174 protein-coding genes, 1 rRNA gene and 2 pseudogenes (1 of these 177 cut by a window edge) are annotated in these 197,136 nt (G+C 52.6%); 33 read left to right on the top strand and 144 right to left on the bottom strand.

Going from position 1 to position 197,136, the window contains the following annotated elements; translation table 11 throughout:
• From EV294_RS07140 to EV294_RS07095, 10 genes are all read right to left on the bottom strand, one after another.
• Positions 1-289, bottom strand: a 16S ribosomal RNA gene (locus EV294_RS07140); the annotation flags it as partial.
• Between the two features lie 369 nt (positions 290-658).
• Positions 659-1,558 carry a response regulator gene (locus EV294_RS07135; RefSeq protein ID WP_132305147.1) on the bottom strand — a complete coding sequence of 300 codons (900 nt, stop codon included), beginning with the start codon at positions 1,556-1,558 and terminating at the stop codon, positions 659-661.
• A gap of 4 nt (positions 1,559-1,562) precedes the next feature.
• Positions 1,563-2,864, bottom strand: coding sequence for a sensor histidine kinase (locus tag EV294_RS07130; protein ID WP_132305145.1), 1,302 nt, complete (start codon positions 2,862-2,864; stop codon positions 1,563-1,565).
• A 16-nt stretch (positions 2,865-2,880) separates the two neighbouring features.
• On the bottom strand, positions 2,881-3,531 hold the full coding sequence (locus EV294_RS07125) for an amino acid ABC transporter permease (protein WP_132305143.1): 651 nt from the start codon (positions 3,529-3,531) through the stop codon (positions 2,881-2,883).
• Between the two features lie 56 nt (positions 3,532-3,587).
• Positions 3,588-4,241 (bottom strand): amino acid ABC transporter permease, encoded by a 654-nt coding sequence (locus EV294_RS07120; RefSeq protein WP_132305141.1) that lies wholly within the window; start codon positions 4,239-4,241, stop codon positions 3,588-3,590.
• A 75-nt stretch (positions 4,242-4,316) separates the two neighbouring features.
• Positions 4,317-5,165 carry a glutamate ABC transporter substrate-binding protein gene (locus EV294_RS07115; protein WP_243711570.1) on the bottom strand — a complete coding sequence of 283 codons (849 nt, stop codon included), beginning with the start codon at positions 5,163-5,165 and terminating at the stop codon, positions 4,317-4,319.
• 61 nt (positions 5,166-5,226) lie between these two features.
• Entirely contained in the window at positions 5,227-5,955 is a 729-nt protein-coding gene (locus tag EV294_RS07110) for an amino acid ABC transporter ATP-binding protein (RefSeq protein WP_132305139.1), read from the bottom strand.
• Positions 5,956-6,225: 270 nt separating this feature from the next.
• Positions 6,226-7,347, bottom strand: a complete 1,122-nt coding sequence (locus EV294_RS07105; protein ID WP_132305137.1) for a phosphotransferase — start codon at positions 7,345-7,347, stop codon at positions 6,226-6,228.
• A 15-nt stretch (positions 7,348-7,362) separates the two neighbouring features.
• The gene (locus EV294_RS07100) at positions 7,363-7,788 is read right to left on the bottom strand and encodes a GNAT family N-acetyltransferase (protein WP_132305135.1); all 426 of its coding nucleotides are present in this window, start codon (positions 7,786-7,788) and stop codon (positions 7,363-7,365) included.
• Positions 7,789-7,927: 139 nt separating this feature from the next.
• Positions 7,928-9,100, bottom strand: coding sequence for a chromate transporter (locus tag EV294_RS07095; RefSeq protein ID WP_132305133.1), 1,173 nt, complete (start codon positions 9,098-9,100; stop codon positions 7,928-7,930).
• 116 nt (positions 9,101-9,216) lie between these two features.
• On the opposite strand from EV294_RS07095, the gene EV294_RS07090 reads away from it, so the two are divergent.
• Positions 9,217-9,834 (top strand): NUDIX hydrolase, encoded by a 618-nt coding sequence (locus EV294_RS07090; protein WP_132305131.1) that lies wholly within the window; start codon positions 9,217-9,219, stop codon positions 9,832-9,834.
• Between the two features lie 69 nt (positions 9,835-9,903).
• On the opposite strand, the gene fsa is transcribed toward EV294_RS07090, so the two are convergent.
• From fsa to zwf, 3 genes are read right to left on the bottom strand one after another with little or no spacing between them, the layout of a single operon-like run.
• Positions 9,904-10,572, bottom strand: coding sequence for a fructose-6-phosphate aldolase (gene fsa / locus EV294_RS07085; RefSeq protein ID WP_132305129.1), 669 nt, complete (start codon positions 10,570-10,572; stop codon positions 9,904-9,906).
• Between the two features lie 25 nt (positions 10,573-10,597).
• Positions 10,598-12,589, bottom strand: a complete 1,992-nt coding sequence (tkt, locus tag EV294_RS07080) for a transketolase (RefSeq protein ID WP_132305127.1) — start codon at positions 12,587-12,589, stop codon at positions 10,598-10,600.
• The gene (zwf, locus tag EV294_RS07075; RefSeq protein ID WP_132305125.1) at positions 12,579-14,078 is read right to left on the bottom strand and encodes a glucose-6-phosphate dehydrogenase; all 1,500 of its coding nucleotides are present in this window, start codon (positions 14,076-14,078) and stop codon (positions 12,579-12,581) included. Before zwf ends, tkt begins: the two co-directional genes overlap by 11 nt.
• A gap of 124 nt (positions 14,079-14,202) precedes the next feature.
• On the opposite strand from zwf, the gene EV294_RS07070 reads away from it, so the two are divergent.
• Entirely contained in the window at positions 14,203-15,081 is an 879-nt protein-coding gene (locus tag EV294_RS07070) for a LysR family transcriptional regulator (RefSeq protein WP_132305123.1), read from the top strand.
• Between the two features lie 46 nt (positions 15,082-15,127).
• Here the strand turns inward: EV294_RS07070 and EV294_RS07065 are convergent, their stop codons facing one another.
• From EV294_RS07065 to EV294_RS07030, 8 genes are all read right to left on the bottom strand, one after another.
• Positions 15,128-15,583 carry a GNAT family N-acetyltransferase gene (locus tag EV294_RS07065; RefSeq protein ID WP_132305121.1) on the bottom strand — a complete coding sequence of 152 codons (456 nt, stop codon included), beginning with the start codon at positions 15,581-15,583 and terminating at the stop codon, positions 15,128-15,130.
• 97 nt (positions 15,584-15,680) lie between these two features.
• Positions 15,681-17,636, bottom strand: coding sequence for an ATP-dependent DNA helicase (locus EV294_RS07060; RefSeq protein WP_132305119.1), 1,956 nt, complete (start codon positions 17,634-17,636; stop codon positions 15,681-15,683).
• 80 nt (positions 17,637-17,716) lie between these two features.
• Complete coding sequence (locus tag EV294_RS07055) at positions 17,717-17,941, bottom strand: cold-inducible protein YdjO-related protein (protein WP_132305117.1); 225 nt, start codon at positions 17,939-17,941, stop codon at positions 17,717-17,719.
• Positions 17,942-18,191: 250 nt separating this feature from the next.
• Complete coding sequence (locus EV294_RS07050) at positions 18,192-18,803, bottom strand: LysE family translocator (protein ID WP_132305115.1); 612 nt, start codon at positions 18,801-18,803, stop codon at positions 18,192-18,194.
• Positions 18,804-18,886: 83 nt separating this feature from the next.
• Positions 18,887-19,111 (bottom strand): hypothetical protein, encoded by a 225-nt coding sequence (locus tag EV294_RS07045; protein ID WP_132305113.1) that lies wholly within the window; start codon positions 19,109-19,111, stop codon positions 18,887-18,889.
• 177 nt (positions 19,112-19,288) lie between these two features.
• A complete protein-coding gene (locus EV294_RS07040; RefSeq protein WP_132305111.1) occupies positions 19,289-20,041 on the bottom strand; it encodes a metallophosphoesterase family protein in 753 nt (250 codons plus the stop codon).
• Positions 20,042-20,073: 32 nt separating this feature from the next.
• Entirely contained in the window at positions 20,074-20,748 is a 675-nt protein-coding gene (gene rpiA, locus EV294_RS07035; protein ID WP_132305109.1) for a ribose-5-phosphate isomerase RpiA, read from the bottom strand.
• A 216-nt stretch (positions 20,749-20,964) separates the two neighbouring features.
• The gene (locus EV294_RS07030; protein WP_132305107.1) at positions 20,965-21,630 is read right to left on the bottom strand and encodes a cell wall hydrolase; all 666 of its coding nucleotides are present in this window, start codon (positions 21,628-21,630) and stop codon (positions 20,965-20,967) included.
• 232 nt (positions 21,631-21,862) lie between these two features.
• Here EV294_RS07030 and xerS point away from each other — a divergent pair, with 232 nt between their 5' ends.
• Complete coding sequence (gene xerS, locus EV294_RS07025) at positions 21,863-22,960, top strand: tyrosine recombinase XerS (RefSeq protein ID WP_132305105.1); 1,098 nt, start codon at positions 21,863-21,865, stop codon at positions 22,958-22,960.
• Here the strand turns inward: xerS and EV294_RS07020 are convergent.
• From EV294_RS07020 to EV294_RS07010, 3 genes are all read right to left on the bottom strand, one after another.
• Complete coding sequence (locus tag EV294_RS07020; protein ID WP_132305103.1) at positions 22,957-24,765, bottom strand: ABC transporter ATP-binding protein; 1,809 nt, start codon at positions 24,763-24,765, stop codon at positions 22,957-22,959. The genes xerS and EV294_RS07020 overlap by 4 nt on opposite strands.
• 18 nt (positions 24,766-24,783) lie before the next feature.
• Positions 24,784-26,529, bottom strand: a complete 1,746-nt coding sequence (locus EV294_RS07015) for an ABC transporter ATP-binding protein (RefSeq protein WP_132305101.1) — start codon at positions 26,527-26,529, stop codon at positions 24,784-24,786.
• Between the two features lie 312 nt (positions 26,530-26,841).
• Positions 26,842-27,375, bottom strand: coding sequence for an ADP-heptose synthase (locus tag EV294_RS07010; RefSeq protein ID WP_132305099.1), 534 nt, complete (start codon positions 27,373-27,375; stop codon positions 26,842-26,844).
• 181 nt (positions 27,376-27,556) lie between these two features.
• Between EV294_RS07010 and EV294_RS07005 the strand changes: the two genes are divergently transcribed.
• Positions 27,557-28,534, top strand: coding sequence for a YpdA family putative bacillithiol disulfide reductase (locus EV294_RS07005; protein ID WP_132305097.1), 978 nt, complete (start codon positions 27,557-27,559; stop codon positions 28,532-28,534).
• On the opposite strand, the gene EV294_RS07000 is transcribed toward EV294_RS07005, so the two are convergent.
• The 11 genes from EV294_RS07000 to EV294_RS06950 form a co-directional block, all read right to left on the bottom strand.
• Positions 28,535-29,866, bottom strand: coding sequence for a DUF4129 domain-containing protein (locus tag EV294_RS07000; protein WP_132305095.1), 1,332 nt, complete (start codon positions 29,864-29,866; stop codon positions 28,535-28,537). It lies immediately after the preceding gene.
• Positions 29,863-30,969: a DUF58 domain-containing protein gene (locus EV294_RS06995; protein ID WP_132305093.1), complete on the bottom strand. Its 1,107-nt coding sequence runs from the start codon at positions 30,967-30,969 to the stop codon at positions 29,863-29,865. The genes EV294_RS07000 and EV294_RS06995 overlap by 4 nt, the downstream gene beginning before the upstream one ends.
• Positions 30,970-30,980: 11 nt before the next feature.
• Positions 30,981-31,940: an AAA family ATPase gene (locus EV294_RS06990; protein ID WP_132305091.1), complete on the bottom strand. Its 960-nt coding sequence runs from the start codon at positions 31,938-31,940 to the stop codon at positions 30,981-30,983.
• 21 nt (positions 31,941-31,961) lie between these two features.
• Positions 31,962-32,336, bottom strand: a complete 375-nt coding sequence (locus EV294_RS06985) for a YcxB family protein (protein ID WP_165930595.1) — start codon at positions 32,334-32,336, stop codon at positions 31,962-31,964.
• Between the two features lie 166 nt (positions 32,337-32,502).
• Positions 32,503-33,423, bottom strand: coding sequence for a polysaccharide deacetylase family protein (locus tag EV294_RS06980; RefSeq protein ID WP_132305087.1), 921 nt, complete (start codon positions 33,421-33,423; stop codon positions 32,503-32,505).
• A gap of 43 nt (positions 33,424-33,466) precedes the next feature.
• Positions 33,467-34,477: a phosphotransferase gene (locus EV294_RS06975; RefSeq protein ID WP_132305085.1), complete on the bottom strand. Its 1,011-nt coding sequence runs from the start codon at positions 34,475-34,477 to the stop codon at positions 33,467-33,469.
• Positions 34,474-35,163, bottom strand: coding sequence for an MOSC domain-containing protein (locus EV294_RS06970; RefSeq protein WP_132305083.1), 690 nt, complete (start codon positions 35,161-35,163; stop codon positions 34,474-34,476). The genes EV294_RS06975 and EV294_RS06970 overlap by 4 nt, the downstream gene beginning before the upstream one ends.
• 298 nt (positions 35,164-35,461) lie before the next feature.
• Positions 35,462-37,432 carry an amino acid permease gene (locus tag EV294_RS06965; protein WP_132305081.1) on the bottom strand — a complete coding sequence of 657 codons (1,971 nt, stop codon included), beginning with the start codon at positions 37,430-37,432 and terminating at the stop codon, positions 35,462-35,464.
• Positions 37,433-37,483: 51 nt separating this feature from the next.
• A complete protein-coding gene (locus EV294_RS06960) occupies positions 37,484-38,095 on the bottom strand; it encodes a DUF3298 and DUF4163 domain-containing protein (RefSeq protein ID WP_132305079.1) in 612 nt (203 codons plus the stop codon).
• Positions 38,096-38,111: 16 nt separating this feature from the next.
• Complete coding sequence (locus EV294_RS06955) at positions 38,112-38,618, bottom strand: GNAT family N-acetyltransferase (RefSeq protein WP_165930594.1); 507 nt, start codon at positions 38,616-38,618, stop codon at positions 38,112-38,114.
• Entirely contained in the window at positions 38,615-39,340 is a 726-nt protein-coding gene (locus tag EV294_RS06950; protein WP_132305075.1) for a phosphonate ABC transporter ATP-binding protein, read from the bottom strand. Before EV294_RS06950 ends, EV294_RS06955 begins: the two co-directional genes overlap by 4 nt.
• Positions 39,341-39,501: 161 nt before the next feature.
• Here EV294_RS06950 and EV294_RS06945 point away from each other — a divergent pair, with 161 nt between their 5' ends.
• Positions 39,502-39,726, top strand: a complete 225-nt coding sequence (locus EV294_RS06945; RefSeq protein WP_132305073.1) for a hypothetical protein — start codon at positions 39,502-39,504, stop codon at positions 39,724-39,726.
• 77 nt (positions 39,727-39,803) lie between these two features.
• On the opposite strand, the gene EV294_RS30255 is transcribed toward EV294_RS06945, so the two are convergent.
• Positions 39,804-39,941 (bottom strand): hypothetical protein, encoded by a 138-nt coding sequence (locus EV294_RS30255; RefSeq protein ID WP_015844260.1) that lies wholly within the window; start codon positions 39,939-39,941, stop codon positions 39,804-39,806.
• 139 nt (positions 39,942-40,080) lie between these two features.
• On the opposite strand from EV294_RS30255, the gene EV294_RS06940 reads away from it, so the two are divergent.
• Positions 40,081-40,824, top strand: coding sequence for an HAD family hydrolase (locus tag EV294_RS06940; protein WP_132305071.1), 744 nt, complete (start codon positions 40,081-40,083; stop codon positions 40,822-40,824).
• A gap of 72 nt (positions 40,825-40,896) precedes the next feature.
• On the opposite strand, the gene EV294_RS06935 is transcribed toward EV294_RS06940, so the two are convergent.
• The 11 genes from EV294_RS06935 to pdhA form a co-directional block, all read right to left on the bottom strand.
• Positions 40,897-43,224, bottom strand: coding sequence for a type IA DNA topoisomerase (locus tag EV294_RS06935; protein ID WP_132305069.1), 2,328 nt, complete (start codon positions 43,222-43,224; stop codon positions 40,897-40,899).
• A 17-nt stretch (positions 43,225-43,241) separates the two neighbouring features.
• The gene (locus EV294_RS06930) at positions 43,242-44,372 is read right to left on the bottom strand and encodes a glucosaminidase domain-containing protein (RefSeq protein WP_132305067.1); all 1,131 of its coding nucleotides are present in this window, start codon (positions 44,370-44,372) and stop codon (positions 43,242-43,244) included.
• 51 nt (positions 44,373-44,423) lie between these two features.
• Entirely contained in the window at positions 44,424-44,744 is a 321-nt protein-coding gene (locus EV294_RS06925) for a hypothetical protein (RefSeq protein WP_132305065.1), read from the bottom strand.
• 153 nt (positions 44,745-44,897) lie between these two features.
• Positions 44,898-46,388, bottom strand: coding sequence for a glutamate synthase subunit beta (locus EV294_RS06920; RefSeq protein WP_132305063.1), 1,491 nt, complete (start codon positions 46,386-46,388; stop codon positions 44,898-44,900).
• 219 nt (positions 46,389-46,607) lie between these two features.
• Positions 46,608-47,099, bottom strand: a complete 492-nt coding sequence (locus tag EV294_RS06915) for a dihydrofolate reductase (RefSeq protein WP_132305061.1) — start codon at positions 47,097-47,099, stop codon at positions 46,608-46,610.
• A gap of 18 nt (positions 47,100-47,117) precedes the next feature.
• Positions 47,118-48,080, bottom strand: a complete 963-nt coding sequence (locus EV294_RS06910; protein WP_132305059.1) for a thymidylate synthase — start codon at positions 48,078-48,080, stop codon at positions 47,118-47,120.
• Between the two features lie 160 nt (positions 48,081-48,240).
• Positions 48,241-48,726: an acyl-CoA thioesterase gene (locus EV294_RS06905; RefSeq protein ID WP_132305057.1), complete on the bottom strand. Its 486-nt coding sequence runs from the start codon at positions 48,724-48,726 to the stop codon at positions 48,241-48,243.
• 110 nt (positions 48,727-48,836) lie between these two features.
• A complete protein-coding gene (lpdA, locus tag EV294_RS06900) occupies positions 48,837-50,252 on the bottom strand; it encodes a dihydrolipoyl dehydrogenase (RefSeq protein WP_132305055.1) in 1,416 nt (471 codons plus the stop codon).
• Between the two features lie 5 nt (positions 50,253-50,257).
• The gene (locus tag EV294_RS06895) at positions 50,258-51,583 is read right to left on the bottom strand and encodes a dihydrolipoamide acetyltransferase family protein (protein ID WP_132305053.1); all 1,326 of its coding nucleotides are present in this window, start codon (positions 51,581-51,583) and stop codon (positions 50,258-50,260) included.
• A 198-nt stretch (positions 51,584-51,781) separates the two neighbouring features.
• The gene (locus EV294_RS06890; RefSeq protein WP_132305051.1) at positions 51,782-52,759 is read right to left on the bottom strand and encodes an alpha-ketoacid dehydrogenase subunit beta; all 978 of its coding nucleotides are present in this window, start codon (positions 52,757-52,759) and stop codon (positions 51,782-51,784) included.
• Between the two features lie 58 nt (positions 52,760-52,817).
• A complete protein-coding gene (gene pdhA / locus EV294_RS06885; RefSeq protein WP_132305049.1) occupies positions 52,818-53,897 on the bottom strand; it encodes a pyruvate dehydrogenase (acetyl-transferring) E1 component subunit alpha in 1,080 nt (359 codons plus the stop codon).
• Positions 53,898-54,189: 292 nt separating this feature from the next.
• On the opposite strand from pdhA, the gene EV294_RS06880 reads away from it, so the two are divergent.
• Positions 54,190-54,927, top strand: a complete 738-nt coding sequence (locus EV294_RS06880; protein ID WP_132305047.1) for an alpha/beta hydrolase — start codon at positions 54,190-54,192, stop codon at positions 54,925-54,927.
• Between the two features lie 122 nt (positions 54,928-55,049).
• Here EV294_RS06880 and EV294_RS06875 read toward each other — a convergent pair whose 3' ends face one another.
• Both EV294_RS06875 and EV294_RS06870 read right to left on the bottom strand, forming a co-directional pair.
• Positions 55,050-55,523 carry a low molecular weight protein-tyrosine-phosphatase gene (locus EV294_RS06875; protein ID WP_132305045.1) on the bottom strand — a complete coding sequence of 158 codons (474 nt, stop codon included), beginning with the start codon at positions 55,521-55,523 and terminating at the stop codon, positions 55,050-55,052.
• On the bottom strand, positions 55,520-56,143 hold the full coding sequence (locus EV294_RS06870) for a trimeric intracellular cation channel family protein (protein ID WP_132305043.1): 624 nt from the start codon (positions 56,141-56,143) through the stop codon (positions 55,520-55,522). Before EV294_RS06870 ends, EV294_RS06875 begins: the two co-directional genes overlap by 4 nt.
• 213 nt (positions 56,144-56,356) lie before the next feature.
• Here EV294_RS06870 and EV294_RS06865 point away from each other — a divergent pair, with 213 nt between their 5' ends.
• Entirely contained in the window at positions 56,357-56,998 is a 642-nt protein-coding gene (locus tag EV294_RS06865; RefSeq protein WP_132305041.1) for a thiamine diphosphokinase, read from the top strand.
• Positions 56,999-57,011: 13 nt separating this feature from the next.
• Here EV294_RS06865 and EV294_RS06860 read toward each other — a convergent pair whose 3' ends face one another.
• The 18 genes from EV294_RS06860 to metH all read right to left on the bottom strand — a co-directional run bounded on the left by EV294_RS06860 (position 57,012) and on the right by metH (position 79,535).
• On the bottom strand, positions 57,012-58,964 hold the full coding sequence (locus tag EV294_RS06860) for an endonuclease MutS2 (protein ID WP_132305039.1): 1,953 nt from the start codon (positions 58,962-58,964) through the stop codon (positions 57,012-57,014).
• 422 nt (positions 58,965-59,386) lie between these two features.
• On the bottom strand, positions 59,387-60,169 hold the full coding sequence (locus EV294_RS06855; RefSeq protein ID WP_132305037.1) for an MBL fold metallo-hydrolase: 783 nt from the start codon (positions 60,167-60,169) through the stop codon (positions 59,387-59,389).
• Positions 60,166-60,843 carry a GNAT family N-acetyltransferase gene (locus EV294_RS06850; RefSeq protein ID WP_132305035.1) on the bottom strand — a complete coding sequence of 226 codons (678 nt, stop codon included), beginning with the start codon at positions 60,841-60,843 and terminating at the stop codon, positions 60,166-60,168. The genes EV294_RS06855 and EV294_RS06850 overlap by 4 nt, the downstream gene beginning before the upstream one ends.
• Positions 60,844-60,890: 47 nt before the next feature.
• Positions 60,891-61,550 carry a GNAT family N-acetyltransferase gene (locus tag EV294_RS06845; protein ID WP_132305033.1) on the bottom strand — a complete coding sequence of 220 codons (660 nt, stop codon included), beginning with the start codon at positions 61,548-61,550 and terminating at the stop codon, positions 60,891-60,893.
• Between the two features lie 27 nt (positions 61,551-61,577).
• A complete protein-coding gene (locus EV294_RS06840) occupies positions 61,578-62,438 on the bottom strand; it encodes a carbon-nitrogen hydrolase family protein (RefSeq protein WP_132305031.1) in 861 nt (286 codons plus the stop codon).
• A 13-nt stretch (positions 62,439-62,451) separates the two neighbouring features.
• Positions 62,452-63,807 carry a HAMP domain-containing sensor histidine kinase gene (locus EV294_RS06835; protein WP_132305029.1) on the bottom strand — a complete coding sequence of 452 codons (1,356 nt, stop codon included), beginning with the start codon at positions 63,805-63,807 and terminating at the stop codon, positions 62,452-62,454.
• Positions 63,804-64,502, bottom strand: coding sequence for a response regulator transcription factor (locus tag EV294_RS06830; RefSeq protein WP_015844236.1), 699 nt, complete (start codon positions 64,500-64,502; stop codon positions 63,804-63,806). Before EV294_RS06830 ends, EV294_RS06835 begins: the two co-directional genes overlap by 4 nt.
• A gap of 78 nt (positions 64,503-64,580) precedes the next feature.
• Positions 64,581-66,179, bottom strand: coding sequence for a serine/threonine-protein kinase (locus tag EV294_RS06825; RefSeq protein ID WP_132305028.1), 1,599 nt, complete (start codon positions 66,177-66,179; stop codon positions 64,581-64,583).
• 111 nt (positions 66,180-66,290) lie between these two features.
• Entirely contained in the window at positions 66,291-67,310 is a 1,020-nt protein-coding gene (locus tag EV294_RS06820) for an SAM-dependent methyltransferase (RefSeq protein ID WP_132305025.1), read from the bottom strand.
• Between the two features lie 44 nt (positions 67,311-67,354).
• Complete coding sequence (locus EV294_RS06815) at positions 67,355-67,690, bottom strand: cyclic-phosphate processing receiver domain-containing protein (RefSeq protein WP_132305023.1); 336 nt, start codon at positions 67,688-67,690, stop codon at positions 67,355-67,357.
• A gap of 3 nt (positions 67,691-67,693) precedes the next feature.
• Positions 67,694-68,524: a deoxyribonuclease IV gene (locus EV294_RS06810; protein ID WP_132305021.1), complete on the bottom strand. Its 831-nt coding sequence runs from the start codon at positions 68,522-68,524 to the stop codon at positions 67,694-67,696.
• 4 nt (positions 68,525-68,528) lie between these two features.
• The gene (gene mutM / locus EV294_RS06805) at positions 68,529-69,344 is read right to left on the bottom strand and encodes a DNA-formamidopyrimidine glycosylase (RefSeq protein WP_132305019.1); all 816 of its coding nucleotides are present in this window, start codon (positions 69,342-69,344) and stop codon (positions 68,529-68,531) included.
• A gap of 39 nt (positions 69,345-69,383) precedes the next feature.
• On the bottom strand, positions 69,384-70,196 hold the full coding sequence (locus EV294_RS06800) for a TIGR01457 family HAD-type hydrolase (protein WP_132305017.1): 813 nt from the start codon (positions 70,194-70,196) through the stop codon (positions 69,384-69,386).
• Positions 70,193-71,500, bottom strand: a complete 1,308-nt coding sequence (locus tag EV294_RS06795) for a ribonuclease H-like domain-containing protein (RefSeq protein WP_132305015.1) — start codon at positions 71,498-71,500, stop codon at positions 70,193-70,195. The genes EV294_RS06800 and EV294_RS06795 overlap by 4 nt, the downstream gene beginning before the upstream one ends.
• A gap of 39 nt (positions 71,501-71,539) precedes the next feature.
• Positions 71,540-73,789 (bottom strand): DEAD/DEAH box helicase, encoded by a 2,250-nt coding sequence (locus tag EV294_RS06790; protein ID WP_132305013.1) that lies wholly within the window; start codon positions 73,787-73,789, stop codon positions 71,540-71,542.
• Positions 73,790-73,981: 192 nt separating this feature from the next.
• Positions 73,982-74,953 carry a metal-dependent hydrolase gene (locus EV294_RS06785; RefSeq protein WP_132305011.1) on the bottom strand — a complete coding sequence of 324 codons (972 nt, stop codon included), beginning with the start codon at positions 74,951-74,953 and terminating at the stop codon, positions 73,982-73,984.
• Positions 74,954-75,053: 100 nt separating this feature from the next.
• Positions 75,054-75,983 carry a ribonuclease Z gene (gene rnz / locus EV294_RS06780; protein WP_132305009.1) on the bottom strand — a complete coding sequence of 310 codons (930 nt, stop codon included), beginning with the start codon at positions 75,981-75,983 and terminating at the stop codon, positions 75,054-75,056.
• A 105-nt stretch (positions 75,984-76,088) separates the two neighbouring features.
• A complete protein-coding gene (gene metH, locus EV294_RS06775; protein WP_132305007.1) occupies positions 76,089-79,535 on the bottom strand; it encodes a methionine synthase in 3,447 nt (1,148 codons plus the stop codon).
• Between the two features lie 146 nt (positions 79,536-79,681).
• Between metH and EV294_RS06770 the strand changes: the two genes are divergently transcribed.
• A complete protein-coding gene (locus tag EV294_RS06770) occupies positions 79,682-80,221 on the top strand; it encodes a 1,2-dihydroxy-3-keto-5-methylthiopentene dioxygenase (protein ID WP_132305005.1) in 540 nt (179 codons plus the stop codon).
• A gap of 62 nt (positions 80,222-80,283) precedes the next feature.
• On the opposite strand, the gene EV294_RS06765 is transcribed toward EV294_RS06770, so the two are convergent.
• The 4 genes from EV294_RS06765 to EV294_RS30250 all read right to left on the bottom strand — a co-directional run bounded on the left by EV294_RS06765 (position 80,284) and on the right by EV294_RS30250 (position 82,241).
• Positions 80,284-81,072: an HAD family hydrolase gene (locus EV294_RS06765; RefSeq protein ID WP_132305003.1), complete on the bottom strand. Its 789-nt coding sequence runs from the start codon at positions 81,070-81,072 to the stop codon at positions 80,284-80,286.
• Positions 81,073-81,099: 27 nt separating this feature from the next.
• Positions 81,100-81,609, bottom strand: coding sequence for a hypothetical protein (locus tag EV294_RS06760; RefSeq protein ID WP_132305001.1), 510 nt, complete (start codon positions 81,607-81,609; stop codon positions 81,100-81,102).
• Positions 81,610-81,687: 78 nt separating this feature from the next.
• Positions 81,688-81,876, bottom strand: coding sequence for a DUF896 domain-containing protein (locus EV294_RS06755; protein ID WP_015844221.1), 189 nt, complete (start codon positions 81,874-81,876; stop codon positions 81,688-81,690).
• Positions 81,877-82,025: 149 nt separating this feature from the next.
• Positions 82,026-82,241, bottom strand: a complete 216-nt coding sequence (locus EV294_RS30250) for a LysM peptidoglycan-binding domain-containing protein (protein WP_165930593.1) — start codon at positions 82,239-82,241, stop codon at positions 82,026-82,028.
• A gap of 316 nt (positions 82,242-82,557) precedes the next feature.
• On the opposite strand from EV294_RS30250, the gene lexA reads away from it, so the two are divergent.
• Both lexA and EV294_RS06740 read left to right on the top strand, forming a co-directional pair.
• Positions 82,558-83,178, top strand: a complete 621-nt coding sequence (gene lexA, locus EV294_RS06745; RefSeq protein WP_127491293.1) for a transcriptional repressor LexA — start codon at positions 82,558-82,560, stop codon at positions 83,176-83,178.
• 116 nt (positions 83,179-83,294) lie between these two features.
• Entirely contained in the window at positions 83,295-83,504 is a 210-nt protein-coding gene (locus EV294_RS06740; protein ID WP_208403123.1) for a PspC domain-containing protein, read from the top strand.
• 123 nt (positions 83,505-83,627) lie between these two features.
• On the opposite strand, the gene glnA is transcribed toward EV294_RS06740, so the two are convergent.
• The 21 genes from glnA to EV294_RS06635 all read right to left on the bottom strand — a co-directional run bounded on the left by glnA (position 83,628) and on the right by EV294_RS06635 (position 108,777).
• Positions 83,628-84,956, bottom strand: coding sequence for a type I glutamate--ammonia ligase (gene glnA / locus EV294_RS06735; protein ID WP_132304996.1), 1,329 nt, complete (start codon positions 84,954-84,956; stop codon positions 83,628-83,630).
• An 86-nt stretch (positions 84,957-85,042) separates the two neighbouring features.
• Positions 85,043-85,453 (bottom strand): MerR family transcriptional regulator, encoded by a 411-nt coding sequence (locus EV294_RS06730; RefSeq protein WP_015844216.1) that lies wholly within the window; start codon positions 85,451-85,453, stop codon positions 85,043-85,045.
• 77 nt (positions 85,454-85,530) lie between these two features.
• The gene (locus tag EV294_RS06725) at positions 85,531-86,826 is read right to left on the bottom strand and encodes a methionine gamma-lyase family protein (RefSeq protein ID WP_132304994.1); all 1,296 of its coding nucleotides are present in this window, start codon (positions 86,824-86,826) and stop codon (positions 85,531-85,533) included.
• A 41-nt stretch (positions 86,827-86,867) separates the two neighbouring features.
• Positions 86,868-88,157 (bottom strand): GTPase HflX, encoded by a 1,290-nt coding sequence (gene hflX / locus EV294_RS06720; protein ID WP_132304992.1) that lies wholly within the window; start codon positions 88,155-88,157, stop codon positions 86,868-86,870.
• A 22-nt stretch (positions 88,158-88,179) separates the two neighbouring features.
• Positions 88,180-89,160 carry an AAA family ATPase gene (locus EV294_RS06715; protein ID WP_132304990.1) on the bottom strand — a complete coding sequence of 327 codons (981 nt, stop codon included), beginning with the start codon at positions 89,158-89,160 and terminating at the stop codon, positions 88,180-88,182.
• 121 nt (positions 89,161-89,281) lie between these two features.
• The gene (locus EV294_RS06710; RefSeq protein ID WP_132304988.1) at positions 89,282-89,941 is read right to left on the bottom strand and encodes a SanA/YdcF family protein; all 660 of its coding nucleotides are present in this window, start codon (positions 89,939-89,941) and stop codon (positions 89,282-89,284) included.
• The gene (locus tag EV294_RS06705; RefSeq protein ID WP_015844211.1) at positions 89,938-90,489 is read right to left on the bottom strand and encodes a ribonuclease FAU-1 family protein; all 552 of its coding nucleotides are present in this window, start codon (positions 90,487-90,489) and stop codon (positions 89,938-89,940) included. Before EV294_RS06705 ends, EV294_RS06710 begins: the two co-directional genes overlap by 4 nt.
• Positions 90,490-90,707: 218 nt before the next feature.
• Positions 90,708-91,322, bottom strand: coding sequence for a peptidylprolyl isomerase (locus EV294_RS06700; protein WP_132304986.1), 615 nt, complete (start codon positions 91,320-91,322; stop codon positions 90,708-90,710).
• A 17-nt stretch (positions 91,323-91,339) separates the two neighbouring features.
• Positions 91,340-93,922: a penicillin-binding protein 1A gene (locus EV294_RS06695; RefSeq protein ID WP_132304984.1), complete on the bottom strand. Its 2,583-nt coding sequence runs from the start codon at positions 93,920-93,922 to the stop codon at positions 91,340-91,342.
• Between the two features lie 154 nt (positions 93,923-94,076).
• Positions 94,077-94,319 (bottom strand): RNA chaperone Hfq, encoded by a 243-nt coding sequence (gene hfq, locus EV294_RS06690; protein WP_015844208.1) that lies wholly within the window; start codon positions 94,317-94,319, stop codon positions 94,077-94,079.
• Complete coding sequence (gene miaA, locus EV294_RS06685) at positions 94,316-95,323, bottom strand: tRNA (adenosine(37)-N6)-dimethylallyltransferase MiaA (RefSeq protein WP_132304982.1); 1,008 nt, start codon at positions 95,321-95,323, stop codon at positions 94,316-94,318. The genes hfq and miaA overlap by 4 nt, the downstream gene beginning before the upstream one ends.
• Positions 95,304-96,095, bottom strand: coding sequence for a class I SAM-dependent methyltransferase (locus EV294_RS06680; RefSeq protein WP_132304980.1), 792 nt, complete (start codon positions 96,093-96,095; stop codon positions 95,304-95,306). Before EV294_RS06680 ends, miaA begins: the two co-directional genes overlap by 20 nt.
• The gene (gene mutL, locus EV294_RS06675) at positions 96,092-98,134 is read right to left on the bottom strand and encodes a DNA mismatch repair endonuclease MutL (RefSeq protein ID WP_132304978.1); all 2,043 of its coding nucleotides are present in this window, start codon (positions 98,132-98,134) and stop codon (positions 96,092-96,094) included. Before mutL ends, EV294_RS06680 begins: the two co-directional genes overlap by 4 nt.
• 44 nt (positions 98,135-98,178) lie before the next feature.
• On the bottom strand, positions 98,179-100,878 hold the full coding sequence (gene mutS, locus EV294_RS06670) for a DNA mismatch repair protein MutS (RefSeq protein WP_132304976.1): 2,700 nt from the start codon (positions 100,876-100,878) through the stop codon (positions 98,179-98,181).
• A 367-nt stretch (positions 100,879-101,245) separates the two neighbouring features.
• Entirely contained in the window at positions 101,246-102,535 is a 1,290-nt protein-coding gene (locus tag EV294_RS06665; RefSeq protein WP_165930592.1) for a putative amidoligase domain-containing protein, read from the bottom strand.
• 76 nt (positions 102,536-102,611) lie between these two features.
• Positions 102,612-103,169, bottom strand: a complete 558-nt coding sequence (locus EV294_RS06660) for an outer spore coat protein CotE (protein ID WP_127491414.1) — start codon at positions 103,167-103,169, stop codon at positions 102,612-102,614.
• A gap of 106 nt (positions 103,170-103,275) precedes the next feature.
• On the bottom strand, positions 103,276-104,244 hold the full coding sequence (locus EV294_RS06655) for an aromatic acid exporter family protein (protein ID WP_132304972.1): 969 nt from the start codon (positions 104,242-104,244) through the stop codon (positions 103,276-103,278).
• A gap of 38 nt (positions 104,245-104,282) precedes the next feature.
• Positions 104,283-105,149 (bottom strand): ABC transporter permease, encoded by an 867-nt coding sequence (locus EV294_RS06650; RefSeq protein ID WP_132304970.1) that lies wholly within the window; start codon positions 105,147-105,149, stop codon positions 104,283-104,285.
• Complete coding sequence (locus EV294_RS06645) at positions 105,142-105,936, bottom strand: ABC transporter ATP-binding protein (protein WP_132304968.1); 795 nt, start codon at positions 105,934-105,936, stop codon at positions 105,142-105,144. The genes EV294_RS06650 and EV294_RS06645 overlap by 8 nt, the downstream gene beginning before the upstream one ends.
• A 78-nt stretch (positions 105,937-106,014) precedes the next feature.
• Entirely contained in the window at positions 106,015-107,025 is a 1,011-nt protein-coding gene (locus EV294_RS06640) for an ABC transporter substrate-binding protein (RefSeq protein ID WP_132304966.1), read from the bottom strand.
• 240 nt (positions 107,026-107,265) lie between these two features.
• Positions 107,266-108,777 (bottom strand): carboxypeptidase M32, encoded by a 1,512-nt coding sequence (locus tag EV294_RS06635; RefSeq protein ID WP_132304964.1) that lies wholly within the window; start codon positions 108,775-108,777, stop codon positions 107,266-107,268.
• A gap of 135 nt (positions 108,778-108,912) precedes the next feature.
• Here EV294_RS06635 and EV294_RS06630 point away from each other — a divergent pair, with 135 nt between their 5' ends.
• Positions 108,913-109,233, top strand: coding sequence for an iron-sulfur cluster biosynthesis family protein (locus tag EV294_RS06630; protein WP_132304962.1), 321 nt, complete (start codon positions 108,913-108,915; stop codon positions 109,231-109,233).
• Between the two features lie 23 nt (positions 109,234-109,256).
• Positions 109,257-109,820 carry a beta-class carbonic anhydrase gene (locus EV294_RS06625; RefSeq protein WP_132304960.1) on the top strand — a complete coding sequence of 188 codons (564 nt, stop codon included), beginning with the start codon at positions 109,257-109,259 and terminating at the stop codon, positions 109,818-109,820.
• A 29-nt stretch (positions 109,821-109,849) separates the two neighbouring features.
• On the opposite strand, the gene EV294_RS06620 is transcribed toward EV294_RS06625, so the two are convergent.
• Positions 109,850-110,383, bottom strand: a complete 534-nt coding sequence (locus EV294_RS06620) for a DUF309 domain-containing protein (RefSeq protein ID WP_132304958.1) — start codon at positions 110,381-110,383, stop codon at positions 109,850-109,852.
• A 138-nt stretch (positions 110,384-110,521) separates the two neighbouring features.
• On the opposite strand from EV294_RS06620, the gene EV294_RS06615 reads away from it, so the two are divergent.
• Together EV294_RS06615 and EV294_RS06610 are read left to right on the top strand one after the other, a co-directional pair.
• Positions 110,522-110,950: a hypothetical protein gene (locus tag EV294_RS06615; RefSeq protein ID WP_132304956.1), complete on the top strand. Its 429-nt coding sequence runs from the start codon at positions 110,522-110,524 to the stop codon at positions 110,948-110,950.
• Positions 110,951-111,235 (top strand): YxcD family protein, encoded by a 285-nt coding sequence (locus tag EV294_RS06610; protein ID WP_132304954.1) that lies wholly within the window; start codon positions 110,951-110,953, stop codon positions 111,233-111,235.
• Positions 111,236-111,306: 71 nt separating this feature from the next.
• On the opposite strand, the gene EV294_RS30245 is transcribed toward EV294_RS06610, so the two are convergent.
• The 6 genes from EV294_RS30245 to EV294_RS06585 all read right to left on the bottom strand — a co-directional run bounded on the left by EV294_RS30245 (position 111,307) and on the right by EV294_RS06585 (position 118,606).
• The gene (locus EV294_RS30245) at positions 111,307-111,459 is read right to left on the bottom strand and encodes a hypothetical protein (RefSeq protein WP_165930591.1); all 153 of its coding nucleotides are present in this window, start codon (positions 111,457-111,459) and stop codon (positions 111,307-111,309) included.
• Positions 111,460-111,547: 88 nt separating this feature from the next.
• Positions 111,548-114,778: a fused isobutyryl-CoA mutase/GTPase IcmF gene (gene icmF / locus EV294_RS06605; protein ID WP_132304952.1), complete on the bottom strand. Its 3,231-nt coding sequence runs from the start codon at positions 114,776-114,778 to the stop codon at positions 111,548-111,550.
• A gap of 248 nt (positions 114,779-115,026) precedes the next feature.
• A complete protein-coding gene (locus EV294_RS06600; protein ID WP_132304950.1) occupies positions 115,027-116,259 on the bottom strand; it encodes a beta-ketoacyl-[acyl-carrier-protein] synthase family protein in 1,233 nt (410 codons plus the stop codon).
• A gap of 1 nt (position 116,260) precedes the next feature.
• Complete coding sequence (locus EV294_RS06595; RefSeq protein ID WP_132304948.1) at positions 116,261-116,749, bottom strand: SRPBCC family protein; 489 nt, start codon at positions 116,747-116,749, stop codon at positions 116,261-116,263.
• A complete protein-coding gene (locus EV294_RS06590; protein WP_132304946.1) occupies positions 116,722-117,909 on the bottom strand; it encodes an NAD(P)/FAD-dependent oxidoreductase in 1,188 nt (395 codons plus the stop codon). Before EV294_RS06590 ends, EV294_RS06595 begins: the two co-directional genes overlap by 28 nt.
• Positions 117,902-118,606 (bottom strand): methyltransferase domain-containing protein, encoded by a 705-nt coding sequence (locus EV294_RS06585; protein ID WP_132304944.1) that lies wholly within the window; start codon positions 118,604-118,606, stop codon positions 117,902-117,904. The genes EV294_RS06590 and EV294_RS06585 overlap by 8 nt, the downstream gene beginning before the upstream one ends.
• Positions 118,607-118,798: 192 nt before the next feature.
• On the opposite strand from EV294_RS06585, the gene EV294_RS06580 reads away from it, so the two are divergent.
• Positions 118,799-120,730, top strand: a complete 1,932-nt coding sequence (locus tag EV294_RS06580; RefSeq protein WP_132304942.1) for a glycosyl hydrolase family 18 protein — start codon at positions 118,799-118,801, stop codon at positions 120,728-120,730.
• Positions 120,731-120,782: 52 nt separating this feature from the next.
• Here EV294_RS06580 and EV294_RS06575 read toward each other — a convergent pair whose 3' ends face one another.
• Together EV294_RS06575 and EV294_RS06570 are read right to left on the bottom strand one after the other, a co-directional pair.
• Positions 120,783-121,925, bottom strand: a complete 1,143-nt coding sequence (locus EV294_RS06575; protein WP_132304940.1) for a DUF2264 domain-containing protein — start codon at positions 121,923-121,925, stop codon at positions 120,783-120,785.
• 47 nt (positions 121,926-121,972) lie between these two features.
• Positions 121,973-123,103, bottom strand: a complete 1,131-nt coding sequence (locus EV294_RS06570; protein ID WP_207918107.1) for a glycoside hydrolase family 88 protein — start codon at positions 123,101-123,103, stop codon at positions 121,973-121,975.
• Between the two features lie 112 nt (positions 123,104-123,215).
• Here EV294_RS06570 and EV294_RS06565 point away from each other — a divergent pair, with 112 nt between their 5' ends.
• The gene (locus EV294_RS06565) at positions 123,216-124,091 is read left to right on the top strand and encodes an AraC family transcriptional regulator (protein WP_132304934.1); all 876 of its coding nucleotides are present in this window, start codon (positions 123,216-123,218) and stop codon (positions 124,089-124,091) included.
• Between the two features lie 103 nt (positions 124,092-124,194).
• On the opposite strand, the gene EV294_RS06560 is transcribed toward EV294_RS06565, so the two are convergent.
• The 22 genes and pseudogenes from EV294_RS06560 to EV294_RS06465 all read right to left on the bottom strand — a co-directional run bounded on the left by EV294_RS06560 (position 124,195) and on the right by EV294_RS06465 (position 151,385).
• Complete coding sequence (locus tag EV294_RS06560) at positions 124,195-125,748, bottom strand: AbfB domain-containing protein (protein WP_132304932.1); 1,554 nt, start codon at positions 125,746-125,748, stop codon at positions 124,195-124,197.
• Positions 125,749-126,221: 473 nt separating this feature from the next.
• On the bottom strand, positions 126,222-127,718 hold the full coding sequence (locus tag EV294_RS06555; RefSeq protein WP_132304930.1) for an FGGY-family carbohydrate kinase: 1,497 nt from the start codon (positions 127,716-127,718) through the stop codon (positions 126,222-126,224).
• Entirely contained in the window at positions 127,715-129,163 is a 1,449-nt protein-coding gene (locus tag EV294_RS31080) for an FAD-dependent oxidoreductase (protein WP_481856050.1), read from the bottom strand. The genes EV294_RS06555 and EV294_RS31080 overlap by 4 nt, the downstream gene beginning before the upstream one ends.
• 27 nt (positions 129,164-129,190) lie before the next feature.
• Positions 129,191-129,685: pseudogene (locus tag EV294_RS31075) on the bottom strand (FAD-dependent oxidoreductase); the annotation flags it as partial.
• Between the two features lie 684 nt (positions 129,686-130,369).
• A pseudogene (locus EV294_RS31070) lies at positions 130,370-130,882 on the bottom strand (FAD-dependent oxidoreductase); the annotation flags it as partial.
• 51 nt (positions 130,883-130,933) lie between these two features.
• On the bottom strand, positions 130,934-133,093 hold the full coding sequence (locus tag EV294_RS06545; RefSeq protein ID WP_132304926.1) for a Sip1-related alpha-galactosidase: 2,160 nt from the start codon (positions 133,091-133,093) through the stop codon (positions 130,934-130,936).
• A gap of 21 nt (positions 133,094-133,114) precedes the next feature.
• Complete coding sequence (locus EV294_RS06540; RefSeq protein ID WP_132304924.1) at positions 133,115-134,089, bottom strand: ROK family protein; 975 nt, start codon at positions 134,087-134,089, stop codon at positions 133,115-133,117.
• Positions 134,086-134,718: a D-sedoheptulose-7-phosphate isomerase gene (locus EV294_RS06535; RefSeq protein WP_132304922.1), complete on the bottom strand. Its 633-nt coding sequence runs from the start codon at positions 134,716-134,718 to the stop codon at positions 134,086-134,088. Before EV294_RS06535 ends, EV294_RS06540 begins: the two co-directional genes overlap by 4 nt.
• A gap of 1 nt (position 134,719) precedes the next feature.
• Positions 134,720-136,030: a four-carbon acid sugar kinase family protein gene (locus EV294_RS06530; protein WP_132304920.1), complete on the bottom strand. Its 1,311-nt coding sequence runs from the start codon at positions 136,028-136,030 to the stop codon at positions 134,720-134,722.
• Positions 136,027-136,698, bottom strand: a complete 672-nt coding sequence (locus EV294_RS06525) for a class II aldolase/adducin family protein (RefSeq protein ID WP_132304918.1) — start codon at positions 136,696-136,698, stop codon at positions 136,027-136,029. Before EV294_RS06525 ends, EV294_RS06530 begins: the two co-directional genes overlap by 4 nt.
• Before the next feature lies 1 nt (position 136,699).
• Positions 136,700-139,132 (bottom strand): alpha-mannosidase, encoded by a 2,433-nt coding sequence (locus EV294_RS06520; RefSeq protein ID WP_132304916.1) that lies wholly within the window; start codon positions 139,130-139,132, stop codon positions 136,700-136,702.
• Between the two features lie 25 nt (positions 139,133-139,157).
• Positions 139,158-140,078: a class II fructose-bisphosphate aldolase gene (locus tag EV294_RS06515; protein WP_132304914.1), complete on the bottom strand. Its 921-nt coding sequence runs from the start codon at positions 140,076-140,078 to the stop codon at positions 139,158-139,160.
• Positions 140,079-140,081: 3 nt separating this feature from the next.
• Positions 140,082-140,753 carry an aspartate/glutamate racemase family protein gene (locus tag EV294_RS06510; RefSeq protein ID WP_132304912.1) on the bottom strand — a complete coding sequence of 224 codons (672 nt, stop codon included), beginning with the start codon at positions 140,751-140,753 and terminating at the stop codon, positions 140,082-140,084.
• The gene (locus EV294_RS06505; protein WP_165930590.1) at positions 140,743-142,128 is read right to left on the bottom strand and encodes a sedoheptulokinase; all 1,386 of its coding nucleotides are present in this window, start codon (positions 142,126-142,128) and stop codon (positions 140,743-140,745) included. Before EV294_RS06505 ends, EV294_RS06510 begins: the two co-directional genes overlap by 11 nt.
• 13 nt (positions 142,129-142,141) lie before the next feature.
• Positions 142,142-144,190: a YyaL domain-containing protein gene (locus tag EV294_RS06500; protein ID WP_132304908.1), complete on the bottom strand. Its 2,049-nt coding sequence runs from the start codon at positions 144,188-144,190 to the stop codon at positions 142,142-142,144.
• Positions 144,191-144,215: 25 nt separating this feature from the next.
• Entirely contained in the window at positions 144,216-145,481 is a 1,266-nt protein-coding gene (locus EV294_RS06495) for an amidohydrolase family protein (RefSeq protein ID WP_132304906.1), read from the bottom strand.
• Positions 145,482-145,551: 70 nt separating this feature from the next.
• On the bottom strand, positions 145,552-146,892 hold the full coding sequence (locus EV294_RS06490) for an ABC transporter substrate-binding protein (RefSeq protein ID WP_165930589.1): 1,341 nt from the start codon (positions 146,890-146,892) through the stop codon (positions 145,552-145,554).
• 126 nt (positions 146,893-147,018) lie between these two features.
• Positions 147,019-147,870, bottom strand: coding sequence for a carbohydrate ABC transporter permease (locus EV294_RS06485; RefSeq protein WP_132304902.1), 852 nt, complete (start codon positions 147,868-147,870; stop codon positions 147,019-147,021).
• A 13-nt stretch (positions 147,871-147,883) separates the two neighbouring features.
• The gene (locus tag EV294_RS06480; RefSeq protein WP_132304900.1) at positions 147,884-148,756 is read right to left on the bottom strand and encodes a carbohydrate ABC transporter permease; all 873 of its coding nucleotides are present in this window, start codon (positions 148,754-148,756) and stop codon (positions 147,884-147,886) included.
• Positions 148,757-148,771: 15 nt separating this feature from the next.
• A complete protein-coding gene (locus EV294_RS06475; RefSeq protein WP_132304898.1) occupies positions 148,772-149,773 on the bottom strand; it encodes a LacI family DNA-binding transcriptional regulator in 1,002 nt (333 codons plus the stop codon).
• Between the two features lie 408 nt (positions 149,774-150,181).
• Positions 150,182-151,039 carry an AraC family transcriptional regulator gene (locus EV294_RS06470; RefSeq protein ID WP_243866992.1) on the bottom strand — a complete coding sequence of 286 codons (858 nt, stop codon included), beginning with the start codon at positions 151,037-151,039 and terminating at the stop codon, positions 150,182-150,184.
• A 145-nt stretch (positions 151,040-151,184) separates the two neighbouring features.
• Entirely contained in the window at positions 151,185-151,385 is a 201-nt protein-coding gene (locus EV294_RS06465; protein WP_132304894.1) for a hypothetical protein, read from the bottom strand.
• A 219-nt stretch (positions 151,386-151,604) separates the two neighbouring features.
• Here EV294_RS06465 and EV294_RS06460 point away from each other — a divergent pair, with 219 nt between their 5' ends.
• Together EV294_RS06460 and EV294_RS06455 are read left to right on the top strand one after the other, a co-directional pair.
• A complete protein-coding gene (locus EV294_RS06460; RefSeq protein ID WP_132304892.1) occupies positions 151,605-155,078 on the top strand; it encodes a glycoside hydrolase family 2 TIM barrel-domain containing protein in 3,474 nt (1,157 codons plus the stop codon).
• A 270-nt stretch (positions 155,079-155,348) separates the two neighbouring features.
• Positions 155,349-155,957, top strand: a complete 609-nt coding sequence (locus EV294_RS06455; protein ID WP_132304890.1) for a hypothetical protein — start codon at positions 155,349-155,351, stop codon at positions 155,955-155,957.
• 24 nt (positions 155,958-155,981) lie between these two features.
• Here EV294_RS06455 and EV294_RS06450 read toward each other — a convergent pair whose 3' ends face one another.
• From EV294_RS06450 to EV294_RS06440, 3 genes are all read right to left on the bottom strand, one after another.
• Positions 155,982-156,659 (bottom strand): HAD family hydrolase, encoded by a 678-nt coding sequence (locus EV294_RS06450; RefSeq protein ID WP_132304888.1) that lies wholly within the window; start codon positions 156,657-156,659, stop codon positions 155,982-155,984.
• Positions 156,660-156,844: 185 nt separating this feature from the next.
• Positions 156,845-159,433, bottom strand: coding sequence for a metallophosphoesterase (locus EV294_RS06445; RefSeq protein ID WP_132304887.1), 2,589 nt, complete (start codon positions 159,431-159,433; stop codon positions 156,845-156,847).
• Positions 159,434-159,435: 2 nt separating this feature from the next.
• Positions 159,436-160,701 (bottom strand): class I SAM-dependent methyltransferase, encoded by a 1,266-nt coding sequence (locus tag EV294_RS06440; RefSeq protein ID WP_132304885.1) that lies wholly within the window; start codon positions 160,699-160,701, stop codon positions 159,436-159,438.
• Positions 160,702-160,891: 190 nt separating this feature from the next.
• On the opposite strand from EV294_RS06440, the gene EV294_RS06435 reads away from it, so the two are divergent.
• Positions 160,892-161,323: a VOC family protein gene (locus EV294_RS06435; RefSeq protein ID WP_132304883.1), complete on the top strand. Its 432-nt coding sequence runs from the start codon at positions 160,892-160,894 to the stop codon at positions 161,321-161,323.
• A 170-nt stretch (positions 161,324-161,493) separates the two neighbouring features.
• Here EV294_RS06435 and EV294_RS06430 read toward each other — a convergent pair whose 3' ends face one another.
• Positions 161,494-162,609: a DNA alkylation repair protein gene (locus tag EV294_RS06430; RefSeq protein WP_132304881.1), complete on the bottom strand. Its 1,116-nt coding sequence runs from the start codon at positions 162,607-162,609 to the stop codon at positions 161,494-161,496.
• A gap of 137 nt (positions 162,610-162,746) precedes the next feature.
• Here EV294_RS06430 and EV294_RS06425 point away from each other — a divergent pair, with 137 nt between their 5' ends.
• The gene (locus EV294_RS06425) at positions 162,747-163,277 is read left to right on the top strand and encodes a GNAT family N-acetyltransferase (protein ID WP_132304879.1); all 531 of its coding nucleotides are present in this window, start codon (positions 162,747-162,749) and stop codon (positions 163,275-163,277) included.
• On the opposite strand, the gene EV294_RS06420 is transcribed toward EV294_RS06425, so the two are convergent.
• The 3 genes from EV294_RS06420 to EV294_RS06410 all read right to left on the bottom strand — a co-directional run bounded on the left by EV294_RS06420 (position 163,274) and on the right by EV294_RS06410 (position 166,354).
• Positions 163,274-163,795 (bottom strand): GNAT family N-acetyltransferase, encoded by a 522-nt coding sequence (locus EV294_RS06420; RefSeq protein WP_132304877.1) that lies wholly within the window; start codon positions 163,793-163,795, stop codon positions 163,274-163,276. The two genes, EV294_RS06425 and EV294_RS06420, sit on opposite strands and share 4 nt — an antisense overlap.
• 91 nt (positions 163,796-163,886) lie before the next feature.
• The gene (locus EV294_RS06415) at positions 163,887-164,309 is read right to left on the bottom strand and encodes a VOC family protein (RefSeq protein ID WP_132304875.1); all 423 of its coding nucleotides are present in this window, start codon (positions 164,307-164,309) and stop codon (positions 163,887-163,889) included.
• Positions 164,310-164,395: 86 nt separating this feature from the next.
• Positions 164,396-166,354 (bottom strand): methyl-accepting chemotaxis protein, encoded by a 1,959-nt coding sequence (locus EV294_RS06410; protein WP_165930588.1) that lies wholly within the window; start codon positions 166,352-166,354, stop codon positions 164,396-164,398.
• 343 nt (positions 166,355-166,697) lie between these two features.
• Between EV294_RS06410 and greA the strand changes: the two genes are divergently transcribed.
• Positions 166,698-167,174 (top strand): transcription elongation factor GreA, encoded by a 477-nt coding sequence (greA, locus tag EV294_RS06405; RefSeq protein ID WP_132304871.1) that lies wholly within the window; start codon positions 166,698-166,700, stop codon positions 167,172-167,174.
• Positions 167,175-167,210: 36 nt separating this feature from the next.
• Here greA and EV294_RS06400 read toward each other — a convergent pair whose 3' ends face one another.
• Positions 167,211-168,101 (bottom strand): LysR family transcriptional regulator, encoded by an 891-nt coding sequence (locus EV294_RS06400; protein WP_132304869.1) that lies wholly within the window; start codon positions 168,099-168,101, stop codon positions 167,211-167,213.
• Positions 168,102-168,218: 117 nt separating this feature from the next.
• Between EV294_RS06400 and EV294_RS06395 the strand changes: the two genes are divergently transcribed.
• Positions 168,219-169,316 carry a branched-chain amino acid aminotransferase gene (locus EV294_RS06395; RefSeq protein WP_132304867.1) on the top strand — a complete coding sequence of 366 codons (1,098 nt, stop codon included), beginning with the start codon at positions 168,219-168,221 and terminating at the stop codon, positions 169,314-169,316.
• Here the strand turns inward: EV294_RS06395 and pdaA are convergent.
• Positions 169,313-170,107: a delta-lactam-biosynthetic de-N-acetylase gene (gene pdaA / locus EV294_RS06390; RefSeq protein WP_132304865.1), complete on the bottom strand. Its 795-nt coding sequence runs from the start codon at positions 170,105-170,107 to the stop codon at positions 169,313-169,315. The two genes, EV294_RS06395 and pdaA, sit on opposite strands and share 4 nt — an antisense overlap.
• A 136-nt stretch (positions 170,108-170,243) precedes the next feature.
• Between pdaA and EV294_RS06385 the strand changes: the two genes are divergently transcribed.
• From EV294_RS06385 to EV294_RS06375, 3 genes are all read left to right on the top strand, one after another.
• Positions 170,244-170,696, top strand: a complete 453-nt coding sequence (locus EV294_RS06385) for a MarR family winged helix-turn-helix transcriptional regulator (RefSeq protein ID WP_132304863.1) — start codon at positions 170,244-170,246, stop codon at positions 170,694-170,696.
• A gap of 8 nt (positions 170,697-170,704) precedes the next feature.
• Positions 170,705-171,925, top strand: coding sequence for an MFS transporter (locus EV294_RS06380; protein WP_132304861.1), 1,221 nt, complete (start codon positions 170,705-170,707; stop codon positions 171,923-171,925).
• Positions 171,926-172,526: 601 nt separating this feature from the next.
• Positions 172,527-173,591, top strand: coding sequence for a winged helix DNA-binding domain-containing protein (locus EV294_RS06375; protein WP_243711569.1), 1,065 nt, complete (start codon positions 172,527-172,529; stop codon positions 173,589-173,591).
• Between the two features lie 65 nt (positions 173,592-173,656).
• Here EV294_RS06375 and araA read toward each other — a convergent pair whose 3' ends face one another.
• Positions 173,657-175,147: an L-arabinose isomerase gene (araA, locus tag EV294_RS06370; protein WP_132304859.1), complete on the bottom strand. Its 1,491-nt coding sequence runs from the start codon at positions 175,145-175,147 to the stop codon at positions 173,657-173,659.
• Positions 175,148-175,293: 146 nt separating this feature from the next.
• The gene (locus EV294_RS06365) at positions 175,294-175,482 is read right to left on the bottom strand and encodes a hypothetical protein (protein ID WP_132304857.1); all 189 of its coding nucleotides are present in this window, start codon (positions 175,480-175,482) and stop codon (positions 175,294-175,296) included.
• A 141-nt stretch (positions 175,483-175,623) separates the two neighbouring features.
• Between EV294_RS06365 and EV294_RS06360 the strand changes: the two genes are divergently transcribed.
• Positions 175,624-175,950, top strand: coding sequence for a helix-turn-helix transcriptional regulator (locus EV294_RS06360; RefSeq protein WP_132304855.1), 327 nt, complete (start codon positions 175,624-175,626; stop codon positions 175,948-175,950).
• 20 nt (positions 175,951-175,970) lie between these two features.
• Here the strand turns inward: EV294_RS06360 and EV294_RS06355 are convergent, their stop codons facing one another.
• Complete coding sequence (locus tag EV294_RS06355) at positions 175,971-176,558, bottom strand: phosphatase PAP2 family protein (RefSeq protein WP_132304853.1); 588 nt, start codon at positions 176,556-176,558, stop codon at positions 175,971-175,973.
• 253 nt (positions 176,559-176,811) lie between these two features.
• Between EV294_RS06355 and EV294_RS06350 the strand changes: the two genes are divergently transcribed.
• Genes EV294_RS06350 through EV294_RS06340 form a run of 3 tightly spaced genes read left to right on the top strand, consistent with a single transcriptional unit; the run spans position 176,812 to position 179,704 of the window.
• Complete coding sequence (locus EV294_RS06350) at positions 176,812-177,678, top strand: class I SAM-dependent methyltransferase (RefSeq protein ID WP_127498996.1); 867 nt, start codon at positions 176,812-176,814, stop codon at positions 177,676-177,678.
• The gene (locus EV294_RS06345) at positions 177,678-178,406 is read left to right on the top strand and encodes an RluA family pseudouridine synthase (protein ID WP_132304851.1); all 729 of its coding nucleotides are present in this window, start codon (positions 177,678-177,680) and stop codon (positions 178,404-178,406) included. The genes EV294_RS06350 and EV294_RS06345 overlap by 1 nt, the downstream gene beginning before the upstream one ends.
• 17 nt (positions 178,407-178,423) lie before the next feature.
• Positions 178,424-179,704, top strand: a complete 1,281-nt coding sequence (locus EV294_RS06340; protein WP_132304849.1) for a CapA family protein — start codon at positions 178,424-178,426, stop codon at positions 179,702-179,704.
• A 6-nt stretch (positions 179,705-179,710) separates the two neighbouring features.
• Here EV294_RS06340 and EV294_RS06335 read toward each other — a convergent pair whose 3' ends face one another.
• A complete protein-coding gene (locus EV294_RS06335) occupies positions 179,711-180,115 on the bottom strand; it encodes a MarR family transcriptional regulator (RefSeq protein ID WP_132304847.1) in 405 nt (134 codons plus the stop codon).
• Between the two features lie 196 nt (positions 180,116-180,311).
• Here EV294_RS06335 and EV294_RS30240 point away from each other — a divergent pair, with 196 nt between their 5' ends.
• Positions 180,312-180,479: a hypothetical protein gene (locus EV294_RS30240; protein ID WP_164775626.1), complete on the top strand. Its 168-nt coding sequence runs from the start codon at positions 180,312-180,314 to the stop codon at positions 180,477-180,479.
• Here the strand turns inward: EV294_RS30240 and parC are convergent.
• From parC to EV294_RS06310, 5 genes are all read right to left on the bottom strand, one after another.
• A complete protein-coding gene (gene parC / locus EV294_RS06330; protein WP_132304845.1) occupies positions 180,470-182,923 on the bottom strand; it encodes a DNA topoisomerase IV subunit A in 2,454 nt (817 codons plus the stop codon). The two genes, EV294_RS30240 and parC, sit on opposite strands and share 10 nt — an antisense overlap.
• Before the next feature lie 11 nt (positions 182,924-182,934).
• Positions 182,935-184,905, bottom strand: a complete 1,971-nt coding sequence (parE, locus tag EV294_RS06325) for a DNA topoisomerase IV subunit B (protein ID WP_132304843.1) — start codon at positions 184,903-184,905, stop codon at positions 182,935-182,937.
• Positions 184,906-185,190: 285 nt separating this feature from the next.
• Complete coding sequence (purT, locus tag EV294_RS06320) at positions 185,191-186,369, bottom strand: formate-dependent phosphoribosylglycinamide formyltransferase (RefSeq protein WP_132304841.1); 1,179 nt, start codon at positions 186,367-186,369, stop codon at positions 185,191-185,193.
• 115 nt (positions 186,370-186,484) lie between these two features.
• Positions 186,485-188,332, bottom strand: a complete 1,848-nt coding sequence (locus EV294_RS06315) for an ABC transporter ATP-binding protein (RefSeq protein WP_132304839.1) — start codon at positions 188,330-188,332, stop codon at positions 186,485-186,487.
• Positions 188,329-190,113 carry an ABC transporter ATP-binding protein gene (locus EV294_RS06310; protein WP_132304837.1) on the bottom strand — a complete coding sequence of 595 codons (1,785 nt, stop codon included), beginning with the start codon at positions 190,111-190,113 and terminating at the stop codon, positions 188,329-188,331. The genes EV294_RS06315 and EV294_RS06310 overlap by 4 nt, the downstream gene beginning before the upstream one ends.
• 378 nt (positions 190,114-190,491) lie before the next feature.
• Between EV294_RS06310 and EV294_RS06305 the strand changes: the two genes are divergently transcribed.
• Positions 190,492-191,319, top strand: a complete 828-nt coding sequence (locus EV294_RS06305; protein ID WP_165930586.1) for a helix-turn-helix transcriptional regulator — start codon at positions 190,492-190,494, stop codon at positions 191,317-191,319.
• Here EV294_RS06305 and EV294_RS06300 read toward each other — a convergent pair.
• Entirely contained in the window at positions 191,316-192,323 is a 1,008-nt protein-coding gene (locus EV294_RS06300) for a quinone oxidoreductase family protein (protein WP_132304833.1), read from the bottom strand. The genes EV294_RS06305 and EV294_RS06300 overlap by 4 nt on opposite strands.
• Before the next feature lie 345 nt (positions 192,324-192,668).
• Here EV294_RS06300 and EV294_RS06295 point away from each other — a divergent pair, with 345 nt between their 5' ends.
• Complete coding sequence (locus EV294_RS06295) at positions 192,669-193,175, top strand: hypothetical protein (RefSeq protein WP_132304831.1); 507 nt, start codon at positions 192,669-192,671, stop codon at positions 193,173-193,175.
• A gap of 37 nt (positions 193,176-193,212) precedes the next feature.
• Here EV294_RS06295 and EV294_RS06290 read toward each other — a convergent pair whose 3' ends face one another.
• Both EV294_RS06290 and EV294_RS06285 read right to left on the bottom strand, forming a co-directional pair.
• On the bottom strand, positions 193,213-195,780 hold the full coding sequence (locus EV294_RS06290; protein WP_132304829.1) for a rhamnogalacturonan lyase: 2,568 nt from the start codon (positions 195,778-195,780) through the stop codon (positions 193,213-193,215).
• 356 nt (positions 195,781-196,136) lie between these two features.
• Positions 196,137-197,136, bottom strand: the 3' portion of a protein-coding gene (locus EV294_RS06285; RefSeq protein WP_132304827.1) for a dynamin family protein. 2,669 nt of this gene lie beyond the right edge of the window; 1,000 of the gene's 3,669 nt are visible here — the last part of the coding sequence; the start codon falls outside the window, past its right edge; the stop codon is at positions 196,137-196,139.

The raw sequence follows: 197,136 nt of genomic DNA, 5'->3' as shown, positions 1-197,136 counted from the left end.
CTACGCATCGTCGCCTTGGTGAGCCGTTACCCCACCAACTAGCTAATGCGCCGCGGGTCCATCCATAAGCGGCAGATTGCTCCGCCTTTCCCGATTCGGTCATGCGACCGTTTCGCGTATCCGGTATTAGCATTCGTTTCCGAATGTTATCCCAGTCTTATGGGCAGGTTACCCACGTGTTACTCACCCGTCCGCCGCTAACTTTACCCGAAGGCAAAGTCCGCTCGACTTGCATGTATTAGGCACGCCGCCAGCGTTCGTCCTGAGCCAGGATCAAACTCTCCATTAAAGTGTTTGACTTGCTCATTCATTTAAAAAATCGCTTTTCCGTTATTTCTAACGGGGCAGTTTCGCTCGTTGTTCAGTTTTCAAAGAACAATTTGTTTTTCGCAACAACGTTTCATATCTTATCACGTTATTGTTTTTTGCGTCAAGCATTTCTTTCATCTTTGTAATTCTACTATAGTTAATGATGTTACTATTGTTCCAAGCCTTTTGTTTCTTGCGGCTGGAGTAATAATATAGCATTAATAGATTTTAGATTTCAACCGGTAATAATTTACTGCTCGTTTAACGTTTGCTATTTCTTCTAATGTTCTTCGTATTCGGAGCGAAGCTTAATCGGGGAATATTACGTTAACTCATTGCACAGACTTGTTTACTGATTTTTCATTTTATCAAGCGTTTCAAGGTATAACACTTGAAGAAATTTCTTGATATTGACTTTACGTTTCTCCTGTGGGCATTTTTCGTCGATTTCTCGCATTTTGATTCGCACGTCCTCGAAATCGAAATAAAGCGGTGCGTAATGCTCGAACTTCGGGTGGCTGTAATCCGTGAGTCCAATACTCGCTAAGTTGGATAAAGCAGCTATGACGGTCCTGCGAATGCGCTGCTCGACCGCCTTTCCTTCCTTCTCCATATCGCCGCCTTCCGGCCTGCTCGACCGGGCTCCGATTTCGTATAACACTTTCAGTGGGGGTAAACCCGCGTCTTGATGCCGTCCGATCAACCAAGACATCATCTCGATGATGTCTTGGCTTCCGCTCTCCCCGATAATGCCCATGTCCATTAAAATCATCCGAATGATTTCTTTGGCATCGTGCTTCTTCCGCATGCCCGAATGATCCGGATTCAGGTCATCCAGCTTCGCGATCGATTGTTTTATTTCCTTCAGATAACGGGCCATTCGCCATTGCTCGCTTACTTTGCCAAGCACGGCTTTGACTTCCACCCGGTTAATCGGTTTCTGAATATAAAATTCAATTCCCGCTTGGTACGCTTTACTGATCATTTCTTTATTCTCGATCTGGGAAATCATAACGTACTTCCCTTCGTACCCTTCCTGTTTCAGGCGTTCGATCGTTTCGATTCCATCCTGGTCCGGCATCAATAGGTCGATGAGGACGACATCGGGATTCTCGTTGAGCACAAGCCGTTTCCCTTCAACGCCGCCCGCCGCCATTCCGACCACATCGCCGACGCCGCCCTTCTCGATAATCGTCTGCAGCATCCGCCTGCTTACCGCATCGTCGTCGACAATACAGAACGATAACATGCGCCTACACTCCCTTCTTCAACTGATCGGTTGGAATAACCGCGGTGAATGTGGTCTCAGTGTCCCGCCCCGTCAGGAATAGTCTTCCCGTGAATGAGCTGACGATATCGCGAACATGCGAGAGGCCAATTCCGGTTGCCGCGACTCCTTCCTGATTGAATTTGGTCGTAAACCCAGGCTCGAATACCATATCCTTATCTTGTTCGGTGATCCCCGTCCCCGTATCGCTCACGATAAACAAAGTGTCTTCTTCGCGTTCACATACACGAATGCCAATCGATCCATGCCGATCAATCGCTTCGACCGAGTTGGCCGCCAAATTGTTAAGAACGGTAATAAGCGGGATGTAATGGGCGGTTAGGTAATCGATACCGACGTCTATCTCGATCCGCACCTCTTTCTTCAACATCCGGCTGTATTCTCCGTTCGACTTTGCCACAAGCTCAACAACCTCTGACAAGGTCATCTCCTGGGCGTTTTCCAGGTCGAACAGCTTCATCAGTCCTGCCAGGATACGCTGCGAATCCTTCTTCACCTCGTGAATCTGTTGGGTAATTCCGAGCACGGTCCGGCCGTAATCGTTCAATCCTTCCTTGTTCAGTCGACCGTAAAGATCATGGCTCTTAGCGGTAATCTTTTCGAGTACATCCATTGATTTGCGCAAATAGAAGACCTCGCCGTAGAGTCCGCTGCCTACATTGATCATTTGTTCCATCCGTTTCTGTTGTTCAGCGTGAATGATTCGCATTTGATGCACGGCGATACTGCTGTAAATGCCTGTCGTAAAGTAGCTGCGCACCACCGCAATAACCGAAATCAACATCCACTGATTGGATTGTAAATGCGGCAGTCCAAAGACAAAGCTGCGCATAAGCAGCTCCGCTTCATTGGAAACAACGTCGATCAACGACACGCACGCCCCTAAAATAAGCGGATTCAATTGTTGCAATCTGCGTCGAATGATAACCATTCCGGCCCCGAAGACCATGTAATAGAGCATGGCGGAGAAGTGCGTTTTAATGCTGTGGAGAAGAAAGAAGGCTCCAGAAGAGGCGGCACCGTCGAACGTTACCCGGAACAGCAGCACCGTTGCCCCTGCTGCGATTCCCGTCCGCCAATAAGGCAGATGGCTCATCAAAAGTAGCAGGAACAGAAAGGCACTGCTGCCAAGACCGATGCGAAAGACCTCGCCGATGAACGGGTTGATCTTGAATTCGCCGGCAACCGCTACGACGATGGCGACGACGGTTATTTGCATGCTTTCGGATTTCGACCAATTTTGAATGGCTATAGGAATGACTCCCATCGGGATCTGAACTCTGTTAGCCCCATTTATTTTCAAGGCGTCTAGCCGCAAGCGACAGCGCGTAATTGACCACAAAATACATAACGGCCACCAATGCGAGAATAGGCAGGGTATAATTGAAATTTTGCGCGATGACGATTTTTGAATTGTGCATCAGCTCAGGCAGGGAAATGACGATAGCTAGCGACGTATCCTTGAGCAAAGAGATGAACTGGCTTACGATCGGCGGCACCATTCTCCTCAATCCCTGCGGGAGAACAATATGCCAGACCGTCTGCGTATAAGTGAGACCCGACGAACGGGCGGCTTCCACCTGACCTTTCGGGATCGAGCTAAGTCCGCTGCGCACGATTTCCGAGATCATCGCGGCTTCGAATACCGTCAATCCGACGATGGCCGAGCTCATGACCCCCAGCTTGAGACCAACGTCCGGCATTGCGAAATAAGTGAAAAACAATATCAACAAAAGAGGCAAATTACGGATAAACTCGACGAGCACCCCGATGATGCGTGATATAACGGGAATATTCATATACCGCAGCGTTCCGGCGATGCTGCCAAGTACAAAGCTCAGCACGATCGCGATGAATGCAACCCAAAGCGTGATGCCGAAGCCTTTCAGTATAAAGATGAGATTATGGTAAGAGAAAGCGCCAGCAATGTCCATCCACCGTTCCTCCTAAAAGTTATTCGCAAGTTTCGCGGCATTCCTGCTTGCGCAATCTATTCGTTCTTGGCCAATTTTCGCTCGAGACGCAGCGCAGCGAAGCTTAAAGGAAGGGTCAAAACGAGATACAAAGCCGCGACGAAGATATAGGTGTCGAAGGTTGCGTACGTTTTGCTGGCGACTTGATCGCCATAATACATCAGGTCGAATCCGGCGAAGACGCCTAGAATCGATGAGTTTTTCACGAGGTTAATGAATTGGTTGCTGAGCGGCGGAATGACGATTTTAATCGCCTGCGGTAGCACGACATTCCGCATCGTCTGCAAGTACGTCAATCCCGATGCTCTGGCCGCCTCGGTCTGTCCGGCCGGAATGCTCATGATGCCCGCCCGAATTGCTTCGGCAACGAAGGAGGCGGTATATACCATAAGTCCGACCGTGCCGCAGATGAATCCGCTTAACGTCACGCCTAATGATGGCAAACCGTAATAAAACACGAAAACGACCAGCAGCAGCGGTATATTCCTAACGAACTCGACGTAAGCCGTCCCGATCCATACGAGCGGCTTGACGAATGAAATACGGAATACGGCAATGATCGTTCCAAGAGCGAAGCTGCCGAGTAAAGCGATGATGCTCGCCCAAATCGTGTTGCCAAACCCTTTCATATAGATATCGAAATTGTCAGTAAAAATCGATAAGTCCGGCATGCTATCCCCTCCCGCTATTCCCGATATGCAGAAGATGGGTGGCGCTTGGCCACCCATCCTGTTGTTTGCAAACCTCTATTCCCCGGATGGGGCTTTGCCGATCCATTTCTCGTAAATCTTGTCGTATTCGCCATTGTCGTGCAGCCTCTTCAATCCTTCATTGACGCTGTTCAGAAGATCGGTTGCGCCCTTCTTGATCGCGATGCCGTAAGGCTCGTCGGTGAACGGCTCTCCGACTACCTCATAGTTGGGATCCTGAACGGCCATGCCATACAGAATCGCATTATCGGTCGTCAACGTATCGCCCTGACCCGCTTTGAGCGCGCTGAACGCGTCCTGGTAGTTATCGAACTCGAGGATGGTCGCGTCCGGCACTTTTGCTTTGATGTTGTCGACCGAGGTTGATCCCTTCACGGCCAATACTTTCGTACCTTTCTTTATGTCGTCGATGCTCTTGATCGGACTTCCTTTCTTCACCAGAAGAGACTGGCCTGCCTTGAAGTACACATCGGAGAAATCGACTTCTTTCTTGCGTTCCTCCGTAATCGTCATCGTGGCGACGATCAAATCGATCTCCTTGTTGTTCAACATCGGAATGCGTGTCTTGGAAGTGACTTCCTTCAGCTCGATTTTGTTCTCGTCGCCGAGAATTTCCTTGGCGAGCGCTTTCGCGATATCGACGTCGAACCCCTCGACGTTGCCGCTCGCCGGATCCTTCAGACCGAATAGCTTCGTATCGTACTTGACGCCAACAACGAGCTTCCCTCGGCTCTTGATATCGCCCAGCGCCGACGATGCTTCCGACGGCGAATTCCCGTCTGCGCCGTTGCCGCCCCCTCCTTCATTATTGCCGCAACCGGTTAATAAGACTGTAAAAAGAAACATCAGTACGAAGCCAAACGCCATCCAACTTTTTCTCTTCATCGCTTAATTCCCCTCTCCAATTGGGATAACATGGGCATATGGTTTGCTCGCGCGCAGGCCGTTAATGGTGCAGCACGCGATTGAGAAACAAACGCGCCCTTTCTTCACGGGGCTGTTCGAAAAATTCCTCCGGCGGAGAAATTTCGACGATTTGCCCTTTGTCCATAAAGACGACGCGGTCCGCCACTTCCCTTGCGAAACCCATCTCGTGCGTAACGACGACCATCGTCATCCCTTCGTGCGCCAAGGTCTTCATGACGTCCAGCACTTCTCCGACCATTTCCGGGTCGAGCGCGGAGGTTGGCTCGTCAAAGAGCATAATCTTGGGCGTCATAGCTAACGCCCTTGCGATTGCTACACGCTGCTGTTGTCCCCCTGACAGCTGCGATGGAAACGCTCCCGCCTTGTCGGCGATGCCAACTTTCTCCAAATACATTCTGGCCGTTTCCATCGCTTGCTGCTTCGGCACGCCTAGCGCCTTCATTGGAGCGAGCGTAATATTGTCGATCACTTTCCTATGAGGATAGAGATTGAAGTGCTGGAACACCATGCCGATTTCCCGCCGAAGCTTGTTAATGTCGGCTTTCTTGTCGGTGACGTCAACTCCGCTCACAATCAGACGGCCACTCGTGATCGACTCCAACCGGTTGATGCAGCGCAGGAGCGTACTCTTCCCCGATCCGGAAGGTCCGATCACAACGACGACTTCTCCCTGAGCGATACGAAGATCGATGCCTTTAAGCACATGAAAATCGCCAAAATGCTTCTCCACTTGCTGAAAATCAATCAACGCAATCCCCCCCTTACGATGCACCTCTTTGATGGACAAGGTGTTAGGTTAGATAACATGCTGTGTAGACAACTATATGGAATACCTACGCAATCCTAACGAATCCGACATCAAAATCTTGATTTTTTTATTAACGAGTGCGATTCTTCCATATTTGAGAACGCAAAAAAAAGCCTCCATCGCTGGAAGCTCCTTTGAATGTTAGATTCATCATCAAACAGCTTATTTAATTGCTTACACTTAGCAGCCAGATCGTTCTAAATTTCCAATTTAGCAAATTACTAATCTGCCCCGTATTCCTTCGGCTTCAACGGCGGTTTTCATCTGCATTTCCGTAATGGTCATCCATTTTTTGGTTTCCGTTGAGTCTGGATTTTGCACCAGCTTCTTGAGCATCTTCGGAACTTCCCACACCGAGCGTAATGAAAACGCAGCAAAATAACCAAAACGAGCAAGCTCTGCGTCCCCCTGCCATCCGACTTTTCTTAGCCCGCTAATATAAGAAGAAATAAATAACTCTCGATACTCCATAAACCGATCAACCGGTATATGGCCGCGACTTAGACCTAAACCCAAGAACCGTCCTATATCTTCACCCGCCCCTGAAATACTTGCGAACTGCCAATCGATCAAAGTTAGCTTTCCTTCACGCCGGCGTGCATCATTCCGGATGATATTCTGTTCATAAAAATCCTGATGGGAAAATGTTTGAGGAAGCCGTTCAAGTGCAGTCAGCCAATCATTGATCCAAGGTTTAAAATGACGAAATTGGTCCAATATTGCTGCCGCTCTTTTATCCGATAGCAATATCCGCGTATTGTCAGCATCAGGTTCATAGCGGTATTTTTCGCATTCATGCAGCCACGATCGCATCCAATGCCGGTTTAACCATTTGAATTCCGGAAGGGGCTTTCCAAGCAGATACTCGGCTTGTATCTCGCCTAGCTTTTCCGTTACATAGCCGTAATCCTCACGCTTCCATGGCCTCTCTTCCTGCCCCATATCTTCCATCCACAACCAAATGGAGCCGTCATCTTTATTGTCAATGGCGTAACACTTGGGAGTTAATAGATTCGAAGGTACATGCTCAAGTAAACCTGAACCATAAACTAAGCTTTCTCGCCGCCAATAATTATAATGTGCGGGGTCATCCCGTATCGGATCTGGAATAACGATTTTTAGAATAAAGGACCATGAGCGACGCTCACCGTCATTGTTTTCGCTTGTTCCCGCTATGCGATAGACTCCGTCCGTTACGAAGTTTTTGTTTTCCTGGCCAATCGATTTGCAGGACCATTCGGTAATCTCTCCAAACTCAAAACCAGTACAGATATTAGACAAATGAAGAAGCTGTTCCTTGTCCCATTTTTCAGGTACGCGCTGAACGCTCATATGACGCCTCCTGCTCTATGCAATGGTTTTCTTAAAGTAATAATGATTGCTTCCGATTGGCGCCTCTTCGAACACGGCCACCTGGACATAACCATGCTTGAGATAAAAAAGAGGAGCTTGAAAACTGAACGTGTTTAGCTTAATAAACGTGCAGCCCTTCTCTCTTGCAATCTGCTCGATCCGACTCAACAGTTGCGTCCCTAGTCCATTACCTCTCTTTGAATCGTCAATCCACAAGATTTCGACTTCGATCCAGTTCCAGCAAAGGGTGGACAACATCCCTCCGATAATGCTGCCGTTCTCGTCCTTCAACGTTAAGTTGATCTCTTCATAGCGTGAACTTAAATGTTCCGGAACGTGCTTTGCGTTAAACTCGATTAGTTTGTTCCGAATGTAGGTGCTTTCTTCTTCTTTGCCAAATGAAATCGTAATATCGGTCATGATTTCCCTCATCCCTTCAGTCACTCTGATCAGAATGTATGTTCGTTAAACGCTTAGGGATATCCTTTATTTGTAATAAAAAAAATATGTAACCCCACTCAACTTGCCGAATGGAGTTACACAATTAAAGCAATAATTCTCAAATATACCCCAGCAGCCAACCTCCCGTCAGCCCCGCGAGCACAACGACCCATGGCGGCAGCTTCCAATAAACAAGCATGCCGAACAGCAGCAAGGCCAGCACAAAATCCTGAGGTTCCCTTACGGCCGTAACCCATAACGGATTATACAGAGCGGCAAGCAAGATGCCTACTACCCCCGCGTTAACGCCTGCCAGTGCGCCTTGCACCTTAGCATTGTGACGAAGCGTGCTCCAGAACGGCAGCGCCCCGGCCATAAGCAGAAAAGCCGGCAGGAAAATCGCTACCGTTGCCACTAGCGCCCCCTTCACGCCGCTTATCATCGCGCCAAGGTAAGCGGCTATCGTAAATAACGGTCCGGGAACAGCTTGCGTGGCACCGTAACCGGCCAAGAAATCCGCTTTGCTCATCCAACCCGTAGGCACGACTTCCCGCTCCAGCAGCGGCAGCACCACATGACCGCCGCCAAAGACTAACGAGCCTGAGCGATAGAAGCTTTCGAACAAGGCCAGCAAGCCCTCTCCTCCGACGAGCTGCCTTACAACCGGCAGACCGATTAGCAGAACCAGAAAAAAACCGAGACAAAGCATTCCCGCACGTCTGCTGATAGGTACCGGCACTGTAAGGCTCGTTTCCGTTCCTTCAGCTTGTCTGTACAACAGATAGCCGATTCCTCCTGCTGCCAGGAGGATCAGAATCTGACTTACGGCAGTCTGCCACAATAAAGTGACAGCCGCAGCCAAGATCGCCAGAGTCGCCCTGTTCCGGTCCGGCGCAAGCTTTTGTCCCATGCTTAATACCGCTTGGGCAACAATCGCAACCGCTACAATTTTCAAACCGTGGATCCAACCGGAATTGCCGATATCGAATCCTTGCATGAGTAGAGCAAACAGGACAAGAAGGATAACCGAAGGCATCGTAAACCCGATCCATGCCGCGACTCCTCCAAGCCATCCAGCTCGCAAAATTCCGATGCCAATGCCAACCTGGCTGCTCGCAGGGCCGGGGAGAAACTGCGCTAAGGCGACAAGATCGGCATAACTGCGTTCATCCATCCAACGGCGGCGCTTCACATATTCATTGTGGAAATAACCAAGATGCGCGGTAGGACCGCCAAACGATGTGCAGCCAAGTTTGAATGATACGGCCAATACTTCGAATAAAGGCTTCAAGTCGATTGTTCCTCTCCAGGTTTTTCCCTTATTATATAAGGATAAAGGCAAGCCGTTAATCTCATTTACAGTTTCTTAACGCATAGACCAAAAACAGAAAGAAGGTATTTCCGTAAATGGAACCAAAATGGTTAGAGTGGGCTAAACAAATGCAAGCTATCGCGCAAACCGGGTTAACTTACGCAAAGGATGTTTACGATATCGAGCGTTATGAAGCGCTGCGTCGGATGAGTATCGAAATTTTGGCTGAATACACCTCCGTTAGCCATGAGCAAATCGTCCTTGCTTTCGCCAGCGACAAGGGCTACGCCACACCGAAAACCGATATCCGCGCGGTAGTTTTCCGAGATAACAAGCTCTTATTAGTTAAGGAAAAAATAGACGGCGGTTGGTCCCTGCCTGGCGGATGGAGCGATATGGGGTATTCCCCAAAGGAAATCGCCGTCAAGGAAACGCAAGAAGAAGCCGGGTTCGATACCGCTGCCGTACGTCTCTTGGCTGTACTCGACAAGAAATTCCATAACCACCCGCCTAGCCCTTATCATGTCTATAAAATGTTTATTCTGTGCGAGATCATTGGCGGAGAAGCAACAGCAGGCGTGGAAACAAGCGATGTCGGTTTCTTCGGCATCGACGAGCTGCCCGAGCTTTCCATCGAACGAAATACGCTTGAACAAGTCCAGCTGATGTTCGAGTATCTCCACAATCCGAATAAAGAAGTTATCATTGATTAACCGTTTCCTTGCCTATGAAATGAAAAAAACACGCCAATCCCGGGATTGGCGTGTTTCCTTCTATATGGATTATTGTTGAGTCGTTTTCTTCCAGTCTGCCGCAAATTTTTCCATGCCTTGATCCGTCAATGGATGCTTCGAGATTTGCTCGATTACCGAGAACGGAACCGTTGCAATGTGCGCGCCAGCCATCGCTACGCGGGTAACATGGTCTGGGTGACGGACAGACGCCGCGATAATTTGAGCATCCAGGTTGTGAACGCGGAACAGCTCGGCAACTTTCGCGACCAATTGAACGCCATCTTCCGAGATATCGTCCAGACGGCCAAGGAACGGAGATACGTAAGTCGCGCCCGCGCGCGCAGCAAGAAGCGCTTGGTTAACCGTGAAGATCAGGGTTACGTTTGTTTTAACCCCTTTTTTCGTCAGGTAACGGCAAGCTTCAAGCCCTGCCAAAGTCATAGGCAGCTTGATTGTAATATTTTTATCGTAGTTGTTAATTTTAATGAGTTCGTCAGCTTGCGCAATCATTTCTTCCGCTGTGAGCGCATCAGGCGTAACTTCGGCGGATACCGATTCTACTTCCGGTACTTCGCGCAAAATTTCGGCAATACGGTCTTCGAACTTAACGCCTTCTTTGGCAACCAGCGACGGGTTTGTCGTTACGCCGGACAATACGCCGATTTTGTAGGCTTTCTTAATATCTTCCAAGTTTGCTGTATCGATGAATAATTTCATTATGAACAACCTCCGAATAATATTATTAGTTAAATTCTTTAGCTAATTTTACTACATTTTGCGTGCTGAATCCAAAGTGTTCCATAACCGCTGTGCCCGGACCGGATGCGCCAAACGTATCGATGGACAATACTTTGCCCTCTTTGCCGGCATAACGTTCCCAGCCAAGCGAGATGCCTGCTTCAATCGCAATCCGCTTCGTTACCGAATCGGGAAGAACGCTTTGCTTGTAGTCTTCGGACTGGCGGTCGAACAGCTCACGGCTAGGCATAGCCACAACGCGAACCGAAATGTTCTCTTGCTCGAGCTCTTTCTTCGCGTTAACCGCAAGGGATACCTCTGAGCCTGTACCAATCAGAATGACATCCGGCTGGCTATTTGTCTCCGTCAGGATGTAGGCGCCTTTTGCAACGTCATCCACATTAGCTTTTGTTTCTTCGTAGATCGGCAGGTTCTGTCTGCTCAGGATCAACGCTACCGGACCTTCCTGGTGCTGCAAGGCGTAAGCCCATGCGCTTGCCGTCTCATTCGCATCGGAAGGACGGATAACCGTCAGACCGGGGATTGTACGGAGTGCGGCCAGCTGCTCGACGGGTTCATGAGTAGGGCCGTCTTCCCCAACCGCGATGGAGTCATGCGTGAACACGTATGTGACAGGCAGCTTTTGCAGCGCTGCAAGGCGAACGGACGGACGCAGATAGTCGCTGAAGACGAAGAAGGTGCTTACGAAAGGTTTTACGCCGCCATGCAGCGCCATACCGTTGCCGGCCGCCCCCATCGCATGCTCGCGTACGCCGAAGTAAACGTTGCGGCCCGCGTAGGAATCAACGGCAAACTTGCCTTCACCGCGAATATCCGTCATCGTCGAGTGGGACAGATCGGCGCTGCCGCCGAAAATCGAAGGTACGATTTTCACGAAATGATTAATCGCTTCGCCGCTCGCCACGCGAGTCGAGATGGATTTCGAGGTGTCGAAGGTCAGAATGTCGGCAGCGTCCAGCTTGAACGTGCCGTTCAGCACTTGCTCAAACTCGCTGCCTTGCTCCGGGAATTGCGCCGTGTATGATGCAACCAGCTCGTTCCAAGCGGCTTCTTTCGCAGCACCCTGCCCTTTCAGTTCGGCAAAATGAGCTTTAACTTCTTCCGGCACCGTGAATTCTTCTTCATACTGCCAGCCGTAAACCGCTTTTGTTGCGACCGCTTCTTCCTTGCCAAGCGGATTTCCGTGTACTTTGTTAGTACCCGCAGCCTTGCTGCCGTAACCAATGATTGTACGGATCTCGATGATGGTTGGTTGAGAAACGCTTTGCTTCGCTTTTTCAATCGCTTCGGTAATAGCGGCAAGATCATTGCCGTCCTCTACACGCAAGTATTCCCACTGCGCGGATTCTGCTCTCTTGCGAACATTTTCCCCAAACGACAGATTAAGCTCGCCGTCGAGCGAAATATCGTTCGAATCGTACAGTACAATTAGTTTACCCAGCTTCATGTGTCCAGCCATCGACATCGCCTCATAGGAAATACCTTCCATCAAGCAGCCGTCTCCAACAAGAGCGTACGTATAATGATCCACAACCGGGAAGCCTTCCTGGTTGTATTTGGCGGCCAAATGCGCTTCGGCCATCGCCATGCCAACCGCGTTCGCAATCCCTTGACCAAGCGGGCCCGTAGTAGCGTCTACGCCGTCCGTATGACCGTATTCAGGATGTCCCGGCGTCCTGCTGTTCAGCTTGCGGAACTGCTTCAGATCCTCGATGGAAACCTGGTACCCCGTCAAGTGCAGAAGACTGTACAGCAACGCGGATCCATGACCGGCCGATAAAACAAAGCGGTCGCGATTGAACCATTTGGAATTTGCAGGGTTATGGGACAAATGCTTGCCCCACAGCGCGTATGCCATCGGAGCCGCCCCCATCGGCAGCCCCGGATGACCGGAATTCGCGGCGTTGATTGCATCGATCGACAACGTTCGGATCGTATCGATGGATAATTGATCAATGTCCAGTTTAGTAAGCATACTCTTCATCCTTCCGTTTCGTTACTGTATTTTCCTTCGAATCAAACCACCAATGGAATCCGTCTGCGGCTAACATAGCGTCAGCCTCCGCCGGTCCATTAGAGCCTGCTTCGTAAGAAGCGAGTGGAACGAGGTTTTCATGGAATGCGTCTAGAATAGGCTGTACCCAAGACCAGGCAAGCTCCACCTCATCCCAATGCGCGAAAAAGGTTGGATTGCCGACCAGCGCATCGAAGATCAGGTTCTCATAAGCCTCGGGTATATCCTTGCTGCTCTCGTGCAGCTGGATTTGAACCGGCTTCAGCTCGCCGTTCTCCTTCGTGTTGAGCTGCAGCATAATGCCTTCGTTCGGGTTGATCTCAATGAGAAGGAGATTCGGCGCTCCGCCAAGCGACGCCGTTGAAGTTTGATGCAGAGCTTCCTTGAACTCCACCACAATGCGGGTTGATTTCTCCTGAAGCCTTTTACCGGTCCGGATATAGAACGGTACTCCTCGCCAGAAATAATCATCCACTTGCAGCTTCGCCGCAATGTAAGTGTCGTTCATGGAGCTGGCGGCAATGCCCGGCTCGGAACGGTAGCCTTTTACCGGATTACCCCCGATCGAACCGGAAGCATATTGTCCGCGTATAACATTGGCGCTTATTTCCGATTTCGATAGAGGAATCAGGGATTCCATGACTTGTTTCTTGTGTTTCCTTACATCCTCCGGCGAGCTGTTGTGCGGAAGATGAATGGCCAGCATCATCAGCATTTGAAGCATATGGTTCTGGAACATGTCCCTTATGGCTCCAACATGGTCGTAATACCCCGCGCGCTCTTCGACGCCAACCGTTTCGCTTGCGGTAATCTGTACGTTTGCTATATATCGGTTGCTCCACAGAGCTTGTATGATCGGGTTCGCTGATTCCAGAACCTCAAGGTTCTGAACCATGGGTTTGCCAAGATAATGATCAATCCGGAAAATTTCTTCTTCGGCAAAAGATTTGCTCAGCTGTTCATTCAAATCGCGGGCCGATTGCAGATCATGGCCAAACGGCTTTTCGATGACCAGGCGTTTCCAGCCTGCAGCGGAGCCAAGACCGCTCTCCGCAATATTCGAAGCGATCGTTGCGAAGTACTCCGGACCTACCGATAAATAGAACATCCGGTTAGGCGGAAGCTGCAGAGCATTCTCACGCTCCTCGATAATGCCCAGCAATTTCTTATAATCATCCGTACGGCCGATGTCGAGCACCGTATAACGGAATTTTCGAATGAACGATTGCATCAAAGCCGTGTCTTGAATCTCGCGTCTGGAGAATTGGCGGAGAGACTGTTCGATATTCGATTGGAAGAACTCGTCGGTCCAATCCCGTCTCCCGAGACCAATAAGAGAAAAGGCCTCCGGAAGCTTTCCATCAACGAATAAATTGTATAGGGCAGGATATATTTTTCTTTTGGCTAAATCGCCGGTAGCACCAAATAATACAAACGTTACGGGTTCCATGGTTACTCTCCCTCCAACAGAACTTTTGAAAAGCTTCTGTTTTATTTTTCTGTAATTCCACTATAATACGATTAGGAGCCATACAAGTAATTAATATATTTTACAGGAGCTATCGACCACGTCTATGACTAATAACTATGAACTATACAAGGTGTTCTATTGGGCGGCCAAAACAGGAAGTTTGACCCAGGCCGCAAAGGTCCTCTACCTCACTCAACCAAGCGTCAGCCATGCCATCAAGCAGCTCGAGGAAAGCTTTGGCCTGACGCTGTTTTACCGCAATTCCAAGGGCGTTGCCCTAACCCAGGAAGGCACGATTTTGTACTCTTATATCGAGCAGTCCCAAATTCTGATCAACACCGCCGAAGAGAAAATGATTGCGCTTAAAAATTTGGACAACGGCGAGCTGCGGATCGGCGGCAGCGATTCCTTGTTTAAACATTATCTGCTCCCTTACCTGGAGGATTTCATCAAGAAATATCCCGGCATCAAGCTGCATTTGAACCATGGCACCACGCCCGAAGTCATTACTTTCCTGAAAGAGGGCAAAATAGATCTTGGAGTTGTCCGCATGCCCATCGTTGATCCCCAGCTTGAAGTAAAGGAAAGCTTTCAGCTTCAGGATTGCTTTGTGGCCGGGGCGGTCTATAACGATTTGAAAAACCGAGTCCTGTCTCTAAACACGCTGCTGCAGTACCCCATCATCCTATTCTCCCGCAACAGCCGGGCCCGTATGACTATCACGGAAATATTCCATAGCTACGGTTACATGATCAAGCCGGAGATTGAAGTCGGCAGCGTCGATCTGTTGATCGAGTTCGCCCGCAGAGGGCTCGGGATTTCGTATGTTACCCGCGAGTTTGTTGCGAAGGAGCTTGCGGAGGGTTCCTTGTTCGAGATCCAGCTCGACATCCCGCTCCCTCCTTCGCACATCGGCATGATGAACATGCGGAATATGCCGTTGTCCAGCGCAGCCAAGCGATTTATCGAGCAGATCAAGTAAATAAAAAAGAGCCAAGAACGTGTTGTTCTTGGCTCTGATTGCTGCATTAAACGAGCTTTTTCCCCATACAAACGCTTTCTTCGCTGCCGATATAAGGCCCGTAGTTTGCAACCCGGACATAACCTAATTTCTTGTACAACGAAATCGCTTCCGGTTGTCCCGTCCCCGTCTCGAGGAGCGCTTCCCGCTTTCCTTCCTCGGCTGCCCATTGCTCCAGCTCTTTCACGATTCGCTTAGCTATTCCTCTGCCCCTTGCTTCCTCTTTGACAAACATGCGCTTGATCTCAACGGTATATTCGTCACTCATCTCCCTGTAGCAGCCGCAGCCAACCGGCCTATCATCGAGGTAAGCAACTACGGCATTCGCCTCCAGCTTGACTTGATTATGCGCATCAAAAAATTGCTGCGTGTCGGGGTATCGATTCCATAGATCCTTGTCCAGCAGCTTAATCAACGCGCGAAAATCGGCATGCTCCGCAGACACTCTTAATAATTGAATCATTGTCCTTTTCCTTTCCCGGCTCAAACTTATAAGTCCTATTGTAGTATAGAAAAGCCAAGAAAAGCATCCTGCTCTTCTTGGCTTTTCGTGTTTATTTTTAAGTTAGAGTCTCTACCGAGACACCCTCAGGCAATACGTTTAGAACCTGATTGCGGACAGCATTGTCATGAAGCTCCGTGCCGAAAATGACAACCGTACCGCGGTCATCGCGGGCGCGGATGAGGCGGCCGATGCCCTGTCTTAACCGGAGCAGCATATAAGGCATGTCTATCTCCGCAAACGGATTTGCGGAATCGCCGCGACGCGCTTCAAAGACAGGATCATTTGGAGGGAACGGAAGCGACCACAGGATAACCTGCGACAAGGATGGACCCGGTATGTCCAGTCCTTCCCATAAAGTGACCGCGCAGAGTACGCTTGTCTCATCCCTTTGAAATTCGGCGATGAGATGGCTAATCTCAGCCGAACCCTCGAACAAGAAGCGATAGCTTTCCGTAAGGCCGCTTTCATCTGCTTCCTTGCGGAAACGCTCAAGCTCCTCCATGGAAGGGAACAGGAACAATGTACGTCCGCCTTTTCGCTCCAAGAGATTCCCGGCAGCTTTCATCTTATCCGCCCAGCTCAGCTGCGCTGCCGATTCGCCAGGCATAAGCACCTGCATCTGTTCCCCATATTCGTATGGAGAAGGCACCGAGAAGGATAAAGACTGCTCGATTCCGAGACTGTCTTGGATATAATTGAATTCTCCTCCGACAGACAGGGTTGCCGACGAGAACACGATAGGCATTTTTTTCGAGAACACCTGCTCCTTGAGCACTTCCTTCACCCATCTTGGCATGATGACAAGCGTAATACCGTCTTTGTCTTCCGCTGCCCAACTGATCGGCTTCTCTTCCCGCTTGAACAAAGACAAGGCAAATTGAATCATTTCAATATGCTCTTCCACAATTTTGAGCTGGTAATCATCGATCGTAAACAAACCGCTTTCGAACACAAGCTCTTCCTCGATGGAAGCTAGCATATCCTGCAGGCGGTTCACCTCGCGGACCAGTTCAGGGCTCCATAGCACTTCTTTGCGGCTGGATGCGGTCACAGCCTTGCTATGGCGGGCGACAAGCGCGAATAAATGTTCGCTTTGCACAATGGCATCCTCTACCGCGAGCGCCAGCGATTCCCGAATCTCATCCTGCAGAAGGCGCGTTATGATGCCCTCGAATACCGCGTGGTTCAGCTTGTACGTTAATGCCTTCTGCGCCGCGGTCTCGAGCAGATGCCCTTCGTCAAAGACGACCGAGCTATGCTCCGGAAGGAGCGGAAGCTGACCCTCGCGCTTGCGTGCCTCGTAAGTCCATACATGCTCCATGTAGAAGTCATGCGAGCATATGATCAGATCGGCAGCTTTCCGATAGTGATCGCGGGATAAGGTCTGACCGCATCGGTGCCTTCTGTCGCAAACCAGACAATCCTGGAATACATCCCAACCTAGCTTGGACCATTGTTCGTCGTTTAATGACGGGTAGTCTTTTCGGTTGCCGTAAGGTTGAAAGCTTTGCATCGTTTCCGGCTTGTGAACAAAGGAAGGCAATCCGCGGAAAATCTCGTCAAAAGCTTCCGCGTCCTCATCAAATGCCGCTCTAGCATCGTCAAGCTTGTTCAAGCAAAGGTATTGATCGGGCGATTTGCCGAGTCTCGCATCGATCGTAAATTCCAAATAGCGGGCCAGCTTAGCGATATCCCCCTCCGGCTTTACAAGCTGCTCGATAAGGGATTCGTCGGCGCAGGCAATGATGGCCGGCTTTCTCGTGTAACGGGCGTAGCTGATGGCATAGAGCAAATAAGCAAGGGTTTTACCCGTGCCAACACCCGCTTCCGCAAAAATCGTCTGTTTCTCGGCATACGCTCTTTCAAGCTGAAAAGCCATATAAATCTGTTCGTCGCGAACTTCAAAGCCCGCTTCAGGCAGCTGTTCATAAAAGACATCCGCTATCCAGTCGCTTGCCTGCTGAATAAACGGAAGCTTGGGATCAAACTCAAATGGATAATGATTGCTCACTTATTTCCCTTCCTCCGCAAAGCACAAACGGCTGCGTTTCCAGACGCAGCCGTTTGGCTAATTCCCCCATAAGTTAAATACTAAAATTCAAATTCCGACTTTGGCTTGCGCGGCTTTGGCTTCGCTTTCTTCTGAAGAGCCGGCAAGTGCTTCATGCTCCGTCCCATCGGTCCCTTGCACATTGGACACAATTGTTCTTCGGCAGCCATTTCATCCCGAATCCATGCTTTGCAATCTGGATTTTTGCATTTCAAAATTTTGGTCGGTATTAGTTTCGGTTTCGTGATGTCTTCGCTTGTAGCCACTTTTTTTGCATCCTTTCCTTAACGCGTAAAAACAAACTTCGATTAATATATCACTTCCATAGCTCCTAAGTCAAAGGGGCTGAGCCGTTTTTTCGAAAGAAAAATTCACCCCGCGACGAGGTAAATTATTCATTAAAAATTTGCCGTAATTACTTCATATTCTTCGTCATTGTTCCAAAGTTCCCAACCGAGTCATCATTATTAACCTACTAATTTATATCAAGTTAATAAAATACAAATAGTAACGATGTTATTGAAAAAATAACCCATTTACCAAAGACCACACTCCGAAAGCAAGCAATACGACACCTGATAATACGTTAATCCATCGCATAGCCTTGGCATTCAGAGCCGTCCGGATGATCCCAACCAATTCAGCGAGAATAAGCCACCACAGCATGGAGCCAAGGAAGATTCCCAACACAAGCAGAAACGAATCCTCTGCCGTCGCTTTCGCCGAGTGGGGTATGCCCGCAAAAATAGCCGTAAACGACAAGATCGTCATTGGGTTGGTCACAGTGAGAAAAAAAGTGGTCAAATAGGCTCTCGCCAATCCGTTATTTAATTGAAACTCTTTCCCGCTTTGCGGTAAAGCCCGGACCGATTGATAACCTAAGTAACATAGAAACAATCCTCCAATAAATTGAATCCAAATACGCTGGTCAACCAGTACATTCGTTAACGCCGTAAATCCGACCGCGGCAATGAGCCCGTATACGGCATCCGCGGAAGCCGCTCCCAGACCGGATAAAACGCCATACCATCGGCCCTGGTTGATGGTTCTTTTCATGCATAACACGCCAATCGGTCCAACCGGGGCTGCAATTGACAATCCTACAAGAACCCCGCTCCACATACTCATGCTGACTGTTTCACTCCCGCTTTACAGGATTATCCTCATTAGTATTCCTGCAATCTCGATGCCTTCCTCATTCATTAACGCTTTTAAGTCGTATGGTTTAAACCATCGTATAGATTGGAGTACCCGACCGGCTCACCGTTGTACTCGATTATTGTAGGTACCCTACTGGTTAATGACAGCTCATATAGAAACTGCGGCTCGACCGGAAACGTTCCTTTCGGAAACATGTAAAAGGCTTCCGAGGCATTGGCGGGAAAAGCGGCTACTCTATTGAAGTCTTCTCGTGCGCTGTCGCGAAACGTAAGCAAGACAATACCTCCTCTAATAATCCCAAAGCATTCCTATTATAACATTCTTTCTTTCTTCTCGGATAAGTAAAGAAGCAAGGGCATTCGGATGCCCCTGCTTCGTGTTGTTTATATTAGTTACTCGAGCCAGCCTTACCGAAACAAAACAATTTGCTATGTTGTCCATGGTCCTCAGGCTTAGACTCTGAGCTGATCCCCGTGAAAGACCCGCAAAATAAATTCCCGGTCGGGCACATCCAGCTTTGCATAAGAAGCAAGGAATGCCGAATTATCATATTCCGCTTCCTTCAGATGCACCTCCAAGCCCTGATCGCTCACCTCTACAATCGCGTACCTTGCGGTAGAGTTATTGTTGCAGCCAAGGGAACCCGGATTAACATACATTTGTCTGTCGTTCCGGAAATAATGAACCGGATGATGATGGCCAAAAGCGATCAATGCGTCTTCATATCCGCTAAACAGCTTTTCCAGATTGCACAGGCTTGGTTCAACGATCGGACTAAACGGATCTTTGCTGATCGGATCCTTACATTTATCACGGGCAATATGATAATGGGTGAAAAGCATGCTTTTGCCGCACTCTACGGTTCGGATCACGCGGGGCATGCGTTCTAGCAGCGGTACAAAGGACTTGTCCATTCTTTCCGCTATCCACTTATGGTGACGTTCCGAATGGAAATGGCTCTGTGGATAAGATTCGCCTTTGATAATCGCGAGCACGGCCTCATCATGATTGCCGGATACGAAGGATACATCCTCCCTTGCGAAAAGCGCATGAAGAACTTCATTCGTGTCCGGGCCGATACCGATTATATCCCCTAAGCAATAGATGGAGTCAATTTCGTGCAAAGTGTCGATCTCATGAAGGGCTGCTTTTAACGCTGGCATATTGCCATGGATATCCGTTATCAACGCAAACCTCTTGCTCATGCTTCTCCACCCTTCCTGCAGTTTTGGTCGGCTTATTCCTTTGTAACGCTCCTGATCGAACCGTCAGCGGAGCCCACAATAACAAGACTTGCCATATGGATAAACAATCCGTTGTCCACAACGCCGGGAATGCGGTTCAGGTCATCGTGAAGCGCTTCCGGATCGGCAATGGCGCCAAATTCGCAATCCGCAATATAGTTGCCGTTATCGGTGACATACAGAGCTTCTCCGTTCTTGCGCAGCTTCGGTTCGCAGCCCAGCTTGCGAAGTTTCTTTACCGTCAGCTCGAACGCGAACGGAACAATCTCGACCGGCAGAGGGAACTTGCCCAGCTGCTTCACATCCTTGCTCTCGTCCACGATAATAATCAGCTGCTTGCTTGCAGCCGCAACAATCTTCTCGCGGAGCAGCGCGCCGCCGCCGCCTTTGATCAAGTGCAGGGCAGGATCAACCTCATCCGCTCCGTCAATCGTCAAATCAAGCATGTCCACATCGGCAAACGGCATCATCGGAATGCCAAGTTCGTTCGCCAGCTGCTCGGATTGAACCGAGGTTGCGACCGCTTGAACGGTTAGCCCTTCTTCCTTCACCCGTCGGCCAATCGCTTGAATCGCCCAATAAGCGGTAGAGCCGGTTCCAAGTCCTACTTTCATCCCGTCTTTAACCAGTTCAACTGCTTTTTCTGCTGCAATACGTTTCGATTCCATGAGATCACCTTATTTTATTTAGAATTTGTACAAAGGATTTAATTTTTAGTATAACAAAGGTATGAATGTTAGGAAATATAGGGCAGTTTTATTTATGGATAAAATAAAAGGCGCATTTCCGCTCGATCCGAGCAGGAATGCGCCTTCGTCCATTATTTCTTTAAATAAACCATGCCGATATCGGGCAAGCTTTTTGCATAGCCCTTCCTTTACCTTTTACACCGCAAAGATGTGATTACCGATTTGAACAGTTTGCTTGCGGGACCAGATCCACTTCGATGTCGCCGTCTTTGGATTGAAATAGTACAACGCGCCATTCGACGGATCTTTGCCGCCAAGCGCATCAAGCGCGGCTTTGTAAGCTGTAGAATCCGGCTTCAAATAATATTGGCCGTCATCTACCGCGGTGAACGCGCCGGATTGTTCGATAACGCCTTTAATGGTTTTAGGGAAGCCGTCAGCATCAAGACGGTTTAACACAACCGCCGCAACGGCCACCTGGCCTTTGTACGACTCACCGCGAGCTTCCGCATACACGATGCGTGCCAGGAGATCAAGCTCTTCCTGATTGGCGGACACCTTTTTCAACTGGGTCCAGGTTTTCTCCTCCGCTACGCCATCCGACTTCAGTCCGTAATCCGCTTGGAATTTGCGAACGGCCTCTTCCGTCATTTTGCCGTAAAACGTTGTGATCGCCGTATTATCGAAATAACCCAGCGTCTTCAGTCGGAACTGCAAATCCGGAACATCCGGACCAGAGTCGCCATAGCTGAGTGTAGCCGGCGCCGCTGCTGTTGCAGCCTGAAGCGGCATGGCAACCGTCATCATGAATGCTAGAATAATGGCAATACTATATTTATAAATTTGATTATTAATCAACATTAATACTCCTCTCATTTAATTAATAATTGTATAAATCATTAATTGGAAATATTTTGTTTAGTAACGGCAGGTTTTACACGAGTTTAACATACAGAAAATAATATAGTAACCCAAATACATTAATTACATTTATTTGCTAAGCTAACTTTTTCCTGGCTTCGGAATCCTTCTGATTGTTCCCTATCGCTTGAATTGGTACAATATAGGAAGATTTGAAGCGAGGTGAACAGCATTGAATGTGATCAAAATCAAGGATCGGCAGGAGCTCGACCGGCGTGTTCCGATGATGCCCTGGTATGTGGAGAAATTTATCAACTACAAGCTTCCCGACCTCTCTCCCTCTTCATTACTGGAGTATGTCAGAGATTACGAGACGTTTATGGGATGGCTGATTGCCGAAGGCTTATCGAGCGCGGAGAAGGTGAAGGACGTCCAGCTTATCGAGCTTGAACGGCTGCATATGGACAGCATTGATACCTTCCGGATGTTCCTTGCGACCAATCCGAACCATAGCAATACCAGAACGACCATTACGCGCAAGCTGTCTTCTCTCCGGTCTCTCTTTCATTACTTGAGCCAGATTGCGGAGGATGAAGAGTTCTATCCGCTATTGAAGCGGAACGTGATGGCCAAGGTCTCGATCAAACGGACGCATAAGCCAAAAGATACGGCGGCCAAGCTGGAAGGCAAGCTGCTGCAGGAAGAAGAAATTCACGAATTTCTGGCCTATATTCATGCCGATTACGAGAAGGATGTTGCGGAGAACAAGCAGGCGTTATATTCTTACCAGCTTAATCGAACCAGAGACAGCTGCATTATCAGTCTGATTCTTCATTCCGGCCTTCGCGTCTCCGAAATCGTAAACCTGAATACCGACGATATAGACGTGAAGAAGAAGCTCGCCTATGTCTACCGAAAAGGCAAGAACGACGATACCTTCAAGACTCCCGTCTATTTTCGTCAGGAAGCGGTGGAAGATCTAACGGCTTATTTGCAAATGAGAGACTCCCATTACAAAGCGCCAAAACGCGAAAAAGCCCTCTTTCTTGCCATTGCTAACGGCAAAAAAGAAGGCTCCCGAATGACCAAACGCGCCATTCAGGAAATGGTAATCAAGTATGCGAAACGCTTCGGCAAGCCTTATTTAAGCGTACATAAGCTCCGCCATTCGTTCGCAACCGATTACTATCTGCGTAACGATATTTATATGACCCAGGAGCAGCTTGGGCACGCCTCTCCCGAGACGACCCAAATCTACGCCCATCTTACGGATAAAACGATGGCCGAAGCGATCGACCGGATTAAGCAGGCAAGCGAAGCCGCGAATTAAGCTTGAACTTGCGTCAACACAGCCTCTTGCATGTTAAGCTGCGTATTTACCAGCTTCGCGTACAGACCGCCGTGCATCATCAACTCGTTGTGCGAGCCCTGCTCCGCGATTCGTCCGTCCTGGACAACAAGTATAAGATCCGCGTCGCGTACCGTCGAGAGACGGTGCGCGATGATAAAGGCGGTTCGTCCGTTCAGCAACGTCTCCAGCGCTTCCTGGATATGCTGCTCCGTCTCGGTATCCACGCTTGAGGTTGCTTCATCCAGAATGAGAATCCGCGGATCGGACAACAGCACCCTTCCGAATGCAAGCAATTGCCGCTGGCCAACCGACAGCTTCGAGCCCCGTTCCTCTACTTCCGTTTCATAGCCCTCATTCATGGACGCAACGACACGGTCCAGCCGTACGCTTTCCGAGGCTTGAATCATTTGTTCCCTTGTTGCCCCGTCATTGCCATACCGCAGGTTCTGTTCGATTGTTCCCGAGAAAATAAACGAATCCTGGAGAACGATTCCCATCTGCCTGCGCAGTGACTCCAGCGTGACGTCCTTGACATCCAATCCGTCGATCGTAACTTTCCCCCCGGTTGCATCGTAAAATCGCATCAACAGGTTAACGATTGTGCTTTTCCCCGCACCCGTTGGTCCGACAAGCGCAACCCGCTGCCCGGGACGAACCTTAAAGCTGACGCCATGAAGCACATCGGGCTTCGATTCTTCATAACGGAACGATACGTTCTCGAACGCCACTTCCCCGCTGATCGCCGGCATGCGGCGCGCGTCGGCCGCATCCGTTACCTCGGCATCCGTATCCAGAATTTCAAAGATCCGTTCTGCGGAAGCCATTGCCGACAGCACTTGGCTGTACACCTTGGACAAGGCGCTGAGCGGTCCCCAGAAACGCCACAAATAATTAATGAAAGCCATGACGAAACCAATCGTAAGCGCACCGTCCATCACCTGTTTGGCTCCGAACCAAACGACGATGCAAGTACCGATCATCCCCACCAGCTCGACCAGAGGATAAACCGTTGACTCCAGCATAATGGCGCGCATGAAAGCCTGCTTGTTCCGGAAGTTAATCCCTTCGAACCTTGCGCTGTTCTTGTGCTGGCGCGAGAATGCCTGAACAACGCGGATGCCTTGAATCGTTTCGTTCAAATGTCCGTTAATGGCCGACATCGTTTTGCGCGAACGGGTCCATGCCCCTTCGATTCTCGGGCGCAGCCGGTTTACGATGAGATACAAAAGCGGCATCATAATGAAGGACAGAAGCGCCAGCTTCCAATCCATCCAGAGCAGAATCGCCACAATTCCGACCAGGTGCGTGACTTCCATGACGGTTGTAATCAGACCGCCGTTAATCAGTTCGCCAATCGCGTTTGTATCGTTCGTAATACGGGACATGATTTTCCCTGCCGGCCGTCCGTCGAAGAAGCGGAAGGACAGCTTCTGCAGATGATTGAACAGCTGCTGGCGAAGATCGTACAAGATGCGCTGGCCGGTAAAGTTAATGTATTTGGTATGTACCCAGCCGCAGCCCCAGCCGATCAGCTTGATGCCGAGCAAAGTAATACCGAACAGATGAATAGCGGTAAAATTCCCTTTGGTAATGCCTTCGTCAATCAAATATCCAAGCAGCAAGGGCTCTGCCAGGCTTAAAATCATATTGACAAGGACAACGCCTATAATAAGAGTAAGCGTCTTGCGATAAGGCTTCAAATAACCGAGTAGCCTCTTCATATAGGCGGGATTAAAGGGTTTCTCCTCAATCTCGCTGTCGTCGTCCCATTCCACTTGACTCATGTATTCCCCTCCTGTCCGTTAGCGTCCTGCCGCGAGCTTCTGACGTTCAAACAGCTGACGGAAGAATCCGTTCCGCTCGCTTAATTGTTTATGGGTACCCTGCTCGATCAGACGACCTTGCTCCAATACGAGTATGCGGTCGGCATGCTGAATCGAGGACAAGCGCTGCGCAATGATGAAGGTGGTTCTGCCTTTCATGACTTCAAGCAGAGCCTCGTGGATGGCCGACTCCGTTGCCGTATCCACGCTGGCGGTTGCTTCGTCGAGGACCAGAATCGGAGGATTCATCAGAATCGCTCTCGCAAGCGCCACCCGTTGTCTTTGTCCGCCGGAAAGCCCGACTCCACGCTCGCCAATCAAGGTGTCGTAGCCGTGAGGCATGGTCGTGATAAAATCATGGATTTGCGCTTTTTGAGCGGCATGCTCGATTTGCTCCATTGTCGCATCCGGGTAGCCGTAAGCAATATTGTCCCGGATAGAAGCGGAGAACAGAAACGTCTCCTGCGGTACGATTCCTACATTTCGGCGCAGGCCATCCAAGTCGTAGTCGCGGACATTAATGCCGTCAATCTGCACCGTGCCGGAAGATGCATCGTAAAATCTGGACAGAAGCGCGATCAGGCTGCTTTTTCCCGAACCGGTTGCGCCTAATACGGCAATAACTTCACCCTGTTCAACTTCGAAGGAAATATCGTCAATAATCGGCTGATCCTTCGCTTGATCCTGGTCGTTAAAGAAGAAGCTGACATTGCGGAAGGAGACCTTACCTCGCATGTGATCGGTTTGGACTCCGTTCTCCGGCGATACAATATCGCAAGGCGTATCGAGAACCTCGAATACGCGCGGAGCCGCCTTGATTGCCTGTTGCATAATGTTAATCTGCCAGCCCAGCATGTTGAGCGGCCAAATAATTCCCCATGTATACCATTGGAAAGCCATAAACGTCCCCAGCGTCATTTCATCCCGAGCCACGTATACCGCTCCCAGCCAGATCATCAAAACAAAGGTTAATCCCCCGAACAAGCCCATCAACGGGAATGCCTTCGCTTCCAATTTGGCGCGGTCCATATTGGTATCGAAGTTTTGTTTGTTCCGCTCGGCGAACTTTTGCTGTTCAACCTCTTCCGTCGCAAACGATTTCACAACTCGGATGCCCGCAATGTTTTCCTGTAGGGTGGTCGTCAGCCGTCCGGTCTGCTCCCGTATACTGGACCAGGCAGGACCAACCTTGTTGCTGAACCACCATAAAATAAGGAGAATGAGCGGGATCGTAACCGTACTAATCAAGGTGACCTTCCAATTCATCCACAGCATAAAGATCATCGTACCCACAAAGGTCAACAAGCCGGTCAGCAGGCCCATTGCGCCAAAGCCGACAAAGTTTTTGACGGCTTCGATATCGCCCGTCATCCGGGACATGAGCTGTCCGGTCTGCGCCTTGTCGTAATACGAGAAGGATAATCGCTGCAGTTGTGCGTAAAGCTGCTCTCTTAGCTTAAACACAACGTTTTGCCCGACAAGCTCCTGGGAGTAGCCCTGCACGAACATCCCCGCGCTTTTTAACGCCTGAACTCCGATCAAGAGCAAGGTTAGCCATAAAATAAGCGATACATTTTCCTTCTTGATGCCTTCGTCAAAGATCTCTCGCAATATCCATGGCGCCACGAGGTCGAAGATCGTAGCGAACAGCATGACGACGATTGCCGCTGCCGCCCATTTCGCGCTTGGTCTTACGTACGCTAATACCCGCAATAATACCTTCACTCTCTTGTATGCCTCCCCTCACTGGTTAAAAAGAAACAAAAAAAGACCCCAAGCCGCAATTAGGCTCGGGATCCTTGCAAAGACGCAAACGCCATGAAGCGGATAGCTATCCGCTTACAGACGTCACATCGCGAAGGCGGCCTGCACGGCATGCATGGAAAAAACGAACCAGAACAATCATTGCCTGTTGTTGATTCCGCATACCGGACACCCCTTTCCCTTCGGAATTGTATTTCGTGTAATCTGTTCGTATCGTAACAGACGGACTCTCTCTCTTGCAATAGCTGATTTTGTCGAATCGCTATTAATTTATTAGGAATCCCCGAACTGGCTCGCATCCTTAATGGAGATGCCCTCTTCCACCGCAAACTCGAAATCTTCGATATCGTATACCTGGACAGGCACCCTTGCTTCGAGCAGCTTATCTTGAAATTCGAATTGATCGGACAACAGCGGAATTTGCAGCTTCGAGCTGGTCAGAAGCAGCTCTGTCTCGATCGGGTCGAAATATTCGCCATAATGCGCGTTATCTACGGCATGTACAACCGTGAACTGTATCCTGTCGTTTAAGATTAGCGGAGAGCTTTCCCGCCAAGGCACCTGCATGGCGCGTTCGATCTTTTTCCGGTTGAGCGGATCCTCGAAAAATGTAATGAGCTCGCCGATTTTGCTCTTTACATGCGCGTCATCCTCCGGATCATCCATTACCGGCTCTGCCCCGTCTCTCATATCGTACAATTCAAGAATGGATGAATAAGGCACGACGTAATCAATCGGACGGCTCGGAATAAGGAGATGTCCATACGTTGCCACCATAACCGCTTCTATAACAAATCGCCGTCGCATGTTTGCCCCTCCTTCTCTAACCACGGTTCCACATTATTATACAATAATACCTCCCCTGTACAAGATAGCCATTCGCCAAATTTGCATAAAATCCGCGGGTAGCTGTACAATGAAGGTTAATGTTTGCAGGTATGAATGATCAGTATTACTCTTTTTTTCGTTTAAGGAGGTTCCACGACAAATGATCAAAGAAGAAGCCATTATTATCGGAGCCGGTCCCTGCGGCCTTGCCGCCGCCATTGAGCTTGAGAGGATTGGACTTCATCCCGTCATTATCGAAAAAAGCAACATTGCCCATTCCATTTCCATGTATCCTACATACATGCATTTCTTCAGTACGCCGGAACGGCTGGAGATCGGAGAGATTCCGTTTACGACGCCCAATGATAAGCCATCCCGCCTTGAAGCGATCAATTACTACCGGACTGCAGCGCTTCGCAACAACCTGCGCGTGAATGCGTATGAAACCGTCCTCCGGGTCGAACGGCAGGAAAGCGGGCTTTTCCGTTTAACCAGCGCTGACCGCTACGGCGAAGAAAAACAATACGAGGCCCGTTACGTGGTTGTCGCCACCGGCTACTTCGATCATCCGAATTATCTCGGAATCCCCGGTGAAGAGATGGACAAAGTCACTCACTTCTTCCGGGAGGCCCATCCCTATACCGGCATGGAGGTCGCGATTATCGGCGGCAGCAACTCGGCAATCGACGCAGCGCTTGAGCTGGAACGAGTCGGTGCAAAGGTTACGGTCATATACCGCGGAGCGGACTACTCCTCGAGCATTAAGCCATGGGTGCGGCCCGGCTTTGAAGCCAAAGTTAATAACGGCATCATTCGCATGTTATTTGAGTCCCGCGTTGTTGAGATTGATAAACGTCATGTCGTCGTCGAAAATCCCGAAGGACGCCATCCCATCGCCAATGATTTCGTGCTCGCCCTTACCGGCTTCCATCCCGACCGCGATTTTCTCACGAACTCCGGCGTGCGCATCGAGGAAGAAGGCTTCCCGTGCTTTGACGAAACAACAATGGAGACAAACGTACCCGGCCTGTATCTGGCAGGTGTCGTTGCCTCCAAGCATGAAGCGAATGAAATTTTTATCGAATCCGGCCGTTTTCACGGCAACAAGATTGCCGAGCATATTGTTTCGCTTCGTTAATTATTTGCGCAACTCGTCCAATTTCTTCTTAAGGGATTGGACGAGTTCTTCTTTTGGCTCCCGTCCACCGTAACGAGCTTCGTCATACAGACGGGCAAGACTATCGGCATCTGCCTGCGAGACGGATTTGCTGCTCCAGGCCGTAATATCCGACGCGGTTTCTCTAACCGTGTAATGAGGCTTATAATCATACCCCCGGCCTACGGCAGCCGCAACATATCTCCGGTACAGATAACGGATTTTCTCTCCGGTTGTAGACAGCTCCTCCCAGCGTGCTTCCTTCTTCCTGCTTGATTTGCCAAGTCTTACGCTCCATTTGGTTCGGTCAACCAGACTTTCAACCTCATCCGTATAACCGACGGCGGCATCCTTGCTGTCAGCAGCCCGTTCCCAGATTCTGCCCAGCATCTTGTTTAAGAGACCGTACAGCTTGCGGCCAATAAAGAACAAGAGTACCGCGACACCAATGATCAGAAGCGCGATGCCAATATATTTCGCTACCAGTTCCAATCTTTCCAGCCAAGCCGGCGGATTATGCGCCTCTACGGGTGGCAGTCCGCTTGGGGGAGGCTGCGTGTCGGAAGGCGGCTCCTCGATCGGTTTGCCTGAACCGTCCATCCAGCCCAAAATTTTGTTCATAACCGCATGGAAAAACGATTCAATGGAAGACTGAAGCTGGCGGAACAAACCTGCTAGGAGAAGAAGAACGGCTACAATCGTCAACATGAAACGGTTTTGCCGTTTGAATGTTCTTGTCGTCGACGATTGAATAGCTCCGCCGGATTGCGTCTCATAGGACAATAAACGTTCATTAATGATGTAAAGCATTAGAACAAGAGCAACAATGCCGCAAATGGTCAGGAACGTAAAATACGGCTGCAGCTGCTCCTGAAGATGGGCAACGATCGTTAATATCGTATACAGAATGACACTAACGAACATAAACGTGTTCGGAAAGGAGGCATACCAGCCTTTGGTGCCTGCTCCCATTCCTCTAACGGCCGTAAAGGCTCCAAGCAGTATCGGCAGGGCAACCGCCGCTCCCGGAAGATCCGCCTGAACGGCCATTAATACGGCATAGATCAAGCCGGCATGAAGCGCTCCAAGCAGAATACCCAGCAGCAGCCGGTATATCCTGCGGTTATTTTTCAACTTTCGGATCCACACTGCCCCCGTCATATAAATGAACGGGACGGTCAGAAGCCATACCGCCGTAAACGCATCGGTTGACGTATAGAAAAGGGCGATAAACCATATCGGCAAAGCGAATAACGTTTCTATGCTCCCATAAATCAAATGCAGCAGTGAATGCCGCTTTTTCAATTGGTTCATCCTGCTTCACCTGCCTGCTCTTGAACCGGATTCGGCGTCAGCTTCCAATGAACAACCGCATTCCCGTTGCGGCGAAGCCTGTCCGCTTGGAGCTCGAGTTGATCGTTCCAAAAGCTGGAGATCACAAGCACGTCACGCTGGGAGTAGCCGCTGTCCGCTTCCCGGGCTAACAGATCCGCAAAGGGCTCTGTCCGCACAAGCTCAAGCTTTGCCATGGCCTCGAATATATCCGTCAAATGCCCTCCGCCGCTGCGCGGTTCAATGAACGTGCTGCCGGACTCCCCGATAATCGGCATGTTCGTGCAGAAGCCCGCTTCCATGCCGCCTTGTATAACGGCCTGGGCTGCACCTGCCGCCCATTCGATTCCGTGCTCGATAAGCTCTTCGTCATTAATGGAACGCCACATGCTTTCGTTGTCTTCCGCGTTCAGGTAAACCATCAGCCTGCGGTCCGCCGTATAGTCGTATTGATGAACCTGAAGATTGCCGGTCCTTGCCGTTGCTTTCCAATTGACCATTTTGTAGGTGTCCCCGGAACGGTACTCGCGAGTCCCCATCACGACAAACGGATCCTCGACAATCCAGCGTCTTACGGACATCTCCCCTTGCCAGCTATGCGAAGGCAGTTGATGCACGGGTACCTCTGCAGGTGTCGGGTAGACGATTAATTCGCCATTTAATGCAATTTGCTTCGTCTGATGCAGAAAGCCTAGCAGATCGCCCGCCGTCATGGTCACCGACTGCAGCTTATACCAGCCCCGCTTCTTGCATTCGATGCGGTGTCTTCTCGTGATTTTCGTATAAGGCATAAGGGTGAAAAAGCTTTTATGATTTTGCAGCAGCTTGCCGCTGCTCACTTCCAGATTATCCTGCCGGTGAAACCTTAAGTCCGAAGATAACTGGGACTCGACCCGCATCCAGGGAACGGGCAGCCATTTGGCATTGGTCAACTGCTCGACCAGCTCGATCGTTTCGCCGCGAAAGCTAACCCTTTTTTGAAATTGCCGTTCATACCCGATTTGACGCAAAGCATACTTATGAAAGATTTTGGCCTGCAGGAAAAAGACAATGATTGCGGCAAACGCTACCCAAAATATAATCATCGATTGACCCCCTATCGGGAGCCGATTCCAGCTTCCGCAGGCACCGCGGTTTGCCGGATAATATCTTCGATAATGTCTTCCGCATGCTTATGAGACCTCTGCATTCCCCTTAGAGACAAGCGGTGCGCCAGCACCGGCTTCGCCATCGCTTTCACGTCATCCGGCGTGACGTAATCCCGGCCGCGCAGAATCGCATGGACCTGCGAAGCTCTAAGGAGCGCCTGGCTGCCGCGCGGACTTACGCCAACAAGAATATCGTCGCGCGTGCGGGTCCGTTCGATCAGCTGAAGCAGATAATGCAGCACTTCGTCTTCTATGCGGACTTCCGCATAATGACGCTGGGCTTCCGCGATATCGGCAGCTGTTGCAACCGCATCCAATTGCGATAACGGGTCGGCATTATTAAAGCGTTTCAGGATTTGAAGCGCTTCCTCCGTTGTGGGATAGCCCATCTGGATCTTGAATAAGAACCGGTCAAGCTGCGCTTCCGGCAGCGGGAACGTACCTTGATGCTCCACCGGATTTTGGGTTGCAATGACCATAAACGGCTTGTCCAGACGTTTCGTCTCTCCGTCGACGCTAATCTGACGCTCTTCCATGCATTCGAGCAGGCTGGATTGCGTCCGCGGAGTAGCTCGGTTTATCTCGTCGGCAAGCAGCAGATTCGTAAAGAGCGGCCCCGGACGAAACTCGAAGCCGCCCTCTTTCTGATTGTAATACTGGATCCCGCTCAGATCGGAAGGCAACAGGTCCGGCGTGAACTGTACCCGGCGGAACTGGAGCTTCAACGACTGCGCCAGCGATTTGGCGAGCAGCGTTTTCCCCGTGCCGGGCACATCCTCCAGCAGAACATGGCCCGAAGTAATTAAGGCGATAAACAACAATTCGGTAACGCTTTCTTTTCCAACAATAACCTGGCCGATATTGGTCTTCAGTCTCTCCGCTAATTGGTTAATCGATTGAAATGACATAAGTGCGTCTCCTTTGTCCGGTTATCGGATGACTCCCGTAGTTATGGAAAGATGGCTTTGAACGATCTGACGGAATAATTGTTCCTGCTCGCTATTACGGAACGATTCTTTCGGGACGATCCAATACTGCCTCTTATTATGGAACAAAAAATAATAGTGCTGGTTCTCCCAGACCTTCGCGAAATAACTCCAATTCACATTGGATGTTCCATCCGCCATCGTTAATTTAAGATTATCGGAATTAAAGCTGTATTCGAACTCTCCGTTCAGCTTTCTGTCTTTAACGATTCTCCTTGGATGAATAATACATTGGGTTACATAGTTTAATAGCGCTAATATAACGACTGCAGCCGCAATGACCGCCAGCAGCCTGGAATTCGTAGCGGCGGCAATCACGAAACAGGTTATAACCAATAAGATCTCGAAAACCCACGTTAGTCGAATTCGCAAGGTTTGAAAATATAAACTCTTCATCGCTCTAGCTACATGCTGGCTATAATGAAATCGTATGGTTTCCAAAAATTCTCCCCCGATAATCCCAGTTCCTGTTTCGGTTTCAATTTTACGGCCTTCCGTATACGGTGCTTTGCAGCAGCTGCAAATCTCTCCAGCGGATCAGGCGGATCCCTTCCGACCGCAAGGTTTGCTGGACGTCCGGATCGCGGAACAATTGGAACTCCATGCCGCGCTTCTCCGGCTGACCGTGGAAAGCCAGCAGCTCATCCGTCACGAGAGAAGGATGGAATAACAATTCGGTAACGCCCGGCTGCAGCTGCTTCAATTGCTGCTTCAGGTCGGCCTTAACCGTATCGTAGGTATCTCCCGGCTTAAGCGGGAACGGAAGGCCAACCAAATAATCAAGAACGACGACTCCCATTGCATGGGCCAGCAAACCAAGCTGGCGCGCCTGCTCCTCCAGCTCGGGCGGAACCATCTGCCCGTTTGCCGCCGCCACCTTGCGGGGCATCCGGAACGGCAGCCCGTATGCTGAGCATACTTCGAATATTTCTTTCAGAAAGTTTTTGCCCGTCTCCAGACCGTACAAGCTTCCCATGTGGTTATCGGCATGAGTTGGATTCATTCCCAATTCAAGCGCGGCTTCGATCTGGGCAATCATTTCCTTCTTCACCTGCCGAGGTTCAGCCTGAAGCTCGAAGCTTCTGCAATCCTTCGGGAAATACCCTTCGGCGGTTACCAGCGACTGCGTATCGCTGCCCTTGAGAACCGGCCCCCAACGGTAAGAATCCCATTCGCTTGTAAACGTAAAATGAATGCCCACATCGTATTGCGGATGTGTGGCACTCCAAAGAGCTGCTTCGCGAGAGGACTTGCACGGCATCATAAGGGTTGCCGAGCTTACCGCCTGTTCCTGAAGCAGCTGCTGTATTCCTTTATTGGTTGACTGACACAGTCCGTAATCGTCAGCGTTAATGATCAACAATCGTTCCTGGCTGTCGTATCCAAGCGATGCTGCAACGTTCATACCGGCACATCCTCTCTCAAATTGGCAACATGAAGGAATGGGGTTATACCTCTTTCAAAAGCTCATGCCGGAACAATGTCAGCAGCTGCTCTTCGTTCCGGTCCACCCATTCGCAAATCTGGTACGTCTGGTCGATAAAGCCTGCAACTAACGCGGCATCATCCAGACCTTCTTTATAGCGGCCCGCGAAGTGAAGAAACACATCAAGCATTCTCAGCTTAATAAGAAGGGGCATCACCTCAACCTCAGCAAGCGTAAGCTTGTCGATGCTTCCGTAACCTTCGCAGAATAGCCGCAGCCTTTCCCATATTTCCGATTCCTCGCCTTTGAAGAAATCAATTTGCGCTACAACAAGCTCCATCGCCCTGACATCAACGGTACAAAACTCGAAATCCAGCACGCCAATGATCGTTTCGCCGTCCGCCACCGTGTTGCTAAAGTTAAGATCGCCATGAATCCATTGATGGGGCAGCTCTTTTACGGCCGGTAATCCCCTGGACAAGTCTTTTACCTGGTTTACGATTGCCGCGGCTTTGTCTGCCCTGGCAATAAATTGTTCGGAAGACTGCAAAATGACGGGAAGCTCATGACGGATTAGGGAGGAATAGGTTTCTTCCAGCAAGTAGTACGGATCATAGATCGGCTTATGCGAAATCGTCATGCCGCGCAACGCCTTTGAGACCCTGGCGGCCGACTCGCCAAGAGAGCGGATATGCTCCTTATGCTGAACGGTTGGCCGTTCCCCCGGAATATACCGGTATAATGCGGCAAGCGCACCGTCCTGCAGAACGGAAACCGTATCTCTTGAACGGTTCTCCACGGGTACGGGAACGCTGAAGCCCGGCTGCTGCCGGTCAAGCGCAAAGAGCACTTGGTGTTCAAGCGCAACAATGTTTCTGTCCCGGTGATTGTTATACACACGAAGAACGTACCGCTCGTCGCCCGCCTTGATCATCCGTGTCGTGTTATTCATCCCGCTGTCTCCCGGTACAACCTTCCATTGCCCATCGAACCGGTACTGCTCAATTAGCGCGGCGAGCTCGATATCCTTCAATCCGCGTGGCCTCCCCGCGTCTCTTGCCGAAGCCTTTCCATGCGGCCGGACAGGGTCTGCTTCCAACTCTCGGATAACTCCTCGACCGCAAGCAGTGCCGACATTCCTTCCAAGTCTGTCTTGCCCTTGTACATAACGCGATTGGCCTCGGCCAGGGAGATGGCTGCCGGATGCCGTTCCAGAACCTTCAATTCCTCGCCTGCCTCAACTTCGCCTTCCTTCAGCACGCGGAAATAAAAACCGGTGTATCCGGTTTGCTGCACCTGCGCGGCAAGCTCCGGGCGCTGATGGCGGATGCCAAGCTTGAAGCAAGGCTGTCTTGGCTGGCTTACTTGAACAACCGCTTCGCCGGCTTGAACAACGTCTCCGATGCACAAATCATGCTCCGTCCAACCGGACACCGTCCAATTCTCGCCGAAAGCGCCGTAGCTCAGCTTATTGCCCAGCCACTCTTCCCAGTGCGGGAAATGACGCTCGAAATAAACGCACACCGCTTTATCCGGTCCGCCGTGATTAACCAGATCCGCCTGACCGTCGCCGTTTAACCCTGTTTTGCTTAAAAAATGCCTGCTCTCGGAAGCTGTCTTGTATATCCCTGTTTGAATGGGCTTGCTTCCGTGCATCGCCACTACCGGCGTTCCTACATTCAGAGAGACAATCCGGCTGTTTACTATTTCCCGTGACATTTGCTTCTGATGGCCTCCTGTCCATTTCTATCCTTCCACTATTATAATCCGATAAGGGAGAAGATGGCAAAAACATCTTTTGGCTCTCTATTATTAATAGCGTTAATAAGCCGGAAACAGGTATAAATACGGGCTTTTCAGCCGTTTTTGAGTAGTCTTCCAAGACTACTCTTCGACACCTTTTGTAACATTCGAGCCCGCGGTGTCGAAAACGTTTTCTTTGTGTAAGATTATGCGCTTCCCCGGGAAATAAAAGCGGTCGTTATTTCCTCATTTCCCGGGAATCCGTCTCCTGCAACTAATGAAGATGGAATTTTCGCTCAATTCGGATGATTTCCCCTTTGGGTCGTTTCAAGCGACTCTGAAGCTTTGCGAGATGCTGCTTGCGGTATCTTCTGTCCAAGGCCATCACCAGGATAAACCATAATCCCGTGCCAACCGCTCCCCATAATCCTAAGGCGAAGACAGAGACCGCTCCGGACAGAAGCAGCCATATGAAAGCGGCGCGGTCTACGATTAAACCGTATGATCCAAGTCGCCATGGCGCATCGTCCAGCAGCCGGTGCCTGCCATGCAGCTTAATCTTAATCCAGATCGGAATCATATACGACAGCTGCAGGCATAACACCGTAAAGCCAAGCAAGCTCGGGATCCCCCCAGCCTCTCCCCCATCGACCAGCCTGCCCGCCCCAAATAGAAGAACCGACAGAAGCGCAGCCGTTCCGATCGCCGGAAGCGGCGATTGCTGCTCGCGCGATACCCTGGAGAGCAATCTGCTGAAGGGGACCGCTTGATCCCTCGCCAGACAAAAGATTGCACGGGAGCAGATCAGCAGCTCGCTGTTCCCGCTCCCCCAGATAGCCGCCGCTATCACAAGCAAAACGAGCGTATTCCCCTGCCAGCCGTCAAGCGCCGCTGCAGCCAGCAGGCTGTCGCCGCTGCTGAACAGGGCTGTTCCGACTATCGCGGGCAGAACAAGGGTCAGACACATCAACAGGACGAAGCCTCCGATCATCGCATAAACCGAAGACAAATAGATGGCCCAAGGCACGCGGATGCGGGGATCGCTTGTTTCCTCCGAGCCTTGAGCGGCTCCATCCATCCCGAGAAACAGCTTCTGCAGCACAAGCATTCCAACGACAAATGCCCACGGCGTAACATGACCATCCAGACTTGCGTTTTGAAACGTATATAAAAGCTTCGGCGAGTATACGCTTCGCCCGAACGCAATAAAGATTCCGCCGATTACGGCAGCCAGAACGACAGCGTGAAGCATGATTCCGGCTTCCTGCAAAGCTCCCGCACGTCCCGTTCCCCAATGATTAATCATAGCCTGAACGGCGGTAACGAAACACAGCGCGATTCCCGTCGACCACCAGGAGGAGCTATAGTTCAGCCATACGGAAAATAGTTTATCGAGAATATAAGCACAGGCGCCATTCATGAGCGCCATCATGGCGAGATGGCCGGCGAGTTGAAACCAGGCTGCATACCAGCCCCGTCTCCTGGTGCCGATAGCGGATGCCCAGTGATAGACGCCGCCCGCCGTTGGCACGGCCGAGGACAATTCCGCAAGCGAAGCGCTGACCAGAATGCCGAACAACGCGATTACAGGCAGTCCGATACTGACAACGGAGGGTCCTCCCTTCTGCAAGGCCGGTCCCGCAAGCAGAAACGCAGCTCCGGTCAGGCCGAGAGATTGAAACGACAGCCCAAATGACGCTGCTGCTCCTAAGCGCCTCCGGAGCTGCTGGGCAAGCCCGAACAAATTCAGGTCATGCTTATCCTGCTGCGCTTGAGCGTATGTGCCGTAAGCCGTCATGCTAATATGCTTCGAAGCCCTAATATTGCGCTGCGCTCTTGCAGTCAGCAGCAAAGCGCAGCCGCAAACCGCCGCAAACAGCAGCAATCCGATCCATACCGCCAGCATCATTGAACCCCTCCCTACGATAATGTATGAGGGATGGCGTTTGGTCATGTCAGACGCCAAGAGGCTGCCCGCGCAGGGCAGCCTCTTGGCGTTGCACAACGTATGAATAACGATCCAGCGCCATTTCGAACGGAAGTCCATCCGCCTCAAGGTCCATAGGTTTACTCCAAGGATTAACAGAGCATAGACCAGAATGATGGCAGCGCCGTAAGCCTTCTGGGAGGCTGTTGACGGCGCCATGAATCCGTACACAAGAACGATACCGCCGATGAGTACATAAGGAAACAGAATGCCGAGCAGCAGATGAGCAATTGTCCCAAGCCATTTTCTCCTGTCCATCCACCGATCAGCTCCTTTGGTCTTCACCGCCCGGCATTGTCCAGTGCTGTCCTAATTATTCGGCACCATGGCGCCTAGCGGACCATTCTCGTTCACGATATCCTGAAGATCGTAGGCCGAGATCGGAAAATACGGAAAACCGTAAGCATACGGCGTCAGCTCGTATAAAGCAAAATAGATGACGATCGACCGGTCGGCGATATAGTAATCCTGATCCGGCCGGATGGTTGCGAATGGCTCCAGCGTGCTGATGTCGCGTTCCTTGATCTGTTCGCTGACCATTTCGGAAATGCGCTGAACATACGCGCTTCCGGGCTTGAACAGCTGGGGAAGGCTGTAGGCGTGTCCGGTTGACACGCGAAACGTCAGCGAGACCTGCAGCGTAAGGCCATGACTGCCCCCCGAATAGGCGTAATTGAATAACGACAGGCTGAGAATATCCCTTTCGTTCGTCTTGACCTCGTAATACCCGCTCATTTCAGCCCGCGGATCATCAAGCGAGCCCTGCTCGTCTACCAGCTGCTGTGCCGCTTTCCGGATGGATTCATTGATTCGCTTGATTGCATTCTCGTTTGATCCTCCGCTAACGTAAGGGATCCAAAGCTCCGCTTTCGGGAATGCCGCTCTTGCAGATTGGACAATGACTGGAGACTGAAAAGCCATATTCGAAGACACCTACCTATTTGGTCAGATGCTCCATTATATGCGGGGTACGCCTCATTTCATGCCATTCGACGCCGCCGTGCGAAGATGCCGCTTTCCCAACGTAAGCAAACCCGGCTCTCTTGTAAAAGGAGATCAGATGCCGTTCGCACATTAGAATAATCGCTTTATGCCCGGCCCTGTCGCAGGTTGACACAAGGCGCTCGAGCAGCATGGCTCCAACTCCCTGTCGTCTTGCCTCCTCCGCTACGGCAACGGTCAGGATGCAGAAGTTATCGCCTTCCTCTTCATCCCGCTGGACGCCCTTCATCTCGTCCCCGCAAGACCAGGCCGAGGTCCGGATGCCGTTCGTTATGCCAAGAAGCTTGTCCCCGGACCAGGCCGACCAGAAATAACCCGGGTAATGCGCAAGCCGGTACCGGAACCCTTCCCGGGTAGCGGCCGCTTCCGGAACGTAGCATTGCTGCTCCAGCCGGAGTGCCTCTTCCAATTCGTTTTCTTTGATTAATCGAAGCTCGATCACAGCATCATTTTCTCCCGCTCGGTTAATCTTCTGCCTTTCACGTCCAGCACAAGCTCGCCGTTGTTTAGACCGATAATCCGGTCCGCGAACCTTTCCGCCCAATCCCCTTGATCAAGCACCGCGATAACCGTAACGCCCTGCTCCGTAATCAGCCTCTTCAGATCGGACAACACGCGGTCCGCCGTATGGGGATCAAGCCCTGCCACCGGCTCATCCGCGGCGATCACCTTCGCTCCGTGCACCAGTGCCCGGGCAATCGCGATACGCTGGCGTTCGCCGCCGCTCATCGTGCTGGCTTTTTGATGGGCTTTATCGAGCAGTCCCAGCTTTTCAATCGTATCCATCGCGCCCATGTAATCGTCGTTGCGCAGCATGCCCGTCCATCTGCGCCACGCAGGCGTCTGCGCAACGGCACCGATGCTGACATTTTTAAGCCCGGTCTTGTTCTGGTACAGAACGGGCTTCTCCTCCAGATAAGCTACCGCGCGCTTGATTTTCAATCTGCCCGCGAGCCCCTGCTTGAAAATGTCTTCGCCTTCGAAGAAATAGCTGCCGCCGCTCCACTTGTTCTGCAGCGCCAAGCTTTTGAGCAGCATCGACTTGCCGCTGCCGCTGGCTCCCTTTATCGCGATAAATTGGCCTGGCTGGACTTCAAAGCTGATATTCTTCAAGATCGTCGGCCCACCGGGAATTTGTACTCTAAGATTCGATATTCTCAACATAAGTCCATGCCCCTTTTTTGTAAACGCTTCGCCATTCTATGAATCTAGTTTACGAGAAACAAAAAACAGTTTCCACACGAACAAATGTTTGCTATAATAAAAACAGAACAAACGTTCCCTGTTTTGCATCCCATAATCATTTTGGAGGAGGCTGAATCACCATGAATAAAAGCTGCGAAAACTTTCGTTATTTAGAGAAAGGATGGCCGCGCCGGGACCTTACGTTTAAGTTTTACACGGACGGAACATTAACGATTATCGATAATCGGGCAGAGGAGGTGATCTCGCCAAATGATTTGAAGGGTGACAGCATGGACTTCTATGTACGCAGGCGTATCGCCTTTATTAAGAATAAACTGATGGCCGCTCAGCAGAAATATGCTTAACGGCTCTAAATACTTTAAGACAGGCGGAATCCAAGGGCGCTGGAAGAATATCGTCCCTGGATTCCGCCTGAGCTGTTTTACGGCAGCTGTTTATTAATTCCATTCATGCTTGGAGGACGGTTTGCGAGTTTGTTCAACTTAAGGCCAATGGCTTCCGATTTAAAACTGGATTGGTTTTGACGGTTTTGCGTTTTGTCGGCTTTATTGAATGGCATGCTCTTCACCTCCTGCCTTATGAGAATGATTAGCATAAATCGCCTGAATTAAACATCGCTTGGGGCTTCGTTGACGTAAGGCTTCGAATAAGGTAGATTGTTCATACGATGAACTTCACCAAAGGAGCCGTGCTTTTAAATGAAGCAAAACCTTTTCTTTGACCTAGACGACACCCTCATTCACTGCAACAAATATTTCTACTTTGTGATCGAACAGTTTGTCGACGCGATGACGACGTGGTTTGCGGGTTATGAAGGGGTAAGCGCAGATGCGGTGCGCAATAAACAGACGGAGATCGATATTGCGGGCGTAGCGGTGCTCGGATTCAAGAGCGAGCATTTCCCGCAGTCCTTTATTGATACATACCACTATTACTGCGACCTTACGGGCCGCAAGAAATCCAAGACGGAGCAGGATTTTCTGTGGAAGCTTGGCTTAAGCGTATACGAGCATGAGACCGAGCCGTATCCTAATATGGAGGCTACACTCGATAAGCTGGCCGGAGAAGGTCACACCCTTCATCTATACACCGGAGGGGAAATTACGATTCAGCGCCGCAAGATTGAACAAATGAAGCTGGAGCGGTATTTCGATACGAGAATTTATATCCGCCGGCATAAGAACAGCGAAGCGCTTGAGCAGATCTTGGCGGAGGGCGGTCATGACCGCCACTTGACGTGGATGATCGGCAACTCGATCCGGACGGATGTTGTGCCTGCTCTCACGGCAGGCATTCATGCGATCCATATGAGAACGGAATCCGAATGGCAGTACAATGTCATTAATATCGAGGTAGAACCGAAGGGGGCCTTCTTCACCTTGAATAACCTGCTTGAAGTGCCGCCGGCGATTCACGGCTATGTGAGTCGCAAGCAACCCTAACCTTAATGGCATAAACAAAAGGAGTAAAGCGGCATATGGCGCTTTACTCCTTTTTCTGTTGAATGATTATACTTAAGATTGCACGCCTTGAACGGAAACCGTGCCTTTGTCACGATCCGTCAACACCAGCTTGGCTTTGCTGCTGCTGCCGTCCTGACGCTTGAAGGTAAGCTGGCTCGTTGCTCCTTTTTCGAGCAGGGAACGAACCATTGGGATCGAGATCGTCTTTCCCTGCTGCTCCTTCCAGATAACGAACGTACAGCCATCCCGGAAGGCGCTGCAGCCGAAGCCGCGTTCCCCTTCAATAATATGTCCGCTGCAGCCCGTTCTAGGGCAAGCCGCGATTGGCTCACGGGGAGAAGGATTTGCAGCCGCCGTACGGGATGCTGCCTTAGGTGCCGCGGTAGAGGTTGCTGAAGCGGAGGATGTTGACCTCGATGAAGAGGTCCGGCTTCCGCCGGAAGCCTTCGAAGCTCGGCTGCCCCGCTTTGAACCGGCACCCGCTGCCCCTCGCTTGCCGCCGTTCTCGCGTTCTTCGAACGTTCCCGGCGCGGCCGGGCGCTGCTGGCGAACCTTATCGACGATCATTGCGGCGAATTGCTTAACCTTCAATATAAACTGGTCGTCGGATGCTTCACCGCGCGAAATCTGGTGCAAGCGCTGCTCCCATCGTCCGGTCATTTCGGGCGATGCCAGCAAATCCACGCCAGCCCCGCGAATCAACTCGATCGCGGCACAGCCCTTGGAAGAGATCTCCAGCTTTTTGCCGGTCAGATCCACATAACCAACCTGTTTCAGCCGTTCGATGGTGGCAGCCCGGGTAGCCGGAGTGCCAAGCCCGGTATCCTTCATCGCCTCGCGCAGCTCGTCATTCTCCATCGACTTGCCGGCGCTTTCCATCGCTTTCAGCAAAGTGCCCTCGGTATAAGGCTTTGGCGGTTGGGTCGTTTTCTCAAGCGATTCGGATTTTACGCATTTGACGCCCTGCTGGGGTTCAATGGCAAACGGTTTATCGGTGAGCAGCTCTTCCTCATCGCCCTCAGCCTCATCCTTCTCGCTGGCTTTTTTCTTGGTGGTCTTCTTCGCGGCTTGCCCCTGATCCTGCAGAACTACCTTCCAGCCAAGCTCCAACAGCTCCTTCGCCTTCGTTCGAAAGATCTCGCTTTCCACCTCGGTCATAACCGTGTGGTTCTTGTATACCGCGGGCGGATAATACTGCGACAGGAACCGCCGGACGATCATATCATAAATATTGTGTTCCTCCGGGCTTAAGCCCGAAGGACGCTTGGGCGTTGGCATAATGGCATGGTGGTCCTCAACCTTCGCCGGGTTGCACACCGCCTTATTCCCCTTGTGCACCCTGCCCCGGTCCGCGCCGTTTGCCAGCTCTCGGTAAGAATCGGACCCCTGCAGCATCGTCAGCACCTTCTGCATGACGGGCAGATTCTCTTCGGTTACGTAATTGGAGTTCGTTCGCGGATAGGTAATGGCTTTGTGCTTCTCGTACAAAGCCTGCGCAATATCCAGCGTCTTCTTCGCCGAATAGCCGTAACGGCCGTTTGCTTCCCGCTGCAGAAGCGTCAGGTCATGCAGCCGGAACGGATATTCCTTGCTCTCCGCCGTCTGATAGTCCTTAATGATGCCGGGCTTGCCCTGCGTCTTGGCGGCCAACGCTTCCGCCTTTGCTCTGTCCGTAATCCGGTCCCCCTGCCATATGCCTGAATATTGAAAGCCGTTCTGATCAAATAGCGCTTTTACGACATAATACATATCCGACTTGAACGCCGTAATTTCTTTGTGCCGGTCATACAGCAGCGCGAGGACCGGCGTCTGCACCCTGCCAACCGAGAGTAAAGCTTTATGACGGATCGTGAATGCGCGGGAGGCATTCATTCCGATCAGCCAGTCCGCTTCGCTGCGCGCCCTGGCTGCCCTTGTAAGCGGGGCATAGTCCTCGTCGCTTCGAAGGGAGTCAAAGCCCTTTCTGATCGTCTCAGGCGTCAAATCCGAGATCCACAGACGGTCTGTCGGCTGGGGGAGCTTCAAATATTGACGGATCAGATGAAAAATAAGCTGTCCCTCGCGCCCGGCGTCACAAGCATTCACGAGACGGCCGCATCGCTTCGCAAGCTCTCCGATCGTCTTGAGCTGATCCTTTGTCCGGGCATTTGGCCACAGCTTGAACTTATCCGGAATAATCGGCAAATCCTGATCGTTCCATCTTTTATAGCGCGCATCATACTGGTCTGGCTCCGCCAGCGTTACCAGATGACCAATCGCCCAAGTAATAATATAACGGTCGCCTTCCAGGTACGTCCGCTTATTCGCCGCCTTTGGCTCTACAACCGCAGCGATCGTCCGCCCCATGTCGGGCTTCTCCGCAATAATTAATGTCTTCAACTAATCGCCTCTCATATCTAGCTTGTTCGTTCCACTTTGCTTTTCATCGATGCAAAAATTTTACTCACGCCATTTGCCCAATTCTGATCCTCCGCGTATTTGCGGTTGATCCAGGCAATCGGGTCCTTGCCCTCCGGGCGGTCTTTGCTCCACTTCAATACGGTTTGGGAGGCAATTCGCGCCGAATCGTGAATGGTCGTATTGTAGTCTTTCCAGCTATAAAAAACATTGAACGGATTGTTGGCGATCTTCATCGCCTGTTTATTCGACCTCGGTACAAAAGCCTGCTCCTGACCGGTAATCGCGAATAAAAAGAGGGGATGGATATCAAATGTTCTCGCTGCGTCGATAATGGCATCCAAGTAAGGCTGTTCCGCCAGAAGGGAATCTTTGCTGTTCAAAAAGTCGACCAGGCTTTCTTTATCCACATCGGTGTAACGAAGCTCGTCCGGGAGTTCGTTGCCCGCAACGGCCGGCATCGCTTTCTCGAAGGACTGAAGCGTAACTGGCGGCTGCAGCTTGTTAGGAGAAGGCCTGAGCAGCGACCAGCCGTACAGGAGCGAGGCTCCCACCAGCATAATGGATAAAAGAGAATAAACCAGCGTTTGTTTTCGCCGGTAAGGCTTCAGAGCCGGAATAAGGGACGGTTGTACCGGCAGCGGGATGACCTCGGCCAGCTCGGGCGCCGCTTTGCTTTTCCCTTCAATTCGGTACTCGGACGCGAGCCATTCCTTTAGCTGCTCCCATAAGTCGGCAGTCCCGGACTCCGCTTTTTTCGCCAGCTTGTCCAACTGGATACGGAACAAGCTCCATTCCAGCTGCGTGCCGCTTTGCTCCTCCACCCACTTATGAAGCGAAGTAACGACATTGGCATCCGCCAGGTCCAATCCGAGGCACGCTTCGAAAATATCGTCCGAGCGGACCGGCATTTGCCTCTCCAGCACGGTTGTCCGGATCAGCCTTGCCGTCACTTCCCGTTTCAGCCTGTCTTCAAAAGGCGGAAGTTGTTTTTGAATAATGCGGCTTACCGCGTCGGCTACAATCTCCGCCCTCTTGTCCTGCGGCATCGCTTCGTACTTATGTTGAACGTACTGTCTGATCTTGCGAACATCAATCGGGGTTAATACAAATGCTTCATCGGCCGGCATGACGAACTCTCCCCTTTACGTCATCTCTAACCGATTTTACCACAATTTTCTTTATATTGGGGAGGACAGATTTGCAATGCGCCGCTGAATTTCTTCGCCTTCGATAAAGGCCTTGATCTGCTCTTTCTCGAACGCCGTAAATTGATACTCGCAGTCGATATCCTCGTCCTGCGGGACGATTTGCGCGATGGCGCCGCCTGATGTGCAAATTACGAGGCCGCTGAAATCAATCAGGTCATCCGGCACGGGGGTCTCCTCCGCCACGTCAAACCGCAGCACGATATCCACCCATTGGTTGTCTCTGCGCTCTATTGCTGCCTTAATCGATTTGAATCGCAGCTCCGTCACTTTGTCCAATCCGTATTTAATCATTCCGCAGCCTCCATTACGGTCGTACAAACAGTCATATTCTAACTTTAGATGTAAGATTTATTCCGAATGCAAATAGGCATTAATCCCTATTCGACAAGAAAAGCGCCCGTAGGCGCTTTCTGTTACTAAGGGTTATCGCTGATTCCTTATATCTTAAGGCAGCATCGACGATCCCATTAAATATTTATCCACTTCGCGAGCTGCCTCGCGGCCTTCGTTGATCGCCCACACGACAAGGCTTTGCCCGCGGCGCATATCGCCTGCAGCGAATACTTTTTCAACGTTGGTTTTGTATTTGCCGTAAGCTGCTTTAACGTTCGAACGGCGGTCTTGCTCAAGACCGAACGAATCGATCAGCGTTCTCTCCGGACCTTCAAAGCCTACCGCGATAAACACGAGATCAGCCGGCCATACTTTTTCCGTGCCTGGAATATCTTTATAAATTCTGCGGCCTGTTTCCGGATCAACCGTACGTTCGATTTGCACTGTGTGCAGCTCTTTCAGATTGCCGTTGCCATCGCCTACGAATTTCTTCGTCAGTACGGAGAACGCGCGCGGATCTTCGCCGTAGAGGGCTTTTGCTTCCTCTTGAGCGTAATCAAGCGTGTACACGTTCGGGAATTGAGGCCAAGGGTTGTTTACGATGTCGCGTTCCAGCGGAGCTTTCGCTACCGTACCGAATTGCGTAACCGATCTGCAGCCATGGCGCAGAGCGGTCGCCACGCAGTCCGTACCTGTGTCGCCGCCGCCGATAACGATTACGTCTTTATCTTTAGCGGAGATGTAGTTGCCGTCCTCCAGGTTCGAATCCAGGTAGCTCTTGATGGTACCGTTCAGGTAATCCATCGCCATGTGGATGCCGTTCAGGTCGCGGCCTTCCATTTCAACATCGCGTGCTTTCGTTGCGCCGCCGCACATAATAACCGCGTCGAACTCTTTCAAAAGCTCGTCTCTGGAAATATCTTTGCCGATTTCCGTATTCGTTACGAACTCAATGCCTTCTTCTCTCATCAGGTTGATGCGGCGGTCTACAACATGCTTCTCGAGCTTCATTGTAGGGATGCCGTAAGTGAGAAGACCGCCAAGACGGTCGGCACGCTCGTATACGGTAACCTTATGGCCAGCTTTATTCAATTGGGCAGCTGCCGCGAGGCCGGCCGGGCCGGAACCTACAACGGCTACTTTTTTACCGGTACGTACTTTAGGAGGTTGCGCAACCACCCATCCTTCTTCGAAGCCGCGCTCGATAATAGCATGTTCAATAGTCTTAATCGTAACCGGTTCGCCGATCAGGCCAACGGTGCAAGAGCCTTCGCATGGAGCCGGGCATACGCGACCTGTAAATTCAGGGAAGTTGTTCGTTTTGTGCAAGCGGTCCAGCGCTTCACGCCACAATCCACGGTAAATCAGGTTATTCCATTCCGGAATCAAGTTATTTACCGGGCAGCCGGATGCCGAACCTGCAAGTTCCATGCCTGTATGGCAATATGGAGTTCCGCAATCCATACAGCGAGCGCCTTGCGTACGCAGCTGTTCATCCGACAAATGCTTATGAAATTCATTCCAATCCTTGATCCGTTCGATAGGATCTCGATCAGCCGGCAATTCACGTTGATACTGCATAAATCCTGTAGGTGTAGACATGTGCGAATTTCCTCCATCCAATATTCCCGAAAAGCCTGTATAATTATTCTCTTAAAACTATATCGGGAATCTTTAAATATTTCAACAAAAAACTTCATTGCCTACGCGATTATCGTATAAAAAAGCCTATCATTCTTATTTTCTGTCGTTAATGGATTATCCGCACAATCTTTTGCACTTATTGACACAACGTTCGTCATTCATGCGATATTCTTTATATTATGCTTTTCGGCGGGCAAATGTTTGGAAAGTGAAGGAGAATGCATTACGCTCGTCGCTTTCCACCTTTTCTGCCTCGACGCGTTCCCATTCGTCTTCGTTCAACGCAGGGAAAAAAGCGTCTCCTCCCTCAATGTCGGCATCCACCTCGGTGAGCCGGATTTTATCCGCTAATGGAAGGAATTGTGCATAAATATCCGCTCCGCCGATTACCATTAACTCCCCGTCACCGTACCGTTCAATCGCTTCACTCACCGAATGGACAACTTCACAGCCTTCTTTGGCATAATGCGGCTGTCTGGTTATCACGACGTTCGTCCGGTCCTTCAGCGGCTTGGGCAACGATTCGAACGTCTTGCGTCCCATGACAACGGTTTTGCCCGTCGTATGGCGCGTAAAGTAAGCCATCTCCGCCGGAAGCCGCCACGGCAGCCTGTTCCCGATTCCGATCGTGCGGCCACGGTCCATTGCTGCGATCATCGTAATCGACATCGTATTGTTCCTGCTTTCTTATACGGCTACAGGAGCCTTAATTGTAGGATGCGGCTGATAATTCTCCAGCTTGATATCTTCAACCTCCGCGTCGAAGATCGAGTTCACATCCGGATTAATCGCAAGGACGGGCAGCTCCCGCATGTCCCGCTGCAGCTGTAAATCAATTTGCTCCAGGTGGTTCAAATAAATGTGCGCATCGCCAAGCGTATGAATAAACTCGCCAACCTCAAGCCCGCACTCCTGCGCAATCAGATGCGTAAGCAGCGCGTAGCTTGCGATGTTAAACGGGATCCCCAGAAAAATATCGCCGCTCCGCTGATACAGCTGACAGCTCAGCTTGCCGTTAATCACATAAAACTGGAACATTGTGTGGCAAGGAGGAAGCGCCATCGACGGTACGTCTTCGGGGTTCCAGGCCGATACGATCAAACGCCTGGAATCCGGGTTTCTCTTGATCGTCTCAATGATTCCCTTGAGCTGGTCAATCGTCTCTCCTTGCGTCGTACGCCATTCACGCCATTGCTTGCCGTAGACGTTGCCAAGCTCGCCGTACTTCTCGGCAAAAGCGTCATCGTTCAGCACCAGATTCGTGAATTTGTCCATCTGCTCCTGATACAAAGCGTTAAAGGCTTCATCCGTCTGCGAGCGAAGGCCAAAGTCCGTCATGTCCGGGCCGGTATAATCCGGGCTCTCCACCCATCTCTTAAACGCCCATTCATCCCAAATATGGTTATTATGCTGAAGCAAATAACGGATATTGCTGTCGCCTTTAATAAACCATAGCAATTCGCTGACAATCAGCTTGAACGGTACTCTTTTCGTGGTCAGAATCGGAAAGCCCTTGGTAAGGTCAAAGCGCATCTGGTAACCGAAAACCGAGATCGTTCCTGTGCCTGTCCGGTCCTCCTTCTTCACGCCGTTATCAAGCACATGCCGAAGCAATTGCAAATATTCCGTTTCACTCGTTTGAACAGTCACTAATCTATCAACTCCTTGTCATTGACCGGCACAGCATGCTTCTCCCGCACGCAACGCCGGTACAAGGTTTATCTAAAAACTATTAACCGAGGCGTTTATCTTCCAATTGCCTCGATAGAGGGTTTCTCATTAGTTTAACATTTTTCGCATAGGTTTGTCTTCACGTTTTCGCTGGATGCTGTCTTTCCCGTTTTCGTTTCATACGCAGCTCATGCCGCTCTGGAGCGGTAGCGAACATACGAATTTCCTCGTCGGTCTCCGGATATACTTTGGGCACCGTTGCGGGCTTGCCTTTATCGTTTAACGCCACAAAAGTAAAAAACGCCGTAACCGTTGTCGTTCGCTCAGCCGTATACAGATTCTCCGATTGAACGGTCACGCACACTTCCATGGAGGAGTTGTTCGTCCAGCTCACATAGGCTTCCACCTCAATCACTTCCCCGACCCTGATGGGCGCTACGAAATCAAGGCTGTCCGTCGATGCGGTCACCACCTGCATCCGGGCATGCCGCATTGCGGCAATGGCGGCCGCCTTGTCCATGTACTCCATAACCTTGCCGCCAAACATCGTATCGTGGTGATTCGTATCCAGCGGAAAAATGATCTGCGTCATGACCGTTCTGGATGCACTAGCCGGCTTTTCCATAAGCTTTCGCTCCTCGTGTTATGTACAGTTATAATATGCAAAAAGAGGCCCGCATGCTGTTAAAGCAGCGGAACCTCTCTCACTAAATCTCAAATAACGTCGAACGGATATTACTTGGCAACCGTATGGATTGGATGTCCGAGCGCTACTTCAGCAGCGTCCAGAACGATCTCGCCCAGTGTTGGATGCGCATGGATAGTCAGGGCAATATCTTCAAGAGTAGCACCCATCTCGATAGCCAGAGCAAGCTCGGCAATCATGTTGGAAGCTTCCAGACCGATGATTTGCGCGCCCAGCACAAGACCGGTGTCAGCATCGGAAACGAGCTTCACGAAGCCTTCAGTCGCGTTAAGCGACATTGCGCGGCCATTGATCGCGAACGGGAATTTGCCCACTTTTGTTTTGTAGCCTTTGTCTTTTGCTTCTTTCTCGGAAAGACCGACTGCTGCGCATTCCGGATCGGAGAAGCATACGGCAGGCACGCATTTGTAATCGATAACGCTTGGCAGACCGGAGATTGCTTCAGCGGCGATACGGCCTTCGTACATCGCTTTATGCGCAAGGGCAGGACCAGCGATGATATCGCCGATTGCATAGATATGCGGGTTGCTTGTGCGGCATTGCGCGTCAACTTCAACCAGACCGCGCTCGCCGACTTTAACGCCGGCCAGTTCAAGTCCAAGGTCTCCGTCTGTGTTAGGACGGCGTCCAACCGTTACAAGCAGGTAGTCCGCAGTAACTTTTTCTTCTTTGTCGCCAACTTTGTAAGTCAGTGTAACGTCTTTATCCGTTTGCTCGGCGCCTTGAGCCATAGCGCCGGTTACGATATCAACGTTTGTGCCTTTAAGTTTCTTAGCAACGATCGAACCCATATCTTTATCGAAGCCCGGCAGAATCGCATCGCCGCCTTCGATGATTGTAACTTTCGTACCGAATTTGGAGTACATTTGGCCAAGCTCGATGCCGATGTAGCCGCCGCCGATGACGATGATGCTTTTCGGAATTTCAGGCAAGGACAATGCGCCGGTCGACGATACGATACGGCCGCTGAACGGGAATGCTTTCAGCTCGATTGGACGGGAACCAGTTGCGATGATGCAATTTTTGAAACGGTAACGCGGTGCTTCCTGATCGTTGAAGACGCGTGCTTCGTTCTCGTTGATGAACATCACTTCGCCGTTGAAATATTGCACTTTGTTCGCTTTCAGAAGCGATGCAACGCCGCCGGTCAGTTTTTTAACGATACCGTTCTTGAACTCCTGTACTTTGTTCCATTCCACTTTCACGTCGCCGGCTGTAATGCCGAACGCCGATGCATGGCTGATGGATTCGTATTGATGCGATGCCGAGATAAGAGCTTTGGAAGGAATACAGCCAACGTTCAAACAAACGCCGCCCACATTCTCTTTCTCAACAACAAGAACGTTTTGACCAAGTTGTGCTGCGCGGATTGCCGCGACATAACCGCCAGGACCTGCACCGATGACTAGAGTATCAATATCTAAAGACGGATCTCCTACTACCATTGTAGTTACACCTCCATGATGAATAGTTCTGGTTGACCCAGAAGCTGTTTAATGTAGTTCATAAAGTTTTGAGCTGTTGCGCCGTCGATGAGACGGTGGTCAAAGCTCAGCGACAGTGCCATTACCGGTGCTGCCACGATTTCGCCGTTGCGAACAACCGGCTTCTCGGAGATACGGCCGGTACCCAGGATCGCAACTTCAGGGAAGTTGATTACCGGAGTAAAGAACATGCCGCCAGCGGAACCAATGTTGGAAATTGAAATGGTGCTGCCTTTAAGTTCAGCGGCAGTAAGTTTGCCCTCACGGCCTTTTGCAGCCAGGTCACGGATTTTGTCGGCAACCATGAAAATATTTTTACGGTCTGCGTCTTCGATAACAGGAACGATCAAGCCGTTGTCTGTATCCGTCGCGATACCGATGTTGTAGTACTTTTTGTAGACGATCTCTTGGCTAGCTTCATCCAGCATAGCGTTCATGATCGGGAATTGGCGGCAAGCCGCAACGAGTGCCTTCACGATGAATGGCAGGTAAGTCAGCTTGGAACCTTTTTTCTCTGCGTATGGTTTATATTTCGCGCGCAGAGCAACCAGTTCCGTTACGTCCACTTCATCCATGATGGTAACGTGAGGAGCCGTATATACCGATTTAACCATCGCGTTAGCGATTGCTTTGCGGATGCCTTTGAACGGTACGCGCTCTTCCGGACGGTAAGCGTCAACTGCCGCTGCCGGTTTAGCTGCTGGAGCTTCTGCTGCTGCAGGGGCTGTTGCTGCCGCTTCGGCAGCCGGAGCCGCTGCTGCCGGCGCGCCGCCGCTCGTTACGTCTTCGCGGGTAATGCGGCCGTTTTTGCCAGTGCCGCTAACCGTCGTCAGGTCAACGCCTTGCTCACGGGCAAATTTGCGAACGCTAGGTGTAGCCAGTACAAGACCGCCAGTTGCTTTTGGAGCTTCTGCCGGTGCGGCAGGAGCTGCCGCTGGTGCCGCTGCAGGTGCTGCTGCAGGTGCTGCTGCCGGAGCAGGTGCCGCCGCCGGAGCAGGTGCCGCCGCCGCTGGAGCTTCGGCTGCAGGAGTATCTTGCTCTGGAAGGTCACCTTCCGCATCAATGATCGCCACAACTTCGCCGACATGGCAAACCTGGCCGTCCTTCATGCGGACTTCGAGTACAGTACCGTTTACCGGACAAGGCACTTCTACGACTGCCTTATCGTTTTGTACTTCCATGATGATATCGTCGTCCGTTACTTTGTCGCCGACTTTAATGTGCACTTTTACGATTTCGCCTTCGTGCAAGCCTTCGCCAAGCTCAGGAAATTTGTATTCAAATTTCGCCACTGTAGTATCCTCCTTAAAAGAATTAGCGCTGAATTTTGCGGTAATTCTTACGTCGTAAGCATTCGCTTAAAGAATTAGCGCTCACTTTGCGGTAATTCTTACGTCGTAAGCTTTCACTTCGTTCGTTTGCCGCTTAATGACGGCTTTGCCCGCTGTTAAGCGGGCAAGGATATCCATCATCCGTTAGGATGAATCGCATTAGAAGTTCAGTACTTTATTAACCGCATCTACGATACGAGCCGGAGTTGGCAGCCAAGTATCTTCGATTTGCGCGAACGGATACACCGTATCCGGACCGGCAACGCGAAGCACTGGAGCTTCGAGGTGCAGGATCGCTTTTTCGTTGATTTGAGCAATAACTTCCGCGGCAACGCCGGACGTTTTTTGCGCTTCTTGAACAACGATTGCACGGTTTGTTTTTTGAATCGAAGCCACGATGGTGTCGATATCAAGCGGCACCAGGGAACGCAGGTCGATAACTTCAGCGTTTACGCCGTTCTTTGCGAGCTCGTCCGCCGCCTTTACGGCTGTGTGAACCATCATGCCGTAAGCGATGATCGTTACGTCGGTGCCTTCGCGTACAACGTTTGCTTTACCGATCTCAACCGTGTATTCGCCTTCCGGCACTTCAGCGCGGAATGCACGGTACAGGTTGAGGTGCTCCATGAAGAATACAGGGTCATTGTCGCGGATTGCGGCAATCATGAGGCCTTTAGCATCATAAGGATTGGATGGTATAACAACTTTAATGCCCGGAGTCTGAACAGCGAGACCTTCCAGGGAGTCGGTATGAAGTTCCGCAGCTTTAACGCCGCCGCCAAACGGCGTACGGAATACGATTGGCGAATTGTACCGGCCGCCGGAACGGTAACGCATGCGAGCTGCTTGAATGAACATTTGGTCCATTGCTTCGAAGATAAAGCCAACGAACTGAATTTCTGCGATCGGACGGAAGCCTTGAACCCCCATGCCAACCGCCAGACCGCCGATTGCGGACTCGGCAAGAGGCGTATCGAATACGCGCTCCTCGCCGAATTCTTCCTGTAAACCTTCTGTTACGCGGAATACACCGCCAACTTTACCAACGTCCTCACCGAAGATAAGTACGTTCTCATCACGTTTAAGCTCCACGCGCATAGCATCGCGGATTGCTTCCAACATATTCATTTGAGCCATGATCGTCAGATCCTCCTTCATTTTTGCTCGTGCAAAATCCCATCGTCAGGCAAGGGTATTATTGAAAATCAGCCTTTTGCTCTTCCAGGTGCTTAGGCGTTGTTTCGAACATGGAATCAATCAAGCCGCCAACCGTCATTTTCTCAGTTGCTTCCGCTTTCTTGATGTTCTCGTTAACAGCCGCTTTCGCTTCCTCTTTCACACGGTTTGTATCTTCTTCCGTCCAGAGGCCTTTCTTCTCCAGGAACTTGCCGAAACGAATAAGAGGATCCTTAAGGCCCCATTCCGCTTCTTCGTCTTTCGTACGGTATTTCGTCGCATCGTCGGACAACGAGTGCGGACGGTAACGGTAAGTCAGCATTTCGATCAGAGTTGCGCCTTCTCCGTTGCGGCCGCGTTCCGCTGCTTCGGATACCGCTTTAATCACAGCCAGAACGTCCATGCCGTCTACTTGCACGCCTTTGATTCCGGCAGCAACCGATTTGTGCGCAACCGACAAAGCGGCTGTTTGTTTCTCATACGGAGTAGTGATGGCATAACGGTTGTTTTGCACAACATAGATAACCGGAAGTTTGAATGCTCCAGCGAAGTTCATAGACTCGTAGAAATCGCCTTCGGAGGAACCGCCGTCACCCGTGTAAGTGATCGCTACGCGCTTCTCGCCGCGTTTCTTGAATGCCATTGCAACGCCGGCAGCGTGAAGGACTTGCGCGCCGATAATAATTTGCGGCATAAGCACATGCACGTCTTCCGGAATTTGACCGCCGTGTTGATGACCGCGGGAATACAGGAAAGCTTGGTACAGAGGCAGACCATGCCATACAAGCTGCGGCATATCGCGGTAGCCTGGGCAAATGAAATCATCTTTATTCAGCGCGTATTCGCTGCCGACCATCGAAGCCTCTTGTCCGGATACCGGAGCATAAAAGCCAAGGCGGCCTTGACGGCCAAGGTTAACGGCACGCTCATCCCATGTGCGCGTAAATACCATACGGTACATTAATTCTTTCAATTGTTCGTCAGTCAGGTCCGGCATATATTCCGGGTTAACCACGTCGCCGTCGAGCGACAACACGGATAATGGTTTTACAGGTTCCGTTTGAACTTCATAAGGCAGTTTGCTAAGCACTTTGCTCATCTTAAACGCTCACCTCGATCATTAATATTTGAAAATCGGAGCTCTCTGTTATAGAATCATAATACACCTGTTTGCCGAATATGGTCAAAGAAAAAAACTAAAAAACCGTTGTTTTTCGCTAATCTGGCCGATTTTACTGATGAATTGTATATGTAACAGATTCGTTTTTTCTGTATAACAGCATAATACAATCAAGGTTCAATACCAGACCATGACAGGAGAACGGGCAGATTCTCATTACCTTACTATTGTTTACCCACATGCCAACCATTCCATTCAGGGGGATTCACATATGACTGATGAACGATATTTAAAGCGTACCGTAGTTAAAGAAATTGTAAAAAGCAGCTATCTTCCGGAAGGCGAACGCAGCTTGCGAGTCTATTTGCCGCCGGGTTATAACGAGGTACTCAGCTACCCCGTAGTGTACTGCCAGGACGGCGAAGACTTCTTTAATTTCGGAAGAATTGCCACAACGGCAAACCGCATCATTCTCGACGAAGGCGTCGAACCGTTTATCATTGTAGGCGTGGATGTCGACAAAAAGCACCGAACAGCGGAGTACTCGCCGGACGGCGACCGTCACGAGGCTTACGTACGGTTCTTTGGGCAAGAGCTGATTCCTTTTATTGAAGGTAAATATCCTGTACGCACCTCTCCCGAGCAACGCCTTCTTGCCGGCGACTCCTTGGGGGGAACGATTTCCTTCCACCTCGCTTTGACGTATCCTGAACTGTTCACGCGCATTTTGTCGCTATCCGGTGCTTATTATGACCGTTCCCGAGAAATTATGGAAGCTCAAAAGGACCTATCTTGGCTGGAGATCTTCATGATTGCAGGGTTCCAAGAGACTGCTTACGATACCGGTCACGGCGTCTTTGATTTCCTCGACATCAACCGGACGGCCCGTTTGCTGCTAGAGGAGCGCGGCGCGAAGGTAATCTATGCAGAGAAAGACGGCGGCCATCAGTGGGGCTTCTGGCAGCAGGAGCTGCCTGCAGGCCTCATGCATTTTATCGAAGTGGAATAGAGTGGAAGCAAGCAAGGCGAACGACTTTCGCCATCCTTGGCGAAGCGAGTTCTTAGCGTTCAACAAAAAGGCCTTCCCTATAGTCATCTGACTAGGGAAGGCCTTTTTTATTTGCCGCGAACTTATTTAAGGTCGTTAACGATCTGATCGAGCAGCCGCTCGCAGCCTTCGGTTACAAGCTCGTACACGTAATCGAAATTGCCTGTGTAATAGGGATCCGGCACATCGTCTTCCGCGGCCTGCGGCAGCATGTCCATGAACTTGAAAATCCGTGCCGAGTGGGCAGCGTCTCCAATGATGCGTCGTACATCGGCTTCATTCTTCGTATCCATGCAGACGATGTAATCGAACGCTTTGTCCTGGGCCGTAAACTGTCTTGCCTTCATCCCGGCATACGGAATGCCGTGAAGATCCAGCTGTTTGCGCGTCCCTTCATGAGGCGGCTTGCCGATGTGCCAATCCCCGGTTCCCGCGGAATCAATCTCGATGACATCCGTCAGCTTTCTTTTCTCTACCTGACTGCGGAACACGGCTTCCGCCATTGGCGAGCGGCAAATATTGCCGAGGCAAACAAACAATACGCGCGCTTTATTCATATAATGCCACCCTCCTTCTGTTTAAGCGATCTGCGGGGCAGTCTCCACTTATAATAAACCGACAGCATGCGGAACACGATAATAATAACAAACAGGAACAAAAGCTGCACGGTCGTATGGAACCAGCCTTCACCTACTGCCAGGCCTGCGAGCATCGCCCATACCGCATAGATTTCATCCTTCAGCACGAGCGGCTTTCTGCCTGCCAGCACGTCGCGGATAATGCCTCCCCCTATCCCGGTCAACATCGCGGCGACCAGCACGGCGCTGATCGGATGGTTCATTTCCGTTGCATACAACGCACCTTGAATAGCAAATGCGGATAAGCCGATGGCATCAAAAAACGCTTCGCTTTTTTTCCACTTGTTAATCCAGGATACCGGCAGCAGAAAAGCAATCGTCATGGCAATAACCGCGATTTCCAGAAGACTTCCTTGGTTCCATAACGTCGTAACCGGCCGGCCGATCAGCAGGTTTCTTATGACCCCGCCCCCAAACGCGGTTACAAGCCCCAGCACGAACACGCCTAGAATATCATACTCTTCTTCCATGGCAACGATCGCGCCGCTGACCGCAAAAGCAACTGTACCGATAATACTGAAAACGCCAAAGATGTCCAACTCCAAACTCCTCCGCTTCCATGATGACCGTCCATTCGCGCATGCTCCGCCACTCCTGTCGGTATGTCCTTCATCATTTTAGCCGCGGATATCCGGTTTGACAATTGCTACTTTTGCCACTTCTTCTTTCTTTTTTCTCAAATACCTAGTTTTATGCCCCGGATTCGCATTATACTGGCTTCAGCACTATGCAGGCAGAAAGGAAGATGAACCATGAACAACCGGATTATTATTTGTACGGGCGGCAGTTTGGGCGAATGGGTGCGTCCCTATATCCGTCCGGATGATCGGTTAATAGGAGCCGACCGCGGAGCTTTGTTCCTCGTTCAACATGGATACGCGCCGGATCTCGCGCTTGGCGATTTTGATTCCGTAACTACCGAGGAACTTGAGCTTATCCGTTCCGTCAGCCGGGAAACGGTCACTTACGATCCGATAGACAAGGACTACACGGATACCGAGCTTGCCTTTCGTTATGCGCTTGAGCAATCCCCTTCCGAGATCCGAATGCTCGGAGCACTGGGGAGCCGGTTCGACCATTCCCTCGCCAATGTCCACTTATTGAAGCTTGCAATCGAGCAAGGCATTTCGGCATCGATTACCGATGAGCATAACACGATTTCCCTTGCGCAGGAAGGAACTATCGAGCTGCATCAAAGCGAGTACAGCCATATTTCGCTCCTTCCGCTGTCCGAAGAGGTAACCGGAATTACGCTGCGCGGATTTGTCTATCCGCTGCATGAAGCAACGCTGCGGATCGGCCAATCCCTCGGCATAAGCAATATTCTGGCTGATCCCGCCGGCACCTTGACCGTACGCACGGGCACCTTATTAGTTATTCAGAGTAAAGATTAACGGAGCGAAGCACTTATTCCCCGGTTGCATCCGGCTTCGTCTCGATCGTTAAGCCCTCTACATACTTGCGGCCCATCAGCTTCCGCTTTTTCCGGTTTTCCTTCGTATCAAAGACGATATCCATATCATAGTCTGCGCCGGGATACAATTTCTCCCTGCTGATATAAGGCTTGATCCGTTTCCGGTTAAAGGCCATCTTCTTCCCCTGGACCTGAACGATTACTTCTCCCCGTTCATCCGCGGGTTGAAACACAATCCCGGCACGCTTCAGCGGGTAGATCCATACGGCATCTCCTTTGGAATAGGCTGGGGCAGCGGTTTTCTCCTTCGAGTTGTTCGTTTCTTCCGGCAGCTCTGCTCGCTCAGGCAGAGCCTGCCGTTCGACAACCGCTGTCTCATCCGCCCTAACTTCTTCGACCGTTTCATCCAGTCGGATCTCCACTCTTCCCTCCGCTAGCTTCTCGGCCCGCTGCATCACATGCTCGGGAAGGCCGAACCTTCTCGCAATAGCGAAAGCATGACTCTCACCAGCTTCTCCAACCTCCAATCGGTACAAAGGACGAAGCGTCTCCGAATCAAAGGCCATTCTGGCATTCATGCATCCGGTTGTTCCGGAAGCAAATTTCTTAATCTCGTTAAAATGCGTCGTCGCGCCCGTCAAAGCTCCGCGTTTCAGCAGTTCTTCCAGCACCGCAATGGATAAAGCGATTCCTTCGCCGGGATCGGTGCCCGCAGCCAGCTCATCCAGCAGAATAATCGTGCGTTCATCCGCAGAATGAAGCATCTCCTTCAGTACGGCGATATGCGAGGAAAAGGTGCTGAGCGACTGCTCCAGACTTTGTCCGTCCCCCACATCCGCCATAATATGATTAAAAACGCCAAACCGGCTTTGCGGGGACGCCGGCACTAGGAGGCCGGATTGCACAAGCAAGGCCAGCAGCCCAATGGTCTTCAGCGCTACCGTTTTGCCCCCCGTGTTCGGCCCCGTAATAATAAGCTGCTTCCACCCGATGCCCAGCTCCACGTTAAGGGGTTCGGCATGACCGCCAAGCAGCGGATGACGGGCTTCTACCAGCTTGATGAACGGCTCCTGGCTTAGCGTTACGGGTTGGCCGTCGTAGGAAAGCGAGAGTTTGCCTCTAGCCAGCATGAAGTCAAACGACGCCATCGCTTCCCGGTTTTGCAGCAGCTCGTATTTATACTGCTCCGCCTCGTCCGATAACCTGGATAAAATAATGGTCCGTTCCCGCTCCTCCTCCGCCGACCATTCCTGCCACTCCTGCTGCAGCTCCGCAACGTCAATCGGCTCAATAAACAAGGTCTGGCCGCTCGCCGATTCATCCCATACGGTACCGGGGACCAGCTTGCGGTGCTCCCGTTTAACCGAAATGACGGATCTTCCTCTCCGCCTGCTGATTATCGGATCCTGAAGCGCCGACTTGTATTTGGAGAGCGAAGCGTCCAGCTTCTTGTGAATGCGGTCTTCGATTACGATGAGATGACGCCGGATCGTCCCGAGATCGGGACTCGCTTGATCGGTCAGTCGGCCGTACCGGATGCAGCGGTCGAGCTCCTGCCTTAGATTCGGGCAGTCGTTCATCGAATCGGCGTAAGCCGCTATCGTAGGGGCGATCATACGTTTATTGTTCATGTAACGCTTCATCTGTCCGATGGAAACAAGCCATGCCAGCAGCTGGTCAAGCTCTGCTTCCGTATAGATCCTACCTTTGCCCAGCAAGGCCAGGAATGGATCTATCCCTTCCATGGCGGAAAGCGGAACGCTTGCTCCGCTCGCGAGCAAGGCCGCCGCTTCCTCCGTCTCGTTCAGCCATGCCCGGATTTGTTTCGCATTGGTGCTCGGCTTGTGACGCTCTGCCAATAGCCGTCCTGCCGGGGATACGGTGTAACCGATCATCTTTTCCTTCAATTTGTCATATTCCAGTCTTTGAAATACGGCTTCGTTCATGTTTGGATGCTCCTTTAAAGGTTTTGGGCATAAAAAAACAGGAACAGAACGCAGAAGCGTTCCGTCCCTGTAATTGGCTAGACCTATCCCATCATAGGCTCCGCAGCGCACAAAAAAACCGTGCTGCAAGAGCACGGGTGATTGGCCGCTGCCGAATAGCATTCAGGCGGAAATCCTCATGTCCTTAACTCATGGCATCGGTCCTTGTCTAAAGACGTCGCAATAGAAGCATGCATACGATGCAAATTTTGCACATGCGCGCCGTTCAAGCTCGTCTAACAAGACCGATCTATCCAATTAAGAGTTAAGAACACCAGCAAACATTAAAATTTCCCCTTTCGGATTAAGCAAAAAAGCTATGAAAATAGCTAAATCCGTTAGCTATACAAATAATGTACGCTAACGGATTGCCGTTTGTCAATCTATATCCCTACAGATATTTCCATACCGGTTAGCGCAAAATCCGCATGGGAAGGCAGCGGATACTTTTTTCTCAAATCAATGTCATGCGACAGATGAGTAAACAGAGTCTTCTTCGGTCCCCATACGGGAAGGAGCTCCAGCGCCTCCGTCACATCGTAGACGGATCTTGTTTCGTAACGGAAGTTCTCCTTGTAAAAGCTTGTTCCGAGCACGAGAAGGTCAAGCCCGTGCAGCGGCTTCTGCTGTTCGTCCGTCAGCCCGATGGAATCGGAGCAATAAGCCCATGCGATGCCCGACTCCTTCTGGTCAAACCGAAAAGCATAAGCATAACCGTTCTTTCCGTGATTCACTTTCCAAGCCGATACCTCCCAGCTTCCGAAGGAACAAGGCCGATCAATGGGGATAAAAGATATATTCCGCCCCAGCCAAGGAAAACGCTGAAGGATCTCGGCGATGACTTCGGCAGGAGCGTACGCTTCTCCTTTGACTCCCAACCATCGGCAGGCGTCCGCCCATTCCGGCACCCCGCCAATATGATCGAAATGGGCATGCGTGACAAGAATGCGGTTCACGAACCGGAGCCCCGAAGCTTCCATTTGTTTGCTCCAATCCGGTCCGCAATCGATCATCATTGTACCAAAGTCTGGCGAATCCAGCTGGACAAGGGAACGGTAGCGGCGGTTGACGCCGCCTGTTCGTGCCTCGCCGCACACCTCGCAGTCGCAGTACACGCGGGGGACTCCCATCGCATCCCCTGTTCCCCGGAACGTAATGGCGATCATATCGGCAGCAGCTCGAGTTGGTCGCGTCCGCGAAGCCCTTCCACCATGTCGAGCCATTGCTGCGGCTTGTTAGGCAATGCCGAGTAATAGATCTCCAGGAATTGAACAACCAGAGCCGCAGGTATCGCAGCCATGTCTTCGTCCGCCGGCAGGAAACACAAATTAAGCCCTTCAACCGCTTCGCCGTTATGCTCCCAGGATGGATGAACGTAAGGGAAGTTAATCATTTTGTAGCCGATATGAGACAGTACTTCGCGACGTACGAACGGATTCATTGGCGTTACTCCGCCGAATTCATGCTCGCCGCTCTCGTATGGGTTGTATATTTCGGCAAACATGCCGATTGGCGCCGTGCCGGATTCACGGGCTAGTCGTGCCAGGTCCTTCTCGCGGCTTCGCATGAGGAACCGGCCAATTCCTTTGTTCGCCACGCCGATAATCGTAAAGTCGGTCATCGCAACGCGAAGCGCAGGATAATAGCGGTATTCGGTCGATCCCACAACTTCGCCATTGTCTATTGCGACATAGACATGAATGCTAGGATCTTCGAGCGGTTCTTTCCAAAGCTCGTAGGCCAATACCTCTTCGGGAGGAAAAATGCGTTTGAGCAGCGCGTGAAGCGATGCGAAATAAAGATCGTTGATCGACGTAATGCGGTGGTAAACTAATGACATCAATAAACCTCCTACTGAGCTAATCGCACTATGAAAACCATGTAATTCTAGAGAAAAGGATTGCGCCATTCCATCAGAGCCGCGTAATTGCTGGACTCTTCGTCGTCCAGATAATCGGACGCGATTCCGACCGGCGTCCGGCCGCAGCGGAGAAGGAAGGTGATGACCGGATCCTTATAAATCCCCTTCATCACCTTGTCCAGGTATTGCTCCGGAGTTTCCTCCGCCGCGCACTTATGGTAGCCCGGCATTCTGCCCGCTCCGAGCAGGCGATTTAGCCGCAGGTGCACAACCGTTTCGTACATGGACTGCAGCAGCCATTTGCCGATACCCGCTTTCCGGTACGCCGGAATGACGCAAATGTCGGCAACGTATAGCGTATCCCCATTGGGATTGTGGTTGCGTATATAACCGCCGTCCGTAATCTGCTCCCAGCTATGCGATTCATGATAGTGATTCATATCTACGATAAGCCCGGTCATGGAGCCGATCACTTTGCCGCCAATCTCGCAGCATAGCGCGCCTTCAGGGAACCGGGCAATATGCTCGTTCAGCTGGTCTTCGCTCCACCACAGCTCCTCCGGATAAGGAGGCGGAAAGCATTCGCTCTGGACCGCAATCAAGCCTTGAAAATCTTCCTTCGTATACGTACGTATTATAGCTTCCGTTGGCACTCCGTCATGAATAACGTATAATTGCTTGCGCATTTCACGCCCTCCTTCCGCTGCCGCAGCTTATGCCCAGTCCGTGTACAGGTCCGTTCGGCGGTCTCTCCAAGTCGTTACCGAACCGGCAGCACGGACATCCTCCAGCAGCTTCAGGTCGAGATCCGCGACGATCAGCATGTCGTCGTTAATGACGCCTTCGCTCAGAATCCCGGCAGGCGGGAACGGTATGTCGTTAGGCGTGATCACCGCAGCCTGACCGTAGTTCGCGCGCATAAAGTCAACCTTGCGCAATGCCCCTACCGTACCGGTCGTTACAATGTACACCTGATTTTCCACCGCTCTTGCATGGCAGCAGTACCGGACGCGGTAGAAGCCATGACGGTCATCCGTGCAGGACGGGCAGAAAATAACGTCCGCGCCTTTGGCGCGCGCCATCCGGACGATCTCCGGGAATTCGATATCATAGCAGGTCAGCATGGCGATGGTGCCAAACGGCGTCTCGAACACCTGCAGACCGTCCCCCGGCGACATATTCCACTCGCTGACTTCGGTCGGCGTAAGATGGATTTTGGCCTGACGGTCAATCTTCCCGCCCGGATGGAACAGATGAGCCGTATTCTGACGCTTGCCGTTACCGGCGTCCACCACATGCGTTCCGCCAACGATATGCATGTTATATTCGGCGGCAAGAGAACGGAACAGGCTTTCATACCGCTCCGTAAATTCAGGCAGACGGTCGATCGGCAAGGCTTTGCCCGTACCGTCGCCTATCGATAACAGCTGGGTAGTCAGAAACTCCGGGAACAATATCATTTCGGTTCCGTATTCGGACGCGTTACGGACGTAATGCGTGACCTGCGCGGCAAAATCCTCAAACGATCCAATGTCTTCAAGCTTATATTGCACGGAGGCAACCCGGTATTTCAATGAACCTCTCCCCTTACTTTCTTTGTTTGAATTGAAGCGTGATCGTTGTACCGAGATCAGGCAAGCTGAACACGTCAATCTTGCCTTCGTGCAGATCCACGATACGCTTGGCAATCGACAGCCCAAGACCAGCTCCGCCGGTCGCGCGGCTCCTTGCCCCGTCTACGCGGTAGAAACGCTCGAACATGTGCGGAATTTCGTTTTCCGGAATGCCGATCCCTTTATCCTTCACTTCAATCTTCACGATATTTTTCGCCACGCTGACGGAGACATCGATCGGCTCCTTGCTGTATTTAATCGCATTGTCCAGCAAGATGACAAGCAGCTGCTGGATTTTGTCCTTATCCCCAAACATTCGGACAGACCGCGACAAAGCCTTCACTCTTATGGGACGCTGGAAGGTTGTCTGGAGCATAACCGCAAGCTCCTCGACGACCAGCACCACATCGAACATCTCTTGATTCAGCCAATCCTCCTGCTCGGCTTCCGCCAGCATCAGCATCGACTTCGTTAAGGTTTGCAGCCTGCTTGCTTCTTTATCGATGGCTTCGATAGCCTCGTCGCGAATGCTCGCATCATCGCGTCCCCAGCGCTTCAGCATACCCGCATAGCTGCTAATAACCGTAAGAGGGGTTTTGAGCTCGTGGGAGGCATCTGCAACAAATTGCTTTTGCCGCGCGAACGTTCGGTCAAGCCGGTCGATCATTTGGTTAAAAGCGCGAACCAGCTGCTGCAGCTCTGCCGACTCCTCGTGACTGGAAGGCTCGATTTTCCGCAGCTTGCCGCTTCTGTCGATCTCGCGCATCGTATTAATCATCTGCTGCATAGGCGAAGTGAGCCGCGAGGTGAACCAATATGTCCCGAAGATGGCGAACAGAATGGCTCCCGCACTGGTTACCGACAAGGCCGCAACCAGAATTTGCAGGTAATCGTCCAATTCATTCAGCACGCGGTTGATTTCCAGCATCGCAACCACGTTCGGCCCGTCATAAATCGGCACGCGCATGTACATGATGCGCTCGCTGCCTTTCTTGATCATTCCGGTATCATGATGGCCCTGGAAGGACGCCGGAAGATTGAGAAGCACGGGATCTGACCCGGTAATATTGACGATTTTGTTATCCGGCCTAATAATGCGTATCATTTCGTTGACATTGTAATATTCACTGAGCAAATCGGCGTCGTAAATGCCTTTGCCGTCCTGTATTTTCGGATTTTCCAGCATCAGATTCACTTTATTCCCAATTACGCGCTCTTCGCTCTCCGTCGTAATCTTGATGACATAGAAGTAGACAAAGATATTAAAGAGAATAAGAATAAAAATGAGCCAGAATATCGTAAAAAGCGTGAATCGTTTGCGAAGCGTCATGCGTCAGGCTCCTTTATCATATAGCCGACGCCCCTGACGGTATGAATCAGCTTATGACGGTAGCCCTTGTCCAGCTTTTGGCGCAAGTACCGGATATAGACGTCCACCAGGTTCGTTTCCCCGATAAAGTCATAGCCCCATACTTCCGATAAAATATCTTCCCGCGACTTCTCTTCGTTCTTGTTCTCGACCAGATAGACGAGAAGCTCGAACTCGCGCGGCGTCAGCTCGATTACGATTTCCTTGCGGTATACCTTGCGGGTACGCAGTTCAATCGTCAAGTCCCCAACCTTGATCAGGTCGGAGCCTTCGGATTCTTTCGGATACTGCTGGAAGATACGCAAAATGTTGCGGACGCGGGCAAGCAGCTCCTCCATCGCAAACGGCTTCGTAATATAGTCGTTGGCGCCATGCTCAAAGCCGCTGACCTTATCGGGCACCGTATCTCTTGCCGTCAGCAATATAACGGGAACCGGGTTGCCGGCCTGCCGCAGACGCCGCAGCACTTCGATGCCGTTTAATTCGGGAAGCATCACATCGAGCAATACGAGCTCCCATTCTCCCGTTGACGCCATTTCGTAACCTGTCCGTCCGTCGGCTGCTGTACCGACCGTATATCCTTCATGCTCTAATTCAAGCTGTAAAATGCGGGAAATGCCCGCCTCGTCTTCCACTACCAGAACTCGTTCGTTCATTTGGGATTTCACCTGCTTCTAAATATGCTATGGACTCGTATTCATCATAAAGAAGGTTTATTTCAATTGCAAGCAAGGTCAGCCTCCAAACCTGACATAAGCTGCATTCCTTTGCGTTTCTTGCCCAATAAAATCAAGGATTGGCTTAAAAGCCTTCTCCAGCGGTTTACAGAGCCCTTTTGTATCCGTCGCCCATTTTCCGCGCCAAATAACATCCAGCCACTCGGTTGCGGGAAGCAGCGGAACAGCGGCAGCCGGGCGTTTGGGCATCATGCCGAGCCATTCGCTCCTGCCCGAAAATGGGGCATCCTTGTTGGCGATCCACTTCAGAGAGGCGCCGCGGGCTTCAAGCTTCCCGCTTAATTGCTCCAGCTCCAGAATCTGATTCGCCTTCCACCTCGAAGGATAGGGATCGGCTACGACAAGCACAAGGTCGGATTCAAGCAGCCAATCCTTGTGATGAGTGAACGCGCCGGAGGATACATCGGTAACGGACACGGCGATATTCTTCATTCTCAATTTTAGCCGGAGCTTATCTAGCTCATCTCTATAATCCTCGGTAACCGGATGCTTCTGGGCATGCCACCATACCCCCTGCTCGTTCCAGCTATAATACCTTTCTTCCAGCTGATCTCGTCCTCTCATATTACTTCGAAGCAATGCTGCCCATTCAGGCCGTTCGGAAGGAAATTCAGCGGCAGCGCAAGGGATTCCGCCAGCGGCAAGCAGCTTTGCCAGGGTAATGGCCACAAACGTAGCTCCTGCTCCGGAAGAGACGGGAACGACGGCGATCCTCATCGCTCGGGCGCCTTCCGGATTGCCGCCTTGAATTCCCGGATAACGGACATGAACGTCTCTATTAGCTCCCATGCCGGCAAAAGCATGCAGCTCCCTCTCCACCTCGGCCATTGTATTGTACCGGTCCTCGATACGAGGCTGAACCATTCTCCACAGCAAATCGGCGAACCGGGTAGGTACATCTGCGCGCAGTCTCCGCATAAAGCCTACGCTCTGATTCATCCTCTCCGCAGGATTCAAATAGCTTCCTCCGCTAAGCAAGTAATAGAGCAGCGCGCCAAATCCGTATATGTCGGTCCGAACCTCGCTTCGTCCCAGATGCTGCTCCGGAGCCGCAAAGCCCGGCGTTCCCAGCTTCATTGTCGTCAGCGTCTGCAGGACTGTTCTGGATTTGGCGATGCCAAAATCGATCAGCCGAACATGCCCGTTATGTTCAACCATTATATTAGACGGCTTAAGATCCCGATGAACGATCGGAGGAAACTGGCTGTGCAAATAGACAAGCGCCGAGCAAATCGGCAGGGCCAGCCGTAAAACTTCTCCAAATGAAAGCTCCCGGTTATGCCGGCTGAACAGCTCTCCCAGCGTCACCCCGTGAATATAGTCCATCACGATGGCTTCCGCTCCGTAATCGGTTAATGTGAAGCTGTCCATAATATGAGGCAGATTCGGATGATTAAGACGCATCAGCACTCTAGCTTCTTCGGAAGCCCTTTCCGAATCCGTCACTTTAATCGCGCGCAGCTTCCCTTGAAGCTTGGAATCCTCGGCAGCGTACACATCCCCCATCCCCCCGCTGCCAAGCTTCCCGACCAGCGTGTACCGCTCGCCGATCACCATTCCGGACTCGAGATGAATCAACCTTGCTTCATTTTGCATCCTAGCAACCCCTTATGATTCGTTAAAAAAAATCCCGGCTTGAAACAAGAGTCCCCTTGGACTCCTGTTCAAACCGGGATGCTTTCCCTGTTGTATTCCGTTATATCACGCCTACCGCTTCTTTTCCAGGTATAACGTAATCTCCTCGCGGTTATGGAATAACTGCTTGGCGCGTTTAATGATAAATGCGGTAGAGAAGCGCTCCTTCACCTCGCGAATGGTCTGAAGCGGCTTTTTGTGCATCAGTTTTATCGTAATAATAGCCGAGGCATGAGGTGCCAGCGATTCTTCCAAATCAAGCACCAGACGGCACATCTGCATAGGGCTCCAGCTCATATCGCAGACAAGCAGATCGAAGGAGCCCGGCTTGAACTTGACCTCCGAGGCGTTCCGTTTCAAGTACGTCAATGCCGGATGTCCGGCCAGCGACGGATGCATGTCTCCCGGATCGATCGCCGTTACCCGCAAACCCCGTTCAAGCAGCAGGGAGGTCCAGCCGCCGGGAGCCGCTCCAATGTCGATGGCATTGCTGAACGCGGAATAATCAAGCCCAAACTCCCGTTCCGCTTCAAGCAGCTTGAATTTGGCGCGCGAGATTTGTCCTTCCTCCCGCTGGAATCGGATCGCGCCTCCGGGCCAGTCGGACAGCATGTCCTCCGGCTTGCCAAAGCCGATATACAGCTCGCTTGCCGCAGCGTAAATAGCAATGATAATATCCGGTTGCTGGACGACGGGCTCCGCCTCCAGTTCCTCCAATACGGCATCCAGCACGGCTTTCGTGTCCGAAGCGGAATACGGAAAGGCCGTCTTGCTCGAGCGGCGCACATGAATGGCCACCTGCTTGTCCTCAAACAGCAGACGCGAACGTCTTATCGTCTCCGACAGCTCCTGCAGATCATCCGCATTGCCTTTGATCTCTGCCGTACGGTCAACTGGCTGCAGATGCCGCAGAAATATCGGCTTGTCCGCCTTAACAGCGGAGGCAACGTCTTCCGCAGACCTCTCACTGTCGAATAAAAAAGTTTCCCCGGCGGCCAGCTGCGTCACTTTTACGCCGTCTAGCAGCCGCCGAAGCTCTTCAATTGCATAGGGAGAATACCCCTGATTAGCCGTACCAATCCATCGGCTCACTTCAACACCTCCGTTGTTGCACCAACCCAAAAAAATATCTATTATCAGCTGCCGGCCGCAATTTCGTCAAGCAGCGAGTCCGGCATGGGTCCGTTCATGATCTTCATTTCAATCGGCGCATGGGACGACAGCATATGGTACATGTGCATTCTTCCCGCCGTGCTGGAGGTATGCAGATAGACTGCTTTCGGATAACGGGCGGATTCCACCATATGGCGGACAACCTCGTAACCCGTCGGCTCGTTCCAGCCGAGATCATAGTCCAGCGACAAGATATCTATGGCTTCGGAATCGATCAAAAGCTTGCATTCCTCCGCATTCCGGGCGAGCACGAAACCTTTTGGACAAGGGCGGTAGTCATCCAGATATACATGTATCATTGTTCATGTCCCCCATTCGCGCATCAGGTTTAATTGCCTTTCGTAAGTACCGTCTTCATCTGAAGGCGTTTCCAGTATAAAAGGAACGCCCGCAAGCGCTGGCACGGACATCAGCCACTTCAGCCCTTCTTCGCCGATATGCCCGCTCCCAAGCGCCGCATGCCGGTCCCTCCGCGCACCGGCCGCAAACATCGAGTCATTGAAGTGCACAACCGCCACATGCTCCAGTACTCCTAATGAGACGGCTTTCTTCAGCCATTCCGCATCCGTCTCCCCATGCCACAAGCCGCTCGCGAACATATGGCAGGTGTCCAGACAAAAAGCCAGCTTCGCCGGCTCCGCGCATAATCCCCGGATTTGGGCCAGTTCCTCGATCGTTGTCCCCATAAACGTATGCTCCCCCGATTGAATCTCGATCAGCAGCTTGGCATTTCCGTTCCACCGGCTCGTCACTTCATTCAGCGATTGAATAATGGATTGGTAGCCGGCAAGCGGCTCTTTCCCCTTATACACGCCAAAATGAACGACAACGCCAATCGAGCCGCAGCTGTTAGCAATATCGAGGTCATTAAGCAGCGAATCTACGGTGCGTTGGCGGACGTCCTCCCGTTCCGAAGCAAGATTTGTCGGATAGGGGGAATGTGCGACGGTCAATATATCGTGCTGCCTGCACAGCTCCGCGCAGCGCTCGGCCTCTCTCCCGTCGAAGGCTTTAAGTCCAAGGCTGCGGGGGTTTTTCGGAAAATACTGAAAAGCATTGATGCCGCCCGAATAGGCGGCTTTGGCGGCGGAGGCGTAACCTTCTTTTATGCTGAGATGACGGCCGATGTACATTGCTCTACTGTTCCTTCTGGCAGACCGGGCACGCGAAAGCTTTGCGCGACGAAATCTCGAACTGCTCGATCGCCGTGCCGCATGCAAAGCATGGTTCGCCGCCGCGGTCATAGACCTGACAGTGATCGTTGAAACCACCGGTAACGGTATCGCCTGCCGTTAAAGGCTGCTCCATGTAGCCACCCTTTGAAATCGCTTCCTTTAACACACTATGCATCGATTCATAGACTCGTTCCCATGTATCGTCTGTCAAGGAAGGAATTTTTGCGTCGGGACGGATTTTTGCCGCGAAAGCAATCTCGTCCGCATAGCAGTTGCCGATGCCGGACAATACATGCTGGTCCACAAGGGCGGTTTTGAGCGCGCCTCTCTTCTTAGCGAAGCGTGCTTTAAAACGTTCAAGCGTCAATCTTTTATCGAACGGATCCGGTCCCAGCTCGGAGAGCTTCGCATCCGCTTCCTTCACGGACATAAAATGCAAATAGCCCAGCCGCAGGCCGATAAAATACAAATTGCCTTTCGCAAAGCGAATCATTACCTGTACCGTCCGGTCAGGACGCTCTTCATCGCTGCCGAAAAACAACGTGCCTCCAAGCATCAGATGAAGCACGAGACGCTTGCCGTTGTCGAGGTGGAATAACAGATGTTTGCCTCTGCGTTCCACAAACCATACGGTCCGGCCAACCAATTCGGCTTGAAATTGCTCGGCATTAATGTTGATCGATTTGTCGCGGGTAACTTCCGTGCCCGTAATCGGGGAGCCGATAATCAGCTCCGACAATCGTAATCGGTAATGCTCCATTTCCGGTAGTTCCGGCATTCCAGTTCGCTTCCTTCCTGTCCGCTCTATTGCTTTCTCTTATATCCCGATTGAGGAGGAAATATACGAGATCAGCTTATGTAAATCGTCACAAACCACATCAGGCCTGCAGCCTGCGCGCTCTGCATAGTAGTCCAGGTTATCCTTTGTCGTCAATCCGGTTAACACAAGGATGGTTCCGCAGCCCGAGGCATGCCCGGCCGCAATATCCGTTGCCATATTGTCGCCGATTACCCAGGTCCCGGCAGCAGGCAGACCAATCTGGCGAAGCGAATAATCCATCAAAATTTTCGACGGTTTACCGATCAAGATAGGCTCCTTGCCGCCGGCTGCAGTCAGCATAGCGCCAATCGAACCGGCGCCGGGGTATAAGCCGCCTTCACCGGGCAGCAGCAAATCCGGATTGGTTAACACGAATTCGGCTCCCTGATGAATCGAACGGACGGCTCTTGTCAGCTGGTCGTAAGAAAGCTGCCGGTCCAGTCCCTGAAGGACAAAATCCGGCTGCTCTTCCGCTATTCTTAAACCCGCTGCTTCTACGGCTTCGATCAGCCCGCTCTCGCCAATGACGAGTACGGAGGCGCCGGGCTTACGATTTGCTATGTACTGCGCCGCAGCCTGTGCGGAGGTGCATACCTCGCGGGGCTCGGCCTCAATTCCCATCTTCAGAAGCCGCTCGGCAACCGCTTCCGGGGAAACGGTCGAATTATTAGTCACGAAGCGGTACGGCAGCTTCCATTCCCGGAGCCGGCGGATAAGAATATCCGCTCCGTCAATTCGATGGGTGCCATGATATAAGGTGCCGTCCAGATCAAGGAGCAGGCCCTTCATAGGCGCTGGTTGTTCATTCATTCTGCAAGCTTCCTTCCCGTCTTGCGCAGAAGCCGCTCCCTCCGCTTGCGAAGGCCATCGATTTCGGCGCGGCGCTTCGCGTCTCTCCTGCCGAGAGGATCGCTAAGCGCCAATTCCAATGCTTCTGTCACATATGATAAAGCTGATTCATATTCCTTCAGCTTATGTTCGTAATACATGGCAAGCTCAACGCTTGCATTCATGCCAGCCGATCCGTTCTGAACCGACTGCTTCACAGCCTTCTGCCACAATAACACAGCTCGCTGCCAATTTCCAGCTTTCTTGTCTCTTGCGGCCAGCATGTTCAGCGTGGAGGCGGCAGTACGTTCAGCTCCAAGCGCAGCCTCGAACATTTGCTCCGCCCTAGCGCCATGCCCCATTTTCTCCAACCATAAGCCCGTTCGAATGAGCTCCTCCGCCTCCTCGGGCATCGGAAGCCGGCAGCCGCCTTCAATAGACACGTTAAGGAGATGGCCAAACCGTATCGATAGGCAAACAAGCGACAGCATATCGATCTCGTTATGCTGGTATACCCCTCTTAACGGCTCCGGATTGCCGTCGGCCAGAAACTGAAAGTACAGCTGCGGCGCCAGAGAGCCCGGAACGTCGTCGATCCGCTCTATTCCGAGCCGTTCCTCTTCGACATGGCTGAGTCGCAGCGACGCCAGCGTGTTTTTCCATATGCTGCGGGAGGGATGCAGAAAATCAAGATGAAGCGGCTCCCACAGCTTCCGGTTATACCCGTTCAAAATGAACCGAGTCTGCATAACCGGCCAGTCAAAGGTTTTGCCGTTGTAACTGACGAGATAACGAAAGCTGCCAAGTTTATTGTTCAGATAGTACAGCATCGCGCGCTCTTCGGCGGGATGGCGGATAACCGCCTGCTCCACGATCAGCTCCGTGCCCGCCCAATAGGCCAGACCCACCATAAACGGTACATTGCCGGTTCCGACGCCTAGTCCCGTAGTCTCCAGATCGAGATAGAGCAGCTGCTCGGCTTCAATCGGCGCCTCATGAAATGCCTTCAACCCGGTCGACGCCTCGGGCAGCTCTCCAAGGCAATGAATGCCATGCTGGTGATCTGCAGGGTAAACAAGCCTTCGGATAAGAAAGCTGCCCGCTTCATTATGGAGCAGCTTGACGCCCATGGACGACCATTCTTCCGACAAGGTCTCGAGATGATCGACAGCTGCGGCAGGCTGCGGCGGCTCTGTCGCTTGAACGGCTGCGGCCGTATCATTGGAAGGAGGCGCCGAGCCGCCGCTTCCGCGAAGCCGGTTCATTTTATCACGCAGACTGCTCAAAGTTCGCCCTCCCTCCTTTCCTTGAATCAGCATGCAGATTTATAACAGCGATAAGAGCTGTACGCTTTTCTGCTTCCCGTTGATCCCTTCGATTTCGTTTCCGATACATGATGGACATCCATCCTTGCATGAGCATTTTTTGATGAGATTGGCGGCAGCCTGCTTGACATCGTCAAACCGTTTGTACACGTCGTCGGCAAGTCCGATTCCGCCAGGGTAATGATCATAAATAAAGATCGTCGGCAGACCCGTATGAGCAGCCTTGATCTGAGAAGTAACATGTACGTCGCTCCGGTCGCACATCACCATCACAGGCACGATGTGCTGAATGACGTTGGCGATGCCTAACAGCAGCTGTTCCAGAACCTTGGTCCCCAGCTCCGGATCGGTATCCTTCAGCTCAAGCCAGGTTGCGCGGGTATGGAGCTCCTGCTCGGGCAGATGGATGGGCCCGGATCCGATGTTTTCGAACGTGGTAAGCTTGATTTTTTTGAAAATCGTCGGGATCATCGTAACCGCCACATCCCCTTGATGAACGGCGCCGCTGCCGGAGATTCTGGACTTGTCGATCTCCAGAACCTTCAGATTCACCGCGAGATTCGCGTCCGTATAGTACTCGACGTCCACCTCGCGCACGTAGGCCTTCTTATGGTCCCAGTCCAGCTTCTCGACCTGATACTGCACGCCTTCATGCAAATATATCGCTTCGTCATGAAGGAGGGTCATCGCGCTGAACCGGTCCATCTCGCCGATGATTCGGACGTCGGCCACATTCGACTGGTCCACGATGACGACATTTTCCTGCGAGGCGGAACGCAGGCTGATCTCGCTTGCAGGGAAAGCCTGGTTCGCCCAATAGAACGTATCTCCGTTACGATGCAGCACTCGTTCCTCCTGGAGGTACTCCAGAATCTCGCTGATCTCAAGCGGCCCGAATTCCTCCGTATTCTTAAACGGCAGCTCATAGGCCGCGCAGCGGACATGATCGACGAGGATAATCAGATTCTCGGGATTGATTCTCGCGGACTCCGGGTTGCGGTCGAAGAAGTATTCCGGATTCTGGACGATATATTGATCGATAGGCGTAGAGCTGGCTACCATCAGAATTAGCGCTTCGCCGTGCCTTCTGCCGGCCCGCCCCGCCTGCTGCCAGGTGCTCGCAACGCTGCCGGGATATCCCGTCATCACGCAGACCTGGAGCTGGCCGATATCCACGCCAAGCTCCAAGGCATTGGTGCTTACGACGCCAAGAATTTCGCCTTCCCTGAGACCCTTCTCGATTTCTCTCCGCTGCTTCGGCAGGTATCCTCCCCGGTACCCCCGGATAGACTTCGTGCCGATTTCATTCTTGACCAGCTCTTGAATGTGACTGAGAATGATCTCCACCCTCACGCGGCTGCGGGCAAATACGATGGTCTGAATCTTGTTCTTCAGAAATTCCCTCGCCAGATGATTCACTTCTACGGTCGCGCTTTTCCGGATGTTCAGCGGCACATTAACGATCGGAGGATTGTAGAAGACAAAGTGCTTCCGGCCCCTCGGTGCGCCGTTATCGTCAATCAGCCGCATCGGGCTGCCGGTCAGCTGCTCCGCCAGCTCCTTCGGGTTCGCAATGGTTGCGGATGTGCAAATAAAGGTCGGATTGCTTCCGTAAAACTTGCAGATGCGCTTCAGCCTGCGGATGACATTGGCCACATGGCTTCCAAATACGCCCCGGTATGTATGCAGCTCGTCAATGACGATATATTTCAAATTCTCGAACAGGCTTACCCATTTCGTATGATGAGGCAGGATGGCGGAATGAAGCATGTCGGGATTCGTTATAACGATATGGCCGGCTTTGCGGACGATCTGGCGGATCGTCGGCGAAGTGTCTCCGTCGTAAGTGTAGCTCTTGATGTCGATGCCCATCTCGTTAATGATCTCGTTAAGCTCGCTCTTCTGGTCCTGCGCCAGCGCTTTGGTCGGGAACAAGTACAACGCGCGGCTTGTATCATCCTTGGCTATCGCCTGCAGCACGGGCAGGTTGTAGCATAACGTCTTGCCGGATGCCGTTGGCGTTACCGCAACGATGTTTTCTCCTTTGGACGCAAGCCGGAACGCCGTTCCCTGATGGGTGTACAGCTCGGAAATTCCGCGCTTCTGCAGCGCCTCCCGGATTCGCGGATCCACGCTGTCGTCGAACGGCGTTGTTTTGGCCTCCTGCGGCTCCATCTCATGCCAATTCACTATATTTTCATTCGAGCGTAGCTCCTCGATTAATTCAGGCAAAGTTTTCTTCTTGAACATAGACGTCCGTCACCCCTTGATACCAACAGTTTAGCGAATATTTGTTCGATTGGCTAGAGGGTTCAAGGAAGACATATTTTGGCGATCGCAAGGCATAGCGGCTTGGGCGAACGCGTTTTATTTCGGAACATTCTAATCCATGTCTATTGTGAGAATTAAAAAAACCGCCCCCGGAAAGGGGCGGGCAGCCGTTTATACATGAGGAGATTCCCAGGAGCGCTTGCTCCAGCCGACATGATGGCCAAGCACCTTCATGTCCCGGTCCAGTTGGACGTCAACGCCAAAAGCCATTTGATTGTCCCGCCAGAACCGTACGTCTTTCCAGGAGACCTCGTAGCCGTCCTGTTTTTCCTCCACCTGCAGATGCACCTGCTCGGCAAATCCAAGGAACGCTTTTACCCCGTCGGCCTCCAATGCGGCTTTTACAGCCGGCGCATGTTCGCCTGGTTCATATTTGAGCACGGTTGACTCCAGACGGATCCCGACGCCGGTTACGGTGCCTGTGCGATAGCAATCCCCGCAATCGGCCGTAAACTGCCAGCTCCTGCCCGACATGCCGGGAACAAGCGTTATGGCCGCAACCCCGCCGAGCTGGAGCTTCAGTCTTCTTTTGATCCGCCAGCGCAGCCGCAGGCGTATGGCGATATAGAGCACGGTTGCGGCGTATATAGAGGCAAACATCGGCCCCGGCGGGAAAACGCCCAGTATCCAGCAGAGCAATCCGATTGCATGGGCTCCGAACAGATAAGGATCAAACAGGCAAAGGGCATCCAAATGCCACCATTTCCTGGAGAACGGCCGGAGGCATTGAACGCCATACGTATTGAACAGATCCAGAACAATATGAAAGCATACCGCGGCAAGCGTCCATAACATAACCAGAAGAACATGATCCGGGACGCCGAACAGCCATGCGAAAGCCCCGCCGATTCCGGCGGACCATAGAAGCGGAGCCGGCACGGAATGCGTAATCCCCCGGTGGTTCCGAATGTAGGCAGCCTGGCCCTTTAACCTTGCAAAGACATCGAAATCCGGCGCGTGGCTGCCAAGCACCGTTCCGGCCAGAACCGCATACCCGATCTCCGGATGCACGGTAATAACCGAATCCAGCATGGCAAGACCGCCAAGCGTTGCGCCAAACAGCAAATGACTTCCCGTATCCACCTGACCTCATCTCCTTAGCCGCAGATTTAAGGCCAGCATAATACGGTACCGTTAAGGGATTATTTTCGAAGCATGTTGATTTTGTAAGGAGGCTTGATAACTACCCTCTGGGTCTCGGAATTTCCGTATGATACAGGTCATGGGCGGCATAGGATTCCGGGAAAATCGTTCTTGCTTCCTCTTCAAGGCCCGCGAGATCCTCATCGACAAACCTGGTGCTGAAATGTGTCATGATCAGCCTCTTGGCGTTGGCGTCCCGCGCGGTTGTTGCCGCTTCGATAGTCGTAGAATGACCGTACAGATGGGCTTTCTCTTCCTGTCCCGCCGCGAAGGTTGCTTCATGCACGAGCAAATCCGCGTTTTGAGCCAGTCGTAAGGCGTTGTCGCAGGGCTTGGTATCGCCCGCAATCGTAATAATTCGGCCGCATTGCGGTTTTCCCGCAACGTCTGCCGCTCGGACGACCGTACCGTCAGGCAGCGTAACGTCTTCCCCTTTTTTAATCCGCCCAAACAACGGACCTGACGGGACGCCTAACTGCTGAAGCCTCTCGACATTCAGCTTGCCAGGGCTTTCGCATTCCGTAATGCGGTAGCCAAAGCAAGGAACGCGATGCTCAAGCGGCAGAGCTTCAACCGTGTAACGTTCGGTTTTATAGACGATTCCTTCGGATACTTCATGGTAAGTAATTTCGTAATCAAGGCGGGAACTGCTTAACGTAAGCGCTGTCTCAATCATCTCGCGGATACCCGGAGGACCAAACAGCTGAAGAGGAGTGTTGCCGCCAACGTAGGACCGGGTGCTGAGAAGCCCCGGAATCCCGTATGTATGATCGCCATGCAGATGGGTAACAAACAACGCTTCAAGCTTGTTCAGCTTCAGCGGCGTTCGCATTAATTGATGCTGGGTTCCTTCACCCGCGTCAAACATCCAAAGCGAGCAGTCCGGATCCGGCAGCTTAAGTGCGATGGATGTTACATTCCGATGCTTCATCGGGCGGCCTGCGCCTGTTCCCAGAAACCATAATTCCATTGTGCTGCCACCTCCAGATCACCATATGAATAAATAGGATGAAAGCCCCCGCTTGCTCCGGCTGGTTGGTCGACCAGCCGGAGCTTACGGAGGCTTAGCTTGCATTTATCGTTCTACTTTTTCAACATTGAAATATTGCGCTTCCGGATGGGCGAATACCATCGCGGATACGGATGCTTCCGGCTCCATCATGAAGCCCTCCGTCAATTCCACGCCGATATCCTCCGGCTTCATCAGCTCGAAGAGCGGTCCCTGGTCTTCCAGGTTTGGACACGCCGGATAACCGAAGGATACGCGAATACCTTGATATCGCGCGCCGAAGCGCTGCTTCATCGTCATTGTAGCCGGATCCGGGTACCCCCAAATATCGCGCATCATATGATGGACGCGTTCCGCCATCGCCTCGGCTACCTCTAGGGCCACCGATTGCAAGGCGTGCGAGCGGAGATAATCGCCTTTTTCCTTCCACTCGTTTGCCAGCTCCCGTACGCCTTGACCGGCTGTAACGACAAGGAATCCGACATAATCCATAATGCCGCTATCCACCGGCTTCAAATAATCCGCCAAGCAAAGGAATGGTTCTACCTGCTGGCGCGGGAACGTAAACCGCTTGATCTCCTTCGTATGATCCTGAGGGTCATAGATGATGATATCATTGCCTGACGATTGCGCCGGGAAGAAACGGTACATGCCGTGTGCCTTAATAATACCGTTTGTTGTGCCCTCCTGCAAAATCCCGTCAACGGTTTCTTTCAGTTGCACGGCCTTCTCGTTGCCTTCCTGAAGAAGGTTATCCACGTTGCCCTTCAGGCCCAGGTGATGGCCAAGCAGCATCTGCATGTTCACATACGGAATGATATGCGGAATCGGAACATCGCGCAGAATATGTCTGTCCGTATCCGGCGGGATATAGACCGGCGCATCCACTGAGATTTTCGAGCGCTCAACCCGGGTAAGCTGCGGCTGAGGTTTTTTCTCCTCTTCCGCGTCGCCGCCGGATTCTTTGTAAATCCGCAATTCCTCTTCCATTTTGCCGCGATGCTCTTTATCCATCAGCTTGTTGGCGAGATCCAGACCGTCCATCGCATCCTTTGCGTACAACGTCAAGCCGTCATATTCGGGGCCGATTCTTGTCTTCGTGAATTTTCGCGTAAGAGCTGCGCCGCCAACCATGATTGGAGCGGAAATACCCGCGTTACGCATATCCTGAGCGGTTACGACCATCTGTTGAGCGGATTTGACAAGCAGACCGGATAGGCCGATAATGTCGGCATTTTCCTTGCGCTGCGCTTCAATCAGCTGTTCAGGCGGTACTTTGATGCCGAGGTTAATGATTTTGTAACCGTTATTCGACAAAATAATTTCGACAAGGTTTTTACCGATGTCATGCACATCGCCTTTAACCGTTGCCAGAATGATTTTGCCCTTCACGGAAGTTTCATTTTTTTCCATGAACTGTTCCAGATGGGCCACCGATGCCTTCATTACCTCGGCGCTCTGCAGAACCTCCGCCACGATCAGCTCGTTATTGTTGAACAGACGTCCTACTTCTTCCATCCCGCGCATCAACGGTCCGTTGATAACTTCCAGCGCCGTATATTTCTTGAGCGCCTCGTCGAGGTCAGGTATAAGTCCTTCCTTCGTACCTTCCACGATGTATGAGGCAAGACGCTCCTCGAGGGAAAGATTCGATACCTTCTCCTTCTTCACGACCTTCTTCTCGCGGAATGCCGCAACGAAAGCAGCAAGCGTATCGTCATTAGTATTATAGATCAGATCTTCCGCCAGCTTGCGCTCTTCCTCCGGAATGGAAGCATACCGCTCCAGCTTTTCCGTATTTACGATCGCATAGTCAAGTCCGGCCTTTGTACAGTGGTACAGGTAGACCGAGTTCAGCACCTCGCGGCCCGCATCAGGCAGACCAAACGAGATGTTGCTCAGACCCAGAATCGTCTTGGCTTTCGGGAACTTCTCTTTAATCATCCGGATGCCTTCGATCGTCTCAACGGCGGATCCGATATACTGCGGGTCGCCGGATCCTACCGGGAACATGTTCGGGTCGAAAATGATATCTTCCGGATTCATGCCGTATTTATTGACCAGTAGATTATAAGAACGCTCGGCCACTTCCATCTTCGCTTCGCGGGAAACAGCCTGTCCGCGCTCATCGATCAGGATCATGACAACCGCGGCACCGTATTGATGAATCAGCGGCAGGATCTTCTCGAACTTCGATTCGCCGTCCTCCAGGTTAATCGAGTTGATGATGGCCTTGCCTTGCGAATATTTCAGCCCCAGCTCGATGATATGATCGTACGTCGAGTCGAGCATTAAAGGCACTTTGATTTTCTTCACGACCTGAGGCAGGAATTGATGTACCGCATACGCCTCGTCGATATCCGTATCCTGCAGGTTGATATCGATAATATGGGCGCCTCCCTTAACCTGGGAACGGGCGATTTCCGAAGCCTCGTCGAACTTGCCTTCTTTGATCAGGCGTTTGAATTTCCGGGAACCGGAAATGTTCGTCCGCTCGCCGATCATAATCGGGCGGTTGTCGTCCTCGATAAATACCGTATCGATACCGGACACGGCAGCCGGATGAGTACCGTACTGCGTACGCGGCGCATAATTCGCCATCGTCTCGTACAAGGCTTTAATATGAGCCGGGGTTGTGCCGCAGCAGCCGCCCGCAATGTTAAGCCAGCCCTGCTCGGCAAATGCCGACATTTTTCGCGCAAGAGATTCAGGAGACTCATGGTAATGTCCGTTCTCGTCCGGCAGGCCCGCGTTTGGATAACAGCTGACAGCCGCATCGGCAATTTCGCTCAGCGAACGGATATGGTCGCGCATGAATTCGGGTCCGGTTGCGCAGTTCAGTCCGATCGAAATCGGTTTCAGATGTTCCAAGGAAATATAGAAGGATTCAATGGATTGACCGGCGAGCGTAGTGCCCATCGGCTCAATGGTACCCGAAATCATAATCGGAAGCTCGCGGTTAGTAGCCTCAAACGCCTTGCGGATCCCGATGCTTCCCGCTTTTACGTTTAAGGTATCCTGCGACGTTTCCAAAAGAATCGCGTCTACGTTGCCTTCGATTAAAGCAACGGTTTGTTCGTAATAGCTGTCTACAAGCTCGTCAAACGTAACGCCGCCGGTTACGGAGAGCGTTTTTGTAGTTGGCCCCAATGCGCCGGCTACATACCGGGGGCGGTCAGGTGTCGAGAATTTATCCGCCGCGTCCCTTGCCAGCTTGGCAGCAGCAAGGTTAATTTCCCGGGCTTTTTCCGGAATGTCATATTCCGCCAATACGACGCTTGTCGCGCCAAACGTGTTGGTTTCCAAAATATCGGCTCCGGCTTCCAGATACTTCTCATGGATCGTCGAAATAACGTCCGGACGCGTTAATACGAGCATTTCGTTACAGCCGTCAAGCTCTTCTCCGCCAAAATCCTCAGCAGTCAGATCAGCCTGCTGAATCATCGTTCCCATCGCTCCGTCCAGGATGAGTATCCGTTGCTGCATCAATTCTTGTATGGTCGGTTTCAACAAATTTCGTACACCCTTCCTCCGAAAATCATTAACAAATAGTGTAACAGAATAGCCGCACTCTGAAAAGGCAGTCCATCGACATTTGACTACATTTGCTATATAATTGGACTTATCAGTTAATTTCTATAGGGAAAGAGGGATTGAGAATGGCTGAAATCCGCATTCGCAATACTAATGAACGTATTTCTGGAGAACAGAACGTTCGTGAATTTTTAGACAAGCAAGAAGTTCTTTATGAACATTGGGATGCAACGAAATTGCCTGCGCACCTTCAAGAGAAATTCGTTCTCTCCGATGAAGAGAAGGCAGAAGTTCTGTCCACTTTCAATGCTGAAATTACGGACCTTGCCGCTCGCCGCGGTTACAAAACTTGGGACATCATTACATTATCCGATGCTACTCCAAACCTTGATGAACTGCTGAAGAAATTCGAATCCGTTCATACACATACAGAAGATGAAGTTCGCGCGATTACGGCCGGCAAAGGCATCTTCGTTATTAAAGGCACCGAAGAAGTTGGTTACTTCGACGTTGAACTCGAAGCCGGCGACGTGATCTCCGTTCCGGAGAGAATCCCTCACTTCTTCACATTGATGGATAACCGCCAAATCGTAGCCGTACGTCTGTTCATTGAGACAGAAGGCTGGATTGCTCATCCGTTCGAAGACCCTGCTTTCGTTAAATAAGACGTTTTCAAAAAAAAGCCCCTCTTTCCATCTTCCGATGGCGAGGGGCTTTGTCTTGTCCATTATTGCTCAAGAAGCAGCAGCAGCTCTTCCAAATGAGCAATCTCGTGCGCAGGAATGATTTCGTCATTGCGTACCGCGCCATGACGGTTCACCCATACTGAAGTCATGCCAATCGTATTGGCGCCAAGAATATCGGTAGTCAGCTTGTCGCCAACCATAATGCCATGATCCGGCTCGATTCCGAGACGCTCCAGGGCATGACGGAAGATCGACGCGGCAGGCTTGCCTTCCCCGAACTCACCGGAAATAATGATATGGTCAAAGTATGGAATCAGCTCCGGAACGCCGGCAAGCTTCTCGCGCTGCAGATCCGGCGAGCCGTTTGTGAGCAAAAGCAGCTTGTATTTTCCTTTCAGGGCATCAAGCACGCGGAACGTTTCATCGTAGACCAGCGGACGCTTGCGGCGTTCCGCAGGGAACTGGTCCGCAAGCTTTGCGCCCAGCTCTGCGTTGTCAACGCCTAACGCGCGCAGGCCGCGTGTCCAAGCTTCCTTGCGGTAGCCCGGCGCAAGCTGCTCCAGCTTGCGGAATTCCTCCTGCTCGCCTTCGCGGAAGTTCGCCCAGAGTCCTTCAAACGGGTTAATCCCGATCATCTTCGTGAACGGGAACGTCTCATAGGACTCGTAAAGAGCGCGCGCTTCTTTGCGTACGGCTTCCTCAAGCTGCTGCGGATCAACGCCGGAAGCTTCCGCACCGGCTTGGCATGTTGCTTCAAATGCTTCTTTTACGCTGCGATCATCCCACAACAGCGTATCGTCAAGATCAAATAGTACCGCTTGCTTCCCCATAATTCGCATAACTCTCCTACTCTTTTTCTATTTTTGTTCGAAAGGCAAATGGTGTGTTTTGGCGAAATCCTGCAGTTTGCTGCCGATCTCATCCGTCGGATAACGGTTGAGCAGCCGCGAGAATACCCAGTTCGCGCCTTTTTGCTGCATGATTACGACAGCACCGTTTTGCACGCTGATCCCTTTAATGTTGGATACATGCAGCTGCTTGTCCCCCGTCATTTTGCGGGTTTGAATATAGTCCTTGCCGATTGTAACGTAAGGACGCCGCAAGAAGAAAATCAGCGCAAGGAAAATGTAGCAGCCTATCGTTACCCAGAACATGGTTGTAGGCTTAAAGGATGGATCCGTCGTAATGAATACCGTATACATGCTGATCAACAAAATAAGCACAATCGGAAATATGTAGTTGCGGCCGGTATACCGGTCTACCTTGGGTGCTGCCGAAGTGCCGATTTGCGATGCGCCATGCTTTTTACGCGCTTTGTTAATTTGGTTCGTATTTTTGCGCACTTTGCGCTCCCACGTGCGTGACAAAGCAATTCCTCCTATTGTATATTGCAGGCGCCGTTCATGGAACGGCGCCAACGCTAGCTATATGGATATATGTCCTAATTAATGCGCGACATCGTTAGGATCGCCGTCTACAATTTCGATGGAATCCAACTGCTGGCGGAAATTCCTTTTGAAATTCTCCAAATATTTCTGACGCAACACGGCACGTTCCGCAATTTCTTCTTCCGTCAAACCTACCGTTTTATTTTTACGGGATAATTCGTTAATACGCGCGATGACTTCTTCCACTGCCTTCACCTCATTTGCTTATTACTCATCCTTCTTACCTATTTTGACTTTTATCCCGAGTAATTGTCAAGGCAATGATAGAAGAATGAGAAAAGGACAGATAATTTCGAACATCCTGTGTCCGAATTACCTGTCCTTTTCTATATCGCCTATCGAGGAATAATTAATACCTGTCCTGGCCGAAGCTCTACCGAGCTTAATTGGTTGCGTTCCTTAATCTTGTATATGTATTGTCTAATGTCTTTGGACCCCTCGTAAAAACGATCTGCAATCCCCCACAACGTGTCTCCCGCCGTTACGATAACGGTCTGCTCATTCGCTGCAGCCTCTTGAATGTGATCGGATGATGCATTCGTACGCATCATGAGGAAGCTCGTAAAAAGAAGGACGAACACTGCAGCGCACACAATAATCTTAAATGCATGACGTTGAACGTGATGCGCCCGTAACTTGAACGATTTAGCGGTTTCTTCCTTATGGATACTTTTATAAAAAGACGGATTCATAATCATGATTATCGCTCCCCGAACGTTTGTTCTGTTTTCTTATGCCCTTAGAATAACACGAACAAATGTTTGCAGTCAATAAAAAATGCGAACTTTTGTTTTTGAGAACTTATGTTTGTACGAACTCCGGTTCTATGCTATAATTTTCTACAAATATTATATTGGAGTGATTCACGTGTCTAAGATTTCGAACCGCCAACAGTCGATTCTTGAATTTATTAAGAATGAGGTTCGGGACAAAGGATACCCGCCTTCAGTTCGCGAAATCGGCGAAGCGGTTGGCCTGGCGTCAAGCTCCACCGTTCACGGCCATCTGGATCGGCTAGAGAAGAAAGGCCTGATCAGACGAGATCCAACGAAACCTCGGGCGATCGAAATTTTGGATCAAGACGGTGTTGACGGCATTATCCTCCCCGCTGTGGCTCAGGTGCCGATTGTCGGCAAGGTAACGGCAGGCGTGCCGATTACGGCCACTGAGAATATTGAAGAATACTTCCCATTGTCCGCACACTTCGTAGGCGACGATGAAGTATTCATCCTGAATGTCATTGGCGACAGCATGATTGAAGCCGGTATACATAACGGCGACTATGTTATCGTCCGCCAGCAGCAGACCGCCAATAACGGCGATATCGTAGTAGCCATGACGGAAGACGACGAAGCGACAGTGAAGACCTTCTACAAAGAGAAGGATCATATCCGCCTCCAGCCGGAGAACTCCACCATGGAGCCGATTCGCCTGAACAACGTCACCATTCTCGGCAAAGTGGTTGGTTTGTTCCGCGACTTCCACTGACCTATTGATATAGAAGAGGCTGTTCCCGCTAATCCGAATTCACATTCGGTTAGGGAGAACAGCCTCTTTTTATTTTCCTGATTATGGTATGATCAAATGACTTATTCTGCTTGGTAATGAGGGGGTTAAGCGTGAAGAAGAAATTAACCAGATCTTTGCTCAACAAATCCATAGCCGGTGTTTGCGGAGGAATTGCCGAATACTGCAACCTCTCCCCTTTATATGTAAGACTGTTGTTCCTCCTCTTTATCCCCTGCAATCTTATCGTCTACATCATTCTTGCTAATGTGATCCCCGCCAGTTCCCCGACTTTATACAGGAGATAGGTTGAAAATAAGGGGGGGTAATGTGGGCATATAGTGGGCACTCCCCTTTGTCCACGAATTAAATTAAAAATGCCCTCAAAAGAAAAATCCCCGGACGCTTAGAGCGCCCAAGGGATTTCCTTCCTAGTACAGCGTCAGATACTGATCGCGTTCCCATTGATGAACTTGTGTTTTGTACATGTCCCATTCGATTTCTTTCAGTTCGTAGAAATGGGCAAGAGCATGTTCGCCAAGCGCATCGCAGATAACGTCGCTGCGCAGCATTTCGTCGAGCGCTTCCTTCAGATCGGAAGGAAGGCTTGGCACGCCGGATTCCAGGCGCTCTTCTTCCGTCATGATGTAGATGTTGCGGTCTACGGGAGCCGGAAGCGCCGTTTTGTTCTTGATGCCGTCAAGGCCGGCTTTCAGCATGACGGCAAGAGCCAGATAAGGGTTGGCCGCCGGATCCGGGTTGCGAACCTCGATACGGGTGCTAAGACCGCGGGACGCCGGGATACGGATCATTGGCGAGCGGTTGCTTGCCGACCAAGCTACGTAGCAAGGCGCTTCATAACCGGGAACCATCCGTTTGTACGAGTTGATCGTAGGGTTCGTAATAGCCGCCATTGCGCGAGCGTGCTCCAGGATGCCCGCCATGTAGTAACGTGCCGTTTGGCTAAGGCCCAGACGATCCTTCTCGTCATAGAATACGTTTGTGCTGCCTTGGAAGAGCGACTGGTGGCAGTGCATACCGGAACCGTTTACGCCAAACAGCGGTTTTGGCATGAAGGTGGCATGAAGGCCGTGTTGTCTTGCAATCGTCTTAACCACAAGCTTAAACGTTTGAATTTGGTCAGCTGCCTTAATCGCATCCGCATATTTGAAGTCGATTTCGTGCTGGCCGGGAGCCACCTCATGGTGGGAAGCTTCAATCTCGAAGCCCATTTCTTCCAGCGTAAGCACGATTTCGCGGCGGCAGTTCTCGCCCATGTCCATAGGAGCAAGGTCGAAGTATCCGCCTTGATCATTCAGCTCGGTTGTAGGCTCGCCGCGCTCATCCGTCTTGAACAGGAAGAATTCCGGTTCAGGACCAACGTTCATTGCCGTAAAGCCCATTTCTTCCGCTTCCTGCAGCGCGCGCTTCAGAATGCCGCGCGGGTCGCCTGCAAACGGAGTTCCGTCAGGCATGTAAATATCGCAGATCAGACGGGCGACTCGGTCTTGCGCAACCCATGGGAATACGACCCAAGTATCCAGATCAGGGTATAAGTACATGTCAGATTCTTCGATACGAACGTAACCTTCGATGGAAGATCCGTCGAACATCATTTTATTGTCCAACGCTTTATCAAGCTGACTTACCGGAATTTCTACGTTTTTGATCGTACCAAGCAAATCGGTAAATTGAAGGCGGATAAATCGTACGTTCTGTTCCTCCGCAATGCGTTTAATATCCTCTTTTGTGTAGCTCACAGCATTCATCTCCTTCAAAAGAATTGTAAAGCAATTCTTGCTTCGTAAGCATACGCTTTACCTTGTTCGTTTAACAATAGGACATGCTACCGCTTGTTCAAGAAACGGGACAGCTGCCCTTGAATAAGCGAAGCCTGGCCAGGGCGTTTCTCCAGCAATTGCTGCTTGAGAAGGCGGTGCAGCTGCGCGTCGGAAAGCTCCTTGCGCTTCACTTCGGACTGCTCGCTTACGATTGTCGCATCGTCCGATTCTTTTGAAACCGGATTCATGACTTGCTTAATGCCGGCGATGTTAACGCCTTTTTCGATCAATGCCTTAATCTCCAATAACCGCTCTACATCATTAAAAGAGAACAGTCGCTGGTTGCCCGCCGTTCTGGCGGGAACAATCAATTCATGCTGCTCATAATAACGAATTTGACGCGCCGTTAGATCCGTCAGCTTCATTACGATACCGATCGGAAATAAGGCCATGTTTCTACGAATATCGTCACCCATGTCGCATCAACCTTCCAGTCGCTCATTTATACACCTATCATAACGCCCTACCAAAAACGTGTCAAGTTGTGTTAGGTTTAATTACGTTTAATTATGATAAGGCCGTCGCTTATGAGTCGACGTAACGCTGTAAGAACACCAAACTTCGCATGGGCAAACGTCAAGCCGCCTTGCATATAAGCGATATAAGGCTCGCGGATTGGCGCATCCGCAGACAATTCGAGACTACCGCCCTGAATAAACGTACCTGCCGCCATAATGACGGGATGCTCGTATCCCGGCATGTCCCACGGCTCCGGCACAACGTGCGAATCCACCGCCGCAGCCTTCTGAATGCCTTGCACAAAAGCGATCAGCTGCTCCGCACCGCCAAAACGGACGGCCTGTATGAGATCCGTACGCGGCTCGGACCAATGAGGTTTCGTCTCGAAGCCAAGCTGCTCAAACATCGCCGAAGCAAATACGCTGCCTTTAACCGCTTGTCCAACCAGATGCGGCGCCAGGAACAAGCCCTGATAAATACCTCGCAGCGTGTCCAGCATTGCGCCCACTTCGCCACCGATGCCGGGCGCAGTAAGACGAAAAGCGGCTTGCTCCACCGCAGCGGCAGTACCCGCGATATATCCCCCTGTGGAAGCAAGTCCGCCTCCCGGGTTTTTGATAAGCGAACCTGCCATGAGATCAACCCCAACCTGGGTTGGTTCAAGAAGCTCGGTAAATTCCCCGTAGCAATTATCCACGAACACGAGCACATCCGGCTTGATCTGCTTCACCCGCTGAACCATATCTCCGATCTCGGCAACGGTAAATGACGCTCTCCAGCTGTAGCCTCTAGAACGTTGTATGCCGATTACCTTGGTCCGCTCGTTGATGCTGGCTTCAATATTAGCCCAATCCAGACTTCCGTCCTCGTTCAGGGCCACTTCGTTATAACGAACGCCCCAATCCTGCAAGGAGCCTGTCCCGTCTGCCGGCTTGCCGATCACCTTGTGCAGCGTATCATACGGCTTGCCTGTCATGTAAAGCAGTTCATCCCCTGGCCGGAGCACGCCAAATAACGCGCACCCGATGGTGTGCGTGCCGGATACGAAATGCGGGCGCACAAGCGCCGCCTCTGCCCCAAATACATCCGCGTAGACCAGATCAAGCACTTCGCGGCCCCGGTCATTGTAGCCATACCCCGTTGAGCCGGTAAAATGAAAATCGCTGACCTGATGCCGCTGAAAAGCGCGAATCACCTTCCACTGATTTTTTTCCGCGATGCGGTCAATGGAGCGAAGCTGGCCGGCAGCCAGCTCCTCCGCTTCATCCGCTAATTTCTCAAGTTCATCCCATACGGACGGATTGTCTTCTTGTTGATTGTTGTAACTCATTTTAAGCCTGTCTCTCCCTTAGTTAACGTAACCCAATTCTATTATTCAATATAGGGCTGAAGCTTGTGACCGTTTTGCTCGTAAGCCTGACGGCTTACCTGCACGGTGAGCCGCAAGGCTTCGCCATCCTCGCTCACTTCATTGCCCACGACTTCCCCGCTCCGGTACGCAAGCGCAATCAAGTCGCCGCGGTCGGCCGGCAGGACGAAAGTAACCGTGTCGCCGGTCAGTTTATCCTGAATTTTATTCCGAACCAGCTCAAGATCATCTTTTTGATAAGCGCTGATAACAAGCGTATCCGTGCCCGGCGTCGGCAATTCCACATGATTCTCTTCACACAGGTCCTTTTTATTGAAGATCGTCAAGCTGGCAGTTCCCGCAGCTCCTAGATCGCCAAGGATTTGTTCCACGACTCTCATCTGCTCCTCGCGCATCGGCGAGCTGCCGTCCACGACATGCAGTACCAGATCAGCCTCCAGTACTTCCTCCAGCGTCGCGCGGAATGCCGCCACAAGGTCATGGGGAAGGTTCTGAATAAATCCAACCGTATCCGTCAGAACGACTTCGCGGCCGTTTGGCAGCTCCAGCGTGCGGGAAGTCGGATCAAGCGTGGCGAACAGCTGATTCTCCACATAGACGTCAGCGCTCGTCAATTCCCGGAGCAGCGTGGATTTCCCGGCATTCGTATAGCCTACAAGCGCAACCTGAATCACGCCGGATTTCTTCCTTCTCTCCCGGTGCAGCTTCCGGTGGCGGACCACTTCCTCCAGCTGTTCCTTCAAGTCGGAAATCCTGCCTCTAATATGCCGCCTGTCTGTCTCAAGCTTGGATTCGCCGGGACCTCTCGTTCCGATCCCGCCTCCAAGCCGCGACAGATTCTTGCCGTGGCCAGACAAACGCGGAAGCAAGTAGCTGAGCTGCGCCAGCTCTACCTGAATGATCCCTTCGCGCGTCTTCGCCCGTTGGGCGAAAATATCCAAAATAAGCTGCGTCCGGTCCACAATCTTCAGATCCAGCGTTTCTTCCAGATTCCGAACCTGCGCACCCGACAGCTCTTGGTCAAAGATTGCCGTTGTTGCTCCCAATTCGTCGGCGATCGCTCTTAGCTCTTCGACCTTACCCTTGCCGATGAACCACTTGGTATCGGGAGCTTCTTTATTTTGCACCATCGTAGTCAGCACTTCGGTTCCCGCCGTCTCGGCAAGCGCCACCAGCTCCTCGAGCGAATGCTCGGGATCGCTGATTCCCCGTTTAATATCGGGGGTAACCAGACTGACCAAGACAGCGCGTTCCTGCATGGCAGTCGTCGTATTGAATGTTTTTTCTCGCATGATTGCTCCTTCTAGAGTGGAGTTATTTCGTTTCCCATTTGAAGTCCTCCGGCTTGATCGCCATCAGCTCCTGCTTTGGGGGAATGCTGTTGGAATATTGATTCAGCAGCCTGACAGCCTGATATCGGATTGATTTCTCGATAATATTCCGCACGTATCTGGCGTTGCTAAACGAGAATATGTCGCTCATCTTCTCCTGAATCAAATGCTGCCTTAACTTAAATATGGACTGCGGCATCAAATTATAATCCCTTTCCTTCGCCATCAGCTCGGAAATTTGGATCAATTGGTCAATCGAATAGTCAGGAAAATCGATTTGGATCGGAAACCGCGAAGGCAAACCGGGATTCGTCAGCAGAAAATGATCGATCTCCGCCGGATATCCCGCCAGGATTAACACAAACTGATTGCGGTGATCCTCCATTGCTTTTACCAGCGTATCGATGGCTTCTTTGCCGAAATCCTTCTCCCCGCCCCGCGCAAGGCTGTACGCTTCGTCCACGAAGAGAACGCCGCCAATCGCTTTCCGTACCATATCCCGCGTTTTCTGGGCCGTATGCCCGATATATTCGCCAACCAGGTCAGCCCGCTCCACTTCGATCAGATGCCCCTTCGATAGGACTCCCATCTTCTGAAACAGCTTCGCCACGATTCTGGCTATGGTAGTCTTGCCTGTTCCGGGATTCCCCTTAAAGATCATATGGTAGACATGGGATCCGCCTGACAAGCCGGCTTCCGCACGCATGCGGGTTATATATAAAAGCGCGTAGACTTCATATACAAGAGCTTTCACATTGTCCATGCCAACCATCGGCTCAAGCTCTTTCTGAATATCGGCAAAATGGTCTCCCGGCGGGAGCGGCTTGACGGCTGGCAGCGGTTCATTATCGACTACAGGCGCAGATGCCGTCATCTGGACCGGTTCCTGGCTTCTTAACACCACATTAATTTGACGGGACGGCCTTGCTCCGTTATTCGATCCCGACATGACATGTCCGCTCATCTATTGCATCACCTATCCTTCGCACCGTCACTAGCGTTTGGCATGCCGGTAAGATAAGCCCGGCATATCCCGCTTCTAACAAGTGTATTCTATCGGAATCGGTCATATTAACAGATTTTATTTAAGGATAGTCGGGAGAACGGTAACCAAAATGCAGCAGGACCGCATCCACCTTCCACTTGGCATACGCCAGCACTTCGCGCGACTGGTTCTTGAACGGGCTCAGCACTCCGGAATGAAAGGCTGCGGCCTGAACATTCTCGTAATCGAGATAACGGGCCATTTCCATCGCTCTTGGCGCATGATAATCGTGAGTCACGATCAATAGCTTATTCAAGCCATGCTCCGCGGCAATAACTTTACTGTTCAGCAGATTCTCGTATGTACTTCGCGCCGCATTATCAAGCAGCATCTTATCTTCCGGAATTCCCTTGGCAAGCAGATAGACCCGCATCCCTTGCGCTTCGGTCAGCTTTGATCCGTTGCGGTCAAGGCCTCCGCTCAAAATAAGCATTTTCACCTTGCCGTCCTTGTACAGCTTGTCCGCAAAATCGAGACGCTCTTTCAAAGCCGGACTCGGTTTGTCCGACCACAGGGAAGCGCCCAGCACGATAGCGGCATCCGCTTGTTCGACCGGCTTGGATTCGTCGTAGCTGTTAATCAGCCATATCAGGTACCCGCAGCACAATACCCCGAGCAGACATAATCCGACAAAGAGACGAAACAGGAGCAGCCCGCGCCGTTTGCGTGACTTGCTCCCCGTCTGAACGATACTTTTCATGATTCTCTTAGCTCTCTCTCCGTCAAGCTTTTACGATGCTTCAAGCTGAGCGTGAAATACCGGAACCGGCCGTTCCGGATACTGGAAAGCAATCTTCCTGCTGTCTTTCTTGCAAGCGCCGCTTCTTTCCCCGTTACCTCTCCGTCACGGAGAGCTTCCTCCAGCTCATCCTCATCGAGAAGAAATACTTCCCCGCTTGGCAGCACGACAACATCCAGATAAAGGTCGTCAAACCATGGCACATGCTGATCCGTCAGCCCTTGCGTTTTGCAAATATCAATGTACCATTGCACCACTCGGCCTTTATCGTCAAACATCGTTGTCACGACAAAATGCTCGCCCCGAGGAAAATGCTGCATCCATAAATAACCGCGGTCCGCCAGACATAAACGCCGCCCGTTATATTCCTTCCATAGCGGCTCACGCAACTCATGAATCCGGTAAAACGTGACAAGACCTTTGAATTCATCATTGTCGAGCGCCAGACAATTATAGCTTTTGCGTATAATGCGACGCCAGTTTGCCCGGTCCGAAAATTTTCGTTTCATACGGAACGTACCTTTCCGCTTGAGATAAGCCTGTAATACTTGGCTTTCGATGATGATGGATAGCGTTGTAAAAAGCTTACCATAACTTAACGCTCATCTCCACTACGCATGAAAAATAAACCAAGCTTTTCACAGGATTTAGGTGCCAGCCGGGCCAAAAACAAAAAACGGGACAAAGCGGACAAACCGCTTTATCCCGTTTAACACCGGTTTATTCTTTACGTTTCCACTATCGTAACCGTATTAATAATGACCTTATCCTGTGGTACATGTTTGTCGTTTACCGGTGTTTTGGCAATCTCCAGCACCGTATCCATACCGCTGTCAACCTTGCCGAAGATGGAATAAGTCGGCGTCTGGTTCAAGTTCAGGGAGTCGGGACCGGTACAGATAAAAAACTGGCTGCCTCCCGAGTTCGGTTTCCCGCCATTCATCATGGCGACTATTCCAGGCTCGAATTTCAGGCTGGTATCAAACTCATCCGGTATCGAATAACCCGGATTTCCTGTTCCATCGCCCTTCGGATCCCCACCTTGAATCATAAACGATTCGATAATGCTGTTAAACGTAAGGCCGTCGTAATAACCGTTACGCGCGAGAAACACAAAATTGTTGACCGTTACCGGCGATTCCTCCGCATAGAGCTTTACGGCGAAATCGCCTTTGCTGGTCGAAAATTTGGCGGTGTACTGTTTATTCAAACTGATCGACATTTCCGGCATCTTATCCCATTTCAGTCCGGGCGAGCCGCCGGATGAGCCGCAGCTGGTTAATAATACGGCTACTGCTGCGATTATGATGATGCTCCAAGTAAATTTCCCCAGCTTGCCCATATTCCAAGTCCAGCTCCTTACGCTTTGCCGCCTGCACTTCCGGCTTCGTTTTTGTCAGTGGTTCCCTTCCCCGTTACCGTTCCGTTCCCGGATCCGGGATCGGCCGATTCGATCGGCCCCCCGGCACCTTGGTCAGGGTTCACAGTTCCGTTGCCATTCCCGCCGCCGTTTCCGTTCCCGTTATTGCCTGGACCTGGCGAGACGGTGCCGCCATCGCCGGGCGTCTCCGACTCCACCGGCTGATTCGGATCCGTGGATGGCGGAGGCGATACTTCCCCTCCGTTGTTTCCATCGCCCGGAAGTTCGCCGTCGGACGGCTGATCCGGCTCCATAGGCTGCTCCGGAATATCCACTTCGGTCTCCGGCACATCGATCGTAATCGTGTCGGAAGGTTTGCTTTCCTTATCTTCTTCCGCGTTATAAGCCACAACATAGTATTGATACTTCATGCCCGGGAATACGGTCATATCGTCTACCGTATTGTTAGCTACGTCCACGAATACGGAGTACTCCGATTGTTCCGAGTCCTTGCGGTATACGCGGTAAGTAACTCCTTCGCTGTTCGCCGGCGCGGTCCAGGACAGCTGCACCTTCGCCTGGTCTTCCAGGAATACCGCGTTGAAGTTTGTAACCGGCGCTTGTTCTTTCACTTCCTGCTTGATGCCCTCAGGCTGTTTGAACGAGGACTTCGGCACATTTTTCATGGCTTGCTTCATAACCTTGCCGAACATCGCCGCGGCTTGCGAGCTGCTCTTCTTGATGACGTGCTGCTTGTCTGTAATATCGTAACCCATCCAGACGGCAGCGGTCCATTCCGGTGTGTAACCGACGAACCAGGCGTCGCGGTTGGCGCTGGAGTTGAAGTTAGGAATACCGTGCTGCGACGTGCCCGTCTTGCCCGCAACCGGACGGTCGATCCGGGCACCCGTACCCGTACCGCCTTTCTCCAGAACGGTCTGCATCATTTGCGTCATATACCAGGCTGTCTCCGGCTTCATCAGCTGCTTCGCCGCTGGCGCATGGTACGTGTATACTTTTTTGTTCGCTGCGGTCTCGATCTTCGTGATCGTATGCGGATCAACCGATTTGCCGCCGTTAGCGAATACGCTGTAGGCCTCCGCCATTTGCATCGGCGTTACCCCTTGCGTCAGACCGCCGAGCGCAATCGCAAGGTTGCGGTCCTCCGGAGCAAGCTCCATGCCCAGCTTCTTGGCAAAGGCAATACCGTTGCCGATCCCAACCTGGTTAAGCGTCCATACGGCAGCCAGGTTGCGGGATTCCTTGATTGCTTCCTGCATGGTTACCGGACTTGCTCCATGAGGATCCCTTGGACAATAGTTGCCGAAGCATTTTTGCGAATCCTGATTTAGGATCGTCCAAGGATAATAATCCCCGGTTTCCAGCGCGGGGCCGTAAGAAACGATCGGCTTAAAGGCGGAACCAGGCTGGCGCTTCACTTCTACGCGGTTCAAGCCCTTGCGGACGTAATCCCGTCCCCCGGCCATCGCCTGAATCGTGCCGTCCCGGTGATCCATGATAATCATGGCGCCTTGCGCCTTCTGATCGTCCGGACTCTTCTCGAAGTTGCTGTCATCCGCGAATTCCTTCTCGACGGCTTGCTGGGCCGTCGGGTTGAGAGACGTATAAATGCGGTAGCCGCCGATACGAAGCTCATCCTCGGTCATTCCCGGCATCACTTTAACCGCTTCTTCGATGACGTAATCGACATAAGCTTTGTAAGGATCGCTTTTCTTTTGATCGAGGTTAGCCGGCGGCTCGTAAACAACCGCTTTCGCTTCCTCCATTTCCTGCTGCGTAATCAATTTTTGATCGTACATCAGCTTTAAAATGACAGCCCGCCGCGTCATCGAGGATTCGGGGTCATTAATCGGATTGTAACGGTTTGGCGCTTTAGGCATTCCCGCAAGCGTGGCAATCTGCCATAACTTCAAATCCTTCAGATCCGTATCGAAATAATAATCCGCCGCGCCCTTAATACCGTAGATCCCTTTGCCGAACGGAATCCGGTTCAGGTACATTGTCAAAATCTCCTGCTTGGAATATTTATTCTCAAGCGCTACCGCAATGGAAGCCTCCGTCGCTTTGCGGAAGAAGGTTTTGTCCGCGGTCAAAAATATATTTTTGGCGAGCTGCTGGGTAATGGTACTCGCGCCCTCCACTTTGCTTCTCGCGATAACGTCCTTCACGACGGCGCGTCCGATGGAGAAGAAGTCAATCCCGGAATGCTCGTAGAACCTTTGGTCCTCCGTTGCAACGAAAGCGTCCAGCAGCAGCTTCGGCATCTCGTCATATTCGGCAATTTCCCTGTTCGCGCTTGCGTCGTACAGCTTGGTCACTTCGTTGCCGTTTGCATCATATATAATAGACGCTTCGCCGAGCTCAAGCTTATCCGCATTTTCCGTCAAGATCCGTTCGCCGTTCAAGGTAATAAACAAATAACCGATGATTCCGCAGACGATGGCAAACACGATGGTGAAGAAAAGAGCGAAAAACCATTTACGGGGCGTCATTTTCTTCTTTTTCTTGACGGACCCGCGCTTCGCCTCCTTCACTTTGCTTCGTCTTGGTTGTTCAGCCATAAGGTTCCCTCCAGTTGTTCCAAAATCTGTTTCTTTACCCTTCAATATACCCCGGAATGAAAAGAACAACCCTGCTGGAGCGGGTTGTTCTTGCCTTCCGCTATCAAGTTAAACGTTACCTGCAAGAAGAAGGTTTCACAAATAACGTTACGTTCTATGCTTCCGAAGCACTGTTGTCTTGCATTAAGGATACGTTACGCTGAGGAGTAAACGTCGAAATCGCGTGCTTGTACACCATTTGCTGACGGCCTTCGCTGTCAATGATGATCGTAAAGTTATCGAACGCTTTAATAACGCCTCTGATCTGAAAGCCGTTCATTAAGAAAACCGTAACCGGAATGTTGTCTTTACGCAGTTGGTTCAAGAAAGTATCTTGAATATTGATCGATTTGTTCATTGGACGTTACCCCCGTCTAAAAAAGATTGATTAGAAGTATATTCAAGATTGACTTGAAACTTTCCTGCTATTATACCATGAATCCGCCGCAAATTGTTGTGAAAATTTTCCCCCATGTCGATCCACTCGATATCCTTCATGTGCCGGAACCAGGAAAGCTGGCGTTTGGCGAACCTTCTCGTATCCCGCTTCAGCAGCTCCACCGACGCCTCAAGCGTGCATTCGCCGCGCAGGTACATGACGATTTCCTTGTAGCCAAGCCCTTGCATGGCAAGGCTGTCCTCCGCCACGCCGCGGTCCAGCAGTCCTCTTACTTCCTCGACGAGTCCATCCTCCAGCATTTGATCAACCCGCTGTTCGATACGCGAGTAGAGCACTTTTCTATCCATGGCGAGACCTAGTATACACAATTCGTAGGGCGATTCTTTTTTCTGTCTTTCCAGCTGCGCAGACATCATCTCGCCGGACAGATGAAAGATTTCAAGCGCCCGGATGATGCGGCGCTGATCATTCGGGTGCAGCCGTTCGGCGGATTTCGGGTCTACCGCGGCTAGTCTGGCATGGAGCGCTTCCGCGCCGTGCTCATCGGCATATCGCTGCTGCTCGTCGCGGAATGCTGGATCCGAGCCGTTTTCGTTAAATTCAAAGCCGTAGCAGACGGATTCAACGTAAAGTCCGGTGCCTCCCACGATAAAAGGAAGCTTTCCTCTTGCCGAAATATCGGCAATCGCTTCTCTGCAATGCTGCTGAAAGTCCGCGACCGAATAAGCCTCGTCCGGTTCGCAAATATCGATCAGATGATGGACGATCCCTTGCCGCTCGGCTAGAGGCAGCTTGGCCGTGCCGATATCCATCTCCTTGTATACCTGCATCGAATCGCCGGATATGATCTCGGCGTTCCATGCTTTGGCGAGATCGAGGCTGAGCTGTGTCTTGCCTACAGCCGTCGGTCCTACCAGAACAAGCAGCGGCTGCTTGCGTTCCTTATTTGCTGCTTCCTGCAACCTCTATCACTCCATAAGCTATTTTCGACGTATTCACATGCCGCCGTTCGAATCCAAGCCGTTCGAATTCCCCGCTCTCGCGGTGCTCCTTCATGACGACGGTCTTGCGCGCGACCCTGATCGCCTCCCGCACGGCTTCCACCGTCAGCGCACTGCCGTTGGCCAGCTTGCGCAGCGGCTCCAAGGCGCTGGATTCGTGAATCGGCTGCCGGAACATCGGATCGAAGTATACGATATCGACGCTGTTGTCCGGAAGTCCCGCCAAATATTCGGCATGATTAACGTTGATCATTCGGATTCTGCGCATGGCTGCATCCACATCCGTTAAGCCGGACTGATAGCCGGCCAATCCTTCGCGCACGACCGCGCACAAGACCGGCTCGCTTTCTATGGCCGTCACCGCTCCCGTCTCTCCTGCCGCGTACGAGAATACGAGAGAATCCGCGGCAAGACCGGCGGTACAATCTATGACGATGTCTCCCGGCTTACAGCCCGTCAGATCAAGCAGCGGATCGCTTTCTCCGCGCCGCAGTCTCTTCACCCTTACGAATGCCATGCTGGGATGAAAATAGAGCGGCGACTCCGTCTGGCCGTCGTAATAGCGGACTTCCTTCTCCGTTACGACGATCAGCCGGATCACAGCCATCCTTTCCGCCATCTGGCGAAGCGTCTGTTTGCCTCGCGGTACGTACGGAGCGGACAGCTCTCCCGCAAGCCTTCTGGCTGTCGATAACGCCCGCTGAGACGGCTTGTCGGAGGTAGTTACAATCATGACATCACCCGTTTAAACATTTTTTCAAGCTGATAAGTCGAAAGATGAACCACAATCGGACGGCCATGCGGACAGGTATAAGGCTGGTTGCAGGCCGCGAGTCGGGCCAGCAATGCTTCTCCCTCTTCACGGGTCTTCCGGTCGTTGGCTTTAATCGACGCTTTGCAGGAGCACATAATCGCCGCTTTTTCCCTGAGCTTCGCGATATTGATGGACTTGCGTTCGCTTAGCAGCAATTCTGCCATTTCCTCGATAATGGCCTGCTCCTCGCCCTGCGGGAACCATTCCGGGTACGAGCGGACAAGAAAAGTCTGCGCCCCAAAGGGCTCCAATTCAACTCCGGCTTCCTGGAATAAACCGGTCATGCCTCGCAGCTGCTCCGCTTCGCCGGATGTAAATTCCAAGGTGAGCGGAACGAGAAGCTGCTGGCTTGCCGCTTGCGGATTGCCGAATTTCCGGAAGTAATATTCGTAATTAATCCGTTCGTGCGCGGCATGCTGATCGATCAGATACAGACCTTCCTCAGCTTGCGCCACGATATACGTGCCGTGCAGCTGCCCGATCCAGTACAGCTCCGGGAAAGCCGGCGTACCGTCCGGCCGCTCCTTCGTCTCTCCGACTGGCGGCTCCGAATCAGGGGCCTGGGATGGGGCTGCCGTTTCTTCCGGTGCCTGCAGCGCCGGCGCGGCTTGCTCCCAGGGAGCCGCTGCTTCGCGAACGGATATGTCGCGCTGCTCCGCGGGCTTGTACAAACGCTCCGCCGCATCCTTTGGCACGTAATCGCGCTTCGGAAGCTGAGGGAACGACGGATTGTAGGCTGAGCCCGTCCCAGCTGACGGTAACGATGATGAGCCGGCCGGTCTGCTTGGATTATAGGCGCTTGACGAACGGGCGGAACTGCCCGAAGCTCCCGACGGACCGTCGGCACTGGGTGGCGTCCGTTCCTGTCCCCAAGGCATCGACAGCGGATCCGGCCGGTGGAAGGAGATCGCATCCTGTACGAACAGCCGCTTCTCCCTCTCCTGCTTTTCGGCCGGACCCGGAATATGCCGGACCTGTCCTAGAGCTCCTTTTACCGCCTGCTCTACCAAAGTTCTAAGTTCGTTTTCCTTGCTGAACCGGACTTCCATCTTGGAAGGATGCACGTTCACGTCAAGGAGGCTTGGATGCATGCCGATCTCCAATACCACGATCGGGAAGCGGTTGATTGGCAGCAGCGTATGATAAGCCTGCAGGATCGCCTGGTTGACCGCATGACTGCGGATGTACCGGCCGTTGACGATCACGGTCATGCCGTTGCGGTTCGCCCGCGTCAGCTCCGGCTTCGATACGTAACCGCTCAAATCGTAATCAGACGTCTCGCCTTCCACCTTCAGCATCGCCTTAGCCGTATTCGTTCCATACACGGCCGCAATAACTTGCAAGCGGTCCCCCGTGCCAAGCGTCCGAAGCAGCACCGAACCGTTATGCTTCAGCGTGATCGCGATACCGGGATGCGCCAAGGCAATCCGGTAGACGTAATCGGTTATATGTCCAAGCTCCGTCTGGATCGCTTTCATGTATTTCAGCCTGGCCGGCGTGTTGTAAAACAAATCCCGCACCGACATATCGGTGCCTTGAGGGGAATTGGCAGGCTCGCTCGCCGTAACCGTTCCGCCTTCTATGACCAGGCGCTGGGCTAGTCCCGACGAATCGGTCGACGACACGCATTCGAGCCGCGATACGGCCGCGATACTCGGCAGCGCCTCGCCGCGGAAGCCAAGGCTTGCGATCTTGAACAGATCGCTGCTGGACGAGATTTTACTCGTGGCGTGCCGCTGGAACGCGGTTTCCATATCAGCCGGCTCTATGCCCGTGCCGTTATCGGTAACCCGAATAAACGACAATCCGCCTTCTTCGATCGTGATATCGATAACGAAGCTGCCGGCATCAATCGCGTTCTCGACCAGCTCCTTGATGACGGACGCAGGCCGTTCCACGACCTCGCCCGCCGCAATCTGGTTGGCAAGCTGCTCGTCCAATACCTGGATTTTCCCCATGCGAAACCCTCCTCGCTTCTAAACCTTTTATGCTGCCTATCAGGTTAATCGTTCAGCTTCTGCTTCATTTCGTTCAGCCATTGCATCGCTTGCATCGGCGTCATATTGAACAAGTCCAGCTTCCGGAGCTGGTCGGCGAGCTGCTCGGCCTTCGGCGAAGCTTTGCGGCGTCCCTGCTCCTGCGGCGGTTGAACAGGCGCTTCCGGCTCGTCAAAAATAGAGAGCTGGACAGCGGCTGCCGTTTCCTTGAATACCAGTCCGGAATCGGGAACCGCAGTATAAGACGAAGCTGTCGGAGCTTCAGCCGCCACGCTTGAGGCCGTAATGGCAGGGCTTGCCGACGGCTTCTCCGAAGCCCCTTCCTCCAATTGCTCAAGCAGGACGTAAGCCCGGTCAATAATGGAATTCGGAAGCCCCGCCAGCCTTGCGCAATAAATCCCGTAGCTTGTGCTTGCCGCTCCGGGAATCAGCTTGCGCAGGAAGGTCACATGATCGCCGCTTTCTTGTACGGCCATGCAGGCGTTCGCCAGCTTCGGAAGAGAAGCCTCCAGATGCGACAGCTCATGGAAATGCGTGGAGACAAGCGCTTTGCAGCCGATATGGTGATGGACGAATTCGATGACCGCCTGCGCGATAGACATCCCTTCGCTTGTCGACGTGCCGCGGCCAAGCTCGTCAATGATAACGAGGCTGCTTGCCGTGGCCTTTTCCGTCATGAGCTGAATATCCTTCATCTCGACCATAAACGTGCTTTGACCGCCGATAAGATCGTCGGCCGCGCCAATCCGGGTAAAGATGCGGTCGATCATCGGGATTTCCGCCGTCTTTGCCGGCACAAAGCAGCCGATCTGCGCCATGATGCAAATCAGGGCTACCTGGCGCATATAGGTGCTCTTGCCCGCCATATTCGGACCGGTAATGAGCAGCATCGACTGCTCCTCTTGGCGAAGCGCAGTAGCGTTGTTAATAAACGGCACGCCGTCCATTACCGCCTCAACAACCGGATGGCGTCCTTTTTCAATGACGAGATCGTATTGATCGGTTATTACCGGACGGACGAATCTTCTCTCCGCGCTGACCGTGGCGAGCGACTGATAAACGTCAAGCTCCGCCACGACCTCGGCGAGCCTCTGCAGACGATGAAGCTGCAGGGCAAGATGATCCCGCAGCTCGATGAAGCGGGCGTACTCCAGATCAACCATTTTGTCCTCGGCTTCGAGAATTAGCCGTTCCTTCTCCTTCAGCTCCGGCGTGACGAAGCGTTCCGCGTTCGCCAGCGTCTGCTTCCGCTCGTAACGTCCTTCGGGCAGCATGCCCAAGGCGCCTTTGGATACCTCGAGATAATAACCGAACACTTTGTTGAAACCGATTTTTATCGTTTTGATGCCGGTCGCTTCGCGTTCCCGTCGTTCCAGCTCGGCTAGCCATTTCTTGCCGTTCGTGCTGGCTTCCCGAAGCTGATCGAGGTAATCGTCGTAACCGGCGCGGATTAACCCGCCTTCCCGTAACGATACGGGAGGCTCGTCCACGATAACCGTCTCGATCAGATCGGCCAGATCGGAGCAGTCGTCCAGACCGTCCACAAGCTGGCGAAGCCGCTCCGAGCCGGCTTGCCGCGCCAGCTCGACGAGCTGCGGCGTGCGGCGGATAGAGCTTTTCAGCGCGTTCATGTCCCTGCCGTTCGCGCTGCCGAAAGCGACCCGGCCAACCAGCCGCTCGAGATCGTACACCTGGTTCAGCTCCGAACGGATTTCGTCGCGGGCAATCAAATTCCGGTAGAGCGCATCCACCGCTTCGTACCGTTCTTCAATCTTCGAACGGTTGAGAAGCGGCTTGTCGATCCAGCGTCTGAGCAGCCTTGCCCCCATCGACGTCTGGGTTCGGTCGAGCAGCCACAGAAGGGAGCCTTTTTTGCTCCGGTCGCGCACCGTTTCGGTCAACTCGAGATTGCGGCGCGTGTAATGATCCAGAATCATGTATTGATTCGGCTCGTAAGAGCGGATTGTACGGACATGGCCTAGGGAGCGCTTCTGCGTCTCCTCGAGGTAACCGGTCAAGAGGCTGACCGCGCGGTAACGCGCATCGTTAAGTCCTTCCAGCTGCGACGCTTCGAACTGCTGGCGCAGCTTTTCTTCGGCCATTGGCTCGCGGCTTGTCAGCAGCACGGGGCGGTTCCAGGCCGCCTGCTCCTTGAGCTGTGCCAGCAGGCTTTCGTCGCCAACGATCTCGGCAGGCTGATAGACGTTAATTTCATCAATTAACGTATCGATATTGAAAGCCAGCGATGTGGCATACAGCTCGCCGGTCGACAGGTCGCAGGCGGCCATTCCGATTGCCGCCGTGGAGACCGATCCGACGGAAACGATAAAGTTATTTGATTTGCTCTCCAGAGACTTCGATTCCATGACCGTTCCCGGCGTAATGACGCGGACGATCTCCCGGCGCACGACGCCTTTGGCAGCGCTTGGGTCCTCCACCTGCTCGCAGACCGCAACCTTGAAGCCTTTTTCGACCAGCCTTGCAATATAGTTTTCCGCAGAGTGATAAGGGACGCCGCACATCGGGATTTTCTCCGAGACGCCGCCCTCTCTGCCTGTTAAAGTAATCTCAAGCTCGCGGGATGCATGGATAGCATCGTCAAAAAACATCTCGTAGAAATCGCCGAGACGGAAGAAAAGGAACGCGTCTTTCGCTTGCTCCTTAATTGCGAGATATTGTTGAATCATCGGGGTATAACTGGCCACCGTTGCCCCTCCCAGGTACATAGCATTCAAGCGTAAACGGCGCTCCGTCCTTAAAAGGAGAAGCATGCGTTTCGCGAGTGAAATACAAGAGCGGTATAGTGAAAACCTATACTTTCTTATATTTAATAAAAACATCATTCTGCTATTATACCAAGCCTATTGCCGCGCGCCAACCTGCATGGCCCAAGCCGGGCAGGCAGCCGGAAGAAAAAACCCTGTTATCGCCTGAGACAGCCCAAACGATACCCCGCACTTAGCGGTGGACGCAATGACCGCCAACCAGATTTGAAATCGAGACTGGACGAGCGATTCGAAAAAGCGGACGCAAGCGAGCCGGCGCCAGGAACGTTGGCAACCGGCGCAGCCATCATAGACGCGGGATGCGCCATTTGACGCGGATGTCAGCCCGCTCATCCCACGTGGCGCCGCGCCTCGCCGCATCGAGCAGAGGCTCGATGTACGGCGCCAGCGCGGCATAGCTGTTTGTCGCCGACATAGAAGCGGCGACGCCGTCGAGACAGCCGGCGAGCTCTGCGCGGTCGCCGGCGTAGTAAGCTGCGACATACCGCTCGTCAAGAGCCGGTATGTCCTGCAAGGCATCCGCCTCGCGCGCGCAGAGAAGCGCCAGCGCGAAGGCGGCTTTGGCCGCGGCCGGCGACACCAGCCAGCTCGGCAGCGTCCGGTATTCGAAGCCGCCATGCGGCTGCTGGCGGTAATCGCCCAGAACGCCGTAGCGGGGTCGCCGCCCGCGGCCGGCGGGATCCTCGACCAGCGCCAGCGGGAACGCGGCGTAGCTGTCGAGCAGGCGCAGCAGGCGCGGCGTCAGTCGCACGCCGCTGAGATGGATATGCCCGCCGAGCGCAAGCCCCGGCACGGGCATGGCACCCGCGGCCCAGCGGAGACTCGGGTCGCGGACAAGCTTGGCGGCCCGGAGCATCAGCCGCCGGATGCCCTCCGCGAGCCCGGCCGGGTCTGCGGCAGGCTCGGGCCGCAGCTCGGCGACGGGATACATCAGCCGCCGCCCGATCAGCATGGCGTCGCTGCCCGCTGCACCGAAGACGCCGCCCAAATACCGGGAGGCCGGGGCGATCTTGCCGTCCGGCCGGATAAGCACAAACTCCGGATCCGCCCCGATCAGAAGCGGCGGTTCCCGGCGCTCCGCTTCCGCCTCTTTCAGCGGCAGCGGAGCTATTTTGCGGCACCTGGCCGCCCTCATGAACACGCGGCCGTCCGTCCCCAGCGCAACATCCGCTTCTCCGGCATCGATGCCCGCGGCATAAAGTCCCGCAATCCCTCTTCGTATTACCCGGCGGAGCACGGGATCCGCCGGCCATTCGGCCGGACGGCCGGCAGCGGCGGCCGCAATCGGTTCCCCGCCGCCTAACGTTCTGCCTGCCCGGTTAATCCGCTTAAGCTCAATCAGCGCAAGCTCGGAAGCCCGAATCCGGTATAAGCGTTCATCCTCCTGCGGACTCCGGTAAAGTCCCGCCCGCAGCCATCTTTCCCGCATTTCGGCTTCCGTCAAGGCTATGGCCTGCCGTTCGTTCCCAAGCCGGTTCAGCCGGTTGCCAGCCATACCCGCCCACCTACTTTGTATTGGATTCGATAATGATTTTAGAGGCATGCGGCGAATGCCCAAATTAATTGAATTCAACAAAAAGAGGGCTTTCGCCCTCGAATTTGCCGACATAGCGGCATATCTTACAGTACAGAAGCGGATAAGTGCTTCCGGCTTACAGGTCGTCGTCCAGTAAGTCTGGATCCAGATCCTCGTAATCCCCGTCGCCGAGACCGAACTCAAGTTCTTTGCCGTCGTCGTAGCCGCCCGGGAAGCAGGCTACCCAAACTTTTGTCTCGGCGATCATTTCAACCGCATACTCGCGCTCAACGCGAACGACAACGCCGGAACCGCTTGACGAGATGTTAGCCTCAATGCAATTCGGCTCCTGAATGCAATCGGCGGATACTTCTTCCGTGGAAGACCGATGCTTAGGGTCCAGATAAGAAAGAGGCACATGCTCAACGTAATGCACGGTTTCTTTTGCTACGTCCGTTTGCGAATTCTTGCTATACGAATACCAAATGTTGAGATCGTAAGTACCAATTACCTCAATTCCGTCGCCCGATCGAACCGCTTCATATTGGTGGTTGATTACCCACGCACCCAATATGCTGGTCGGGTGATGAGGCGGTGTTACGGTATGAGAGACAGTGGAAAACTTACGACCTTTCCCGCAGACAGCTTTCGTTATAATCTCTCTACCTTGTAGCTGTTTATCTGCAAATGTCATCGATTTAACCTCCTCCATACAATCATTCATTTAAAGTGTATGCAGGTCATTCGTCTAGGGTGACTGATTCTTTCCCGCGCCGCCACGAATTTTATCCCTCTTTATTTTATGGCTCCGCTTTGTCTAACATGACATTTCTTTTCTTTAATCGCTTGGCGATTGCCAAATATCTTTCAAGCTCCATCGTCATCTTCAAAATAGCGGCCCGAAGCTCGAATTCATCCCGCGTCCGCGGAAGCTCCATCGACTTGTACAGCTGCCTCAGCTCGGACAAGCGTTTTTCCGTTATCCCGCGGTATACTTCGGATTTCACTTCCCCGGACAGGAGCTCCAGCAGCTCCGCAAGCGGTTCGTTCTGCGGCAGCTTCTCGTAGACGAGCGCCAGCTCTTCCAGCATTGCCTGCACCGATTCGAGCTGGAGACGCCGCATTTCGAAGTAAGTGGACCAATAATGCTCTTGCCCGAATAGCCGGTTCTCCTTGTTCAGCACGGCCCGGCGCGCGCCTTCATCTATAACCCGGTGAACCTCGAGCAGCTCGCTGCCGTTCCAGATATGAGAGGGATCGCGGAGCGTCCTGCCCATCTCGGTGAAAATATCGCCGAGCAGCTTCTCGACGGACGCCTTGAGCCCTTCCAGCAGATGCTGATCCTTCGGCATATAGATGAAGTTGATTACGGTTGCCCAGCCAAGGCCGCATATCATGAGCAGCACTTCGTTTTCCAATACATCAACGGTGACTTCCCCGTGATTAAACAGCTGGAACACGATAACCGCGCTTGTCACAATCCCGTCTTTCAGCTGGAAGCGCGCCAATACGGGGAACGTCATCAAGATAAATAAAGCCACTACCCAAATATGAAAACCAAAGATCGTAAAGACCAAAGAGGCAAAAAAAAGTCCCAGCGAAGAAGCGACGAAACGCTGAATAGCGCTCTTCAGCCCTTTCATCCGGCTGACTTCTACACCGAGAATAGCAAGAATACCCGCGCCAAGCGGCGGCTCCAAGTTCAAATATACAGCCGAATAAATGGCGATAATGGCTGCTAATGCTGTTTTGATGATGCGAATGCCCACTAATTTCCCTCACGTTCGGATAGATTAATACGCTTATCCTAACGCTCTCGCCAGCCTGACGTCAACTTCCGTTCCAATATCGCCACAAGTTGATACATAATGGTTGCGACAGCGGCGATGACAATCAGCGTGGACAACACGAGGGTGAAGTTGAACACCTGGAAGCCGTAGATCATCAGATAGCCGAGTCCAAGCTTTGCGACCAGGAATTCGCCGACGATAACCCCGATCCAGGCGAGACCGACATTGACCTTGAGGGCCGAAATAATAACCGGAAATGAGGCGGGAAGAATGACAAGCCGGAACAGCTGCGCCCTGCTCGCGCCAAATAGCCGGACCACCTTGATATAGCCCGCCTCGATCTCTCTGAACCGGTTGTAAATATTAATCGTTGTAATGATAACCGTTACCGACAAGGTTACCGCCACAATCGAAGTAAAGCCCGGTCCAAGCGTAACGATAAAAAGCGGACCTAGCGCAACCTTCGGCAGACTGTTCAATACGACCAGATAAGGATCCAGTACCCTCGATAAAAAAGGAAACCACCACAATAACGCGGCAATGCCGGTTCCGACAAGGGTACCGAGCAGAAATCCGATAATCGTCTCGGACACGGTCATTCCGATGTGCGGCCAGATCGTGCCGTCCGCCATCGAGCTCCACAGCTGGTTGATGATTTTGGTCGGGTAGCTGAACAGCAGCGGGTCGATCCATCTTTGCCTGCCTGCCGCTTCCCACAGAGCGATAAACAACAGCAGGATAGCAATCTGAGTGGTTCCTACTGCCGCGGTTACCCGTCTCGCCTTTTGCTTGAATAACGCGTGCAGCTCTCTCATTCCGCTCTCGCGGTCTTCCTCAACGCCGGATAACCATGCTTGCCCGCGCGTCTTCTCTTCCTTAGGCATGCCCGCCGCCTCCTTCCGCCCGGTTAAGCTCTGCCCACAGTTGATCGAATACGTCCTGGAAGCCCGGCAGCTTGCGCGCTTCCATCGGCGTTGCCTGCCGGATTTCATCCGGTACCTCAAGCTCCTTTACGATTCTGCCCGGATTCGCGGCCAGCACGATAACCCGGTCGCTCATCGCAGCGGCTTCCGCCAGATCGTGAGTGACGAGCACGGCCGTTTTGCCGAGACGCTTCAGCGTTTCGTCTACCAGATCCTCAAGCTGAAGCTTGATATGCAGATCGAGCGCGGAAAAAGGTTCATCGAGCAGCATCACTTCCGGATTCGTCGCAAGCATGCGGGCCAAGGCAACACGCTGCCGCATGCCGCCCGAAAGCTCGTGCGGATACTTGCTCCCCGAGCCCGGCAGTCCCAGCTCCGTTAATAGGCGATCGACTTCCGTCATCGCCTCTTTCGTTTTTCCGCCCGTAATTTCCAGGCCTATTGCCGCGTTATCCCGAATTGTCCGCCACGGAAACAAGAAATCCTGCTGCAGCATGTAACCAACCAGCCGGGACGGACCAAGGACGGGCGCTCCTGCGAGAAGCACCTGCCCTCCCGTAGGAGAAAATAAACCCGCAAGCATGCTAAGAATCGTTGTCTTGCCGCAGCCGCTCGGACCGACGAGGCTGACGAACTCACCGCGCCGAACCGTCAAATTCAAATTCTCGACGGCCAAGGAAGCACCCTTTTCGTTTACGTAGACATGGGACACATCCTTCAGTTCCAGCCGATTATCTTCGCCAGCCATCGAAAGTCCCTCCTAAAAGTTCGCTTAATTGTTGAACATCTAAACAGCCATGGTCGTTCTTGCTTCTTAAACGCAAGCTTATTTCTTCACGTCTTGTATCGATTTCTCCGCAAAGCTGTTATCCACGATTTTGCCGTACTCCGTCCGTTCCTTGAGCTCGCCTGCCTGCGTCATTACGTCCAGCAGGTTGTTCCATTCGCCTTCGTCGATTACGGGGTCCGTTGCGTAAGAGCCTTGTTGTTTGTAACGGTCAATGGAACTGACCAGAATGTCTTTATCCACGTTGTCGAAGTAAGGGGCAACAACGTCCGCAATCGTTGCGGCATCGTTTTCTTGTACCCAAAGCTGAGCGCGGTGCACAGCATCCGTAAATGATTGAATGGCAGCCGTATTTTTCTTGATATAGCTTTGTTTCGCCATAAAGACGGTATACGGCAAATGCCCGCTCTCTACGCCAAAGGATGCGACAACCTTGCCGGTTCCTTGCTTTTCAAATACGGACGCCGTTGGCTCAAACAGCTGTACATAATCGCCCGTGCCGGATGCGAAGGCAGGCGCGATATTCGCAAAATCAACGTTTTGAATGAGTTCCAGGTCCGCATGAGGGTCGATGTTATGCTTCTTCAGCGTGAATTCGCCCGCCATTTGCGGCATGCCGCCTTTCCTTTGGCCGAGGAATGTTGCCCCCTTCAGATTGTTCCAGTCAAAATTCGGGTCATTGCGGGCAACCAGGAACGTACCGTCGGTTTGCGTCACTTGGGCAAAGTTGATAACCGGGTCGTCGGAACCTTGCTGGTACACGTAGATCGACGTTTCCGAACCGACAAGCGCGACGTCAATCGTGTTGGAGAGCAGCGCGGTCATCGTTTTGTCCCCGCCCGCCGTTGTTGTCAGCGTCACGTCCAGTCCTTCGTCAGCGAAAAACCCTTTCGCCAGAGCAACATACTCCGGAGCGTAAAAAACCGACCTCGTTACTTCGCCGATCGTCAGCTTAACCTTCTCCGAGCTTCCCTTGCCGCAGCCGGCCAGCGCGGCCGTTGTCGTAAGCGCCACAATCAGGAGCAGCGACAGCCATAGCTTCCTTCTCATCTGTAAACCTCCCGTGATTACTCAATTAAAGTAAGTAGTAAAGTACAATAGCCTATGCAGGAGGAAAAAAGTCGGTGAATTCCGAACAATGGGAACTCTTGGCTTGGAATCCTGAAACACAACGGCTGCTTGCCACCGATTAGCAGGCTTTTTCCGCGCTGCAGCAGTTTACGAGTTGAAACAATACCCGCGTGCCAAGCAAAAAAAAGCCGCCCCGACTCGGGACGGCCACTTTGTGGTTTACAGCTTATAAATATCCTTGTATTTGCGCTCGAGATAACTCACCAAATGCTGAGGATCCAGCGGCTTACCGGTAACGCTTTGGATCAGCTCCGACGGCGACTTCAGCTTGCCGTACCTGTAGATGCGCTCGGTCAGCCATTCCTTTATCGGAAGCAACTCGCCGCGGCCGATCAGGCTCCAGAAGCCTTCGAGCTCCCGCTCCATCGTGTCGGCGATTTGCGCGGCGTACATATTGCCAAGCGAATACGACGGGAAGTAGCCAAACGCTCCGCCGGACCAGTGAACGTCCTGCAGCACGCCCTCCGCGTTAGTCGGCGGAACGATGCCCAGGTACTCCTTGTACTTGTCGTTCCAGATCGCCGGGAGGTCCGCTGCTTTTGCGCCTTCATTAAAGATCATTTTCTCGATCTCGTAACGAATGATAATGTGCAGGTTGTACGTCAGCTCGTCGGCTTCGATCCGGATCAGGGACGGCTGCACGACGTTAATGCCGCGGTAGAACTGTTCGACCGACACGTCAAGCTGGCCGGGGAATTTCTCCTGCAGCTTGCCGAAATATTGCTCCCAGAACGGCTTGCTTCGTCCGATGACATTTTCCCAGAAGCGCGACTGCGATTCGTGAATGCCCATCGAAGTACCCGTGCACAGCGTAGTGCCGATCAGCTCGGGCATAATATTTTGCTCGTACAAGGCATGTCCGCCCTCATGTATGGTACCGAACAGCGCGCTTGTCACATCATTCTCCAGGTAACGGGTCGTGATGCGGACATCGCCCGGGTTAAGCCCGGTTGCAAACGGATGAACGCTCTCGTCGAGGCGGCCTGCTTCGAAGTTGTAGCCCATCTGGTTCAAAATATACAAGCTGAACGCTTTTTGCGCCTGCTTATCGTATTTTTGCCCCAGAAAGGAAGTATCCGGCTGATGCGGGGACGCCGCAATTGCGGCAGCAAGCGGAACCAGCTGCTCGCGCAAGCCGCCGAACACGCGGTCCAGCTCTGCCGTCGTCATACCCGGCTCATACTGGTCAAGCAAGGTATCGTAGCGGGTTGCTTTCGGCCCCCACAGGTCAATAAATTGCTGCGTATAATCGATGACTTTTTCGAGCAGCGGCTGGAAGCCGGCGTAATCGTTGCTTGCTTTGGCTTCCTCCCATTTGGATTCCGCTTGCGATGAAAGCACAACGTATTCTTGATAAAGCTTTGGCGGAATTTTGACGCTTCGATCGTAGTCTTTGCGCGTTTCGCTAACGAGCTTCCGTTCAATATCGGATAATTGCTCACGGGCGGCCGGCTGCTCCAGCTCGTTCAAATATTCGCCAAGCTCGGGCGAAGTCGAGAGCTTGAACATGTCGCCGGACAAAGCGCCGATAACCTCCGAGCGGGTATCCATGCCTTTGCGCGGCGCTCCGGTCCGAAGATCCCAATACAGGACGCCAAGCGCTTCCTCGTAGCTTTTCATTTTACGGATTGTTTCCATAAATTTTGCGGTTGTTTCCTTATGTACCGTCATTATTCCATCCACCTTCCCCATTCCAAATTTGCTCATTTTGAACAGAGCCTATCTTGATCTTAACGATTACAAAACGTATAATCAACTTTAACCTTTTTTGTCGTTAATAGAGTAGAGAGAAGGAGAGAATACGACATGCGCATAACTTTTACTCCTGCTGCCGTTACGTCGCTGGCCCCTTACATAGAGGAAGGCCGCAAGCAGCTGAAGCTGCTGCATGATACCGAAGGCTGCGGCTGCGTCGTCAGCGGCGTCCCGGCGCTTCAGCTCATTGAGCAAGGCGGCCCGGACGACCGGCTTGCCCAAGGCGACCCGTTCCCGTTCTGGTTCGAGCCTCGCCACGAAGTGTTTTTCGAGCCGGAGCTTCGTATTGATTATGATGCCGCCCGCGAAGCGTACAGCCTCAAGAGCGACAGCCAGATCTATACGCTTGACCTTCGTTTTCTGAAGAACTAATCTTTTTATTAGGAGGTAATCAAATGAACAACTTGGAAAAAATCTTGAACCACAACAAAGCTTTCGTCGAAAACAAGGAATACGAGCAATATCTGACGGATAAGTTCCCTAACCGCAAAATCGTTGTCGTCACATGCATGGACACCCGGCTTGTTGAGCTGCTCCCTAAAGCATTGAACCTGAAAAACGGCGATGCCAAAATCATCAAAAACGCAGGCGCGATTATTACGCAGCCATTCGGCAACATTATGCGCAGCGTCCTTGTAGCCCTGTACGAGCTGAAGGCAGACGAAGTATTTATTATTGCGCACCACGGATGCGGCATGACCGGCATCGATCCGGAGACTGTTGTCGGCCACATGCTGGAACGCGGCATTTCCGAGCAAACGATCAACACGCTCCGTCATTCCGGCGTAGACCTGAACCGCTGGCTGACCGGCTTTGACAACCTGCGCGACAGCGTCGAGAAGAGCGTTAGCATCGTGCGCAACCACCCGCTTCTTCCGCCTAACACTCCGGTACACGGCCTTGCCATTCACCCGGACACAGGCGCTCTTGACCTGATCGTGGACGGCTACCAAAAATAACATACAAAAAAGGAACCGGGCGCGCGTGGTTATTCCGCGGTCCGGTTCCTTTTTTTCGCTTCGATTGCTGCTGCCCTCTCCGCTAATACGTCGCTGCGGTCACGCAATTTATGCCGGTGAATCAAAGCATCCGCATTCATGGGGCTGCTGCTTCCCCATTTCACCTGTAAGGCATCGCATAGCTGAATGCAATGCCGCTCCAGCTCGGGATCCGTTACGACAAGCGTCATGTCTCGGTAAGGCAGCGATTGACCCTTTCGCAGGCAGTCGTACCGGCGCGAAAGATCCTCGATCGTCCGCGTTCCGTCCAGACCTAACTGCTCAAGGGAGAGCAGATCCAGCTTCCCGAGCGCCTTTTCGTACATTTTTAAAGCACCATTCGAATTCCCCCGCCGCTCGTGATATTGGCCGACGGCAAGCTGAATGAGTCCAACCCACAACAACGCCCGGGGATCGTCCGGATGCTCCTTCCAGTGCTCCTCCAGTAGCTCATGACATTCGAAGAAATCCCGCGTCCCGTTAAACTCCGCTAGGTACGATATATAAGCAGATGGATAATTCATAGGGGTTCTCTCCTTTGCATATATATGATTTGGAACATTGTGTACAAAAATATTTTTGAAACCTCCGTTAATATTAGCCGTAAATGTGTATCATAGCAATTATTGAGCTACACATCGAAGCAGGAGGAGACGTACAGAATGAAAAAAGGGTTACTAGTCATCATGGCTTTCGCTTTGTTTCTGACATTTGGTCTAGGCCAAGCGGATGCGGCAAAGCGCGGAGGAGGATTCAAATCTCCAAAACAAAGTTACACGCAAACCCCCAAGAAACAAGCTAACGTACAGGAATCGACTTCCGGTACAAAGACTGGCGCTACAACGAATAAAACCGGCGCTGCGACAACGAACAAAGGCTTTTTCAGCGGCGGCAGCTTTATGAAGGGTATGCTGATCGGCGGTCTCGCAGGCATGCTGTTCGGCGGTCTGCTTGGCAATATGGGCGGCATGGGTCAGTTCTTCGGCCTCCTCATTAACCTGATTGCGATCTTCGTTCTGGTACGAATCGTGATTTCGCTGTTCCGCATGTTCAAGAAGAAAAATAATCCCGATCCACGGAGACCTTACTAAATGACAAGAATTTACACGGACGAAATTATCAATGCCGTTTGTCTGCATATGGCAGATCGAAGAGGCGTGCAACCTTCGGACGTGGAGGTGCAGCTGGCTTGGGACGAAGAGTACGGCTTCACCGCGGAAGTATGGGTTAACGGTCGGAGCCAATATATCATTGAAGCGAATCTGCTCGAGGCTATCGAGCAATATATGTACCGGCAATACAACCGCCGCGTCTTCCGCACCAACATTAAGCTGGATGTGGACGAAGAGGAAATGTGGGCGGATATCGAGGATTAGCCGGGTATGAGATTAACCTCCAATTCTTATGAGTTGGAGGTTTTTCTATTCTCAAGAGTTATGTTTAGTTTTTAAGAGTCGCCCGCCTGCTTCTCTTCTTGTCTCCTCCGGTCATTCGCCCATGCCCGTTCAACGGCTTCCTGCGCGATATCCCGCTTCGGCAGATGAAGGTAAATAACGAGCAGCAATATCGAGTTCATCAAAGTTAAAATGAATGTCATCACAAGCACGGATGCTTCCCTCCGGTTCGTCTTAGCTTTTCATTCGGCTTTATCTCGCCATAGCTATTTTCCTATATTTTCTATCCCATCCTTACATATTCCTCCTGTATTGCCCCCCAACTTCGAATAACGCATCCGTGATTTGACCGATCGAGGCGCTTTTTACAACCTCCATTAAGGCTTCGAACAGATTGCCGCCGGTTACCGCCGCCTTCTTCAGCTCCTCGAGCGCGTCCGGGCACTCCTCCTGATGTTTTTTCTGAAAAGCCTGCAATCGGCGGATTTGAGCCAACCTCTCTGCTTCCGTCGACCGTGCCAGCTCGATATCCGTTCGCGTTTCTTCGGGATTGGGATTGAGGAACGTGTTCACTCCGATAATCGGCAGCTCACCGGCATGCTTTTTCTGTTCGTAAAATAACGATTCCTCCTGGATCTTCCCCCGTTGATACTGGGTTTCCATGGCGCCCAGCACCCCGCCGCGCTCATGAATGCGCAGAAACTCCTCCAGCACGGCCTCCTCCACCAGGTCGGTCAGCTCTTCCACGATAAAAGAGCCCTGGAGAGGATTCTCGTTCTTCGCGAGTCCAAATTCCCGATTGATAATAAGCTGGATCGCCATTGCCCTTCGGACGGAGTTCTCCGTAGGGGTCGTGACCGCCTCGTCATACGCGTTGGTATGCAGGGAGTTACAGTTATCGTAAGTGGCCATTAACGCTTGCAGCGTGGTCCGGATATCGTTAAAATCCATTTCCTGCGCATGCAGCGAACGGCCGGATGTCTGGATGTGGTATTTTAGCTTCTGGCTTCGTTCGTTAGCCCCGTATTTAAATTTCATGACGGTTGCCCAGATGCGCCGCGCCACGCGCCCCATTACGCTGTATTCGGGATCAAGGCCGTTGCTGAAGAAGAACGATAGATTTGGAGCAAAGTCATCGATAGACATGCCCCTGGCCAAATAATACTCGACATAAGTGAAGCCGTTAGCCAGCGTAAAAGCCAGCTGCGTGACCGGATTTGCGCCAGCCTCCGCAATGTGGTATCCGCTTATGCTGACGGAATAATAATGGCGTACGCCGTGATCGATAAAATATTGCTGGATGTCTCCCATCATTTTAAGCGAAAATTCCGTGCTGAAAATGCAGGTATTCTGACCTTGGTCCTCCTTCAAAATATCCGCCTGCACCGTACCTCTCACGGATCGGAGCGCTCCCGCCTTGATGTTCCGGTACTCCGATTCATCCGGCTGTCGGCCGTTTTCCGCAATGAATTTATCCGCCTGCTGATCGATCGCCGTATTCATGAACATAGCCAGCAGGATAGGCGCCGGCCCGTTAATCGTCATCGACACGCTGACCGACGGATGGCAGAGATCAAAGCCTTCGTACAGCTTTTTCATATCCTCAAGCGTACAAACATTGACCCCGCTGTTCCCGATCCTTCCGTATATATCCGGGCGGTTGCTTGGATCCTGGCCGTATAAGGTCACGCTGTCGAAGGCTGTGGATAACCGCTTGGCCTCGTCATTCCGGCACAAATAATGGAACCGGCGGTTCGTCCGCTCCGGCGTGCCTTCTCCGGCAAACTGGCGTTTGGGTTCCTCGTCGGTTCGCTTAAAGGCGAATACACCCGCCGTGTACGGGAAATACCCCGGCAAGTTCTCTTTCAGAAGCCAGCGGAGCAGCTCGCCCGTCTCATGGAATTTGGGAAGGCTGACTTTAGGCACCGCGCTGCCCGAAAGCGATTCCAGAACAACAGGCCGGTAAAGATTGCGGATGGTCGGCCAATCGGCAAGCTGTTTCCGGCAATCGGGATGCAGCCGGTCTTCCCATTCCGCAGCCATCGCGTCCAGCTTATCCGCGAAAAACGCCGTTTCCTCTCTTGTCAGAAGCCGTTCCTGATTGGCGTAAATGAGCTGTCTCGTACCCTTCAGCTGGGCAATCGTGCGGACAACCGCAACCTGCTCCTCGATATCCTTCTTGTATTGCCGGACCGTCTGAACAATCTCTCGCAAATATCCGGTACGGTCCTGCGGAATAATCAAGTTTCTCTTTGTAGCCCTTAAACCGGACTCATCCAGCCGAACCGGCCAACTGCCGCCGGATTTGTCCTGGGCAAGCTTCATCACGTGCCGGAAGAGCATCGTTACGCCCGGGTCGTTGAATTGACTCGCCATCGTTCCGAATACGGGAAGCTGCTCATTATGAGCCGTATCAAGCCGTCTACTGCGCTTATACTGCCTGCGGACATCCCTCAAGGCATCCTCCGAGCCTTGGCGTTCAAATTTGTTAATGACGATCACGTCGGCGTAATCGATCATATCGATTTTCTCCAGCTGGCTAGCGGCGCCGTATTCGCTGGTCATGACGTACATGGCGATATCGCACAGCTCTACTATGGCAGCATCCCCTTGGCCAATTCCGCTTGTCTCCACGATAACAAAGTCGTATCCCGCATGCTTGGCGACTGCGATCGCGTCGCTTGTGGCTTCGCTGATCTCCGTCTTTGATTTTCTTGTGGCCATACTGCGCATGAATGCCCGCGGATCATGAATGGCATTCATTCGGATCCTATCCCCCAGCAGCGCTCCGCCGGACTTCATCTTGGTCGGATCCACCGAGATGACGGCAATCGAGCGGTTGGGAAAATCGTCCAGGAATCGGCGTACAAGCTCATCCGTCAAGGAGCTTTTGCCGGCGCCTCCCGTTCCGGTTATTCCCAGCACCGGCACTCCGGGGACATTCTCCCTCAACTGCTGCAGTACGGCAGCTGTACAATCATCGGCAGACACGCCCGCAGCCTGATCCTCGGCCGAGGAGATCAGCCTTGCCATGGCTCCCCAATCGCGCTGCTTCGCCAGTCTAAGATCCTCTTCGGCCTGTCTCGGCGTCGGCTCATCGCAGGCTTCAATCATGAAATTGATCATTCCCTGCAGCCCCATCCTGCGGCCGTCCTCCGGGGAGAAGACTTTGGCGATGCCATAACGCTCCAACGCTTCAATCTCGGAGGGAATAATGACGCCGCCCCCGCCAGCGAAAATTTTGATATGCCCCGCTCCGGCCTGCTTCAGCACATCAAACATATAAGTTAAATATTCGATATGGCCGCCCTGGTAAGAGCTGATCGCAATGCCCTGAACATCCTCTTGGATCGCAGCGCTGGTCACCTCCTGAACCGACCGGTTATGGCCGATATGAACAACCTCGACTCCGGAGGCTTGCAGAATCCGCCTCATAATGTTGATTGATGCGTCATGCCCGTCAAATAAAGCGGCTGCCGTAATGAACCGCACATGGTTTTGCGGGCGATATACGGGTATTTCCATGCTGGTTCCCGCCCCTTCCGATCAGGTTATACCGCTTCGGCTCCATCCATCCTATAACTACAATATTCGCTTGCGGGCAAGTGATGCTTGCCGATCAGCTTGCTTTTACACTCGGTTGCTTTATACGGTGAGGGATTCGAAGGATTCGAAGGATTCGGAGGATTCGGAGGGTATACATCTGATGCACGCTCAAGAGCTGAAATAGAAAAAGGCAGTTCCCGCTATCCCTAACGGAAACTGCCTCTTCATTATGCTTTGCGGAATGCCAATACCGCATTTACCCCGCCGAAGCCGTAGGAATTCGAAACGGCGGCTTCGGCCTTCACCTCTCTTGCCTGCCGGGAGACCAGATCAATCTCGGCCTCCGGATCAGGGTCGTTCAGATTCGTTGTTGGCGGCAGCCAGCCTTGATTCAAGGAAAGCAGCGTAATCGCCGCTTCTATCGCGCCGGATGCTCCAAGCGGATGGCCGTATAGGCCTTTCGTTCCGCTTACCGCTACCGGGCGGCTGCCGAATACGCTTCGGATCACCTTTGATTCCGTCACATCGTTAAGCAGCGTGGAAGAACCATGCGCATTGACGTATGAGACGTCATCCGGCGACATATCCGCGCTGGAGAGCGCCAGCTTGAGCGCCCGCGCCGCTTGTTCCCCCGTTGGAAGAGGCGCGCTCATATGATGGGCGTCGTTTGTTAATCCAAAGCCAGCCAGCTCTCCGTAAATCCTTGCGCCGCGGGCACGGGCGTGATGCTCGGCTTCGATAACCAGGATAGCGGAGCCTTCTCCCATGACAAAGCCGTCCCGGGTCCGGTCAAACGGTCTGCTTGCGCTCGCCGGTTCTTCATTGCGCGTCGACATCGCGCGCAGCATATCGAAAGCGCCAAAAGACAACGGAGCAAGCGGTGCTTCCGATCCGCCGGCCAGCACGACATCCGCTTCGCCTCGCCGGATAGCCTGCAAAGCCCTGCCGATGGCCACCGCGCCGGAGCCGCAGGACATCGAATTTGTTTCGTTGGGTCCGGTAAATCCGAACTCCATGGCGAGATTGCAGGAGGCTGCACCGCCAAATACGGAGAATCCAAGCGTTGGGGACACCGAACGGAAGCCGCCTTGGAAATATTGCCCGCATTGCTCCTCCGCAAAAGCGATCCCGCCTAGAGCCGAGCCCATAAAGACGCCTGCCCGCTCGGTTTCCAGATCCTCCGCATCCAGTCCGGCATCGCGAAGCGCCATAATGCCGCCGGCTACGGCAAGCTGGGAGTATCGGTCCATCCGGTGCGCCCGCTTCTTGTCCATGAAAGCCGTCGCTTCGAAATGCGGAATTTGCGCGGCGATCCGGCTGCGAAGCCCCTCCGGTGCGAATCGATCGATCGGTTTGACGGCGCTTTCCCCCCGCTGCACGCCCGCCCATAGCGCTTCGACTCCTATGCCAATCGGGGTTACGCAGCCGATGCCGGTTACCACCGCTCTAATCTCGTTCATATTAGCCCACCTCTTCCTGGATGTCTTGCTGGTTCCCACGCTCTTCGATCCGCTGTTTCAAGCCCTGCAAAGTCCGGTCTGCAATTGCATAAACGAATACCTCGCCGATCATGTCGGCTGCCAGTCTTCTTCCCAGCGGCGGCTGCAGCCAGCGGTGGATGATCGTCACCTTGACCTGATCCTTTTCATCCAGAGCTTCTATCAGCCATTCGACTTCCATTCCGGTCGTAACGCCGCGAATATGCTTGTAATACACCGAGCATAACCGCTCGTCCACCTTCATTTCGCTAACCCACCAGACCGGCCATTTAAACGGCTTAAACGGTCTTACCGCCCGCATCATGACAAGTCCGCCCCGATCGCTGCTGCCCTGCTCGAACTGCACTCCGCGGTAATGCGGAAGCAGCGCCGGCCAATTCTCCACTTGCCGGGCATAATCGAAAGCCGTTTTTTTATCGCAATTTATGGTGACTTCATTACGGGTATACATGTATTCGTCTCCTTCGGGCAATCTCCGATGATCTCGGCCAGCTTATTGGTCATCAGCGAGGAAGCGCCAATGACTCGAAGGGCTGAGCGCCATAAGAGAGGATGTCTGCTTAAGCGTTCAATGATGTGCTGCACTCTGGTGCCGGTTGCAAATTCAGTCTGCCGGGCCATTCTATATTGCCGGAGCGGCTCGGGATCGCGCGTCTGAAGCGTCTGTACGATGGCAGGTGCCGCAAGCTCCGCGCTTCTTAATGCCCGGTAGATCCCCTGTCCGGTTAACGGATCGTAATAACCCGCCGCATCGCCGAGCAGAACCATGCCAGCTATGTCATGCGGAATAACCGGTCGGTCGAAGGGACCGCATGTCAGCACGCCGCCTTCAATCTCCGCATCCCGCAGCCGCTCCGCCAGCTCCGGTACAGCCCTCGCTTCGCGAAGAACTAGGCCGGACCGGTCTTTGTCTGCCAATGACGCGGCCTCGGCGCTGCCAAGCACAACGGTCATGTTCGCCTGGCCGCCTCCAATCGGAGCAAGACCAATCACTTTACCATCGCCGGCCGTAAACAACTCGACCTTGCCATTTAGCCCGAGCACCCCGTTCAAGCGCGCCGTAAAAGCAGCTTTGCGAAGCGAACCGTAGCGGTTCACCTTGGCGCTTCTCGCCACAACGGACCGCAGGCCGTCGCTTCCAATAACTAGCGAGGCGCGTATGGTCATCGGCTTGCCTGCCGGAGAGCGGGCGATTACGCCGGCCACTCTGTCTCCTTCCCAGATGAGACGCTCCGCCTTCGTTCGCTGTTCGAATGCTGCACCAGCCCTGCCGGCCTGCTCGGCAAGCCAGTGATCGACCTGTTCCCTGCGGCATCCCGCCCCGTACTGCCCTTCCGGAAATACGGCTTCAAGCGAAGCACTGCCGTTGCTTACTCTCCAGCCTTGTATCGGACTGGACGGGAAATCGAAGGCTTCCCGGGCATGCGCATAACCCGTTATCCTCCCCAGAGCGGCAACCGCGCCCGGATTCAAGGATTCGCCGCAAGGCTTTCGCCGAGGGAAGGCTTCCGCATCGAGCAGCAAGACGCGGACCCCGCTGGCAGCCAGCAATCTGGCGGATGCGCTGCCGGAGGGACCGGCACCTACGACAATGACGTCATACCTATTCATGTCCAACCACGGCTAACCGGAACGGAAAATGTTTATGTACCGCCGCATTCACGCCGGCAAGCTCAACGAGCTCCCGGGCCTCCTGCGGAGTGAAGGAGCGTTGAACGGAGAGCGGTCCGTCATGCCTTGTGACCGGGCTTTTCCATACGAACCTCGCCAGCAGCTTCGCTGCCAGATAGGCGAGGCGATGCCGCTCCAGATCCGTTACGACCCAGCCAACGCGAGTCACGCGGGCCATTTCGGCAAGCAGCTTGACCGCAGATCGCTCGTCCAAATGATGCAGGGCAAGATTGCAAAAAGCCAGATCGAAGCTGCGGTCCGCAAAGGGCAGGTCCGTTCCGTCCGCCTGCAAGACTTCAATGGCCGGATAAGCATTCGTCCGGCGGGCCGCCAGCTGGACGATTTGCGGATGGTTGTCCACCGCGACAAGCGAGACCTTCCTGCCTCTTTTTTCACACCAGCCAACAAATGCAACCGGAAGATCCGCCAGCCCCGTCGCTACATCCAATACCCGAAGCGGTTCGCTTGGCGCCAGCTTGCGCATCAGCCTCTCCAGATGAACAAACAAAGACGGATTTCCGCCAAGATACCGATTTACGCCCCATACTTCCCGGAGACTTTTTTCCAGCTCCACCGGCTCTACGCTATCCCCGTCCAGCCATTCCTTCAGGTCCAGCCGTTCGAACAGCTGTGCCATGCCATCACCTCATCCCGTTTTTCCCTTCATGCCCTTATTGTTATTCTTTTCCACCTCTTTTATCCGTCCATGCCAAGGTTTGCAAATCCTCTGCCATAATTTACACCTGAATGCCGGCTGAAAATCATCGCAACCTATCCCTCTCAATTGCGTCTAATTTTGTAGACTTTGAGAGGAGTGTGGTAGAAAAGCATGTTCAAAAAACTATCGGCGGCAGTTCTGCTTCTGTTCGTTGCCCAAACCATTGGGACGTCTGCGATCAGCATGGCAGCCAGCCCGGTTTCCGGCACAATGACCAAGTATCGCGTCTATCAGAACGATCGTGCATTGCGTGAATTTGCTACCGATAAACAGGCGATTGCTTACGCGTCGGGTTTCGAGTACAGTCATGTGGAAGCGATTACGGGCCGTGAGTGGGTATGGGACAACCTGCCCAGGTACAAAATCTATCAAGGCGGCGAATCCAGCACCAAATGGGAATTCCGCACGTACAACGAGGCATTGGCCGCAGCCAAGAAGATGAAAAACGTACATATCCGGGATTTGGAAAGCCCGGGCTGGATTTATCAATCCTATCCGAAATATCAGCTCTATCAAGGCGACAATACAAATGCGAATTGGGGTTATACGACCCTCGATGCAGCCAAGCAGGAAGCGAAGCGCTGGACAAACGCGCATATTATGGAGCTCAGCTCAAACAGCTGGATCTGGGACAACATGACGGAGCAAACGGAGAAAAAAATACGGAGCGGCAGCCCGGTCTACTCCATTCGGGTAGATCAGGAACCGGTGGATGGGACGAAAACGTATGCTTTTCTGTACGATGCGATAAAAGCGGCTGCAGCCATTCCAAGCAGCACCGTTGTCAATGAGTTATCCGGACTGGTCGTGCATTCCAATGTGCCGTCCTACGATGTCCAGCAAAGCGGCAAAACGATCAAATCCTTTGTCGCTCTGCAGCCTGCCCTGCAATATGCCAAATATTTCGGGAACTCCGAGGTCAAGCATAACGGAACAACCTGGTGGACCAGCGCGCCTTATCTCTCGGTCTATCAAGGAGACAAAAAGCTGAAATCATTCTTTACGCGCTCGCCTGCCGTTGCGTTTGCCAAAGGCTACTCCAACAGCTATGTCATGAACGCAGACGGCCGTAAATTGTGGAGCAATACTAAAAGTCTTGTCTATATGGCATGGAACGGTTCATCCAACAGCCAGACGATTCTGAACCAAACGTCGAAGACGCAAGGGCTGTCCATCGACTCCCCTTCGTGGTTCGAGCTGAAGGATAGCAGCGGCGCGTTAACGGATCTCTCGGATCCGACGATTGTAACTACGCTGAAGGCGCAGGGCATTCAGGTGATGCCTCTCGTGTCGAACGACTTCGATAAGCAGATGACGACGGCGTTTCTTGCGGATTCAAATGCGCAGCAGCTGTTTATCTCCACCTTGGTCAGCAAGCTTGGCTCGCTTGGGGTATACGGAGTAAATATCGACTTCGAAGAAGTTGCCGGTACGGTCCGGGATGAATACACCGCTTTTGTTACCGCTTTATCGAAAGCCGCGCATGCAAAGGGACTGAAGGTGTCCATCGACCTTCCGCGCGGCGACGTCAGCTGGGATCATCTCACCGCCTACGATCATGCCGCGCTTGCTCAAGCGGTCGATACGATCATCATTATGGCGTATGACGAGCATTGGAGCGGAAGCTCTTCAGCCGGTTCCGTAGCAAGCCTGCCTTGGGTGGAAAAGGGCGTTCAACAGTTCCTCGCATACGGCGTACCCCGCAGTAAGCTGATGCTGGGCATTCCGTTCTATGTGCGGGAATGGAAGATTGACGGCTCCGGCAATCTCGTCAGCAACCGCGCGGTCCTGATGAGCGACATTCCGAAGCTGATCGCCGACACGAATGCCGTTGGCGTCTCCGATCCTGCCACTCCCGGCCAGACCAAATACAAATACGTGAAGGACGGCTTCACCTATGTATTCTGGGCAGAGACCGCGAGCAGCGTGCAGGCGCGGATCAACCTCGCGATCAAATACGACCTCGCCGGCGTTGCCGCCTGGCGCCTCGGCTACGAGACAGCTGATCTCTGGACGATGATGCTTCGTTTGAAGCAAGGATAAACCAAACCCCCGGTTCTCGCAGCTTGCGAGAACCGGGGGTTTTTAATAACAATCATTTAAGCACCTTATCTATCGGAAACGGTTTGCCGGACCATGCCTTCTTGGAAGTCCAGTCCGCTTCACCTTGCCAGAACGGGTGATCCGGCTGCAGGCCAAGCGGCAGGAACACGGCGGAGCATAAATACAAGCTGCCTGTCGAGATGTATCCTTCGGCGATATCCTCTTGGTCGCCGCAAAATCCGATCCGCAGCCAGCCTTCCTTGTCGAAGGTTCCGGGCTGCCCGATCATTCGGCGGATAACCGCCGTCAGCGCGCATCTTACTTGATTAGGAGCAATGTCTTCCGGAAGCCAGCCTTGAAGCACGGCCTGCGACAGCAGCTGGAATGCGCCAAACCGGTAAGCAAGCGAGCGCCCGATTGGCGGGAAAGTGCCTTCCGGAGAGATCAAGCGCTCCTGCTGCGAAGCATGTCGGGCCGCCCGGCGGATGGCAACAGTCGCTAATTGCTCCCACTCCGGCAATTCCGTTCCGACTGTCCGGAGAATATCGACCAGCATCGGTTGAATAACGAATCCATTGTAGTAGTCCCAATGAAATTCCGGTCCGTCCCCATATACCCCATCGCCCAAATACCATTCCTGATGCTTCTTCAGAGCATAATCGATCCGCATCGGATCCCAATCCTCGCCTAGTAGATACAAGGCCGTCTCGGTCATGGCTGCGAATAACAGCCAATTGTTATAGACCGGTTTTCTTGACCGGGTCGCCTTCAAGCCGTTGACTACATTTTGCTTAACCCGGTCATCAAGCTTGCCCAGCAGTTCTTGCGGTGCCCGGACAAGGGCATGGGACAAAAAGGCGGCATCCACAATCGGTTGATAGCCGCATGCGAAGTTCATCAGGTCCGGCGAAGCTGGATCCGTTGCGGCATCAATGGCTTCTCTTGCCAATTGCGCCATCCCGCTTCGCAACCTCTCCTCTTCACCCGATAAGCCGGTCAGCTCGAACCAGGGAGCCATACCGGTCAGCAAACGCCCCAAGGCTTCCAGGTATGCATATTCGCCGCGGTCACCCGCCAGCGCTTGGACCGGCATCCTCTCTTTCAGCTTTCGTTCTGCCAAAGCCCCCAGTACCGGCCTTCCGATTCGAAGCATCCATTCTATCCACTGCTCCCGGTCTTTATTACCTTCAGCCATCGTGTATGCCCCCTGCCGACTTGTTTTCATTGCATTATAATTTCGATTTAACGCTCGTACCAGTAACCCGGGATGCCTTTTTCGAGACGCATCAGGGCTTCCAGGTAGAAGTAGTCGCCCCAAATCGTATAATCGTCCGGAGAAGTATTGGTGCGCACGGAATACGATCCGCGGTTCAAGAAGCCTTCCGCCTCTTTCTCTCCGTTCGTCGAGTAATGGCTGACGAGACCTTCCATGGAGCGGATCGCCGCTTGCATCAGCTTTTTGTACGCGGGATCATTGCCCTGCAGGAAGCCGCAAATCTCCAGCATGCCGGAAGCCGCTATGGCCGAAGCCGAGCTGTCTCTTTTGGTCTCCGGCACCTGAGGCGCGTCAAAGTCCCAATACACCACGCCATCCTCCGGAATTCGTTCCGCAAAATAGTTGGCAAGCCGCTTCGCCGTCTCCAGGTACTCCGGCTTCCGCAAATAACGATAAGCTAACGCAAATCCGTAGATCCCCCAAGCCTGTCCGCGCGTCCAGGTCGAGCCGTCTTTAAAGCCTTGATGGGTTCCTCCCCGGCTCGAATCGCCGGTCTCGGGATTAAACCAGAAAGTATGGTAAGAGGAGTCGTCTCCGCGCACAAGGAAGCGGCGGCTCATCTCCGTATGCTGCTCCGCGGCCTCTCTGAACGACTTGTCCCCGGTCTGCAGATAAGCCCAGTGCAATAGCGGCAGATTCATCATACAGTCGATGATAATGCGGCCGCCGTTAACGGGATCATCCTTAGGCCCCCAAGCCTGCAAAATATTCATATTTTCGCGCCGGCGCTTCATCAGAACTTTCGCTGCGTCTATCGTGGTTTGCTTGGCTGCTTCGTCCTTCTCCAATATCCATTGCGCCTTGGCTGACAAGGAATACAAGAAGCCGATGTCATGATGGTCCAAGCTCAAATGGTTCTCAAGCCGGTTCCGGAGACTTTCAACCGTCCGCAAGGCTGCTTCGCGGAATGCGCCGTCAACGGAGTACTCATAGCTCAGCCACAGGATCCCGGGCCAGAAGCCTTCCGTCCAGCCTTCATTTTCGATCAGTACATATTTGCCGCTGCTATTTTCGCTGACATGCGGGAATTTGCTCCCGAATCGTTCTATGTTGGCTCTCGTTACCTGCAGCGTATCTTCAATCGCTTTTTTCCACATTCCGATACCCTCCCGATTAGGTTTACAGCCTCATTATAAATCTCTTAGACTTAAGGCAGGTTGTGCTATAATGTAGCTAAATTGCGATTTTGACCCTGCCGGGAGGTGTGCTGTGCCGACTGTCGTTCAGCCTATGGACCTTGGAGCTAACGCTTTTTCCTTCACTTACAGATACGAGACCCGCAACGAGAATTGGCTGATGCTGCATGCGCATCAGGGGATTGAATTGCTCTATATTCACGAAGGGTCGGGGACCGTAACGCTGGAAAGCCAGCAATATAGGCTTGAAGAGAACACCTTGTTTTGCTTTCAACCTTACCAGCTCCATAAAGTAGATGTGCCTTTACAAGACGGAGCCACCTATATAAGAACAAACCTCACCTTTGATCCCCGCATCCTGACCCCCTATCTGCAGCCGTATCCCAAACTGCAGTCTTTTTTGCGCCGATTGATGAAGGGCTCGCTTAAGCGCCAGGCGTTTACGTTTTGCGAAGACCGGACTTTAGCTAATTTGCTGCAGGATTACGATAAAATGCGAATGGTTGCGGGCGGCGAGCCAAGCGTTGAGGATCGGGTGCTCTTTCTGCTATCCCTGCTGAGGTATCTTCAGCTGCATGTTTTTGAAATAGACGACATACCGTCTTCAACCGAAAAAAACTCGGGACATGTCGAACGAATACTGGACTGGATCGAAACGCATTACCGGCAGTCGCTGTCATTGGAGTCGTTGTCTCAAGAGCTCCATTTATCTCCTTATCATATCTCTCACTTGTTCAAGCAGCAGACCGGAATGACCATTTCCGATTATGTATCAGGCCGGAGGATTCGCGAAGCATGCGCAATGCTTGAGAATACGGACTACTCCATTAATGAGATCGGCCGTATCATCGGCGGCTTTAGCGCGCCGTATTTTTCCCAGCTGTTCAAAAAGCATAAAGGCGTGTCGCCTAACCTGTATCGAAGCGCAGTCAAACATACGTATCAGTAGTCAGACGAGATGCCGGGCTTCTGCAAATAAAAAGCTGCCGGTTCCCGCAACGTCATTAGGTGCTTTACCTAATGACGTTGCGGCTCCCCGGCAGCTTTCCTGCTTAATGGATAATAAACGTTGCATCCTGCTTATCGGCAGTTGCGCTTGACGCGCTAATTGGATCAATGCGCATGCTGGTGTAGCTCAATTGTCTGAGGTAGTACGTTGGGAAGTTGTAGGAGCGGAACGATACTTGCGAAGAATTCGCAAGACCCGCCGTTTGATAGAAAGTAGCATCCTGCTGGAAGGTTGTTGTTCCATCGTTACGGCTTAGCTGCATCACATAATTGTAATGTCTCAGATAATAGCCCGGGAAGTTAACCGATTCGAAGGAGACGCCGGTTGAATCCGCCAGACCCGGTACCATTCTGAACTTGGAATCGTTAATTGGCGATGGATTCGTATCAATCCGGGCCAGGAAGTTGTAGTGGCGGATATAGTATCCGGCATAACGGCTGGACTCGATTTGATGAAGCAGCGCCGCGTCTCCCAGATCTTTGCTTCCGTAAGTTACCGAGTTGTGTCCGCTGCCAAGCGGGCCGCCCGATAGAATCAATACGCTGTGATTGTCCGCAAGAGGCAGGATCGCACGGCTGTAGCCCTGCGGAACCACGGTACTGACCCGCGTCCAAGTATCGGATGCCCCGTTCTCGGAGTTCAGAAACAGCTCCGTGCTGGAATTCGTGGTTACGGCAATGGTTCCGTTTGGCCCCGTCCCCGGCACCCATACCACGTAAGGGGAGCTTGATGGGACAACTCCGTCTCTTGTTTTCAGCAGAGTGCCCGGATCGGTCGCCGCGCCAAAGTTCTCGGGGTTGGAGGAGATTTTGTAATAGACAGCGAAGTTGCCGTTTGGCGACCCGCCGTATTCATAGGTCATGATATAATTGCCGTTCCCAAGCTTGGCTACAGTAGTCATGCCCGGACGTTTCGTCGAATCGGCGAGAGCAATATCTTCAACCGGCGTGCTCCATGCCGTTCCGTTAGTCGAAGTGACATGCACAAGCTTCTGGTTATGCGCGGCATCCCTCTCATCCGAGTAGTACATAATGAGTTTGTTGTTCGCGACCAGAAGGAAGGGCTCCCATACCGGGTCATAAGCACCGCTAGGGTCTGCACGGCCGCCGGTTGCAATGGAGCTTACGAAAGTCCAGGTCAAGCCTTTATCCGTGCTTTTGTATAGATCAAGCTTCGTTTGAGACAGGTCGGAGGGGATCGAGTTCCCCGCACAGAGAAGCGTACCCGCGGGCAAGCTGCCGATTGCTTGAGGAAGCTCGTACAGGAATGGCTGGTACCGCAGTCCCCAGCCGTTTACCGTGTCAGAGACTTCGGAAATTTTGGACCAGGATACTCCGCCGTCCGTGCTGCGATAGACCGGGAACGTTGGCGTACCATTGACATAATGCTCAAAGGTCGCCAGCATCGTGCCATTTGAGGTTCCGTTATACTGCAACCGGATAGCCCTTGGGTACAGCGTGCCCGGCCCCGGATCCGTCGAAGGTGAAGAATACATCGTTGAAGGTCCAAAAGCGTTCGCTTCCCCAACGATCATCAAACAGGCTAATAAAGCTAAGCCTATTGTTTTTATCCACATCCTTTTTATCTTTTTCCCCATTCGCTATTCCTCTTTTCTTGTTTGGGATCGGAAGCGGGATGATTGGCAGAAATCCAGCCTTCCGTCAGGCATTCATTACTGCAAGTTAAGAATTTCGTCTGGGTGATAGGCATGGCGATTCAGTGTGTGGGCCAAAAAGAAGAGGCATACAGACAGGCGCTGCATGGAGCTGTAAGGCTGAGGGTAAGCACCTTTTTAGGAAGCTGCAGACTTCGCTAATTTATGAAAGCGCTTTATATTTTGGATTATAATATACATAAAACATTATTTATATATCTAATTGATTATAAAAACAATAATATTTCAATCTGCTTTCCTGTACCGATCCCAATCCTATCTACGTTCGTAACCTTCACCGGGAGTTGCTGCCCTTCCCGCCAAGGATGCTCCGATATTGCGGGCTGCAAGCCATTATCGCGACATAATACGCAAAAAAATAACCCGGTCTGTTGACCGGGGGCAAAATGAGGTTTTCAATCCAGCCTTGCCTCTGACAACATGCGGCTGTACGTCAAAAAGCGGTGCTCGTATAATTCGCTATACCGGGCATGGCGCTCCGGATTCGGCGTGAAGACCGCCTTAGCGCTTCCTTCGCCGGTATGTGCCTTGGAGGCCTCCTGGAAGGAGGCGTACACACCAGACCCGACGCCGGCTGTTATAGCGGCTCCTGTCAGAGCGGCTTCCGGAATGTCCGGCACCTCCAGCGCGATGCCGGAAACATCCGCCTTGATCTGGAGCCAGTGGCGGTTCCGGACGCCGCCGCCTACGACTCGCAGCCTGCGGATCGGGCTGCCGGACACGGCCTCCGCGCAGCGGCGGATCGATTCCATCTGGTAGGCGTTGCCCTCAAGCACGGCTCGCAAGAGCTCTCTTCGGCCATGGGACTTTGCAAGGCCAATAAAAGCGGCTTTGGCGTAAGGATCGGGAGCCGGTGCCCCGCAGCCCGACAAATAAGGAAGGTAGATGATGCCGCTGGGCATTGGAGAAGCCTCGTCGAGCAGCTCCAAAATACGCTCATAGCCCGCCTTTTCTTCCCCGATCACCTCCCGCAGCCACTCGACGGAACCGCCGGATGAAGAGTGACCGCCCAGCCAGAACAGCTGCCCGGGTACCGGATGCAGCCCGTAAGCCAGCCCGGACGCATAATCCGCCTCCGTAAGCGTTCTCTCCCCAAAACTGCCGACAACCGTTTCGGCCGTTCCCATTGAATTGTAGATCCCCCCGCGCGGCGACAAGCCAACCGCGAGCGAGGCGCACACGTGATCGTGACCGGCCAGGAATACCTGCGTGCCGGCTGTCAGACCCAAAGCGCCCGCGGCCGCTGACGTGACGCTGCCAGCGGCAGAGCCGGTCGGAACAACAGGCGGCAGCAGCTCTTCCTCCAAGCCGAAATGCCGAAGCAGCGGCGCGTCCCATTGTTTTTCCGCGATACGGAAAACGTAGGATCTCGCTGCAAGCGTATAATCCTCCGCCACCTTGCCAGTCAGGCGGCTTGCGATGTAGGAAGAAACCGACAGCCAGACGGCGGAGCGAAGCGAATCCTCGTTCCGCTCCTTCAGCCACAGCAGCTTTGCAAGCCCATATTTGAATGACGGCCGAAGACCGGTCGCTTGGAACTGCTCGAACGCGTCCACTTCATCCTCGATCGCCTTGGCCTGATCGAGCGAACAACGCTCGAACCACGGAAGGATGGGGGAACGCGGCTTTCCCGTGCTCCTGTCCGCCAGCAAACCGCTCTCCGCCATGCTCGTAATGCCGATCGCCCGGACCGCCAACCCCGGTTTTCCCGCAGTCAGTTGGCGGATCATAGCGGCAATATTGCCCCATAGCTGCTCGGGGTCGTAATAGGAAAAGCTATCCGCAGCGGTTCGAATTTCATTCGGCCGGTTCGCCGACGCCAGCAGCCTGCCCCGCTCGTCGAAGAGACCGGCTTTCATATTTGTCGTTCCGATATCCAGGCTAATTATCATACGTTTTCACCCCTTAGAGCCTTCCGCAGCAGAGTTTCGCTGTCCCGCTCGATGTCCAGCTGCATCCCAAGCGGATAGGTTCGTTCGTAAGGCTTCTCCGTGTCCACCCAGCGGCGCCATTGCCGTGCGTCTTTCCCGTCCTCTCGACCGCTTAGCCTACGCAGCTCGAGCAGCGCGCTCTTCGCAAGCAGCGACCGGACGTCTTCTAAATAACGGATCAAAATGTGATAGCCATCGGGACTGCCGCATCTCGCCAACGCCCTTCCGATCGCGAGCTCCAGCATCGACCGGCGCTCCAGGAAGTAATCCGGCTGCGCGCCGCCGCGGCATTGCTGGTCCTTGAACAGTGCAATGCCGCGAAGCCGTTCGAGCGCGGGCAGAGCCCTCCTGTCGCCAAGACGCTCCGCGCCGCGGCATACGCAGTCGACGTAATAGAAGATGCCCTTCAACGTATCTTTGAAATCTTCTTCGTCCGGACGCAGCAGCGCCGACACTCTCTCCCATACCGGAATCGAGCGCGGATCCGCGGCCACTGCGAGTGAATAGAGCAAATAAGTGACATCCGGCATGGCCCCGTGATCGGGCGGGAGCTGCACGTACATAATCTCCGCCGTTCGAATCGGAAGTTCCTCGCCGGTCAGCTCGTTCATGATCGCGTCGACCAGGACCGGCACGCCTTCCTTGGAGCCAAGCATGGCAAGCGCCTGTGCCAGCCGGATGCGTTTCACGCCCTCTGCCCGCTTCAAAGCCTTCTCGACGTAAGGAATGATCCGCGGTCCCGCCGAGCAAATCTCGGCAAACGGAATCTCCCTTCGGTAGACCTCGTTCATCCGCATATTCGAGTATTCGTACAGCGGTTCCTCGGTTTCGATGGAATCGACTAACCGGATAAGCTCATCGTCGCTATAGCGCATCGGGGCAAGCTGTCTTGTAAGCGACTCTTCGGGGATAAGCCCCTTATCAGCCAATACATGCTGTAAAGTACGGATGTCGATGCTTCTCGGCGTTTGCTTCGACCGGACAGCCTGCGCCGCGGCCAGCGCGGCGACGGCCCCCAGGTTCTCAAGATCCGACTGCATCCGGATTGCCGGAAGGGCGTCATGCGTTGCCGATATCGCTTTGCCGACGACAAGCATACCTTCCAGCCCTTTGGGCAGCAGCATGCGGTAAGACACTTCGATTTCCAGGTTCGGCGGAATTAAACCGACGTTAACCCACTCCGCCCCGCTGACGCCTTTCACGTCATGGTTGCTGAAATGAACGTTAACCACATCCGGCCATCGGCGGTGCAGCAGCTGATCGGAGAGGCGCATGACGACATCGCCGATAATATGCCGGCTCTCCCTCGTCGCAACGTAAATGCCGTGATCATGACAAGCGCTGCCGCGTCGGCGGCCGGCCAGAATCGCACGGGTATAATCAAGCGCATTGGATACGTCGACCATGCTCGTAAAATTGTTTTGCAGCTTGCCCGGCGTCTGGAATTGGGCAAGCGAATACCACATGACCGTATGGTCCTTTTCGGAGCCGTATTCGAATGATGCACCCGCCATCGCCGCCACGTCTCCGTCGCCGGTCGAATCGATTACGGCTTGCGCCGTAACCGCGTAAGCGCCCCACCGCGTTGCCGCAACCGCGCCGCATACGCGGTTCCCGCGTTTGACCGCTCCGAACGTAATGGCGTTGAACACCGGCCGGACGCCTGCTTCGTCCGCTTGCTTCAGCAGGGCATACATTTTCGCTTCGAGATTCCATTTATGCCCTTTATAGCGGATGTCGCGCTGCATGCTAAGCACTTCCTCCGCGATCTGGGCCGCATAACCGCCCCGCTTGCCAAACCAATAGCTGTCGACGCCTCCGAACGTGCCGGTGCCGCCAAGACCGGGATTGAGTTCCAGCAGAAGCGTATCCATCCCTTCCCGCGCCGCCGTAATCGAGGCGCAGGCTCCGCTTGTACCGCCGCCGGCCACAAGAACGTCGACCTGCGTCAGCAAGGGAATCGGCTGGGATTGCACGCGAATCGTACGTCCCGTCCCGTCGCTGCCGGTAAAAGCGGGAACGGCTATCTCCCCGTTTTGCGCGGAGTCTGAAGAGTAACCTGCTCCCGAGACGAGCTCATACGTTTCAAGATGCCTGGATTCGGAAGGAGATCGCGCCTCGATCAGCGCGTCCGCGAGACGTTCGCCTGCCAAGGCGGCCTGTACCGGATCAAGCAAAGACACTTCGCAATTGCGGTAGAGACGCGTGCCGAGCGCATAGACGCCGGAGACGGAAGCGGCTGCTGCTTCAGGTCCGAAACTCCCTTCCCGTGATGCTTCCTCACGGATCGGGAACGGGCCGAGCAGTTCATGGGAAGACGCGGTGAATGCGGCCTTGCGGAACGCCGGAACCTCGTTCATCAAATAGGCCGCAAGCCGCATGCCGATGCGCCTCGCTTCAATCTCGCGTTCCCTGTCCGCATCAAGCGAATTGCCGCTGGCAGCGGCAATAACAAATTCCGCCAAGCGATGCTTCTTGCCAAGGTAGCCTTGACGAAGCGTGATTCGGCTGCCGACTCCAATCACCGCCGGAACCGCCAGCTCGGAATCCGCATCCGGGTCAACGCCGGTGAATTCCAGCGTTCGCTTGAATAACGCGGTATCACCTTCCGCATATTCGGGCACCGGCTCGCCGCACAAGGCTGCGGAAAGCGCCGTTTCGGTCACGTCAACAATCAACGGGGAGTAAACCGCTTGCCGGCCCGATTTATTAGCAACAACAAGCCCCGCCGCTTCTCCGGCAGCGTGGATGATTGCGATTGGCAAAGTTGCGTACAACAGCTCAACACCATGCTCCGCGAGCAGATCCTCCAGTCCGCGCTTCAACGAATCGGGGTGAAGCGGCACATAATTCCCTCCCTCCGCAGAGCCTTCTTGCCCTCTCAACGCTTGGCGGATCGGCAGCGGCAGCAGCTTGGGAGGTATGCTTTGCGGGATCGTTAACCACGGTCGGAGCGTTGCGGTCAATTCCCTTCCGAGGTACGTCCTAGGCTCGAGAACGACAACCTTCATCCCTCGCTGCGCCAGCCGAACCGCGCAGGCGATTCCTGCGAAGGAACCGCCGATTACGGCCGCATCCGCCTCGAACAGCACGGGCAGTTCGCCGGCAGGCAATATACCGTTCATCTTCTTCACATCCTTTGCTTTTGTAAGCCCGCATACACGAATCGTCCAAGCTTAGGCTTGGACGATTTCGATCGTGACTTCTCCTGCGGCATGGCTGCAGTCTATTTCGTAATATCCGCCCGGCTGTTCGGTGACGGAGGCTTCCGTCCCGTTAACGCGCGCGCCGGAAGGCTTTTGGTCCGCCGCGAAGGCAAAGGAGCCGCCTTCGATCAGCGTTACCACGGTAACGCCGTCCTCTATGTGATGGCTCTTTACAGCATGTCTCGAAACATACTTGTTCGTCAGGCCGATCGGAGTAATCACGCCGTCTTCCGCTGCCGGTATAAGCAGGTACAGCTTGCACTGCTCCTCCTCGAGCCTGAAATCCGCCTTCTCTCCCGCGGCTAGCATGCGTGCGTTCTTCGCAAAAAAGTCATAGAGCAGCACCGGCCCTTCGGTCAAGCCGGGCACGTCGCACGATGAGACCGTACCATCGGCGGATCCGCCGCCGTCTCCAACATGGAACGCTGCGACAACGCCGGCGCCTCCAGCCGTGTTCCATAGCTTAAGCGGCATGCCGGCATCCGATGGCAGAACGGTCAAGCAATCCGGAGTCGGATTCGCCGTCCGGTCACAGCGGATGATTCGGCCGTCCCGGTAAATAAGAGGCCAAAGCTTGGACGGATCAGTCTTCCCTAGCGCGTCGCTGAAGTAGACCGGTCCGCCGCTGACCGCGCGCAGAACCGCGTTTTGCACATCGTCGTGATTTTGCGTCCAGAACATGTCCCAGTCGCCCCAATAGAACGGGCCGTGATAATACGAGTTGTACGCATTTTGCAGCGCATGCTCCCGGAACCCGCTTCGCTCCTGGGGGACAAAGTCGTCGCTGTTTCGCGAGACGGCAGATACCGGGCGATGCCAGATATTCTCCGAAGCCATGCCCATGCAGTTAATAATCGTACGGCCGAAATGCATCGTTACCGACGCCTCCAGCGCGCTATGCGCCGCGGACGCCGAAGCGCCTACCGGGCGATGGTGGCGCAGGAAGTTGTTCACCGCGCTCTGGCTGTCCACCTTGACGAAATCGACGCCCTGATTTTTCAAATACCCGTGCCAGGCATGCCAGAAGCCAAAGCCCTTTGCCTCGTCCGGATAAGGGATAACGTTGCCCCTCTTCGTCTCAAACAAGAAATCGGCGTATTCGGCCGCAAGCCGGCTGTCCGGATGGATGCCGTTCCAGTAGCCGGCAATCGTATGCCACACCCCGACCCAATTTACCCCAAACCGCTCCTTCAAGGCGCCGACGGTATGCGCGAGGCCTTGCGGGAACTTCTCCTGATCCGCGTCGAAGGCGCGAAGCTTGCGGTCCTCGATTTCCGACCAGCCGTCGTCGATCATGACCCACTTGACCGGCAGGCCGATGTCATGCAGCTCGCCCGCCTTGGCGAGCAGTCCCTTCTCGTCCACCTGATGGTAGAAGGCATCCCAGCTGCACCAGCCCAAAAAATCCAATATTTCCGGATACTCCTTCTTCTGACGGGGCAGAGCCGGGTAGCCGAGCTCGCGAAGCGCCGTATCCACTCCATTCTCAGCCAGCTCATAAGGGTCATCGCCCCAGCTGAGCAGGAACGCGAACGTATCGCAGCGCGTCATGCCGCCTACATGCGAGGAAACTCGGACCTGCAGAGCCTCATTTTCCGACGAGCCGCCAGCGAGATCCGTGCGGTACTTCGGACCGCAAACCGGCAGCAGGTGATAATACGAATCCTCCGAACGCCAGAGCAGCGAAAGCGTGCGGTCCGGCAGCTTCGTAAGGTCCGTATCGAAATGCGGACGCGTCCACCAATCCTTATGCTGGTAATTGGCCAGCACGCCTTCGATGCCTGACGGCAGCCCCAGCTTGATCGTTACGGCATTGTCCGGCGCGAAGGCGCGGTGGTTGCCGAAGTCGTTCTCGGAGACGACGCTGCCGTCCACGAAGGCGAGCAAGAACCGGTCGTAGCAGCGAAGCTTGAGCCGGACAATCACCCCAGGCTGCTCGGCGTCGTCCTGGTATAACCGCTCGATCGCCGTATAGACGCCAAGCGTGTCAGACTCCCTTTTCTTCTCCTCCGATACAAACAAGAGCTCCTTCTCTCCTTGGTCCAGGTTGGCGGTCATGCCTACGCCGCCAAGCCATGTCCGGCATGCGTCGGAAACGGAAGCCGCGGATGAATCGTTACAAGTCAACATAATGGCATTGCCTCCTCATTTCTATTCGCGTGCAAGAGCATATTGCGCGACTGACAAACTTGCCGCGTCTCCTACCGTTTCGCCGAGCCCGGCCGGCACGATTCGGCAAGCCTTAAGCGAGAGCGATAACGCCTCGGCCTGAAGCTCCGCAAGCATGCCCGGATCAAGCAATGCCTGCTGCCTGGCGTAAATGCTGCCAATCACGATCCGCTCCGGATTAAGCACGTCGACGAGAACCGCAAGGCCCCGTCCGAGCTGCCTGCCGACGTTGCCCATCACGTCCAGCGCGAGCTCGTCGCCGGCTCTGGCCGCCTCCCCGACAAGCTTAGCCGTAATGCCGTCAACTTCGCCAGTCTTCGAGCAGAGCAGCGTCGATTTCCCTTCGGCCAGCCATTCGAGCGCCCTCGAGCGGGCAAGCTTAGCGATACCGCCTCCGCTGCAGAAGCCCTCGAACGAGCCGGATTTGCCATAGCCCTCCGGCCCATCCTGCTCCAGACGCATATGGCCGACTTCGCCAGCCATGTCGTTTGTTCCCGCATACAATCGGCCGTCAAGGATAAGCCCAGCTCCCATTCCGGTGCCGAACGTCAAAAAGATCATGTTCCGCGAGCCTCGCCCCGCTCCCCACTTCCATTCCGCGAGGGCGCAGGCGTTCGCGTCGTTTTGCAGCCCGACCGGCACGCCGAAGCGTTCCTTAAAAGGAGTCACGACATCGATGCGGTCCCAGCCCGGCAGGTTAGGCGGCGACAGGATAAGCCCTGCCCCGCTGTCCAGCGGACCGCCGCAGCTGATGCCGATTGCCTGTAAACCGGGAGCATGATGCTCATCCGCGAGTTCCGCCAATACGGCGCCAAGCGCTTCTAGCGCCTCCTGCGGACTAGCCGGAGTCGGAAAGCTGCGCTTCGCAACGATTTCGATCCCGTCCTCGGACGCACGTCCGAGGACGGCGGCGCATTTCGTTCCGCCGATATCCAATCCGCCAAGCAGCGTCGTCATCCGAAGAACGCCTCCTCCAGCATGATGCACAGCGTATGGTAAATCGGCAAATGCCGCTCCTGGATGTCCGGCGTCGATTCGTGCGGCACGCGGATCGTGACGTCGCACAGCGAATGCAGCCGTCCGCCGCTTTGGCCCGTCAGGCCAATCGTCGCGAGGCCAAGCGACTTCGCTACCTGCACGGCGCGGATGACATTAACGGAATTGCCCGACGTGCTGAAGACGGCGAGCGCATCCTCCTTGCGTCCGTAACCGTACACCTGCTGCGCGAACATCATGTCCGCCGCCACGTCGTTGATAAACGCTGTCGCTAACGCGGAGTGGCTCACCAGCGAGATCGCAGGCAGCGCCCCCTGCAGGTGATCGGACAAATACGAGCCTTCCTCCTCGCCGTGGACAAGCAGCTTCTCCCTCTCGGACGGAGGAAGCGGCCGCTTCGACATAAAGCCCTTCATCAGTTCTCCTACGACATGCTCGCAATCGGCGGCACTGCCTCCGTTGCCGGCCAGCAGCAGCTTGCCTTCCTTCTCGTACGTCGCCTTCAGCAGACCGAAGGCTTTCAAGATATCTTCACGGCAGCTTTCCAGCTCCGGGTATTTCCCCATCAATCTCTCCAGCGCATGACTCATATCAAGTCCAGCCTCCCTCTTCTTTTAAATGCCCGATCGCCTTCCACAGAAAATCCTCGCCGCCGAAGCTGCCGGACTTGAGGACAAACAACCGCCTCCCAGGCTCCAGCGATTCGCAAGACGGCAGGCCGGGCTCGATCTCCTTCCGAATGCGAAAAGCGGAAATGCCAAGCTTGCCGCATACGGCCGCGGAGGTTTCCCCGCCCGCTACGACAATCTGGCGCTGTCCCGTCCTGTCGCACACGCTTTTCACCGTTTCGGACAGCGCCTCCGAAACGAGGCGCGATACTGCCGTATTCTCCAACCCTTGAAGCGACGCCAGCCTCTTCGTCTCCGCGACCTTTTCCGGCACGTTTGAGGCATAAATGAGCACATCCTCGCAGGCTGCGAGGCGACGCGCGGCTTCGTCCGCGACTTCCCGCTGATGCTCCGGGCTTCGCTCCGCATTAAGGAGCAGCAGCGAATCAAGCTCGATCGCCGCCACGCCTTTCTCCCTTAGATACCGGGTCTGAGCCGCCGTCTGCGGCATCAGGCTCCCGGCGGCGCACAGGACTCCTCCTCGTTTCGACGGTAAAGCTTTCACTGATTCTGGGAACGTTCCCAATTCAGGCAAATCGGGCCTGCATAACGCAGCCAGCTCCTCCGCAAGCGCGGAGCTTCCGCACAGCACGGGCTCATCCTTCACCGCCTCGGCAATGATTCTCAGAGAAGCTTGGTCGCGTACGTCGATAATCAAGTAACCGCAAGCCGTCTTCTTCGAGGCAATTGCCTTGCGAAGCGTTTCGCTGCCTTCATCGACGATGCCGATGTCGATGCGATCCACCTTGCGTTTCGTCTGCGCCTGTAAAATCCCCGCCAAATCCGACCGCGTCATCGGATGCACCGGATCATGCCGGAATTCCGATTGCTCGAGCTTCACGCCGCGTACATAATGAATGCCGCCAATGGTCGTCCTTCCCGTCTTTGGAAAGCCAAGCACGACGATAGCGAAGGAAACGCCCAACGCGTCAAGCATCGCGTCAAACTCGGCGCCGACGTTGCCCCGGAAGACGGAGCAGGTTTTATTGTAAAAGGTTGCGCAGCCTGCCTCGGCAAGCTTTTTTGTTGCCTCAAAAGCTTTGCCATAAGCCTCTTCCGGCCGGTCCAGCCGCGAATTCGTATCGATAATAAGCACATCCGGACCTGAAGCGCCCGTGGGCACCGCAGAAACCGCGTCCCTCAGCGGATAGACATGCGTGTCCATGCTGGACTTCGCGAACATGATGCCGATATCGCCCGCTCCGGTTATATCGTCCGCCACAACGCCGATCATTTGCTCCACTTCCTTCTCGAGCGGTAGCCCGAATCATTCAGGAAACCGTCGACCGTCCTTGCCGGAAGCGAATGCAGCTTTGTTCCCGAGCTCCGGGATTCCACCATCATCCGGCATACCGTTTCGAGCGTATGCAGAGCCATTCTCGCCTCGCGCAAGCTGGTGTCGTACACGAGCACGCCGTGGTTCTCCAGCAGCAGGATATTCGCCGCGCCCGCCTTCGCTCTTACCGCTTCGCCGAGCTCGCGCGAGCCCGGATGATAATAAGGCACTCTTTCCACCCGCTCCAGATAGTACATCGCTTCGACGAACCAATCCGCCGGGATCGGCTCGCCGCTGCAGGCTATCATGGTGCCGTAGAACGGCGAGGCGTGCAGCACGGCGTTGATGTCCGGACGAAGCTCGTACACAGCCTGATGCATAGGCACTTCCTTGGACGGCTTCGGACTGCCTTCGCGGGACTCCATATGGCCCGAGACCGGACAGAGGGCAAAGTCCCCTTCGGTGAGCTCGCCCATATCCGTGCCGCTAGCCGTAATCAAGAAATTGTCATTGCCTGCCCTCGCGCTTATATTGCCGGAGTTGCCCCATGCCAGGCCGTTGTCCAGCATATACTTGCCGGTATCGCGAAGCCGCTCCCACAATGCCTGTTCCGGATTCGCTTTCATGTTAAGCCTCATCCCATTCGAGCATATTGGTTTCCTTGATCGGCTGATCCGCCTTTTTCGGAATCCGGAACGTCTTGATTTCCGAAGGCTTGAATGCAGCCGTTACCGCACGGTCCCATTTCGGCAGCCGGATTTCGGCCGTTGTCGCCTTCTTTGAGGTCTCGTAGCAGCGGATGATAAGGTCGTCATTATCCTCGGCCTTTTTAATCGCGCTGATGACGATGTTGTCCTTGTCCACGGTTGCGTAGGAATCGGTTTGCGGCAGCTTTCCTTCATGGAACGACTCGATAATAGCCGTAGGCTTGCAGTTGATCTCCGCCGCGCAGCGGACGGTGCCCGCATCCTCCCATGAGCCTTCATGCGGCAATAACGTATATTGGAAACGCTGAATCCCCTGGTCGATAAACGAGTACTCGCCGTCCGGATCCGGCTCGTAAGGAACGTGATGCGCGTAGATCGGACTGCGGAGCACGGTCAGGGCGAGCTCCTTGTTGTGAATGCTGTAGCTGTATTTCGCATCGTTAATCAAGCTCATGCCGTGAATGGTATTTTTGTCCGGAATAAGACCCGTAAAGTCAACCCAGCTTTGGCCCGGCTCTTCCTCACCGTTATGCTCCCGCTCGATCGTGCCGTATGGAATCTCGTACGTATGCTTGCTGAATACCACGTTCATCGGGAACATCAGCTTCAGCATCTTGAACGATTCCCGCCAATCGACGGTAACCTGCACGTCAATCTGATCCTTGTCCGGATACATCGCGAAATCCTGAACAAGCTTCGAGCTGCCGTATTCGCTTACGACGCGGATAACCGATTTGACCGGTCCGTGCTCAATGCGGTGCACCTTCTTCGCCCGGAAGCTTCCAACCTGTTTGTTGAAATGGAGGACGTCATGGCTCCACGTATCCGACGTGTCCTCGATCACGACAGGCCGTGCGCCTTCGCCCTTAAACACTTCATGCTCCGCCTTCTTGTCGTACAAGCTTTTGATGCCGCCGCTGACCGGATCGAATTCGAGCCGGAACCGTCCGTTCTCGAGCACAAGGTCGCTCGCCTTGATCGGTTCGCCAACCGGCTTCGCCGAATCGGACTCCTTCATCAGCTTATACACGCGATAGCCCATGGACGGCAGATCGGCCATAAAGCTCAAGCGGAACCGGCCTCTTGCCGCCGCCTGCGACTTGACGGTCTGGAACGGCACGGCATTGCCCATATCGTCCAGCAGCACCGCGTTTGGTTTAATGCCGCCAATCTCAAGCTCCACATTCACGCGGCTTTGCCAAGCATGCGGGTTGAACACGACGATTGGCGTTGTCCGCACATCCTGCTCGATGCCGATGTTCCAAGAAATCGATTGGACGGCATAGTTCAGCGAACGGTCGGCGATAGCCATCGCTTCCCCGTACAAATAAGCGGCGTCCTGATACGCAGGCTCGAGGCTTGTGCCTGCCAGGATATCATGGAACTGGTTGAACAGGACGTTCTTCCAGGCGCGGTCGAATTCCTTCGGATACGGCTGTCCGGTAATCCAGGAGGCGAGCGCCGAATATTTCTCCGCGGCAGCCAGCTTGTTCTCGGCTTGGCGGTTCCACTGCTTCACGCCGGAATGCGCCGCATAACAGCCGCTTGCGTGATGCTGAAGATCGTCGTGCACGACCGGGAATTCAAGACCTTTGTTCTCCATATCGTGAAAATAGTTGTCCGGCGTCGCGAAGGTCAGCTTTGGCAGATCCGGCTCGCCGTTCAGCCTCCGGATGCTTTCGATATTCTCCTTCGTTGGTCCGCCGCCGTGGTTGCCCACGCCGTAGAACAGCATCAGGTCGTTGACAGGCTCCTTAAACTCGCCGAGGCATCGGCGGACGTGCTTCTCCAAATCCTTGCCCCAGGACAAATATTCGTACATGATCCGGAATGTCAGCACCTTGGAGCCGTCGTCGGACTGCCACCAGAACAGCCGGCCAGGCAGCGCCTTCTCGTTTGGCATCGGACGCATCATCACGTAATAGTCCATGCCGCTTTTCTTCAGAATCTGAGGAAGCATCGAGTTGTGGCCGAAGCTGTCCACGTTGTAGCCGACCTTAGCCGTTACGCCAAGCTTCTCCTTGAAGTAGCGCTGACCGTACAAGCCTTGGCGGACAAACGATTCGCCGCTTGGAATGTTGCAGTCCGGCTGAATCCACCAGCCCCCGACGATATGCCAGCGGCCCTCCTTCACGCGCTGCTTGATTTCTTCAAACATCGCCGGGTCGTTATTTTCCACCCATTCGTACATGGCCGCCGAGCTCGACGTAAAGATAAAATCCTCCGATTCGTTCATCCGGTCAAGCGCGGAACGGAAGGTCGCTTTCGTCTCCTGAAAGCCTTCCTGCCACTGCCAGAGCCAAACGGGATCCAAATGCGCGTTGCCAATCATGTAGAGCTGTTTATCCTTCATGTTTTAAACCCTCCTCGTAGCGCTGTTAGTTATGAAAGCTCGACGCCTTGCCGGCGCTGAGCAAAAACGTATTCATCTTCCCGATTACCGTATCCGTAACCGCTTGGCGTCCCGTCCGCAGACGATCGGCGTCAAGCGCCTTGCACTCCTCATTGGTCATGCGCTCCTCGCGGCCGAGCGATTCCAGCAGCGCCAGCTCGAGATCGGTCGCGATATTCACCTTGCTCACGCCGCCCCCCGGCAGCTGGAACGCCCGACGCATCATATCCGCGGGGACGCCCGAGCCGCCGTGCAGCACCAAATGGACCGGCGTTAAAGCACGGATCGCCGACAGCCGGTCGTAATCGATTCTCGGCTTGCGGACGTTGTAGACGCCATGCGCGGTGCCGCATGACACGGCCAGCGCGTCAACGCCCGTCAGCCTAACGAATTCGGCCGCTTCTTGCGGATCCGTGAACAGCTCTTCGTCCGTGTCCGTCTCGACGAAGTCGGTCGTGCCGATCATGCCGAGCTCGGCCTCCACGGACACGCCCATCGCGTGCGCGTATTCCGCAACTTCCTTGCTGATCGCGGCGTTCTCCGCGAACGGCTTCTCGGAGGCGTCTATCATAACCGAAGTGAATCCGGCTTCGACCGCTTCCCGGATCGTTCCCAATTCTTTCGTATGGTCTAGGTGGAGCACGGCCGGCACCGTTATTCCGTCATCCTTGATCCGGCGGTAAAACTCCTCCGCGAATTCGCCGGGCGTAATCCCGTAGCGAACCAGCTCTTTATGGGAGATTTGAACGATAAGCGGGGACAAAGCCTGCTGCCCCGCCTGAAGCACCGCCTTGATCATAGGCGTATATCTCGGCGAGAACGAGCCGATCGCGAAATGATTCGCTTCCGCGATCTCCAGCGCTTTCTTTAACGTCATTACATTTCCGCTGCGTATACCATTCGTCATTTGTCATGTCTCCTTTAGGTCGGACAGCACGGCGGCTACCTTCTTCATGCCGAGCCGCGGGCTGCTAATGAATTGCTTTTTCTCTTCGTCTCCGAATTGCTCCAGTACCCTCGCCATCGAGGCCTGCGCAAGCACGACGATATCGGTCTTCGAAGCGAGCTCCCGCAGCGCGGCAGCCAGCTCCATGTCATGTCCTTCCTTGTCGCCGGCGAGCAGCTTGCCGTAAGCGGCGGACGCCAGCGCCGGCACGAGGCGGATTTCCCGCCCTTCCGCTTCGGCCGTCTGCATAAGCAGCCGTTCCGTCGGCCGCAGCGTCGTCGCGAGCGTTGCCGCCACGCCGATGACCGATGCGTTCCGGACAGCGTATTCCGCCATCGCCTGGTCGATCCGCACGATCGGAACCGAGATATGCGGCTGCACGAGCGCCGGTATTTCCCCGATAGAGGAACAAGCATTCAAGATGCAGCCAGCTCCCAAACTCTCCGCAATGGCGGCATACTGCCTCCAGCGGTCCACGATCGCGCTCACATTCCCGCCGTTTTCGCCGAGCTCGGGGAGAATCGAATCATCGACGAGGTTGACGACGGTACAGCCCGGAATAAGTTCCGCGGCCAGCGCTTTTAAAGGATCGATTGTGACAGGTGTCGTATGAATAATTGCGATTTTAGCCGTCATAAGCTTCGCTCCTTTGACAATGGGAAATGGCCGCTTCGCAGCTTGGGAATAGGCCAGCCTGAACGCCGGCATATAGAGCGGCTCCAAATGCCGCTTCCTCTTCCGCCCGGGACAAGCGGAGCGGATACCCCAGCTTCTCCCGAAGCAGCTGCTGCATGACGCGGTTTTTGCGGATGCCGTTGCCCGAGGCGGCAATGGCCGATATCCGGCTTCGCAAACGGCCCGGGAACGATGCCGCGAACCCGAGCAGCTCGTCGGCCACGCCGCTCAGCACGCCGAGAACAAGCTGCTTTGCCGTAAGGCTGCTCTCATCGATGCCGGAGATCGAGCCCGCAGCGGCCGGGTTTTCTCGCGTTCCGAAAAACGAAGCCGATACCCGGAGCCGCGTACCGCCTTCCCGAAGCGCTTCCTCGGCCATTTCGTTCATGCGCTCGTACATGGAAGACGTGGCGGCTGGCGCCTCCCCAAACGCTGACAAGACGTCGCGAAACAATGACGCCAGCAGCGCATAAGATTTTCCTCCGCCAAGCGAAGCGCCAGCGAGCAAATAGCCGCTTCCCGGGAACGGCCGGACCTCGATGCCCGGCCTTGCGTCCGGCGACTCCGAGAATACCGACACCTGCGCTCCGGTACCGATGTTGACAAGCATCGCTTCGGCCAGTGAAGGAACGCTTCCGAGAAAACTTGCCTGATTGTCGCCGATGGCGCAAGCGACGAGCTTGCCATCCGCCGTCCTCCCGGCCGGATCATCCGCCACGGCAACAGGCGGCAATATGCCGGGATCCAGCCCAAGCTCCCTGATCCGGTCAATGTCGAACTGCCTTGCCTCCAGGTCAAACAGGCCAAGGCTTGCCGCATTTGAAGCATCCATCATCGGAATACTGGAGCCGCAAAGCCGCATCGCGATATAATCGCCAATCGTGCACAGATAAACGGCAGCTTGCGGCACGAGACCGCAACGCGCGTTATAGAAATGCGTCACGAGGCCATAGCCAGAAGCAAGCGGATAACCCGTTCGGCTCCGCATATAACCGGAATAAGTAGCTGCATCGTCAAATTGGCAGTCCCCCCGGCGGTCCTGCCACGTATAGAGCGGACTGGCGGCATCGCCGTTTCCGTCAACGTACAGCACGCCGTGCATTTGGCAGGAGATGCCGACAGCGGCAACAACGTCCCAGTGACCTCCAAGCTCGCCAATCAGTTCTTGAACGATCGCGGCAATCCTTTCGGGGTCTTGCGCCCGCTCCCATTCGTTTGCGGAAGCAAGACCCGAATCATTCAGCTTTCCGACCGCGGCAACCTGCTCGCCGGATTGCGTATCTACCACGACGCAGCAAATCGAACTTGTGCCGATATCAATGCCCGCTACGTGCATGTTCTCATCTCCCTTATCGCTTAAGGCCCTGTAAATCCAGCTCATCCGAGTACGCCAGCGCTTCCTGGGAGGCGTACAAAATCAACCCGATACACCAGGAATGGGACAGCGTCAGCATCATCCCTTTTGGCTGGAAGCAGTTCGTGTTGTAGAAGCGCTCCGTCACCATGCCTTTGTAGGCGTTGAAATCGCCGTCCTCCCGCGCGATAAACTGGAGGAAGCAGGAAATATGATCCCGTGTCCGGTCTAAGTAATATCTATCGCCCGTGTAGCTCCATAACCGCAGCATTTCCGGCACGCAGAACAAGCCGTAATTGTGCAGATGCTGATTCGAGGCAGAGGCTTGATCCGCGCCCCGCGAACGGTAATCATATTGCTTGAGAAGCGAGAATCGCGGAAATTCAAGGTTGTACGTCCAGCGGAACGTCATCATCCAATCGGCCGCGCTTGCGGCAAGCCGCAGCCACTCCCCGTTCCGGTCAAATTCGTACAGCGCGACGTAAGCGGCAACCGCGTTGTAAGCATCCTCGCTCGTAGGCGTCAAATGCACGTCCTCCGGCGCTCCGTATATATACTCGTTCCGAATAAACTTTTCATAGTAACCGCCTGCCCGGACCGCGGCTTCCGCAAAGGCGGGCTCCGAGAGCAGGTCCGCGCCTTCGAGCAGCGCCGCAATCCACAGCATGCCGCCTGCGCCGTCCCATTCTTCGACCACGCCGCTGTCGCTGTTGTAATAGGAACCGAAATTCCCGTCCTTCCGCTGACCGTTTGCCGCAAAACGCAAATTGGACAACGCAGCCGTCTCCCATTCGGGTCTGGACATCCCGCGTTCCTTCTCGAACTTCAACGCCCTGACCATGAACAGCGTCGCTTCGGCAATCGTGCGCGCCTGCAGCCAATCCTTGCGGGGATTCCAACCGGATGTCCAGCCCTTATCGACGATCCAGGAAGCCCAAAACGTTCCGCACGGGGCGAGGCCCGACGCAATTTTGTCGATAACGGCAGCCCCGGCATCGATATATTCCTTGTTTCCGCTCTTCACGCCGTAGGTCAACAGGCTGTAGGCATACGGAGCTCCGCTGACCCAACCGACATGCATATGAGGGCGGTCGCCCATGCCCTTCACGTTGTTGTTGAACTCGCGGTCGAATGCCGCCGTCTCGTACAAGATTTGATGCTCCTTGCTATAGTGCCAAGTATAAAGCCCGTGAGCGGTCAAATCGGCTGCTTCTTCAAGCCCCATCCAAGGATTAAGCGCATGCTCGTTTTGATGGAGCTTATACATTTGCCGGACGAACGGGTTATAAGCATGGGGATCCGAGCTTGACGCATAAGCTTTAAAATGAAGCGTTACCTGTTCACCCGGCTGGAACGAATAGACCGATAAGTCGGCCGGGCTCGGAACCGCGCTTCCGACAAACGTAACAGGCTCTTCCCGGTAGGGAAAATTGAGCCAGATTCGCGTGCCGTCGGCATTGCCGCGGAAGCCGAGACCGTTCAAACCGACGGCGGACATTTCGTCCGTGCAAAGCGCGCCGCACATGTGATCGTTCCAGGCGAATATCGCCGGCAATGCCGCCCGGTCGGCGCGGAACGCCCAATAGTCCGACACCATATGAGAGGCGTCTCCCCCGTTAAAGTCGTAACGGGGATATTGGCGGAGATTGCTCTCGAATCGGTTTTCCTTGTAAAACGCGCCGGGGATCATCCAATCCGGTCTCCCATCCCCGATCAGATCCGCTCCGATCTGCAAATTCCAAGCCCCTGCCCGTTCACCCGTATAGGAGAGCTCGACCATTACATCGTAATAGGGGCATTCATCGTGAACGTACGTCCAGCTTGCTTCCGCTTCGAACCTCGCCGACTTGCCGGAAGCACGAAGGACACTTCCAGAGGCTTCGGCGGCGGCGATCGCAACCGTTTCCGTGATCCCGTCAACGCTCTCCGCCCGCATCAGATCGGCGAATTGCAGACTGGACAGGCTGCCTCCCTTGCCGGGCGGGTGCAGCCGGATTTCGCAGCCCTCCTCGTTCCGCGCTATCGACCATTCCGGTTTCATCATCCATTCCTCCTCGCTTCGCGCATGCTTATACCGGCTTTTCGTCCAGGCCGTAAATGTCGATCAGATTATTCCGGAAGATCGCCTTCGCGAAGCCGATCGCCTCGTCCTCGTCCAGCGCGCCGTTCTCCACCTTCTCCACAAGCACGTCGCCGACGATTTTTTTGGCGAGCTTCAAATGCGCGTAAGTTCCTTCGATAAAGTTGTAATCCCCTCCGAAGCCTTGAATTTTCGTTTGCGGCACCATCTCGATCATCTGATGAAGAATATGCTTTGCCGCCGTCGGGGAAATAATATACATCCACGTAAAGTCCGCGTATACGTTCGCGAAGTTTTTGGCGATGGTCAAATATTCCTGCTCGTACGGGAAGCCGCAATGCAGCAGAACAAACTTTGTATTCGAATATTCCAATAAGAGCGGAAGCAGCGAAGATACTTTCGAATTCGTAATGATATTGCCATTTCCGGATACGCTAGTCTCATGATGCCCGGTATGAATTTGAACCGGCAGGTTGTAGGCCGTCGAACGCTGGATAACGAAATGAATGAGATAATCCTGCAGCGGTCTTGTCTCCGCTTGGGACAGTCCTTCGTCCAGCGAGCTGGCCATCAGCCGGTTGAATACCAGCTCCGCTTCGTGGAACGTCGGCTTCTCGCAGGCGAGCGTCCGCCAGTAGGCGTGACCGAGCTTGGTTGCGACCATGCCCTCTTTGACATATTTATTTAATAAAGCATCCACGGCGGTCAAATAGTGCTGGAGCGTATTGACTTGCTGCTCGGAAGCCCGTTCGACGGCCAGGATATCTTTCTGCGTTCGCAGCTTATAGGTAAAATCCATGAACATAATCGGTCGGAACATATCGAAATTGACGTCCGTCGTATAAATCAGCGTAAACGCAAGGTCGATTTTGGATTTCTCCGTCATGACCTTGCCGTACCATTCCTTGTCGAGCGTTGCGGCGAGCACCTTCTCGTTTAACTCGAGCAGCCCTCTCTCGCTCCAGTCGCGCATGCCGTACAAATCCTCCATTGCGGTACGGAACACTCTGGCGTAAGTCGTGTTTTTCACTCTCTCCCAATACTTCATGAACAGCGCTGCTTTTTGCTCGTCACCTAAGCCGTTCCGTTTCGCCAGTATGCCGCGGGGCATCCCGGATGTGATCATGTCCGAATCCAAATAATGCATCAGTCCGAATAGATCCGTCTTATCCTTCTCTCTGAGTACCTGCGTCGCCAAATGCTCGTGGCCGTCTATTATGCGAAGGTCTCTAATGTATTCACGAATGCTGCTCATCGGCCTGCTCCTTCCAATGGTAAAAAATCGCGACTGCTTCTTGTAAGAAGCAGTCGCTTTCTCTGTGGCGTTAATCGACTTGAATGTCAGGGAATGCGCCTTTTACTTCTTTCTTGAAGCTTGCTACCACGTCGTCGTAGCTTTTGTTATCCGTAATGCCTTGTCCCGCAACCTTCCGCCATCTGCTGAGCACGTCTTCGCCGTACTTGTCAGGCGCGATGCCCGGCATGCTGCTTACGAGCTCGTAGTAAATCTTCATCGGATTCTGGTCGCCGAGCAGATTTACTTTGAAAGTATCCATGTTGTCTTGGTAAACCTTTCCGCTCGCCGGCATATTGCCGGTTTTGCCCAGGTTGTATGTCTGCCATTCCGGGCTTGCAATATATTTGATGAATTCGTACGCAAGCTCTTTGTTTGGAGATTTCTGGTAAATGCCGCGGTAAGTGCCGCCCGTGTAGAAACCTTCCGGCGACTTCGCAACGCCGAATTTGCCGACGGCTTTGTCGTCCTTGTTGTCGATCATAAACGTTGCCCAAGCCGGCATCGCGCTAAGTACGACCGAGCCGTCGTTCAGCGCGTTGCCCCAGCCGGCGGACATAAAGCCCAGCTTGGCATCGACGTTGTTCGCGCGGATTTTCTGCTGCGTTTCGTAGTACGTCTTCCACTTCGGATCGATGTTCAGCTTGCCGTCCTTCACCCACGGCTCCGTGTTGTAAGCACCGATATCGAATACGTCGCCGGCGTTCTGCATCAAATGCACCTTGCCGCCGCTTTGCTCGTACACTTTTTTGCCCAGCTCGATGATTTTGTCCCAGCTGCTGACCATTTCGCTGATTTTATCCGGATCATCCGTACCGAGGTATTTCTTCGCGTTCTCGCGGATGTACCAGAAGGAGCCCGGGGAAGAGTGGTCGGATACGGCGCGAATCGTGCCGTCGGAAGCTCTGCCCAGTTCGCGAACGTAAGGGATATAGTCCTTTAATTGATCCTCGATGCCCATGGCGGACAGGTCGGCGATAAATTTGGCGTCAATGAATTTGCCGATGTAGCCTCTTTCCAGGTCGAATACGTCGGGTACGTTGCTTCCGGACTGCATCGCGGAAAGCAGCTTCGTCTGGTATTGGTCGCCAGGGAAGATGTTAACCTCCACCTTGACGCCCGGGTGTTTCTCTTCGAACTTGGCACCCATTTCCTTCACCTGGTCAAAGAACGTCCACACGACCAGCTTGCCTTTCAGTTCTTTTGTTCCATCGGCCGACGGCGTCTCTGTCTGTGCCGGCTCGTTGCCGGCATTACCGGTATTTCCGGCATTGCCGGCGTTATTGCCGCCCGCGTTGTTCCCGCATCCGGCCGCGATGGTCAATACCATAACTAGCGCCACCATCAAAGAAAACCATTTTGTCGTTTTCAATCGAATCTCCCCTTCAATGCATGATTGATTGCCTAACGTAACCCTTGCCTTGTCTCGTGTGACCATGCTTCCGTGCACCCTTGCGCTATAAGTCCGAGCACCACCTCTTTCAATGAAATTCAAGCGTCAGCCCTTCACGGCACCGGCGGCAACGCCGCTAATGATCCGCTTGGACATAAACGAGAAGAACACGAGAATCGGCACGACCGAAATAACGATGCCCACGTACTGCGCGCCGAAGTCCGAAGAGAACTGCGACTTCACGCTGGCGATCATGACGGGAAGCGTCTGCAGGTCGTTGTTGAACAAAATGATCATCGGCGTCAGGAAGTCGTTCCACTTCCCGATGAACGAGAAGATGCCAAGCGTCGCGAGGCCCGGAGCCATCAACGGCAGAATAAGCTTGTGAAAAATTCTAAGCTCCCCGTAGCCGTCGATTCTGCCCGATTCGATAATTTCGTTCGGCACGGAGGAATCCGCGATTTGCTTCAGCAAGAAGATGCCAAACGCATCCCTGATCCCGGTCAGGATCAGCGGCCAATACGTATTGAGCATATGAAGCGCATTCATCAGCTTGTAGAAGCCAATGATGCCGAGCTGCCCTGGGATCATCATCGTGCCAAGCACGAACAGGAATAAGCCGCCGCGGAACCTGAAGTTGTATTTGGAGAAGCCGTAGCCGGCCAGCGCGGCGAAATACAGATTAAGGCAGGTAAATGTCACCGTAATAAAAATCGTGTTGGCAAAGCCCCGCCAGATATGGACCGTCGAGATAAGCCGGTCGTAATTGTCCATGAATTGGTCGCCAGGCCAGAACAGCAGACTGCGGGCGATATCGGAGTTCGCGTGGGTCGACGTGATGAACATGCTGTAGAATGGCACGAGACACGTTAGCGCGACGAGAATGAGAAACAGGTACATAACGGTTTTTGCGATGATTGATCCAAAGCGAATCGGCCCTCTGCTTGCTTCATTCATATCGATAGGCCTCCTAATCCTTCAGCTTGGAAGCTTTCGCCGTAATGAGCGTGAAGAACATTACTACAATAAAGATGGCATAGGCGATTGCGGATCCGTAGCTGTAATTAAAGTTTTTAAAAGCGGTTTCAAAGAGGTACATAACCATCGTTCTTGTCGCGTTATCCGGCCCGTTGCCCAGCATAAGCGGCGCGTCGAACAGCTGCAGCCCGCCGATAACCGACGTAATGAAAGTGAACAGAAACACTGGCTTCAGCATGGGCAAGGTTATCCACCAAGTCGTCTGCAGCTTGGAGGCGCCGTCGACCTCTGCGGCTTCGTACACCTCGCTTGGGATCGATTGGAGCCCCGCAATGAAGACGATCAGATTAAATCCGAAGTACTGCCAGCAGATGACCAGACCCACGATTGCCCGGGACCACCAGTGGCTGTTGAACCAGTTGACCGGCTCGGAGATCCATCCGAACTCCATCAGCAGCTTATTGACGCTGCCGGTCTGCCAGTCGAACATCAGACTGAACATGACGCCAAGCGTAATCGGGGTAATGATGTGCGGGAAGTAGTACACGGCCCGGAAGAAATGCTTTCCCCTCACGAACTTCTCGTTGAGGATGAGCGCCAGCACCAGCGCCAGAATAAGCTGCGGGACGATCGAAATCACCCAAATGATAAGCGTGTTCAAAACCGCCTGATAGAAGAACGTGTCCTGAACGATTCTGACGTAATTGTCCCAGCCTGTGTACACCGGATCGCTGAACCCGTCCCAATTGGTCAAACTTAAGTAGAATGTGTAGAGGATCGGGATAAGGCCGAATACCGCGAATCCGATAAAAAACGGAGCGATAAAAAAGTAACCGTAATGCGATTTGTTTATTTTACTGTTCATATCACACAACCCTTTTCAGAGAAGTTTTCCGCAAGAATCGCGAATAATGAGCTGAGGTTTCAGCAGGTGGCTCTTCGCCTCTTCTTCTTCGCCGGCGATTTTTAGAAACAGCCCTTCTGCAGCCATTCGTCCAATATCGCGGAACGGCTGCCTTACCGTCGTTAGCGAGGGGTAAACCCAGCTCGATACCGTTACGTCGTCGAAGCCGACGATCGACATGTCCTTGGGAACGTTCCGGCCGGATTCCTGGATCCGGCGCAGCGCCCCGATCGCGGTTTCGTCGCTAGACGCAACAACCGCGGTAACCTCCGGCTTCTCGAGAATGGCTTTGATCGCGGCATAGCCGCCCTGATTCGTCCAGTCGGATTCGACGACCCATTCCGGGTTGTACTCGAGGCCAAGCTCCTCCAACGTCTGCTTATAGCCCTTGAACCGGTATTTGCTCGCCGAGACGGTCTCGGGACCGGAAATATAAGCGATTTTGCGGTGTCCGATGTCATGCAGATAGTGAACGACGTCCGCGATTCCGGCAGCGTTGTCGACGTCCACCGAGAAGATTCCTTCCAGTTCGCCGTGGTCGCCGATCAGCGCGATCGGATAACCGGCCTCCCGGATCAGCAGCAGATCCTCCACGCTTCTCTTGCGGAAGCTGACCATGATGATGCCGTCGACCTGTCCTTCGTACAGCAAATTCATAAACGAAATTTCGTTGTCGTAATTGGACGTCCAGCTAAGGAAGATGCAATTGTAGCCGTTATTGCCTGCCACCTCTTCGATCCCTTTAATAATGCCGGAGTAGAAAATGTTCGAAATATCGTCGATGACGATGCCGATCGTATACGTTTTGTCCATCACGAGCCGGCGCGCGTTTGCGTTGCGGTGAAAGTTCAGCTCTTTGATTGCCCTCTCCAGCGCTTCTTGAGTGGCCTTTTTCACCTGCTGTCCGTTTAAATATCGGGACACGGTGCTTTTAGAAGTGTTGGCTAATTTTGCGACATCATGAATGGTTGGACCCATTTGGAATCCCTGCCTTTCCGGAATTGGATGATATTGTTCCCTATTATAAACGATTATCACCCAATTGTGGGAACGTTCCCAAAAAGAAACAAATAATTGTCTGTCATAACCCGTTCGCTGCTGCGATCATTTTGGGAACGTTCCCATTTTGAACCTAAAAAGATGCGCCTCTTTGCGATTTTACACTGCCGAGCATTTTCTTGTCATTTTGGGAACGTTCCCAGTTTGTGCAAAATAAAAAAGCCTCTTATTGCCTGTAAGCGATTTCAGCTTTGTGAAAATAATATACCCTTTCGATAGGCGAATGTCAATCATAAATTTTGAGGTGCCGAGCCATCGGGAAGCCGATAACACGCCTGGTGTTCGCGCAAAAAAAGAAGAGGACTTTCTCCTCTTCTCCCCGATCATTTAGCCCTTCGGCACCACAGGTATCCAGATCTCGCTCCTGAACGTTGGCGAAGTCGTGTCCTTATGCTCGTTCCACAAGAGCTCCGGACCTTCCGCCGCTTCGTAATTCGAGGACGGGAACCACTCCGAATAGATTCGTCCCCACACATTTTGCAGGGTCGCCGGGAATGGGCCTACCGCTTCAAACACAGCCCATGCTCCTGCCGCAACCTTCAGTTCGCTAAAGTGCTTCGGACAAGCTGCGGTCGTAGCGACTCCGATATAATGATCCAGCTCCCCTTTTTCCTCCATGCGCCCTTCCGAAAAATTGACGGATGCGCTTAACAGCCCCTTCGGCGTCACGTTGGACAAAGCTTTCAGCTCAGTAATCCGCTCTTCGGTCAGACTTTGCCACATCGACGCTATATCCGGGTTTACTCCTTCAAATACAATGGGTACCCGCTTCATCAGGCCAACAATGCGGAAGGCTTCCCTTTCTTCAATCCGGTAATTCATTTCGTCTCCCCCTCTAATCGATAATTGAAAGGACATGCGGGGAAAGCTTTTCAGAGAGTGCCCGAGCTGCCTTGCTTCAGACGGTGTAATCCCATGAACGCCTTGAAACGCTTTGGCAAACGAGTCGGCGGCAGAGTAACCGTATTTGACTGCAACGTCGATCACTCTGTCGGACGAGTTCATCAGATCAAAGGCCGCCAGCGTTAACCTTCTTCGCCGGATATATTCGGACAAGGTGACACCGGCAAGGAATGAGAACATCCGCGATAAATGATATTCCGAGCAGCGTGCCCGTTTAGCCGCTTCCTTAAGATCGATCTCCTCGGCTAAATGATCTTCGATATAGCTCAAAGCCTGATTCATATGCTCCAGCGTATTCACCCGCATCCCTCCTTTCCTCATCATTAGATTAGCAAAAGCCGAATCTGCCTATCCGACATTTCATGCACGATATTGACTGGTTTATGTAAAAGAGACAAGCCGCTCGGCCTGCCTCCTGCTTGACTAGCTATGCTTGCCTAACTTCTTCAATGACGGAGATCGGTAAATGCACCAGTAAATTGGACTCGTAACGGATTTGCACGAACTGATCCTCCACCTTTTCGATTTTCCCGCTCCACGTTTTTCCCTTATTGGTCCGAACCGCCACAGCCTGCTGCGCAATCTGTGCATGTAATAAGTGCAGTCGAATGGTTGAGATTGTTCTCATCTCCCCTTCTGCTACCGGAACTACTCCGTTAGTTATACAAAAATGGGACTTATTCGTTAATTCTAATAGATCATTACGCAATGCACAATTCAATCTTTCGATACTTAGAAAATTAAACAATATACTTGGATAATATTACTTCTTTTCTAATTTCATTGCACTCCCGCACGCCTGATGCCACTATCGAAGTAGAATCGTCAGATTGAAAGGAGTTCTCCCATGAGCCGGAAACAAAAGCTGAACAATGACTGGTATTTCTCCAAGCACCCGCTTGGCACGGAGTTCGATGCCATACTCGAAGGCGGAGCAGACTGGTCCCCCGTTACTCTCCCGCATGATTGGTTAATTTATGACACGAATAACTTGTACGAGAACAGCGTCGGTTGGTACCGCAAAACGATCCACTTCGAAGAAATCCCTTCCAATAGCCGGTTTGCGCTGCGGTTTGAAGGCGTTTACATGAATTCATCGGTTTATGTGAACGGCCGTGTTGCAGGTACCTGGAAAAACGGTTACTCGACCTTTGAATTGGATATAACCACTTTCCTGACCGCGGGCGATAATGAAGTTCTCGTCCAGGTTATTCACGAGTCTCCGAACTCCCGCTGGTATTCCGGCGCAGGCATTTACCGGTCTGTTTGGCTTGTCGCCTCACCTGACACTCATCTTGCATCAGACGGCATTTATATTTCCGCTAAAAAGAATAACGATGACGCATGGTCCGTTGATATCGACAGCGAGGTCGTATTTGCGGAGCTGGCCGACCCTTCATCCGCCTATAAGCTGCGCCATACGATTCTGGATGCAGCAGCGGCTGCAATTGGCCAATCGGAAACCACGATTCAACCGATAGCAGGCGAGACGGTAACCATCAATCAATTACTTGCCGTTTGGCAGCCCCGGCTTTGGGATTTGGATGAACCGGTCCGCTACCGGCTCCATACCGAGCTGCTCCTTAATGGCGAAGTAGTGGATGAGCATCGGCAAACGTTCGGATTCCGCACCTTCGGCTTCGACTCGGAGAAAGGCTTTTTCCTAAATGGCCGACACGTCAAGCTGCAAGGGGTCTGTCAGCACCATGATCTCGGCTCTCTGGGTGCAGCCGTTAATAAAACGGCACTTCGAAGACAAGTTTCCCTTCTTCAGGAGATGGGCGTTAATGCGATTCGTACCGCTCATAACATGCCTGCGGTTGAGCTCATGGAATTGGCCGACGAGATGGGGATTCTTATCGTCTCTGAAGCGTATGACATGTGGGAGCGGGCCAAGACGCCTTATGACTTCGCGAGATTTTATAAGGACTGGTGGGAAAAAGACGTCGCCAGCTGGGTTCGCAGAGACCGGAACCATCCAAGCCTGCTGATGTGGAGTATCGGCAACGAGATTTACGATACGCATGCCGATGAACGCGGACAGGAGCTGACCATCCAGCTGCGCGATAAGGTTCATTCTCTTGATCCGAAGGGCAATGCCGTCGTGACCATTGGATCGAACTATATGCCTTGGGAAAATGCGCGGAAATGCGCGGATCTTGTCAAATTCGCCGGCTACAACTACGGGGATAAATATTACCGGCAGCATCATGCGGAGCATCCGGATTGGTTCATCTATGGCAGCGAGACCTGCTCGACGGTACAAAGCCGGGGGATCTATCATTTCCCTCTCGCCCAATCCGTTCTGGCGGATGACGATGAGCAATGCTCGTCGCTTGGCAACAGCTCGACCAGCTGGGGCGCAAAGAGCACGGAGGCCTGCATCATTGCGGACCGCGACGCCGCCTTCTCGCTTGGACAATTTCTGTGGACCGGCTTTGACTATATTGGCGAGCCGACGCCGTACCATACGAAGAACTCTTATTTCGGACAGATCGATACAGCGGGATTCAAGAAGGATGCCTTCTACATTTATCAAGCGGAATGGACCGACTATAAAGTGAAGCCGATGGTTCATATTTTCCCGTATTGGGATTTCTCTGAAGGACAGCTGATTGATGTACGCGTCTGCTCGAATGCGCCAAAGATTGAGCTATTCTTCAACGACGAATCAATGGGAACCTGCGATATCGATCATGTCCACGGCCAGCAGCTGCTTGGCGAATGGCGGATTCCTTACGCGAAAGGACTCCTCCGAGCTGTCGCTTACGATGAAGCCGGTCAACCTATCGCAACGGATATCCAGTCTTCCTTCGGAGACGCGGCTTCCGTCCTGCTGATTCCGGATAAAACAACCATGGCGGCAGACGGCTCCGATCTGGTCTTTATCGAAATCTCAACCCTTGACCTAGAGGGCCGGCCGGTAGCCAATGCCAATAATCGCATACGCGTTACCGTGGAAGGGCCTGGCCGCCTCGTTGGACTCGATAATGGGGACAGCACCGACTACGATTCGTACAAAGGCACGAACCGCCGCATGTTCAGCGGCAAGCTTCTGGCTGTTATTGCACCTACGCTGGAGAGCGGAACAATCACTGTGCGCGCTGCTTCCGAAGGTCTGATTGCTGGTGAAGCGGTGCTCCAATCTGTCATGCCTGAACCTGCTGCACCCGGTGAAGAATATTCCCTGTATGCCTATGCGCCGGGACAAGCAGCCGAAACTTCGGGCGTAACCGAACCCACCGATGAAATTCCGGTGCGCAAGCTGGAGATTATTTGCCCGCAAGGCAATGCCCTCACGGCAGACAACCGCTCCGTGCCCGTTCAGGTAGTTATTCATCCAAGCAACGCAACCTATCAGGAGGTTGAATGGCGGGTAACAAATGCGGCCGGCGTAGACGCCAATATTGCCAGCCTTGAGTCGGCCGGACATCATGCTATGGTTACCGCATTAAGCGACGGCGAGTTCTATATCCGCTGCTCAACAAGGAACGGCTCGGACAAAGTCCGGATGTATGCCTTAATGGAATTCCGGATAGACGGCATTGGACAGACTTTTATAAATCCGTACGAATTTGTATCCGCAGGCTACCATAGCGGGTCCAGCCGCAACCTGACGAACGGCAATGAACGTGGCGTTGCGACCAGCCGGGACGGCGAAAGCTGGATTTGCTTCGATAACATTGACTTCGGAAGCTATGGGGCAGACGAGATAACGCTTCCGATCTTCTCGTTAGACAGCGAAAAATTCTTCATAGACATTTGGGAAGGCATTCCCGGCGAGACAGCTGCCTCCCTGCTTGCGCGGATTAGTTATCAAAAGCCGACGAAATGGAACGTGTACCAGGAAGAAACGTATCGCCTGCCTCGCAGGCTCAAAGGAATAACTTCGCTAAGCTTTGTCCTGCAGCGCAAAATTCATCTAAAGGGCTTTCAGTTCAGGAAAGCCGTCAAGGCATTCGAACGTCTGGAAGCACGGGAGAATAATCAGATTTACGGGGACTCTTACACCCTGAAGGATGATGCGATCGAAAACATCGGCAACAACGTGTCGCTTGTATTCCAGGATATGGACTTTGGAGAATCGGGAGCTAGCAGGCTTGCGATCTGCGGTCAATCGCCAATCGACAACAATACCATTCATATCTTGTTCAGCGGCACGAACGGCGAGACCAAACAGCTTGTGGAATTTGCTTATTCGGAAGGCTATTGCGAGAACGAATACATGCTGGAACGGATTACCGGCCTTCAGACCGTGACCTTTATTTTTCTGCCGGGCAGTCAATTCAACTTCAAATCGTTTCAGTTTTTCCAGGAGTAATGAAACGTGAGCCAAACGGACCTCAGCGGACAGCTGAGGTCTTTTCTTTCCAAGTACCACCGCAACTAACCCTACAAAAATACGTACAATTGTATAAATAAGGAATTTGGGAAGGTTAAAAGAACGAGTTACCGTCTTATCCTGACCTTTCTTTACGAAATCCTATAATTCGATGCGGGCACTTTTGGTACTTTCGAAGATTTCCATAAGGGATCATCTTTTGGTACACTAAACGTTACCATTGTCACAGTCAGCTAAGGAGGATTTATATTGCGAGTAAAAGAGAATCTGATTGGCGCCGCTATCGCCTTTGTACTGATTTGCGGTGCCGGTGCCATTGGCGCGAATTACGTTCTTAAAGCCATGGGCGGCGGGGATAAGGCAGAAGCGTCGGATCCTGCGGAAACAACCACTAAGGCTGAGCCGATTCATGTACCGCAGGTTGACTTTGCTGCGAATTCAGCCGAAGGACGTGCGGTAACCAAGATTAAGGAGTACCATTCTACCTTTGATCTTAAGGTAACCGGCGGAGGTCTGGATAATTTCAAGTCCGATAATAAAACCGCATGGGATGAGTTTCTGGCGTCCGAGGTCTTCGATACGAAAAATTACGAAGAGATTGGCAAGACCCTTGCAAGCGTCCAAGGCTTGCAGCTTGATATGAATACCTTGATCGCGCTCGCCGATATTGCCCGCAAGAAGCATGATCCGGAAGCTTTGCGTTTTATGCACCGCATCCTGCATGATTTGGACTTATACGCATTCCCTAATAAAGATACCGTGCAGAGAGATTACTGGGGTGTAACAGACACCGTTCCCTCCGGTGATCATGCGAACCGCGATGAGATGGACAACTATTTGGCCGCGAATAAAAAGTAAACCAAAACCGGGAACACCATCGTGTTACCCGGTTTTTGTTTGGATAAAGCGTTGAATGAGCATCGGTATTTCTGCCAAATTATCGCAGACCATATCGGTGTATTCGTTGAGACCAGCCGTTTGTTTCCAAATGGTCCGCATCCCAAGCTCCTTCGCCGGTATCATATCCTTCTTCAAGTTGTCGCCTATAAAGACAGTCTCGGCTGCTGATACATTCAGATTGGACAAGGATAACTGAAAGATTGCAGGATCCGGCTTTCTTAAACCAACTGCTTCCGAGATAATAATGTCGTCAAAATAACCTTCAATGCCGAGAGCCCTTATTTTATTCCGCTGATAAAACGCCCTGCCGTTCGTAATCATGCCTAATTTGACCGCGGCTTTCTTCAATTCGCTCAGCATATCAAGAAGTCCCGGATAACCAATCGCGTATTCCGAGAAGTTCCCGTTCAAATCCTCCAGCATGGCAGGAAGTAAAGCGCGGTCGATTGCAAATAACTCGAATAAGTCCATGTAGACGTCTTCCTTCGGACGGACGACATGATTCATTTCCGTAAATCTCTCCACAAACTCCTCCCTGGCTATACCGAAAGCTGCAAGGGCAAATGTATCAAATTGATGATTAGCGAACCCGATTAACGATTGATGCTTATCCAGTAACGTTTGGTCCAGATCGAAGATAACGGCAGTTATTTTATTCATCCAGGCACTCCTTAATCGAATGGTCCTTATATTCCTATGATAGAAAGAGAATATCACAGGCGGAACCATTATAAAATACTGGAAATTCCCTGAATATCTTTCACCTGATGACGGCCACAACAGTCTGTACATTGGCAATAGAAAAAAACGCACCTGCTAAAGTGCGTTTCTCTCGATGCTTCCTCTTAAAGCCTCGGGTCGATTTCCCTCTCTTTGGCTACTTCGAAAAGCAGTCCCGCCGCGATTTCTTTGTACAGCTTATTTTCAGGCGATATCTCCGCATACGGAACGGCGAGCATCCGCTGGCCAATCCGATATTCGTTGGCCGAAGTGCGAAGCTTTTGACTCACATTCTTTTGTTTCATCAGCTTATTGTATTTATGAGGGAATCGATAATCATATCCGTAAACGATGGACAAGTATTCCGGATTTCGGACCTTGATAAAGGGTACCATATTCTCCCCGATGATTTCCGGCTTAATGACAACGCCTTCCATCTGCTGGTCAACCGTAAGCTTGGCGAAGAACTTCTCCGCTTTACCGACAGCTTCTTCATCCGACAAATCAACAAGCAGGAATTCATCCTCCGAGAGAAAACGGTACATCTCAGAGGTTTTCCGGTTCGCCGGCATTTCTTCCCGGCCGGATGCGTAGATAATTTTCAATAACGCAAACGGCTTGTAGGCAAGCTCGCCTTCTTCCGCGTACAGCTTCATTTGGTGCTTATAGGTTTCGTAAGCAGCTTCATGTACATCAAGCGGCATATAAGAATCGAGAACGGCACGCAGATGCTTGTAGCTCTGATAAGCAGTCGATCCGTATTTTCGGCTTAACTCCGCCTTCGGCATATGATATTGATCCTTTTCAAAGCCGCTAGCTCGGTAATCCTCCGTTAATTGTCGAAGCGCCGCTTCGAATCCATTCTGATGCAGAAAAGCAATCTCTGTCTCCAGCGCCTTCTCGATCGGTTTGAATTGCCGCTGAATCAATCCTTCCCCCATCGCCTGCCATGGCAGCAGCTCGCCGTCGAGCAGAAGCATCTCGATATTGTTTTCCTTCATGTAACCGCCAAATTTACCGAGAAGACCGGCATAAATCCCGCTTAAGTCGACCTTCTTGATCTTGTACCCATTTCGGCTGATCGCAAAGCATTGCTCCACATCGGAATAGAGATAAATATTGCATCTCGAACCCATATATTTCGGCTGCAATACGACTTCCTTCACGCCACGTTCTGCGAAATAGCGCAAGCCTTTGCTAATGGATTCCAACTGTCCGGATTCATCATCCTTATCTGCCGGAGCCATCGTCCCCGAAATATAATTAATCTTGTTATAAGACGCGTAACGCAGGCGCCGGAGCTCCTCTTCCCCTAAATCCTGAATCGCTGCTTTTCGTTCCGAAACAAATAACGGCCGCAGCTCCTCCGCCATGAAAGCCTGACTGGAAATTTGGGATTTGAAGAACGGTTTATAGGACAGGCTTACGGAGGTCAACGCGTTTCCATGTACGCAGCCCGAATCGATATGGACTTTGTTTTTGATCCGGAAAGCGTTCTTCGCAGCGACATGCCCGAATACATGGAAAGGATAATTGCTTACCGCTTCTTCTTCCAGGAATCTGAGCTGTGCCTCGAGGTCGGCTTCCCGGTCGATCCGGAAGTTTCGCTGGTGCCGCTTAGAGTTCGAGTCCAGCTTACCGATATATTTGTTCCGGCATGGCGCATGTGTGACGTAAAAGGACGCACCGTTTGCGCCAACGAAACGATAGAACGGTTTGGAAACGGCGATCAGCCGTTGAAACTGTTCTAGCAATTCGGGATGGCTGCGCAGCTCCCGCGTGGAATCGAAATACGTATGCAGCAGCTCCTCGTCGACTCCCTGCACTTCTCCTTTTAAATACTTGTGGACGAAATTCTCATGATTGCCCATTACAAAATAAAAGTGTTCCCGGTTCTCATGCAGAAACTGGATCGTTTCCCTTGTCTGTTTGCCTTTATCGATCCAATCTCCGACCAGCACGATTTTTGTATCCTTTACACGGTCAGCTGCAGTCAAGACATTTCCGTCAATCTGAAAGCCGTGGCTGTGCAAAAGGGCTTTAAACGTATCCAAGCATTCATGAATATCTCCTACAACGATATATTTATATCGGCTTGGCAGCGCGGTATCGAGGTATTCATCCCGATTTTCAATATGAACCCGGTATTCGGGATTTGCTTTCTTTTCGGTTACCGAATAAAAGTCCTTGGCCCTTATCTTATGAATAGCGGAGTAGCCTTCTTTGGACAAGGCACGCAAAACTTCGGTTTTAATCCGGTTGATGTGCGCCGTAATGAGCTTCTTGGACCGCTCCGACGCATAGTAATCGGCACGGTTGCGATAGTCGAACAAAATAACCTCTACGTTATAGTTGTTCTCGTGAGCAATCTCTCTCACTTTTGACCGGAAGTCATCCGCGAGGCCGGTTGTATCTACGATCACAAACTCTGCATTAACCGGGAAGGAAGTGACCAGCTTCAGCTTGGCAAACAGCAATTGAAAGGCCTGCTCGCTGGCTTCCAGCATGACCCGGTCGTACTTGTCATAGTCAAACCCAAGTACTTCCTGGCGGATGGAGTCGGAAGACAAATATTGAATGTTGGATTTTACGCCACTCTCTTTCGCTTGAAACTGCAGGCCTGGAATAAGGATTTCATTCGCAAAAGTAGACTTCCCGCATTCCGTCGGTCCCACCATTAGAAAGATGGTATGCACTTTCGTTGAGATTTCCATGTTTAAGCCCCTCTTTTCTTCAAAATAACGCCTTGTGTCGTCCGGATGCTGTTCACGCCGTCACCGATGGCAATGAATTCAACCTCCCATTTGATTTCTTGAACGACATCCCTGAACCACTGCCGGAACTCCTCTTGCCCCATCTCCCATTTATGATCGTCATGCCTCATGTGTTGAAGCTCGTAGTAAGGGTTGAAATCAGCGTTTGGCGTAGTAATAATAAATTGATCAAAATCGATATTCGCGCAAATCGTTTGAATGCATTGTTTGGCTTCATCCTTGCTCATATGCTCAATAACTTCGGTCATGATAATATCGACCTGCTCTCCGTTGTAATCCGCGAGGAAACGCTCAATCGACGGGTAAAGCGAGATATTATCCAGTTCTTTCGCATTTGCCTTTCGTTCAACAGTCGCAAGTGAATCTTGATTAATGTCGACCGCATAATAGCAGCCTTCTATTTTTTTGGCGAACGGTATGGCGTAAAAGCCTTCCCCGCAGCCTATATCCAGAATCGATTTATCGAATTTAAGGCAACTCCCGATATAATTTCTCCTCTGAAAGGCGGTTCCGCCAAAATCGAAGTCAATAGCATAGCGGTCCGTGCTCTCCAAAGCTTTTTTATTTTTCCAGAAGTTTGTCTTGGATGTCAGGAAGCTTCTTGCGAATAAGCTGCGAATGTAGAAAGGAGCGTCAATGACTTGAATGCTTTGAATATATTTGTCAAGAATCTCGTCATTAAGATCGATATACTCATGGCCCGACATCGCCAGGAACAAGCATAAAACGCTTACCACATGAAGCAGATGGTACAAGCTTTTATCCGTAATAATCGTTAAGGAATAGCTTTTGTTGGATAGCATTTGGCGTTCGAAGCGGCAATCCCTCATATGTTTCTCGAAGCTTTCAATGTAACGGATCCATTCCACATGAATCATGTTGATATGAAAGGTGTTTTCATAACCGTCTGCATCCTGCTCGTGCCGGTTTTTGTACGGAGCCGAGAAAAACTCATTAATCGCGTTCAGCGGGAAAAGCGGTGTATGGTATCGGGATACATTCAAATATTCGAATTGCTCCTGCTCGTTTTCTTTATAAGACACTTCGTTATCCGCATCCTTGAAATACACGTTGTAGACCGATTCGCCGGTATGCCAGCCATAGGCCAGCCCTTTCCGGACGGACCGGATTTGCATGCCGGAACTTGGATTTTTCTTTATCAAATAAGTAAATTGCGGATTTGTAGATTTCAATTGAACGATTGCCATATGGTTAATCCCCTCTTTCTTAGCAGCTTCTATTTCGGATTTTTACATATTTATCCGTGAACGAACATGGCAAAAGTATTACGACGCAGGCAAAAAAAGAGCAGCTTCTATGCATTTCTCTATTGCCACTCCAGATTTTAAGACGATATAATTGGATCAATATTCCAAAAATTTTAGGAGGACAAGTGTTATGATCCCTCAACGTGTCAGCCTGATAACGATTGGTGCTTACGATTTGCCTGCGCTTCGCGCTTTCTACCTGAAGCTCGGTTGGGCGGAGGGCGCTCATAGTTCAGATAACTATGCTTCATTTCTGACAGCTGGCGTCATCTTGACCCTATTCCCGATTGAAGAACTAGCCAAAGACGCCGGAATCACTTTTTCGCAAGACAGAAATAGCTACCGCGCGGTTTCATATGCCATTAACGTGGACGAGCCCTCGCAAGTAGATTCAATCATTGATCAAATCCGGGAGATTGGCGGAACTGTCTTAAGGGAACCAAGCGATGCGTTCTGGGGAGGGCGTACGGCGTATTTTGCGGATCCGGAAAACAACCTGTGGGAAGTGGCGTGGAACCCCACTGCCGTATTTGACGAGCGAGGCGCAATGATCTCGTTCTAACTGGATAGGGGAATTGCGAAGACCGCCGCGCTGCGTCAATTTTAACGAACGGCATGGCTTCGTGCCGGTTGGAGAGAGATTAACCATGGAGAGATACCCGGCTGCCTTTTACCAATACAAAATAAAGAGCTAAGCCAATGCTTGAGGCATCGGCATAGCTCTTCTACTCACTATTGAACCGTTTGCGGTCGCAGCTCAACCATTGCGGACGCCGTTTCAACGCCGTTCACCAGCAGCACGATGCGATGCTCTCCCGCATAATGACGCCTGGTGGATAAATCCGCGAACCGGTGAACCCTGCTGCCGGATAGCTTTGAACCGCCGGGCACCGTCTTATCCGATAACAGAAACAATTTACGGGAGGTTTTGCCTCCGGATTTCACGAAATCTATTCCGTATTCAATTCTAAGATGCAGCGGCTCGCCCTCTTGAACTTGCAGGGCATATTCCAGTCTGCAGCTGTCGCCGATCTCCAGAACGGAAGGCCGGGCCTGAAGGTCTGCGGAGATAACGATAGGAGCAGAGTCTTCCGGCATGGCGTATCCGAATATGGCCAGCGCCTCCGGATTGGCTTGGCGGACCAGATTCCGGCAAGCGTGACGGATAATCCAATCCGTGTACGGATGCTCTCCCTGCCATCTCCGGGCTATGTCCAATACAACATCCGGGTGATCCTTGGTAATGTCGTTCAGATTATTGGCGACGCTCTTGCGAACATAAAGCGAAGGATCCGCCTTCAGCAATTCAAGCACCGGAAGCAGCGGCGCTGGGTCTTTCTTAAAGACGGGAAGGGCTTGGCCCCATGGAAGACGCGGCCTGCAGCCTTCGCTTGCCAATCTTCGAACATGTTCATCCGGGTCGCTTGCCCAGGTGAACATTTGTTTCATCATCCGTTCCGGATCGCGAAGCAAAAAGACGCGTACGGCGAATTCAGCCGAGGATTTCGAGGTAAATCTCTCCAGAGCCTGCATGGACACGTCCCAATGCTCCTCTGCTCCGCCGTATACCTCAACAAAATCCGGGAAGAACAGATACGGAAATCCGCTGCACTTCTCGCATATCGCATACAAGACTTCCAGCGCGTCCCTGTAATCCGCCGGCAAATGCCTGCCCAGCACGGTCGAGATTTTCCTGATCCTCCCCTTCAGCGCCAGATCGTTCCACTCATCATTCATAACTTGGGTTACAAAAGCCTCTTTCGCAAACCGCGGATAAGCGGCCAGCACTTTATCCGCGAATTGCCGCAGGAAGGCTTCATCGTAAATATCTTTTAACGGCTCAGCCAATGGAGTACCTCTCTTCGATAATCTCTTTGTCGTAGTCATACGTCCATTATAGAACATTTGTTCCTGTTTTGCAAAGCGTGATAAGCAGACTAATAACACAATCCGGATCATGTTCGCCGGTGAGAGGGAGGAATGGCATGTTTCCTGTTTTAGAAACGGACCGCTTGCATTTACGAGAGATCACCGGCGGGGATATAGCAGATATCTTTGCTTGCTTTTCAAACAAACAGGTTACCCGATATTACGGACAAGAAGCGTTGGAGCGCATGGACCAAGCGCAAGCGCTTATCGATTATTTCGCAGCGGGCTACGCGGAAAAGCGCGGCATACGCTGGGGAATCGAACGCAAGGGAACAATGGGACTCATCGGAACCATCGGCTTTCATTTATGGTCCCCCAAGCATAGAAGGGCAGAGATCGGATATGAGCTTCTTCCCGAATCCTGGAGGAATGGTTACGCCTCCGAAGCAATTTCCGCAGTTCTGCGGTACGGATTTCGGGAGCTTGGGCTCAACCGCATTGGCGCCGTGGTATTTACGGACAACGAGGCCTCGAGTCGTCTGCTTGCGAAGCTCGGCTTTCAACAAGAAGGCATTTTGAGAGATTATATGGTTCAATACGGGAAGGCGCATGATACTTACATTTACTCCTTGTTAAACCATCTTTAAAATTTGCGATACCAAAAAACAGCCTTCTCATGAGCTGTCGAAAATTTGGAGTATAGCATCGTATCCACTCCGCCGATGATAAAGTTATTCCTGGCATAGAAACGGCAAGCTGACAAATTGACGTCCTGCGTCTCGAGCATAAGCCCAATCTGATGATGTTGTTTCGCCCACTCGACGGCTTTTTCAAGCAATTGAGTTCCGATGCCTTGCTGACGCCAGCTGCCGGATACCCCGATATCTTCGATAAGAGCAAAGCCGTTCCAGTTGGAACGGAGTTTAATCCGTCCAATGCATCTATCATCCGCGTAAAAGAGAAAAACAGCCTTCTCAGCATCCTCCATGTACGAATCGTCAATGTCTTCCTGTTCATATTGCTTCATGTAAGGTTCGGTAAAAACCTCTTCCGTGTAGGTCCAAACATCCTTTTCATACCTCGGAATAATCCGTCCGGAAACAAGGAAGCTTTCGTTCGATTTGTAATAGTCAGCTCTATTTGAATGCGTCATCTTCTTAATCATGACTCAGTGAAATCCTCCTTCCCGGCGCAAAAAAGGAACCAGCACCTGCGCTAACAGACTACCGGTTCCTTCTATTTTTGTTAGATGACTATTAGTATTCGCCAATTCCGAGATTGAATTGCCATTGAATACCGAATTTGTCGGTCACCTGACCGTACAGCTTGCTCCAGAACGTCTCCTGCAGCTCCATCACAATGTTGCCGCCAACTTTCAGACGATCGAAGGCCGAACGGATTTTGGCTTCATCTTCCTCGACGTATGCCAATGTAATGTTGTTGCCAACCGTAAACGGCATGCCCGGGAATACATCGGAGAACATCACGTTGCTTCCGCCGATGTTCAGGCGCGTGTGCATGATCAGGTTTTTCGCTTCTTCCGGCAAAGGATATTCCGGGTTAGGAGGAACTTCGCCAAATGTCATCAGCTTCGGCTTGTCCAATCCAAATACTTCGGCATAAAACTCCGCCGCTTCACGGCAATTTCCGTCAAAGTTCAAATAAGCATCAACTGACATCTCGATCTCTCCTTGTATGACGATTATAAAATCGCTGGATGGCTATCCTTCCATACTGTACCATTTTCGATATAAATAATCAAAAGCTATTGATTCGTTTTGAATTTCGACAGCACTTCCTGCAAATGCTGCGCCATATGGCTCAGATCCTCGGCAGATGCCGAAATATCTTTCATGGAGGCGAGCTGCTTCTGGGCGCCTTGCGAAATATTTTGAGAGTGGTTATTCGTGTTTTGCGTCATCGTTACGATCTCGGTCATGGACGCCGTAACCTCTTCCGTACCCGCGGACATTTGCTCCGATGCTGCCGACACTTCTTGAATTTGGCTGGAGATTTCCTGGAATGTTGCGGACATGCGTCCAAATACTTCGCCAGCTTCATGAATTAACTCCGAACCAATCTCTGCATCGTTAACGCCTTGATTCATCGCTTGCGCGGCACGTATCGTTGTCCCCTGTACTTCCTGGATCAACGCCGTAATTTCGGACGCGGATTGCGCCGACTGCTCCGCCAGCTTTTTCACTTCATTGGCAACAACGGCAAAACCTCTGCCATGCTCCCCAGCCCGCGCAGCTTCGATAGATGCATTAAGAGACAACAGCTGCGTTTGATTCGTGATTTCTTGGATAACCGACACAATGCTGCCGATCTGGTTCGATTTCAGCTCCAATTCCCGTACTTCGCCCGCAGACTTGATTGCGGATGCGTGAATGAGCTTCATCTGCTCGACGGCGTGGGTAACGGCAACCTGGCCAAGCTGCACCTCTTCAAGCGAGGACTGCGAAGCTTCGGCAACGACCGAGGAGGATTCGGCAATCCGCTGCACGCCGGAAGCCATCTCTTCCATGGCGGTAGAGGTTTGCTCGGCTGAGATCATTTGGCTCTCGCCGGCTGATGCCACATTGTGAATCGCTTCTCCGATACGGCTTGAAATATCTACGGAATCCATGGATGAGGCAGTCAGCTCTTCGGAGGAAGCGGCCAGCTGCTCCGCCGCAAAGCTTACTTTGCCGATCGTGCCGGAGAACGAATCGAGCATCTCGTTCATATTGTCCGCAAGCTGGCCAAGCTCATTTCTCGCTTTGACTTCCAGTCTCGGCCTTAAATCCCCGCTTGCGAGGACTTTAATGACATTCGATATGTAGACAATCGGCTTCGCCATCCGATTGGCCGATATATAGGTTGCGATTAGAGCCAGAAGGGTTACCGCGAGAGCAACTCCGATTGTTTTCCAGAGCATGTTCGTAACGGGCTGCATCGCTTCCCGCTCCGAAATGGATAATTGAACGACATAGCCGTTGCGGGTCGCTTCGGCATAGCCGATTTTTTTCTCCCCGTTAAAAATATAGGAATAGTTCGTGTCCTTGCCCTGCTTGGCCATTTCGAATGCCTTCACCGTTTCCGGCATGTTCATATCGTAGACGGTTTTCTTCATGACCAAATCTGCCTTCGGATGACTGACAACAAGCCCGTTGCTGTCCAACAGAATGGCGTAGCCGGTTTTTCCGACCTTTGTCTCGCTTACAATTGCAGCGGCTTTGTTAATTTCATAACCGAATATGTAGAAGCCATAAGCCTTTCCATCCTGTTTTAGCGGCGCAGCGATCACAATGGATACCTTGGATGGATCGACTTTATTAACCAGCGGGTCGCTGACCGTTAAATGGCCTTCCGACAAGGATTTGAAATACGGCCGTTCCGAGACGTCAATCTTGTCTCCGGTTTGCGCAACGACGAAGTTCTTGCCCGTCATGTCCAGCGAATAGCCGGGGGACATCAGCTCCGGATTTTCTTTCATAAAATGCTCGATCAATTCCTGGTGCTTCACGGCGTCCTGTCCAAAGTATTGTCCAACCCCTGCCAGGGCATTGATCTTGGAAACCTTCGACTGCAGCTCCTCGTCAAGCCTTGCGGTAATGACATCGGCCTGCTGCCCAAGCTCCTTCTTGATCTGGCTTTTGAACAAAGAGGAGTTCGCAAGAAATAATGCTGTCGACATGGACGCTACAATCGCAATCGCAATAATCAGCGTCGTGATCAACATTCGGTGAGCAATTTTCCGCGTTTGAAATAACCTGGGTAGTTTAAACCTCTTCTTCAGCATTTCTCTCATTTACTCCCTCTCATTAATGTCGGCGGCGGCATGCCAAAAAGACCTCTGTCCAAGGTAGTTGTTCAAGTTGATCGAGGTCCGTTCTGAAAAATATTCACGGGATGCCAGCACGACATATCCTACACTATAAATTTGAGTTTTCGATTTCGTTTTAGTTAGAAATATGTTAGTTTTATATTCCTGCTGGGAGCTTCGCCCAAGTTTCTTTTCCCTAATGGATAGTGTAAGATGTAGGAAGCGAATCAATGAAAATCAATGGCAGGAGTTGTCGAGCTTGGCACAAAACGAAATCATTTTAACCCCTGAAGGACTTAAAAAATTGGAGGATGAGCTGGAGGAACTGAAGACGGTCAAACGCTCCGAGCTGGCGCATCGTCTTAAGGTAGCCATCAGCTATGGAGACCTGAAGGAAAACAGCGAATACCATTCGGCGAAAGACGACCAAGCCTTCATGGAGACCCGCATTGCGCAGCTGGAGAAAATGCTCAAGACGGCCCGGGTATCCAATTCGAAAGACACATCGAAAGTTGGCGTAGGCTCCATTGTGGTTCTGAACGACATTGAAGTCGCGGAGAAAATCGAATACCGCCTTGTCGGTCCTGCGGAAGCGGACGTATTCGAGAACAAGATCTCTTACGAGAGCCCGATGGGCCAGGCGCTTATGGGCAAATCCGTTGGAGATGTCATTAGCGTGGATGCGCCAATCGGCGTCATCAAATATGAGCTTCTCGAGATCAAAGCGAACGGATAAAGAATAGGATGCAGCATACGAGCTGCATCCTTTTTTTCATTCTTCGAACAAACGGATGAAGTTCCGGGCACTCTTCGACAGGTACCGGTCCTTCAGCCAGATAATGCCGACCTCGGATTGAAAATCCGCATCCGAGATGGCGAGCATCTTTATTGTAGGAAGCGGAAAAGAAGCCATGACCGATTTCGGAAATACCGTTGCCCCGATACCGGCTGCCACCAGGGCAACAATGATGGCGACGCTGGAGCATTCGCAGATGACCTTAGGTTCAAAGCCATGCGCCCTCGCTTCAATCATCACGCGATGATGCATCCCGATCGTTTTGTCTGTCTTAAGGGTCAGGAAGGGCATGTCGGCAAGCTCGCTCATTAGCATCGTATTTTTATCCGGGTCGCCTACCCAACTAGCCGGAAGAACGGCAACGTACGGATCCGAAGGAAGCGGCAGGACCGAATAAGGCTGCGTATGCAGCGTCGATTCAAAGGGCAGCCTCGCCACAATGAGCTCGATATCCCGCTTCTCCAGCAGATTGCCTAGAATGAAGTGATCGCCTTCCCAGATTTTGAAGGTGACATTCGGATACAATCTGCGGAATTGCTCGATGGGCGGCGGCAGCAGCGAAATGCAGGACACAACGGAACCGATAGCCAGCATGCCGTGCAAGCCCGCGTCGAGCTCTTTCACTTCATGAATGGTCTCGTTGAACTCCTGCAGCAGCTTCTCCGCCTTGTCCCGCAGAAGCTCGCCGGCATGCGTGAGATTAAGTCCCTTCCCGCTCCGGTCGAACAACGTTACGCCTAATTCATCCTCCATCAGCTTCAGCTGACGGCTTAGAGGCGGCTGCTCCATATTAAGCGCTTTTGCTGCCCTGGTAATTTGTCCTTCTTTGGCGATCGCCAAAAAGTACCTTAACTGTCGGATGTCCATAGCCAGCCCCCAATATACCTTTTCGGTATGCGTTCGCGATAAAACAGATACTTTAAATATATCGGCTGGCATGGTACGATTCAACTATAAATGAGCAACAAGGAGAGATCAAAGACGATGAACAAGGCCATAACCATAGAACTTTCTACTAACAAAAAGCAAAAACCTAAAGCATCCGAGCTTGGATTCGGCAAGTATTACACGGATCATATGTTCATTCTGGACTATGACGCAGCTAAGGGCGGCTGGTACAACCCGCGTATCGTTCCTTATCAGCCGATTACTCTTGATCCGGCTGCGAAAGTATTCCATTATGGCCAAACGATCTTTGAAGGCCTTAAAGCTTACCTGACCGGCGACGGCAAAATCCGTCTGTTCCGTCCGGAGCAGAACATGGCGCGTCTGAACCGTTCGAACGCGCGTCTCAGCATCCCTGCTGTTGACGAGGAACTGGCACTCGAAGCTTTGAAGCAGCTTATTCTGACAGACCGCGACTGGATCCCTGCCGACGCGGAAACTTCCTTGTACGTACGCCCATTCGTTATCGCGACGGAAGCACAGCTTGGCGTTAACGCGTCGACGCAATATATGTTCATGATCATCATGTCTCCAGTTGGTTCTTACTACGCGGAAGGCATTCATCCGGTAAAAATTCACGTGGAATCGGAGTACGTTCGCGCGGTGCGCGGCGGCGTGGGCAACGCGAAGACGGCCGGCAACTACGCGGCAAGCTTGAAAGCTCAAGAAGAGGCATACGCGCAAGGCGCATCCCAGGTTTTGTGGCTGGACGGCGTTCATCGCAAATACATCGAGGAAGTCGGCAGCATGAACGTGTTCTTCAATATTGACGGCACGGTTGTAACCCCTGCACTGAACGGAAGTATTCTGGACGGTATTACACGCGATTCGATCATCCGCCTCCTCAAACATATGAACGTGCCGGTTGAAGAAAGACAGCTGTCCATTGAAGAGGTTATTACGGCCCATCAGGAAGGCCGTCTTCTTGAAGCGTTCGGTACGGGTACTGCCGCCGTTATTTCTCCAATCGGGGAACTGTCTTGGAAAGGTACGCGTTATGTCATTAACGAAGGAAATACCGGCGAGCTGTCGCAAAAGCTGTACGACACGCTGACCGGTATTCAAAAGGGTATTGTAGAAGATCCGTTCGGCTGGTCCATTGTTCTCGAACCTTCCGAGCATCTTATTTCGAATTAATCGCCATACGTCTTGACGGCCATTTGATCAAGACTTTTAAATTCATAGCCTTGCTTGCGGGCTTCGTCAATAATCGAACCGAGCGCGGCGGCATTGTCTTTGGATACGGTATGAAGCAGGATTACCGCTCCGGGATGAAGCTGCGCGACGACTTGATTAAAGGCGAAGCCCGCTCCTTTTTGCTGATTGACGTCCCAATCCTTATAAGCGACCGACCAGAACACGTTCGTATATCCGGAATCCTTGCTTACCGCAAGAACGTTATCGCTAAATATTCCTCTTGGCGGCCGCAAATAAGTCATGGCCTGCTGACCGGTCAAAGCTTGAACCTGCTCTCTTACCTTCTCAAGCTCCGTACGGATCTGACTCGACGAGATTTGCGTCATATCCGGGTGGGTCCAGGAATGGTTGCCAACCAGATGGCCCTCGTTGACCATTCGTTTTACCAGCTCCGGCTGGTCCTTCACGTAATGCCCCGTCACGAAAAAGATAGCGGGCACCTGTTTCTCCTTAAGTACGTCAAGCACCTTCGAGGTATATCCGTTCTCATACCCGTTATCGAAGGTCATGTATAGTTCCTTCTTGGTCGTATCCCCGAGAAAAATCGCCCCGTGCTTCATGACAATATCCTTGAAGCCTTCTTCATTAATGGACGGCAGCTGCCCGCCTACGCTTTTCTTGAATCCAAAATGAAACGGACCCTGCTGTGCTTCAGCCGGATGCTGCGCAACCAGCAAGAATAAAACGGCTGCAATCCATAACGTATGGATCCATGCTGATGGTTTTTTCATTTTTCTTTCTGCTCCTCCATGTGTAGTCCGTTTATTTTCCCCTCATTCTCTGTATCCAATCCACTATTTTCGAATTGACAAAATTAGTTGTCAGGCATATAGTTGTTAAGACAACTAATTTGGAGCGTGATCGAAAATGCATCAGAAAGGATTGGATCATTCGATAGGCTTCCTGCTCGGAGCGACTTACCGGAAGCTGACGAATTTCTTTAGTGCCCGCATTAAGGAATTTGGGCTGACACCCGAACAATGGGCGGTACTCTACCGTGTCCGCGAGAAGGATGGCTTGATCCAGAAAGAAATTGCCGATCGTGCGGGCAAAGACAAGCCAACAACAACCCGAATCCTCGATTCGTTGGAAGCAAAAGGATTTGTCACAAAGCGTGCCAGCGAGCATGACCGACGTTCCTTCCAGGTTTATATCACCGAGCAAGGGCGCGCGACGGCGGATGCCATCGAGCCGATTGAATACAGTACGATGGTCGAAATCGCGCAGGTCTTGTCTACGGAGGAATATGAGCAAATGACAAGCCTGCTGAAGAAATTAAATGAACATGCAAAAGGCTTAATCGATCAAGAAAAGGAGTAATGAGCAACATGAACATACAACCAGACAAATTATGGAGCCGGTCTTTTGTAACCTTGACGGTAAGCTACTTGCTGCTGTTCTTGAGCCTGCAAATGCTGCTGTCTCCATTCCCTACTTACGCGAAAGAGCAGTTTCATCCGAATAACTTTGCCCTAAGTCTCGTTACAAGCCTGTTCGCCCTAGCCGCGATCGTTACGCGTTTCGCCACCGCGGCCTTGCTTCGCAAGGTTCATCGCAACGTTATTTTGTTTGCGGGACTCGTGTTAGCCGCATTGGCAACCGTCCTTTATCCGTTCGCCAACTCGATGACATCTCTTCTTGTGCTTCGCGCATTGTTTGGCATCGGCTTCGGGATGACGAGTACCATTATCCCTACCCTGGTGTCGCAGATCATTCCGAAGAAAAGAACCGGAGAAGGCATTGGATACTTCGGTTTATCGACCAGTATCGCTATGTCCCTTGGACCGATGATTGGTCTATCCGTTATCAAGCAATTCGGATTTACGACGCTTGCGATGATCGGTACGCTAGCCCTTGTACTGATCATTCCGCTCCTCATGGTTATGCGCAGTATTCCGAAGCAGCCGGCTAAGGCTGCACAACCTGCAAACAAACCGGAAGCCGGCGAACCGGCATCCTCAACCGGACGCATGATGGTGCCCGCTATTCTTAATGTATTGATGTCCGTTACTTACGGCGGTATCCTTGGATTCATTGCGCTATATGGCGCGCAAAAGCATATTGAACAGATTGGCTTGTTCTTCTTGTTTATTGTATTTACCGTCTTTATTATCCGTCCGATCTCCGGCAAGCTATTCGATCGCCGTGGACCGATGCCCATCGTGATCCCCGGCGCCCTTGTTGTCATTGCCAGCTTGATCATTTTGTCCTATGCGGAGTCGCTTCCGTTGATCATCGTGTCCGCATTGCTGTACGGCTTTGGTTTTGGCGCGATCCAGCCGACAACGCAAGCATGGATGCTGCGCGAGGCCGCGCCGCATCAAGTCAGCTTCGCGAACAGCTTGTATTACAACACGATTGATTTCGGCGTAGCCGTAGGCTCCATGCTGCTGGGTATCGTCGCTTCTGCTTCCAGCTATTCCGTTATGTACCGCTGGGCAGCCGTAGCCATGGTCATCTTTATGCTGGTTTACCTGGTCAGTCTGTTTACCGAAAGAAAAAGCCGGGCTGCCGCGCCTGCAGCCGCTCGCGAGAATACTGCGGTATAAAGAAAAAGCCGGCACGGAAGTCCGGGAACGCCAATGATTGGCTGATGCCCCGCTTCCGTTGCCGGCTTTATTTCGATTTGATATATAGATATTTGTCTAGATTAAAAAAGATATAGTAAGGCATTATAAACGGTTGCAACAAAAACTTCCAACCTCTGATCGGGCATCCGCATTCTAATTGAATAATCTCATTCTCCTGTACGGTAAACGAATAACGATTGCTCCCGCACCAATCGATCTTAAGATATAATTCGTACTCCCCCGGCTCCAGCTCATAGCGGATGGTTTCATCGTTAGCGATTTTTTCGTACTCGATGCCGTTCAGGAACACTTTGAAATTCCTCAGCCAATTTGAATATTGATTCGTTCTCTTTAACTCTAGAATCGATGCCACAACGCACCTCCAATCATGCTTTATTTTCCAAATATGAATAATTCTATATGCATGGTTGAATCCCTTTTAGTTGTAATTTCCCTTCCAAGACTTGTAACTTGCACCGATTGAAGCTAATCTAATTGGAAATAGATTCTATATAAAAAGGCGCTGGTTAATATGACTCGTGAAGGCATGCCCATAAATGCATTGGAGCTAAACCGGGCTATGCTAGCAAGACAAATGCTGCTCGCACGTTCGAATTCGCCGATTCTCCATGCATTGGAGTGGTTTATCGGTTTGCAGGCCCAAGCTCCCCAAGCACCTTACTACTCGCTTTGGACAAGGCTTGAGGGATTTACTCCAAACGATTTAGCCTCGCTCATCTCGAATCGACAGGCGGTAAGGATCGCTTTGATGCGCTCCACTCTTCATCTGGTATCGGCTAACGACTGTCTGCTTCTAAGACCTTGGGTCCAGGCTGTACAAGAGCGTGCGCTCAAGGGCAGCTATGGCAAATGTCTTGCCTCCGTTGATATGAACGCTCTTGCTTCGGAAGGAAGAAGACTCGTGGAGGATAACCCTCTCACCTTAAACGAGCTTGGCAAGCTGCTTGCCCCACATTGGCCGGATGCTGATCCGGAGGCACTTGCGGCAGCTATACGTACATTTGTCCCCCTCGTTCAAGTTCCGCCACGCGGATTGTGGGGAGAAAGCGGTCAGGCCATTCATACTTCTGCGGAGATGTGGCTGAGGCAGTCTTTGCTTGAGCAGCCGGACGTCGAACAGCTTGTCCTGAGGTATCTGGGTGCCTATGGCCCCGCATCCGTTAAGGATATGCAAGCTTGGTCCGGTCTCACCCGCCTTAAGGATTATTTCGAGAAGCTTCGACCGGGTCTTGTTATTTTCCGAGACGAACAAGGAAATGAGTTATTTGATCTGCCCGATGCTCCTCGTCCCGACCCCGGCGTCATTCCGCCGGTACGCTTCCTTGGAGAATTTGACCCCATGCTGCTTGGTATTGCCGACCGCTCGCGCGTCATGGCTCCTATATACGTCAAACGAATCTTTACGGCTAACGGCATCCTCCGCTCAACGATTCTATTGAATGGTTATATTGAAGGGTTATGGTCCATCGAGCGTAACTCCGGGCAGGCAGCACTTCTTATCGATCCGTTCCGCCCCCTCACGCAAGAGGAACAACTCGATCTGATGCAAGAGGGCGAAAAACTGCTAAAATTCGCCGCTCCCGGTGTTTCTCATGAAATCCGTTTCTCAATGATTTTGAATTAACCCGGATAAAAGGGGCCATCCCTTGTCTATGACAATGGAATGGCCCCTTTTGCCCGCCTTACGAATTAACGGCGGCCGTAGCTCTGTTCGTTCCAGCGCAGCTCTTGGCGGAACTGGCGGATTGTTGTGTTGTTGTCGATCACGACAACCTCGATGCCGAGCATATCTGCCCAATCAACAAGCTGATCCGTCGTTACTACGTACGACAGCACCGTATGATGCGCGCCGCCTGCATAGATCCATGCTTCCGCCGAATCGCGAAGGGATGGACGCGGTTTCCACAATACGCGGGCAACCGGAAGCTTAGGCATATCCTTCTCTACCTTAACCGCGTCTACTTCGTTGATGATTAGACGGAAACGGTTGCCAAGGTCAACCAGGGAAGCATTAACGGCTTCGCCTGCTTTACCGTCGAAGATAATACGCGCAGGATCGGCCTTGCCGCCGATTCCGAGCGGATGAACTTCAATGCGAGGCTTGCTCTCCGCAATGGTTGGACATACCTCAAGCATATGAGCGCCAAGAATCATCTCGTTGCCGTTTTCCAGATGGTACGTATAGTCCTCCATGAAGGACGTGCCAACATTGCCGGCCATCAGCTTCATAATGCGGGTAAGCGCCGCAGTCTTCCAGTCGCCTTCGCCGCCGAAGCCGTAACCTTGCTCCATCAGACGTTGAACGGCCAGACCCGGAAGCTGCTTCATGCCATGCAGATCCTCGAAGGTTGTTGTGAATGCCGTGTAACCTCCCGCTTGCAGGAAACGCTTCATGCCGAGCTCGATTTTTGCCTGCTCTTCAATAGCTGCCCAGGACGCGGCATTGTCGCGGACGCTGCTTGCAATCTCGTAACGTTCGCTGTATTCGTTCAGCAGCTCTTGTACTTCCGCATCGCTGACTTCGTTCATGCTGGCAACCAGGTCGCCGATGCCGTAGCCGTCAATCTGCCAGCCAAGCTGGATTTGCGCTTCGACTTTATCGCCTTCCGTTACCGCTACTTGACGCATGTTATCGCCGAATCTAGCGATCTTCAGATTCTTGCTCTCCATGGACGCTGCAGCGGAATTCATCCAAGCGCCGATGCGGGATTGAACCTCGCCATCCTGCCAATGTCCGGTAACCACCTTGCGGTCCACTCCGAGACGGGCAAAAATATGGCCGAACTCGCGGTCGCCGTGAGCCGACTGGTTCGTGTTCATAAAGTCCATGTCAATGGAATCCCAAGGAATATCGCGGTTATATTGGGTATGCAAATGCAGAAGCGGCTTGCGGAGCTCGGAAAGCCCTCTGATCCACATTTTCGCCGGCGAGAAGGTATGCATCCACGCAATAACGCCCGCGCAATTTGAATCCGCTTTCGCTTCGATGCAAACTTTGTAAATTTCCTCCGGCGTCGTCACTACCGGTTTGTATACAATCTCGAAAGGAAGGTTAGAAGCTTCGTTTAATCCTGCGGTAATGCTTTGCGAATGCACGGCAACCTCTTCGAGCGTCTCTGGACCGTACAAATGCTGACTGCCTGTCACAAACCAAAATTGATAGGGTTTAATGGATAACACCATAATTCCTCCTAGCTGGAATGAATTTGTACGTACATGGTCGAAAAACCAAACCAAAATAGAGGATAAGTTGTACGTACAACTTATCCTCTATACTACTCCGAACATGCCCGGATTTCAATATGCATTTTGATATTTTTTTGCTTTTATAACTTATCCATACGATAGGTGTATCCGCAAAACTTACATTTAAACAATACTCCGTCTTCCCCTACGGTATAAGTCAAGCGGTCATCATCTTCCAGCTCGATGAATTCTCTTCCCGCTTCGTCGCGGTCTCCGGTTGCAAAAAGTCCTGTTTTATTGCCGCATTCGCATTCAAAAGTCAAAACCATTCGTTCTTATCACCTTTCCTAAATATTTCTATAATATTAGTAACTTTCTCATATTAAGCTTGACAATGATACGATTTGTATCATAAATTACTATTAGTGAGTGTAACATATCGCTTGAATGATAACCAATGTGAGGAGCGAATGACCTTGACGATGGGAGATCGCCTGAAGGAGCTGCGCCGCGAGCGAAGCTTATCGCAAGAAATAGTTGCACAATCCATCGGAATAACGCGATCCGCTTACAGCCACTACGAGATCAACAACCGGCAGCCCGTGTACGAAACCTTGATTAAGCTTGCCGCTTTTTTCGAGGTCACCACCGATTTTATCATCGATGGCGATACGCGCGGCACAGAGCCTCAGGTTGCGGCAGATACGGTTGAAATTATCCGTCTGCTCAATACCATGGACGAAGACAAACGCAGGGAATCCATTGACAAAATGTTGGACGCTATCCGGGAGTCTTAATTAGCCGCTGTTCACTTTGACTAGCGGCTACTAAGCCTCTTTCCCCTTGCAAGCGCCATCACCAGGCATACGATTACGAATCCGGCTGCGTAACCGCCAATAATGTCCGTGGCGTAATGCACGCTGAAATATAAACGCGACGCACCCATTAGTATGATCAATACGATGGCGATTATAGCCGTAATCCACTTAACCGTAAGGTTGATACCTCGATCCGCTAAAACCCAGGCCGCCGCCAGACTGTACATCACAATCGCCAGCATGGCATTGCCGCTGGGAAAGCTGGGCCCGTCTGCTTCAATTCCCCAGGCCATTGCCGGTCTTGCCCGGTCGAAGCCTGATTTCACGAGCGTATTCACCGCATAGGCCCCGGCTACCCCCGCAATTAGCAGAACCGCGCTCTTCCACCCCTGCTTCCAGGCAAACCATACCGCAAGCAAAAGCGTAATGGCAATAATGCCGACCGTTGAACCCAATGCTGTCATCGCCTTGAACAAATCGGTTAAGGTGCCGCTATGTATGCTTGCAAACCAATCCGCAACCGATTCATCCAGCTGCGAGGTCTCATGCCGCGAAGCCAGCATCGCAGCTGCGATAAAGATAATCAAACTTGCCGTTAAACCGATTAACCACCCTTGTTTTCGAATAATAAGTCCCTCCTAAAAAGAATTGTCACGCGCTTTTTGCGGCAATTCTTGCTTCGTAAGCATCAACCTAAAAAGAATTGTCACGCGCTTTTTGCGGCGATTCTTGCTTCGCAAGCATTCCTCTAATTGCTTCATCTGGTACGCTTCGTTATAATAGTCGAAGACTTCATTATAATACAACGAAAATTATACACCAAGGAAGGATCACTATAACATGTACGTAGCAGATAAATGGGTTGATTACGAGGTAATCGATACTGGGGCAGGAGACAAGCTTGAACGCTGGGGCCAATATATTCTCCGCCGTCCGGATCCTCAGATCATTTGGCCGATCGCCGATGAATCCGGTGCCTGGAAAAAAGCAGACGGACATTACCACCGCAGCTCCTCCGGAGGCGGGCAATGGCAATTCAAATCCAGCCTGCCGGAGCGCTGGACCATCGCTTACGGCGAGCTCAAATTCCACATTAAGCCGACCAACTTCAAGCATACCGGCTTGTTCCCCGAACAGGCGGTGAACTGGAGCTGGATGATGGACAAAATCCGTTCCGCAGGCCGTCCAATCCGCGTGCTGAACCTGTTCGCCTATTCCGGCGGAGCTACGGTTGCCGCGGCGGCAGCCGGCGCGGAAGTCGTGCACGTGGACGCTTCCAAAGGCATGGTGCAGTGGGCAAAAGAAAATGCGCAGCTGTCCGGCCTTGAAAGCGCCCCAATCCGGTATATTACGGATGACGTTTTCAAATTCGTGCAGCGCGAACAGCGCCGCGGCCGCCAATACGATGCGATCATCATGGATCCGCCTTCTTACGGACGCGGACCTAACGGAGAAACCTGGAAGCTGGAAGAGAACCTGTATCCGTTCCTGGAGTTCTGCACGACTATTCTTTCGGACAACCCGCTGTTCCTGCTGATCAACTCCTATACGACGGGCCTGTCTCCGACCGTGCTTCACAATTTGCTGCATACGACGATGAAGGGCAAATTCGGCGGCATGATCAACTGCGGCGAGATTGGCCTGCCGATCACGCAATCCGGCCTGCATTTGCCTTGCGGCATTCTCGGACGCTGGGAGTCGGAATAATGGCTGCCGGAAACGATGCAATTCAAATACCGGTATTGTATGAAGACAATCATATCATTGCCGTAGTCAAGCTCCCCGGTATTCCGTCCCAAGAGGACGAGACCGGGGATCCCGACATGCTTACGCTAATCAAACAGGATCTGAAAATCCGCCATAACAAGCCGGGGAATGTCTTCCTCGGCCTTGTTCACAGATTAGACCGGCCGGTTGGCGGCGCGATGCTGTTCGCAAAAACCTCCAAAGCGGCATCCCGCTTGTCCGAAGCCGTTAGAAGCCGGACCTTCGGCAAGACTTATGTGTGCGTTGTTCACGGCAAACCGGCAAAGCAGCAGGACCGTCTTCGCCATTACATCCGCAAAGACGCGAAACGCAATCAAGTAACCGTATTCAAGGAACCGGCAGCCGACGCAAAGGAAGCCATACTGGAGTACAAGGTATGCGCACAGGCCGGAGATTACTCCCTGATCGCCGTTAAGCTGCATACGGGCAGACCGCATCAAATCAGGGCCCAAATGGCTTACATCGGCTGTCCGCTTGTCGCAGACCGCAAATACGGAGCTCCGGGCACGGCTTCCGTAACCGATATCGCCCTTTGGTCTACTTCGGTGGAAGCGCCTCATCCGGTTACGAAAGAGCTCAAATGCTTCCGCAGCATACCGTACGGTTCTCCCGCATGGTCCTGGTGGTCAAGCGATCAGCTCGAGGAAGCATCCGGCATCTACCTTTAAGGAGGGATCCGCCCTTCATGCGCAGAATGCGAAGCAAGAAGCGCTTGACCATTCATTTCTTTCTCCTGCTGCTGTCGGCAGCAGGAATCTTGATTATCGTTTCGACAACTCTAAAGCAGGATTCGGTCAAACCGACTATCGTCTCGAATAGTCCTGAACCTTCCGCAGAGCCTACAGCCACTCCGGACCCTACGTTTGTTCCAACCGCAGCCCCGGAGCCGACGCCAACGCCGGTGCCAACCCCGCGATACGATGAGGCCGTATGGATGGCCGTTGGCGACATTATGATGCATAAACCGGAGCTGCCCGGCGCGTATGACAGCAAGACGAAGACATACAACTTCAATTATTTCTTCGACGAAGTCAAACCAATCCTGCAGCAAGGCGATTGGGTTATGGCGAATCTGGAAACGCCGGTTGCCGGTCCTGCTTATGGCTACACGGGTTATCCAAGCTTTAACGCTCCGGTAGAGCTGCTGGACGCGCTGCAATATGCCGGGTTCAACATCTTGACCAACGCCAACAATCATTCGCTCGATAAAGGCGATAAAGCGCTGATGCTCACCTTGCAGCATCTCAAGGAATATCCTTTTGTTATCAAAGGCACGGCGGAATCCCAGGAAGAAGCGGATACTCCCGTCATCGTCGAACATAACGGCATTAAGATGGGACTGCTTGCTTACACCTACGGAACGAACGGAATCCCGCTTCCGAAGGGCAAACCGTACGCCGTTTCCTTAATCGATGAGCAGAAGATGATAAACGATATCCACCGCCTGAAGAAGCTTGGCGCGGATTTCGTAACGATAGCCCTGCACTTCGGCATCGAATACCAGACAACGCCTAACGATGAACAGAAAAAGCTGGCCCGCAAGCTGGTAGCCGAAGGAGCGGATATTATTGCCGGCTCCCATCCCCATGTGATTCAACCGTACGAGGTACTTGATACGACCGACGCGAACGGACATAAAAGACAAGGACTCATTATTTATTCTATGGGCAATTTCATTTCCGCGCAGCGCGGCGATACAAAGGATTACGGCGTGATCTATAAAGTTACCGTACGAAAAAATAAATCCGACGGCTCTATCGAGCTATCGGATATCGAAGCAACTCCTACATGGGTACACCGTTACTTGTCGGGCAGCTATTACAAATACCGCATCCTGCCGGTAGAGCAGACGATTGCAGCCGCTAGCGACAGCTTGCTTACGTCGGACGACTACAACTCCATGAAACAAACGCTAAAGGTTCTTCGCAATCGTCTGCGGGCTATGTTAAACACGGATTCACGATAAAGCTAGTTAAGCGTTTGCGACTTTGCCCAGCAGATACACAAGAAGCTGCTGGTTATGGGAAGAAATACGGTCCAGCGAATCGCCAATAAGCTTGGAGCGGACCTCCGTTCCGCGCTGGGCCTCGCTTCTTCCTTTCTCCGATACGGATACCCACACAATCCTGCGGTCTTGATTGTCTCTTGTACGTACAATTAACTCGTTACGCTCCATTCGGTCGAGCAAGGTTGTAATGGCAGCAGGAGTCGTAGCAAGATACTGCAGAAGCTCAGAAGGCTTCATCGGCTCATGCCGCAGCAAAATATCAAGCACATTCAGTTGGCCTTCCGTCAGAGGCGCAAGCCCCTCTTCCAAACTATCCTTCCAATCTCTTGTCATCTTCATCCACAGACGAGTAAATTCTTCAGAAACCATATCAGCACCCGCTTCCTGTCCAATTTTCTCATTTATACCAATTATAACATTCGCTAATGTCGAATAAAAGGTTAACCCGATTAATAATTTGAGTCATTAATCGCGATAAAGTCGAACATTCTGACAACAGTAGACATACAATGGGCATAGGCATCTGACCAATTCGTCGAATCGATGCATGAAGGAGTGATCCCCTATGGATGACCAAAAAGCAGAAATCATTCGCAAGATAAAAGCCTACGGCATCATAAAAGACCCACAATGGCTTGACCGCCCGGATGAGCTGGTGCCAATGTGGGTCATGTTTGATGCGATCATTCGGTTGATCGAACGGTTTGATCCGCCTAACCGCCCTTACGACTGAGGAGATAAATCAGGTCTAATGAAGATCGTCGTGATAACATCGTTTTTCTCAATCGGCAGCAGGATGCGTCCAATGGACTTCCGGTCTTCAATCGGCGCTTTTTCCGACGACGCCGCAAGCTGGGCGCCTTGGGATGTAAGCGCTATAATGCCCAACTCTTCCTTGCAATACAAAGCTGCGACGAGAGCAGAGCCGTTCGGCTTCACGCGCTTGCCTTCCTTAAATTCGAAGGTTTGAACGCCTTTGCCGCCCCTTCCTTGAAGCGGATAGTCAAGCAGCAGCGTGCGTTTGGCATAACCCAAATCCGTCACGACCAGCACTTCGCCTTCGTCATCCGCAACCCATTCCGCCGCAATCAGCTCATCGTCTTCCCTTAGCTGCATGCCGCGTACGCCAGCCGCGACGCGTCCCATTGCATTTACTTCCTGTTCGCTGAATCGAATGCTCATGCCAAGCTTGCTCACCAGCAGCAGCTGCTTCGTTCCGTCGCTTAACATAACGCGGATAACCTCGTCTCCGTCCGCAACCTTGGCGGCTGCGATAGCGGTGGAACGGGTTGTCATGTATTCTTTAAGCTCCGTCCGTTTCACCTGCGCGCGTTTCGTTACAAATACAAGAGAAGCTCCCGGCATATTGAAATCTTTCACCGGAATAACGGCTACGATGGAGTCGTCTTTCGGAATCGGCACGATATTGACGACCGCCGTTCCCGTATCCTTCCATTTAAACTCCGGAATTTGATGCACGGGCAGCATGTAGTACTGGCCTTTGCGGGTGAACAGGAGCAGGTTGTCAATCGTGTTTACTTCGTAAACGCTGCTGATGGCGTCGCCTTCCTTCACTCCCGCCGTCTGCAGGTCGCCGCCCGAACGGGTGAAGGACAGCAGGCTGGTCCGCTTCATGTAGCCCTCTTCGCTAAGCGTAACAATTACGTCTTCGGATTGAACCATAACCTCCAGGTTCACCTTCAGCTCTTCTACTTCGCCGCGGATCGACGAACGGCGGTCGATGCCGAATTTGTCGCGGATTTCAATCAGCTCATCCTTGATCACGCCCAGAAGCTTTTTCTCGCTCTCGAGAATCGAACGCAGGTAGGCGATCTTTTTCTGCGTTTCTCTTAATTCCTTCTCCAGCGCCGTGATCTCAAGGTTCGTCAAACGGTACAGTTGGAGTGTGAGTATGGCATCCGCTTGACGCTCGCTGAAGTCATACTTCGCTACGAGATTGTTTTGCGCGTCGGCGCGGTTCTTGGAAGCCTTGATGGTCGCTATCACTTCGTCGAGAATATTCAACGCCTTTACGAGGCCTTCCACGACATGCGCACGCTCTTCGGCTTTCTCAAGCTCATATTTGGTCCGGTGAGTCACGACTTCCTTCTGATGGTCGATATACGCGCTTAGAATCTGCTTGATGCCAAGCTGCTGCGGCGCTTTGTTCACAATCGCAACCATGTTGAAGTTGTAAGTGACCTGCAGATCGGTTTTCTTCAGCAAATATGCCAATATACCGTTCGCATCCGCATCCTTCTTCAGCTCGACAACGATACGAAGCCCGTTGCGTCCGCTCTCGTCCCTAACCTCAGAGATCCCCTCTACCTTCTTCTCGAGACGGATATTTTCCATCGCGCTGACAAGACGGGATTTTACGACCTGATAAGGAATTTCCGTAATGGTAATTTGCTGGCGTCCGCCGCGGACATCCTCGATCTCGACCTTCGAGCGTATATAGATGCGGCCTTTGCCCGTCGTATAAGCCTCGCGGATTCCTTCCTCGCCCATGATAATGCCGCCGGTCGGGAAATCCGGGCCCTTCACGATGCCCATCAGCTCTTCGACGGTCATTTCCGGACGAGCCATGACGGCAATGCAAGCGTCGATCGTCTCGCGCAGGCTATGGGGCGGGATTTCCGTTGCGAAGCCTGCCGAAATCCCGCTTGTACCGTTCACCAACAGGTTCGGGTAACGTGAAGGCAAAACAACCGGCTCTTTTGTCGTATTATCGAAATTGTCCTTGAATTGGACGGTTCGTTTATCGATATCGCGCAAAATTTCCATGGCGATTGGCGACAAGCGCGCTTCGGTATAACGCATTGCCGCTGCCGGGTCATCATCCATCGAGCCCCAGTTGCCGTGTCCGTCGATCAGAACATGCCCCATCTTCCAAGGCTGCGCCATCCGCACCATGCCCTCATAGATGGAAGAATCGCCGTGAGGATGGTAGTTACCCATAACGTCCCCGACCGTTTTCGCCGATTTGCGGTATGGCTTGTCCGGGGTATTGTTCGAATCGTACATCGCATAAAGAATGCGGCGCTGAACGGGCTTAAGCCCGTCCCTTACGTCAGGAATCGCGCGGTCCTGAATAATGTATTTCGAATAACGGCCGAATCGGTCTCCGACGACCTCTTCCAAATAGGCCGGTAAAAACTGTTCAAGCATGCCCATGCCGTTACCTCCTATTCTACGTATTCTGTGAAGTCTACGTTCTCAATAATCCAACGCTTGCGCGGGTCAACCTTGTCGCCCATCAGGGCGGACACGCGGCGTTCCGCTTTTGCCGCATCCTCGATCTGCACCTGCAGCAGCGTCCGCGTCTCCGGATCCATCGTGGTCTCCCACAGCTGATCGGGATTCATCTCGCCAAGCCCTTTATAGCGCTGAAGCTCAAAGTTCTTGCCGAATTCCTTCAAATAATTTTGCAGCTGGTCATCCGTCCATGCATACCGGACCGTCTCCAGCTTGCCCGATTTGCGAGTGATCTTGTATAAAGGCGGCTGAGCGATATAGACGCGCCCGGTGTCGATCAGCGGTTTCATGTACCGATAGAAGAACGTCAGCAGCAGCACTTGGATATGCGCGCCGTCCGTATCCGCGTCGGTCATAATAATGATTTTGCTGTAATTGCATTCATCCGCGTCAAACTCCGGGCCAACGCCCGCTCCAATCGCGCTTATAATCGCTTTGTATTCCTCGTTCTTCAGAATATCCAGCAATTTCGCTTTTTCCGGGTTCATCGGCTTGCCCTTCAGCGGCAGAATAGCCTGATGCTTCGAGTCCCGGCCTTGCTTCGCCGAACCGCCGGCGGAATCCCCTTCGACGATAAACAGCTCGTTGCGCGAAAAATCCTTCGATTGCGCAGGCGTCAGCTTGCCGTTCAGATTGGAGCTTTCGCTCTTTTTCTTGCCGCTGCGGATTTCTTCGCGCGCTTTGCGCGCCGCTTCCCTCGCCTTGGAGGCTTGTACCGCCTTCTTCAGCAGCATTTGCGCGACCTGCGGATTCTCTTCCAGGAATACTTGCATTTTATCGGAGACGACGGCGTCCACCGCGCTGCGCGCCGAAGCGCTGCCCAGCTGATCCTTCGTCTGGCCGACGAATTCGACCTCGGACATCTTGATGTTAATGACCGACATCATGCCTTCGCGCAGGTCATTGCCTTCGAGATTTTTTTCCTTTTCTTTCAGGAGACCTGCCTTGCGGGCATATTCGTTCATCACCCGCGTGTACGCGGTTTTGAAACCGGTCTCATGCGTACCTCCGCCGCGTGTCGGGATGGAGTTTACGAAGGATGCGATCGTCTCGGTATAACCGTCGTTGTACTGAAGGGCAACCTCCACTTCAATCTCGTCCTTCTCCCCCGTGAAATGAACGACATCATGGAGAACGGTCTTGTCGTCGTTCAAATATTGCACGAACTGGCGGGCGCCGCCTTCGTAGTGGAAAATATCCTCTTTGCCGCTGCGGTCGTCCTTGATCGTAACCTTAAGGCCCGAGTTCAGGAACGCAATTTCCTGCAGACGCTCGGCCAGCGTATCGTAATTAAGCGAGGTGCCGCCCTGGAAGACGCGGCCGTCGGGCTTGAACGTTACCTTGGTGCCCGTCCGGTTCGTGTTCCCGGTAATCTCAAGCCCTGTCACCGGCTCGCCGACATGCTCCTTGCCTTTGTCGTCTACCCAGTATTCGAAGCGCATCTTATGTATTTTCCCGTCACGGAAAATTTCCACCTCAAGCCACTCGGACAATGCGTTTGTTACCGACGCGCCTACGCCGTGCAGACCGCCTGATTTCTTGTATCCTCCGCCGCCGAATTTGCCGCCCGCGTGCAGAATGGTGTAAACAACCTGCGGCGTCGGGATTCCTGTCTTGTGCATCCCTGTCGGAATGCCGCGCCCGTTATCCTGCACGGTAACCGCGCCATTCTTGTGCAGCGTGACGTCGATCGCCGTACAAAATTTCGCCAAATGCTCGTCCACGGCGTTATCGACGATTTCCCAGACCAGATGATGAAGGCCGGAGCTGCTCGTGCTGCCAATGTACATGCCCGGCCGTTTTCTGACAGCGGTCAAGCCTTCGAGCACTTGTATATCATCGGCCTCGTAATTCCGTTCCGGGGCCGCTGTTTTTGCGAAAAGATCTACTTGCTCTGCCATGGGTATGCCTCCTAAATTTTGCGAAGCTTCACGTTTCCATATCTTCAAGCTATTTTAATTCAACTTATCCCGATTAGTAAAGATACGAGTATTACGACTGTTATGAAGTTTGTGCCCTTATCAATATCGGTCCAAAGCGCTCGATGGATTAACAGAATAACATAAATTCGCGTCCCACGCTAAATTATTCATGCTCGTTATCGCCAAGTTCCATTCATGACTCGTCAAAAAAGGAGCGGCTCCTCCTTGTTGTCGCACAAGGGAAGCCGCCGCATAGATGTCTGCTCAATCGTACTGAATATGGAGTGATTCCGCCGCTTGGCGGGCCAGATCCCGGGCCTCGTCAACGCTGCCAGCCGAGGTCAAGGCAACCGCCATCCGGCGGCCGACTTTAGTCTCCGGCTTGCCAAAGACGCGCACCTGCGTATTCGGCAGAGCCAGCGCTTGTTCAACGCCGCCGATGCGGAAGGAAGCGGATTCCCTGTCCGCCTTCAGCGTATGGGTTGCCCCCGGCGTAAGCAGTCGGATCGTTGGAATCGGGAAGCCGAGAATGGCTCGAACATGCAGGGCGAACTCCGACAGATCCTGCGTCGCCATTGTGACCATGCCCGTGTCGTGCGGACGAGGAGATACTTCGCTGAACAGAACGCCGCCTTGGGTAATAAACAGCTCTACCCCGTACAGACCGTAGCCTCCAAGCTCGTCCGTAATGCGCAGTGCAATATCTTCCGCTTGCTTGACTTGCTCCGGAGTCATATGATGGGGCTGCCAGGACTCGATATAGTCCCCATCCTTCTGAACATGGCCGATTGGCGCGCAGAAGCTTGTCCCGGATACCGAACGGATCGTAAGAAGCGTAATTTCGGATTCGAACGTAATAAAGCCTTCCACGATAATCCGCGCTTTTTTCGCGCGGCCGCCTTCCATGGCATAATTCCAGCAGCCTTCGATGTCGGCTTCCGTCTTGCAGACGCTTTGCCCTTTGCCAGAAGAGCTCATAATCGGCTTGATTACGCATGGCAGACCAATCTCTTTGACAGCGGCCTTCAGCTCGTCAAGCGAATCCGCGAACAAATAAGGAGCCGTTGGCAGACCAAGCGTCTCGGCCGCCAGACGGCGAATGCCCTCGCGGTCCATCGTCAGACGGGCAGCGCGCGCGGTAGGGATAACATTAAAGCCTTCCTGCTCAAGCTCCAGCAGCGTTTCGGTAGCAATCGCTTCAATCTCCGGAACGATAAAGTCCGGCTTCTCGTCTTCGATAATCCGTCTGATTGCGGCACCGTCAAGCATATCCGTTACATGGCAACGATGGGCAACCTGCATCGCCGGCGCGTTCACATAGCGGTCAACCGCAATCGTCTCTACGCCAAGGCGCTGTGCCTCAAGCGCAACTTCCTTGCCAAGCTCGCCCGAGCCGAGCAGAAGAAGCTTGCGTGCATTCGTTGTCAATGGTGATCCATACATAATAAAAAAGAACCTCCCGGAAGAACCCAGCGACGAGCGAACGGAATATCCTTGTATTCCCCGAAGTCTGGTTTATTTTCTTCCATTGTGGAGGTTCTTTAACTAAAAATCAATACTAGGCCGACAAGAATCGATATTGGGCCTCGATAAGTCCGTTATAAACGCCGTTTTTCCCGATTAGGGCATCATGGTTGCCCTGCTCCACGATCCTGCCATGGTCCAGAACGATAATTTCGTCCGCATTGCGGATCGTAGACAGACGGTGGGCAATCATAAACGACGTACGTCCCTTCAGCAGCGTCTTCAGCGCCTCCTGAATCTTCAGCTCCGTCTCGGTATCGATGCTTGCCGTCGCTTCGTCCAGAATAAGCACGCGCGGATCGGCCAGCAAAGCGCGCGCGAAGGAAAGCAGCTGGCGCTGCCCCATCGACAGTACGTTCCCCCGCTCCTCGACCTCCGTATCGTAGCCGTCGGGCAGAGACATGATGAAATCATGCGCGTTAACGGCTTTGGCTGCCTCTACAATCTCGTTGTCCGTAGCGTCCAGGCGTCCGTAACGGATATTGTCGCGGATCGTGCCCGAGAAGATAAAGGTATCCTGCATGACGAGGCCTACTTGGGAACGAAGGCTGTCAAGCGTAATGTCGCGAATGTCTTGTCCGTCAATCCGCACAACGCCGGAAACCGGATCGTAGAAGCGGCAGAGCAGGTTAATGATCGTGCTTTTGCCGGAGCCGGTATGGCCAACAAGCGCTATGGACTGCCCGGCTTTAACGTTAATGCTGATCCCATGCAGCGCGGGCCGCCCTTTCTCGTATTCGAACACGATATTGTCGAAATGCACGTCGCCCCGGATGCTGGCAAGCGGCTTTGCGTATTCCAGCTCGCCAACCGTAGGCTCTTCGTCGATAAACTCGAAGATGCGCTCGGACGAAGCCATCGCGACAAGCAGCTGGTTATACACCTGGCCGAGACGGTTAATCGGATCCCAGAAGTTGCCGACATAGTTGGCAAAGCCAACGAGCAGACCAACGGTAATTTCCTGATGCTCAATCAGATAAGCGCCGTACCAGAACAAAATAAACGTGCCGATCGCCGAAGTTACTTCAATAACCGGGCCGAACGTCTGGTTAAGCGCGGATGCCTTATTCCAAGCCCTTACGTTAACGGCATTCATATTATCGAAGAAGCGCATGTTTTCTTTTTCCTGCACGTAAGCCTGCGTAATCTTCATCCCTTGAATGCTTTCGTTCAAGTGGGAGTTGATCCGCGACTGCTTCTTGCGCACGTCCTGCCAAGCGAAACGGATCCGCTTGCGGAGCGTGGACGAAACAAGGAACATGATCGGAACCGTAATCATCACGGCAAGACCAAGCTTAAAGTTCCAGATCAGCAGAATGATTACGATACCCAGGAGCTGCACGCAGTCCATGAGCGAGTTGACGACGCCGTTCGTGAACAAATCCTGCAGGGCGTTAACGTCGTTGGTTACCCGCACAAGCACGGAGCCCGCGGGACGCTTGTCGTAGAAACGGAACGACAGCTTCTGAATATGCTGGAATAGGTGATGGCGGAGGTCGTAAATAACCTTCTGCCCGATAATGTTCGTATACTTGATCCGATACTGGTTCGAGGCCCACTGGATAATAAACAGAGCCACCATAATGCCTGCAACCAGATAAAGCTTGCCGTAGCTCGTATGGCCGTTTTCCGGCTGAATAGCCTGGTCAATCGCCACAATGGTTAAGGCCGGAACGGTGAGCCTGGTGGCCGTGCCGATAATCATGGCGACGATAACCGGAATCAGCTGGCGCGTATACGGCTTCATATAGATGAACAAGCGCCGCATCTGCGCCCAGTTGAACGGTTTTTCGATCGCATCGTCATCCTGGTAAATAAACCGTTCCTTCTTCTCGCTTGCATTCTTGATCCTATCCTTCAGTTCCTTATTCGAACTGCTCATTGAACAACGCTCCTTTTCCGCTCCGGTACCGAAGAATCGAGGTTCGCAAGCGGCCGATCGGCATATTGAATATTATAAGTCTCGCGGTACGGGCCATGCTGGGCAACCAGCTCGTCATGCGTACCGCGCTGCACGATATGTCCTTTGTCCAATACGATAATTTCGTCGGCATGTCGGAGCGACGAGATCCGGTGCGCAATAATAAACGTAGTCCGACCGGCCATCAGCTCTTTGAAGCCGGCCTGGATCTCGTGTTCCGTCTCCATATCGACGGCGCTGGTCGCATCGTCGAGAATAAGAATGCGGGGATTGCGGATCAGTGCGCGGGCTATGGCGATACGCTGCTTCTGGCCGCCGGATAAGCCCATCCCTCTCTCCCCTACGATTGTTTCATAACCAAGCGGGAGCTCCATAATGAAATCATGGGCTTTCGCAAGCTTGGCTGCGCGGATAATTTGTTCGTCGGTTACATTTTTTTCCCCGTAGGCAATGTTGGTGCGGATCGATGCCGAGAACAGGAAGGTCTCCTGGAATACCGGCGCTATCTGGCTGCGCAGGCTTTGGACATCGAGATTCTGAATATCGATACCATCAAGGGTAACCCGGCCCGTTTTCACGTTATATGCTCTCATCATGAGCTGAATAATGGTGGATTTGCCCGAGCCCGTCGCCCCAAGCAGACCAACCACCTTGCCCGCCGGCGCGTCAATGTTAATGTTCGTGACCGCAGGCGTTTTGTCCGGATAATTGAAGGTCACGTTCTCAAAGCGGACATGGCCTCTTACCACCTCTTTATCCACTTCAACGGCGTTTTCGATGCTTTGGACATGGACATGCGTATTAAGCAGCTCCATAATCCGCTCGCCGGAAGCTTTGGACTGGGTATAGTTATTGATATGGAAGCCGATCCCCCACATTGGACCGATGATGTACCAAATCAAGCTGAAAAAGGCAACAAGCTCGCCGAGCGTTAAGGTACCGCGGATCACCATCGTGCCGCCCGCCAAGAGCAGGATGACGACGCTCAAGTTGGCGAGAAGCTCCATCGACGGGAAAAACTTCGCCCAAATCGAAGAGGCTCCAATCTGGTTTGCCTGGTATTGCTCGTTGCGCTTCGAAAATTTATCTACCTCATGAGGCTCGCGGGCAAAGGATTTGACCGTCCGCACGCCCGTAATGTTCTCCTGCACCGCCGTAGTCAGATTGCTCATCGCTTTACGCATCTCGCGGAAGGCCGGATGAATCCGGCTCTCGAAGCGGATCGCCGTGAAGGCAAGAAACGGAATCGTGACAAGCGTGATCAGCGTCAGCTTCCAGTCAATCGACATCATCATCGCCCCGCCGAACAAAATCATCAGCGCCACGTTCAGAATCTGCGCGAAGCCAAAGCCGATAAACTGGCGGATTGCTTCAAGGTCGGCCGTTAATCTGGACATCAAATCGCCTGTTTTCGCTTTATCGTAATATTGGAATGAAAGCGTTTGAAGTTTGTCGTAACAGGCGTTGCGCATGCGGAAGACCACCCGGTTGCCAAGCCTCCCGCCAAAAAATCCGTGCAGGAACTGCATGAAGCCCTTCAAGGTAACGACCCCTACGACGGAAAGAGCTAGCATCGGCACTTTGTCGAAGTCTTTCGGCTTGATCACATCGTCAATCAAGTAGCGCAGCAAATTCGGGTACACCAGGCCAAGGGCGGTCGCAAACATCAAACAAATAATGGATGACAGCAGGTACCTTCGCTCAACCCAATAAAACCGTTTCAATTGCCTAAAGACGTCCAAGTAAATCCATCTCCCCGTTCTTTATTTGTATAATTATGCAATGAATATTAGCAGTAACGGCGAGACCCGCGCAAACAGTAGATAATCACGTATATTTAGCTGAAACAGCCGATTATGGCGAATCGGGAAAGATTAACGGGGTATCCTCCTAAATAATCCATAATCATCCCGGATGTGTGGCAATTCCTCCATTTTTGCACAGAAGCACACAGAGATATGTAAAAGGGCCAAAGAAAAGATTTTTTTAAAACGGAAGAAGCGCCCTTCCCAAGGAAAGGACGCGGCATCGTTAAGGGTGCAACAGACCGATAGTTAACTCTTGTTCCAGCTGCATCCCCGAGTATAATGAGGGATATAAAGGAACGAGGAGCATGCCAAATGGATAAACAAAAAGCCGTTCTGCTCGGACAATTTCTGAAATCGCGCAGGGAGAAAATGAAGCCTTCCGAAGCCGGTCTCCCTTCGGGTTACGGCAAACGAAGAACGCCCGGTCTCCGCCGCGAAGAGGTCGCTCAGCTTGCCCATGTCAGCACAACCTGGTATACCTGGCTCGAGCAAGGGCGGGCTTCCACCCCGTCGAGACAAGTGCTGGACAACGTCGCCCAGGCACTGAAGCTAAGCAAGAATGAGCATCTGCATATGCTTCACCTGGCAAACCTGGAGCTTCCGAATGCTATTACAGCCATGAAACAGCTGTCTCCGGATATCGAAAAGCTCATCGCTCAGCTGCCCTACCCTGCTTTCGTCGCGACTGAACGCACGGAGGTTCTAAGCTGGAACAATGCCGCCTGCCGGATCATTTTCGACTTCCCTTCGGTTCCCGCCGACGAACGCTGCATGGCCTGGCTGACGTTCACGGATCAGAACTTGCGCCGTTCCATGCCGGATTGGGAGGAATACGCCCAATATACGGCCGGCGTGCTTCGCGGACGCTACGAAAAAAACTTAAACGACCTGACCTTCCGCAAGCTGATTGACCGGCTGACGGCGGCAAGCCCGGAATTTCTCGAGCTATGGTCAACGCACGACATTATGGATAAGACCATTAAGACCATTCGTCTGCTTCATCCGGAAGCCGGGCTGCTCACCTTCAATATCAATACCTTCTCCCAAATCAACGGGGACAGCAGCACGCATTGCTGCGTATACATGCCAACGGAAGGAACCGGTACGCAAGAAAAAATGCAGCTGCTGCTAGACGGCTAGCGATTCGATTGCCGGGATCCCACTTCCAAAACCAATTTGCCCGTAGATTTTCTATCTTCGATTAGTCTATGGGCTTCTCCGGCTTCGTGCAGCGGCAGAACGCCTGTTACATCTACTTTCACCTTCCCGCCCGCCACCAAAGCCAGGGCCTTCCGCGCGGATTCGGCAACCAGCTGCGGCGCCGTCATACTCAACAGCTGCAGGTTAAAGCCGGATACGGTTTTGCTTGCAAACCATAATTCGTTCAGGGATTGCCTTACATCTTCCGCGTCGCTGGCATTCCCCATTGCGATTAATTTTCCGAGCGGCTTAAGCAGTCGCATCGAAGCTTCCCTCATCAGCCCGCCAACCGGATCAACCACAACGTCTACACCCTGTCCGCCCGTCCTCTCCGACACCAACGCCTCGAAATTCTCCCTCAGATAAACCTCGTCATAACCTAGGCCTTTCGCATAATCCAACTTATCGGCGCTTCCCACCGTTCCGATAACAAATCCGGCCCCAAGCGCCTTTGCGACCTGCCCGATTGCGCTGCCAACGCCTCCCGCAGCCGCGTGGACAAGCACCGTCTCGCCATGCCGCACGCGGGCCACCTGGGTAAGGATCATGTATGCCGTCGTTACATTCGACGGGAAAGCAGCCGCGCTCTCCATGCTGACTTGGCCACCCGCTTCACCAAGCGGGAATACCAGCTCTGCCGGCACTTTGACAACCTCCGCGTAACCGCCGCCGCCAACAATCGTTAAGGCTGCAACCTGCTGACCGGGACGGAAGCCCGTTACCTTCTCCCCTATCTCCCGAATCGTGCCCGAGACTTCGATTCCCGGTACGAATGGAAGAGGCAAATTCGGCACGCCGCCTTTTCGGAACAGCACCTCCGCATAGTTAACCCCTGCATAAGCTACATCTATCGTCACTTCTTCAGGTCCCGGCACGGGAGCCTTCAAATGGGTCATGGTCAATACTTCAGCATCGCCAAACCGCGGAATCATTAATGCACGCATATTAGCGCCTCCTTGTGCTTGAGTTCTCTTCCATTATGAAAAAAACAAAGGAAGTCAGCCAGTTGGCGGTTATACAGGTACCCGCAGTAACAGGCATCGCCGAACATAAGCAGCAAGGAACTGAAGCGATGCGATTCCGAATTCCAGTAAGCTTGAAATTCCCGAATCGGAACACCTGTCGCCCGGGAACCGTTACGAACCGGTAAAAGTCGCAGAGCATATTAAACGTTTTTTTCTTGACTTATAACAGAAAAAGCAACAAGAAAAACGGTCATGATATTTTGAAGAGAAACAATAGCAACAATTTCCCGCCTTCAAGCGTTAACCTTGCTAAGGGGGGAGAGCATGATCCGAATTCTTGTCATCTTAAGCGTTGCCTTTGCGTTTCTCGCGGGATGCGGCAAAGAGACGCTGAAGACTCAAATGCCCGAGAAAATGCCGGAGGATTTCCGATTCTCCGTCAGCTACGGATACGGCGAGGTAAATAAAAACGAAATCAACACGTACGCGGGAACCGTCACAAAGGATCTCGTCACGAAAGGGACGGCCACGGCAGCTTTGTCTTTCAGCGACGATGAGCTTCAATCCATTTATACCAAAATGAAAGACATTGCCGTCCTAGACGAGAAACAGTTCCCGCAAAAGGGTAACTGCTCGCAGACGCCAAGCAGCACCGACAGCTGGAAAATGACCGTTAACGGCGAGACGAAGACCTTGTCATGGACAAACGAGTATTGCGACATGACGAAGGATGCGCAGGATCTGCTTGAGCTGAGGAGTTACATCCAGAAGCTTGTGGAGGGAAAAGACGCCTATAAAGCCTTGCCCGCTGTTGAAGGCGGATATGATTAAACGGCATCCCTTGCGGGATGCCGTTTTTCTATTCCGATTATTTAGACCACTGCGAGAGCAGCAGCTTGGCTTGCGAGGTCAGATTTTTGACAGCGGCATCGGATACTTGATCCTTGCCGGAACGCTTGTCCAGCTGAGACAGGAATTTGCCTACAAAATCAGCGGCTTTGTCCCGGGCTCCCTTCCCGTATTGGTGCTGTGCCTGCTCCAGGGAATTGGCCAGCTGGCTGGCAATGACCCCTTTTACGCTGCCGTCGGCGATATAGCCTTCCAGCTTGGTTTGCAGGCTGCTTAACAGACCTGGAAGCGATGCATTCGGAACCGAAACATTGTTAAAGTTCGTATCCGATGCAAAATAGAAGCTTGTATACGATGGCTGGTTATACGCCGTATTTTGACGGGCAACCTCGGCTCTGTACTGCGGATCATGCATCAAGGTATACAGCTTCCGGTCGGTCAGCTCGGTACTCATATAAATTCGGATGGCACTGCTGTCCGTTGTACGTACAAGCAGCTCCTCTCGCCAGTCTCCGAAAATATCAGCCACAAGCGAAGGATTGCCCTTCGTATAGTTGTTGGTCAAGGTACCGGTTGCCGTCAGCAGTTTTCCCCGCTTCCAGTCATCGATGGTTGGCGTTACGTCGATAGCGCCATTAACGATTTGCGTCGTCATGTCCCCCGCCCATTTGATGCTCATATTCGTTCCCGGCGCTGAATTCCCCAGCTTCTGACCGTCCGCGCTCCAGAGCCCAACCGCCCATGTTTCCAGTCCAGGCCTTGCTGCATCCACATCCCCAATCATGCCTCGTCCCGTATCCTTGCCGGTATATCCGCCATACAACACTTTCCCGGTCTTCGCATCACGCAGCGAATAGCCGTAAGGGGCATAAGCTCCGCCTTCGTGAACCATAAAAATTTCAAGACCCGGACGGTTCGGATCGATGTCCGTCACATGCAAGGCATCACCGTGACCCAGTCTTGCCACCGCGCCGGGCGTTGCGCTTTGAGGAGGCATAACATCCATCGAGCTGTAGAGCAGACTGCCGTCGTGGTCAATCGTTGCGGAGCCGTATACGATCTCCTGCTTGCCGTCGCCGTCTACGTCAGCCGCGCTTAACGAGTGCGCGCCTTGGGTAGTAAGCGTGCCAAACTCTGGATCCGTACCGTCGCGGCCATGCGGCCCGTCATTGAACGGGTTCGTCATCGGTGTCCAGCCGCTGTCCACATACCAGTTCTCCTTCAGATGATGGCCGTCCCAACCATACGAGACGAGAGTCGATCGTGTGTAATAACCTCTGGCAAAAACGGCATACGGATTTTGACCGTCCAGGTAAGCAACGCCAGCGAGGAACCGGTCTACCCGGTTAGCCGGCTCGATCCGGCTCATCGCATAGTCGCCCCATAACAGCCCGTCATCCTCACGAAGCGTCTTGAACGGAATGGTCTCCAGCTCTTTGCCGGTCTCCCCTTCGAATACCGTCAAGTATTCCGGCCCGTCCACGATAAAGCCCTCGAATTCGCGCAGCTTGTTGTTTACGCTCCGGCTTGGCGCGTAGACATCCATGAAATAATCCGTCAGGCTGCGCGCATCCTCGAGGGACAGCGGATAGCTGTATTTCGGCGCAATGCCGAAAGCTTCCTCCAGCGTTTTGGGCCAGCTGCCGTTCTTCACCTCTTCCCGGTCGCTCCAGCCCATAAACAGGTTCACCACATGATCGTAATAGCCTTGCGCGCTGAGTCGGTAATCGTCTTCATTGCTGTAGCCGGCATCCAGATCCGCTTTCGGCATGGTAATATATTTCTCGGATTCGACCTTGCCGTCTGCTCCGTATTTCAGCACTTTCGTTCCCGGGGCGGTCTTGAACATCATTTCCGACTTGCCGTCCCCGTCAAAATCGTAAACCAGAAACTGCGTGTAATGCGCCCCGGAACGAATGTTAACGCCAAGGTCTACCCGGTACAGCAGCTTGCCTTCGAACGTGTAGCAATCGATATAGGTTTTGCCCGTATAGCCCCGCTGCGAGACATCCTTGGAATTGGAAGGCTCCCACTTGACGAAAAACTCGTACCGCCCGTCGCCGTCTACGTCCCCCACGCTCATATCGTTGGCGGAATACGTGTAAGCCTCGCCTTTTGGCGTAACCCCGTCCGCGGGCTTGTTCAGCTTCAGGTCATAATAAGCCTGTGCCCAAGGCTGAACGGCGGCGCTTTGATCGGTCTCTTTCCCGCCGGTTACCGCCGAAACGTAATACTTGGAAGCTGATGTTCCCCGCGGATCCAGATAATTGGTGCTGTCCGTAACGGTAGCAATCTGAACTCCGTCCCGGTAAACGTTAAATGCCGGTCCCGTTAAACCTTTATCCGTGCTGCCCGTTACCTCGTAGGATAAGAGCCTCCAGCTGATAAACACCCCTTCCGAAGTTGTGGCCGCCGCAAGTCCCCGGTCCAAATATTCTAATTGCACGCGTTCTTTGCCCCCTTGTTGGCTGACCGTGCCTTGCTCCGCAGAAGCTGCCCATGCGGAACCCGTCATCGTAAGGGATAAGGCGAGAACGCCAGCCATCATTGTTCGAATTGCTTTCTTGCTAGTTGCACGCTTTGCCATTACTAGTTCCTCCCGAAAAAAATAGATTTTGGATGCGCTTACAAAAGAAGCTGCCTCGATAACCCTCCTTTCTTCCTATTACAGATAAATACTGGAAATCACCCCTTCATTATAGTTGAGGGTCGAACATTTCCCATCCAAAAAACAGTGTATTTCTTTCAAAAAACCGACTTTATGGGCAGCATTCTTTGACTAGCCCGGCAATGATCATACTGGTATCCTGCATCCGGAGGATTGCTTTCCGAAGATGTAGTCCGTAAGATTCACCGCACTGGACTACCACTTGGATGCAAAAAAAAGCCCGCAACGGCTCAGAAAGCCGTTGCGGGCATAAACGCGATAATTGCAAGAAAAGGTTAAGCGTCCGCGGAGGATTGAAGGTCCGCAATCTGCTGATGAAGTCTGCCAAGCTGCTCGGTATCCGCTTCGTCAGACAAGGAAGTCTGCATGCCTTGCACGTAACGGGATAAATCGTCGGCTAAGGCAGCGCCAGTCTCCTCCGCGCATTGTCTCCACAGGCCGGTATACAAGCCGGACCAGCTGTCGATATGCTCGTTCATCCATGCATGCAGGGCGGGAGAAGCGGCCTCTTCCAGCTCTTTGCGAAGCTGTGCTTTACCGTCGCCTTCAAAGAATTGACGAGGAGATTTGAAGCGGCTCCACAGCCACTTGGCATCCACGCCGGACATTCTCCATTCCGCTACGGCGTCCGGAGTAGGAAGATCCTTTGCCGTATAAGCTGCGCTGCTGTAACCGGCAATCAGCGATTCCAGCTGCTCGGTCAAGTTCGCGTACAGCTTCTTGAGCAGGCTGTTCACCTTGCGATCCAAGCGAAGCGTTGTCGCCTGAAGCTCCTGGGACAGCTCGGTCTGCACCTGACGCTGGAGCTCGAGCCATGCGGTCCAGATCATTTTGCGCAAATCCCGGCCGTCATCCTGCAGCGTTGAAGGGTTAAACGCGTAATTGTAAAACTCCCCGAAGCGGAGCTGGATACGCTGCACGACGTAATACAGCAGCTCGTTCAGCTCTTGAAGCATTTGCGCCGGAGGATCGTTTTCCTGGAAGGTCCGGATCGATGCGTTCGCTTCGATCAACAGCTTGCCAAGGCGTTCGCTCTCCGCCTGGCGGGATGCGGCATCGCCCGCTGCGCTCTTCAGCCAGCCTGCCACCGTGGAAGCGGCTCTTGCAATCTCCTGCTCTGCCGCATCAACGGCCAGCTTGCCAAGGTCGTTCTGCACGAAGCCAAGGAAAGACTGCTCGAAAGCGCCGATACCCGATTGGGAAAGCAGCTCCGTATTGCCGTCCATCTTGGCATCCAGCCCTTGCAGACTGGACACCGGGAATAAGCGCGGATTA

It is taken from the genome of Paenibacillus sp. BK033, assembly GCF_004345425.1.
Lineage (GTDB): Bacteria > Bacillota > Bacilli > Paenibacillales > Paenibacillaceae > Pristimantibacillus.
This window is presented reverse-complemented; position numbering and strand designations above follow the sequence as displayed.

What these genes read in the sequence shown, in the direction of transcription:
- hfq (WP_015844208.1), bottom strand. Translation starts at nt 94,319, where the DNA reads ATGAACAAATCGATCAATATTCAAGATACTTTCTTGAACCAACTGCGT.
- EV294_RS06725 (WP_132304994.1), bottom strand. Translation starts at nt 86,826, where the DNA reads ATGAGTTACAACAATCAACAAGAAGACAATCCGTCCGTATGGGATGAA.
- EV294_RS06385 (WP_132304863.1), top strand. Translation starts at nt 170,244, where the DNA reads ATGCATCAGAAAGGATTGGATCATTCGATAGGCTTCCTGCTCGGAGCG.
- EV294_RS07050 (WP_132305115.1), bottom strand. Translation starts at nt 18,803, where the DNA reads ATGAGTATGTGGAGCGGGGTTCTTGTAGGATTGTCAATTGCAGCCCCG.
- EV294_RS06380 (WP_132304861.1), top strand. Translation starts at nt 170,705, where the DNA reads ATGAACATACAACCAGACAAATTATGGAGCCGGTCTTTTGTAACCTTG.
- EV294_RS07005 (WP_132305097.1), top strand. Translation starts at nt 27,557, where the DNA reads ATGATCAAAGAAGAAGCCATTATTATCGGAGCCGGTCCCTGCGGCCTT.
- EV294_RS06940 (WP_132305071.1), top strand. Translation starts at nt 40,081, where the DNA reads ATGAAGCAAAACCTTTTCTTTGACCTAGACGACACCCTCATTCACTGC.
- EV294_RS06460 (WP_132304892.1), top strand. Translation starts at nt 151,605, where the DNA reads ATGAGCCGGAAACAAAAGCTGAACAATGACTGGTATTTCTCCAAGCAC.
- EV294_RS06890 (WP_132305051.1), bottom strand. Translation starts at nt 52,759, where the DNA reads ATGGCTCAAATGAATATGTTGGAAGCAATCCGCGATGCTATGCGCGTG.
- EV294_RS06620 (WP_132304958.1), bottom strand. Translation starts at nt 110,383, where the DNA reads ATGAATTATCCATCTGCTTATATATCGTACCTAGCGGAGTTTAACGGG.
- EV294_RS06350 (WP_127498996.1), top strand. Translation starts at nt 176,812, where the DNA reads ATGTACGTAGCAGATAAATGGGTTGATTACGAGGTAATCGATACTGGG.
- EV294_RS06905 (WP_132305057.1), bottom strand. Translation starts at nt 48,726, where the DNA reads ATGGAAAAGCCGGCTAGTGCATCCAGAACGGTCATGACGCAGATCATT.
- EV294_RS06915 (WP_132305061.1), bottom strand. Translation starts at nt 47,099, where the DNA reads ATGTCGATTACGATGATCGCAGCAATGGACCGTGGCCGCACGATCGGA.
- EV294_RS06695 (WP_132304984.1), bottom strand. Translation starts at nt 93,922, where the DNA reads ATGGCTGAACAACCAAGACGAAGCAAAGTGAAGGAGGCGAAGCGCGGG.
- EV294_RS06530 (WP_132304920.1), bottom strand. Translation starts at nt 136,030, where the DNA reads ATGATCGGCGTTGTGGCGGACGATATAACCGGAGCGGGCGATATCGGC.
- EV294_RS06425 (WP_132304879.1), top strand. Translation starts at nt 162,747, where the DNA reads ATGTTTCCTGTTTTAGAAACGGACCGCTTGCATTTACGAGAGATCACC.
- EV294_RS06830 (WP_015844236.1), bottom strand. Translation starts at nt 64,502, where the DNA reads ATGAACGAACGAGTTCTGGTAGTGGAAGACGAGGCGGGCATTTCCCGC.
- EV294_RS06680 (WP_132304980.1), bottom strand. Translation starts at nt 96,095, where the DNA reads ATGATTGTAACTACCTCCGACAAGCCGTCTCAGCGGGCGTTATCGACA.
- EV294_RS06640 (WP_132304966.1), bottom strand. Translation starts at nt 107,025, where the DNA reads ATGAGAAGGAAGCTATGGCTGTCGCTGCTCCTGATTGTGGCGCTTACG.
- EV294_RS06535 (WP_132304922.1), bottom strand. Translation starts at nt 134,718, where the DNA reads ATGAGTCATGCGCTGGAGAGATTGATGGGGAAATACCCGGAGCTGGAA.
- EV294_RS06560 (WP_132304932.1), bottom strand. Translation starts at nt 125,748, where the DNA reads ATGGGGAAAAAGATAAAAAGGATGTGGATAAAAACAATAGGCTTAGCT.
- EV294_RS06445 (WP_132304887.1), bottom strand. Translation starts at nt 159,433, where the DNA reads ATGGAAATCTCAACGAAAGTGCATACCATCTTTCTAATGGTGGGACCG.
- parC (WP_132304845.1), bottom strand. Translation starts at nt 182,923, where the DNA reads ATGGGCATGCTTGAACAGTTTTTACCGGCCTATTTGGAAGAGGTCGTC.
- EV294_RS06740 (WP_208403123.1), top strand. Translation starts at nt 83,295, where the DNA reads ATGAGGGGGTTAAGCGTGAAGAAGAAATTAACCAGATCTTTGCTCAAC.
- EV294_RS07105 (WP_132305137.1), bottom strand. Translation starts at nt 7,347, where the DNA reads ATGAGCGTTCAGCGCGTACCTGAAAAATGGGACAAGGAACAGCTTCTT.
- EV294_RS06835 (WP_132305029.1), bottom strand. Translation starts at nt 63,807, where the DNA reads ATGACGCTTCGCAAACGATTCACGCTTTTTACGATATTCTGGCTCATT.
- EV294_RS06395 (WP_132304867.1), top strand. Translation starts at nt 168,219, where the DNA reads ATGAACAAGGCCATAACCATAGAACTTTCTACTAACAAAAAGCAAAAA.
- EV294_RS06545 (WP_132304926.1), bottom strand. Translation starts at nt 133,093, where the DNA reads ATGTTGACTTGTAACGATTCATCCGCGGCTTCCGTTTCCGACGCATGC.
- EV294_RS06960 (WP_132305079.1), bottom strand. Translation starts at nt 38,095, where the DNA reads ATGGCTTTTCAGTCTCCAGTCATTGTCCAATCTGCAAGAGCGGCATTC.
- EV294_RS06495 (WP_132304906.1), bottom strand. Translation starts at nt 145,481, where the DNA reads ATGAGCAGCATTCGTGAATACATTAGAGACCTTCGCATAATAGACGGC.
- EV294_RS06585 (WP_132304944.1), bottom strand. Translation starts at nt 118,606, where the DNA reads ATGGCACAGCTGTTCGAACGGCTGGACCTGAAGGAATGGCTGGACGGG.
- EV294_RS06345 (WP_132304851.1), top strand. Translation starts at nt 177,678, where the DNA reads ATGGCTGCCGGAAACGATGCAATTCAAATACCGGTATTGTATGAAGAC.
- EV294_RS06375 (WP_243711569.1), top strand. Translation starts at nt 172,527, where the DNA reads ATGCTAGCAAGACAAATGCTGCTCGCACGTTCGAATTCGCCGATTCTC.
- EV294_RS06475 (WP_132304898.1), bottom strand. Translation starts at nt 149,773, where the DNA reads ATGGGTCCAACCATTCATGATGTCGCAAAATTAGCCAACACTTCTAAA.
- pdaA (WP_132304865.1), bottom strand. Translation starts at nt 170,107, where the DNA reads ATGAAAAAACCATCAGCATGGATCCATACGTTATGGATTGCAGCCGTT.
- EV294_RS07135 (WP_132305147.1), bottom strand. Translation starts at nt 1,558, where the DNA reads ATGTTATCGTTCTGTATTGTCGACGACGATGCGGTAAGCAGGCGGATG.
- EV294_RS06420 (WP_132304877.1), bottom strand. Translation starts at nt 163,795, where the DNA reads ATGATTAAGAAGATGACGCATTCAAATAGAGCTGACTATTACAAATCG.
- EV294_RS06860 (WP_132305039.1), bottom strand. Translation starts at nt 58,964, where the DNA reads ATGAACGAAGCCGTATTTCAAAGACTGGAATATGACAAATTGAAGGAA.
- EV294_RS06590 (WP_132304946.1), bottom strand. Translation starts at nt 117,909, where the DNA reads ATGAATAGGTATGACGTCATTGTCGTAGGTGCCGGTCCCTCCGGCAGC.
- EV294_RS06950 (WP_132305075.1), bottom strand. Translation starts at nt 39,340, where the DNA reads ATGTTGAGAATATCGAATCTTAGAGTACAAATTCCCGGTGGGCCGACG.
- EV294_RS06920 (WP_132305063.1), bottom strand. Translation starts at nt 46,388, where the DNA reads ATGTCTACACCTACAGGATTTATGCAGTATCAACGTGAATTGCCGGCT.
- EV294_RS07120 (WP_132305141.1), bottom strand. Translation starts at nt 4,241, where the DNA reads ATGCCGGACTTATCGATTTTTACTGACAATTTCGATATCTATATGAAA.
- pdhA (WP_132305049.1), bottom strand. Translation starts at nt 53,897, where the DNA reads ATGAGCAAAGTGCTTAGCAAACTGCCTTATGAAGTTCAAACGGAACCT.
- EV294_RS07010 (WP_132305099.1), bottom strand. Translation starts at nt 27,375, where the DNA reads ATGCGACGGCGATTTGTTATAGAAGCGGTTATGGTGGCAACGTATGGA.
- EV294_RS06415 (WP_132304875.1), bottom strand. Translation starts at nt 164,309, where the DNA reads ATGTCAGTTGATGCTTATTTGAACTTTGACGGAAATTGCCGTGAAGCG.
- EV294_RS07090 (WP_132305131.1), top strand. Translation starts at nt 9,217, where the DNA reads ATGGAACCAAAATGGTTAGAGTGGGCTAAACAAATGCAAGCTATCGCG.
- EV294_RS06600 (WP_132304950.1), bottom strand. Translation starts at nt 116,259, where the DNA reads ATGAACGAGATTAGAGCGGTGGTAACCGGCATCGGCTGCGTAACCCCG.
- EV294_RS06945 (WP_132305073.1), top strand. Translation starts at nt 39,502, where the DNA reads ATGAATAAAAGCTGCGAAAACTTTCGTTATTTAGAGAAAGGATGGCCG.
- EV294_RS06850 (WP_132305035.1), bottom strand. Translation starts at nt 60,843, where the DNA reads ATGTCATTAGTTTACCACCGCATTACGTCGATCAACGATCTTTATTTC.
- EV294_RS07020 (WP_132305103.1), bottom strand. Translation starts at nt 24,765, where the DNA reads ATGAGTCAAGTGGAATGGGACGACGACAGCGAGATTGAGGAGAAACCC.
- EV294_RS06990 (WP_132305091.1), bottom strand. Translation starts at nt 31,940, where the DNA reads ATGTCATTTCAATCGATTAACCAATTAGCGGAGAGACTGAAGACCAAT.
- EV294_RS06440 (WP_132304885.1), bottom strand. Translation starts at nt 160,701, where the DNA reads ATGGCAATCGTTCAATTGAAATCTACAAATCCGCAATTTACTTATTTG.
- EV294_RS07130 (WP_132305145.1), bottom strand. Translation starts at nt 2,864, where the DNA reads ATGGGAGTCATTCCTATAGCCATTCAAAATTGGTCGAAATCCGAAAGC.
- EV294_RS06625 (WP_132304960.1), top strand. Translation starts at nt 109,257, where the DNA reads ATGAACAACTTGGAAAAAATCTTGAACCACAACAAAGCTTTCGTCGAA.
- EV294_RS06290 (WP_132304829.1), bottom strand. Translation starts at nt 195,780, where the DNA reads ATGGCAAAGCGTGCAACTAGCAAGAAAGCAATTCGAACAATGATGGCT.
- EV294_RS06880 (WP_132305047.1), top strand. Translation starts at nt 54,190, where the DNA reads ATGACTGATGAACGATATTTAAAGCGTACCGTAGTTAAAGAAATTGTA.
- EV294_RS06300 (WP_132304833.1), bottom strand. Translation starts at nt 192,323, where the DNA reads ATGCGTGCATTAATGATTCCGCGGTTTGGCGATGCTGAAGTATTGACC.
- lpdA (WP_132305055.1), bottom strand. Translation starts at nt 50,252, where the DNA reads ATGGTAGTAGGAGATCCGTCTTTAGATATTGATACTCTAGTCATCGGT.
- EV294_RS07125 (WP_132305143.1), bottom strand. Translation starts at nt 3,531, where the DNA reads ATGGACATTGCTGGCGCTTTCTCTTACCATAATCTCATCTTTATACTG.
- EV294_RS06615 (WP_132304956.1), top strand. Translation starts at nt 110,522, where the DNA reads ATGAAAAAAGGGTTACTAGTCATCATGGCTTTCGCTTTGTTTCTGACA.
- EV294_RS06570 (WP_207918107.1), bottom strand. Translation starts at nt 123,103, where the DNA reads ATGTGGAAAAAAGCGATTGAAGATACGCTGCAGGTAACGAGAGCCAAC.
- EV294_RS06660 (WP_127491414.1), bottom strand. Translation starts at nt 103,169, where the DNA reads ATGACATTTGCAGATAAACAGCTACAAGGTAGAGAGATTATAACGAAA.
- EV294_RS06630 (WP_132304962.1), top strand. Translation starts at nt 108,913, where the DNA reads ATGCGCATAACTTTTACTCCTGCTGCCGTTACGTCGCTGGCCCCTTAC.
- EV294_RS30250 (WP_165930593.1), bottom strand. Translation starts at nt 82,241, where the DNA reads ATGATGCGTACGAATGCATCATCCGATCACATTCAAGAGGCTGCAGCG.
- EV294_RS06700 (WP_132304986.1), bottom strand. Translation starts at nt 91,322, where the DNA reads ATGGGCAAGCTGGGGAAATTTACTTGGAGCATCATCATAATCGCAGCA.
- EV294_RS06825 (WP_132305028.1), bottom strand. Translation starts at nt 66,179, where the DNA reads ATGCAAAATGAAGCAAGGTTGATTCATCTCGAGTCCGGAATGGTGATC.
- EV294_RS06710 (WP_132304988.1), bottom strand. Translation starts at nt 89,941, where the DNA reads ATGAAAAGTATCGTTCAGACGGGGAGCAAGTCACGCAAACGGCGCGGG.
- EV294_RS06930 (WP_132305067.1), bottom strand. Translation starts at nt 44,372, where the DNA reads ATGCCGGCCGATGAAGCATTTGTATTAACCCCGATTGATGTTCGCAAG.
- EV294_RS30240 (WP_164775626.1), top strand. Translation starts at nt 180,312, where the DNA reads ATGGATGACCAAAAAGCAGAAATCATTCGCAAGATAAAAGCCTACGGC.
- EV294_RS06410 (WP_165930588.1), bottom strand. Translation starts at nt 166,354, where the DNA reads ATGTTGATCACGACGCTGATTATTGCGATTGCGATTGTAGCGTCCATG.
- EV294_RS06815 (WP_132305023.1), bottom strand. Translation starts at nt 67,690, where the DNA reads ATGATACATGTATATCTGGATGACTACCGCCCTTGTCCAAAAGGTTTC.
- rnz (WP_132305009.1), bottom strand. Translation starts at nt 75,983, where the DNA reads ATGGAATTATGGTTTCTGGGAACAGGCGCAGGCCGCCCGATGAAGCAT.
- EV294_RS06970 (WP_132305083.1), bottom strand. Translation starts at nt 35,163, where the DNA reads ATGTCACGGGAAATAGTAAACAGCCGGATTGTCTCTCTGAATGTAGGA.
- EV294_RS06645 (WP_132304968.1), bottom strand. Translation starts at nt 105,936, where the DNA reads ATGGCTGGCGAAGATAATCGGCTGGAACTGAAGGATGTGTCCCATGTC.
- EV294_RS06305 (WP_165930586.1), top strand. Translation starts at nt 190,492, where the DNA reads ATGGATAAACAAAAAGCCGTTCTGCTCGGACAATTTCTGAAATCGCGC.
- rpiA (WP_132305109.1), bottom strand. Translation starts at nt 20,748, where the DNA reads ATGGAATCGAAACGTATTGCAGCAGAAAAAGCAGTTGAACTGGTTAAA.
- EV294_RS06510 (WP_132304912.1), bottom strand. Translation starts at nt 140,753, where the DNA reads ATGACGGCTAAAATCGCAATTATTCATACGACACCTGTCACAATCGAT.
- EV294_RS06980 (WP_132305087.1), bottom strand. Translation starts at nt 33,423, where the DNA reads ATGAACGTTGCAGCATCGCTTGGATACGACAGCCAGGAACGATTGTTG.
- EV294_RS06470 (WP_243866992.1), bottom strand. Translation starts at nt 151,039, where the DNA reads ATGAATCAGGCTTTGAGCTATATCGAAGATCATTTAGCCGAGGAGATC.
- EV294_RS06730 (WP_015844216.1), bottom strand. Translation starts at nt 85,453, where the DNA reads ATGGGTGACGATATTCGTAGAAACATGGCCTTATTTCCGATCGGTATC.
- EV294_RS06435 (WP_132304883.1), top strand. Translation starts at nt 160,892, where the DNA reads ATGATCCCTCAACGTGTCAGCCTGATAACGATTGGTGCTTACGATTTG.
- EV294_RS07040 (WP_132305111.1), bottom strand. Translation starts at nt 20,041, where the DNA reads ATGAGCAAGAGGTTTGCGTTGATAACGGATATCCATGGCAATATGCCA.
- EV294_RS06595 (WP_132304948.1), bottom strand. Translation starts at nt 116,749, where the DNA reads ATGTATACCCGTAATGAAGTCACCATAAATTGCGATAAAAAAACGGCT.
- EV294_RS06845 (WP_132305033.1), bottom strand. Translation starts at nt 61,550, where the DNA reads ATGCGCAAGCAATTATACGTTATTCATGACGGAGTGCCAACGGAAGCT.
- EV294_RS07100 (WP_132305135.1), bottom strand. Translation starts at nt 7,788, where the DNA reads ATGACCGATATTACGATTTCATTTGGCAAAGAAGAAGAAAGCACCTAC.
- EV294_RS06450 (WP_132304888.1), bottom strand. Translation starts at nt 156,659, where the DNA reads ATGAATAAAATAACTGCCGTTATCTTCGATCTGGACCAAACGTTACTG.
- EV294_RS06540 (WP_132304924.1), bottom strand. Translation starts at nt 134,089, where the DNA reads ATGACGACGCTGCTTGGCGGATTGGATATCGGCGGAACGAAATGCGCC.
- EV294_RS06635 (WP_132304964.1), bottom strand. Translation starts at nt 108,777, where the DNA reads ATGACGGTACATAAGGAAACAACCGCAAAATTTATGGAAACAATCCGT.
- EV294_RS06965 (WP_132305081.1), bottom strand. Translation starts at nt 37,432, where the DNA reads ATGGACAGGAGAAAATGGCTTGGGACAATTGCTCATCTGCTGCTCGGC.
- EV294_RS06555 (WP_132304930.1), bottom strand. Translation starts at nt 127,718, where the DNA reads ATGATAATTAGCCTGGATATCGGAACGACAAATATGAAAGCCGGTCTC.
- EV294_RS30255 (WP_015844260.1), bottom strand. Translation starts at nt 39,941, where the DNA reads ATGCCATTCAATAAAGCCGACAAAACGCAAAACCGTCAAAACCAATCC.
- EV294_RS06365 (WP_132304857.1), bottom strand. Translation starts at nt 175,482, where the DNA reads ATGGTTTTGACTTTTGAATGCGAATGCGGCAATAAAACAGGACTTTTT.
- EV294_RS07000 (WP_132305095.1), bottom strand. Translation starts at nt 29,866, where the DNA reads ATGAACCAATTGAAAAAGCGGCATTCACTGCTGCATTTGATTTATGGG.
- purT (WP_132304841.1), bottom strand. Translation starts at nt 186,369, where the DNA reads ATGTATGGATCACCATTGACAACGAATGCACGCAAGCTTCTTCTGCTC.
- EV294_RS06335 (WP_132304847.1), bottom strand. Translation starts at nt 180,115, where the DNA reads ATGGTTTCTGAAGAATTTACTCGTCTGTGGATGAAGATGACAAGAGAT.
- EV294_RS31080 (WP_481856050.1), bottom strand. Translation starts at nt 129,163, where the DNA reads ATGGTCGACGTATCCAATGCGCTTGATTATACCCGTGCGATTCTGGCC.
- EV294_RS06875 (WP_132305045.1), bottom strand. Translation starts at nt 55,523, where the DNA reads ATGAATAAAGCGCGCGTATTGTTTGTTTGCCTCGGCAATATTTGCCGC.
- EV294_RS07030 (WP_132305107.1), bottom strand. Translation starts at nt 21,630, where the DNA reads ATGTTGATTAATAATCAAATTTATAAATATAGTATTGCCATTATTCTA.
- EV294_RS06500 (WP_132304908.1), bottom strand. Translation starts at nt 144,190, where the DNA reads ATGATGAAACCGGAATGGTCGATAGCGCGGAACGAGGAGGGCTGCGAA.
- EV294_RS06610 (WP_132304954.1), top strand. Translation starts at nt 110,951, where the DNA reads ATGACAAGAATTTACACGGACGAAATTATCAATGCCGTTTGTCTGCAT.
- zwf (WP_132305125.1), bottom strand. Translation starts at nt 14,078, where the DNA reads ATGGAACCCGTAACGTTTGTATTATTTGGTGCTACCGGCGATTTAGCC.
- mutL (WP_132304978.1), bottom strand. Translation starts at nt 98,134, where the DNA reads ATGGGGAAAATCCAGGTATTGGACGAGCAGCTTGCCAACCAGATTGCG.
- EV294_RS06515 (WP_132304914.1), bottom strand. Translation starts at nt 140,078, where the DNA reads ATGACGAATGGTATACGCAGCGGAAATGTAATGACGTTAAAGAAAGCG.
- EV294_RS07070 (WP_132305123.1), top strand. Translation starts at nt 14,203, where the DNA reads ATGACTAATAACTATGAACTATACAAGGTGTTCTATTGGGCGGCCAAA.
- EV294_RS06525 (WP_132304918.1), bottom strand. Translation starts at nt 136,698, where the DNA reads ATGAAAGCGAATCCGGAACAGGCATTGTGGGAGCGGCTTCGCGATACC.
- EV294_RS06340 (WP_132304849.1), top strand. Translation starts at nt 178,424, where the DNA reads ATGCGCAGAATGCGAAGCAAGAAGCGCTTGACCATTCATTTCTTTCTC.
- EV294_RS06650 (WP_132304970.1), bottom strand. Translation starts at nt 105,149, where the DNA reads ATGCCTAAGGAAGAGAAGACGCGCGGGCAAGCATGGTTATCCGGCGTT.
- EV294_RS06480 (WP_132304900.1), bottom strand. Translation starts at nt 148,756, where the DNA reads ATGAACAGTAAAATAAACAAATCGCATTACGGTTACTTTTTTATCGCT.
- EV294_RS06295 (WP_132304831.1), top strand. Translation starts at nt 192,669, where the DNA reads ATGATCCGAATTCTTGTCATCTTAAGCGTTGCCTTTGCGTTTCTCGCG.
- EV294_RS06995 (WP_132305093.1), bottom strand. Translation starts at nt 30,969, where the DNA reads ATGATTATATTTTGGGTAGCGTTTGCCGCAATCATTGTCTTTTTCCTG.
- hflX (WP_132304992.1), bottom strand. Translation starts at nt 88,157, where the DNA reads ATGCGAGAAAAAACATTCAATACGACGACTGCCATGCAGGAACGCGCT.
- EV294_RS06790 (WP_132305013.1), bottom strand. Translation starts at nt 73,789, where the DNA reads ATGTTCAAGAAGAAAACTTTGCCTGAATTAATCGAGGAGCTACGCTCG.
- EV294_RS06705 (WP_015844211.1), bottom strand. Translation starts at nt 90,489, where the DNA reads ATGAAACGAAAATTTTCGGACCGGGCAAACTGGCGTCGCATTATACGC.
- EV294_RS06855 (WP_132305037.1), bottom strand. Translation starts at nt 60,169, where the DNA reads ATGATCGCCATTACGTTCCGGGGAACAGGGGATGCGATGGGAGTCCCC.
- EV294_RS06580 (WP_132304942.1), top strand. Translation starts at nt 118,799, where the DNA reads ATGTTCAAAAAACTATCGGCGGCAGTTCTGCTTCTGTTCGTTGCCCAA.
- parE (WP_132304843.1), bottom strand. Translation starts at nt 184,905, where the DNA reads ATGGCAGAGCAAGTAGATCTTTTCGCAAAAACAGCGGCCCCGGAACGG.
- EV294_RS06800 (WP_132305017.1), bottom strand. Translation starts at nt 70,196, where the DNA reads ATGAATGAACAACCAGCGCCTATGAAGGGCCTGCTCCTTGATCTGGAC.
- EV294_RS06765 (WP_132305003.1), bottom strand. Translation starts at nt 81,072, where the DNA reads ATGGGGAAGCAAGCGGTACTATTTGATCTTGACGATACGCTGTTGTGG.
- EV294_RS06865 (WP_132305041.1), top strand. Translation starts at nt 56,357, where the DNA reads ATGAACAACCGGATTATTATTTGTACGGGCGGCAGTTTGGGCGAATGG.
- mutM (WP_132305019.1), bottom strand. Translation starts at nt 69,344, where the DNA reads ATGCCGGAACTACCGGAAATGGAGCATTACCGATTACGATTGTCGGAG.
- EV294_RS06770 (WP_132305005.1), top strand. Translation starts at nt 79,682, where the DNA reads ATGGCTGAAATCCGCATTCGCAATACTAATGAACGTATTTCTGGAGAA.
- EV294_RS06575 (WP_132304940.1), bottom strand. Translation starts at nt 121,925, where the DNA reads ATGGCTGAAGGTAATAAAGACCGGGAGCAGTGGATAGAATGGATGCTT.
- EV294_RS06315 (WP_132304839.1), bottom strand. Translation starts at nt 188,332, where the DNA reads ATGAGCAGTTCGAATAAGGAACTGAAGGATAGGATCAAGAATGCAAGC.
- EV294_RS06520 (WP_132304916.1), bottom strand. Translation starts at nt 139,132, where the DNA reads ATGAAGGATAAACAGCTCTACATGATTGGCAACGCGCATTTGGATCCC.
- EV294_RS07115 (WP_243711570.1), bottom strand. Translation starts at nt 5,165, where the DNA reads ATGAAGAGAAAAAGTTGGATGGCGTTTGGCTTCGTACTGATGTTTCTT.
- EV294_RS06360 (WP_132304855.1), top strand. Translation starts at nt 175,624, where the DNA reads ATGACCTTGACGATGGGAGATCGCCTGAAGGAGCTGCGCCGCGAGCGA.
- EV294_RS06925 (WP_132305065.1), bottom strand. Translation starts at nt 44,744, where the DNA reads ATGATTAAATACGGATTGGACAAAGTGACGGAGCTGCGATTCAAATCG.
- EV294_RS06810 (WP_132305021.1), bottom strand. Translation starts at nt 68,524, where the DNA reads ATGTACATCGGCCGTCATCTCAGCATAAAAGAAGGTTACGCCTCCGCC.
- tkt (WP_132305127.1), bottom strand. Translation starts at nt 12,589, where the DNA reads ATGCTTACTAAACTGGACATTGATCAATTATCCATCGATACGATCCGA.
- EV294_RS06485 (WP_132304902.1), bottom strand. Translation starts at nt 147,870, where the DNA reads ATGAATGAAGCAAGCAGAGGGCCGATTCGCTTTGGATCAATCATCGCA.
- EV294_RS06465 (WP_132304894.1), bottom strand. Translation starts at nt 151,385, where the DNA reads ATGAGAACAATCTCAACCATTCGACTGCACTTATTACATGCACAGATT.
- fsa (WP_132305129.1), bottom strand. Translation starts at nt 10,572, where the DNA reads ATGAAATTATTCATCGATACAGCAAACTTGGAAGATATTAAGAAAGCC.
- icmF (WP_132304952.1), bottom strand. Translation starts at nt 114,778, where the DNA reads ATGGAAATACCCGTATATCGCCCGCAAAACCATGTGCGGTTCATTACG.
- EV294_RS06505 (WP_165930590.1), bottom strand. Translation starts at nt 142,128, where the DNA reads ATGCACGTAGCGGGCATTGATATCGGCACAAGTTCGATTTGCTGCGTC.
- EV294_RS07065 (WP_132305121.1), bottom strand. Translation starts at nt 15,583, where the DNA reads ATGATTCAATTATTAAGAGTGTCTGCGGAGCATGCCGATTTTCGCGCG.
- EV294_RS06715 (WP_132304990.1), bottom strand. Translation starts at nt 89,160, where the DNA reads ATGAGCGGACATGTCATGTCGGGATCGAATAACGGAGCAAGGCCGTCC.
- EV294_RS06400 (WP_132304869.1), bottom strand. Translation starts at nt 168,101, where the DNA reads ATGGACATCCGACAGTTAAGGTACTTTTTGGCGATCGCCAAAGAAGGA.